This is a genomic window from Chryseobacterium sp. P1-3, assembly GCF_000738495.1.
Taxonomy (GTDB): Bacteria; Bacteroidota; Bacteroidia; order Flavobacteriales; family Weeksellaceae; genus Chryseobacterium; species Chryseobacterium gallinarum.
On the sequence record NZ_JPEQ01000002.1, the window covers coordinates 1 to 230,686 of the forward strand.

Sequence of the window (230,686 nt, forward strand, 5' to 3'; positions counted from 1 at the left end):
AATTATTATTATCAATGATAACAGTTCTGACGAAACATTGGAATATTTAAATAAAATCCCCGGAATTATAGTTATTGATAATTCTGAAAATCTTGGATTTTTAAGAAATATAAACAAAGGAATTCATGCAGCAAAAGGTAAATATGTTTATATACTGAATAATGATGTTGAAGTTCAGGAAAATTATTTGTCAAGCCTTTTGAATGTATTTGAGACCAAAGAGAATGTAGGTGCTGTAGGCTCTAAGATGGTTTTTGCAGATAATACACTTCAGGAAGCAGGATGTCTTATTTTCAAAAATACAGAAATTGTAAACCTGGGAAGATGTGAGGCCATTGATACACCAAAGTATAATTTCTTAAGAAAAGTAGATTATTGTTCAGGATGTAGCTTATTGTTTCACAGAACAGATATAAAAGGGAATCTTAATCTTTTGGATGAGGCATTTTTACCGGCTTATTATGAAGAAACAGATTTTTGTCAGCGTTTAAAATATGAACAGAATCTGGATATTTATTATCAGCCAGCTTCAGAGATTATTCATTTTGAAAATATTTCTTATACAGGAAAAGACAATAGTAAAGAAATTCTCCTTCAGAAAAATAGAGAAACATTCATGCAGAGATGGAACCACCATTTTACGAATGAAAGATTTTTAGATCAGGAAGGAAGAACCAATATTAATGCTTTTTACAAAAAGCCAAACATTCTTATTCTGGAGGAACATATGCCACAGCCGGACAAAGATTCGGGTTCCAGAAGATTTCTTGAGATTGTAAGAATTCTGCAGAAAAATAACCACAGAGTTATTTTAGGAATCAAGCAGTTTAATGAAGAAGATGAGTCCTATGTTGATTTTTTTCGGGGTATGGGAGTTGAAGTTTGTAAAGACTATGTGAATACCCAAAATAAAATTGTGAGAGTTTTAGATCAGGTAAAAGAAGCTCTTCACTATGTTGATATTATCTGGATCTTTAGGCCAATTGGATTTAATTTTTGGTATGGTAAAATTAAGAATGATATTTCCGGAAAGAAGATAATTTATGATATGGTAGATCTTCATTATTTAAGAATGGAGAGAGAAAATAAATATATTGAGGTGACAAAAGCCCGAAGAAAAGAAATGAAATTCTTCAGAGAGAGAGAATATTTTGCAATGGAAAAAGCAGATGTTGTTATTTCTATCAGTGATGAAGAAAAGAAAATTGTTTCTGATCAGGGAATCAAAAATGAAAAAATCTTCACCGTTAGCAATATTCATGAATCTGTAAAAAGTAAAAATGTGGATTATTCTGCAAGAGAGGGGATTTTATTCATAGGAGGTTTTTATCACATGCCTAATATGGACGCTGTGAAGTTTTTGCATGAAGATATTATGCCTTTGGTTTGGGGTAAAGATCCTTCTATTAAAGTCTATATCTTGGGACCTAATTTCCCCGAAGAGATAAAGGAGCAATACAATTCAGATAAATTTCAGATTCTGGGATATCAGAAAAGCGTTGATTATTGGTTTGAAAATTCCCGAATATTTGTAGCACCTTTAAGATATGGAGCAGGGGTAAAAGGTAAAATTGGACAAGCCCTGGAGTTTGCGTTACCTATTGTTACTACGGGAATAGGAGCAGAGGGAATGGATCTGGAAGATGGAAAAACAGCCTGTGTTTCGGATGAAGATCCACAGAATTTTGCCAATAAGATATTAGAATTATATAATGACGAAAATTTATGGCAAATCCTGCATAAGAATAATTTATTGCCACTTGCCAGGTTTTCGGTTGAGCAGCAGGAGAAAAATATTAAAAACCTTTTGAGTTATTTGGGATTTAAAAATTAAATAAAAATAGGCTTGCTTAATTCGAAGCCTATTTTTTTATAATCTCTTTTATCCAGTTACTGAAACCATATTTTTTTACAATCTCAACGGGCAATTCAAAATAAGGGGTTTTTAAAAACTGTTCAATATTTTTATAATTATTATTTTCCACGACAAAGATATTGTCAGGATGGTAAAAGTCATAATTTTTTACCATAATATTGTCTGTAATCACTTTTTTCCTGTAATACATTCCTTCAAAAAAACGGATGGAGAGCCCGTTATGCAGGGGGTCTACAAAATCTAAAAGAATATCGGCATCTTTTACTTTCTCAAGATTTTCCCGGAAGCTGATTCTGTCCTGAATATATTGTATCCGGCTATTTTTCTTTTCAGGCTCTTTAAAATACTGGATAAAAATAGAAAGCTCGATAGGGAAGCCCGAGACTTCATCTATAAAACGGTCAATTTTTTCTTCACGGCTTTTCCAATATAGTCCTACAAAATACAGCTTAGGCATTTCCGTATTGTATTCTTTTTCAGTAGGAGGAAGGTGGTCGAAATAGAAATTGGTGATAGGTTTTATATTGAGTTGGGATTCAATCTTTTCAAAACAAAAAAAGGTATCAAATAAACTGAAATAGTTTTTGACCTCCGGAAACTTTTCAATCCCATCCCATTGGTAAGCAATTAATTTCCGGGTTTTATTTTTTAAATTCTTTATAAAGGGAACCGGGAAATTATCCGGACGGATTACCAGGATATAGTCCAGCTCTTCCGGAATGTCAGAAAGATTTTTATTCAGTTCATCAAGAAAATGTTTTTTAATAAGTCCCTGTTTGTATTCCTTATTTCTCAGAATATTTTTAACGAAAAAATTTTTTACACTTTCAGCGCCTTTATATTTAAATTTTGAAACTTTATCTGTGATTAAATAAGGGTCAAACCCTTCCTTTTCCAAATTTTCTAAAAATAACTTTGGGAAATCAGAATAATCAGGCATTACCAAAAGAAATTTTCCTTTTTTCACTTTTTTTTAATTTGAGTTAAAGATACTGAATAATAAGATTTTATAGTGCTTTCTGAGACTGTTTACCGGATTGTTGAAATATTCTTTCTTTATGCTAGCGGCATCTTTCAAGCTGACAGCATTAAGATACCGGAAATATTTTTTCTCAATATTTTTTAACGGGATATTATCACTGAATTCCGGATTGACTTCTTTAAACACTTTTTCCATCCTTTGAACCGCTTCTTCGGAATAGTTTGAATGATGCTTGTAATTTCCGATGATAATTTTTTTCAGATAAGCAATATAGTAGGCAATACTGCTTTGCTCGGGATACTTTAAATAGTAGTTGTTATAAATCGTTTGAATTACACTCAGATATCCCGAAAGATTTTTATCACTATTCTTTTTGGTGATGGATTGTGCATTGTCTACAGTATAGAGATAGGTTATTGCAGGAATAAATACCACATTTTTTTGCCCTAAACATCGTTTCAAAGAACCATAATTCATCTTCATGATAAATGCCACTTAAAAAATGTGAGGTTATTTTCTTTTAAAAATGAAGTTCTGTACAGTTTATTCTGGGCAATAGGGCTTAAGCCCTCTGTCATATTCAGAATCAGGACCTCCCTGTTTTTATTTTCTATCCGTATCTTTTCCTTCGGCTGAGGTAAAAATGCAACATTGCGTTTCTCTTCCCAGGCATAGGTGGCTGTTTTTCCTGCAATAATATCCTCCTTACCGGTATACTCAGATAACAGGGATTCCAGGGCATTGGAAGGAAGAAGGTCATCACTGTCGCAGAAAAAAATAAAATCTCCCGTAGCTTTTTCCAAACCAGAATTTCGTGTGTCGGAAAGTCCCTTATTTTCCTGACTATATATCTGAAACCGTTTATCCTGAAAGCTATTGATAATCTCGAGGGTATTATCTGTACTGCCGTCATTAATCACAATACATTCGATATTGTAATGCGTTTGGTTCTGTATACTTTCCAGCACTTCTTTTATGTAATAAGAAGCGTTATAGCACGGAACAATAATACTGACTAAAAAAAGAATTATCCACCTTTAATTAATTTCTTTTAATGTAGAACTTACAGCCTCAATAGAAAATGGTTTCAGACTGTCAATAGAATTCTTGCTCAATGTGTTCCAAAGCTCCTCATCATTATTTAGTCGCAAAATCGCCTGTGCAAAGCTATTTTCATCATTGGCAATCAATACATTTTTACCGTCGGTCAGCCTCATTCCTTCCGCTCCGATATCTGTAGTAACGACCGGGAAGAAATACTCAAATGCCTGTCCTATTTTTCCTTTTACCCCTGCCCCGAATCGTAAAGGAGCCACCATAATTTTGGAATTCATGAAATATTCTTCAATACTTTCCACAAATCCCAGGAATTTAAATCTGGGATATTGCCTGATGTCCAGTTTGTCAGCCACATTTCCGATTACACTGACTTGCAGTTCGGGATTCGTTTTCCACACCAGAGGCATTATTTTTTCATATAAAAATTTTACCGCATCAATATTCGGTTCATGGATAGATCCGATGAAAATAATCCCATTACTTTCATGGAAATTTTTTCTTTCGGAAATATCAATTTTGGGTTCATGGATATTGGAAATGGTAATGATCTTGTCCCTATCCGCATACTGGCTCATAATCTCTTTCTCTTTATCCGAAATAGCGATAATATAGTCCAGCTGAGGGGCTATGACTGTTTCCAGATGGAAAAAATGCTTATAGTTTTTCTTTAATGAAATACGGTTTGGCTCTATTTCGATAGCCCTTTTGAATCTTAAAAAATGAATATCTACCATGTCGTACATAAATTTGGTACGGGGTAAAATATTCTTCATTTTTTTTATAAAACAGGTTCAGGGCAAGAGGTCCGTTGAACCAGACATAATCTATATTCTTATATGACGAAAGAAAATCATAGATATTTTTATACCGGTTATTCTCTACAAAAACAATAACATCATGCTTCTGATAAAACTTTACATAACTGTCATCCTCAAAGATATGAGGAGCAAATATAATACAGTTGTACCCTAATTTTTTATAGATGAGAATTATCTCTTTTAGTCTGTTGGATCCGGAATCCTTATCATGAGTAGGAAAGTCTCTGGAAGCAAAAAGAATCGTTTTTTTTTGAAGAATCATACAGATGCATATTGACGATATCTCCGGTTTGGAGTTCCTTGAGCTTTTCTTTCCTTTTAAAGTGCTTTTTGATTTTTTTTAAGATTCCCATCTGTTATTTTTAGTGTCAAGTTCAAAAATTTTTGTTCACCCAATGATCCAAAGTATATCTGTTGTAGACTTCCTCAGGAATTTTTTCATAAGGCTTCTCAAAAAAAGATTTGTCAAGATTACTAATATTTTCGTTTAAAATCAAAATATTATTGGGATTGTAAAAATCATAACTTTTAATAGCTTCATTGTCAGTAATGATTTTCTTTTCCAGAGACATCGCCTCAAAGACCCTGAAGCTCAATCCGTATTGCCCCTCCCGCATCAGATCAAGCAGTACTTTGGAATTTTTATAATACTTTGGAAGATCATTATGGGGTATCTTTTTGATACTGAAAATCAGAAAAAGGTTTTTAGGAACCTTGGTAAATATATTGGTAAGCTGATGTTTCCATGATTTTTTTCCTATGACCATAATCTGGAATTTGAGCCCCAGGTCAATAAGCTTTTTGGCCAGTAGTTTTATTAATGAAACCCTTCTGCTGTCGTAAGAAGTAATATAAAATAGGTCCATTTCCGGATGTTGGACCTCCTTTGGCGTGTAAGGAAGATAAATATAATTGGTAATCTTTTCAAAACCATGTTTTTTAACATCTATACTGTCAAAAGAAAAGATCTTATCAAAAAGGTACAGCTTGTTTTCTACCGGCACTCTTTCGAGGTTATCATAAAGATAGGTAATCAGCCTGTCGGTATATTTCCTGATTTTTTCCAGCGTAGAAAGGTCAAAGGTGTCAGGGTTTAAAACCAGTATCTGATCCTGATGCCCAAGCTTTTCCAGAGAGTCCAGAACAAACTTCTGCCTTTTTTCTGTTTTAAGGTTTTTGTTTAAAAAGGTTTTACTTAAGGCATTAACTGCCCTTTCATGGAAATTGGAATGAGTAACGGTACTGATCTTTATATGATGGGCATCAATACCACGTTTGCATAATGCTTCAACAATATACTTATCATAATCCCAAAAATCATAACTAATGATACAAATCTTCATCCAACTAATTTTGCTCTTTTTTTAATGATTCATAGGTTTCAAATACGCTTAAGGATTGCAGATAAGAAAGCTGATATCCTTCCTTACCGTCTAAAATACCCAGTCTCATTATATAGGCTTTGAAAAATTTAAAAGCTGTTTTAAGGTATTGAACCAAAACATTAAACTTTTTCCCTTTTGCAGCCAGTTCTTTCCCTTTTAATATTCCGTAATGAATCATTTTTTTTCTATATGACTCATAATCTGAAACGGAATAGTGGAGTAATTTATTTTTTAAAACCCCGACATTTCCGTTTACTTCCAGAGTTTCATGCACTTTTTTTCCGGTCATATACCTTGCCTTTGATTTTCTGAACAACCTGAAGTTCTTGTCAGACTGTGTCCCGGAAAAATGAATCGGCTTTTGCGCAAAAAAGAATTTCCTGTAAAAATAATAGGCATCCTTTTGCTCCGGTTTATTCAGTTCGGCGATAATTTCTCTCCTTAATTCAGGCGTAATTCTCTCATCTCCATCTAAAAATAATACCCAGTCATTACTTGCTGCATCCAATGCTAAATTTCTCTGTTTTGTAAAGTCTTCAAATGGGTTTTGAATGATCTTTGTATTGGGGAACTCTTTTGCTATTTCTACAGTTTTATCCGTACTGAATGAATCTACCACAACGATTTCGCTGCAGAAATCAAAACATTCAAGGACTTCCCGTATATTTTTCTCTTCATTGTGTGTTATGATTAAACCACTAATATCCATCATAACTTTTTGTTTAATAAAGAAATAGGAAATATTTCTTTTAATATCGTTTTAAAATAGTTTTAATCTGCCAAAGATAAGTTTTAATTTGAATTTTATTAATGAATCTCCACCCTTTATATCAACCCTGCACAATTCATAAGGATGTCGGGTAGGAAAATAATTTACCTTATTTCCTATTCTTACTGCAAAATCGATTCCTATTTTTTTTAAATTGGAAAAAAGTATATCCTTATCGGCTTTCTTTTTAGGGTATTTTCCGTATGGATAAGCCAAAATTTTAGAATATTTTATGCTTTGAGACTCAAGGATTTGCATGTTCTTTTCGAGATCCCTTTCTATAAAACCGACAGAGACATCTCTGAAATTTTGATGAGAATGGCTATGAAGCGCGAGCTCAATATATTTTTCAGGTAAACTTCTTAAATCTTCAAAAGTCATCATTTCATAATCCCCATATCCTTCCTGAATAAATGAAGTGGGAATAAAAATAGTGGCTTTCAGATTATATTTTTCCAGTAAAGCAGGTAGGTATTTAAAATTATTTTTATACCCGTCATCAAAGGTAAGAATAATACTTTTTGAGGCAGGAGTACCAAGCTCGGAAAAGAATTTAGCGGTGTATTTTTCTTTTTGCAGATAGCTGAATTGTTGTTCCAGGTTTTTCAGACTTACCGTAAGGTCTTCACAGGTTTCCTCTTCTATCTGATGGTACATCAGAATAATCAATCTGTGTGTAGGAAAAGCAAAAAGATATAAGCGAAAGTAGAAGATGACAAATACCGCCAGTAAAAGTAATGCCAGATAAAGGATCATCATAGTATTTTACCGTATTTTTTTTCTATTTCTGCCAGTCTTATTTTTTCATATAGTTTGATGTATTTCAAAAAAGTATAGTAAGACATGGTCTTTGCAATATAAAATCCAGGAAAACCATCCAGGAAGCCCAGTTTAAAGATAAAAACCTTAACGAATTCAAACAAGGGACTCACAATGATTTTAAAGCGATTGATCTTTTTCCCTTTTTCAAACATTTTTTCTGCCATCATATCAGAATACTTATTGATTTTCGTAACATGATGCTGAATGCTTTTATAGGTATAATGATCAAGCTTTCCTTCCAGGATTCCGGCTTTTTGACCGGTAATTAAAAACTCGTGAACTTTATCATCCGAGTATCGGACATATTGTTTTCTGAAAAGCCTTTCACGAAAAACACTTCCCCAGCCCCCGAATCTGATCAGATGAATTCCCAGATGATTATTATATCTTACCTTATAGACATTAAAACGCGGGATTTGCTGAAGAAACTACTTCCTGGATTGATTTTTTTAAGTCTACGTCCGGTACTTCATCAGCATCCAGAAACAGGACCCATTCATGGGTGCATAAATTAAGGGCATGGTTTTTCTGTTCACCATACCCATTAAATTTTTTCTCAAAGAACCTTACCTGAGGATATTGCTTCGTACAAATCTCCTTGGTATTATCTGTTGAAAAACTATCTACAATTACAATTTCATCAACGATGTCTGTAAGCGAATCTAAAAGTCTTATAATGTTCTCTTCTTCATTATGGGTAATGATTGCGAGGGAAAGAGCCATTTTACTTAAACTCTAGAATAGTTTTTTCAATAATTTTTACACAATCCAGCAATTGCTCTTCAGTAATCACCAATGGAGGTGCTAATCTGATAATGTTTCCATGAGTTGGCTTTGCCAATAACCCGTTTTCTTTTAATTGTAAGCAAAGATCCCATGCAGTTGAACTTTCCGGAGTATCGTTAATCAGGATAGCATTCAAAAGTCCTTTTCCTCTTACTTTGGTAATAAGGTCTGTCTTTTCAATAAGCTTTTCAATCTCTGCCCTGAAAAGTTGTCCAAGCTGTTCTGCTCTTTCCGATAATTTTTCTTCGGCAACTACATCTAGTGCCGCAACAGCTACTGCACAGGCAATAGGATTCCCTCCGAAAGTTGAACCGTGTTGCCCCGGCTTGATTACGTTCATGATAGAATCATTGGCTAAAACTGCTGATACGGGATACATCCCTCCTGAAAGTGCTTTTCCGAGAATTAAAATATCCGGCTGTACATCTTCATGGTGACATGCAATAAGCTTTCCTGTTCTTGCAATACCGGTCTGAACTTCGTCAGCAATGAAAAGAACGTTGTATTTCTTGCATAATTCAGAAGCTCTTTTAAGGAAATTCTCATCAGGAACATATACACCTGCTTCTCCCTGGATGGGCTCTACCAGGAAAGCTGCAATATTAGCTGCGTCTTTACTTAAAACTTCTTCTAATGCCGCAATGTCATTGTAAGGGATTTTGATGAATCCCGGTGTAAATGGTCCGTAGTTCTGATTGGCATCCGGATCATTGGAAAAAGAAACGATGGTTGTAGTTCTTCCGTGGAAATTATTTTCGCAAACAATAATTTTAGCTGCGTTTTCAGAAATTCCTTTTACTTCATAGCTCCATTTTCTGGCAAGTTTTACCGCAGTTTCCACGGCCTCGGCCCCGGAGTTCATTGGTAAAACTTTGTCAAACCCAAAAAGGGACGTTATTTTTTGTTCATATTCTCCCAATCTGGAGTTGTAAAAGGCTCTTGAAGTCAGTGCCAGTTTTTTGGCCTGCTCTACTAAAGCTTCTACAATTTTGGGATGAGAGTGTCCTTGGTTTACAGCAGAATATGCTGAAAGAAAATCATAATACTTTTTACCTTCCACATCCCATACAAAAACACCTTCTCCACGGTCCAGAACTACTGGAAGAGGGTGGTAGTTATGAGCTCCATGCTGGTCTTCAAGGTCAATAAAGTACTGTGAGTTTTTTGTTTGTTCTGCTGTTGACATATTCTTTGGTTTTTGACAAATTTACAGAATATTAATGAGATGGATCAACAAATACCCAGTACCGTTTGGAGGTGGAATTGAAGTAGATTTTTGGGCTGAAGAATACCGTATCAGAAAATATTTCCTTTGTTAACAGGTTGTTATAGGTATTATATCTTTGTAAGCGTAGAATTTTATTCCTGTTTATTTATTAATTTTTATTAACGGTTGGTGAGGAATAATCTTAGCGACTTTTCGGATGCTGCAGCAGGATGTCAGAATTAATGGTACGAAATAAAAACTGCCTCAAAAAGAGGCAGTTTCAAATTAATTTTAAAATAATCTTAGTGATTATCATATTTTCTGTCCATTACAAAATCCTCCATGAATTTTGTAGTGTAGTTTCCTGCAAGATAATCCTCATTATCCATCAGCTGTCTGTGGAAAGGGATGGTTGTTTTTACACCTTCAATATAGAATTCCTCAAGGGCACGTCTCATTTTTGCAATGGCTTCCTCACGGGTTTGAGCCGTTGTGATAAGCTTGGCAATCATAGAGTCATAGTTGGAAGGGATCGTATAACCGGAATAAACGTGAGTGTCTACTCTGATTCCGTGACCGCCAGGAATATTTAATCCTGTAATTTTTCCCGGGGATGGTCTGAAGTCTGCATAAGGGTCTTCTGCGTTGATCCTGCATTCGATAGAGTGTAACTTAGGGTAATAGTTGATTCCTGAAATAGGAGTTCCCGCAGCAAGAAGGATTTGTTCCCTGATCAGATCATAATCAATTACCTGCTCAGTAATAGGGTGTTCTACCTGGATTCTTGTATTCATTTCCATGAAATAGAAATTCCTGTGCTTGTCTACAAGGAATTCGATAGTTCCTACCCCTTCATATCCTATGAATTCAGCAGCTTTTACGGCAGCTTCTCCCATTTTCTCACGAAGTTCATCTGTCATGAACGGGGAAGGTGTTTCTTCAGTCAGTTTCTGATTTCTTCTCTGTACAGAGCAGTCTCTTTCAGAAAGATGACAGGCTTTACCATATTGGTCTCCTGCAACCTGAATTTCAATGTGTCTGGGCTCCTCAATCAGTTTTTCCATATACATTCCTCCATTTCCGAAGGCTGCAACAGCTTCCTGAATCGCAGATTCCCAGTGATCTTTAAGGTCCTCAGCTTTCCAAACGGCTCTCATCCCTTTACCACCACCACCGGCAGTTGCCTTGATCATTACCGGATAACCAATTTCTTCTGCTGTTTTGGCCGCTACTTCATAAGATTCGATCAATCCGTCAGAACCAGGTACGCATGGTACTCCGGCTGCTTTCATGGTAGCTTTAGCGTTTGCTTTATCTCCCATTTTCTCAATTTGTTCAGGAGAGGCTCCGATAAACTTGATGCCGTTCTTCTGGCAAATTCTTGAGAAATTAGCATTTTCAGATAAGAATCCATAACCCGGGTGGATGGCATCAGCATTTGTAATTTCTGCTGCTGCAATGATGTTAGGAATTTTAAGATAAGAGTCTTTACTCATTGCAGGACCGATACAAACCGCTTCATCAGCAAATCTCACGTGAAGACTGTCTTTATCAGCAGTAGAGTATACCGCAACGGTTTTGATCCCCATTTCTTTACAAGTACGTAAAATACGCATTGCAATTTCGCCACGATTGGCTATTAATATTTTTTTGAACATCTTCTTCAATTTGAAAATTAGATAATTTGAAAATCAGATAATGTTATTTTAATGTAGAATTTAATCTAACATCTAATGTCTAACATCTAACTTCTAAATTAAGATGGATCTACAAGGAATAGTGGTTGGTCGTATTCTACAGGAGTAGCATCATCAACTAAAATTTTAACGATTTTTCCGCTGATTTCAGATTCAATCTGGTTGAATAATTTCATTGCTTCGATAACGCAAACTACTTTACCAACAGAAACTTCGTCACCTACATTTACAAATACGTCTTTATCAGGAGATGGTTTTCTATAGAATGTACCGATCATTGGAGACTTAATCGTTACATATTTGCTATCATCAGATGCAGCTTCAGCCTTTTCAGCAGGTGCGGCAGACGGAGTTGCAACAGGTGCCGGAGCAGCTACTGTCTGTGGAGCAGTATGGTATACTGCAGGTTGTGCATAAACAGCATCGCTTCCAGCTAATGGAGTTTTAATAGTGATTTCGAAATCTTTAGTCTTGTACTTCACCTCAGAAACTTCAGCTTTAGATACAAACTTAATAAGATTTTGTATGTCTTTAATGTCCATAAATTTGATATTTGATTTGATGCCAAAGATACCAAAAAAACGCAAAAAACAACAAAAAACCGCCAAATTTTATCAAAATTGGGCGGTTTTTGTATTAAAATGAGGCTTTTTCAGTGAAAAGCGACTCTTAGTTTTCTTCAGTAGTTGCTACTTCTTTTTCCAATACTACTTTACCTCTGTAGTAAAGTTTTCCTTCATGCCAGTGAGCTCTGTGGTAAAGGTGAAGCTCTCCTGTTGTTGCATCTTTAGCTAATTGAGGAACTACAGCTTTGTAGTGAGTTCTTCTCTTATCTCTTCTTGTGGACGACTGTCTTCTCTTTGGATGTGCCATTTTGAATAACTTTTTTTAATTGATGAGCGATGAGATTCATCATCTCATCATATTTAAATTATTTTATTTAATTTTTGTCTCTTAACTTTTTTAAAGCATCCCAACGGGGATCGCTTTTATCTTCTTTCTCTTCTTCTTCAATTTCTTTTGGACTGAACTGATCCAAAATTTTTCAGATCTTCATCACTTACATCAGGCGAAATCTTTTTCATCGGAATAGAAAGCATAACATTCTCATAAATCAAATGCGCTACATTGAAAGCATGCTCTCCGGTAGGAATGGTAATAACATCTTCATTGCTGTCATCATATTCTTCTCCAAAATTCACCAGAATTTTAATTTCATTTTCAATAGGGTAGTCAAAATTATCATTGGTAATATCGCAGACCAATTCTACCAACCCATGTATTCTGATCTCAAACTCCAGAAAAGTAGTGTGTTTGTCAAGCAATACGTCTGCTTCTATTCTGGGATTTGTAAATTCCTGCTCAGTGTCAAATAATTGAAAGAACGTTTTATCTATCTCAAACCTGAACTCGTGTTTCCCGTTTTTTAATCCGGAAAAGCTTACGTCGTAGTTTCTTAACTTGTCCATAAAATGAGTGTGCAAAAATATGCAATTTTTTTTATAATAACAAATAAAATTCCTAACAAATTAAATTTAAATTTGTTTTAAAGATTTATGCTTCAGTTTCCTCCGGAAGATCCTCATCTATTCCGTTATCCACAGCCAGTTTTCGGGGCTGAAGACGATTGTTCATCAAATCGTTATATTCGGTTCTGTTTTTTAAAAATCTTAATAGCAGTAAAAAATGGCTTCCGTAAAGCTTTGTTCATCAGCTATATTTTTTTCCCGCTATGTCATAGGCAACTCCATGATCCGGAGAAGTTCTGATAAATGGCAGGCCTGCAGTATAGTTTACTCCTTCCTCATAAGCTAATGTTTTGAAAGGAGCCAGCCCCTGATCATGATACATGGCAAGAACAGCATCGAAGTTTTTGTATTTACCAGGCTGAAAGAAACTGTCAGCCGGGAATGGGCCAAATGCCAGGATTCCGTTATCCGAAAGCTCTTTAATAGCCGGTCCGATGATTTCAATCTCTTCATTTCCGATCACCCCGCCATCTCCGGCATGAGGGTTTAATCCTAATACCGCAATTTTAGGCTTCTGAATACAGAAATCCTCAATAAGAGTCTGATGTAAAACTCTGATCTGTTTTTTGATTTTTTCCTTGGAAATATTTTCTGCTATTTTAACAATAGGGATATGATGGGTGGAAACTGCTACTTTAAGATCTTCGGTAACCAGAAACATAAGCCCCTTTTTACTGAATTTTTCTTCAAAATATCCTGTATGGCCAGCATGCCTGAATCCCATTTTTACCATCTCATCCTTATTGATGGGAGCTGTTACGAGAACATCAATTTCTCCTTTCATAAGAGCTTCCGTGGCGGCCTCCAATGAATCAATAGCCATTTTGGTAGACTCTTCTGTAGGAACGCCTAATTCCACATTGACATTTTCCTTCGTCAGGTTGACCATGTTGAGTTTTCCTCCCTGGGCCTGGGATGCCTCATTTACATAGTTGAAATTAAGATTCAGCTTAAAAATATTTTTCTGGTAAGTGAATAATTTCCCCGAGCCAAAAATTACAGGAGTAAAAAAATCTGTAATGGTTTTGTCTTTCAGAGACTTCATGATGATCTCAGGTCCGATGCCGTTGTAATCACCGATTGAAATTCCTACTCGTACTTTATGGTTTTTTGGGCTCATTTTGATTATCTTTGAAGATTATAATTTACAAATTTAGCAAAAAATAATATGTTCACAGGAATAATTGAAGCAGTTGGCGTTATTGAGAAGATTGAAGAAAAAGGAAGCAATATAGATTTTACTTTAACATGCCCTTTTACAGAGGAGCTGAAAATAGATCAAAGCCTTGCTCACAACGGATGTTGCCTTACAGTGGTTGAGATTAAAGGAAATCAATATGTTGTGACGGCCATTAATGAAACACTGGAAAAAACCAATCTCGGGAAATGGGATTTGGGAACAGTAGTGAATCTTGAACGCTGTATGAAGATGGATGGCAGACTGGATGGGCACATCGTTCAGGGACATGTTGATAAAACAGGAGAAGTTACGGGAATTGAAAATAAAGATGGGAGCTACTTTATTACCATTCAATATGATGCGGACGGAAACTTTGTTACTGTACCGCAGGGTTCAATTACTGTAAACGGAATCAGTCTGACTGTGGCAAAAAGTGAAGATGCACAGTTTTCTGTAGCCATTATTCCTTATACATGGGAATTTACAAATATGAAACATTTGAAAATTGGAGATAAGGTGAATTTAGAATTTGACATCATTGGTAAGTATATTGCTAGGTTAATTAAAAAGTAGGATGTCAATTAATAAATACAAAGGATATAGCTTAAGAAACCGGGTGTTTTTCGGTTTTTTGCTGGTATGTTTCTTAAGTGTTGTGGCTACTTCACTTGTTCCCTATTTTGTTTTGAGGAATAATTCCTTGGAGCAAAGTACCATTGACATGCAGGAGAAAACCAATGCTGTAATGAGATATCTGGACTATGCCGTGAGCCGTACACTCGTAGAAACCCAGGATCTTCCGCAGGTATTAGGGAATAAAATTTTTGAAATTGCCGATATCAATCAGCATGATATTGTTATTTATGACCTCAAGGGTAACTATTTGCTGTCTAATAGAGATGAAAGTCTTGTTGACCAGAAAAATATTCCTATAGAGATTATCAACAAAATCCTTTCCACGGATGCAAGGGTGGATATGACAAGTTATGATGCTGCCAAGGACGCCAGGCTTACCTCCTCTTATCTTCTTTTGAAAAATAACGAGCTTGAACCTATTGGGATAGTTTATATTCCTTTGTATCATAATGAATCTGCCTACCTGGATGTTCTTCATCAATACGTTAAATACATTCTTTTAGTCGATATATTTCTTATTCTGTTCAGTATCTGGATCAGCTGGGTGACCTCCAATAGCCTTGCCAAGACCATTACGAAGTTTTCCGATATGATCACCCGTATTACTTTATTTGAAAATGAAATGCGTCCGATCAGGTATTATAAAAATGATGAGCTGAATGCTTTGGCAAGAGCGTACAACAGAATGATCCTCCAGATTCAGGATCAAAAAGAAAGATTAAGATTTAAAGCTTCCGAAGAGGCATGGCGGGAAATGGCAAAACAGGTGGCCCATGAAGTGAAAAACCCGCTTACCCCCATGAAGCTTACCATTCAGAATTTTGAAAGAAAATTCGATCCGGAAGATCCGAATATCAAAGAAAGGGTAAAGCAGATGAGTAAAACGATGGTAGACCAGATTGACCTGATTGCCACCGTAGCTTCCGCTTTTTCAGAGTTTGCAAAACTTCCGGAAAAAAATAATGAAGTCATTAATCTGAATACTGAGGTTGAAGATATTCTGCGCGTATTCAACGATGACAGTATATTTATGCATGCCAACAAAAGTAATATCATGATCAATATGGACAGGATTTACCTTTCCAGGATTATCACCAATCTTGTTACCAATGCTAAGCAGGCAGAAAGTGATGAAAGGAAACTGATCATTAATGTAGATGTGGAACAACATCAGAGAAGAGTAATGATCTCTGTTCAGGATAATGGAATCGGAATTCCTGAAAATATGTATGAGAGAATTTTTGAACCGAATTTCACCTCTAAAAATAGTGGGATGGGACTTGGTTTATCTATGGTAAGAAAAATGATTGAAGATTATAAGGGAGAAATCTCTGTGAAGTCTGAAGTTGGAAAAGGGTCAACATTTACGATTACATTACCTACCAATTTATAGTGAAGCCTTTTAAGTTTAAACAATTCGAAATCCGCCAGTCCGGGGATGTTTTCCGTGTGGGAACAGATGGGGTGCTGCTGGGTGCTTTAGCAGATGTTGCAAAGGTGTCCAATGTTTTAGAAATAGGGACAGGAACAGGACTGATTTCACTGATGCTTGCACAAAGGAACCCCCATGCCGTTTTCCTGGGGCTGGATATTAATGAAAATGCAGCAGCACTTACCAGAGAGAATTTTGAAAACGCTCCTTTTAAACGGAGGTTAAAATGCAGGCATCAGGATTTTAAAACTTTTGAATCCGGGGAAAAATTTGACCTGATTGTTTCAAATCCACCTTACTTTGAAGAATCGGGATCCGATAAAGATAAAATTGCGCGTCAGACTGTAGAGCTGAATTTTGAACAGCTTATTGTAAAATCGGTACAGCTTTTATCCGGAAATGGAATCCTTTCTGTAATTATTCCTGTGGAAGCGGGAGAAGCCTTTATCTCTATTGCAGAAGAAAATAATCTTTTTCTCAACCGGATAGTCCGTATAACAGGAATTGAAAGTTCAAAGGTGAAAAGGCTTGTTCTGGAGTTTTCACCGGAAAGAAAACAACAGGAGGAATCTGATTTTGTCATAGAAAAAAGTCCGAGACAATACTCGGACCAATATCTTGAACTCACAAAGGAGTTTCATGTTTTTAAAGCTGGAAATTAGGAGCCTTGCTGTTGTAGCATATGCTTTTAGCTTTTTTTCCTATTCAAATAGTTCCGCTGTATCCAGTACAGATACTTTTCCGTCTTCACATCTGATAGCTTCCCCGGGGAAGTTCTGGATCATATGATAATCGTGCGTGGCCATTACTACGGCAGCTCCGTTTTCAAGAGCGACCTGTTTTAGCAAGGTCATAATCTCATTGGATGTTTCCGGATCCAGGTTTCCTGTCGGTTCATCCGCTAAAATAAGATCTGGATGATTAAGAAGGGCTCTGGCGATGGCAATACGCTGTTGTTCACCTCCGGAAAGCTCATGAGGCATTTTGTGTTTCTTGCTTTTCATATTTACGCTTCCCAGCACCTCATTGATGCGGTCTTCCATTTTTACTTTATCATTCCAGCCTGTTGCTTCAAGAACAAATTTCAGGTTTTTTTCAACCGTTCTGTCTGAAAGCAATTGGAAATCCTGGAATACAATTCCCAGTTTTCTTCTGAGGTTTGGAATATCGGAAGGTTTAAGCTTTGCCAGGTCAAATCCTACAACAGCTCCATGTCCTGATGCTAATGGGATATGTCCGTAAAGCGTTTTCAGAAGGGAGCTTTTTCCGGAACCTGTTTTTCCGATAAGGTAGCAGAATTCTACCTTTTTTAATGTTAAGATTTACATCAGAAAGAACAGTAAAGTTTTTTTGCGCAATTTTTGCGTGCTGTAAACTTATAATATTGTCTCCGGAGATATGTGTATGTGGCATAATTTAATTTTAAAGGCTGTTTTTAACAAAAAGTTTTCAAATTTTAAAAATAGAAAAAAGAAGTTGATGTAGCCTAAATTTTAGTAAATTTTAACAACAAAAAATGCCTGAAAAGCAACTTCTCAAGCATGTTTTGTATATGAATAATTAGAAAATTATCTCTTAGCGCGTACAGCACTTACAGTTAATCTCTTTCTGCCTTTAGCTCTTCTCGCAGCCAAAACTCTTCTTCCATTTGGCGTAGACATTCTTTCTCTGAAACCGTGTTTGTTTCTTCTCTTTCTTTCTGATGGCTGGAATGTTCTTTTACTCATTACTATATGTTTAAATCGTAATTAATCTATTAATTTTCAGGTTGCAAAGATATGTAAATTTTTATAAGTTACAAACTTTAATTATTTTTTTTTGAAATTATTTGACATGCTTTTTGAGAAAGCCTGATACAAAAGAAATTTTCTGTACAAAAATAATATTTAAATGATTTATATAAAAGCTCTATCTTTGAAAACTTAAATTTTAACGAAAAATAAACACAAAGATGTTTACACCTGCAGAACTTTTAGATATCAATACATTACTAACGCCTGAAAACAGAATAGTCATTCTTACCCATTACAATCCTGATGGGGATGCTATTGGTTCCAGCCTTGGATTGAAACATTATCTGAAAGCAAAAGGAATTTATGCCGAAGTAATTGTACCGAATGATTTTCCAAAATTTCTGAAGTGGATGCCCGAAGCTAAGAAAGTAATCATTGCTGAATACAAAAGAAAGCTGGCTTCTGATCTTATAGGTGAAGCTGATGTTATTTTCTGCCTTGATTTTAATTCTCCTTCAAGAATAGGATTGTTGGGAGACTGGCTGATAAAGGCGCAAGGTAAAAAAATCCTTATCGACCACCACCAGCAGCCTGAAAAATTTGATTATGTATATTCGGATACCGTAATTCCGGCTACTTCACAGATGATTTATCACTTCATTGAAGCAATGGATGATGAAAAGCTGGTGAATAATGATGTGGCAGAATGTCTTTATACAGGAATTATGACAGATACAGGCGGTTTCCGTTTCCGTTCCACGAGTGCTACCACCCACAGAATTATTGCCAACCTGATTGAGAAAGGAGCAGATCCTGCAATGATCACTTCCAATACCTGGGATACCAATACGGTTTCCCGACTTCATTTACTGGCTTTGGTCTTGGGAAGAATAGAGGTGGTGAACGATGGTAAAGTTGCTGTTTTGAGCCTGACAAGAAATGAGTTGAAAGAGTTTGGTTTCCAGAAAGGTGATACTGAAGGTTTTGTGAATTATGGACTGAGTATTGCCGGGGTAAAAATGTCAGCATTCTTTATGGAGGACCTGTATGAAGATTTTATCAAGATTTCTTTCCGAAGTAAAGACAATGTAGATGTTAATCAGTTTTCAAGAAAATATTTTAACGGTGGGGGACATATTAACGCAGCCGGCGGAAAATCCGATGATTCTCTGGCAGTAACGATTGAAACTTTTAAAAAGAAATTAACCGAGGAGAATTTGTAAAGAGTAGGTAACAGATTGCTTTTGAGGGAATTTGCTAACGAGTGATTCTTTAAGCTTTATGCTCACCGGGTTTTAAATCTTTATGATATCCTTTGAGCTCGAGCTCTTCACAAGTATACTCATACACCTGTTGAAACATTTCATCCATATATTTCTTATTGAAAAGGCTGAATTTCGTCATTTTCGGAGGATCTAAAAATATATCGCAGTGTTTTACCTTGGAATATACAGATTTTGCAATAGCTAAGTGAAGAATCCTGTCGAATTCCTTCATGAGACTCATCTTCTTCAGTTCATCATAGCTTATGGAGTTTACATGGGAAGCTATTAGGAAGTCACATTGATCTATAATAGGCTCAATGGGTAAGTTATCCAAGACACCGCCATCCACATAGATTTTTTCACCAATTCTTACGGGTGGAAGAATAAAAGGAACGCTTGATGACGCCAGTAATGGTGTGAAAAGCTCTCCTTCAGAGAAAAAATCAACAATGCCGTGAGTCATTTCCGTAGCCGTAACATACACCGGGATTTTCAGAATACTGAAATTATCTTCAGGAAAATAGTCCTTAAATAATTTTAAAATGAAGTTGGAGCTGAAGATTCCGTTTTTGGATAATTTCAGGGCAGAGCGTGAGAAGAAAGAAGTTGACCTTACAATGTCCATCATCTCATCGGGGGTTTTTCCAAAAGAATAAAAAGCGCCAATAATAGAGCCTGCACTTGTTCCCGAGATGATATGAGGCTTCAGGTTATATTCTTCCAGGGCTTTCAGGACAGCAATATGGGCAATGCCCCGCATTCCCCCTCCGGAAAGAGTAAGTCCGATTACTGTTGGCTTCTTTTTTTTGAAAGAGAATAAACCCATTTTGAAATTATCTCTTACTAATATACAGGAATTTTTGATACATATGAGCTGGTGCTATCAGTGTAGCTTCTATAAAACAAATTTTTTAGGAAGATTGTGAAGAAGTTCGGTATTGATGATTTCAGCACAAATACCAGGTTTTTCCCAATGCCCGTTGTGTCCGCAGTCCAGGATATAAGACTTTATATTGGTTCTGTCCGGAAGATTTTTAATCATAGGTCCTGTTTTTACCGCACTGTCATGTTTACCGGCCAATACCAGAATTTTAGCTTCCAGGTTTTCCATAATGTGTTTTTTATCGGATCTTTCTACCATTCCTTTTACGCAGGCCAATGCTCCCATATTATTGGTAGAAAGAGCTGTTTCAAGGGCGGTTTCAATCTTTCCTTCCAGAATGTCTCTTTCATTAGGATTGAAGAGATTGGGAATTCCTGCTCTTGCATAATGAGCGAATGCATCCTTGATGATCCTGTAGCTTTTGATGCGCTGTTGCTTTTTTTCTTCATCATCTGCAAAATAAGTAGAAAAGAATAAAGTAAGACTCTTTAATGTCTCAGGATATTTTTCTGCAAAAGCAAGTGAAGTGTATCCTCCCATGGAATGTCCCAATAAGTGGACCCTCTCCAGATGAAGATGATCAATAACTTTCTTAACTTCTTCAGCCATGAGTTCCATGGTGTGTATCTCTCCTAAAATTTCAGATTGCCCATGACCGGGAAGATCTATTTTCAGAAGAGAAAAATCTTTGGAAAGATGAGGCTCCATATCACTCCAGATAGATAGATTTTCCATAAATCCGTGGAGTAAAACCAATGTTTCTTTTCCGTTTCCTTTTCTTTCAAAATTCAGCATGATTTCAATATGTATAGAAGTTAACAATAAGACTAAAACAGCAGACCGGCTGCCGATGAATTCTATTCAAATTTAAACAAAAAAGAATAAGTGTTTAAATAGCCAACAACATAAGGTGGGAAAAAGCCTTGCAGGTTGTCGAGTCCGGATTTAAGCGTGTGTTGGATTTACCAAAACGTTTTAATACAATTATATTTGAATGAGCATAAAAAAAGCTATCTCAACAAGTGAGACAGCCTTTGGTTATTGAACTAACTCTTTATAAACTTTGGTTTCCCAGGGTTTGATGTCTGCAATTCCATAGCGTTCTTTTTTAGCAATGGCAAGGTTGTCCAGCATATCCACAAAATTTTTATAGTTGGCCTCATCTGTTGGTTTGATAATGACCGTAAAGTTCTGTGGTTTTGGTGCATTTTTATAGGCTTCATCAATAATTTTAGAAATTTTTATTCCGCTAAAATCAGTTTCTTTCAGGTTGCCTGTACTTAAATCTGTTGCATTGCTCTGGTGATAAAATACCCTGTTATCTTTTCCGAGAATGAAAGTTACCTGATTTCTATAGTCGATCACTTCTTTTGGAAGCCTGCTTTCAGGGGTTTTTGCCGGAAGCCCCAGATCCATTACATTGGGTTTTGTAAAATTGGTTGTAAACATAAAGAAGGTGATGAGTAAAAAACCTAAGTCTACCATGGGAGTCATGTCTACCCTGATCATTTTTTTCTTCTGTTTGCCGCCTTGTTTTTCTTGTGCGATTACTTCAGCCATAATTAATGCTTTAAAATGTTAAACGGTATTGAATGAAAATTTAAAAACCCGATCGTAGTTTTGAGAAATCGATACAAAGTTCGTACCTAAAATGAAAGAGTGTTAATTATTTTTGTGTTTCTTTAATAAGAAATAATTAAATACTGTTAAATCAATGCATTAAAAAAGCCTTATCAATGCGTTGATAAGGCCTGTAATATCTTGTAATATTTTAAAACAAACACTATTTGTTTTTCTTGAAATAATTGACTCCACACTCCAAAAACTTCTTAAAGTCTTCTTTTGGCATATATCCTGAAACAGGAGTATTGATTACTTTGCCGTCAGGGGTGATCAAAACATAGTGAGGCTGTGAATTATTATTAAAATTAACCTGCTGGAATAAGCTCCATCTGTCTCCTATTGTTTTTACTTTTTTAATCTGTCCGTCTCCAAGGTCAATTTTAGTTTTTTGATCCTCAGGAAGCTCTTCTTTGTCATCTACATATAGAGAAGCTAAAACCACATCATTTTGAAGGATAGGTAAGATATCTGCCTCACTCCATACAAATTCTTCCATTTTCCGGCAGTTTTCACAACCGTATCCGGTAAAGTCAATAAGGATTGGTTTATTTTCTTTTTTGGCAATTTCAATGGCTTTAAAGAAATCATGTTCCGGGTGCATTCCTAAAATACCATCCTTTTCGTCATGGAAGTAGCTCACATTTAACGGAGGAAGAATTCCACTCAGCAATTGAAGCTTAGGACGGTCGGAAGGAATTAATCCCTGAACCAGATAAATGACAAAACCAAATCCTAAAACTCCAAGGATTTTTCTTGTAATAGAAATTTTAGGTTTTTTGTCGTCGTGAGGGAATCTGATTAATCCAAATAAATATAAAGCCAATCCTAAGGCAATAATGATCCAGATCGCGATGAAAAGTTCCCTTTTCAGGAAGAAGGTTTTCGATACCAGATCCGCTTTCGATAAGAATTTTAATGCCAGTGCCAGTTCTACAAAGCCCAGAACTACTTTCACAGTATTCATCCATCCTCCTGATTTCGGAAGGCTTTGTAATGCCTGTGGGAATAATGCCAGTAATCCAAAAACAATAGCCCATGCTAACCCGAATCCTGCCAGGGCAAATGTCAATAGCATAGGCACATTTGAAGATCCGGTAACGGCACTTCCTAATAAGCTTCCCAGGATAGGCCCTGTACAGGAGAATGAAACGATTACCAACGTCAATGCCATGAAGAAAATACCGATAATACCGCCCGCTTCTTCAGCTTTAGAAGATTTATTGGCAATTGAGCTTGGTAAAGTAATATCATAATACCCGAAGAAACTTCCGGCAAAGAAAATGAATATGATAAAGAAGGCAATATTCAGCCACACACTTGTGGAAATCTCATTGAAGATGTTTCCTGCAATCCCATCAATAACATGGAAAGGAATACTTAACAGTACAAAGATAAGCAGGATAAAAAAGCCATAGATAAGGGCATCTCTCTTTCCTTTGGCTTTATTTTTATTTCCTTTTGTAAAGAAGGAAACCGTTAACGGGATCATAGGAAAAACGCAAGGTGTCAGCAAAGCAATCAAACCTCCGATGAAGCCCAGAAATAGATAAGTCCAGTAATTTTCATCCACTTTTGTTGACGCTGTTCCGCAATCCGTTAATGGATTTTTGAAATCAATCGTTTCAATTTTAAGCTGTTTAGGATCCAGTGTTGAAGTTTCAGCCACTGTAACTTCTTGTTTTGCCGGATTTTCTGTAATGGTTTCAACTATTTTCGCTGAATCTTTTACAGCAACTTCGGTTTCTTCAGGAGCAACCTCTTCAGTAGCTCCTTTTGGAGTAACCTTTTGATTGAATTCTAACGTATTGGGAGCAAGACAAACCCTGTCATCACAAGTCTGATAAGTAATCTCAGAAGTAACGTCAGCCGGTTTTGCCGGGTCTTTTTAATTTGAATTTCTGTTTGAAGCCCGCTGTATTGGAATAGTAAACGATAGTTCCTCCGAAAGCCTCCGAAAATTCTTCATGCTTTTTACCTACTTCAGTAAATTTTCCGATCAGCTCAATATTTTTTCCTGAAACTTTATACTCGGTGGGAATCCCTGTGTCTTCAGGAAGATCCTTAGAGTAAATATGCCATCCACTCTCCATGGTGGCATTTAAAACTGCTTCATACTGGTTATTCCCCAGATCGTTAATGGTGAACTTAAACTTAACAGGGTTTTTTATCTGTGCATTAATTCCTGTTGCTAAAAAGAGTAGAATTAATAAAAACCAATTTCTAAATTTCATTTTTTGTTTCATTAAAAATTTTGAGACTCCATTTTGTTTTCTCATTCCTTGCATATCTTTTATCTTGTCTGAGAGGCAATACTCCAAGTACGGAATTGTGGCTGTCAGTCAGTATCCAAATTTTTTGCTTCGCTAAAATAGATAATTTTTCGTCCCTAAAAAACTTAGAAACTTTCTTTTTCCCCGAAAAACCAGACGGATAAAATTCATCTCCATCCTGCTGTTTTCTTAAATACAGTGGAAAGTGAAGTTTTTTAGCATCAAAATACCATTCAAAACTTTTATTGATTTCTTCAATATTTTCTATAGTACCGATATTCATATTGATCTGATGTTCTGAAAAATCAAAATGATCCATTAGAAGAATTTCTGTTTGAGTTTCCTGATTCTGGGTCCTGTCAACCAATATTAATTCATTCCGGTTAACAATCAATCGGTATTCTTTGGAAAAAAAAGAACTGTTGTTTCCTGCCTTAAAAATTTTAGGGATTTCTTCTTCCTGATTAAATCCGTATTTTTTCAGAATCTCAAACTTCACAAAATCGCTTTCCTGATCCAGTTTTTCTTTTGATAGAATTTTATGGCTTTGGTTAAATACGGTGAGGTTATTTTCAATATACTGAATCTGCTTTTGAACAAAATCTTTGGTCTGATTCAGGTAAGAGGAGCTTTTTTTAAAGTTATCAAGGAAGTGATCATTGGTTTCCAATAATTTCGGAACAATTTCGTTTCTGATCTTGTTTCTTAAGTAATCATTTTTTTTTATTGGAAAGATCTTCCCTGAATTCAATCCCGTGCTCTCCGGCAAACTGATAGATTTCTTCCTTAGAGAAATTTAAAAGCGGGCGAAGAATATGATGATCACGGGAAGGAATACCGCTTAATCCTTTAATTCCCGAAGCCTTTGAAAGATTAATAAGAAATGTTTCCAACTGGTCATTAAGATGATGGGCAGTAACAAGATATTTCAGTTTTTCCTTTTGCTGAATTTCTTTAAAAAAACGATAACGGAGCTCCCTTGCCCATAACTGGATAGAATTTTTCGGCTTCTGATCTTTTCCGGAAACTTCATACAGGTGAAATTTTACATGATTTTTCTCACAAAAATCCTGAACTACTTTCTGGTCCAGGTCAGAATCTTTATCCCGGAGTTTATAATTGATATGAGCTATCTGAAAATCATATTCCGTACCCCGGCTGTCAATTCTTAAACCCTGAAATAATGAGGCTAAAACCATAGAGTCTGCCCCTCCGCTCACCGCTAAAAGGTATGTTTGTTTCTCAGGCTGGTGAATGAGATTTTCTAATTGATTTCTAAAGCTTAATTTTTTCAACATATATGTTGAGAATTTCTTTTATGCAAAGATAACCCATATAATTCAATTGAATTTCCATAACTTTGAGTAGTCTAAAAAATGATTACTTATGAAGATTTTAAAAAATTTTAGCAGTTTCTGCAATGGCGCTGGGAATGACATCTTGTGTCAGTAAGAAGCAATATGATGCTTTGAGCACAAACTATAAGCAGTGTATTGAAAATATCGGGGAAAGACAAAGAGAAATTCAGGATTTGAAATCTCAGAATTCTGCATTGACCGGTGAAAATAATTTACTGAAAAGTCAGCATGATGCTTTAAAATCATCCCTGGATGCATGTTTATCCAATACAGGAAAAAGTTCTGCTAACATTGATAAAACTGGTGGGAGAAATCAACGCTTCCAATTCATATATCAAACAGCTGATTTCAAGCAATGCTAAAAACGATAGTCTGAACCTCGCATTGTCTAACAAGCTGAAGAGATCTTTAGATAATGTATCTGATGAAGATGTACAGGTGAAAGTATTGAAAGGAGTAGTAATGATCTCCCTTTCTGATAAAATGTTATACAAAACAGGAGATTATAATATTCTACCTGCCGCTCAGGAGGTACTGGGTAAAGTAGCCAAAGTGATCAATGACTATGATAAATACTCAGTATTGATTGAAGGTAACACAGATAATGCTCCGTTGAATTCCCCAAATCTTCCAAGAGACAACTGGGATCTTTCTGCATTAAGAGGAACTTCGGTAGCTAAGGTGCTTCAGACCCAATTTGGAGTAGACCCTGCGAGGATTACTGCAGGAGGGCGTTCAGAATATAATCCGAAAGCAACTAATATGAGTGTATCCGGAAGAGCGGAAAACAGAAGAACGGAGATCATCATTATGCCTAAGCTGGATGAATTTATGAAACTGATGGATATTGCTCCTAAAAAAATAATTACTGAATAATACAGTACAGAAGATCCCGAAAATCGGGATCTTTTTTTTATGTAATGAATTGTGCTATTTTTAGATGTAACTTTTCAATAAATTATTCAACTTATTGAAAATAAAATCGATATAGTCTTTTGAGAGTCAATGAAGTATTGTTGAAAAAGAAGAGTACCACCGCCTATCCTGTATTTGCATTTAAAAATAAATAATAGTTATATGAAAAAAATTATTCTATCGGTAAGTTTATTAGTTTTCTCTTTATCTGGAAAGGCTTTTGCACAAACTGAGACTTCCGGGAGAGAAAAAATATATAAAGCTACTCATACAAAAAGTACTGAACTGAAGCATACGAAACTGAAAGTTAATTTTGACTATCAGAAGGAACAGATGAACGGAGAAGAGTGGCTCACAGCATCTCCCTATTTTTATCCATCAGATTCATTGATACTGGATGCGAAAGGTATGTTGATTCATGAGGTAGCAATGGATAGGGAAGGAAGCCGTATTCTATTAAAGTACCACTACAGTGACAATATTCTTAGGATCAATCTTGATAGAACATATCGCCAAAACCAGGATTATACGGTTTATATAAAATATACTTCCCGACCTAATGTAGTAGAAGAGCAGGGAAGTCCGGCAAAAGGACTTTATTTCATTAACGCAGATGGTAAAGATCCTGATAAGCCTATTCAGATCTGGACAGATGGTGAATCTGAATTCTCATCAGTATGGTTTCCAACGATAGATAAGCCTAATCAAAAAACTACCCAGGAAATTTATATGACCGTTCCAGACAAATATATTACCCTTTCTAATGGTATTTTAAAAGAGTCTCAAAAAGAACCTGGTAATATGAGAACGGATCATTGGGTAATGGAGAAAAGGCATGCAGTATATCTTTTCTTTATGGGGGTAGGAGAATATAGTGTAGTAAAGGATAAATGGAGGAATGTTCCGATAGATTATTATATAGAAAAGGAATATGAGCCTTATGCCAGACAGATCTACGGAAATACCCCTGAAATGATGGAATTTTTCTCTAAGAAGCTAAATTATGATTATCCCTGGCCCAAATATTCACAGATTACCGGAAGAGACTATCCAAGTGTAGCTATGGAAAATACGACTGCTACTATTCATAATATGGGGGTAATGCAGAAGCCAGGACAATTAATTGATGAAAATAAATGGGAAGAATATATTGCTCATGAGTTGTTCCATCATTGGTTCGGGGATCTGGTAACTGCAGAGAGCTGGAGTAATCTTACCCTGAACGAGTCATTTGCAAATTATTCCCAATATCTCTGGAATGAATATAAATATGGGAAAGACCAGGCGGATTATCATTTATTATCTAATGTCAATAAATATATTAATAGTCCTTCGAACTTTAAAAAAAGATCTTGTGAGATTTAGTTATGATTCCCCTGAAGATACTTTTGATGTAGTATCCTATGAAAAAGGAGGCGGAATTCTTCATATGCTGAGAAACTATTTGGGGGATGATGCCTTTTTTGCCGGGATAAGTGATTTTCTAAAAACCTATGAGTATAAAAATGCAGAGGTTCAGCAATTAAGATTATCATTTGAAAAAATATCCGGAAAAGATCTGAATTGGTTCTTTAATCAATGGTATTATGGGAGTGGAAATCCTAAATTACAATATTCATATACTTTTGAACCTGTTAAAAAACAAGTAGAAGTGATGATTGACCAATCACAGGAAAACCCTTTTGAATTTCCTTTGGCAATAGACGTTTATGATAATGGAAAGCCGGTACGGTATAATGTATGGGTAAAGGCTCAGGCAAAAAATAGGCTTAATTTTAATGTTTCCACAAAGCCTGATTTGATTAATATTAACGCTGATGGAGTATTGCTTTCTGAAATTACAGATAAAAAAAACGGCTGAACAAAATCTGATTCAGTTTACTCATTCCAAAGAGTTTTTAAGCCGTTATAAAGCATTGGTAGGTATTAAGGAGGATTTGAATAATCCAGCATCTGTTAAATTGTTATCCGCAGCTTTGAAAGATCCTTTCTTTAGAATCAGAATTAAGGCCTTGGAATTATTGGATCTTACAGACGCGAAGCAAAATAAATATCTGATTGCGGATGTTGAAAAGATAGCTGCTGAGGATTCAAAAACGTTAGTGCAGGCAGCGGCCATTTCTGCTCTGTCTAAGACCAAAAATAAAAAATACCTGCCACTATTCGAAAAAGGAATAGATGCGGTGTCCCACTCGGTAAAAGCTAATTCATTTCTTGCTATCATGGCTACAGATCCTTCAAAAGCCAAAGCTCTGGCTAATAAAATAGATCTTTCACAAGCCTCTAGGGATATGGTTGTTAAAATGTTTCCCATTGTTATTGAGAACAAAATAGATTCTCAAATGCAATATACTGTCTCCATTGTGGCTCTTTATCCATTGGTAAAACTACGTAATCCGGTATTGGGAAAATTTGCAGAAGAAGGATTCAACAGAATTATGGAGTCTGATGATTTAGCTGCAACAAAGGGAATTGCCAATGTTTTAAATCAGGAAAAAAATGAACTGACAAAAGATGCTGAAATTAAAAAGGAAATTTATACTGCATTGGAAGCAGGATTAAATAAAAAGAATGAACTTTTAAATAACAAGCCACAAAATCAGGGGAACATTAGTAAACAGATTGCGGTATTGAAACAAATAATGACGAAATATAAATAGCTTTTTGAGGTATTCTAAAAACAAATCCCGAAGAAATTCGGGATTTATTTTTTTAATCAGATTAATTCTTCTTTTTTCAATAATGAAATAATTCTTTTCAAAAGTGAATTGGATATTCCAGCTTTGGTTTTTTGAGCAGAAGTTTTCGTTTTACTTTTTTGCAAGACGATTTTTTGATTCCCATGGTTAGTTTGTTTTTCTTCTGCCATCATTTTTTGTTTCTCTTAGTGTTTTTACCCGTTTTCTATGTCACAAAGATAGGAGTAATATTTCATAAAAACATCCGTATTTTCCCGGTTTTTTTAATAGGTGTTTTCCCGGTCCTGATTTTGTTAATGTATTTTGCTTTGAAAATCAATTGTTTGTATTTTAGAAATGTGTATATTTAAGTCTCTTAATCGAGAATAATAAGAGTAATCCGAAAATCTTAAAGAGTAGGAGATAATGCTAAATCAAATAATTATGAAAAATTCAAAAAAAACTCTCAAGAGGAGAAATGAAAAATGTACAGGGAGCCGCTACGGAATGTAATCCACAAATAATCTGTCAAAGAAGCAGTGATTGCTGTCCGGGATGGGCATGTCCTTCAAAAGGGCGCTATTGTATAGCTATATAATGATTTTTTTGTTTCAAAGTATAGATCTAGGAAAGAGAGGGATTAATTCCCTCTTTTTTATATCTTGTTATTAGAGGAGTGATTCAAAAGTTTTAAAATCCTTAAATTTGTTTAAATTAAGAATGGTATGAGTTTTTTTGAAGAAAAGAATCCTGAAATGGATCGATATTTGGAAGCACACGCATCCACGGAATCCGAAATCCTGAAAAAGCTAAGAAGGGAAACTTATCAAAAAAACGACGCAGCCCCATATGATCTCAGGATATCAGCAAGGGAGGTTACTGACAATCATTTCCCAGATGATGCAGCCCAAAAAACGTTTTGGAAATAGGAACATTTACAGGGTATGCCACTTTGTGTCTGGCAGCAGGACTTGCAAAGGACGGGAAAATTACCACCCTGGATGTGAATGAAGATCTGGCCTATCTGCCAAAAAAATATTTTGAATCCAGCGAGTATGCCGGCCAGATTGATTTTAAACTTCAGGATGCCAAAGAATTTTTAAAAGAAACCGATGAAGTTTTTGATCTCATTTTTGTAGATGCTGATAAAGAAAATTACGCAGACTATTTCAGGTTGATTAAACCAAGAACACAATCCGGATCTGTGATTTTGTTTGATAATGTTTTGTGGTATGGAAAAGTATTGGAAGAAAACCCCAGGCTGAAGTCTACCCAATCTATTCAGGAATTGAATGATTTGGCTGCAAAAGATGAAGATTTTGAAAATCTTATTTTACCTTTGCGTGATGGAGTAAACTTCCTTCGAAGGAAGTAATAATAAAAGATTAAGAGATTTAGGAATAAAGCGATAATGTAATTCCTAAATCTAAATCTCTTAATTTTCCTAATTTCTAAAAGAATAAAATGAATAAAGGAATTTGTACTGTTACAGTAGCACCGGTGCGCGCAGAAAATTCTGACAAGGCTGAAATTGTTACAGAAATATTGTTTGGGGAAAGTGCAGATATTTTAGAAGTCAGTAAAAACTGGACAAAAATAAAAAATGCACTATGATGGCTATGAAGGATGGATGGATACCAAACAGATCAGGCCGGTAACAGATGAAGAACTTGCCGGAAGGAAAGTAACAGTTGTAACAGAAGATTTTGCATCTGTATTGATGAATGACGGGAAGACCTTATTATCAATGGGATCTGAAGTAGAATTTCCTGTTGTGGCATCAAGAAGGAGCCATGATATACGTGAAAGTATTGCGCTTACGGCAAGAGAATTCCTGAACGTACCTTACTTATGGGGAGGGAAAAGCTTTTTTGCGGTAGACTGTTCTGGATTTACCCAATTGGTCTATAAAATTCATAATGTTAAACTTCCCAGAGACACTTATCAGCAGGCCGAAGTAGGGGAGCCCCTTACTTTTGTTGAAGAAACACAACCCGGAGACCTGGCTTTCTTTGAAAACGAGGAAGGAAGAATTATCCATGTGGGAATTATGCTGGAAAACCAGAAAATTATTCATGCTTCAGGAAAAGTGCGTATTGATATTCTTGATTCTACGGGAATATTCAATAAGGAAATGAATAAGCATACCCATAAACTGAGAGTCATTAAAAGCGTTTTATAATTCATCTGAATACCTTCTGAAATGGAAAATGTTTTATTCATAATTTTTGATGTTTTTAATTTTGGACTGGTTATTTTTTTATGGTGGCTCACTTTTAAACACTATAACAATTTACCTCAGAGAATACCTGTTCATTTCGATATGGATGGTAAAGCGGACAGGTTTGGCAACAAAGCTTATTCTTTTTTAATGCCGGTTTTTGCGATATTGATGTTCGCTTTATTTGCGTATATCACCAGACACCCTGAAGAAGCTAATTTTCCAGTGGAAATTACGGCCCAGAATGAAAATGCCCAATATCTGATTATGAAAGTTGTGTTAAGGACTTTATTCACACTGATTATGATACTTTTTTTGAACAATCAGGATTATATGTTCAGATATGCTTTTGATGAAAATGCAAAGCCCAGAATTTCTATGCTGACAGTTATTTTATGCGCTATTGGATTTGTACCAGCTATTCTTTTGATCACCCATTTCTTTAAATGATACATTCTAAAAATAATTCGGAACACTATACCTGGGGAGATAAGTGTGACAGCTGGATACTGAAAGACTCACAGGACCTGTCAGTTAAACAGGAGATAATGCCCGGAGGAACTTCAGAAAAATTGCATTACCACAAAACAGCCACACAGTTTTTTTATATTCTGAAAGGAGAGGCCGTATTGTATGTCAATGAAGAAAAATATATAGTCCGTCAAGGTGAATCCATTTCCATTGGACCAGGGATAACACATTTTATCTCTAACGAAACAACGGAAGAAATAGAATTCTTAGTAATATCAAGCCCTTCTACCCATCAGGACAGGTTTGTAATCGAAAAATAATCAAAATGGCTTTTCTCTATAACATATTTATTAGTCTTCTCATTTTCGGAATGAAAGCCTTTTCCCTGTTTAATGCCAAAACTAAAAAAGGAGTTGAGGGCAGAAAAGAATCTTTACATAAGGTGAAAAGAACTTTCTCAAAATCCGATAAGGTCATATGGATGCATGCCGCCAGTTTAGGGGAATACGAACAAGGGCTTCCTGTATTGGAAAAACTGAAAGAGAAACTTCCGGATCATAAGATTCTGATCACATTTTTCTCCCCATCAGGCTACGAAAATGTTATTAAAAAGAAACACATTGCCGATGAGATCTGCTATTTGCCTTTTGATAAAAAAAATATTATAAACGGGTTTACGGAGCAGCTTAACGTTAAACTATTTTTTACGGTGAAATATGACTACTGGTATAACCTTCTTGCTGAGCTTAAAAGCCGGAATGTGCCTGTGTACGTAATTTCTGCTTTATTCTACGAAAGACAGTCTTTCTTCACTTCATATGGAAAATGGTTTGTTAAACAGCTGAAAAGAAATGTAGACTGGTTCTTCCATCAAACCCACTTCTCGATGGCTCTTGCTAAAAGTGTAGGCCTTCTGCAGTCCTCCGTAACAGGAGACACAAGATTTGATAGAGTGAAACAGCTCAGAGCACGCAATAATCACGTTGACTTTATTTCAGATTTTATTGGTAATCATAAATCGGTTGTATTCGGCAGCTCATGGCAGGCAGAAGAAAAAATAGCAGAAATGATCTTCAGAAAAAATCGGGCCATCAAAATGATTATAGCACCTCATGATCTGAAGAGGGTAGAACATTTAAAAAATATTTTTCCGGATGCATTATTGTATAGCGAAACAGGAAACAGCCAGCCATCAGCTTACAACGCTCAGGTTTTGATTATCGATAGTATAGGTTTACTCTCAAAGCTCTACTCATATGCCGATGTAGCAGTAGTAGGAGGAGGTTTCCATGATGCCGGGCTGCATAATATTCTGGAGGCTGCAACATTTGGAGTTCCTGTGGTATTTGGCAACCATTATAAAAAAAATCCGGAAGCAGACGGCCTTATTGCTGCGGAGGGTGGAAAAGCTTTTCAGGAAGAGCATACTGCAGCTGAATTTGTTTTATTTCTTACCAATGAAGAAAATAAAGAAGAACTGGAGCGGATGTCTCAGAATGCACAAACTTTTGTAGATGAAAAGCCGGATTCTACGGAAATGATTCTTCAAAAGATTTTATCGTAAAAATCCCTGGCTTTTGATTTCCTTCATAATGACATCAATATTGTCGGGAATTCTTTCACTTTCCAGCCAATTGAAATCCAGCCCGTTATTGATGCAGAGTTTCTGCATATAATGATTCTGGAGTATTTTCTCCCGGATATCTTTCAGATATTCATCAAATTCCATCCAGTAGTCTTCATCCAGCTTCTTAATTAAAATCAGGGATCTGAAAACCTTGTTGATGATATAAATGTATAATTTGTAAACATTGTCAAACCTTTGTCTGCTGAGGTCTGCATTGTATTCCAGAATTTTACTGATCAGCAAAAGATTAAGAGAAACTTCCCCGAATTTATCCGTTGTTATTTTGATATGTTCGGTAATCTCTGCACTGATTTTTCGGATAACGCTGAGGAAGTATTTGGCATTTCCGATATATTTTGAAGCCAGATGTACTTTTTCCTCTACATTTTCCTCCATTGTATTCCGCTTATCATCGGTAGTTTCCGGATCGATAAGTTCGAAATACAGCTTTTTTGACAATAATTTATCCTTTTTAAGAAGTCTGAAAATAAGTTTGTCTTTTTCTGCATCCGAAAAGGCACTCAATGCAGCTTTAAATTCTTTTGAATACTCCATTAATTGAAAATTTTAGAATATTTAAGGAATCCGTTCATTGCCCAATTCGCAGTATAATACAGCGATTTTAGAGTAGAAAACCCCATGAAATCTTTATAAACCAGGTATTGATCCCTGATGATATTTTTTTTTCTTTCTGGAGACACTGTTTTCACGCATTCTGTATTTTGCCATTGTTTTGTTTATAGGCATACCCTCGGGAATTGCTTTTAATAAATTGAGCCACATCACATGATCCTCACGTTTGCTTTTTACCGGAAATAAAAATTTTCCTACCCGTTTCGTATCATACATGGTAGATACAGGTGCCAGCCGGCAGGTCTTCAAAAGATTAGAAAACGTAACCACTTTATCAGCCAGGAAATCCTTCAAAACAGGCTGCAGTTGCTCATTGCACCTTGAATAATTGCAATACACAAGTTCTGCATGATGTTCATGCATATAGGCTGTCATGGTTTCAAGGTATTCCGGATACCAGTAGTCGTCAGAATCAAGGAAGGCAATATATCTTCCCTGAGCCCTTTCCAGGCTTTTGTTTCTTGCATTCCCGGCGCCTCCGTTTTGCTTCAGTACATGGAGCTTTATTCTTGGGTCATTATACCTTCTGATGATCTCAACCGTATTGTCCTTGGAGAGGTCATCGGTAATCAGCCATTCCCAGTTTTCATAGGTCTGGTTCAGGACAGAATGTATAGTTTCCTCAATAAATTCTGCAGAATTATAACACGGAGTGATGATGGAGACGAGGTCTTTCATTTGCGTTCTAAAATATATTCAAAATTATAAAAATCTTTTTTTCATAAAAATGCCAGGAAGCAATTCCCACCCCGATTACCGTAAACATACATATAAAGCTCATTACATACGGATTGTAATCCTCAAAAAAATCCTAATGTCTGGAATATACGGATTATAGGGAAATGGAAAATATAAATTCCATACGTAAAGTCACCGTATTTTCCAAAGTTATTGAGAAACCTGAATGAATAAGCAATATATAAAACGATAATACTGATCATCATCGGAGAAAATAGCTTTATTTTAAGAATAAGATCAATCCACACCGTCAGTATGGCAATTATAAAAAGACCATGCTTATGTTGAATAAATTTATCAAAATTAAAATACAGAAGCATTCCCCCGATAAAATAACATAATGATCCGGGTAATTGCCTTGAGATGGCAGTCCTGCCGGTCATTTCAAAATAATTAAGGAATAATAAGGATAGAAAATACAATACAATAAGACTGGTATTTCTGTATTTGTTTTTCTTTCCGAATAATAAGAACATGAATGGAACCGCAATATAAAAGCACATTTCTATTTTGAGGGTCCATAATGCACCATTTACAGCCTGGTTGCCGAACACTCCAGGCAGCCACGGTGCTTTAAAATTCAGGAAAAGGGAATTCCAGAACCAGTATTTGTAAACCTGTGTATTGCTGAAATATTCAGAGAAAGATAAAGTGCTTACCAAACTCAAGAGTGTGGTGCAGAGAAACACAACCAGTAAATAAGCAGGAACAATCCGGTTAAATCTCTTTTTTGCATAGCTTTTTAAACTTGAGGATCGCTCATAGCTTCTGGCAATAAGAAAACCACTGACGATAAAAAACGAGAAAACGGCGACTTCCACAGGGCTATAAGTTAGAAAATGGAGCTGGTCTGCTTGGCTTAATGCTCCCAAATGTCCTACAAAGACAATGAAAGCAAGGAGAACACGGATGAAGTCAAAATTGTTTTTCGTTATATCCTGCATTTGTTTTTTCTACAAAAATAACTTTTTTAATAAAACAGAGGGTTTTTATCCTGTTCATATTTGTTAAATAGGAGCAAAATGCTCCCCGGGTATTTTAAAAAATATATAAATAAAGGTTGATGGAATAATTTTTCACAAAAAATAGTGTTATAAATCAAAAAAATTATAATTTTAGCCCTTGAAAAAATTGATCTATGAAGAAATTAACATTACTATTTGCAGGTTTATCATTATTTGTGGCTACCGGATGTACCAGTAGTAATGATGATGTCATGGAAGCCCCTCTTGTAGGAGTCTGGCAACCGTTGAAAGAAGTTGTTACTACAGTGGAAACAGGTGAAGATCCCGTTTCCGACCTGATTACCTATACGGAATGCCAGAAACAATCCAGATGGAGGTTCAATGCAGATGCTTCCGGGAAAAAATCTGAGGTTGAAGAGGGAACCGTTGCCGGACAATGTAATCCTTTACCTGATAAAAACTTTACCTATATTTATGATAAAGGCGGAAAGTCTGTACAAATGAAATATCAGGGTATCGTAGAACCGGTAAATGCAAAAGTGATTACCCTGGATGCTACAACCCTCAACCTGGCAGTAAGAGAAGAGACCCAGGATCCGACTGTATTCAAAACAAGGACGTATACTTTCAAGAGAATTCCTCAGTAATCAGTATACTTCAGGATATAAAAATTAGTCTCATCCCCGGATGAGATTTTTTTATTAAATAGTAAATAAGAATTCATCATAAATTAAAATTTCCATTTCTTTTAAAATCATTATTTTTGTGAACCTTGTTTTAAAAGAGAGAACAATATTAAAAGTCTAACATATAACAATCTATATATAAAGTGTTTTACGATCATCAGCAGATAGAAAAAAAAGTGGCAGAAGTATTGGGAGGATAATCAAACCTATAAAACCTCCAACAACACAGATAAACCTAAATTTTATGTACTCGATATGTTTCCGTACCCATCCGGAGCAGGGCTTCACGTAGGTCACCCGCTGGGATATATAGCGTCGGACATTTATGCAAGGTATAAAAGACATCAGGGGTTTAATGTCCTCCATCCGGTAGGATATGACAGCTTCGGACTTCCTGCTGAGCAGTATGCCATCCAGACCGGACAGCATCCTGCCATTACTACAGAACAAAATATTAACCGATACGAAGAACAATTAAGGAAAATCGGATTTTCGTTCGACTGGAGCAGGGAAGTAAGAACTTCAGATGCTTCGTATTACAAATGGACACAATGGATCTTTATCCAGTTGTATCATTCCTGGTATAATAAAAATACCGATAAGGCAGAAGCGATTGATACCCTGATCAGACATTTTGAAGAAAAAGGAACAGAAGGATTAAATGCCAACCAGAACGATGAGCTGAATTTCACTGCAGAAGAATGGAAAAATGCTTCGGATCTTGATAAAGAAGATATCTTATTAAACTATCGTCTTGCTTACAGAGCAGAAACTACTGTAAACTGGTGTCCTGCCCTAGGAACGGTTTTGGCAAACGATGAAGTAAAAGACGGAAAATCTGAAAGAGGAGGGTTTCCGGTATTTCAGAAGAAAATGATGCAGTGGAGCATGAGAATCTCTGCCTATTCCGAAAGATTATTGCAGGGACTTTCTACATTAGACTGGCCACAGCCGTTGAAGGACTCCCAGGAATACTGGATCGGAAAATCCCAGGGTGCGCAGGTTCAGTTCCAGGTAGATGGGCATGACGAAACCGTTGAGGTTTTTACCACAAGACCTGACACAATCTTTGGAGCAACCTTTATGGTATTGGCACCGGAAAATCCTTTAGTGGATATCATTACTACAGATGCTCAGAAAGCAGAAGTAGACGCTTATATAGAAGAAACTTCCAAGAAAACGGAAAGAGACCGGATGGCTGATGTGAAAAAACGTGAGCGGAGCTTTCACAGGAAGCTATGCAATCAATCCGTTCAGCGGAGAAAAAATGCCGGTTTATATCTCAGATTATGTATTGATGGGATATGGAACAGGAGCGGTAATGGCTGTCCCTGCCCATGATGAGCGTGACCACCGTTTTGCAAAGAAATTTAACCTTGACATTAAAAAAGTCGTAGAAACGGAAGAAGACGTGCAGGAAAAATCTTTTGATTCTAAAGATTCCGTTTGTGTAAACTCTGATTTCCTGAACGGGTTGAATTATAGTGATGCCAAGGCAAAAATAATTTCCGAAATTGAAAACAAAGGAATAGGCCACGGAACTACCAACTACAGACAGCGTGATGCGATTTTCTCAAGACAACGTTATTGGGGAGAACCGGTTCCTATATATTATAAGGAAGGAATGCCGTACACGTTGCCGGTTTCTGCTTTGCCGCTGGAACTTCCTGAAGTTGAAAAATATTTACCAACAGAAGATGGTGATCCGCCACTGGGAAATGCTAAAACATTTGCCTGGGATGAGGTAAATCAAAAGGTTGTAGATACCGGCTTAATAGATGATAAAACTGTTTTCCCGCTGGAATTATCTACCATGCCGGGGTGGGCAGGAAGCTCATGGTATTTCCTTAGATATATGGACCCGAACGATGAAGAAGCTTTCGTTAAAAAAGAGCTGGCAGATTATTGGGGACAGGTAGATCTCTATATAGGAGGTAGCGAGCATGCCACCGGTCACCTGCTATATTCCCGTTTCTGGAATATGTTCTTAAAAGACAGAGGATATATCAGTCACGATGAGCCCTTCCAGAAACTAATCAACCAGGGGATGATTTTAGGGATGAGCGCATTTGTTTACAGAATTGACGGGACTAATCAATATGTATCTAAAAATTTAGCCGGTGAATATCAGACCCAGCAGATTCATGTGGATGTATCCTTATTAAAAGGAACTTCTGATGAGTTGGATACTGAAGCCTTTAAAGCCTGGAGACCAGACTATGCAGATGCAGAATTTATTCTGGAAGATGGAAAATACATCACAGACCGTGAAGTAGAAAAAATGTCCAAGTCCAAATACAATGTGGTAAATCCTGATGATATCTGTGAAGAATACGGAGCAGACGGATTGAGGCTATACGAAATGTTCTTAGGACCATTGGAACAATCCAAGCCCTGGAATACACAGGGACTTAGCGGAGTATATGGTTTCCTTAAAAAATTCTGGAACCTGTACTTCAACGGAGATGTATTTGAAATTTCTGAAGAAGAACCTACAAAAGCAGAATATAAAGTATTGCATACCCTAATAAAGAAGGTCGTTTATGATATTGAAAACTTTTCATTCAATACTTCGGTATCATCATTTATGATCGCTGTGAATGAGCTTCAGAAATTAAAATGTAACAAGCGCAATATTTTAGAGCCGTTAGCCGTTATCATCTCTCCATATGCTCCTCACATTTGTGAAGAACTTTGGAATTTATTAGGGCATAACGAATCGATAGAATTTGAACAATTCCCGGTATTGAATGAGGATTATCTGGTTGAGGACGAAATTGAATATCCGGTAAGCGTAAATGGTAAAATGAAGTTCAAAATTTCCCTTTCAGCTCAATTTTCTGCTAAGGAGGTAGAAGATTTGGTGATTTCAAGCGAGAAAATGCAACAGATTTTGGAGGGAAAAACCCCTAAAAAAATCATTGTAGTCCCTCACCGTATTGTGAATATCGTAATTTAAAAAAAAATTAACATTGGCAAATTAAAAAAAATGAAGGTCTAATTTTTTTAATTTTTTAAGTCAAATGTTAAATTTGGGAAAAATACATAAAATATTTTAAAATAATTATTAGATCGAAATCGAATTAAAATTTCTTTATCAAAAAAAAGCAAAATGTTTAATTAAGACTCTTGCATTTTAATTAATTTTGCCTTTAATTTACACCCTGTAAAATTTTAAAACAATATAATTTAGTTAAATATGGAAATGAATGTTTCAAAAAATGATGAGCAAGTAGTTGCTAGAAAGGCAGGAGGTTTAAATCCAGCTGTTATTATTCCTATTCTATTTGCTATAGGAGTATGTATTTATTTATTCGTTCTTGGTAGCCCAGGAAACTTTAAAGATGCAGATAAACTTGGAAGTGGATCTGTAGCCTTTTCAAGTGTTGAAGGAAAAGACATTCACCCAGAATCGTTTTTAGGGATTATCTACAAAGGAGGAGTAATCGTACCAATCTTGATTACTTTTATGATTACAGTAATCGTTTTCTCTTTTGAAAGATATTTCGTTCTTGGTAAAGCTGCTGGAAAAGGAAACTTAGACAACTTCGTTGTACAGGTAAGAAGCTTACTAAACCAAAACAAAATTGACGAAGCTATCGAAGAGTGCGACAGACAGCAAGGTTCTGTAGGTAACGTAGTAAAAGAAGGTCTTACTACTTATAAAGCACTTGCTCACGATACTACACTAAATAAGGAGCAGAAAATGGTAGCTCTTAACAAAGCTATCGAAGAAGCTACAACTCTTGAGATGCCAATGCTTGAGAAAAACATGATGATCCTTTCTACTTTAGGTACAGTTGCAACGTTAGTAGCACTACTTGGAACGGTAATCGGGATGATCAAAGCGTTCTTCGCATTAGGTTCAGGAGGTGGTACTCCGGATGCAGCTGCTCTATCTACAGGTATCTCTGAAGCCTTGATCAACACGGCTTTAGGTATTGGTACTTCAGCAATCGCTATTATCCTTTATAACTTCTTTACTTCTAAAATTGACGGATTAACTTATAAGATCGATGAGATCTCTATGAGTATCCAACAATCTTTCGCTGAATTCAACTAAGAATTAGCAGGAAATTTGCATTAGCAATTAAAAGAAGTTTAATTAAAAATATTTTATAATAATGGCGAGAGTCAAACCAAAAAGACATGGAGTAATTACGGACATGACTGCAATGTGTGACGTTGCGTTCCTACTCCTTACGTTCTTTATCTTGACCACTCAGTTTAAAAAACCTGACGTGGAGCAGATCAAACCGCCATCTTCAATTTCGGAAAAATTGCTTCCTGATGCTAGTTTAATGACTATCAATGCTACTCCGGACGGAAAATTCTATTTCCAGCCAGTAGAAAATGCATCAGAAAGAGTTGCTCTTTTGGATAAAATGGGACAAAAGTATGGTATTACTTTTGATAACAATCAAAAGGCTGCATTTCAGAAAGTTCAGGCAATTGGAGTTCCAATGAACCAGCTTAAGGGGTATTTGGATATGTCTGAAGATGAGCAGAAAAATTATAAGAGTCCTACAGGTATTCCTATGGACAGTACAAATAAACAGTTAATTGACTGGGTAAAAGAAAGTTTGAGCGTTAACCCTGACTACAAGTTGGCCATTAAAGGTGACGTTACCACTCAATACCCTAAAGTTAAAAGTTTATTTGAAGGTTTAAGAGATATTGATTTTCTTAAATTCTGGTTGATTACATCACAAGAAGGTAAACCTAACGAATAATATCGATAGAAATGGCAGAAGTACAAGTACAAGAAAAAGGCGGCAAGGGCGGCAAGGTCCGTTCCAAGAAGCAAAGTACGAGAGTCGATATGACTCCGATGGTGGACTTGGGTTTTCTATTGATTACCTTCTTTATGTTCACAACTACATTCAGTAAACCGAATGTTATGGACCTAGGTCTTCCGGCTAAACCTAAAAAGGATCAGCCGAAACCTCCTCCAACAGAAATTAAACTTTCTAACTCTATTTCTATCTTATTAGGAAAAGACAACAGAGTTTTCTGGCACCAGCAAGATGCCACATCTTTGAATGACCAGACTCTTATGGAAACTACTCTTGATAGAGAAGGAATTAGAAAAGTAATTCAGCAGGCAAAATCTAGAGCTGCAGATCAAGCGAAATTTACCGTGATCATTAAGCCAACTGACGATGCTGTATATAAGAACTTTGTTGATATTCTTGACGAAATGGCAATTACTAAGAGTGAACAATACGGTGTTACCGATGTGAAGCCTTGGGAGAAAGCTGTTTATGAAAAGAAAGTGGGTGGTGCTGCTGCGCCGGCTGCTACAAAGTAATTTAACCATAAAATTGTTATATCTAATCTATGGCAGATGAAAATGTATACGGTCAGAATCTTACTTTAGACGAGATTGTATTTGAAAATAGAAACAAGGAATATGGTGCCTATGATCTTAGACATCAGTATCCGAGACTTTTAACAAAGTCATTTATTATCGGAACAGCTTTATTCCTTTTGGCAGCTTTGTCTCCGTTCATCTATCTTACGATCAAAAATCTTACAGCGCCGCCTAAGCAGGAAGTAAAGGCAGATCTTGTAGATATTATCGAAGAAGAACCGATTATCGAGCAGCCTAAAGAAGAAGAACCACCTCCACCACCTCCACCACCAAAAGAAGAGGAGAAAATTGAGGTGATTCAGAACGTAGTTCCTGAGCCTGTAAAAGCTCCGAAAATTGAAACTCCGCCACCACCGATTTCTAAGCAGTTGGAAACTACAACTGGTTTACAGAATCAGGAGGGGGTAAAAGCTCCGGCTTATACACCACCGCCGCCACCACCATCTACTGGTACCAAGGCATCTACTGTGGAAGTAAAGCCAAGCAATAATCCTAATGAAATCTATAAAGATGTAGACCAGTCTGCAGAATATCCTGGAGGTATGGGGGCATTAAGAAAATTCTTAGGAGATAACTTTGATACTTCTCTAATGGAAGGAGGCGAAGGTACCCTTAAAGCTAAGCTTAAGTTCGTTGTAGAAAAAGACGGAACTGTTTCCGGGGTTACTATTGAGGAGAAATCTCCAAATAGCGACTTCAACAATGAAGCAGTGCGTGTAGTGAAGAAACTTAAAAAATGGACTCCTGCGAAAAGAAACGGGGAGAGCGTTAGATCTTACTATAGCGTACCGTTCACAATGAACTTTGAATAAGACTTATTTATTCAAAATATAAATAAAAAGAGAAGCATATGCTTCTCTTTTTATTTTTTTTGGTATTTTTGTTACATGATGTTCAATTGGTTATCCCTCGTTACGGGATTGTTTTATATCGTTTTAGGAATTGTAGTTATTGTCTATAAATTCTTTTTTACCATCCTCGAGCCTGCTGTTGCCTACGCATTAGGAGCTGTATTGGTTATTTATGGAGTATTCAGAATCTATAGGGCAATTTCAAGAATCAAAAAATCGAGAAATGAAAAATAGTTTTAAGATTGCAGTCGTTTTTTATACTGAGTATCATACTCACAGGCTGCAAAAAGGAAGAGAAATCTCCCTCTTATAATAAAGGTGATCTTACAATTTTTACTGACGAATCTTTTCAAAGCGTTACAGAAGCATTAGCTGACGGTTATATGATCAACTATCCGGAAACCCGTATAAAAGTGGCTACCAGGAAAGAAGATCTGGGATTTCTTGATTTACTGAACGGAAAGGCAAAGGTGGTTGTAATGTCTAGAAACCTTACCCCTGAGGAAATCAAAACCTATAATGAAAGAACTGACCTGAAGTTTCTTCCGGCAAAATTTGCAGCTGATGCTGTAGTATTTGTAGTACCTAAGGATTCTCCTAAAGAAAGTATTTCTATAGATGAAATCAATGCGGGGCTTATATCAGATAAAAAAGAATTTATTTTTGACGGAACCAATTCCAGTAATCTGAATTTTGTCGCTGAAAAGCTGAAAAAGCAACCAAAAGACCTGAAATTTTCCATTATTCCCGGTAATCAGAAGATCATAGAAGAATTGGGAAAATATCCGGATAAAATAGGAGTTATCGGGCTTAATACATTTAGCAGGCCCTACGATAAAACTTCAGAAAAACTGAGGGAAATGGTTAAAGTCCTTCCGGTAGTAGATAAAGGGATATCATATACAGCAGATTTTGAGGGACTTCGTACAATGAAATACCCCTTCACAAGAGTTCTTTATTTCCTTATTAATGAAGGTAATTTTAATATTGCCAACGGGTTTATCAGATTCTCATGTACCCATTTAGGGCAAAAAATTGTTCAAAAAGAAGGGCTGCAACCTTATAACCTGTATAAGAGAGAGGTGCAAATGCGTTAAAAAATATTAAACTCAAATTTACCCCACACGAAAATAGTGTTTTGGTCTGAAAATTGTGGAGGATATAACTCAATTATTAGAAAATATAAAATGAAAGATATAATGAATATGAATGTAAAGAAGATTGCTTTTGGAGCAGCCGTAGTATTTTTTTCCGCTTTTACCTCTGCACAAACTTTGCAGGATGGTATTAACAGTATAGACAGCGATAAGTTTGCTCAGGCGAAAACCAATTTTGCAGACATGATTGCTAAAGAACCTACTGCTGATAACTACTTCTACTTAGGAAATACTTTCTTAAGACAAGGAGAGCCGGACTACGCTAAAGCTACTGAAAACTTTAATAAGGGCTTAGCTGCTGACGGTAAAAGCTATCTTAACAAAATTGGTTTAGCTGCTGTGAAATTAGGTAAAGGCGACAAGAGTGCTATCGCTGAAATTCAGAAAGTAGTAACAGATTCCAGAGAAAAAGATGCTGAAGTATTGTTCAGAGCTGCTGAAGCCTTAACTTTATTTGAGAAAAACAGTTCTCCTGATCTTGCCATTCAATTTTTAACTAAAGCTATTGAAAAAGCTGAGAAAAAAGGAGTTCCTGCCCACTATTATTATACTTTAGGAGATGCTTACAGACTGAAGAGAATGCCGGGAGAGGCTATGTCTGCTTATGACAAAGCATTACCTTCAGCTAAGAACAAAGCTTCCGTTTATACAAGAATGGCAACTTTGTGGATGGCTGCACAACAATGGCAACAAGCCAAGCAAAATATTGATAAGGCAATTGGGGTAGATCCTACCTATGCACCTGCTTACAAAGCTTTGGCTTCTTATGATATCAGATATCAGCAGAATGCAAAAGCGACTCAGGATCTTATCAACTATACGAAATATGCTGACGAAGATCCGTATACTCAATTAGAAATTGCAAAATTATACTTTACTAATGAAGATTATGTAAACTCGAAGGCGGTACTGGATAAGATTTTTGATAAAATTGAAGATCCTATCAAGTTTAAATTGAGAGCATATCAGGCTTATGCAGATAAAAATTATGCAGAAGCAAAACAGAATATGGACACTTTTGTTGCACAGGCTGAAAAAACAAGAGTACAGCCTGCTGACCAAGGTTTACAAGGGCTTATCGCAGCAGGACTGGCAAAAACAGAAACAGATGCTGCCAAGAAAACAGCTTTGACAAATGAAGCACAGCAAAAAGTAGCTATTGCAAAAGCTGCGAAAGATGAAACAATGAAATGGGATTTAGAGCTTGCTAATATCGCAGGGGGTGGAGGTGTTTCTCAGTCAGATGCTGATAAAGGACCTACTAACCCTACTATTGAAGCGCTTAAAAAACAGGTTGAGGCTAACAGCCAGGATTCTGACGCATTGTTTAAACTGGCAACAGCTTACCAGGATGCAAAAAACTGGAATGGAGCAATTCTTACATGGCAAAAAATGTCTGCTCTTCTTCCTGATTGGGCACCTGCTTATTATAGCCAGGGGTATTCTTACCAGCAGGCAGGAAATAATGATGCTGCTAAAATTGCATATGAGAAATTCATCAGTACTGTAAAACCTGCAGATCAGGAAGCTAACAAGCAAACTCTTGCTTATGCTTACTTTGCTGTAGCTTATATGAGTAAGGATTCTGACTTAGCTAAAGCTAAAGAATACGTTGCGAAATCATTACAGCTTGACCCTACTTATGAAGATGCTATAAAACTAAATGCAGCGATCAATAAATAATTTAAAATGTAAATTATAAATATTAAAACTTCCCATTCTTAATGTTTGGGAAGTTTTTATTTTAAAGTTATCTTTGGTACTATGAAAACAGATATATTAGCTTTTGGAGCACACCCTGATGATGTAGAGCTGGGATGTGGAGGAACCATTGCCAAATTGGTTTCAGAAGGTAAAAAATGTGTGGTGGTAGATCTTACAAGGGGAGAGCTGGGAACTAGAGGAACTGATGAAACAAGAAAAGCTGAGGCAGCAGATGCAGCCAAAATCCTGGGACTTTCTGCGAGGGAGAACCTGGGAATGAAGGATGGCTTTTTGGTGAATTCTGAAGAATATCAGATGAGGATCGTAAAAATGATTCGCAAATACCGGCCTGAAATCGTCTTAGCCAATGCAATTGATGATAGACATCCGGATCATGCAAAAGGCGCAAAATTAGTATCGGATGCGTGCTTTTTATCCGGGCTGAGAAAAATTGAAACAGTAGATGAGGGAGAAAACCAGGAAGCCTGGAGGCCAAAACATGTTTTTCATTATATCCAATGGAAAGATATCAAACCAGAATTTGTGATAGACATTTCAGAATATCTGGATAAAAAACTGGCAGCCTGTATGGCCTATAAAACCCAATTTTATGATCCAAACTCAAAGGAACCTGAAACTCCTATTACCACAAAAGATTTTTATGAGAGCTTAACTTACCGCGCCCAGGATTTGGGGCGATTATCGGGAGTAACTTATGCTGAGGGCTTTACATCTGAAAAGTTAATTTCTTTGAAAAATTTTGACGGAATTGTTTGGTAGTTGAGGAAATTGTCCTATATTTGCACTCAGAAAACGGTGATTGTAGCTCAGTTGGTTAGAGCGTCGGATTGTGGTTCCGAAGGTCGTGGGTTCGAGACCCATCATTCACCCAAGAGAGTACACTTTTTGAAAGTGTACTTTTTTATTTTGTTCTTATTTTAGATAAAAGTAGATCCGGCTTTTATTGTTTTCATTACAATATTTTTTCAATATCCGTTCATACTCTTCCCTTCGGAAACGAAAAACGGGGATCAGGAGCAAAAGTAATTAGATGAAATCCCATGCAATATTTTGTACCTGACGTTGCATAAAAAAAGCACCTTTTTCAGATGCTTGTGTTTTTAGATATTCTTTTTTTTAAACTTCGTCGTCAGAATCAATGGTAAAAGATCTGCTCTTGAAGTCTTTGTCATGTTTTTCTGAAATTACATCCTCACCCTTTTCATTAATGATGAAATCTGTGGACTCATTAAACATCTCCTGGAAACTTTTAAAATCCTCCTTGTAAAGGTAAATTTTATGCTTCTCGAATGTGGCTTCCCCATTCTCTCCGAAATTCTTCTTACTTTCGGTAATTGTAAGATAATAATCTCCTGCTTTCGTCTCGCGCACATCAAAGAAATAAGTTCTTCTTCCTGCTTTTAACACCTTCGTGAAAATCTCATTTTCATGGCGTTCCTTGTATTCACTCATTGTTAGATATTTTTTAATCTTGTTAAGAACAAATATAAAAGAATTCTTTTAATCACAAAATTTTTTTTATGATTTATTTAACAATTGGAAACGAAACGGCTAAGCGGTTACAGAATTGGCAATTTCTGTGAGGTTGATAATTTTGTGTGCTTTTTGAGCGCTAGACTCTCTGTGTGTGATAATTATGGATGTAGCATTGCTGATTTTCCGGTCAATATTTTCCAGGATATTTTGTTCTGTTTCCGTATCGAGAGCAGACAAAGAATCATCAAAAATAATGATATTGGGGTCTTTAATCAGGGCTCTGGCAATACAAATTCTTTGCTTTTGTCCTCCCGAAAGCATTACTCCGCGTTCACCCACCAGTGTTTTATATTGCTCTTTGAATTCAATAATGTTTTTATGGACATCTGCAATTTGAGCATATTCTACCACTTTTTCGTGGGAAGGCTTATCAATGGCAAAACCTATATTATTTTCAATAGAATCAGAAAACAGGTAGCTTTCCTGTGGGATATATCCAATAAAATTCCTGTAGTTATCCAGATTGTGCTCTTTCAGGTTTTTACCGTCAATCAATATCTCTCCTTCGGTAGGATCTATTAATCTGCATAAAAGCAGAGCAATTGTGGATTTTCCGCTTCCGGTCTTTCCCATAATAGCTAATGATTCTCCTGCCTTAACTGAAAAGCTTAAATTATCCAGTGCCCTGATCCCCGTATTAGGATAGACATAAGAAACATTTCTGAACTCAATATCTCCTTTGATAGGATAAGTCTCGAAATTGGTATTCACGATTTCAGACTTTTTATCCATGAATTCATTAATCCTTTGCATTGATGCCTCTGCCCGTTGATTCACAGAGGTTACCCAGCCTACCATTGAGAATGGGAAAATCAAGGTATTGATATACATAAAGAAATCTGCAATCTTACCGATACTCAACTCCCCGGCAATATATTTTTCACCTCCAATCCAAATGATGGCAACATTTAACAACCCGATTACAAATAAAATAATGGTAAAAAAATAGGCTTCTGTTTTAGCAAGATCTAAAGCCTTATCCTGATAATCCGTAACCTTAATACCATAATTTTTTTCAATATACTTTTCTCTCGCGAAGAATTTTACCACACGGATTCCTGAAAAGCTGTCCTGAACAAAAGTGGATATTGCAGATTGGCTTTTCTGCATAATTTTCGACTTTTTATTGATGATAGAGCTTACCTTATAAATTGCGTAAGATAAAATCGGAAGCGGAAGCAAAGTCCATAGCGTCATGGAAGCATCCGTCTTTACCATATAAATAGCTGTAATCAGAACGAGAACAATAAGGTTGGCTACATACATAACACCCGGTCCCAGATACATTCTTACGGCAACGACATCTTCGCTTAACCTGTTCATCAGGTCTCCGATGGTAGTCTGCTTATAATCCGTTAATGATAAATCCTGATAATGCCTGTAGATTTTATTTTTAAGTTCGTATTCAATTCTTCTGGAGGCTACAATAATCGTCTGCCTCATCATAAAAGTGAAGAATCCGGTTAAAAGCGAACAACCCACAATAATTCCGACATAGGTGAGAACCTGCTGATTAAAACCAAGGTTTTCATTTTTTGTAAGTTCATCTACTGATTTTCCTACAAACTGAACTTTATAAATATTGAAAAAATTACTGGCAATGATGAATAATACCCCCCAAAACAATAGTATTTTGTGCTTCCAAAAATAAGGGTTTAAGGTTTTTAGCGCTTTCATATAGTTTTACAAAATTACAAAAATGTCGTCATACTACGAATTTCATCAATTTTAAATTTTGTATCTTTGCACGCATAAAAAAAGCTCTTTGAATGTTAGGAAGACGACAAATCCGTGAAAAAGTAGTACAAACAGTGTATTCATATTATCAGAATCCTGTAAAATTTTGATGTTTTAGAGAAAAACATGTTCACTGGAATAGAGAAAATCTATTATCTCTATATCTATGAGCTCAATTTTTTAGTAGCCTTAAAAGAATTGGCAGAACATCAAATTGAAATTGGTAAAAACAAATATCTTAAAACTGATGCTGATATTAATCCTAACCAGAAATTTATCAACAATCAGGTACTCATTAAGCTGGAAGAAAATCCGGAAAGATTATTCTTTACAGGTCAGCATAAGCAACTGAAATGGGATATGCACGATGATTTGTTGGTAAAAACCTTCCAGAGAATTACTGCCGGAAAACGTTATCAGGATTTTATGAAAGAAGACACCTATTCTTTTGAAGAAGATCAGAAATTCATCGGGAAATTATTTTTGAGATATATTGCCGAAAATGAAGATTTTCATGATTATTTAGGGGATAAGGAACTTTCATGGTATGATGATATTCATATTGCGAATTCAATGGTACAAAAAACAATCGGATTCCTGAGAGAAGATGAAGAAAGCAGAACTTTAATTAAGATGATTAAAGATGAGGATGATAAGACCTTTGCTGCAAAGCTGTTGAGAGATACCCTGAACAATTGGGAAAACAATGAGAAAAAATTGGAAGAAAGATTGGAAAACTGGGATCTGGAGAGAGTTTCTTTAATGGATAAAGTGATTTTGTCAACAGCGATTACTGAACTTGATAATTTTGCTTTCACTCCTTCAAGAGTAATTATTAATGAATATATTGAAATTGCTAAAGTATTTGCCACGGACCGTTCAAATATCTTCATTAATGGTATTTTAGATAAATATTGTAAAGATCAAAATAGAATATAAAATGAAAAAGACGTTATCAATTATCGCCTTGTCAATCATAGGCTTTGGTTTAGTTTCATGTAAAAAAGAGAACAAGGAAACTCAAAGCTCTGAAGCAGTAGCTACTGATTCTACTGCTGCTGCCACTCCGGTAACCACAGATTCTACTGCAGCTCCTGTAGCAGGAACTACACCAGAAACTCCGGCTTCTAATCAGCCATCCACTACTGTTGCTTTATCTGAAAGCAACTTCGATTTTGGTAAAATCAAAAAAGGAGATAAGGTAGAGCATATCTATGAAGTTACCAATACAGGAAAAAATCCATTGATTATTTCTGAGGTAAAACCGGGATGCGGATGTACAGCTCCTGACTTTACAAAAGAGCCTATCATGCCAGGTAAAAAAGGAAAGATTACTTTGCATTTTGATTCTTCAAGCTTCGATGGAAACGTTCAGAAATATGCAGATGTTTATGCAAACGTAGAGAAATCTCCAATCAAATTAACGTTCACTGCGAACATTCAACCATAATTTTAAAAATATGTTGACATTATTTTTACAGGCACAGCCACAAGGTTCTTCATCAATGATGCTGATCATGATGGGTGTGATGTTTGTAGGGTTTTATTTCCTTATGATAAGACCCCAGATGAAAAAGCAGAAGCAGGAGAAAAATTTTCAGGAAAACCTGAAAGTAGGAACAAGAGTTGTGCTTACATCCGGACTTCACGGGAGAATTGCCCAGATACAGGATGATGGTTTTGTGATTGAAACGTTATCCGGAAAATTGAAATTCGAAAAAGCAGCTGTTTCCAGGGAAATGACAGAAAGCCGTTTCGGAGATAAAGCAAAAAATGTTGAAAAGCCAACTGATAAAAAAGAAACAGAAACTGAAGAAAAGAAATAATTCAGTTTGAAAAACAGATAGCTTCGGCGGGTGAACAAAGTTCACCCGCCGAAGTTTTTTTATAGAAATAAAAAACCATATATCTGTTTTTGTGTTTATTGTAAGACATTCATGGATTAACGTGTAATAAAAATTATCTTTGTCCCATGAATCAAAACACAAACAAAACTGTTCTTATTCTGGGAGCTAATTCAGATGTAGCAAAACAATGTATCAGGCAGTACATTCAAAAAGGATTTTCGGTGATAGCTGCTTCAAGAAATACAAAATCTCTGAAAGATTTTGTGGCAGCCAGTCATTTAGATCCGTCAAAGATCACCGTTTTGTATTTTGATGCAGCAGATTTTGATTCTCATCAGTCATTTTATAACCAGCTTCCTGCAAAACCTCACATCGTGGTATATGCTGCCGGTTTTCTCGTAGATAACCAGGAGGCGTTAACTGATTTTAAAGGGGCAAAGCAAATGATGGAGGTTAATTACATGGGAGGAGTCTCTATTCTGAATATTATTGCAATGGATCAGAGTAATAAAAACCTGGAGCGGATTATCGGGCTTTCCTCATTGTCCGGGGTCAGAGGAAGGAAAAGCAATTTTGTTTATGGAAGCACAAAAGCTGCATTTACCCAATATCTGGCTGGATTAAGGCAAGAGCTTGCTTTCAGAAGAATAACCGTCAATGCATTGGTTATCGGCTATATCAGAACAAAGATTAACGAAGGATTACAGCTCAATGAATCCCTGATCATGGAACCGGATTATGTAGCCAAATTTATTGTCAATGCCGGAAATTCTTTTACCATTGTTCCTAATTTTAAATGGAAAATTATTTATTTTATCCTGAAAATACTTCCGGAAAGTTTAGTGGCAAAGCTTCCTTAAATCGGGTATGACATTTTATTGTTACAACATAATATGAGTGTTAAATTTTCCAAAAAACGAACTTCGGTATTTTTTTTGTTACTGTAGAAGCGATTATTTCTTTTCAGTAAGATTCGGTTTTTTATGATCATGAGTAAAACAGGGCAACCTGTTCCGTAATCAATCTATTTACAATTAATAACTATACACTTTAACAGAAAAGTTAAGGTTGATGTATTGTAATGACTATCCATAAGTAGCTCAATTTTATATTAAACGCCTACTGTAAAAGAATGAATAATCAATATTTCGTACAAAAACAGTAAAATTAATAATAAAGATGGATGATTTAGAATTGAGCAAGATTCAGCAACATTGGGACACGTTATTATCTTCAGCTATTTCCTGGGCACCGAGGATTATTACGGCAGTAATTTCTGCCTTATTGATTTATGTGATCGGATCATGGCTGATCAGGATGATCAAGAAGCTTGCTGAAAAAGGCTTTAAAAAACGTAATATGGAAGCTTCATTACAGCTTTTCCTTTTGAATATTATCAATTGGGGGCTTAATATTTTGCTTTTTATCGTAGTTGTTACTCAATTAGGTGTACAGACTTCTGCATTTGTAGCAATGATTGGTGCTGCGGGATTGGCAGTAGGCTTGGCACTTCAGGGATCCCTGACCAATTTTGCAGGAGGAATCCTTATCTTATTATTAAAACCATTTAAAATAGGAGACTTTATTTCTACCAATTCCGGAGTATCAGGGACTGTACAATCCATTGATATTTTTCATACAAGATTGGTGACTCCTCAAAACCACTTGATCGTTATTCCCAACGGTGTTGTTTCCAATAACAGCATTACGAATTTTACGCAGCTGGGAACCCGGAGGACTTCTCTGGATATCGGAGTTGCCTATGATGCTGATCTTAAGCAGACCAAGGAAATTCTGATGAATGTTATAAAAAATAATCAATATGCATTAGCAATACCTGCTCCACAGGTAGTGGTAACTGAGCTTGGAGACAGTGCCGTAAATTTATCAGTAAGAGTAAGTACCACTTCTGAAAATTTCTGGTCCATGAACGAAGAACTTATCATAGATTGTAAAGAAGCTCTTGATAAAGCCGGAATTGGTATTCCCTTTCCCCAAAGAGATGTTCATATTTATAATAAGTAATTATACAATATGTAATAATGATCATAAGAAATCCTGCATTATCTGATGCAGGATTTTTATAAGAATGACATATTCCTTTTCCTGGGGTTAGATACCAAGAGAAAATCGGGATTTTAACCCTTTAACTTCAAGAGTTTATCATTGGAACAGCTTAATAACAGACAAATAATGAGGATAAGCTTTTTGAATTATTCTATATTCTGTAATAATTCCAGTGCCTTCATCATATCAATTCCTTTGCCCAGTACCGGTTTAAAAAGATCACCTTTATCTTTGATCCTGTCCAGTGCATTATGAATATTAAAATCTGTGGGCTTTACCCCTGGCTTAAGCTCATCCCAGTCCAGAGGCATTGATACGGATGCCCCTTGCTTTGGTCGCAAACTGTAAGCGCTGGCCAGGGTTTGTCCGGTTCTGTTCTGAAGATAATCAAGATAAATTTTCTTCTGATCTCTTTTTTGCAGACTTCTTTCCAAGGTGGTGATTTTAGGAAGTTTTTCGTTGACCTGTTTCATCAGAATATGTGCAAAATCTTTTACCTGGTCAAAATCATATTTTCCTCCCATCGGAATATAAATATGGATTCCGGTGCTTCCTGAAGTTTTGCAATAGCCTTTTATTGTAATGGAATTTAAAACTTCATTGACCTGAAGAGCCGTTTCGATCACATCATCAAAAGTATTCTTTTTGGAAGGGTCAAGATCCAGCACCAGATAATCGGGATGCTCCAGATCGGGTAATGAACTGTTCCAGGGATTAAGATCAATACAGCCCAAGTTGTTCAGATAAGCCAATGTTGCTTTGTCATTACAGTAAATATAATCAATATACTTATCATTGGATTCCGAATACACCTGTGTTGTCTGGATCCAGTCGGGAATATGTTCTCCGGCATCTTTCTGATAAAAGCTTTGTTCTTCAATACCATTGGGAAAACGGTTGAGAGAAAGAGGTCTGTTTTTCAGATAAGGTAAAATATAGGAGGCTACAGATTGATAATATTCTATGACGTCCCCTTTAGTAATGCCATCTTCCGGAAAATAGATTTTATCCTGATTGGTCAGTTTCACAATATGTTTATTCAGGGTGATTTCTTTTTCTTTTTCTGAGACTTTCGTTTTTTTTTGAAGGTGCTTTAGCTTTCATTTCGTTTGGTTTTTCGTTGATGGGTGAATCTGTAATTTCCTCAGGAGATTTGTCTTCACGGACGGCTACAAAAACGGGATGTCTGAAGATACCGTCTTTGGTAATTTCGGAATATTTGATTTCACATACCAGTTCCGGTTTTGTCCAGGTTACCGGCATATTGGTTTTAGGAATTATTTCAAACGGAGACGTTTTTTGATGACCAGCTTCCGGAGTCTTTCGTAAAGCTGTTTTAAAGAAGTATTATTAAAACCCGTTCCCGTATGGCCGCAATACGTCAGTTTTCCATCAATGTATTTTCCGAGGATAAGAGCTCCGAAACTTTCTCGCGAGCCTCTGGGAGCTGTAAAGCCGCAGATAATAACGTCTTCTGTGCTGGAAAATTTGATTTTAAGCCAGTCGCTTGTCCTGTGATTTTCGATATATAGGCTGTCAGCCCGTTTGGCGATCATTCCTTCAAGTTTCATTTTTTTCATCTGTTCAAAAAAATCAATTCCCTTTTCCGGAATATGATCACAATATTTAATAGTATCGGTTTCAACAAGAGCTTCTTTTAAAAGTTCCTTCCGCTGAATAAGGGGAAGGTTTTCCGTAGAATGTCCGTTCAGCCATAGCAGGTCGAAAACCTGGTAAACGAGGGCGGGGTTGGGATTATCCTGTATTTGTTGTAAAAGCTGGAAGTTAGGTTTCCCCTGATCATCATACAAGACCACTTCTCCATCCAGGATCATCTGGTGTTTCTGATGGATAAAATCCCGGCTTACCATGTCGAACTTCGATAAGAATGAAATTCCATTCCGGGAATAGAAGAGAGGCTGATCATGCCTCAGGTCAGCAATGGCCCTGTAGCCATCCCATTTTATTTCAAAGATCCAGTCTTTATCATCGAATGCTTTCTCAGTAAGTTTAGCAAGCATAGGTCTGATAAATCCTTTTAATTTCTTTTCATTCGTTAAAGTATTGAAGCTTTTGAAAGGCTTTTCAGAAACTACGACTTCTTTTTTTTCGCTTTTTTTTCAGGCTTTTTTTTTTCCTCTAAAAAATTGAGTCACCTTTGATTTCGGAGAGGTGTTTTCTTCAGCATCATACGGGCTTTCTGCATATTTATCCTTATGTTTTATCAGAAGCCAGGCGTTCTCTTCAGAGTTTTTCATTTTAACCAAAGCAAATTCTCCTTTCAGCTTTTTACCATGTAAAATAAATTTTAGGGAGCCTTCATGTAATTCTTTCAGCAACTCTTTTTCATCAGAGCTATTGCCATTTACTTCAATGGGCTCATAGGTTCCGCTGTCCCAGACTTCTACCTGTCCGGCTCCGTAGTTGCCTTCAGGTATATTCCCTTCAAAATCTTTATAATCATACGGATGATCTTCTACCATCATGGCCAATCTTTTATCTTTGGGATCCAACGACGGGCCTTTAGGCACGGCCCAGCTTTTTAATACTCCTTCCATTTCCAATCGGAAATCATAATGAAGTCTTGTCGCGGCGTGCCTCTGGATTACAAAAATCAGCTTATTCTTACTTTTTTTTGTTTTCCCTTTAGGTTCGCTTGTTTCATCGAACTTCCGTTTTTTATGATAATCTTTAAGAGCCATTACGATGCGGATTTAGATTTGGAATGATTGAGACTTGCTTTTAATTGAGCCATAAGATCTATTACCTTACCTTCTTTTGCTGTTTCAGTCTTTCTGGCTTTAACATTTTTGCCTTTTGCTTTCTGTTTGATGATCTTAAGCAGTTCGTCAGAATAAGTATCCTTGTACATAGTAGGATCAAACTCCTGGGAAAGCTGTTCTATAAGACTCACGGCCATTTTCAATTCTGCAGGTTTAGGAGCTTTACGGGCAGGAATTTTTTAAATCTGCATAATCCCGGATTTCCTGATCAAATCTCAAACGGTTCAAAACCAGTATTTCATCGTTATAAGGACGTATCATTCCGATAGCTTCAGTATCACGAAGAACAAAAGTACCAATACCTACCATTGCGGTTTCTTCGAGGGCTTTTAATAAAAGCCTGTAGGCACTTTCACCATTTTTCTGGGGTTCCAGATAATAAGGAGTCTCAAAATATACACTATCTACCTCATCTTCCTTTACAAATTGATCAATAGAGAGTATTTTTGTTTTTTCAGGGCTTGCTGCTTCGTAGTCTTCTTCATCAAGAACGATATATTTATCATCCATGAGATAACCTTTAACGATATTTTCCCATTTTACTTCTTTTCCCGTATTTTCATTGACTCTTTTAAACCTGATGTTGGAAAAATCGGATTTATCGAGCATGTCAAGATCCAATTTAGTAGTTTCTGTAGCAGAATAAATTTTTACGGGAATGTTTACTAAACCGAAGCCAATAGCGCCGTTCCAAATTGCTTTCATTGTCTTACGTTTTTAAAAATCAAGCAATTAATATGCCGTTAGAAAAGGAGAAGTGTCTTTCATGTGCTTTGTTGCCAAATGACAATTGTATTTACAAACTACTTTTAATACCTTTATCTTCCGACAATCTATGGATAAAACAAAGCATGGAAGAACTTTTTAATTACATCAGAAAATTTGGTATTCTCAATGAGCAGGATGAGCTTTTGATTGCTAAAGGAATTCAGGAAATAAAGATACGGAAAGGAACACCTTTTGTAGAAGCCGGGAAAGTGAGCCAAAGAATTGCTTTTGTGAAAGAAGGGGTATTCCGGTCCCTGTATTATAATAAACAAGGGGATGATTTTACCCGGTATTTTATTTATGAAGGGAGATTTATCGGAGATTTTCAGGGATTTACGGATCAGCTTCCTGCTCATGAATATATTGAAGCAATTACGGATTCGGTCTTGCTCGTGATAGATCTTGATTACTTTAAAGTGCTGGAAAGAGAGATCGCTATATGGCCGGTACTGTTTGCCAGGATTCATGGTTTTGTAGCAGAAAATAAACTTAAGGTGGCCAGTATTATGCTGAATCAGGATGCCAAATCCCGTTATATCCATTTTTTAAACCATTATCCGGGGCTCGCCAACAGGGTGCCACAGTCAATGCTGGCATCTTACCTTGGGGTTACTCCTTCATCATTAAGCAGGATCAGGAGAAATATTGTATAGTATCAGTAGGAATTCAATAAAGAAATCATAGTATTTGATAAAAAAGCGTTTTTGTCAAATGACAATGGCCTGCCTTTCAAACTGCCATAGCTTTGCATTATAAAATTAAATATATGGATATTGTATTAGGATTGCAGTGGGGAGATGAAGGAAAGGGAAAATTTATTGATCTCATCAGCGAAAAATATGACATTACAGCCCGTTTTAACGGTGGAGCTAACGCAGGACATAGCATAGAACGAAACGGACGTAAAATCACACTCAAAATGATTCCTTCAGGGATCTTTATGAAAGAGGTACAGAATGTTATCGGAACAGGTACTGTTATTGATCCTGTAAGTTTCAAAAAAGAAATTCTGAATCTTCAGATATTTGATACAACCGCTCAACCGGAAAATAATATCATCATTTCGAAAAAAGCACATCTGGTAATGCCTACTCACAGGCTCCTGGACATTTTTATGGAAGAAAATCCGGCGTACACTACCATCGGAACCACGAAGAATGGTATTGCCCAGGCATATTCAAATAAAATATTAAGACAGAATCTTAGAGTAGGGGATATCTTTTTTTCTGATTTTCAAAACAGGGCCCAGCATATTTTGGAAAGAGATTACAGGATGCTGAAAGATGAAGGAATGATTGTACTGCCTGCTTTAGAAGAGATCAGTAAAGAATTTTTTGATGCAGTAGATTTTCTGAAGAATTTCAATTGTACGGAAACTGAAATTTATCTTAATAAAGCCTTGTCGCAAGGTAAAAAAATACTGGCAGAAGGATCTCAGGCTGCCATGCTGGATATTGATCACGGTACCTATCCGTATGTAACATCTTCTTCAACAACGGCATCAGGGGCCAGCAGCGGTTTAGGTGTTTCACCTAAAAAGATCGGTGATATTTACGGGATTGCAAAAGCTTATTGTACCAGAGTTGGAAACGGAGCATTCCCCACGGAACTTTTAGATGAATTTGGGGATGAGCTCAGAATGAAAGGGAATGAATTTGGTTCTAATACGGGACGTCCGAGAAGAATAGGCTGGCTGGATCTGCCGGCATTAAAGTATGCGGTAATGATCAATGGAGTTACTCAGCTGGTTCTCACTAAAGCTGATGTCTTATCGGGTTTGAAATCGGTGGCTGTTTGTACCCACTATGAATCGGAAGATGGTAGTATTGAAACAATCGCTTCTGCACTTCCTGAAAATGCTAAACCTGTATTGAAATGGATGGACGGCTGGAAAGCTGATTTTTCAAAAATAAAAAGCGTTTCTGAATTGCCAAGAGAACTTATGGATTTTCTCACTTTTCTGGAAGCAGAATTAGAGATTCCTGTGGGGTATCTCTCTATAGGGCCCGGAAGAGAGCAGATTTTAACAATGAAATAAATAAACCAATATACTTCAATGAAAAAGCGGGGCAATGCCCCGCTTTTCATTTATGCTTTCAAATCCAATTTTAATTCCAATTCATCCAGTTGTGTATCAGCAATCGGTGCCGGAGCATCAATCATAACATCACGGCCTGAATTATTCTTAGGGAACGCAATATAATCCCTGATGACTTCATTCCCGTCGAGGATAGCTACCAGACGGTCAAAACCGAATGCTAAACCACCATGTGGAGGAGCTCCGTATTTAAAGGCGTTCATCAGGAATCCAAACTGGGCTTCTGCTTCTTCTTTCGAGAATCCTAAAAGATCAAACATTTTTGATTGAAGATCTTTATCAAAAATTCTGATAGATCCTCCTCCGATCTCGTTTCCGTTCAGAACCATATCGTAAGCATTAGCTCTTGCTTTTCCGGGATCTGTTTCCAGCAAATGGAAATCTTCCGGTTTTGGAGAAGTGAAAGGGTGGTGCATCGCATGGTATCTTTGTGTTTCCTCATCCCATTCCAGTAAAGGGAAATCAACCACCCAAAGTGGCGCAAATTCATTTCCTTTTCTTAATCCTAAACGGTTACCAAGTTCCATTCTCAATGCAGAAAGCTGCGCTCTGACTTTATTTTCGTTTCCGGAAAGAACCAACATTAAATCCCCTTCTTTTGCCCCGAATTTTTCGATAATTTTTGCCAGATCATCTTCATTATAGAACTTATTTACCGATGAGGTTTTCACTCCGTCATTCTGGAACTTCACCCAGACCATACCTGATGCTCCGATCTGTGGGCGTTTTTACCCAGTCTACAAGCTCATCAATTTGTTTTCTTGTATACTCTGCACATCCTTCAACATTAATTCCTACAACCAGTTCAGCGTCGTCAAATATTTTGAAATCTTTGCCTTTTACCAGCTCATTAAGTTCAACGAATTCCATTCCGAAACGGATGTCCGGTTTATCGTTTCCATATTTCTTCATGGCATCAGCAAATGTCATTCTCGGGAAATCGCCGAATTCTTTTCCGGTAATGTCCTTTAAAAGAGTTTTGGTCATTCCTTCAAAAACATTCATCACATCTTCCTGTTCTACAAAGGCCATTTCACAGTCGATCTGTGTAAATTCCGGCTGTCTGTCTGCCCGTAAGTCTTCGTCACGGAAACATTTTACAATCTGGAAATATTTATCCATACCTCCTACCATCAAAAGCTGTTTGAAAGTTTGTGGAGATTGTGGTAATGCATAAAACTGGCCCGGATTCATCCTGCTTGGTACTACAAAGTCTCTTGCTCCTTCCGGAGTAGATTTGATTAGGACAGGAGTTTCCACTTCAATGAAGCCTTCATCAGACAGGTAATTTCTTACTTTCTGAGCCATTTTATGACGGAAGATCAATTTATCTTTTACCGGATTTCTTCTGATATCCAGGTAACGGTATTTCATCCTTAATTCTTCTCCGCCATCCGTTTCATCTTCAATGGTGAAAGGAGGGAGTTGTGAATCATTCAGAATCGTTAGCTTTTCTACTAAAAGCTCAATTTCTCCGGTTGGAATATTCGGGTTTTTGCTGACTCTTTCAATAACTTTCCCGGTAGCCTGAATCACAAATTCACGACCCAGTTTTTTGGCTTCTTCCATCAATTGTGCAGAAGAACGGTCCTGGTCAAAAACCAACTGAGTAATTCCGTAACGATCCCGAAGATCTACCCAAATCATAAATCCTTTATCACGGATCGTTTGTACCCATCCTGATAGTGTAACTTCTTCATTTAGATTTTTCAGAGATAGTTCTCCGTTGGTGTGTGATCGAAACATAATTATTTGTTTAAAGTTCAATGTTTAAGGTTCAGTTTTGAACCTTGAATTTTTCGTTGGCAAAGATAAGATTTTTGTAGGGTTTATAAACAAAAAAACTTCCTTTCGGAAGTCTTGTTTATTTTTAAAAGGATTTAGTTTCTGACGGCCCCGCGCTGTATCAACAGTTTTGCCGTTTCCACTCCTTTCCCCATTTCCGCTAATTGTAATGGAGTTTTGTCTTTACATTTTTTATTAATATCTACCTTATTGTCCAGAAGGAAATTGATGATATTACGGCTTCCATATAGAGAACTGAAGCCAAGTGGGCTATAAGATTCCTGGCCAATTGTGAAACATTTGCTGTAATCTCCCGGAGCAAATTGCTTTTTAAATGCAGCTACATTATCAGAATTGATTGCTTTCATTTTCGCTTGTGTAAGCTGCTGCGCAGAAAGCATATTGGCGAATAAGAACAATCCAAATAGAAAAGTGATAGAGATTATTTTTTTCATAAGAACTATTTTTAAGAATATACAAATCTAATTAAATTTTATTACCAATTGCTAAGTTTTGATAATAATTGGATTTGTATTTTTGATTTCATCTAAATTATTGATTGGAAAATGACAAAATATATTGATTTTTTGAAAAAGGCTTTTAATGGAGAAGATACCGATTTTACGAAAGTGAATATCCGGAGCGCAGTACTTCTTTTAGCAATACCCATGATGCTCGAAATGGCTATGGAGTCTGTATTTGCATTAGTAGATCTCTATTTTGTGGGACATTTGAAGGAGAGCGGTTTTGCCATTCAGACTGTTGGGCTTACAGAATCGGTTCTTTCCATCATGTATTCTATTGCTATCGGGATGAGTATGGCAGCCACTGCTTTGGTTGCAAGAAGAATAGGAGAGAAAAATCCTGAACAGGCATCGAGGAGTGCGGCACAGGTAGTGTTGGTTTCATTCATTGTAACCTTTATTTTAAGCCTGGCAGGTGTAATCTATGCAGAAGAAATACTGATTTTAATGGGATCAAAGCCAGAGGCCGCCGCTTATGGAAAAAATTTCACAAGAATCATGATGGGAAGCAGTACTATTATTATGCTTTTATTTTTAATCAACGGAATTTTCAGAGGGGCAGGAAATGCTACCATAGCTATGAAAAGTTTATGGATTGCCAATATTGCCAATATCATTCTTTGCCCGGTCTTAATAAAAGGACTAGGTCCTGTTCCCGCCATGGGATTGACCGGTGCAGCACTGGCCACCACAATAGGAAGGAGTATTGGGGTACTTTATCAGCTGTATCATCTCCTTATTGCAGATACGCAGATCCGGATTAAGATGAGCTATTTTACCCCCGATTTTCCACTCATTAAATCTATTGTAAACATTGCAACTCCCGGAATTTTCCAATTTGTCATTGCTTCATGCAGCTGGATCTTCCTTGCTGAGCTTGTGGCAACAACCGGAGGTGAAAATGCATCTGCGGGATATCAGACAGCGCTGAGGTTGATGATGTTTTTCATGCTTCCGGCCTGGGGACTGAGTAATGCTGCCTCCACTCTGGTAGGGCAGAATATGGGTGCTAATGAAATGCTGAGAGCAGAACAATCTGTCATGAAAACAGTGAAGTATAATGTAATTTTCATGTTAATTGTAAGTTTATTGTTTATTTTCCTGGGAAACTTTCTGGTAAGCTTTTTTACGCAGGAAGCGCAGATTAAAGATTTTGCTAAAAATGCGCTGCATATTATGAGTATTGGATTTATATTTTATGGAATAGGAATGGTGATGATTAATGCTTTCAATGGAGCCGGCGACACCTGGACACCTACATGGGTTAACCTGTTTGGCTTCTGGATGTTTCAGATTCCTTTAGCCTATTTTCTCTCAAAACATCTGGATTTGGGACCTAAAGGTGTTTTTATTTCAATTCCGGCAGCAGAGACTTTGATTACGGTAGTAGCCTTTATTTTATTTAAAAGGGGAAAATGGAAGACCGTTAAGGTTTAGTAGCTGGAAGCTGGAAGAAAGAGGCTGGAAGTTGCAGTCAATGCATTATTGATTTTACTTTAAAGAAGATAAACCAGACGAATAATTATTCTTATAGCCACTATGACTTTCATTTTCCAGCTTCGAATCAGAACTAAACAGGTTGGAAGACATGAATAAAATTGAATTTTAATAGCTCTGTAGACTGCAATAACTTTCAGTTCCCATCTTCCATCTTCCTTTCTTTTATAAAAATTTAACAACTTAATAGGTTGGAATTTAGACCGATATTTTCTAACTTCGTTATTACAACAAATATTATTACTATGGGAAAAGGAGACAAAAAAACGAGAAGAGGTAAAATTCACTCAGGCAATTATGGAAAAAGAAGACCCAGAAAAGCATCAAAATCTTTTGTAGCCTCTGAAGAAAAATCTAAAAAGTAAAAATAAAAAGACCAAAGAATAGTTCTCTGGTCTTTTTTTATAAAAATTAAATTAATTATTTTCCGAAAATATTTCCAAGAATGCTTCCTAAGCCTCCTTGCTGTTGTTGGTTATTGTTCCCTCCGCCACCAAGAACGCTTCCTAAGATATCGTTCAGGGGATTTCCTGATGACTGAGATTGGCCTCCATTTCCAAGCACGCTTCCCAGAATGTCATTCAAGGGATTGGATTGCTGGGTCTGAGCCTGATTGGAAGCATTTCCAAGGATACCTCCCAAAAGGTCTCCCAAACCTCCTGCTCCTACATTGTTTTGTTGCTTCTGCTGCCCGATATAGCCCATTACAACCGGAGCGAGCATAGCAAGGACAGGACCTATTTTGTCTATTGAAATTCCTGTATTCTGCGATAATTGATTTTCTACTGTGCTTTTTTGCCCTCCGAATATATGATCAAGGATAGACCCTCCTTCGGCCTGCCTTGCTTCAATCTGTGATACATCATTTAAGATACTTCCGTTATGATCTTTATCTAAAGCATTGTTTAAAGCTTCTGCTTCTTTGGCATCCTTTGATTTATTTCTTAAATAGGAAATAATAAGAGGTGTGGCTACTGCCAATAGGGCGATGACCTGATTTTTGCTGATTCCGAATTTATTCTCAGCCTGTTCAGCAACCTGATTGCTGGTGTTCCCTGTAAGTAGGTCGATTAAGCTCATGTTTGTGTTTGTTAATGTATTAATTGAACCAAAGTTATCAAAAAATATGCCTCACAAAATGGTATCAGATCATAATTATTGTTAAAGTTTTTTTATCTCCTCTTCAGTATATCCTTTGCTTTTTAATAATTCTATGTATTCCAGTGCGCTGGCTGTCATCCAATGGATCGGTTCCGGAGCTTGTTTTTTATCAATAGTGAATTCCAGAATGCCCACATTATTATTCATCCATGGAAGTAAATAATAATTCAGTCCGCCTTTGTACGCTTTGAAATTATGAATTTCTTTTCCCCTTTCAGTAGAAAGTACAATATGAAAACAAAGTACATATGCCAAAGGAATGAAAAGGCATGTCCACGAATATCTTCCAAATGAAGAATATCTGGCAGAGGATAGACCATAGCCAATAGAAAGAGCAAAAATAATATTGAAAGGAATAAAAAATACATAATTATCAGAAACAGCATAGAAGGTAGAAAATCCATAAACACATACAGATCCTGCAGCAAAAACATAAAACATTTTCCTGTTTGTCCTGTATAATAAAATTGCTCCGGTTATTCCAAAAAATATAAAAAAATTGAAATTATAAAACAGGTATACAAAGGAGATGAAAAAGTCTTTTACATATTGTATGGTATCTTTTTTTAAAGAATCTTCTACCCAATTTCCTTGGTCTGATGAATAGGGTGAATTGATCGGATATCCTTGAGAAATATTTAATATAAACAAGGACGAGAACAATACTGCAAAAAGAAATAAAGATGAATAAAAATATTTTTTCTGTTGTCTGAAATAAAAAAGAAACACTAATAAGGCTGGAATCAGGAGGATATTCTGTATATGGACCCAAAGACTAATTCCTAAAAACAGACTGCTGAATATAATATAATTTCTTTTATTTTCTGAAAAAGTTTTAACCATAGAAAAGAAAAAAAAGACTTACCCATAGGGAATTGTAAGTATATACTTCTACAATTTCGGCATTCCTCCAAAAAGAAAAGCTGAAGCCAAAAATAAAAGCACTGGTAAGCGCAATCCATTCTGTTTTGGTAATGCTTTTAACCGTAAGAAAAATGATGGATACTGTAGCGGCTCCCGAAATAATGACCAAAAGGCGGCTTGCTTCAATGGCATTAAGTCTGGTTAGAGTTTTAATTAAAACAACCGTATTAATATATAGAAAATGACTGGTTGCTGTAGCAACACTAGTCCATCCTCCTTTTTCAGCATTTAGTATAAAACCTACACAGTCAGCAAAAGGAATCTTTGTAAAACTTCCGGCATAATATATCCCCAGAAAAATAAAAAATAGAAATACAGCAGATATATATTTGCCCATATTAGTTCTTTACAATAGGAACATTCGAGCAGGCTTCTCCGAACATTAAGGATTTTACAATAGGCTTTAGCTGTTCCACGAGCTCTATGTATGCATTTTCCGGAATTTCCTTATCAGAGCATCCTTTCACAAGAACCCTTTTTCCTCTCATTTCTTCAAAATCATAGGTTTGAATAGCATTGTGCATAAGAATTACTTCCAGATCCTCACGGTACCCAAACACAATCTTTTTCGCAACATCCGTAAGTTTTGCGGTTAATACAAAATATGCCCATAAAGGAATAATAGTGTCCACAGAATTATAGATATAGATATAAGCATCTTTATACTCTTCCACATTGATCCTGTCTACTTTTTCGCGGAAATCTTTCTCCTTCAGAATCATCTCCTGGAAAAGAAAATCTTTAAGGTCAATACCTTTTCTTTCCCCTTTTGGAAGCAGGGTAGTAAGGTCAAAATTTACAAGGCCGCTTTCTGCAACTTTATTCCGGATTTCAAATTCTTCTGACATTTTTATCATTATCTTTGAACAAATTTACAAATTAAGATCAACATATATTTAATTTGTTCTCTATCCTTACCATAGAAAGCTCCCATGATCCGGACTAAGTATCATGCAGAGCTTGAAAAGGTGTTTTATGGATATTAAACACATATTAAAAGATTTCGGAAGAAATGAAATATTATATTATTGCAGGAGAAGCTTCCGGTGATCTGCACGGAAGTAATTTAATGAAAGCCTTAAAACAAAAAGATCCGGATGCGGACTTCAGATTTTGGGGCGGAGATCTGATGAAAGCCCAGGGCGGTACTCTGGTTAAGCATTATCGTGATCTGGCTTTTATGGGGTTTTTGGAAGTAGTTATGAACTTAAGAACCATTTTAAATAACATTAAATTCTGCAAAGAAGATCTCCAGAAAAACAGACCTGATGTTTTAATCCTGATAGATTATCCGGGTTTTAATCTTAGAATTGCCAGATTTGCCAAAGAACTCGGAATCAGGGTTGTGTATTATATTTCTCCACAACTTTGGGCATGGAAGGAAGGCAGAGTGGAAATTATCAAAAAATATGTAGATGAAATGATGGTAATTCTTCCGTTTGAAGAAGATTTTTATAAAAAGCATGGAGTACACTCCCATTTTGTAGGGCATCCGTTGCTGGATGCTATTTCCGGTCTGCAGGAGATCAATATTGAGACTTTTAAAAAAAGAAAATGGGCTCAATGAAAAAGAAATTATTGCTTTATTACCGGGGTCGAGGAAACAGGAAGTAGAGAAAATGCTCGAAATAATGCTTTCGGTGAGACCACATTTTAAAAATTACCAGTTTGTTATTGCGGGAGCTCCAAGCCTTCCCAAAGAATTTTACCAAAAATATGTAGATGATAATGTTCACTTTGTTTCCAATAGGACTTATGATTTGCTGAGGTGTTCAAAAGCTGCTTTGGTGACTTCAGGAACGGCTACTTTAGAAACCGCTTTATTGAATATTCCTGAAGTGGTCTGCTACCGTGGAAGTAAGATTTCTTATGCTATTGCTAAAAGACTTGTGAAAAATATCAGTTACATTTCGCTGGTTAACCTGATCATGGATAGGGAAGTAGTAAAAGAATTAATCCAGGATGATTTGAATACTAAAAATCTGGTAGATGAACTTCATAAGATCTTATCAGGAGAGAAAAGGGACAAGGTGTTGAACGATTACGACCTTCTGAGAGAAAAACTAGGTGGGAAAGGTGCCAGCGATCATGCTGCTGAGGTGATTTTGAAGGTTATATAATGTTACCACACATTTCCTAAAAAAGAATTTAAATTGTCAAATTATAAATGAATCATTTAAAAAGTTATCTGTTACTATTTGTTGGTATATTTTTTTTCTCAAATAGCTTTGCACAGAAAAACAAATCCAGGGATCAGCTACAGATATTCTATTATGGCTGGTATGGGAATCAGGCAACGGATGGTAGCTTACAACATTGGAACCATGAAATTATCCCTCACTGGAGTAATCCAAAATGGAATAATCTGGGACATTATAAAGGCGGAGATGATATCGGGGCTAACTTTTATCCGGCATTAGGCAATTATAGCTCGAACGACTCAAAAATTATAGAGGAGCATATGAAAATGATGAAAGAAGCAGGTGTTGGAGTCGTTGTTATAAGTTGGTTAGGAAAAGACTCTTTTACAGATAAGAGTGTTATGAAATATCTGGATATGGCGGACCGTTTTAATCTGAAAATGGCTTTTCACATAGAACCTTTTTATAAAACCATTAAAGAACTGAAAGATCAGCTTTCTTACCTTGTGAAAACATATTCCCGTCATCATGCTTTCTATAAAAAAGATGGAAAACCTTTATACTATGTTTATGACAGCTATAAAATTCCTGCTGAAGAATGGATGAAATTGCTTTCCAAAGATGGAGCTATGTCAGTAAGGAACAGCGACCTGGATGCATTATACATAGGATTATGGGTAGAAAAGAATGATAATGTTTTTTTTGAAAAATCCGGTTTTGATGGCTTTTATACTTATTTTGCGAGTGAGGGATTTGTTTTTGGCAGCACTACTTCTAATTGGGATTACCTTTCCGGGTTTGCGAAAGATCACCATCTTATTTTTATTCCCTGTGTAGGCCCGGGCTATTCTGATACCCGCATCCGCCCATGGAATGAGGCGAATTTCAAAAACCGTGATAATGGCAGGTATTACAAAAATATGTTTGATGCTGCAGCAAAAGTGAATCCGGATTTTATCGGAATTACTTCATTCAATGAATGGCATGAAGGTACACAGATAGAACCTGCAATTCCTAAAAAATCCGGAGGTTTTACTTATGAAGACTATGGTAAAGATCCATGGTTTTATATCAAAGAAACTAAACGCTTGACAGATCAGTTTTTGAAGGAGAAATAGTTTAATGTATTAGCTTAGAATAAAATGAAAGTGTACCACACTAAATAGTATGGAGTAAGCATCGTTTAAACGAAACCCTTCTTGATAGAGATACAAGAAATTTAATAAAAAAGGCTGTTTTCACAGATGGTGAACGGCCTTTTTTATTGCTTGGTAAAAATTAAATCTTTTGTCTCTGGTAAATAAATATTAATGTCTGTTCCAGGAGGACATTTACTGTCATCCATAATAATATCGTTGGGACGGTATTCCCAGGAAATTTGTGTATCATTTATTTTTTTTAGAATAATTTTTCCCCAGCCAACGTTACAATTTGTACCACTATATGAGAATGTTATCTTATTTTGATCAGGTTTAGTACCGATACTAAAAAAATCTATTTTTGAAGTAGCATTATTTTTAGTATCCTGCAACACTGTACCAGAAGAATTTTTAACAATGTATTTTATAACTAAGGCATCTCTGTAAAATTTTTGATCACCATAGTCCATTAATTTATTTTCCTCTTTTGTTATATGTAAAATAATTTCTTTTCCTTGAAAATTAGTTTTATAAGCTCCTGTATATTGATATAGTTCATTATTCAAATCTTTTACATAAGCATTCATAGGAATATTTTTTAAAGAAGTGTTTAATGGTAATTGCTGTGCTTTGCAAGAAAATACGCTTATTGTAAAAAGAAAGAATAATATTTTTGTTTTAGTATTTATTGTTTCCATATTTTAATTATTTAATTTAAGAGCAAGATGTTGTAATGAGTTGATTGCTGGTGTTTAGTTCGATGATGTGTATTGTGTTGTCAAGTTCTATTCTTTGTAGATTAATTTTTCCATCCAATCCCATACTTTTTAACATCTTGAAAAATAACATTTCAGCACCTAAATTATTGATCGTGCCATCGGGATTGATATAGGTATTTCCATTCTTACCAAAATCAGTTAAGTCTTTGAGGTTTCATCATGAATACAGGAGTGAAAGAAAAAGGTGAGAATTGCCAGCAAGAGCTGCCAGAGAGTTGTTTTTTTCATCATAAATATTTTATATTTTCAAATATACTGCCTTTATCACAATTATGTGATTTTTTATGTAGCAGAACAAAACAATGTAAGGTAATAAACACCATAGAAAGTAATTTTCAATTGTTGAAAAGTGTTTAAAAAAACAATAATCAAAAACCAGGAGCTTTTTTGAAGAATGAAACTACTTATAAGGTGCTTTTGTCATTTCTTATTTAATTTTCTTAGAATAAAATCAAGTGTTGTATTGTTCTTTTTAATCTGATTTATAAGATTATTTGATAATTCCGGAGCCTGTATTGAAAAGATTAATTTCCTATTTTGGTGAGATAATTATTTGAATTGAACAAACAGCCGCTTCTTATTTTGACCCTGTGTTTTATTCTGGGAATTGTGTTTCAGGATCAGTTTTTCCTGGGGCGGAAAGCTGTTTACTTTTTGATCATTTCAGGGCTGGGAATAATCATTTCCCTGTTTTTTCATTCTTATTTCTTGCATGTAATAAGAAACATTTTGCTGGGGATTTTGTTTTTTATAATGGGAATTATCCTGCACTTTTATAATACTTTTTTACCTGAAGCCGGAGAAATTGCAAAAGACAGGATAGAAATTATTTTCAAAATCTCCCGAAAATTAAATTCAAATGAGAAATCCAGGAAATATGAAGGAACGGTAAAGGCGGATAACAGGCTTTTTCATTCTCTGATCTATATCCCGAAAGAAAATCAGACATTGGATTTTAAGCATTTTTATAAGACAAAAGCTTATGTAGTGCAACCTAAAGCTCCATTATACGATTTTCAATTCAACTATGCACGATATTTAAACCGGAAAAACATTTCATATCAGTGCTATACCTCATCCGAAATTTCATCCGTTGAGAATACTGATCCGGATGGTATGGATAAAGTCCGGCAATTAAGGTTGGATGCCCTGAAGAAAATTGATGCTGCAGCCATGTCCGGGAAAGCCAAAGAATTTTTAAAAGGAATCATTCTGGCAGACAGAACAGACATGGATCCGGATACCATACAGGACTTCAGTAAAGCAGGGCTTATGCATTTACTGGCTATTTCAGGCACTCATATTGTGGTGATTTTCGGGATATTTTATTTTATGCTAAGACGGTTTTCTCCTTTATCAAAGCGAAGATATAGTATTATTGCCAGTCTGGTTTTCATCTGGTTATTTGCAGCGCTTATCGGGTTTGGCAATTCGGTTTTGCGTTCCTGTATGATGCTGAATATCTATTTTGTTTACGTTATTCTTCAAAGAAAGCCAGATCTTCTGCATTCTCTGGGATTGTCTGCATTGATTATCCTGATGCTGGATACACAGCAGTTGTTCGATATTGGATTTCAACTGAGCTTTGTGGCGGTTCTGGGGATATTCTGGTTAAACCAACCCCTGTTACGCTATTTTCCGATACAGGATAATTATTTTAAAAAATTGATATTTAATACCATTTCCATTTCTTTATCGGCACAGCTGGCCACACTTCCTTTGGTTTTGTACTATTTCCACCAGTTTTCTATGGTTTCCATAGTTGCCAATTTTGTCATTGTTCCTTTCTCAGAAATCATTATTGTACTTTCTTTCTTAATGACAGTCCTTATTGCTTTGAATATTAATCCAGACTTTGTCAGCAATATGTATGATGTTGTAATTCATCTGGTACTTAAGCTTATTCATTGGTTTGCTAAGGCCGATTTTTTATTTTTTGAAAATATTTCAATGAATCTGATTGAAGTCTTATTGGTTTTTGTAATAGTTTATCTCTCAAGATCTTTCATTATCAAAACGAATTTTAAAAACACTGCAAGATTGATGATGGCTGTTCTGGCCTTTTTAATGATCCGGACCGGGTTTGATATCTTTGAAAATAAAAAGGAAGAGATATTGTTTTATACTTTTGGTAAAACGAAGATTTTTTCAGTGAAAAGAGGAGATAAAGTCTGTTTCTGGATCTCGGATATGAGTGATCAGGAAAAAATTCAGCGGTTTATCATTAATCCTTATTGTTATTCTAGAAGGCTGAGTGATTTTCAAATAAAAACATTTCCGCAAACGGTACAGAAAGTTGTTTTCATGAATAAGGTTTATGATATAGAATAATGAATTTTATTTTGGGTTTTTCTCTATTTATAACGTGTTTTACTCTTATTTAGAAAGATTACAAACTGGCTAATTGTGAGATTTCTCACTTTTCGATATTGTTAACATTTCTTAATTTTGTGGGAAATTCAAATTTAAACTTATATGGCAGGTTTAACGAGTTCTACGATAGGTAGAAAATATGCTATGGCATTATCAGCTATGTTTTTGCTGATTTTTCTTATACTGCATTTGACGACCAATTTGTTATCAGTTCTGAATAAGGACGCCTTCAATACGGCTTCTGATTTTATGGGCTATAATCCTTTTGTGCAGTTCTTAATGCAGCCTATTCTTGGCTTTGCAGTAATATTTCATTTTGTAATGGGGTTTGTGCTGGAGATCAAGAATAATAAAGCACGTCCGGTAAAGTATGAATCCAACAACCCTTCTATGAATTCTTCATGGATGTCCAGAAATATGATCATTTCCGGGGCGGTTGTTCTGGCTTTTCTGGCGCTTCACTTATATGATTTCTGGTTACATGAAATTAACTATAAGTATGTGGAAGGAATATCTCCTGATGCAGAACGTTTCTGGCCGGAGCTTCATGAGAAGTTTGCTGATCTTTGGAGAGTGGCTTTATATGTAATTTCTTTTGTTTTATTAGGATTACACCTGGCACACGGATTCCAGTCTTCTTTCCAGTCTGTTGGAGCAAGACATCCAAAATATACGCCGGTGATTAAAGCTGTGGGGAAATGGTATTCTATCCTTATTCCTGCAGGATTTATTTTCATCGCAATTTTCCATTTTATAACTCAATAATATCAATATACTAATTATGAGTAAATTAGATTCAAAAATTCCTGCAGGTCCATTAAAGGACAAATGGAAAAATCATAAAGACCATATGAACCTTGTTGCACCAAACAACAGAGATAAGATTGATATTATTGTTGTAGGTACAGGTCTGGCAGGAGGTTCTGCTGCAGCTACTTTGGCTGAGCAAGGATATAACGTAAAAGCTTTCTGTTATCAGGATTCTCCAAGAAGAGCTCACTCTATCGCAGCTCAGGGAGGGATCAACGCAGCTAAGAATTACCAGGGAGACGGTGACTCTACCTATAGATTATTCTATGATACCATCAAAGGAGGTGACTATAGAGCGAGAGAAGCTAATGTTTACAGATTGGCTGAAGTTTCTGCAAATATTATTGACCAGTGTGTTTCCCAGGGAGTTCCTTTCGGAAGAGATTACGGAGGTCAGTTAGATAACCGTTCGTTTGGTGGGGTTCAGGTAAAAAGAACTTTCTACGCAAAAGGGCAAACAGGTCAGCAATTATTATTAGGTGCATATTCTGCGATGAGCCGTCAGATCGGTAAAGGTAGAATCAAAATGTATAACCGTCATGAAATGATGGATCTTGTTATTGTTGACGGAAAAGCAAGAGGAATTATCGCCAGAAACCTTGTAACAGGAGAGATTGAAAGACATTCTGCTCACGCAGTAGTAATCGCTTCTGGAGGATACGGAAACGTATATTTCCTTTCTACCAACGCCATGGGATCAAACGTTTCTGCGGCCTGGAAAATTCATAAGAAAGGAGCTTATTTTGCAAACCCTTGCTATGTACAGATTCACCCGACTTGTATTCCGGTTCACGGGACCCAGCAGTCTAAACTGACTCTGATGTCTGAATCATTAAGAAACTCAGGAAGAATCTGGGTTCCTAAAAAAAATTGAAGATGCAGTAGCTATCAGGGAAGGCAAATTAAGACCTGAAAATATTAAAGAAGAAGACAGAGATTACTATTTAGAAAGAAGATATCCGGCATTCGGTAACCTTGTACCGAGAGACGTTGCTTCCAGAGCAGCTAAAGAAAGATGTGACGCCGGATTCGGAATCGAAAATAATGATACTAAAGAAGGAGTTTTCCTTGATTTCTCTACAGAGATCATTAAAAAAGGTAAAGAAGCTGCTATCGAAAAACATATTCATAACCCTACAGATCAGCAGATCTATGACCTTGGTAAGAAATGGGTTGAGGAGAAATACGGTAACTTGTTCGTGATGTACGAAAAAATTACAGCAGATGATCCTTATAAAACTCCGATGAAGATTTATCCTGCTGTTCACTATACAATGGGAGGAGTATGGGTAGATTATAATCTTCAGTCTACTATCCCAGGATGTTTTGTAATCGGCGAAGCTAATTTCTCTGATCACGGTGCTAACAGATTGGGGGCGTCTGCATTGATGCAAGGTCTTGCTGACGGATACTTTGTACTTCCTTACACGATTGCAGATTACCTTTCTGCAGATATCAGAACAGGGGAGATCCCAACTAATTCAGGGGCTTTTGATGAAGCAGAAAAAGGGATTAAAGAGAAAATTGATTTCTTCCTGAATAATAAAGGAACTCATTCTGTAGATTACTTCCATAAGAAGCTTGGGCACATCATGTGGAATAAAGTAGGGATGGGAAGAACTCCTGAAGGGTTGAGAGAAGCAATTAAAGAAATTGAAGAAGTAAGAAACGACTTCTGGAAAAATGTAAAAGTACCTGGTGAAGGTGAAGGAATGAACACTGAGCTTGAAAAAGCATTCAGGGTGGCAGACTTCCTGGAATTAGGACAATTAATGGCTATCGATGCACTACACAGAAACGAATCTTGTGGTGGACATTTCCGTGAAGACCATTCTACTCCGGATGGAGAAGCGGAAAGAGATGACGTAAACTACAAATACGTCGGAGCTTGGGAATATCAGGGACCGGATATCAATACGGAAGTATTGCATAAGGAAGAACTGATATACGAGAACATCGAGGTTAAAACTAGAAGTTACAAATAATCTCCAACCTATAAATATAACATTATGAGTGCAAAAAAAAGGCTTACATCTTACGCTGAAAATTTGGAGACAAAAAAATAATAAATCTAAAGGTCAGTTTGAGACCTACAAAATATCAGATGTATCTACAGACTCTTCTTTTTTGGAGATGCTGGATATCCTGAACGAAAATTTAATTAACGAAGGTAAAGAACCTATCGCTTTTGACCACGACTGTCGTGAAGGAATCTGCGGGATGTGTTCACTATACATCAACGGTAGAGCTCATGGTCCTGATACAGGTATTACAACTTGTCAGCTTCACATGAGGATGTTCAAAGATGGAGAAACGATCGTTATTGAACCTTGGAGAAGTGCTGCTTTTCCTGTTATCAAGGATTTGATGGTAGACAGAAGCGCATTCGACAGAGTGATGGCAGCAGGTGGTTTCATCTCTGTAAACACTTCCGGTAATACGTTGGATGCTAATGCAATTCCGGTTCCGAAAGAAGACGCAGACAGAGCAATGGATGCTGCAGCTTGCATCGGATGTGGAGCTTGTGTAGCTACCTGTAAAAACGGATCTGCAATGCTATTTGTGGGAGCTAAAGTTTCTCAGTATGCATTGCTTCCTCAAGGTAGGATAGAAGCTAAGAGAAGAGTTCTGAACATGGTGAAAGCTATGGATGAAGAAGGATTCGGAAACTGTTCAAATACGGGAGCATGTGAAGTTGAATGCCCTAAAGGTATTTCTCTTGAAAACATTGCAAGGATGAACAGAGAATACATGGCTGCTCTTGTAGATCAAGGATAGAAAAATAAAATTAATTTTATCAATAGAAAATACCGTTTGTAAAAACGGTATTTTTTTTTATTTAATATTTCTTAGATAATTTTTAATTGAACGGGTTAATGTTTTGTTAATTAGTGGTTTGTAGTGTTGTTCAATGCTTTTGAGTGGATATCTTTATAAGATAAATCTAAATAAAAACACATGAGAAAATTTAAAAAAAAAATTATCAAGAAATGAAATGAGAACTATTAGTGGGGCTTTTAATAGTGAGAGCGGAATAAACGGTAACGATGGATTTTGTGGAGGCTATTGCAGTTATCAAGGCATAAGTTGTAAAACTTACTCTTCAAATTGTTATTGTTCCGCGGCTCCTTTACCTTTTATGTCGGGTTATTGTACAACATATGACTATGGATGGGGATATTGATTATGTTTACTGTAAATTATATATCTCCTTAAACACTACAAGAGGGAAGATTTAGAATACTTTGTTGCAGATTGGGTAGAAGATGAAGAGCTTTAGGATATATATTATTGAGAATAATATAGAGAATACATGTCTGCTCTTGTAGATCAAGGATAGAATTGATTCAAAATACTTAAAAATCGCTCTCGTTTCGGAGGCGATTTTTTTTGTGCTTATCTTTTTGCTGTTAAAGTTTGTTAACTTATTGATTGGCTTTAGGTGTTCTTTGCTGAATAAGTATATATTTGGAGAATAGTTAAACTAATAATAAAAAAAGCTTTTCGGGTGCTTTTTTTGAAGATGATAACGCGGAAAAAAGGGGAGCAATGTCCTTTATGACCAGGTGTAATAAAATTTTCAAAAAAAAATATTCAGTGTGAATGAAGATGCCCTAAAAAGCGTATTTTTGTGTAATATTAAAAATTGAAATGAAAAAATATCTTTTATTGTTTATCATCACAGTTTTTGTGATGTCTTGTTCAAAAAAAGTAGAAGTAAAAGGAAAAATTACCGGAAGTTCTCCACTGGAAAGAATCGAATTTGTAGAAGCTTCTGGAGTGGGAACCTTACCTTTGGTTAATATTGGTTTAGATAAAAACGGAAACTTTTCCGGAAGTTTTGAAGCTCCTAAAGATGGAATGTATGTGATCAACTATGCCGGCAGACAAAACCTGATCTACCTTGAGAGAGGACAAAAAGTTAACATCTCAGGAAATGGTGCTACTTTCCCTAATGAATATATTATTACTGGTGATGCTAAAAAGAATAATGACTTTCTTCAGGGAAGCCAGAAATTTTTTAGGAGACTATGGTACTAGTGTCAATTTAGGTCAGTTAATGAGCGGAGATGAAGCTACATTCTTAAAAGGAATGCATAAAGTAGAATCAGACATTAATAAAAATGTAGATGAGCTTGCCAAGAAATTTAACCCTAGTAAAGCATTGCTGGAATGGAAAAAGAATGATGTGAAGGTGACAATACTTAATTTGCTAGCCAACTATGAAATGTCACATGGTCCAATGTCTGGTAATCCGTCATATAAGGCTTCAAAAGCTTTCAAAGACTATGAAACAAAGCTGGATGATGATAAAGAGGCAATGGTGAAAACAATTCCGCTTTACAGACAATATTTGTTGGTAAAGATGACTCCGGATTTCCAGAAATATGCGGAAGCTAACAGTAAAGGAAAAACAGATATTACTACTTCTGAATTATTTGCCAAGTATTTAAAAACTAAAAAAGATATCTCTCAGACTGCGAAAGATTATTTATTGGCTTTTGTAATGGCACAGGCAGACATTCACCCGACAACCCCGGCGAATAAGATTGAAAAGATCAAGAAAATTATTGATTCCGATATTAAAGATGCCACGATTAAAAGTGATTTACTTAAAATGCAGATGGCTATTACAGGTCTTAAAATCGGAGAAGCAGCCCCTGAAGCGGCTTTAGTAAAGCAAGACGGAAAAACTTATAAGCTTTCTGAAAACAAAGGTAAGCCTTATATGTTGTTTTTCTACGCCTCATGGAATCCTTATATCAGTGAAGCTACCATTCCTGTTTTGAAGGAAGTGGTTAACTTTTATAAATCTAAAATGAATTTTGTATACGTTAATGTGGATGATACAAAAGATCAGTTTGTAAAAACAAGTAATTCTCTACTGAAAGGTATCCAGGGAGTCAATGTATATGCAGAAGGCGGAATGGAATCTGATATAGCAAAGAAATATGGTGTTTACGGGTTCAAATTACCTTGTTTTGTAATCATTGATAAAGATGGCAAAATTGCCAGCAGATCTTTTGTAAACCTTGGTGAGCAGGAATTAGTGACTATTCTGGATAAACTGACAGGGTTATCAGCTCCAAAAGTAGATCCAAATATGCAGATGCAGCCGCAACTACAGCCTGCACCTTCTGCTCAGCAGCAAGCGCCACAGCCAGCAAATCCGCAGCCGGCTCCAACAAAATAATAAACTTTAACACAGTATAGAAACCTTATCTTCGGATAAGGTTTTTTTTATTGTATTTTTGCAAACTGAAATGTGAAGTTTCAATCAGGAAAATAGAAAATTTTAGAATGAGTAAGAAGAAAAAAAATATAATTCTTGAGAACATCAAACTTGTTAATGCAGGAGCAAAAGGTGTTGCAATCGGAAGAACAGATGAGGGTAAAACAGTAATGGTTTCAGGTGCAATTCCGGGTGATATTGTTAATATAAGAGTAAAAAAAAGCGAAGTCAAAATATTATGAAGGCGAAGCTATAGAGGTTCTTGAGAAATCACCTTACAGAGTAGAGCCTAAATGTATTCATTTTGGTACTTGTGGAGGGTGCAAATGGCAGAATATGAGCTATGAGAAGCAATTGGCTTTTAAGCAGGAAGAAGTATATAACAATATTAAAAGAATCGGGGGGATTGAAGATTTTGAAACAGTTTCAATATTGGGCTCTGAAGAACAATATTTCTACAGGAATAAAATGGAGTTCTCTTTCTCTAATGCGAGATGGCTTACTCAATATGAAATAAGCTCTGAAGAAAACTTTGGAAGTAAAGATGCGCTAGGTTTTCATATCCCGGGAATGTGGAGTAAAATTCTGGATCTTAAAGAATGTTTCCTGCAGGAAGACCCTTCTAACGCAATCAGGTTGGCTGTAAAAGAATATGCTGTTGAAACAGGACTGGATTTCTTTGATGTAAGAAATCATGAGGGATTCCTGAGAACCTTAATGATGAGACAGAACTCTAAAGGAGAATGGATGGTGCTATTCCAGCTTTTCAGAGAAGAAAAAGAAAACAGGGAGAAGCTTTTTGAATTTATATTAGAGAAATTTCCACAAATCAAAACATTGGTGTATGCCATTAATCCAAAAGCCAATGACTCAATTTACGATCTGGATATTAATGTTTATTCCGGGCAAGGATATCTGATGGAAGAAATGGATGGGCTGAAGTTTAAAATCGGGCCAAAATCATTTTTCCAGACAAATTATAAGCAAGCTTTGGAGCTTTACAGGAAAACATTGGAATTTGCAGATCTGAAAGGAGATGAAGTAGTGTATGACCTGTATACGGGAACAGGAACAATTGCTCAATACGTGGCAAGAAACGCAAAACAGGTAATCGGTATAGAATCAGTACAGGAAGCTATTGATGCAGCGATAGAACATGCGGAATTGAACGGACTTACAAATACGACTTTCTATTGTGGAGATATGAAAGATATCTTCAATGACGACTTCCTGGCTAATCATCCTAAAGCAGACGTTTTAATCACTGATCCTCCCAGGGACGGAATGCATCAGAAAGTCGTGGAACAGATTTTGAAACTTTCTCCGGAAAAAGTGGTTTACGTAAGCTGTAATTCGGCTACACAAGCCAGGGATTTAGCCTTAATGAAAGACCATTATACATTAGTTAAGATATTGCCGGTAGATATGTTCCCGCAAACACACCACGTTGAAAACATTGCTTTATTGATTAAAAAATAAATTTATTTAAATTTGAATTTCAAATCATAGTATGAAATACCTTAAATTTCTCATAACAATCTGTTTTCTGGGGATTCTGTTTTCCTGTGGAGGGGATGATGATATCTGTGAAAGCGGAGAAGGAACTCCCAGAATGAAAGTGGCTTTTATATCAATAAAGTCCGGAAAACCAATGACTGTAGATTCCCTGAATGTTGCTGTTGACTATGGATCCGGTAAAGTAGATCTGGGTTGGCAGACCAAAATAGATTCAAGGCTGATTCCTTTAAGGGTAGATGATTCGCCATATACCGATGTATATTTTAAGGTAAGCACCAAAGGGACTGAATCCAAGGTTAGAATAAACTATACTACCAGATCTACCTACGTATCTCCGGGATGCGGGATCAAAAAAAATTATGATAATTTAAGTTCACAATTAATCACTCCTAATCCTGTTCAAAACCTGGAAGAAGGACTAAACCGAATAGAGAATGAAGACAAGACTAATCTATACCTTCTTTTTTAGTGTATTAGGAATAATAAGCTGGGCTCAGGATAAACAGGAGAAAAAAGAAGTAAAAAAGGAGCACTGGAAGTATGAGCCCAATTTTATGGTTGGTCTTGATGTGCTTAATACAGGAGTTGCCTTTTTCTCTGACAGAAAGCTATACCAGGGTTTTATTTCTTCCAGGCTGAAAGAAAATCTCCATGTCATTGCAGAAGCGGGTTTTGAAAAGAACATATACCAGAAGAATGGTTATGACGCAAAGGCAAGTGGTCCGTTCATTAAGCTCGGGTCTTTCTATATGTTAGCTAAAGATGCGGAAAACCAGTTCAACGGGTTTTATGCCGGAGGAAAAGTAGCCGGATCGTTCTATAATCAGGAGTATATGGCAATTCCTGTTCGTGGGTTTGGAGGGAGTAATTCATCAGTAGCATTTCCCTCGTCATCACAATCTACCTTTTGGTTAGAAGGAACATTGGGAGGCAGGGTACAGTTGTTTGATTCCAATTTTTATATAGATGTGAATCTGCAGCCCCGGTATTGGATGTACACTTCTAAACAGGATGATATTTCACCTATGATCGTCCCGGGATTTGGGCGGAGTTCTTCCAAATTCAATATGGGATTTGCATGGAATATAGCGTATAAATTTTAACGTATAGCCTTTTTAGAAGGCTTCTGATTTCCCTTTATAAGAATTCTGTACAGGTTTTCTAATTCTTTGGGAGGGATACCTGCGTCAAATTGAGAAGATTGGTATCTTTTTTCAGGGGTTACAATCAAAATGGAAGAAGATAAAGCTCTATCTGAGAACCTATTGGTTGTGGGAGACTCCAGTGAGGAGATTTTAGCCAAATCTATTTCCTGAACTTGTTTTATTATATTTTCCCATTCTGTAGATGACATAACTGCCGTTGTCGAAGTGCCGTTTACAGATGTGGTTTTAGAAGTTGGCGTTAATGTAAAAATCCTATGCGTTCCCCTTGTTTCTTCACTTAATTCTATTTTTTCGATTTGATATTTTTGTGGTCCTGCTTGTGAAGGGCTTTTATTACTGTATTCTTTCTTCTGTGGTACACAATTTATATTGAAAAATGATATTACTGTCAATATAATTAATAATTTTTGTTTCATTTTGATTACTACAGGATTTTAAATTCTGCAGGTAAAGTCGTAGTGGCAGGTAATAATTTTACAACTTCACAACAGAGAATATTCAAAGTAACGGGTGCACTGTCAATAAAAGAAATCAGAAAAGACAAGGTTGTAATAGGGATTTATCCGAATCCGGTAAATGATGTTTTAAATATAACTAAAGTATCAAATAAGGCCACTTTTGAAATATATAATACCCTCGGCCAAATTGTGAAGAAAGGTACAATTGATAATAACAAGATAAATGTATCAGAGTTATTAAAAGGTGATTATATTATTGCAATAAAAGATGAGAAAATTTCTGAAAACATTAAGTTTATAAAAAAATAAATTATCATTATAATCATATATAAATCCCCGGGTTTTTTCGGGGATTTTTTTTAATTTATTAAGAGTATCTGTTATTGTAAAATAATGTTTTGTCTCTACGTATGGGTGCTTTTGATTTATATTTTTGTCCGGTTTTAGGAAGCTTTATTGATTATTTATATTAATGATAATTTTTTAATAAGTTGTGTTTTTATAGTAAATGTATTGCTTTTTTTTGTATATGTATTAAAAGTGAAATTTTTTATATTTTTTCTTATATATTTAATTTTATATTCTCGTTGTATATTAAATTAATCCATAAATTTTGCGAAATCATAGTATAAAATAAGTATATTTGGGCGAAAGAAATAATCAAATATTTATGAAAAGACTACTTACTACTTTAATGTGTGCGTTAGTAGGAAGCATGGCGTTCGGACAATGGACTCCAGCCACTGCTAAAGCAGACGGAAAGAAAAGAGCAGTGGATATGAAGCCTGCTAGAATAGAAGTGCACTTCAAATTGGATCTTGATCAGTTAAGATCTCAATTAAAAGATGCGCAGGAAATGGGAGCGAATGCTAAGCCGGTTCTTATTTCCATTCCTACATTGGATGGAAGGATTCAAAGGTTTAATGTTTACAGCTTTCCTGTTGTTGTAAAAGAACTTGCAGATCAATATCAACTAGGTTCCTACGTGGGAACGGCTGTGGATGATCCGACTCAACAAATCAGATTCTCTGTAGCACCTAATGACTTCCAATCTATGCTATTTAGAAATGGAAATTATGAATTTATTGATCCTGTAGATAAATCAGCAGGATTATATGGGGTACACCCAAAAACAAACAAATCAGGAGATAAACCTTTCCTTTGTAGTACAACAGAAAGCCCTGCTGCTATACAGTCTATACAGGGTTTGTATAATAATGCAAATACATTTGCTCACCAACCTGGTGTATTCAGCAGAAGTTCGGATAAAAAATATCGTACAATGAGATTAGCATTGTCGGTGACAGGAGAGTATACTGCTTATTTTGGAGGATTTAATGGTGCTATGGCTGCTATTAATGCTACTTTAACAAGGGTAAATGGAGTATTTGAAAAAGATTTTGCATTACACTTGAATCTTCAGAATTTCCCTGGAATTATATATACAGATGCTACCACTGATCCATACTCAGATGCGGATGACGGTGCAGCCGGAGCCTGGAATGCAGAGCTTATGAATGTATTGCATAATAATGTAGGAGAAGCGAACTTTGATATCGGGCACTTATTTGGAGCTTCCGGAGGAGGGGGTAATGCTGGATGTATAGGTTGTGTTTGTAGTGATGATATGACACTCCACCCTATATACAATACGCCAGTAGCTTATAAAGGATCGGGATATACATCTCCTGCTAATGGAAACCCCTCAGGAGACGCTTTTGATATAGACTATGTGGCTCACGAAATGGGTCACCAGCTTGGAGCTAACCATACTTTTTCACATAAAATTGAAGGGTCAGGAGTGAATATGGAACCAGGTTCTGGATCAACTATTATGGGATATGCAGGAATAACCGGAGGTCCCAATACTGATGTACAGAGCAATTCTGACGCCTATTTTCATAAAGGAAGCATCGGGCAGGTTCAAACAAACCTGGCAACAGTAACATGTGATGTTGAAACCTCCGTTACAAATAACCCTCCTGTAATTGCTGCTTTATCAAATTATACAATTCCTAAAAAGACAGCCTTCGTTCTTACAGCAAGTGTTACAGATCCGGAAAATGATCCGATGACTTATACTTGGGAACAGGTGGATAGTGGAATGACTTCATCACAAACTGTAACCAGAACCAATCTGGGAAATACTACCTATGGGGCTTCGTTTAGATCCCTTCCTCCAACAACAAGCCCAACAAGATATTTCCCTAAGTTTTCATCAGTTCTTGCAGGCGCCCTGGATAACTCTCTGAATACTTGGGAATCTACTTCACAGGTAGCAAGAACTTCCAAGTTTGCTATTACAGCAAGAGATAATAATGCAAATGTTACACAGCAACAAACCAATACGGCACAGCAAACAATTACAGTAGGAAATGATGGGCCGTTCCAAATTACTCAAGGCTACTTATATTCAAATGTAGCTTCAAATTTAACATGGGATGTTGCGAATACTTCTGCTGCACCTTATGGTGTAGCTAATGTGAAGATTGATTATTCTACGGATAACGGAGCCAACTGGACTGTTCTATCGGCTTCTACACCTAATGACGGATCAGAATCATTTACAATGCCCGGAACATTAAATGGGCAAACAGTATTAATGAGGATTTCTGCTATTGGAAATGTTTTTTATGCAGTTAAAAAAATATACGTCAATACTCAATCTACATGTGGGAATGCACCTGTTGGTATAACGGTTCAAAATATAACAATAAATGGAGCAGGGGTTGCTTGGGCACCTGTTTCAGGAGCGGATTCATATATAGTGCAGTATAAATTAGCTTCTGCCTCTACATGGTCTCAGGTAACGGCTTCTACCAATTCTGCTACACTGTCAGGGTTGATGGATTGTTTATCTTACCAGGTTCAGGTTGCAGCTGTTTGTTCAGGAGTGACAGGGACATATTCTACTCCGGTTACTTTCTCAACAACTTGTGTGAGCTATTGTACGGCGGCAAGTGATAGCGGACAATTTAATTATATTTCTAATGTAACGCTGGGTACGGTAAATAATACTACAGGAGGTACAACATATTCAAACTTTACTACGACGCCTGCATTACAGCCTATTTTACTTCCAGGTAGTACAAATACAATTAATGTTTCACTTACGACGACTGTTTCGGGAGCAGCAGTGAACGGAATGGCTGCATGGATTGATTATAATAAAAATGGGGTGTTTGAAGCTAATGAAAGAGTCCTGAATATGCCTATTGCCTCTTTGACAGTAGGAACTACACCTAATACTGCAACATTTACAGTTCCATCAACAGCGGTAACAAATTCTCCATTAAGAATGAGAGTAGTGACTGTTTTAATGAATCCTTTATATGTTGGTGTGAGTATTCCGGATTCTTTTGCATGTGGAGATTTTCCTAATGGAGAGGTTGAAGATTATAATGTAATTATCACAAATAATCTTGCAACATCAGAAACAGGTCTTAAAAATAATGATATCCAGTTATATCCAAACCCGGCAACTGACATTTTAAATGTAACCAAAGTTTCAGAGAAAGCTACCTATAAAATTTACAGTGCTGCAGGACAATTGGTAAACAGTGGTGTTATCAATGGTGGTAGAATCAATGTTTCAGCTTTAGTAAAAGGTGGATATATGATTACAATTGATGATAAAGGTATGGAGCAATTCAAATCCAAGTTCATCAAAAAATAAAAATTAAATTTCATTTTGAATAATTCGTAATCCCCGGGATATCCCGGGGATTACTTTATTTAAAGCAGAAGTGGAATTATTGTTAAAATTTTGTAGAAAAAAACTAATTGTACTTATAAATTAATAATAAAAAATGATTAGATTTGTGTGATTAATATTATAATGAGAACATTATGAAGAAACTCTTTACCTCTTTAATACTGTTTCTGTGTTTGATAAATATAGGCTTTGTTTCAAAAGTCTATAGTCAGACGCCGGGGCAGATTGGTACGGGAACCGGTACATCAACGAATCTCCCGATATATACCTACTACGGGTATAACTACTCCCAGCAGATTTATACTGCTGCTGAAGTTTCGGCTGCAATAGGTACGGCAACCTATATCACAGCCATAAAGTTTTATTCCACAACAGTTGTACCTACTCAGACTAATTACAATAACTGGGTGGTCTATATGGGAAATACAACCCAGAACAACTTTGCCAGCAATACGAGTTGGATTCCTGTAAGTTCTTTGACACAGGTGTTCTCAGGAACTTTACCTACTATGACAAGTGGGAACTGGGTGACTATTCAGCTGGCAACACCATTTGTATGGAATGGAACAGATAACCTTGTTATTGCCGTTAATGAAAAATCACCGAGTTATTCTGATTACCCCGGAACAGCCTGGGGAAGTTATTCTGCTGGGGCAAACAGGGGAATCCTTTATTATGAAGACACTGCAAATCCGGATCCGGCTTCACCTCCTACTGCAAAAGGAAGGTATGCTGATATTCCGAGATTACAGATAGAAAGTACTACCTTGCAGCCTTGTTCAACAGCTCCTCCTGCCAATATTGCAGTAAACAATGTCACGGCAACTTCAGCGAATGTTACCTGGACTACAAGTATAGGAGCTACTTATGTTGTGCAGTACAGGCCCGTATCAGGAGGCCCTTGGCAGACGATTAATGTTACCACTCCACTTGCAGGAAGCCAGTTATTGACAAACCTTACCGAGCAAACCCAATACGAAGTTCAGGTTGCAACGATATGTGGGGGAACCACAGGAGCATTTTCGCCAAGCGTGAATTTTACAACACCAGCGATTAGCTATTGTACAGCTGCTTCTACGAGCTCCACAATAGATGGCTATATCGGTCAGGTTACAGTGACCGGACTAGGAGCCCCTTCTATGGTAAGCAATTCTGGCTTTAGCAACTATACAGATTATTCTACAGATCCTACAAGATTAGTGACTCTGGTAAGAGGCAATACAGCTACGGTTACGGTTTCTAAAAACTGGCCGGATTATCAATGGAGCTTCGGAACAGGAGTTTGGATTGACTTTAATAGAAATGGTGTTTTTGAAACCAATGAAAGAGTATTAAGTTCTCCAAGTAATACGACATCTCCGTTATCGGCTACATTTACAGTACCATCGGTTCCGAATGTTTATAACGGAAATTTAACAACAAAGATGCGTGTTGTGTTAAGAGAAAGCAGTGCAGCCAGCGAATGTGGAAACTTTACTTATGGTGAAGTTGAAGATTATGCAGTAAAACTGATTGATCTGCAGGGTTGTAATACAAACCCTCCTGCCAATATTGCCGTTAATAATATTACACCAACCACAGCAAATGTTACCTGGACTTCAACCACAGGCGCAACTTATATCGTAAGATGGAGAGTGTCGCCTTCAGGAGCATGGCAACAAGTGACTGTAACGACGCCATTGATTAGTAATCAAATTATTAGTGGTTTAACAGAACAGACGGCATACGAAGTTCAGGTGGCCACCATATGTAATGGTACCACAGGAGCTTTCTCTCCAAGTGTGAACTTTACAACCCCTGCCATTACTTATTGTACAGCAACATCTACAAGCTCTACAATAGACGGCTACATCAGCCAGGTTGCAGTGACCCCGACAAACTCAACGGTTATGATCAGTAATTCCGGGTTCAGTAACTATACGGATTATTCCACAGATGCTACCCGTTTAATTACCCTGGTAAGAGGAAGTGCAAATAATTCTATCAGTATTTCAAAAACCTGGCCGGGTACTCAGTACAGTTTTACAACCGGAGTGTGGATTGATTTCAACAGAAACGGTGTTTTTGAAGCAAGTGAAAGAATTGTAACCTCTCCAAGTAATACCACGACTCCAATTACAGCGACATTCTCAGTACCAGGAGCTCCGGGTGTTTACCCAGGTACCCTTAACACAAGAATGCGTGTTGCTCTAGCAGAAAGCAGCTCAGTATCAGCCTGTGGAAACTTTACATGGGGTGAAGTAGAGGATTATTCAGTAAAGCTGATAGATCAGCCTGCCTGTACAACTGCTCCTCCTACCAATATTACAGTGACAAACCTTACAGCAACGTCAGCAACAGTTTCTTGGATCGGGGCTGTAGGAGCTACTTATACTATCAGATGGAGAGTGTCTCCTTCAGGAGCCTGGCAGACGTATACTTTACCGGTTGGTCAAAGTATTTACACAATTCCTGGGCTTACTGAGCAAACGACATATGACCTTCAGATTTCTACTAAATGTGGAACCACTACAGGCGCATATTCTCCAACGACGACATTTACAACACCACCATTGTCATATTGTCAAATGACGGGTACGGGAACTAATGATCATATTTCAAATGTTACCGTTACTTCCTCTAATCCGGGAGTACCTGTCATGAGTAATAACTCTGCTCAGACAAATTATACCAGCTACACAACTCCGGAGACTCTTATTACATTAGACGCCGGCTCTGTGAATAATAAAATCTCTGTTACCAAAGCCTGGGTAAACTCAACTTATAACGGTGCTGTTACAGCATGGATTGACTTTGACAGAAACGGACAGTTTACAGATGCTGAAAGAATCCTTATTTCTTCTGCCAGTACAACTACTCCTGTTACCGCTGTATTCCCGGTTCCTGCAAATGCATATACAGGGCCATTGACTACTACAATGAGAGTGGTAATGAAACGTACAAGTGCTCCTGTAATGTGTCAGAACGCAGTAAACGGTGAAGTTGAAGACTACAGAGTAAGAATAAGACCATGCAGCCTTACCACTCCGAACCAGCCAACGATGACCCCGACACATAATTCGGTGACATTAGCTTTTTCTGGAAGTACATTGACTTATCTTGTAAGATACAGAGCTCAAACCACTCCTCCGGGAGCATGGACAGAAATATATGCTTCTGCACTGCTGAACAATATCCCGCTTGTAATAAATGGTTTAACACCGGCTACAACATATGAAGTACAGGTTGCTTCAGTTTGTGGAGATGTTGTGGGTACATTTACTCCAATCAAAACCTTTACCACAAGATGTGATCCTACTCCTCCTAATGTTACCATCAGTAATATTACGACTAGTACAGCGTTAATCACCTGGTCACCACTTGCAGCGAGCTCTACCTACATTATGAGATGGAGAAAAGTAGGTTCTACAGGTGCCGGATCATGGACTACTGTTAACTTACCAGCTCCGCCAGCCAACACTTATGTTCTTGGTAGCGTAGTTCCTTTGGAACCTTATACAACCTATGAAGTACAGGTAGCTAACCAATGTATTGGAGAAAATACTCCGAATCCGTATTCAAACCCTAAAGTGTTTACTACGGAAAGAACTTGTGAGCTTCCGCCGCCGGGATTGACAATCACTCAATTATTCCCGACAATGGCAGAAGTTAAATGGGATCCTTTCCCGGGTGCAACCTATGTTCTGAGATACAGAAAAGTAGGAATTCCAAGCTGGACAGAAGTTCCAAGTATTACCAATACTCTGGTATTGAATGGCTTAACGGAATTAACGAAATATGAAATGCAGGTAGTTAACATTTGTAATGGTACACCGGGTGCTTATACACCTCCATATTACTTTACAACCCCTACAGTAGTATATTGTAACATGGGTTCAACTAATTCTGCTGCAGAACATATTGCCAAAGTGACAGTGAAGCCAAATGGAAAACCGGTAATGGAAAATGCTTCAGGGGCATCTACCTATACCGATTATACCGGAGTTCCTAAAACATTTATTGAATTAATCCAAGGTTCTACCGATAATGAAATCATTATTGAGAAAAAATGGACAGGAACTAATTATAATGAAGGCATTGCTGTATGGATTGACTTCAACAGAAATGGCGAATTTGATATCAATGAAAGAGTGTTTACTTCACCTCCAAATACTACAAGTCCGGTATCAGGTAAATTTGATGTGCCTGCAGATGCGTTTGTAAGCATGACGGACTACAAATATGTAGTAATGAGAGTTGCCATGCAAAGAGACGGTATCCCGGTTAGCTGTGTAAATTTTGCTAACGGAGAAGTAGAGGATTATACAGTAAGAATTTCTAAAAAGGCAGTTTCAAACCCTGTTAATCAAACGGATATTCTTATTTATCCTAACCCGGTAACTACAGTGTTATATGTGAAAAATATCAGCAGCAAAGCTAAATATAAAATTTACAATGCTGCCGGTCAGGTAGTTTCACAAGGTATCTTGCTTAACAACCAGATCAATGTAAGCAGATTGATTAATGGTGTGTATGTAATAGATATTGAAGATAATGACAGAACAGCTCAAAAGAAATTTATTAAAGAATAAATAATGTAAATTTCAAATAGAATAAGCCTCCATTTCCGGAGGCTTATTTTTTTTATGGATCCGTTTTTAACGGGTGATTGTTTAAAATATCATTCAAACATTAATAAATTGTGAATATTTTAAACTTTTAATGTATTTTATTATTGATTTTTCATTAAAAATAGCTTTAGCATTGCTTGTTGATATAAAAAGATTTAGTTTTGTATGATTAATACAAAATATTAAACGAAACTATGAAGAAAATTTTTTACTTCTTTCTTTTTCTTTTGTTTGTTCGCAATAGTCCCGTCACAATGGACAGTTACATCCGGGGAAAAAGGCACTAAAAATAGTTCAACGGGCAGGAACTATTATACATTAGATATCTCATTGTTAAAATCTCAATTAGCAAAAGCACAGGAAACAGGGAAAAATGCAAAACCTGTAGTCATATCTTTACCTACGTTAAATGGAAAATTGGAAAAGTTTTCTGTGTATAGTTTTCCGGTAGTAGTGAAAGAATTAGCAGAACAATATCAATTGGGCTCATATGTAGGGGTAGGGATTGATGATCCTTCCAAATATGTAAGGTTCAGTTTAGCTCCTGATGATTTTCAATCTATGATTATTAAGGAAGGAGGATATGAATTCATTGAGCCGGCCAATACCAGTAAAACAGTTTACAGTGTTCATCAAAAGACAGAAGGAGGTAAAAAAGGTTTCCTATGTTCAACAGAAGAATCCGATGCCAGTAAACATGAAATAGAAAAACTTTATCAGGCAGGATCATCTTTTAAAAATCAACCGGGCGATTTTGCCAGATCTTCAGATAGAAAATACAGGACACTAAGGCTAGCCTTAAGTGTTTGTGGTGAATATACCCAGTACCATGGAGGAACTGTAGCAGGAGCACTAGCCGCTATGAACGCAACACTTACAAGAATTAACGGGGTGTATGAAAAAGATTTTGCAGTACATTTGAACCTGCAAAATTATCCAGGCTTAATTTATACCAATGCAAGTACTGATCCTTATTCTTCAACGGAAGGCGGAACTGCAAATGGTATTGTAGGTTGGAATTCTCAGGTGCAGAATGTAATTACTTCAGCAGTTGGAAATGCAAACTATGATATAGGGCATTTATTTGCTCCTCCGGGAGCAGGAGGAAATGCAGGATGTGTAGGTTGTATATGCCGGGATAATGTGTCACCTGGAACCCATGATAAAGGTTCTGGTTGGACCTCTCCAGGCAATAGCCCTCCTGTCGGGGACAAATTTGATATAGATTATGTAGCCCATGAAATTGGCCATCAGCTGGGAGGAGTACATAGCTTTTCCTATTCAGCTCCTCAGTTGGGCTCTTCTACTAGTGTGGAACCAGGATCAGGATCCAGTATTATGGGGTATGCCGGTATTACGGGAGCAACTACAGATGTGCAGGCGAATTCTGACCCTTATTTTAATGTTACCAATATTACCCAGATTCAGGCAAACCTGGTCAGTAAAACATGTGATGTAGAAACAAATATTATAAATACCCCTCCGGTAATTGCTCCACTTACGACATATAATATTCCAAAAGGGACGGCTTTTGTTTTGACAGCATCTGTAACAGATGCTGAGAATGATCCTATGACCTTTAACTGGGAAGAAGTAGATATTGCTAACGAAGTAATAAATAATGCCAATTTAGGAAATACTGCAACGGGGCCATCTTTTAGATCCGTAGCACCATCTAATAGTCCTACCCGTTATTTTCCAAGACTGTCCTCAGTACTGGCTGGCGTTTTAAACAATTCCAATAACCTATGGGAAGCTGTATCTACTGTTGCAAGAACAACCAAGTTTACAATAACAGCAAGAGATAATAATCCAGTCGCCAATCAACAGCAGACTCAGAGTGCAACACAAACTATTATCGTAGGAAACAACGGCCCGTTCAAAGTAAACCCTGCTACCATCTATAATAATGGTCCTACCAGCGTAACCTGGGATGTAGTGAATACCAATGCGGCTCCTTATAATGTTGCAAATGTAAAAATAGATTTTACTACGGATAACGGAGCAACCTGGAACGTCGTTGCGGCTTCCACCCCCAATGATGGAAGTGAATCCCTGGATTTCAGTTCTTTCCCGTTAACAGTTGGAGGAACTGCAAAAATTAGGATAAGCGCAATCAATAATGTATTTTATGCAATAGGAACAGCCGCGATAGATACTTTACCGGTCTGTACCACCAACCCTCCGGGAGGAGTGCAGGTGTCTGCTATAACGCAAACTATGGCAACAGTTACCTGGAACCCTTCATTCAATGCTACATATGTGGTTCAGTACCGGGTAGCAGGAACTGCAAACTGGACTACCTATACGCCGGCACCTACAACCAATACGGTAACGCTTACAGGTTTAACAGCCGGTACCCACTACGAAGTCCGTATAGCAAATGTATGCTCAGGAGTTACGGGCAATTTTTCTGCCATTACAGTTTTTATGACTCCATATTGTCCGGCTACTTCCAGCAATACCGATCTGGGCTACATTTCAAACGTAACGGTGGTGCCCGTGAATTCTTATACAATGAGCAATAGTTCAGGAGCAAATAATTATACAGATTATTCCGGTGATACAGCAAAACTAATTACCCTGGTAAGAGGAACGGTAAATAATAGTATTACTGTTTCAAAATCATGGCCTGCCGGTTTGAGCAGTAAAGCAGTAAGTGTATGGATAGATTTTAATAAAAACGGAACCTTTGAAACCAGTGAAAGAATTCTAAATGGTGCCAATAATACAACGACTCCGGTGACAGGAACATTCACGGTACCTGCAACAGCTTACGCCGGTCCGTTGACAACCCGTATGCGGGTAGTATTGAGAGATTCGAGTTCACCAAATGCCTGTGGTACTTTTACGAATGGAGAAGTAGAAGATTATGCCGTGAAGCTGATTGACATGCAGCCATGTACAAATGCAGCTCCTTCCAACATCAGCATTACAAATCTTACTCCTACATCAGCCAATGTTTCCTGGGCAGCTACCACAGGGGCTACTTATGTGTTAAGATATAGAAAAGTAGGGACAACTGCATGGACTACCATAAATCCTGTTCCGGCACCAGGTAATAATTATACTATTTTGAACCTGACAGAACAAACCCAATATGAGGTTCAGGTATCTACAAAATGCAACGGAACACAAGGTACATTTTCTCCTTCTCAACAATTTACAACCCCTCCGTTGTCTTATTGTCCAATGACGGGTACAGGTACTAATGAGTATATTTCAAATGTGACTGTTACGCCGGTAAACCCTGCATTGCCGGCTATGAGTAACAATTCTGTACAAACCAACTATATAAGCTATACTACACCGGCTACTTTAATTACCCTGGAAATTGGTTCTGTGAATAATAAAATTTCGGTTTCAAAAGGCTGGACAGGCACCACCAATAATGCAGCAGTTACAGCATGGATTGATTTTGACAGAAACGGACAGTTTGATAATTCGGAAAGAATTTTAATTTCTTCAGCGAATACTACAACACCTGTTACTGCAACATTCCCTGTCCCGGCAAATGCCTATTCGGGACCTTTGACGACGACAATGCGAGTGGTATTACGACGTACAAGTGCCCCTGTGATGTGCCAGAATGCTATAAACGGTGAAGTAGAAGATTATGCTGTGAAACTGAAACCTTGTAGTACAGCAACACCAACCGGGTTGACATTTACTACAATTACTCATAATTCTGCAGTTGCTAACTGGACGGCAGCAACAAATAATCTTACCTACCTTTTACAATACAGAGTACAAGGTACAACAACATGGACAAGTGTATATGTTTCGAATGTTCCGTATACATTAACAAACTTACTTCCATCCACCACCTATGAAGTACAGGTTGCAGCGAACTGCGGAATTACTCCGGGTACATTTACCCCTATTAATACTTTTACTACAAGATGCGATCCCGCTCCTCCGAACGTTACTATTAGTAACATCACTGCAAATTCAGCCTTAGTAACCTGGAATCCGGCCATAGCGGGCGTATCCTATATTATGCGATGGAGAAAAGTTGGAACAACAGGATGGCCGAATCCGGTAATATCACTGCCTGCATCTCCCGCTAATACCTATACATTGGGCGGCCTGGACCCTTATACTACCTACGAAGTACAAATTGCCAGCCAGTGTGCCGGAGAAAGCTCTCCGAATCCATATTCAAACCCAAAAGTATTTACAACAGAAAGAATATGTGAACTTCCCCCGCCAGGGCTGACAATTACTCAATTATTGCCTACAACGGCAGACATTAAATGGGATCCTTTCCCTGGGGCAACATATATTTTAAGGTATAGAAAAGTAGGAATTCCAAGCTGGACAACCATTCAGGTGCCAACCAATACTTATAAACTGACCGGATTAACAGAATTGACGAAATACGAAATGCAGGTTGCCAATATCTGTAACGGAACACCGGGAAGCTTTACCCCTCCGTATTATTTCACTACTCCTACGGTGACTTACTGCACAATGTCATCCGTAACCTCTGCAAGTGAGCATATTTCCAAGGTTACTGTTAAACCAAATGGTAAACCCGTTATGGAAAATGCTTCCGGTGCATCTACGTATACCGATTATACCGGGGTGCCCAAAACTTTTATAGAGCTTATCCAGGGATCTGCGAATAATGAGATCACTATAGAAAAGAAATGGACGGGAACAAATCATAATGAGGGAATAGCCGTTTGGATTGATTTTAACAGAAACGGTGAATTTGATATCAATGAAAGAGTATTTACTTCTCCTCCTAATACCACCAGCCCGGTAACAGGAACATTCAGTGTACCTACAGATGCTTTTGTAAGTATGACAGACTATAAATATGTCGTTATGAGGGTTGCTATGCAAAGAGATGGAATTCCGGTGAATTGTGTCAATTTTGCGAATGGAGAAGTAGAGGATTACTCCGTAAGGATTTCCAGAAAGGTTATTCCTAACCCTATCAATCAGACCGATATTCTTATTTATCCTAATCCGGTAAGCTCAGTATTGTACGTCAAGAATATCAGTAAGAAAGCGAATTATAAGATTTATGATGCAGTGGGCCAGGTGGTAGCTAATGGTATATTACTGAACAATCAGATCAATGTAAGCAGATTGATTAATGGAGTGTATATCATTGATATCGATGACAATGGCAGGACAGCGCAAAAGAAATTCATCAAAGAATAAGCATTATTTATATGGTAAAAGCCCTCTTACATGAGGGCTTTTGCTTATCAATAAAACTCGTCAGAAACTTTTCTGACGAGTTTTATTATTCAATATTAAACACAATCCTTTCGGTCTGCTCTTTTAGTTCTTCCAGATTGGTATTGTTATAGATGATGCAATCTGCCATTTTAATTTTATCTTTCTCAGGCATTTGTTTTTCCATAACGGCTTCTACCTCACGATAGGTTTTACCATCCCTGTCCATTACCCTTTTGATTCTAATATTATCTTCAGCAGTTACCAAAAGGGACTTATAACACTGCCTGTTGAGCTTTAATTCAAATAGCAAAGCGGTTTCTTTAAAAACCAGATATTTCGTCTGCTTTCTTACCCAATCTTCAAAATCAAGGCGTACGGCAGGATGGATGATTTCATTGAGCTGATGAAGCAATTCTTTATTGTTGAAAACTTTACCTGCAACAAACTTCCTGTCGTAAAGACCGTTCTCATCATAAGCCTCATCTCCTAATAATTCCTTTATTTTTATTTTCAAATTCTCATTGTCATTAACAATGGTTTTAGCTCTGTCATCAGAATAATACACCGGAAAACCGAATTCTTCAATAAACCGGGCTACTGTTGTTTTTCCTGAGCCGATACCTCCTGTTAACCCAATAATTTTGGGCGCTGGTTCAGGTTCTTTTTTTTTGTGTTTCTGAATGCAATTCTTCCATAATCAAAAATTAATATCCAAAAACATCATTAAAACTAAAACGTCTCATCAAGTCTTACCCCTTTGTCTGTCATTTTAAGACTTGCCAGCTCGTTATGAGCATCGTGCTCAAAGAACAGGAGGTATTCATTATCTACACATTGTTTAAGGAACTTTCCTTTTTCTTCCAATGTTAAAAGAGGTCTGGTATCATATCCCATTACATATACCTGGTTGATATGGCCTGCGGTAGGAATAAGGTCTGCTGCAAAAACAACTGTTTTCTCCTGATATTGAATGACAGGAAGCATTTGCTTTTCAGTATGTCCGTCTACAAAGATCACGTCCATTTTAAGATCGGGAGCAAAACCGTAATTTCCCGTGGCAGGAAGAGGTAAAAAGTTCAACTGTCCGCTTTCCTGCATCGGAATAATATTTTCTTTCAGGAAGCTGGCCTTTTCTCTTGCATTAGGTTCTGTTGCCCATTGCCAGTGATTTTCATTCGTCCAGAATTGTGCATTTTTAAAAGCCGGTCTGTAGCCGGTTCTGTCATCATTCCATTCTATAGCACCACCACAGTGATCAAAATGAAGGTGGGTAAGGAATACATCTGTAATATCCTCTTTTACAAAACCGTATTTCTTTAAATTTTTATCCAGGTTATCGTCTCCCCAAAGAGAGTAGTGTCCAAAGAATTTATCATCCTGTTTGTTGCCAAGGCCACAGTCTACCAGGATTAGTTTTTTGCCGTCTTCTATGAGCAGGGAACGGGTTCCCAGTTCGATCAGGTTTTTTTCGTCTGCCGGATTTGTTTTTTCCCACAGACTCTTTGGGACGACTCCAAACATTGCACCGCCGTCCAGTTTAAATTTTCCACATTGTATTGGATATAGCTTCATATGTATATTTTGATTATTTTTTTATTAGTTTCATTTTCTCAGCAATTTTCCTGGCATTATCATCCGCCTGCTCCAGATGGGAAATGATATTCTGAAAATCATTTTCTTTTCTATTTTGAGACAGCTTTTGCTTGATAAATATTTCTGTCGGAATGATTTTAATGCCCAATGCTCCCTTCATTTCCTTTTCCACAAATTCTTTTCCCATATCTTTCACCATCATAGGACACTGCTGGAATTTTTCATATTTTGAGGTTAGCTTTTCCAAATGAATATACAGTTCATTATTGCTCATCAATTCAACTTTCCCGTAAATCTGTACTGCTTCATAATTCCATGTAGAAACATTGATATGGTCATACCAGCTGCTGGAAATATAAGTGTGGGCGCCAAGAAAATCACAAAGGACTTCATCTCCGTTTTTTAAAATTTTTGCCTGAGGGTTAGCCCTGGAAATATGGGTTTCAATATAAGCATTTTCAGGATCATCCTCGTTCAGCATCATCATGGAATGAGTCGCACGAATCTTATCAACAGATGAAATAAGCAATGCAAAAGCATTTTCTCTGATAATTTCCTTCATCAGCTGCTTATCATCACTTTTGTATAATTTAGGTACAAACATTTACTTTTAGCTTAAATTTAACTTTAATCCTTAAATCAGAAAAGTTCTCCGGGATTTTTTGGTCTTGTAATATTTAAATGCTGATATGCTTTTTCTGTTACTTCCCTTCCCCTTGGTGTCCTGATAATAAATCCCTCCTGGATCAGAAACGGCTCGTATACCTCTTCCAGGGTTTCAGGATTTTCCCCTATGGAAGTTGCCAGTGCGGAAATTCCTACAGGCTTTCCTTTGAAATTCTCGATCATGACACGCATGATTTTGTTATCCATTTCATCAAGGCCAAACTCATCCACATTCAAAGAATCAAGAGCATATTTTGTAATATTGATTTCAATTTCCCCATTACCTTTGATCTCCGCAAAATCACGTACCCTTCTCAGCAGCGCATTGGCAATTCTGGGAGTTCCCCGGCTCCTTCTTGCAATTTCTATGGCTGCATTTTCATAAATAACCACCCCCAGAACTCTGGAACTTCTCTGAATAATCATAGACAAAAGTTCGATAGAATAATATTCCAGCCTGCTTTGAATACCGAATCTGGCAAGCATAGGCTTTGTAAGCATTCCGCTTCTGGTGGTTGCTCCTACCAATGTAAAAGGATTCAGTCCGATTTGGACACTTCTGGCATTGGGGCCTGTCTCCAGCATGATATCGATTTTATAATCTTCCATGGCAGAATATAGGTATTCTTCCACTACCGGAGATAAGCGGTGGATTTCATCAATGAAAAGTACATCATTTTCTTCCAGATTCGTTAATAATCCCGCTAAACTTCCGGGTTTATCCAAAACAGGTCCTGAAGTAATCTTACAGTTGACACCAAGCTCATTGGCAATAATATTAGCTAGCGTAGTTTTCCCTAAGCCCGGCGGACCATGTAACAGGACATGATCAAGTGCACCGCCACGCCTCTTGGCAGCAGTAACGAAAACTTCAAGGTTTTCCAGCGTTTTTCTCTGCCCCGCAAAATCCTTAAAACTCTGGGGACGTATCTGTTCTTCCTGCATTAGCTCCTCGCGTGAGTAGTTTTTCTTATCTGGATGTAAAAAATCTGGCATTAATTCATTTCATTTACCTCAAAGATAGGAAATTTAGGTTAAGGTTGAAAAGTTGAAAGGTTCAGATTGAAGCTGAGCTGTATGTTGAGGTTGAAATGTAACGGATAAGACTTAAATAATTGGGATATTTTAAGTATTTTTGAGAGGAAAATAAAATTTGAATTAACCTTAAACCGGTAAAATTCATTTTCTAACCTTTAGCCTAAAAAAATGAAATTAATAGGACCATTCAAACAGATGGTGACGCTTGCCAACTTACCATTGAGAGGGAAACTTACCGATGAACAGCTTGAAATAATTGTTGATGGAGGAATTGTAGTAGATAACAATACGATTCAGAAAACCGGAAATTTTGAAGCATTAAAAAATGAAAATCCTGCAATAGAAATTGAAATAATCGAAGGTGAACAAGTAGCTTTGCCGGCTTTTGTGGATGCTCATACCCATATTTGCTTCGGAGGAAACAGGGCCAATGATTTTGCCATGCGTAATGCCGGAAAAACCTATCTGGAAATCGCCGAAAGTGGAGGTGGAATCTGGAGCTCTGTACAACATACCAGAAATGCGTCAGAAGAAGAACTGTTAAAAACTTTGCTGGAACGTATCAATTTCCTTATTGACCTGGGAATTACAACCATTGAAGTTAAAAGCGGGTATGGCCTTGATGTGGAGAATGAATTGAAAATGCTCCGGATCATCAAAAAAGCACAAGAGTATACCCGGGCAACATTGGTTCCCACTTGTCTTTCTGCCCATCTGAAACCAAGGGATTTTGAAGGCAGTAACCAGGAATACCTGCAATATATCCTCACTGAAATCCTACCAAAAGTAAAAGAAGAAGGCCTGGCAAACCGTGTAGATATCTTTATTGAGAAATCTGCTTTTCAACCGGAAGAAAGTAAAGAATTCTTACTCAAAACTAAAGACTTAGGTTTTGAAATTACCGTTCATGCAGATCAATTTACTCCCGGAAGTTCAAGAATTGCCGTAGAAGTAGGGGCAAAATCTGCAGACCATCTGGAAGCTACCATTGATGAAGATATTGATTATTTAGCACAATCCGATACTGTGGCGACCGCTCTTCCCGGAGCCAGTTTGGGATTAGGAGAAAAATTTACACCGGCGAGAAAGCTATTGGATGCAGGAGCCATAGTAGCCATTGCCAGTGATTGGAATCCCGGGTCAGCACCTATGGGGAATTTAATTACACAGGCTTCGATCCTGGCGGCTTTTCAAAAATTATCAACGGCTGAGGTATTAGCAGGAATAACTTTCCGTGCAGCTTTTGCCCTTAACCTTGAAGACAGAGGAAGGCTGGAAACTGGTAAAAAAGCGGATTTTGTGACTTTCCCAACTAATAATTTCCAGAATGTGCTTTATAATCAGGGAAGTTTGAAAGCAAAGCATGTTTATATTGATGGCCAAAAAGTAATATGATGGGATTATAAAGCTTTTTGCATTTTTTGTATTTATTTAAGAATCCTTATATTGTGCCACGATTGCCGTTGACTTGTTTTAAAAACAGCGATTTTCAATAGTTCTTAAGTACACAACAGACAGGGCGGAAACCTGGATATTTTCCCCTTCTTAGTACTTTTATTACAGCTATATCTTATACCAGGAAGGCTTATCAATACTATTAAATACGAAAATATAAAAGATGAATTTTCAACATGTCAGATCTACTTTTAACAAAGGGGTCACTATTCCGAGTTTGATTTTTATTATAGGAACCTGTTTTCTTTCTGCTGTTTATCCTAAACCGACGGAAAACATTCTGAACGAGATCAAACAATTTATATTTGTTAACTTAAACTGGGTATACGTTTGGTCTGTAACGCTTTTTGTGATCTTTTTTAGTGTACCTGCTATTCAGTAAATATGCGAATATAAAGCTGGGTGCTAATGACAGTAAACCGGAATACTCATTCTTCTCATGGATTTCGATGTTGTTTGCAGCAGGAATGGGAATCGGTCTGATATACTTTAGCGTGGCTGAGCCAATGCAGCATTATTCCTCGGAGGTTTTTGCCGACAACCATTATGTAAGCAGGGCCAAGCAGGCACAGCTGTACACGTTCTTCCACTGGGGAATCCATGCGTGGGCTATCTACGGGGTGGTAGGACTTTCATTATCTTACTTTGCCTATCGTTACCGGTTGCCTCTTTCATTAAGAAGCTGCTTTTATCCTTTACTCAAAAATAAAATTAATGGGAAATGGGGAAATGCAATTGATGTTTTTGCCCTTTGCTGTACTTTTTTTTGGAATTACCACTACTTTGGGATTTGGAGTGGTCCAGATCAGTTCCGGATTGAACATTCTTCATGTCACTCCTGAAAATAGCTTCACGTATCAGGTTATCATTGTGGTGTGTCTGGTTTCTATTGCTGTGATTTCAGCAATCTCAGGAGTAGGAAAAGGAGTGAAAATATTAAGTAACATTAATGTGATCAGTGTTATAGGACTTTTATTGTTTGTACTGATATTGGGGCCTACAGTTTATCTGATCGGAAGTTTTACTGAAGGTCTGGGAAATTATATCAATAACTTTTTTAACCTGACCTTCAATACCCATGTGTATGAAAAAAATGCATTGCCATGGTTCTATGACTGGACGATTCTGTACTGGGCATGGTGGATTTCGTGGTCTCCATATGTAGGATTATTTATAGCAAAGATTTCCAAAGGGAGGACAATCAGGGAATTTATCCTGGCTGTTTTGATATTACCGACGCTGTTCAATTTTATCTGGATGTCTGTATTTGGAAACAGCGCAATGTGGTTTGATCTGAACATCGCTGATGGGCAGTTAAGTAAATTTGCTGCCGATCCGGATGCATTAATGTTCAGGTTTTTAGAATACATGCCATTTTCGTCTTTTACCGGTTTCTTTGTCATTCTTATCATCCTTATCTTTTTTGTAACTTCAGCAGACTCCGGGATATTTGTAATGAATAGCATCGCTACCAAAAATGCCAACAAATCTCCTAAATGGCAGATTGTCTTCTGGGGAGCATTATTGGCTGTCTTATCCTTATTGTTGCTGAACGTGGGTGGTTTAAAAGCCCTCCAGAGTATGACCCTGATTACGGCATTACCTTTTTCCGTTATTGTGATTTTATTTATTGTCAGTTTGATGAAAGGTCTTAGTATTGATCAGAAATACTATGACAGAAACTTTTCAGCCTCTACAGTTCCGTGGTCCGGTGAATTCTGGAAAGAACGTTTAAAAAAATATCGTTTCCTTTAAAGACAACTCTTCAGTAGACCATTTTATCCAGATAAAAGCAAAAGAAGCATTTACAGAGTTGAAAGATGAATTTGCAGCCAACGGAATTGAAGCCAAAATAAATCAGTATGAAAACCCTGTCAGGTTAGAAATAGAAATCCATCAGGGTGTTGTTAATAACTTTATTTATGGGATTAAAAACCAGGTGAAAACCGTATCCGAATACATCATTAACGAAGAAAACCTTCCTGATCTGGAGGATAATAAAACCCATTATCCAAGATCCTACTTCGGAGATGGGAGGGAAGGGTATGATGTACAATACTTCACCAAGAATGAACTAATCTCGGACGTATTGAAACATTACGAGCGTTTTCTGGAAATTGTTTCAGAAGAACGGAATGAAATGTTTATCAGCAGTAATGCCAATCAAGAAAAAAGAATAAAAAAAATGATCTGTTTTTCTTATAATGAATGATTTGTATAATATATCAAAGGTGTTTTTTTATCTAAACAATATTAGTTAGCTTTACTGGAAATAATGATGTAACTAAAATTGAATTTTAAGGAATTATGTTTCAAAATATTTGGCAGGGTAGATTGGATGGCGAAGAACTTCTTTTCCACAGACTATTTCAGAGAGTAAAAGAAGAACACAATTACGATAGTATTTCAACGAATGATTTCGTTCTGCACGGTTTTGCCGTTGACGAAGGAGTGAGAAGAAACAAAGGTCGTCAGGGAGCCAAAGATGCTCCGGATGTGATCCGTAAAAATATGGCTAATTTTCCTGTAGTTCTTCCCGATTTTTCATTGCTGGATTTTGGAAATATTACCTGTGATGACGGTAATCTGGAAAATACCCAGAACAGCCTGGCGAAAAACGTCTCAAAAGTCCTTTTAAAAGGAGGGAAATCTCTTGTATTAAGCGGAGGTCATGAAGTGACTTATGCTCATTATCTGGGAATAAAAACGGCCTTTCCCGAACAAAAAATAGGGATCATTAATATTGATGCCCATTTTGATAACAGGCAACCAGAAAAAGGTGTAGGTGCAAGTTCCGGGACCGGGTTCTGGCAGATTGCCCAGGAAGGCCCGATCAATTCTTTACATATAGGAATCCAGAGAAACTCCAATACACTGAAACTTTTTGATACAGCACATCAGTACGGAATGAAATATATCCTTGCTGACGAATTATTTTTTGAAAACCTTCCCTCTATTTATCAGCGTATTGATGACTTATTAAACCATGTAGACTTTGCCTATCTCACCATTTGTATGGATGTTTTTAACGCTTCTATCGCGCCGGGGGTTTCAGCTTCGGCATATAATGGTATCTTTGCAGACGCAACTTTTATGCATTTTTACAAGCATATTTTAAAAAAATAAAAAACTTGTTGCATTAGACGTGGCTGAAGTTAATCCGTCTTTTGATATTCAGGATAGAACGGCAAGACTGGCTGCCTGTCTGGTGAATGAATGGCTGATGATTTAAGATAAAACTGTATTCTTCCGATAGAGAAAATCATTTTTTAATTTCCCCTTAAGGAATGGAATTTGCTGCTTTTATCGTGCTTTTTAATGAAAGCGCTCATAAATTCATTAGCTGAATTTAAAACAGAAATTATATTATGGAACAATTAATTGAAAGCAAGCTTATTAAAGCAGATAAAGCGTTTTCAGTGTGGAGAAAGGTGCCGTTTGAGGAACGACAGAAGTTAATAGCAAAAGCGGCAGAAATTATAAAGAATAATTCGGAGAAGTTTGGAAGGATCATTACCACGGAAATGAATAAGCCGATTTCAGAATCGATTGCTGAGGTGGAAAAGTGTGCTTTAATGATGAATTATTATGCCGCTGCAGAAAATATATTAAAACCCGAAAAAGTAGAATCCGAATTTGCGTATTCTGAAGTTCATTATGTTCCGAAAGGGGTTATTTTAGGAGTAATGCCCTGGAACTTTCCCTTCTGGCAGGTGCTGAGATTTGCTATTCCTGCAATGCTGGCCGGAAATACAGTGGTTTTAAAGCATGCTTCAATTTGTTTCGGAAGTGGAAATGCCATTGAAGAAGTTCTTTTAGAAGCAGGCTTTCCCGAAGGCATTTTCCAGAACCTTGAAGTAGGACACAAAGCCGTAAAAGAAATCCTTGAACATGAAGTTGTAAAAGGAGTAAGTCTTACGGGTAGCGGAAAAGCAGGAGGAGAAGTTGCTTCAATTGCTGGTTTGAATATTAAAAAATCTTTATTGGAATTAGGCGGAAGTGATGCCTTTATCATTTTTGAAGATGCAGATCTGGAAGAAGCGGCAAGATCCGGAGTAAAATCCAGACTCCAAAACTGCGGGCAAACCTGTACTGCAGCCAAAAGGTTTATCATTGATGAAAAGGTGGAAGATCAGTTTTTACCGATTTTTATTGAAGAATATAAAAAATATGAAATTGGAGATCCTTTAAATAAAGAAACTAAACTGGCAGGGATGGCAAGGCCGGATCTGGCGGATGAACTCGAAGCTCAGTTTAACAGAGCATTGGAAAACGGGGCGGAAATCATTATTCCTCTGGAAAGAGTATCAGAAAATGAATTTAAACCTGGTTTAATCAGGGTTCAGGAAGGAAACCCAATTTTAAAAGAAGAACTTTTCGGCCCTCTTGGGATGGTAATGATTGCCAGAAATGATGAAGAAGCATTGCAGATTGCCAATGATATTCCTTTCGGTCTTTCAAATTCTGTATGGACTCACGATAAAGCCCGGCAGTTATTTTTTATTGAAAACCTTGAATCAGGAACGGTTAACATCAACAGAATGACAAGTTCTGATCCGCGTTTTCCCTTCGGAGGTTCCAAGGCTTCGGGATATGGTACGGAGCTTTCTTTACTGGCCTTAAAAGAGTTTGTAACAGCAAAGACGATTGTAGGTAATTAAAAGCTGCAATTATAGTATAAATAAAAACTCCCGAAAATCAATTTCGGGAGTTTTTTATACTTTGACAAAAAGTAGCTTTGCTTATTGCTTATACTGTCGTCAATCTCAAGGTATTCGTTTTACCGCCTTCATACGAAGGTGTCGCATTGATATTGATGACGAAGTCTCCGGTTTCAATATAACCATAATTGTGTGTTAGCATATTTACCTGGATGATCGTTTCATCAGTAGACTTTTTCATGTCATAATAGTAGGCATGCACTCCCCAAAGCAGGTTCAGCATAGTGATTACTCTCCTGTTACCGCTATAAACGATGATGTGAGAGTTTGGTCTGTGAGCAGCAAGCTGGAAGGCCGTATATCCGGAATGGGTAAGAGTTACAATAGCAGAAACATTGGTAGTTTTTGCTATTCTTACCGCAGCAAGACATACCCGGTTGGTGATGAATCGCTCATCAATACAGTTGTAGTCTTTTTCAATCGGTTCGTTCTTGTGTTGGTAGAAATGTGTGGTTTCAATATTTTTCACAATTTTAGCCATGTTTTCCACTACCTGTACAGGATATCTTCCTACGGATGTTTCACCGGAAAGCATTACGGCATCTGCACCGTCCAATACAGAGTTGGCAACGTCATTTACTTCCGCTCTTGTAGGAGTAAGGCTATTGATCATCGTTTCCATCATCTGGGTAGCAATAATTACCGGTTTGGAATAAAACCTTGCTTTTTCTACCAGGTTTTTCTGGATCGCAGGAACTTCTTCCATCGGAACTTCTACACCCAGATCACCACGGGCAACCATAAGGCCGTCACATTCCAATAAAATTTCATCAATATTTTTAACCCCTTCAGGCTTTTCAATTTTCGCAATAATCGGGGTTTTGAATTTACCGTTCGGATGAGATGCAATCAATTCCTTTAAATCGATAATATCCTGAGCATGACGTACAAAAGAAAGCGCAATCCAGTCTACTTCCATATCAAGCATGAAATTAGCATCCTGAATATCTTTTTCTGTTAAAGCAGGAAGAGAAACGTTGGTGTTAGGCAGGTTAACTCCTTTTTTAGAGCTTAGTGGTCCCCCTTGAATTGTTTTAGCCCTTACGGTATCTTTTTCATTTGTCTCAATAACTTCCAATACCAGTTTACCATCGTCAATAAGGATTCTTTCCCCTACTTTTACATCTTGTGGAAACTGCTGATACGTCATGTATACCTTAGTGGAATCTCCTTCTATTTTTTCATTGGTAAAAGTAAGCACATCACCAGGATTTAAGTAAGAGCCTTCCTTTACAACACCCACTCTCAGCTTAGGTCCCTGAAGATCTCCCAGGATTCCCACAGAATACCCGTACTCGCTATTGAGCTCTCTGATGATTTCAATATTTTTTCGAACCAAGTCGTAATCTGCATGTGAGAAATTTATTCTAAAAATATCAACACCCGCTTTCATTAAATCTAACATAACCTCCTTCGATGATGAAGCTGGTCCTAGTGTTGCGATAATTTTTGTCTTCTTTAAATACTTATTCATAATACTGGATAATTTGATAAAGTTCCTCATCAGAACTTAATGTATAATCTTGAATTGGAAAAACAAGATTTTCAGGGAGCAAAATTACGGAAAAATCAGGAAATTGTTCCGAAGTATGCAGAATATATTCTACATCTACCTGATTATTTAATAAAAATTTAATGTTTTCTTCTTCTGTAAAAAGCTCAGTCTGAATTTTTTTTTGTTTACTTTCCGAAGATTTATTTGAAATGAAGGTAAAACAGGTCTTGGTGAACTTATGGTAAGCTTCGAACCTGGGAAAAAAATAATCATAATAATCCCCATGAAAGATCAGGTCTTTCTTTCTTGAAAAATTGAGATCATTACTTTGATTGATCTTATAGAAAAAACTCATGAGCGGGTATATTTTTTGCTAATCTTACCAAACCTATGGTAATATCTTCAAATTCTATATCATCCAGATCATAAAGTTTTTGAATTTCCAAGTATATTTTCTTTTTTTATTTAAAATATAAAATGCCCTTTGTGCTGCCTTTTCTTCTGCTTTTTTTCTTGGAAGTCTCCGTTGCGTTCGCAATTTTTTCATCTCCCAGCCATACATGGCACCTGAATACAATGGCTTTATTAGCTTGTAGCTCCTCGCAGGTTTCGTACTTTATATTCACCTTCTTCTTTTGGCTCCATTCAAGCAGGAGGCCTTTGTAGCTTACAATTTTATTTTCAAGCTTGTTAATCTCGGAAGGGGTCAAAAGTTTTTCCAAAATGATCTTTTTGCAAGCATCATAATGGAAGTCTAAATAAACGGCGCCAATCAGGGCCTCAAATAAGTTTCCGGAAATGTTTTCACCTAATGCTGCCGAACTACTCTGCTTCTGCAAAAGATTGGTGAGCTTCAGGTCTTCTCCTAATTTATTAAGGTTTTTCCTATTAACAATCTTAGACTTCATTTGTGTCAGGTATCCCTCATTAGCCTGGGGATAAGTCTGGAACAAATGACAGGATATGATTGTACCCAAAACAGAATCTCCCAAAAATTCAAGCCTTTCGTAATTGCTGTCTTGATTTTTAGAAGAATTTTTTAAAGAGAAAGCCTCACGGTAAAGAGCAATATTCTGAACCTCAGTACCTAACACTTTTGAAAGCTCGGTACTGAGAAAATAATCTCTCTCCGTTAATTGTCTTTTTCTTTTTTTGAGAAGGAATTTAGAAAAGTATTTCTGTAACTCCATTCATTGAATTTAGATTTTCTTAAATAGAACGCAAGCATTATGCCCGCCAAATCCAAAAGTATTGCTCATGGCTACTTTTACATCTTTCTTTACAGCCTCATTAAACGTAAAGTTAAGTCTGCTGTCAATATTTTCATCATCAGTAAAATGGTTGATGGTAGGAGGAACAATACCATGAATAATAGTTCCCAATGCAGCGATAGCTTCAATGACACCTGCCGCCCCTAAAAGGTGACCTGTCATAGATTTGGTAGAATTAATCTGAATGTCGAAAGCGTGTTCTCCCAATAATTTTGAAATTGCATTGGATTCTGCGATGTCTCCTAATGGAGTAGAGGTACCGTGCATATTGATATGATCTACTTCATCAGCAGTTAAGCCTGCATCTTCCAGACAGTTTTTCATTACCAGATAAGCGCCAAGGCCTTCAGGATGTGGAGCAGTCATGTGATGTGCATCAGCACTTAAGCCTCCACCTAATAATTCTGCATAAATTGTAGCCCCACGTTTTACCGCGTGCTCATATTCTTCAAGAATAATACATCCCGCACCTTCACCCAGTACAAATCCGTCTCTGTCTTTGTCAAAAGGTCTTGAAGCTGTTTTGGGATCATCATTTCTTGTAGAAAGTGCCATCATTGCATTGAATCCACCGACACCACTTGCTGTAACGGCTGCTTCAGAGCCTCCACACACAATCACGTCTGCTTTTCCCAGCTGGATCAGCATCTTGGAATCAATTATTGCATTTGCTGAAGAAGCACATGCAGATACAGTTGTATAGTTAGGACCATGAAACCCATACTCAATAGAGATATGCCCCGGAGTAATATCCGCAATCATTTTGGGGATAAAGAACGGGTTAAATCTAGGGATTTCTGTATTGGCCCATCCTAATACTTCTGTTTCAAAAGTTTCTAAACCTCCGATTCCGGAACCCCAGACTACACCAACTCTGTTTTTATCAACATTGTCTTCTATAATTCTGGAATGTGCCACAGCTTCTTTAGCTGCAACAAGTCCCAATTGGGTATTTCGGTCCATTTTTTTAGCTTCTTTCTTATCGAAATGCTGTAACGGATCGAAATCTTTCACCTCGCAGGCAAACTTCGTTTTAAAGTTTGTGGCATCAAAAAGAGTAATCGGAGCGGCACCGCTCTCACCTTTCACAAGATTTTCCCAGTATTCTTTTGCATTATTTCCAATCGGTGTTATTGCTCCAAAACCGGTTACAACTACTCTTTTTAATTCCATAAACTTTTAAAATTTTCTTTTTTGTTGAAGAATATTATTTATTTACTACTTCTTCGATGTAAGCGATAGCGTGTCCTACAGTAGTAATTTTTTCAGCCTGATCATCAGGGATTTGAATATTAAATTCTTTTTCAAATTCCATGATTAACTCAACTGTATCTAGTGAATCAGCTCCTAAATCGTTAGTGAAGCTAGCTTCAGGAGTTACTTCTGTTTCTTCAACGTCAAGCTTATCAGCGATGATAGCTTTTACTCTTGATGCAATGTCTGACATAGTAAATTATTTTTTTTAATTGTTAGATGGTGCAAATATATAAAATTCTTTACGATAAAACATTTTTTTTAGTCTTTTTTGTGGAATGACCGCTCTCATTTTGGATGGTAAGAGTTTAGTGTTTTAGTTTTCAACGGTTTATAATTGTATTCATGATGAGGTGCTGATTTTGTTTTTTTTTAATGATCAAGTCTGTTTTGTACATAACGGAGTTTTCTGAAGATGTATTTTTCGTTTGTTTGGATAGTGTGCGAGTGAGAAAACAAGTTTTTTTCTATACTTGTGACATGAAAGAACATTAGCATAACCAAGAAAGAAAAAATTCAGTGAGATACATATAGAATTACGTCGTGAAATGACAGGAGAGGGACGAAACACTTACAGAAAGCTGTGTCAATCCTTTGGCCGGTGGGCATTATTTAATTTCCATTAAACATTTGCTCCGTTTGTTATTTCGCATTGTTTTTGCTGTTGATAAAATGTAACCATTTAAATAGTAATAGTATGAGCAAGATAATTGGAATTATAGCCGGAAGTTTGCGTAAGGAATCCTTCTCTAAGAAAATAGCAAATGCATTGCTTCCCATGGTGCCTGAGGATTTTGCGTTCAGGATCATTTCAATTGATGATCTGCCGGTATATAATCAGGACTTTGATGATAAAGACAATGTTCCTGAATCTTATATAAAGTTCAGGAATGAAATAGAGAACATCGATGGGATTATTTTTATAACTCCTGAACACAATCGCTCTATACCCGCAGCATTAAAAAAATGCGCTGGATGTCGCTTCAAGACCTGCAGGGAAAAACAAATGGGATGGAAAACCCGGAGCAGTATTCAGTAATTCCCCGGGAAATATGGCTGCCTTTGGTGCAAACCATCATGTAAGGCAATGTCTTGTTTTCCTTAATATTCCTGTCATGCAACAGCCGGAAGTTTATTTATCTCATATTGATAAAGTATGGGATGAAAATGGAAATTTAAAAGATCAGGATACTAAAGAATTTCTCCAAAAAGCAGTAGGTGCTTATATTGAATGGTTTAAAAAGATAAAAGGTTAATGAATGATAATTAAAAAACCACTGATAATCAGTGGTTTAGTGGAGTTGGAGGGATTCAGACTTATATAAAATGTTAAATTCTATTCAATCTTAATCAATCTAATTAAATTTTAAGTTACTGATAGTCAGTAAATATTTTGTATTTTTAGATTAATGAGATTTAATAAAATTGAAAGTTATTGAAAAATTGTTGTCTAAATGTTGTCTAACTTATTTTGATGTAATAGTTTTGTATCAAACAACTCATCATGGCTAAAGTTCAATTCTTAATTCAAGGAAAAAGCTCTAATAATCCAATCTACCTTAGATTCTCATTAGGCAGGAAGTTTGATGCTAAACGCAAAACAGGATTTGTGTGTGATGTTAAATGTTGGAGTACTACAACAGGTTTTCCTAAGCCTGTAGATCCGGCACATAAAAAATCTGAAGAGTAACCTGCAAAAGCTGGAAGTTTTTATTTTGGAACAATACAATCAGGATTTTGCTGGTGGTGTTCTGATTAATCATGAATGGTTGGAGAATAAAATAGATGTTTTTAGCGGGAGAGTTGAACCAGACCAAAAAGATTACTTGGTAGCCTATGGAGAATATTATGTAGAACAATTGTCTTATGTAGTATCTGCAAAAGGTAAGAAAGGAGTAAGTGACAGGTCTATAAAAAAAATATCGAACAATTGTAAATAAACTGATAGAGTTCCAAAAATACAAGAAAAAAAAATTCCTCTTAAAAGATGTTGACTTAAATTTTGGTAAGGACTTCATAAGGTTTTTAATTGATACCGGAGCAACTAATGAGAATACGGCTGGTAGATATATTAAATTTGTCAAAACTATTGTTTTGGATGCCCGAAAGAACGGTCATGAAATAAGTTATCAAATTGATGATGTGAAAGGATTTACTGTTTCCACTCCAATAAATCCCCTATCATTTGCTGAGATTAACAAAATTAAGAATACTGAATTTTCTGATGAGAAATATAATATAACGAGAGATTGGTTTGTTATTGGGTGCTATGTAGGGCAAAGGGCTTCTGATCTATTCAGAATGACTACTAAGATGATCCAGAGATTGAGAGATTTTTGATTTTATAGTCATTACACAGGAAAAGACTAAAAAAATTAGTTCAGATTCCAATTCACCCAGAGGTAAGGAATATCCTGAGTAAGTACAATGGTGAATTTCCACCTTTGTTTTCAAAAAACATCGAAACAAACACAACTCTGTTTAATAGATATATTAAGAAAGTTTGTGAAAAAGCTGGAATTGATGAATTGGTTGAAGGCAACTTATTTAACAAAGAAATAAAGAAAAGTGAGAGAGGTGTTTATCCTAAATGGAAATTAGTATCATCACACGATTGTAGGAGAAGTTTTGCAACGAATTTCTACGCCAAAAAAGAATTTCCAACACCTTTATTAATGAATATTACGGCTCATTCCTCTGAAAAACAATTTCTTGATTATATCGGACAGAAATCAATTGACCAATCAATGCAACTTGCAGAAATTTGGAGTAAGCAAGAGAAGGATAATAAAAAAGAGGGTAAATTAGTACTATTGAAAACTGGGTCTGATAATCTATGAATAGAGAAATCAAAATAATAGAGGATATTCAAAAACTTCTTTCAAAAGATAAGATCACACCATCTGATGCAGATGAATTATTTGACCAACTTGATAGCCTGTTGTTTTCTGATGAAGGTGACAGTAAAAAAATTTGGTGTTTTATTAAATATAAAAATTGTAGACAAGCTATTTAATGAAGTTGTAAGGCTAGAAAATCAAATTTCAAAGTTGAGGAACAGCAGGTCGAATTGGGAGAAAAAGCAAATTTTGAAAGCAAAAGAAAATATTTTAAATAATCTGATGATAAAGCTTTTTGCGAGCTATTCTGATTATTTGAATAATAATGAAGCATACAAGATTTATGGGTATAATCATTATCCAAGGATAGAAAAAATCTGTCAAAATCTATTACACGAAAATGTTAATGAGGAATATCCATTTCCGGAATACTATGATAAAACTAACGTTGATAGGTTGATAACCGAAATTGAAGAGTATTATAAGAACGCTTTTTTAAATCCAGAGAATACATTATTTGTGCAAACTAAAATGACTAACTTGTCAGAGTCTTTGAAATCAAAAAAAAGCAGATATTGACAATCAAATTAGTATCTGGAAAAAAAGAGGTGATGAGTATAAAAAAGAATTGTTGTCTTTCTCAATGGAACAATCAGAAGAGAAAGACAGGATTTTCAATTTATACGATTGTGAAATGACCGGAGTAATGAATTTATACTATTACCAAAATGACATCATCAGGTTGTACAATCATATAGCAGATGAGTATCCATTTGTTAACTCCAAACCAATAACAACTTCAGCTGTCTCTGTTTTTGGTGACTCCAATATTGAAGCCATTAAGAGGGTTTACTCAGAATTTTCTAATTTCATTGATGTAGTAGTAACAAATGAAAGCGATTTTGTTCAAACTTTTCTGGATTTACCGGTTACTCATAAAATTAACCTCATCAATGGTAGTTTGTCAGACTATGCTTATTTTATCAAAAAAATGAAGCCTTTCTTTATCTCAAAATATAGAGATGACTCCGGAGCTTATAATCAATGGTGGTCAGATAGATTTTTGTTTTCTGGGAAGAAAAAAAACAAGCATGATATTAGTACTATGATTTCTGCTTTAAGAAAAGAAAGGGAAGCAAAAAAAGCTAAAGCTCAAATTGAGAATATCATCCTTTTTCTGAGCTCATCCTACATTTCTCATAAATAATTTCATTTTTTTAAATAACTAGCTGGTAATCAGTAATAAAAATAACGTTCTGTAGGGCGTTTATTTTTTTTCGTCCTACATATCCCACTCTACATTGCAATCATGAAATTAAATAAAATTATATGAAAACAATGGAAAATTTAGGATATGAGAATCCTGTCGAAAATGTTACCGGAATAATTAGAAAATTAATATTTGGTGCAAGTCTAAAAAATCAAACTCAACAACCTCAGCTCCAAAAAGAACTATTGACGAGAGAAGAAACAGCAATATTCTTTGATGTCGATTTGAGTACCCTTCATAACTGGAAAAAAAAAGGAATTTTACTGCCTGTTGGAATTGGAGGGCGAGTTTATTATAGAATGTCTGATATAGAAAAGGCTTTAACACCTCTCAATTAAGCCATCATGATAAACTACTTCAATAATCTACATGATCCAGTTGTTAAAGGAGAAATTGATATTTATGATTTTCTGGATAGAGTTAAAAACCCAGATGTAAACATCAAAAATAGAATTGAACAAGCAAGAAGTTGCCATTCTTTCGATAAGAGAAAATATACCCTCATCAAGGAGCAGCTTCCTTGCTTTACTTTGAATTTTAGTTTCAGAGAAAGGAAAAGTAACAATAATATCAAAGAGCCAACAGGCTTTATTTATATAGATGTTGACGAAAAAATTGATATTGATTTAAGCAATGAATATATTTTTGCTTCGTGGCTCTCACTTTCAGGAACGGGGAGAGGAATTTTAGTTAAGGTTGACGGATTGACAAAAGAAAATATAAAATATGTCTTTAATGAATTGTCATTAATCCTGAAAGTACCATCCGACAAAAGAGCTGTTAAAGCAACACAATTTTGTGTACATAGCTATGATGAAGACTTGTATTACAATGAAGACTCTAAAACATTTTTTTGTAAATGAAGAGTGTTATAAAAATGGTAATTTGAAAAACACCCCCACTTCGAATCATAAATTAAAGAAAAAAAGAGTTAACACCGAAATGGGGGAATTTCAAAAATTAAGATTTAACAACATTGATGATTACGACTTCAAAGGGCAGGAATATATTGCATTCTGGGGGGAAAAGGAAAGTATTGCAGAAGTCTATATCCAGTCTTTGATACCTGAAGGAATGAGAGAGTCTTGTTTAAGTACAACAGCTCATCAAATCAAAGCGTTGAACCAAGAAATAACAAAAGAACAACTCTTACACCTTGTTTCATATATCAATCATAAATGTTGTGTTCCTCCACTTCCTGAAAATGAAATTTTAAAAATTGTGAATAACAAAGATAGATTAGAAAATGCAGAATTGATTTATAATAAAGAGAGGAGAGTTATTTTCAATCCAGATAAAAAGCTTAACAAGAAACAAAAATCATTCATTACAAACGGAATTGTCGGAGAGATAAGGAAAGAGAAATCAAAACAAAAAATCAGAGATTCTCTTGATAATTGGGATTTTGAGTGTTTAGGAAAGATTACACAACAAAAATTAGTGAAAGTTTCAGGACTTTGTAAAAACACTATTGAAAGCTATGGTAAAGAGTTCAGGGAAAGAATCAAACAGATGAATGAGGATTTTAAAAATTCAACGTGATATAAAATTAAGGATGTTCAGTATTGGTGACAATATTGAACATTTTCTATTTTCTTTTAATCCTTTTATTCATCAATATTCTGTGTAAATGTGGAAAACTTTTAGGGTTTAGAATCAGGTAAACAATGTTTTAGTGTTCACAAATCATTTGCATTTCCGTAAATTTGAATAATAAAACTCGAGAATAAGCTCCCGAGTTTTAGAGTTTCAAAGATGCAGTTTTCTGATTACTGTGATCTTTTAAATGCCTTATATATTTTGTTCTTAGTGTTTGCACCACTGACAAAAAACAAAAAAAGGTAGATTACAGATGACCTCCTTCGGGAGGTTTTTCTGTTTTATCTCTGAAACAAAGTTATAAATTTGTTTCATATTATGAAACTTTTATATGACTTTTATATAACTATAAACCCTTAGCTTAAGGGTCTATTTCTCTGCAAAGTCTTTGTATATTATCTTTATAAGATTTTAAAAAGTTATTAACTTTATCTTTACTTGTCTATTTAATATTAAGAAGTCTCCCTCAGCACCTTTACTTTTATCTATTTTAAACACCTCTAAATGCTTGTTGCTTTTCATGGTATAATTTTGTATAAAGATTTTGTAGTTCATTCATCTTTTCTGTTCCTAATTTATTAACCTCCAAAACCTCTTCATACGTTAGGTAGCTAAAAATGGGATTGTAAGTATAGAATGGCATAAATTGATAAAATTCTTGCAATGTATCATCATAGAAATTCCCCAAACTTTCTTCATCTGTAATTTTTTTCGGACTGTATAAGGATATTTTTTTTTAGTCAGTTCAAACTTAGAAGCCATTGCTTTGATGAAATCTTGTTTTGTTTTCATTAGGTTATTTTTTTAAATATAAAAAATAAAATCTATAAAATTTGTGAAAATTGTAAATATTTAAATATAGGTAAAAAAGAAATAATTATTTAAAAATAATCAACGAGAGTCGTTAATCTGTTATCAGTAAAGAAATCGTCAATTAAATTCATTTATAACAGTAAGATTAACAAGTTAATACTCGTCCTTATGGGACGTGTGGTAGTACTTGTCTTACTGTGGGTTTTGGCGAACCTCTTTACTGGCAAGGTTTGAACCCACACGTCTTTCTTATTTAATAAACCTTTCATTAAGTGGGTCGATGAAGAAAAAAAATATTGATATATGTTTTTCGGCACAAACACAGCCCACAGAATCAAAACGGCTTTAGACCTTTATGGTATTGGTTGCTATTCACCAATAGGGAAGTTTTTACTTTTCTTCTTAAAACTATCCGCACTTATTATTCCTGTCATCTTTGCTTATTCAAGATTTGAAGAATTTGAATTTGGATTGTGGAACATTCTCAAATTCATTGGCTGGTTTTTATTGGCTCACCTCATTTATGAGAATTTTGTTGTGAATTTTATTGCTGGAATTTTAATCCGGAAAAAACAAGGTAAATCTCATTAGGCTATTACTACAATATTGAATTATGGTTATCCGTAAGGATTAATCACTAATTCAAAATACTTTTATCTACAAAACCAAAATTTATTATAACCTCACTTTTAGTTTAACAAAATTAATAATTATGAAAAATTTATTTATCGCAATCTTATCCTTCCTGTTAATCTCTACCAATGTCAATGCACAAAAGAAAAAGAAAAAATCAATGGAACTTCACCCTGAACGTTTATCCATCGGTATGACCAGAAAAGAAGTGATAACAGCAATGGGAGAACATATTCCATTTAAGATCATTGGAGCAAAAACCTATCCGAACGGAACAGTTGAGGTAGGTGAATACTCTGATAAAAAATTGGTGTTTGGTAGAGGAATCGTTGAGGAACGATATTATTTGTATTTCTTAAACAATTCTCTTGTTCAATGGGGTCGTCCTCAAGACTGGCAACGAGAAGCAGATAGAGTCTATGAAGTTAGAATGAGGTAGTTATATGTCTTTTTTGAGCACTTTTACTGCTAAAATAAGACAAAGTACCAGAAATATAAAAGGTTGCCCAGAAAAGGCGTTTAAGAAGGTTTAAGAGCAAAGTTATAAAAATGTAAAAACACGTCGAGTTTTGTCGTTATTCCGAAATACATTTGTCAAAACTTATACAGATTGCTATTTTTACCACTCATAGAAAAATTGTACATTACATCCACAAAATAGGTTATCGCAGTATGCCGGAAGAAATGTATTTAGATTGGTTGATGTCTTTGAAGACAGAGAAATATGAGGATACGAGGTTACAGAAATAACAATAGAATTATAATGAAATCACTACAAGAATATATTGAAAGTTTTAGAGAACAATATCCTCACTGGTCAGAGGATGATGTAAGCAGCTACGCAACAATGATGTATAATAAAATGCTAACTGTTAAACAAGGTGACAATGTTGTCCATCTTGATTATTTTGATGGTTTGATAGTTTCAGATGAAATATTTGAAATCGAAAAATTGCTTGGAGATAGCAAATTAGAATTAAGCAGATTTGATAAAAGTGGAATTCCATACAATTCAATTGAAGACTTTACATTACAAGTTGCATTATGTATTAGTGACCCAATTGTTCAAAACATATTACTCGGTATGGCTGGTAATATTGCTTGGGACTCAATTAAAAAAAGCAAGTGTTTTAATCTGGAAGACAATACAGCAACGTCATTGGAATAGAGAAGAACTAAGCAAAAAGCAAAAAATAAACTTCGGCTTAAAAAATTAAGACAGGTAAAAACAAAAGCATAAGTTTAAATTTAGATAGTGGATTAACGGAAGAGCTTGTATTAAAGGCGTTGGATAAATCTCTTGAAGTTATAAAAGAGTCGAATCAACCTGATGAATCAAAAGATTCCAATAAATTGTCTTACCCTTCTACTTTTTACGTTTTTGATAAAGAGAAAAATTTATGGCTAGAGGTAGATATAATGGAAGAAGTAAGGAAGAAAAATTTGAGCCAAAATTTATAGAAAGACACCAAAATATAAACTATTAAAAATATGGCAACAATAACTTTTCGTATAATGGGGATCGACGATGAAAGAAGAATTATGGATTTAATAATGCAGACTGTAGATCGTGAGGGCAGATACATTCTTAAAATACAGGGCAATCAAAATTTCGAAGATTTAATGGCTAATCGATTGGTTCAATATAAGGTTCTGTTAAGAAAGGTAATTAAAGATAAAAATGATATCGAGTCTTTTGAATATAGCGAAGGAGATAATTTTGCTTCAGCCAAGCTCAAAGGTGCTTATAAATGGATTGAGGAGGAAAAGAAAAGACTTAATCCAGAATATTACATGAGAATATGGAACAAACTAAGCACCAATATCCTTTTAGCGGCTGTAGTTGGAGCAGCTGTTGGAGCTTTGTTAACAGTATCATTAACTATATTATTTAAATAATAAAAGATGGATTCAGAATTTTACACACAAGCAACAAGATATGAAAATTTAGTTCGAATAGCTTTTAGTTGCGAAAGAGGATCAAAGAATGGGGCTGATTTGAACTTTATGAAAAATGCGATGACAATGGAGAACGGAGATACTTATGCAAAGCATTTAGGGAGTTTTGAAAAACAATTTGAAAAGGTTAAAACTTACACTGCAAAAGCTCTAATCAAATTATCCAAGACAAAACCATTTTCAACTGAAAAAGACTTTTTTTTGATTTTGGAAAGTAAAATAAATTGTGTTGGTACAACTTCTCAATTGATGGACATTGTCAACAGATCAATGGATAAAGTTCTGGAATTAAGAGAATAATTTTTCATAGAAACTTTGATACGTAATCAAGACCTTGTAAATAACCTCAGTAAAAACTGATAGATTGTTTGCAAGGTCTCTCAGTATATATAACTAAATAATATTTGAGTTTATGATTTTCAATTTCCAGATTGCATAAAGAGCCTTTTAAGGCTGTTGTTTATTTAAATGATAGTGTGTGTTGGAATTTATATTTAAGCAGCTGGAATCAGTGTGTAATGAAGAAAATTGCCTAACTTTATGTAGATGAGATGTCTTCCTCGATTATAAAAAGATACGAGGAATTATTATTTTTCTATAATGTGAAAGGAGAATGTTAATTAAAATATAGTAGATAATGGAAATAAAAATATCAGCACAACATTTTTTAGATGTTACCAACGGAATGAATAAGAAAACCCCTTTTGGTTATGTTGGAGGGCAGAACTTTATAATTCCGTTTTCAGAAGTAAAGCCAATTGATGGCTATGAAATCCCTGTTAACAAAAAAACTGGGAAGAAATTACCATTTTGTTGTAATTTTCATAGTGATCTTTTTTCTAATATAACAAAATGGTATGATAAAGAATTTCCTAATTGTTGTTCTAATCATAAAATGTTAGCTGCAAACTCTCAATTTGAGAAAACTGATTACAAAACTGTAGCCAGCAAAGTAATCAACCAACTATCTTATACAGAACACGTTATTAGGGCAAGTATTGATAATCCTGATTGGTACAAGGATATTACTGATTATATAGAATATAATACATTAAGCTTTGGACATCCTGTTTCCGTTGGCAGTGGTCATTACATAAATTACCTTCTTGCTATGTTAGAAGATGAAAAGGTCTTTGTAGGGATGGAAGAAAGTAAACGGAAGGCATTAATAAATTTTGTTACAAAGCCAGTTAAAGAAGTTAAGGTTACAGATTTTAATTTACTTCATTCAACCTACCAGAACTGGCTAAACATTTTCCCCTTTGATTTAAGTTTTTTTAAAAACCTAAAGCCTTATTTTGAAAACCAATTTCCAATTCTAAGAGGAAAAGCCGAATATAATAAATACTTAGGAACAGCGAAATTTAAAGTTCATACAAAAGAAAGTTTGATTATCCATTTGCTGAGTGTTACGGATAGCATAATAAAAGAAATCAATACATATAGTCTTTATCAAAAAGGGCTTTTAAAAGAACCTGAAAAAATAAAACTTGAAATAATTTTAAGTGAAAGAATGTTAGAATTGAAAAACGGATATTTACCCAATCCAGACAGTGACAAAGAACAATTTGAGAATATTTTAAATAAATGGTTTGAACACGAGAAAAGGTTTATTGATGATATCACACCTTTACTGAAAAACATACCCAATCAAGACGCTGTAAATCAACATCTCATTGCATTACAGAAGTTAACCCAAGATATTGCGACCAAAGGAAAATTGATTTTAGAAAAATATGAAAATGGATTCAACCAAAGTATAAAATCCTTCAAGTTTTTTTTTGAGAAAAACGGTATGATAGTACCACCTGATAGTGAAGATTTTTTTCATTGGATTGCATTGGTCTACCCTGATGAAAATTTATCCTTTCTTATTGAAGCTGCGAAAAAGCCAAATAATTTTAAGTTATACCATGAATACAAGGAACGATTGTTTAACAACCCTGACTGGAACGACGAAAAAGAAGAAGAGTTTTTTAATAATTATAAAAAATCTTGTAATGAAGAAAATCCTGATAGAGAAAAATATCAAGCAAAACATTATGTATTAGCATACATTTTTGATTGTTATGCTATAGAGAAAAGACTACCTAGAGGAAACAAAAAAGAGCTTGAAAGGATTGGTAATCAGAGAATAGGAGAAGGCAAGGGAAATACATTTTATAAAAATTTTAATTTAATAGTAAACAAAAATCTTCACAGTAAAGAAATATTGGTTGATGAGATTGGTGAAAATTGGAGAGAAATTATAATAAAGCTTTCAGAGAATCCTGAAATCTTAGAAAATTATCTACAAAGTAAGAAAATGTAGTTAGGGCGGAAATAGGGCATAATTACAGAATGCCCCCAAAACGCCCCTCTCAAATTTGGAACATAAAAAAAAGATTATGGGAAAATTTTTATTATGTTCTACTGAGCAGGAGATAATTATCATTAAGACTACTGAAAAAGTTACAGTGTATATTCTAAACGCTGTTAAAAGCAATGAGAAAACAAGTAAGCAGCAAAGGCAATTTTTAATTTTCGATGAAGAATATAAGCCCTTGGAAATACTTGAGCACAAAGTATCAAAGCATAGACGTTCAACCAAAATACATGATGAACCAAAGAGTCTATTGATGAAAAATACATTCATTAGCCTGAGAGATATTTTAATTGGTTCAATCAGTGGTGCTATTGGAACAATACTGACCCCCAAACTTCAAGAGCTTTATCATTATCTTGAATATATTTTTTCGACCTTATAGTCAGGTTTTAGGCTGTTTTTTCTCAAAGTGATCCAAAGGGAACATTTTTTTTTAAGGGGGCTAAAATTGGCTTGGATGAAGTATGTGAGTGTCTTTAGAAGTACATTCATCCCGATTTGAAAAAACTCAGTAAATTCAAGAGTGCAGAGTATCTCTCCAAATCATCCCCACCCCTACTAAAAAGGAAATGGCTTTCAAAAAAGTAGGGATGGGGTCTCTGATTAAAATTCTCAGAATAAATTTTCAACTTTTTATTTGGTCTCATTGTTAGGTATAATGTTACCCATCCTGTTTTCTGAGTGATGTATATGTTTTTATCATTTATCTGATACTATGATAGTGATAAGGTGAAGGCTGGTAAAGGATTCTGAGATTTATTTATTTGTAATGTAAATGAATAATGGAGTATTTACGGAATGAATAAAAAATCAAATTGTTGGCTAAATGTTGTCTAAAAATAAAATAAACCACTGATAATCAGTGGTTTTAGTGGAGTTGGAGGGTTCCGAACCGTCTCTTTAAATCTCTTTATTTATCAACCTTTTTAAAAGATGGGGCTTTGGCTACTCACCGATTTACTCACTTTGAAAATGTAGGTTTTTGATTCGTTTTGTATGTCAAATATAATAATTTCCACTGTATTTTAAGGAATAACTACTGAGGTTTTTAAGATTACAACTTGATCGAACTCACAATTGCAAGTTTTTTGATCCAATAATTGTATGAAGGAAGGTTTGAAAATTCTCTGGAACGCATCTTATCTACTGCTTTACTTTCAATGTAATATTAGCTCATCTGTCAGATCAGAAAGATTTTGTGAAATGTTCCTATTCTACTTTTTAATTATCGTTTTATTAAATGCATCCGCAATAGAGCGTAATGATAACTTTGACAGATCTATATCCCAGAGAGGCTCATTTTCATTAATAACCCGCAATGTTTTATCATTAAGATCAAATTGTTCGACAAAGCAATAGTAAAGCAGCCGTAAAAGCATTTTGGGGTTTGTATCTTCCTTCGGGTGCAACTTAAAATAAAGGTAACCGGATTTATTTTTCTTTATTACATTGAGAGAGATTATTTGCTCTTCTCCGAAAAATTGATACCCCGCACTCCAGCCACTTAATCGTTTTATTCTTCCTTTATTTGAAATTACATATTTCCCTTCAAAGCCGGGTAATGGTCTCCATTGTTCATCCGGCAAGTCTTTTATCGATAAATTGAAAACAGCAGGTGGATTCTTCTTATAAATTTGTGGCTTACCCAGCTTTTTCCAAAGCGAATCGTTAAATACTTTTTTGGAATTAAATATTGTTCTCACCTTAATCACACCAAAATCTTTATTTCTCTCTCGAAGAACATAAGAAACGGGACGTAATGAAAGTTTTGACAGGTCTATATTCCATTGCGGATTACTCTCATTTACCACAGCAAGCCTTTTGTTTTTAAGATCAAACTTTTCTACAAAACAATAATAAAGTAATTTGCTCATTACAGGCAGGACTTCTTTACCTTCATTATTTAATCTGCAATATAAGGAATACGTTGTATCGCTATTGCGTATCATGAACTGGGATAATATCTGTTCTTTCAAAAATATTTTTCTTCCTTTTGAAGTCCAGCCTTCTAACCGTTTTACTCTGCCTTTGTTAGAAATCATAAAACGATTTTCAAAATTTGGGATTGGTATTGGAATCCAGTATTCTCCGGGAAGATCTTCAAGTGACAGATTCATGCATGGAGGAGGATTATCTTTGTCAATTAAAGGTTTACCCAGCTTCTCCCAAAGAAACTGATTAAATGAGTCAGCTGAAATATCTGATGGTGTAGCGATGATAAAGTCTTCTTTTTTAGGAGGATTACTTTGCAAAAACCATCGAAATGTTCCTGCTGTTAGAAATCTTTTATTAACTACATCCAAAATGCTTTCTGGGGCAATACCTAATTTTTTTCCTGCAACGTAAATACTTTTAAAATCAGCGATTAAAACTCCTTCAGCAGTGTATTGGCTGATGGGCTGTAGGTAGTCAACATGTAGATTCCTTGCTCTATTTTGGCGAAAGGTTTTTAGTCTTTTTTCGCTGGCCGAAATTTTCTCTAGATTATTGCAATGTATATGAAGGCTATTTCCATCTTTACATGAAATAACAATTAAACGGTTATTAAGGTCAAATTCTTCAACAAAATGATAATAGACCAAACGTGCTACCGATCTTGTATATTTACGACCATCCCAAATAAATCCGCAATGAACATTAAAACCATCAGCTTGAAGGTAGTTATTAAACTGTTTTACAAAAGTCAGTTTCCTAATAAGCTCCGGAAGCCAGCGTTCTTTACCGAATAATGATAAAGACATACGTTCTAAGCTCTTCACCCGTCCATAGTTAGAGATAGCATAATTCTCAAAACCTTCAATCAGCCTCCATTCTTCATCCGGAAGATCTTCTAAAGATCTATTATAGAGAACTTCTTTTACGTATTGGTCTTCTAATTCAGGAGGTAGCTTCATGGACTCATCTCTTTATTCATAAAATTAACACTATTCGTAAGATAAAAATAAGAAAAAGTGCAAAATCGTAAGCAAATAAAAATTATCCGATCCATTAATCACTAATGAAACTAAAAGTGTCTCATTAAAATTACTACTTTAGTATTACATTTCTTTTGAAGACATCTTACATGAAAAATATTTTATTCATACTTATTTCATTTGCTTTTTGGCCACATCAATTATCCGGTCAAAGAACACTTTTTGATAAGGAAAATAATAAGACAAGAGATAAACTTGAACATTTTTTTAAAACAAGTTGATGCGCCAGGTATGGCAGTATCAATTTCGTATAAAGGAAATGTTATTTTTTCTGAGGGTTTTGGATATGCTGATATAGCAAATAAAGTTAAGATTGATCCTTCAAAAACCAAGTTTCGAATTGCAAGTATCACAAAAACAATTACAGCAGCTACATTGGGCAAACTTGTTGAATTGGGTTCTATTGATTTTAATAATACAGCAAATTTTTATTTGGATAGTTTGTCGAAGAAAAAATATGATTTTACAATTAGGCAATTAGGTGGGCATCTCTCAGGTATGATGAGAGAGCCCAGCGAAGAAAGATTTAATAAAAATTATTCCCGCAAAGATTTTTATCGAGTTTTTAGCTTGGATGAACTTGAATTTGAGCCATCAACTAAAATCCAGTATAGTAACTATGGCTTTAAACTATTAGGTCTGATTGTCGAAAAAAAAATGTGGAATGTCGCTAACAGAATGTCAAAAGAAATATGTAATAGATAAACTAGGTTTAAGGAATACTATGATGGATACAGGTGTCTATGACAGCAACACCACTACATTTTATTCCATTCGTAATAGGCAAGTTGCTATTAGCCCGCCTGCAAAATGTTCATTTAAATATGCCGAGGGATGCTATTTGTCCACTAGCGAAGATCTAGTAATCTTAGGGAACGGTTTCCTTTACTCTAATAGAATTTTAAATAGTGAAACTTTAAAACAATTAATAAAAATCGCAGCACTTAAAAAAATGGTGAAAAAACTAACTATGGAATAGGTTTTTTTTTCTTCAACTGACTACTATGGAAATTACTATTATGGACATGAGGGAAGATACGTTGGAGGGATAAGTTTATTGTACGTTTATCCCAAAGAAGAAATTGTTATTACCTGCTTGATTAATTTGGACCTTATTAATAAAGATCTGAAAAGCTATATACAGGAAATTTTGTTTAGATATATTGATAAAATTCATAATAACCTATGATGTATAAAGATATTATGAGGTACAACAAATCAAGTAATTAAAAAAATCAGTTACTGTCTTTTTATACAATTATTAATTTCTTTACCTTAAATGATCACTTTGATATAGAAAACTTTTTTTTTTCTTAGAATTGCTGTTTCAATTTTAGGAGGAATTATCTGCTATTTATTTTGTGTAAAATACTCTAATAGTTTTGTTGAATTTTATAAAAATGATTTCAATAAAATTTTTTATTTTTATTCAGTTTTATTCGCAGTAATGCATATTTCAAATTACGAGTTTACTTTAGATACTTTATTATTAACTCCCATAATTATACTTCCTAAAATATTATCTTCATTTGTCAGAGGGTTTGTAAGGGTTAAATATGGATTTTTGTATTGTTTACTTCTACATTCATTTCATAATATGGTCCCTTTTTTCATCATTTCAACGAAAATATTACAGTAAGTATTTTATGCTATCAACATACTTCTTTTCTCGCAACCCCATTAAAACCGAATTTATTCCAGAATCTTGGAGATATAATCCTGCTAAATATGAAGAAAAATTGCCTTTATAATTTTTATCTATTATTCCCTGATTATCAAGAGAGTCTTTCAAATCATTCAATCTTTCCTGATTGTCATACATCGAAAAAACATGCCAATAGTTTTTAAGATTGTTTAAAATATTAATGGTCCTTTCGTCCACTAAATTAATGGCTGATAAAAAAGGATATAAATAATCATTGATAGCTAAATTAATTGTAGTAATATCTGGCATAATTTTTCTGTTCTCTACAAAAAATTGTATTGGATAATATTCCTCTATTTTAGGATCTTCACCCATTTTAGATAAAGAACTTTGTATTTTTTGTAATAAATCATTGAAGAGTAATTCTTCTTCATATTCAATGGATTTTACATCGTTTATATCAGTATCCGCCAATCTTAATAATTTACCATTCAAAATTGTATTAAGTGGACGATTTGTGAAAATAATAAAGCCATTGTTTTTTAATTCACTAATAGTAATATTATTTTTATCATCAAAAAGAAATGAAGTGTTTCTTTCAACTATATTATAAGGGAATTGAAGAAACTTAAAATTTGGAAAATCAGTTATATTATTTAATATTGCTTTTAATGGAATCTTTGAAAAATCATTAGAGCTTATACCATAATACCTTAATTTGCCAGCTTTTACTTTTTCTTCTAATAGTTCAAAAGAATCGAAAATTATTTCTGTCAACTCTTCTGTAGAAAAATTTTTCTCACAGTAATATTCAGGATTATGAAGTAAATAACAGTCAATATAATTTGTATTTAATCTTTTTAAAGATTTTTCTAATTGAAAGGAAATAAAGTCTGGAGAATTAGAAAACAGAGTGTTTTCGTCCAGCGCTATTAAATTAGGATCTTTTTGATTAAATTCTGCAATTTCTTCTTTATTAGAATAACCTGTTTTAGACACAATAAAAATAGAACTTCTTATTTCTGGATCGATACTCTGCCCTATTAGTAATTCAGATTTTCCATATCCATATCCTACAGCAGTATCAATTAAATTTATTCCCGATTCAATCGCATATTTTATAACCTCTATGTATTCCTCATTATCACTTGACATTCTATAAGTTCCAAGACCTATTTTAGATATTTCTTCTATTTGTATCATCTATTTGTATATTTGTGGCAAAATTAAAAACTCAAATGCAATTTAGAGAAAAAAAAATTTCCTTTTTTCAAACAATATGATAGAACGGATTGTGGACCAACCTGTTTAAAGATGTTAGCAAAATTCTATGGTAAAGTTTATTCATCTGAATATTTAAGAGAATTATGTAATATTACACAAGATGGAATTTCTGTTATGGGAATGACAGAAGCGGCAGAAAAAATAGGATTTCAAACATTAGTAGCAAGTATTAATTTTGAAACTTTAAAAAATCAGGCCCCTCTGCCTTGTATAGTACATTGGAGACAGAGGCATTTTGTTATTGTTTATAAAATAGAGAAAAACAAAGTTTATGTTGCTGATCCAGAATATGGATTAATTAGTTATACTGAACAAAAATTTAATGAGGCTTGGCAAAATACGAAGTATCTTAATGATACAAACGAGGGTTTAGTTATTATCTTTGAACCTTCGTCTGAGTTCCATAATATAAAAGAGGAATATAAAAAAAAATGCTGGGTTCTCTTCTTTACTACCGTATATAAAACCCTACAAGAAATATACTTTCCAAATTATAGTTGGTTTTACCATTGTGAGTATTATTCAGCTAATACTTCCCTTCTTAACCCAGTCTGTTGTAGATAAAGGTATTAATTACAGAGAGTTAAGCTTTGTAAGTTTAGTTTTAATAGCACAACTCACACTATTTTTTTCGCAGGCATTCATAAATTTTATTCAAAGTTGGCTTCTGCTGTACATAGGTTCCAGAATAAATTTAAAAATAGCAACGGAGTTTTTAATTAAACTAATGAAACTTCCAATAAAGTATTTTGATGCAAAGCGTCCAGGAGATATTCTACAGCGATTACAGGATTCAGATAGGCTAGAGAGGTTTCTGACAACATCACCATTAACACTGTTTTCCTTTATTAATATGCTCATCTTCATGGCAATTCTTTTATATTATAATAGGACGATTTTTGGAATTTTCTTTGTTGGAGCCACTCTTTATTTCCTTTGGATTTTATTTTTTGTTAAGAAAAGAGCAGAATTAGATCATAGAAGATTTGACGAATCATCCGGTAATTCGAGTAGTTTATTACAAATAATAAATGGAATCAGGGAAATTAAAATTAATGGTTCTGAAAAAAGAAGAAGATGGGGATGGGAGGAGATGCAGATAAGATTGTTAAAGAACTCAATACAGTCTCTTAAATTGTCTCAAGTTCAATTTATTGGAGCGGGTTCAATAAATGAAATTAAAAATATACTTATATCTTTTGCTTCTGCATATGCAGTAATAAAAGGAGACATGACATTAGGGACGATGCTTGCTATTCAGTATATTATTGGGCAATTAAATAATCCGCTTCTTTCAATTATTCAATTTTTCAGAGATGCGCAAGATGCTAAAATGAGTCTTGCCAGAATAAACGAGGTAAAAGATATTGAAGACGAGTACGAGAAACAAGAATTTACCCACGATATTCCTAAAAGTCACACAATTGAACTTGAAAATTTATCTTTTCAATATGGTGGGAAAGGATCTCAAATAATTCTTGATGATATAAATTTAACAATCCCTCAAGGTAAAGTAACAGCAATTGTTGGTGAAAGTGGAAGTGGTAAAACAACACTTTTAAAATTACTATTAAAACTATATACACCAACAGAAGGAAAAATTAAGTTAGGAGGATTAGACCTTTCAATAGTAGATACGAAGAAGTGGAGGAATCTATGCGGTGTCGTAATGCAAGATGGATATATATTTTCCGACACAATTTCCAGAAACATTACCGAATCAGGCTCAGAGGCTCCTTTAAATAAAGAAAAACTTGCAAATGCTGTAAGAATTGCAAATATTGAAGAAATGATCGAGAATTTGCCGACTGGATATAACACTGTAATTGGGTCTGCTGGTTCTACTGGTATGTCATTAAGTGGGGGCCAAGTACAAAGAACATTAATAGCAAGAGCAGTTTATAAAGATCCTGAGTTCTTATTTTTTGATGAAGCTACGAGTGCATTAGATGCGAATAATGAGAAAACAATATTGGATAATTTAAATGAATTTTTTAATGGCAAAACAGTAGTGGTTATTGCTCATAGATTGAGTACAGTTAAAAATGCGGATAATATTGTAGTTTTAAGTCGGGGTAAAATTGTAGAACAAGGAAATCACGAATATTTAGTTAGTATTAAAGGTGCATATTTTGAGTTAGTCAAAAACCAATTAGAACTTTCAAATTGATGAAAAAGAAGATAGATTTATTAGAGGAGCACAGCGATTACTCCAGAGAAGTTCTCGAAAAAACACCTTCATGGATTGTTACATGGGGAAACTCAATTTTTTTTTATTTTTATTACCGTTTTATTTTTTTATTTCTTGGATGATAAAATATCCTGATATAATTTCTACCCAAGTAGAAGTTACATCTCAGCATCCACCTGTTTATTTAGTTTCAAGAACGAATGGTAAAGTTAACGAGCTTAATGTTTTAGATGGAAACGAAGTTAAGAAAGACAGTTGGCTTGCAATAATTGAAAATCCAGCTAAAAACATCAGATATTAGAAAAAATTGATTCTCTTCTAAATCATTATTCAGATATAAAAACAATTCCCACTCCGCTAAATTTGAAACTCGGAGAAGTACAATCTTATTATAATGAATTTATAAAAGCTTTAAATCAATATAGGTATTTCAATACTTTCAATCCACAATTGGTAGGAATTAGTTCAAATCAAGATAGGATCAATAAAGTAAATAATGTTCAAGGGGAGTTTAACAGCCAAAAAGAAATAGCACGTAAAGAGTATGAGGTAAAGAAAAAAAGAATACAGTAGAAACAAAGACTTATTTGAACAAGGTGTAATTTCTAAAAATGAAATTTGAAAAAAGTCAAATAGAATTACTTCAAACTGAAAATAAATATAAAAGCTATAATTCTAATATCTCAAATTTAGAAAGTGACAAAAGTATTATCAAAAAAGAAAATGTTGATTTAAGCTTACAAAAAGAGAATCAAAAAATAGAACTTTCTACAAATCTTGAAAATGCTGCTCAAGAATTAAAAGCGCAAATTTTAGCATGGAAAAATAAATATCTCATAGAAGCACCAACGGATGGGAAGATCAATTTTTTTGATATTTGGCAAAAAGATCAATATGTAAAAAATGAACAGACTCTATTTTCGATTATTCCAAATAACAATGATAAGGGAAAATATTTTGCTAGGGCTAAAATGCCTATCGAAAGAGCTGGTAAAGTTAAGGTAGGGCAAAAGGTAAACATCAAATTATTAAACTATCCGTTTGAAGAATATGGAGTATTGGAAGGAAAAGTGAACAAAGTAACCAATGTAACGAATGAAAATGTTTACTATGTTATTATAGAACTTAACAAAGGGCTTACTACTAGTTACAATAAAGAAATCACACCTAATAATCTTATGGGACAAGCTGAAATAATCACAGACGATATAAGATTATTACAAAGATTTATATACACGTTAGTACGAAACTTTAAAGAAAGATAATTATGGATTTTTATAAAAATTTTGACAGTTGCCAGGGAAGCGTTATTGATTCTCTGAAAATACTTCTTTATCAAAGACATGAAAATATTTTTGAAAGAATTGATTTTGAAGATGATAGAATATATCTTGAACCTTTGCTTTTTGCTTATGTGATGCAAGAAAATGACAGTTGGTTAGATTCAATCGTTTATGGGTATGAGAAAAATCCAAAACTGAAAATTCAAGTATTTTCTAATCATACAGGGATAATATATATTCCGCAAATTGGTTACTTCCATACACAAGAAATTAATAAAGAACTGTTTTTAGAATCGAAGAATGATATATTTTTTATTACGGATAATGAAGGGAGAGAAGTTTCTTATAACTTTGAACCTATACTTTTTTTAGATGAAAATATTGAAATAGTGAAATGTCAACATCCACTTTTGAGAAAAATATTTTTAGACGCTCAGGATGAAATAGTCGATGTAGAAATCGAAAAAACATATACAAAACATATTGATCATGCTAATAGGGCAATTCAACTAATAAAAAAATATTTCCCTACCTACTTTGATTTAATAAAAAGGACAATTAAAAAGATAATGATTTTTGATGGAGAGCCAAATTCTTTTGCAAATATTCATGCTCATAATATGATCTTTCTAAATGCTCATGATGAAAATGATGAAGTGTTTTTTTTTAGATCATATACTGCATGAAAGCGCACATGTTGTATTTAATACTCTAACGTATAATTCTAAATTTAATTTATTTAATTATGCATTTGATACAAAATTCTCTGAAATAACAGGAGATGTAAATGAGCATGGTGATTTGTATTCTAGATTTCATGGTCTATTTACTTTTATAATTATTAATGCTGGTTTAGAAGTAGTTATTAATGAAATGGTGCTACAAGGAAAACAAAATGAAGAATTGATCGGAAGGTTTTCTCTTAATATGAAAAGATTTAATACAGGTATTGATATGTTTAAAATACCTAATGTGCTCACAGAGGAGGGGCAAGACTGGTTTAAACTGTTTATAGATACCTTTGAACAAATATATGAAAGGAAAAACAATCTAATTAATTCAATTGATGTATCCAACCAACCTTATGTGTTTTCGTTTGAAGCATTTAGAAAGGCTAATAAATGATTTAATATGCGAAGCATACTAAATCACATTAATAATTGCTCCGCTATTAAAAAAAAAATAATATTTTTATCACTCAAATAACACACAAAAAACGATGAAATTAAAATTTAATTCAATTCAAGAGAAACAGCAACTTCTGCTTTCGTTAAAGGGACAGGGGAATTACAGAATTCTAATTGTTAGATCTTTTTTGCCCGGAATCTCTCAGCTCTCAATAATTGTTAATTTATTTCAACAAAATTTAATACAAGGAATAATCTATATAATAATATATAGCTTTATACTTTTATATAATATTAATTTTTTAACAACAAATTTTCAAAACAATGGAAAAAAGATTAACTCTTGATCAATTCAAGAAAAGCGTAGGAACTCAAAATTTAGAATTACAAAAATTATCAGTAAGAGGACTGGGTAGTTGTCACCCATCAGGCCATACTCCAACTAAGGCAGATTCGATTGCTGCACAAGTTATTATAGATGGTTATAATAAACTTAAAGACGCTTTTGGTCTTTAATTAATTTAATTTCTTGGTAAGAACTAAGAAACAAGAGAGCTAAATTTAGCTCTCTTATTTTTTTTAAATTTACCAGTATCGAATTTTTAATAAAATGTTCAATTTTATAAGGAACTCTTTTTTAGTTGATTTTTTTAAATTTTTTATACAGTCCTTCTGTATATTACAATATACCGATCCCTTCATACAAAAAAAATTTATCAAGTTTTAATTATATATTTTTTCAGTTTGATATTGGGAGTTTGTATATCAATTATTATACACTATTTCATTAATACTCCTAAGAGAGCAGATAATGAAATTGACTATAGTTTTTATTTTATTTTTTTATCATGTCTATTATTGCCTTTATTAGAAGAAATAGTATTTAGATTATCTTTGATTTATTCAAGACTTAATTTATCTTTATCAGTTAGTGGTATAGCTTTTTCTGTAGTAAATAATATACTGAAGGAGCAAACTGTATTTACGGTAGAAAATTTTTTACGTTATAAAAAATTATAGCTTCAATAGTCATCTCAATCTTAATTGGAACCATATTCTATTTTAAAATAAAAAATTATGAAATTATTTTAGCAGACTTTCATAAAAAAAAATTTTAAAGCAATTTTCTATATTTTAACTTTACTTTTTGCTTTATTGCATATTTCTAATTTCAAAATCAGTTTCCACTCTCTTTTGGTTTTGCCTTTATTGACCTTACCTCAATTTATTTTTGGTTTAACTGTCGGATTCATAAGAATAAGATATGGTTTTATATATTGTCTTTTTATTCATATATTAAGTAATGCTATTCCTACAGTTTTTATATATTTTTATTTTAAGTAACTTTCATGTAATTTTATTTCCACTAAAAACTCTTAGCAATATAAGAGAGAAATCTATTATGTTGGAAGCTTTAAAATTTATTAATTGATGTCTATTTTTTTAACATTCATTCCAGATGAAAATAAGAATAATTCTGTTTTTTATACTATTGATACCTTTGGTGTTTAGTTGCCAAGCTGAAAACCAAGCCTCAAAATATCCTGATTATGTTGGTAATATCGAATTTAATCCTAGTATGGATAAAAAGGATTTTACTCTTTGTAACAAAAGACATATTTTTCAATATTTTAATGACTCTAATGGTTTACAATACAAAGGAGAAAAGGCCGAACTCGACAAAATATTTTTCAAAAAATATAAAAGCCAAAATATCCCTGACGAAACAGGATTAATAAGAATACGTTTTGTTGTCAACTGTAAAGGAGAAACAGACCGTTTTAGAATAATAGGAATGGATGGTAATTACAACTCCAAAACTTTTAGTAGCAAGGTAACGGACCAATTGATGGACATTACTAAAAGCCTAAATGGATGGATTCCCAAAAAAATACAAGGAAATGATGTTGACTTTTACCAATATCTGATTTTTAAAATCGAAAACGGAAACTTAATTGAAATTATGCCATAGTATGAAATATATTCTTATCATTATAACTACAGTATTTTTCTCAAAATTGAATGCCCAGCCTAATTGCTATGCTTTCAAATATTATGGTGATACGTTACAGTATAAAGCCTGCAAAATGGTTGAAAAAATTGACGACAAATATTATCAGTTCAGTAGGGAGTTTCAAGAAGCATATGACAAAGCTATTGAAGTCTGCCCTTATTTTGCCTATGGTTACAAGGAAAAATCAGTTGCCTATTTAAAAAGTGGGGACTTTCTCAACTGGAAGATCCTCATAGACAAAGCAGTTAACTATAATAAAAAAGATAATCTCGGTTACCGTGGCTGGTGTAGGTATCAGTTCTTTAAAGACTATAAAGGTGCAATTGCAGATTTTGAGGAGCTTGAAAAGTTGGTAAAGGATATAGGGTATTCAGTCAATGGGGATTACCATCATCAGATAGCAAAAGCAATCTGTTACAGTGCATTGGGAGAAAAAGAAAAAGCTATTGAAGTCATCAAGCGTCAATTCAACCAAAAAGATTATCCCCCCCGGTTGGTTTGATTACTATCAGTTAGGTGTTACTTATTTTGAAATAAAAGATTATTCCAATGCAATGAAGGCTTTTCAAAAGCAATCAGAAATACATCCTCTTGCTGAAAATAGTTATTATATTTCTAAAGTCTACAAAATACTGAATAATTCTCAAGAGTCAGAAAAAAATAGAAAACAGGCAATAGAATTATATAAGCAAGGAAAATATATGAAAGACGACTATACTCATCATTTTAATAAGGTGTTTTTTTCAGAAATAAATAGCAATTAATCAATTCCGTATATCCTTCTAATAAAATCATTTGGATAATTGGAATTTTCATAGACGACTAATTCATTAGAATAGTCGAGATTTGCTATGTTAAGTAAATAGATAAACAGATAGCAGAAAATATACCACGAACTTGTAAGACACCACCTATCATAATCTACTTTGTTTTTCTTCTATTATTAAAATCTTTTATTTCTGCTTCGTTTAAAACACGCATCTCAACAATTTTATAGTTTTTTATAACCTGATTATTCTTATCGAAATCGACAGTATCATTTCTTTTTCTATTGACTTCAATTTTAAGATACAAAAGATCATTACTTAAAATTTTATCAGGTAAGATAGACTGATATGAATCCAAGTTTAATGCTTTTGCAGCAAGATGCAATTTTCGTAAGTTATACTTAGTGTTGGAACTGAAGTTTTCCACCTTTCCGACATATCCATCTGCAAAGCCCATTCTTTGTGATAATTCTACTTGCGAAATATAAGGTTGGGCACGACCTCTTAATTCTCTTATCTTGTCAATTAGAAATAAATCAAGTTCGGATATGATTAATTCAACAATTTTACCTTCCATTATTATTGTTTATAGCAATAACAGAATAATTACAAATAAAAACACATCCATATTTGGGTGTATTAAAAAAAATCACTATATTTGTGGTACACTATAAAATAGTGTAATTTTGCGATACTTCAACGAAAAAAATAGAAGCTATTGCTTAGAGTCTCGAACAGAAAACTGCCAATTTTCAAAGGAACGAGATGATAAGTAAGCGGCTCATGTCCTAGGCGTGGGTCTCTTCCTCTTATCTGTTCCACGGTATGGCAGTACCTCTGTTCGGATAATGTAGAGTTCCCACGCCGTTTTATTTTAGGTATTCTCACATTTCTAAGTTTCAGCTTCCCAAAGATGAAAGTATACACATTGACACGGTACAATGGTTGCGCAGCCATTGAGGCTTATTAAAGCTTTTAAGAAACATTTCATTCATGTTAATATTTTCTGGCGCCTTATAGTCACCAAAACTTAGATGGTATCCGGGATTTTTTTTACAAAGTACAAATTAACCATAAAAAATCTCATGAAGCTGAATTTCAATTATTATAACGATACATAAAGCTATGCTATTTGTACTATATGAAAATAAAAAAGCCCTTTCCTTAAAGTTGACGCTTGGCAGGAAAGAGCATTAATAGTTATTAACCATTAACTTTTACAAAAGTATGAAAAAATCCTATACCAGCATAGGGAGCATTTCATGTGTCCTTATGCTGACGGTAGTAAGCACCTCTTTTCAGGCTCAGGTACAGAATACCTCGGATACGATTTCCCGAAAAAGTGCCTTTGAAGCTTCCGTACTCAGGAAAAAGACCGATACTATTATATCCCCTTCAAACAAGCTGGCTTCAGAAAAAGTAAGCCATATTGAAGAAGTGATACTGAATGCCGGATATTATAAGGTCAAAGATAAAGAACGTACCGGAAGCATTGCCAAAGTATCCGCTAAGGATATTGAGAACCAGCCTGTCACCAATGTACTGTCCGCCGCCCAGGGAAGAATGTCAGGAGTCAGCATTACCCAGAATACCGGAACTCCGGGAGGTGGATTTGAGATCCAGATCAGGGGAAAGAACAGTATCCGCCGTGAAGGGAATGAACCTTTATATATTATCGACGGAGTTCCTCAGGCTTCCGAGACCCCTTCGCTGTATTCCACTAAAATCCTTCCGTGGTCCTCCATCAATCCCCTGAATGCTATCAATCCGAATGATATTGAGAGCTTTGAGATTTTAAAAGATGCAGATGCCACAGCTATTTACGGATCAAGAGGAGCCAACGGGGTGATTATTGTAACCACTAAAAGAGGAAAGAAAGGACGATCTGAACTCAAGCTTAACACTTCATATTCCTTAAGCAGGATTACCAGGTCTATGGAAATGATGAACACGGAGCAGTACATCAGTATGCGTCGCCAGGCATTCCAGAATGATAATGTAGCCTATCCCGCTACCATGTATGACATCAACGGAACCTGGGACCAATCCCGATACACCAACTGGCAGAAAGAACTGATCGGAAACATGGCAGATGCCTACGCCGTACAGTTGTCAATGAGTGGAGGTTCTGAAAATTTTTCTTATCAGATCAGCTACGGCCATAATGAGCAGACCACTGTTCTGCCGGCTGACTTCAAATATAAAACCAATAACATCAATGCCAATTTCAGTTATCTTACTCCCGACAGGAGAATGGAATTTAGTCTGGTAAATACCTTTTCTTTTCAGCAAAACAATGTGCAGAATGATGACCTTACCCTGAAAAGCATTATGCTGAGCCCCAATGCTCCGGCACTCTATACCTTAGATGGGGGCATTAACTGGGAGAACGGAACCTTTAACAATCCAGTGGCTTCGCTTCTGAGCGAGTACTTCAATAAGACCGCCTTTTTTAATAACGGCCTTAATGTGTCCTATAAGCTGTTTCCTTTCCTTTCATTAAAGATGAATGCCGGAATCAGCTATCAGAATTTCGAAGAACGATCAATAAAGCCCCATACGATTAATAATCCCTCTTTCGGGCAGACCAGTATGAATTCCACCTCTTCCCGGAATAATCAGGTCAATTTTTCCTATATTCTCGAACCCCAAGTTGTGGGAGCCTACAAAACAGGAAATCACCAGTTTGAATTTTTACTCGGCGCAACCCTGCAGAAAACGCAATCAGAGCAGGGAGCGATCCAGGGAAAAGGCTTTGAAAGCAATGCTTTGATTGATAATATAGGAGCCGCCAGCGTAAAAACCATCTCCGACCAGGTCCGCAGCCAGTATAACTATACGGCAGTTTTTGCCCGCTTTAATTACCAGCTGAAAAAAAGATATATCGTGAACCTTACCGGAAGGCGTGACGGTTCCAGCCGATTTGGGGCTAATAACCGTTTCGGGAACTTCGGAGCCGTTGGCGCGGCGTGGCTTTTCTCAGAAGAGCCATTTCTGAAAGATATACAATGGCTGAGTATGGGCAAGCTTCGGGGAAGCATCGGAACTACAGGAAACGACAAGATAGGAGATTACCAGTACCTCAATACCTATATTATTTCATCGGGTATTTATAATGGTCAGACCGGTTTAAATCCGGCGCGGCTGTATAACCCTGATTTCAGCTGGGAGAAGACCCTGAAAAAAGAATTGGCCTTGGAAGTAGGACTCTGGAGCGGACGTTTTTTAATTTTTCAGGGGCCTATTATGAAAATACCTCTTCTAACCAGCTGGTGGGAATTCCCCTTCCTGCCACCACGGGCTTTCCTTCTGTTCAGTCCAATCTTCCTGCAAAGATCAGGAATACAGGCTGGGAATTCGATACCTCGTTGCAGGTTTTGAGAAAAGGAAAATTCAAATACGAAACCTCTTTTAACCTGAGCATCCCGAAAAATACGTTGGTAGAATTTCCGAACCTGGAAGGCTCTACCTATTCCAATCAGTACGTGATCGGCTATCCGACGACTATTGCAAAAGTCTACCAGTATGAAGGCATAGACCCTGCAACCGGACTCTATAAGTTTAAGGATTTTAATGGTGACGGAAAGATTACCTCCCCTGATGATAATAAGGCGGTGGAAAAGCTCGGTGTCCGATTTTTCGGTGGATGGTCGAATCATTTCAGGTGGGGAAACTGGTCAGCTTCTTTCCTGTGGCAGTTTGTTAAGCAGAGAAACTGGAATTACAACCGCCAGATGCTTCTGCCCGGAGCACTCAGTAATCAGCCCTTAGAAGTCCTGGATGCATGGTCACCATCTAACCCAGGAGGCAGCTATATGGAATATTCAGCAGGATATAACCCCCAGAAGCTTTCCCTGCACGGGTTCTTTCAGAACTCAACAGCGGCAATAAGTGATGCTTCCTATATCAGGCTTAAGAATGTACAGCTGAATTACCGCATTCCCATGCAAAAGCTGGGCATCAAAGAAGCTATGATCTATGTGCAAGGACAAAACCTTCTGACCATCACCAATTACTTTGGAATGGATCCCGAGTTTTATCTCGTAGGCTACCTGCCACCCCTCAAGACCTATTCATTAGGATTCCAGGTGACTTTTTAACAATTAAGATTGATGATTAGTGATTAAAAAATAAAGGCAAAGATTTGAAATCATTAACGCTTGAGATGATTGATGATTTTATAGTAATAACTCCTAGTAATTAATAAAAAATGAAAAATTTTATAAACTCTATAATAGCGTTTCTTTTGATGCTTTATGCTACTTTAAGCGCAGTATCATGCGAGAAATTTATAGAAACAGATTTCCCGAACAACCAGCTGGCCACAGAGCGGGTATTTGAAGATGAGAAAACCGCAGATGCAGCGCTTGCGGGACTGTACTCCGGACTATGGACCGGTTCAGTGATCAGTGGCACCACAGACGGTTCCGGTGCTTTACTGGGAAATTATACCGATGATATTACATGCGTTTTTACCAGTGCCGGAAACGGCATCCTGGATATCTACCATAATCAGCCGCTGGCGACCAATGCTACCGTGAGCCAGGTATGGACGACGGCTTATCAGCAGGTGTATATGGCCAACAGTATCATGGAAGGCGTAGAAAAATCCAAAAGCCTTTCTTTAGCAGCAAAAAACAGGATAAAAGGAGAGGCAATGCTCATCCGCTCCCTTATCTATTATTACCTGTACCAGATGTACGGGGAGATTCCATACACTACTACGACAGATTATGTGTATAATTCGACTTTAAGCAGGATGCCTAAGACTGAATTCCTGTCAAGGCTGGAAGCCGATATTTCGGAAGCGGTGAACCTTTTGCCTCTAGCATACCGAAATGCAGAAAGGATTTATGTGAACAAAGCGACAGGCTTGGTTTTACAGGCTAAAATGAAAATGATGCTGGGAAAATGGCAGGAAACAGAAGCTTTATGCCAAACGGTCATCCAGAATACTGACTATGTTTTTCAAAATGACCTTTCCAAAGTATTTCAGAAAGCAGGAAAGCATATTATCTGGCAGCTAAAGCCTAAGAACAATACTGATCCGACAAGCGAAGCCGTGCTCTATAATTTTGTGGGTGCGCCTACCTCATTTGTTTTGAATCCGGATCTTATAGCTTCTTTTTCAAGTACCGATCTTCGAAGACAAAACTATTTCACCCCGGTCGTATTTGGCTCACAAACTAATTATAAGCAGACCAAATACAAGGTGACTACTGCTACCAATACAACAGAATATTCTATCATCTACAGGCTGGAGGATGTGTACCTGATGCTGGCAGAAGCTTTAACCATGCAGAACAAAACAGCCCAGGCGGTTCCTTTGATCAATCAGACAAGACAAAGGGCAGGATTAGCACCGCTTGGTACTGCCATTTCGCAGGTTCAGGCAATGGAAGAAATAAAAAATGAAAGAAGAAAAGAATTTTTTGCAGAACACGGAAGCCGGTTTATTGACCTTAAGAGATGGGGACAGCTGGATCTTTTACAATCGGTAAAGCCTAACTGGAAACTGGCCAATCAATATTTACCGTTGCCGCAGAAAGAAATGCTTTTAAACAATCACTTAACACCGCAAAATGATGGATACTAAACCATGTATGGGCAATATGAAGCTGGAAGTGCTAAGAAAATATTACATGAAGAAGGTAATCCAAAAGCGAAATTCCTATGCGGTCGTATGGATATTATGGATATTTCTTCTTATTGTCATGCCGCAAAACCTTTCAGCCCAGCGGTATGAGCATTTGGAAAAGCTGGTTAAGGATACCGAAGAAATGAAATTTCCTCAGGCTTCTGATAACGGCAAATGGCTGGCATGGTACATTTTCGCTTCTGACGGGACAAAGAAAATGATGCTGCAAAGTACAGTGGATAAAGACTATAAACAAGAAAGAAAAAATATTGATTTTATTATGTTTGTGGAGAGTCATCTCGCGATACAGGCAAAAGATACTCTAGAGTATCTTAATCCCGAAACAGGAAAATTCCGTTTTTTTTTATCATGTAAAAAAAATGCATCTACAATAAACAGCAGAATACTCTTATGGTACTGTATACCGAAAAAGAAGGAAACAGGCTGGAAGTTTATGATCTTGATACGAACCTGAGGCAAACCATTTCCGGTATACAGCATATCTATTCCGAAGGTGATGAGACCATCGCTAAAAAGAGAACAGGTGATCTGAATGAAGCTTTGATTTTGAATAAAGGGGTCTTCAAGACCCTCTTTTCGACCCATGCTGAGCTCAGTAATGTGCTGCCTTCCGGTATGAAACAGAAAGGCTTTATTATTCAGACCCGAGAGAAAGGCAGGACAAGCCTCTATTATATTTCTCAAGATAAAAAACAATATATGTTTGATGGAAGCGGGTATGATGGCTATGATCAGATGATGCTGAATCCTTCGCATTCTAATAATAGTATTGTCCTAAAATTAGGAAAGAAAATCCCGCCTTCAAAAGGAATGGTTGATATTTGGTACGGGACAGACTTCGACCTTAAAAAGCATGCAAAAGCGGTAACCGAATACATCCAGGTCGACTGGGAGCCGGTAAGCGGTAAGCAGATTCTGATGGCTCGTCCCGGCTATTTCGGGGAGACTGCTATCGGCAATTCACGCTACCTCATGTATGAAACCGACAAGCAGCAGGTGGATAAAATGGATAAGGCAGGAGGAAATAGCTTTGACAGGCTGTATCTCTGGAATGCGGTAACCGATACCTATACCCTGATTACGGATCTGCGGAAACAGATGGTAATATCACCTTCAGGCCAGTACTTGTTAATTCAGAAGGAAAACAGCTGGCAGCTGTATAATACGGTAACTTTGAGGATGGAAGATGTAAAGATTCCCGCTGCCATGATTCCTTACTTTACTTCGGAGAAAGAGGTTCTATGGGTAGGAGGAAACAGAATCTCTGAATATAATCTGGCTGCTAAGAAAGTGAAAGAAGTGTTTACCACAAATGATGATTCTGAAATAGAGCTGGTGGATTTTACAAGAATCAGTACGGAACTCGGATACGGTAGAGACTTTAGGACCGCAGATATCAAAAAGAGCTTGCTGTTAAAAATCACTGGTCAGAAGACCAGCTATACCAGCTATGCTGGGTTAAAAAACAGGAAGCTAAATATCATTCAACAACCGACCCCTGATGAGATCACGGAATTTAAAAGAATGAATAAGGGTGAAAATTATTACTGGATAGAAGAAAACTACAATAAACGGCCAAGGCTCGTGGTAAAGAAAGGAAAAGAAGGCCCAAAGGTGATGTATGTTTCAGATCAGAATAATCAGAAATTTGAACAGGCAGAGCTGATTAAAATTTCTTACAAAGGCTCGGATGGAGAAACCGTAAGTGGTGCATTGTATATGCCGCTGAATTATGATCGGTCAAAAAAATACCCCGTTGTTATCCATGTGTATGAGAAGCAGGATTATATGACCAAAAGATTCCTTCGGCCTTCCTTCTCGAATCCCACCGGACTGAATATCCCGCTGTTGATGGAGGAAGGCTTCGCCGTACTGCTTGCTGATATCTCACAGTCTGACAAAGGAGCGGGAATTTCAGCACTGGAAAGCATTAATAATGCCTTAGACGAATTACAGAAGATCAGAAATGTGGATATGACAAAGATCGGGCTCATGGGGCAGTCTTTTGGCGGATATGAAACCAACTTTATTGCCGGGCACTCCAACCGTTTTGCAGCCTATGTCTCCGGATCAGCAGTTTCTGACGTGGTAAGAACCTACTACGGCTATAATTATCATTTTAATGCTCCCGACTATTACAGGTATGAAGGGCGCCAATACTGGTTTAAAGCTACACTGGCAGAAAATCCTGAAAAATACATTAAAAATAACCCGATAATGTCTGCCCAGAATGTCAGTGCACCCATGCTGTTGTGGACGGGGACTGATGATGGGAACGTAAGCCCTGAAGGAACCAAATCCATGTTTATTGCCTTAAGAAAATACCGCAAGCCGGTTATTGCCTTGTTTTATGATAAAGAAGGGCACAGTTTAAGCAGGGCAGAAACACAAAAAGACCTGACCGTGAAAATTCTGGATTGGTTTAATTATCATTTAAAGAATGAAAAAAATATTCCCTGGATACAGAAATACATAAAGGGTGCTCAATAAAGTGCACCCTTCTTTTAGTAGTTAGTAATAGCTAACAGTTAAGGAATTCTGAATAATTCTGTTTCGCAACTGGATTCATACAGGTCATGGACACCAGAAGCGTCACTTACTGTACAGACAATACCAGTATTATCTGTCGTACAAAGCTGACTTGTCATGACACAAGGCTGTTCCGGATTTTCAAGATCAATTTTCCATCCAGGAATATCAGCTTTTTTAGTCTCTGATGCTACAGTGGTAGCATACGCACTGCCTGCTCCGATTAACAGGATAGCCAATGGCAATGCGATTTTTCTCATTTTTTTCATTGTTATAAATTTATTATTGGTGCCTACTCTTTGTACAGGTTTTCGGCTTCCCCTGAAATGAAATGTTGAGTGATGTTTTGCGCAAAACGATATCTGATCAGTTCATTTTCTATCATTACATACAATTTGTTTCCCTGTATGGTAAATTGTACACGTTGCTCCTTATTCCTGTTGGGAATACTGATACTGCCAAGGTATTTCTGCTCTTGAATAGAATAAAGATCAAGTATAATGGCTTTATTACCCCTGTCTTTTTCCAGCTTTCCTTTGCGGTCCGACTCCACAAACAGAACCCCTTTATAGGCAATTGACCTTTTGTTGACCACCAGCGGATTGTTAAGCTTTCTGCTGCCATCGGCTAAGTGGGAAAGACCTAGCCGCGGGATGCTGACGGTATCAATAGTCCTGAATACATGTTTTGATTTCAGATTTCGATCAGTAACTACAAACATGTTCTTATAATGGTAAACATAAACAACCTTACCAGTGAAAGAATCATAATTTAATTGCCCATCGGGTTCAAAAAAACCTTCTTTATTCTTTTCCAAAAGCTCTGGATTAAACCTTACAGAATCCTTGCTTCCTTTACTGATAATCCCCAGACTCTGAATCTGCTTTTTGCGGTGGAAAGCACCTATGAGAAAGTTATTATGATCAATTCGTTTGATTTTCCTGAAATAGGTCTTTCCAATATTTTGCTCAGGGAGCTTATTGCTCCCGGTTGTTCCTTCAAAAATGATCGGGATTGTTCCGTCATACAAGGTGATAAGACCGTCTGTAACTTCAAGCAGGGGAGACCTGAAACTAATGTCTGTACGGCTGAGTTGCAGATTTTTTCGTTCCATTCCCGTAAAATGGGTAATCTTTGTGAGTGAGAACGGTGCTGTGTAATTCCCAAGATATAGGGTATCGCCTGAAAAGCCGGCAAAATAATAGGAGTTCAGTTTTAAATCATACGTACCATTTTTAAGGATAGGATGCTGTAAAAATCTTCTTTGAAAACCATTATCTTTCTTAAGAATATATTCTGACTTTTGATACATGATGAGCATTCCGGTGATACAGAGCCCTGCTGTGATTAGAAGGCTGAAGAAGAGCTTCCCTTGTTTTTTGTGGTTTGCATACGTGTCAATACTAAGGGCAACTACAGCAACTAGGACACATATCAGATTAAAAATGAGATGTGTTTGCCAATCCATTTTTTCAAGAATCCCCCCGCAGGAACAGGGAATAAACTCACTATAATTGAGGATAAGATAAATATAGATACTAAAGAGAACCATCAGTATGTAGGAACCGTACAATCCAATGAATCTCATTTTATCAAATATCAAAAAGAAGCAGACCAAAAGTTCAAGGAAAAGTATTCCGTAGGTAATTATTATAGCATAAGCGCTTAACAATGGAGACTGGGCAATTTGAACCTGAAAGTTTTCAAAATCAAATATTTTACTGATGGATGCGTAGCAAAACAACAGGATAAAAAAATAAGCAATCCATATGGCAAGTTGTGTCAGTTTCTTTTTCATAATAAGATTTTAACAATGGTATAACAATATCCAGCGTACTTTTACGCCACAATAGGTAGGCATAGCAGATTTTTCATTTACCGTGATGGTAGTAGTAAGAGGTCCTATGGTTTTCCATATTCCACTAACGGGACAGGCCGTTCCCGATTCAATGATGAGTGGCACCTGAGTCTCCATGTTGGTTCAAAATTTGGTTACTTACTGGTTTTCCAGTTGTCCCGGTCCTTTGGCGGATCTTTTTCACTGGGTTCCAATTCTTTTTCAAGTTGGGTAGTGTCTGCTTTTGAGACCATTCTTTCAGTCGTAATGACAGGCATCTCCGGATAAGGAATCTCCGGAAGGCTTTCTTCACGACAGGATAAAATAACGAATGAAAGTAAAATTCCTGCAACAATATGCAGTATTAATATTTTGGTTTTCATGATTTTGGGATTAAATAATTAACAATCCCGGCCGGTAGTTTTTTTAGAATTCTGAAAGCGAAATTTAGAGCATGAATTTTTTCGAAAAAAAGGTTGATGGAGCCCATTTATAAATTTTTAGGAGCCTATTTATAAATAGGCTCAATATGTAGCAATGGTATAATTGATTGTAAATCAGGTGTTTTTATTGGATTTGTTAAGTGTAATTCCTAAAGTGCAGAAATAATTTTTTGCTTGGTTCATTTTGCTTAATTTTGAATTATATTTATAATATCATTGACATTATATGGTTAAATTGTTTTTATTTTGAAAATAATATTCTGTTTTTTCACGTTCTTTTGCTTTTTTAGTTAATGGTCAGGAATATTCTGATTACAGAGTTCGTTATGATAATTTTGAAGAAAACGATGAACGTGCCCTGGAGTTTGTCAATGCATATATTAAAGAAGCGAAAGCATTTAAAAATTATAAGGAGCTAACCCAGGCGTATCGGGACGCTGTCAGCTTTTCGAGGAATAAAAAAATAGAATATGCAGATAGTGCTGTATGGGCCGCCTCCCAAGCAGGTGACCCCGATCTTATTGGAAATTCCTACCTAACAAAAGGAAGTGTTTACTACTTTACCTACAGAAAATATCAGAAGGCTCTTGATGAGTATCTGAGGGCTTGGCAATACTTAAGCAAAAGTAAGGATCCCTATCTGTATCATAAAAATATGTACCATATAGGAGTTGTCAAAAGTTATCTAGGATATTATGAAGAAGCCTTTACACTTTTTTCAAAGTGCCGATCTTATTATAGAGATACAAGTGTTTCCACAGATTTTCCCAATCTTCGATACAATATGAAGAAGGGATATTTGAACAGCCTTCATCAGATGGGTATCTGTCTGTTTTATCAATCAAAAATAAATGAGGTTTCCGATCTTATTAATGAAGGATTGGAGGCTTCGGCCGAGGATAAAAATTTTTATATAGAAAGAAGCTATTTTTATAAGCTGAGTGGGATTCTAGACTATCTAAGAGAAAATGACCGAGAGGCATTGTCGAATTTTAATATTGCTTTGGCAGGCATTGAAAAGAAAAGTGATTTTACCAATGCATCGCTGATCTATTTTTTAAAAGGTAAAATTCTATTAAGAAATCACAATGAAAATGAAGGTATTAATTATTTAGAAAAAGTAGATAGTATATTTCTGGGACGAAATTTTGCACATCCTTCAGTAAGGGAAGCGTTTGAGCTACTTATCATACATTACAAAGATAAAAATGATAACAAGAAAGAATTGTATTATACCAAACAATTACTGCGGTTTGACCGGATGATGCATAATGATTTTAAATACCTCTCAGGAAAAATCATTAAAGAATATGATACCAATGACTTGCTTACATCCAAAAAAAGATTGGAATCCTCAGCATTTTACGGATATATTGTGGCCGGGATTTCTTTCGGAGCTTTGCTTTTAATTTCTGTAAGATATTTCAAGGTGAAAAAAAGGGTTAAAAAGTACCAGATTGCAGGTGATCAGACTTTAGGAGAAGAGAACCATAAAGATACGGTTTCGACCAAACTATCCAAGTTGCCTGAGAATCTGACAAACGAAATATTGGAAAAGCTCAAAATAATGGAACAAAACAAATTTTATTTAGAAAAAGGGCTTACCCAAAATGAGCTTGCAAAAAGGCTAAAAACGAATACTGCTTATTTATCGGCGGTTATTAATGAATATAAAGGAACAAATTATAATACATATCTCAATAACTTGCGGATTGAGTATGTTAAGGAAATGCTAAGAACCAATGCACAATGGAGGAAGTATTCTGTTGATACGATAGCTGATGAATGCGGATTTGCCAACAGACCCAAATTTTCTAAATTTTTTATAGAATTAACTGCTTTAACTCCTTCAGAATTTATTCAAAAAATCAATGATGAGACAGGTGATCCGTAGACTTATTTATATTTAATAACAGCTTTATCATTTTTAATACTTAAAAATTTCTACTTTTTATTTAAAATATGCATGCTAACTTGTTTTTTAAAAAGTGTAAGCGATTACAACTGAGTTTACAGAAAAAGATTGAACAGATCGGCTTTGAACTGAAAAATGATCCTATTAATTTATATGAGAGATCATTAATGGAAATAGATTCTGTTATAAGAATCATTAAACAGGAGGTAAGCTTATATGAGTTTTCGGCTGTTGCGGCCGAAGTATATTTTTTCAAGGAAATCAAGCCGGCTTTTATTTCGCAGTTTATTTATTTTTCAAAGCTTTTATCAATTGAGGCAGCCAAACCAAATGCAGGAGAGTTAAGCCTGAAAGAATATTTTGAATGCGAATTGGAAGCGTTGAAAAATTTTTATGAAAACCATATCGATTTTTATGAGTACTATAGGCGTAGGGCCACCTATCTTGATCAAAAATATTTCGTCCGGAATCAGTTTGATCTGAAAACGAAAATAGAATCCGGTCTTTATGATTATGATGAAAAATTTGCTACTTCACATGACCACCTTATTTCCCAAATTATTGCCAATGACCGATTGGAAAAATTCCTTTTAAAATCCATAGCAGAAATTAACGTGTATGTATACGAGAAGATAACCGATAAATCCCCGCTCCAATGGTCGGCCTCAAAATCTGCTTTGGTGGAACTTCTATATGCGCTCCACAATACCCGTTCATTTAATGGTGGCAATATTGAGTTTAGCGAGATTATTAAATTTACTGAAAAGTCACTCAATATTAACCTGGGAAACTTTTATAAGACACTTCATGAGATAAAAAGCAGGAAAACCAACCCAACTAAATTCCTTCAGCTGCTCAGTGATCATTTGAATCAATCATTCCAAGATGGTGATCAATAGGCGTTTTTCCCTGTTTGTACACAATAAATCAAATTATTAGTACTTTTCCCACAATTCCTTTATTGATAAGGGGTATATAAAAATCTTTCGGTAGTACCGAAGACCTACCGAAAGAAATCCCGCCTGATTTCGAAAATTTGTCAAATAAAATAATTTTTGAAATCATGGCAATATCCATTATCACCAAAGAAGACCTTCAGCAATTTAAAATAGAGCTGTTGGAGGCAATTAGAGAAATACTTCAGACAAGAACGACGGAACAGAAACTATGGCTCCGTACTTCGGAGGTCAAAAAGCTTCTGAATATTTCTTCCGGGACCTTACAGAATCTTAGAATCAACGGAACCCTTTCTTATACGAAGATAGGGGGGGATCTTGTATTATAATTACAAAGACATTGAGAAGTTGCTTACGGATTCTAAATAATCACAGAAAACAGGAAATCATGAATCAGACTAAAGATATCATCAATTTTTTTTTGCGCATGTGATTAAAGATAACCGGTTACATCCATCACATATCAGTATTTATGTTGCACTTTTTCAGTGCTGGAGCATGAACCGATTTCAAAGCCCTTTTCGCATTTCTCGTGCAGAAGTTATGCAATTGGGTAAGGTAAAATCTTTAGGAACCTATCACAAGTGTATCAGAGAATTACATTTGGCTGGATTTATTATGTATTTCCCCAGTTACGACCCTTATAAAGGAAGCTTAATTGAGATTGTAGATTTTGATCAGCCTGAATCATTAATAAACAAAACATTCTGGGAGCAAGAATTAACCATACAAAGGGTAAGTGTGTTTTCTGCACCTAAGTTTTATGAAGTAGAATTATATTTTAATGAGCGTGATCTACCTTCTGCTCAGGCACATGAATTTTATTCCTTTTACGATTCCCAGAATTGGAAATTAAGTGACGGGAAATTAATGAACAGCTGGCAGGCTGCTGCAAGGAATTGGATTTCAAAGGAAAAAAAAGGTAGGCTAAAATCAATAAAAGAAAGGAAATGAAAAAGATAGATCCACAAACACCCCTTTGGAAGCTGACGGTTGAGGAATTTTTGGAAATTATCAAAAACCTCAATTCGGAAAACAGACATGAATACGGACTCAAGGGATTAGCAAAAGTCCTGGGATGTTCCGTTTCAAAGGCATCTGAAATAAAATCTTCCGGAATGTTGGATGAAGCCATTATCCAAAAGGGGAAAATTATCATCATTGATAAGCAAAAAGTACTAGAGCTTTTTGGCAGGAAGTAGCGATGTATTATCAGGAGCTTATACAAAAAGTTTTGGGAATCCGGCCCAAAAGCGCAACTGGGTACCACTGCTGTTGCAATATACCTGTATCTGCTGAAATTAGCGAACGATAATAATGGATACGATGTTACTGTTTCCGACGTAGCGATTGGTAATATACTAGGATTAACAAGAAAAACGGTAAAATCTGCAAGAGAAGCGCTGCGGAATGCAGGGCTGGTCCGGTACGAAAGTAAAAACGGGTATTCCTGTTCTTACAGAATAGTGCGAGATTATCCTTTAGAAATTCTTAGCCAAGAAAAAAAGACAAAAGCTAAAAATCAAGAATAATTCTCAGACAGCAACCACAGAAAAGATTGAAAATTTACCACCGGTTGGTTTATCTATGAGTATTCCCGAAACTACAGAACAGAAAGAGAAGGCATCCTTTGATAATAGAGAGCCTGAACCTTTTACAATAATAGCCAACATCCCTTCTTTGGAAGAATTTATAGACTATGCTAAAACGCTGAGCGGCTATGAAGAATCTATGCATTCCGCTATTAAGGAGAGGTACGCTTTATGGGCAAATTGTAACTGGTGCAATAATTTAGGAAAACCCATAACCAGCTGGAAATCCTCATTGAAAAATCTTTTGCCTTATATAAAAAACAGGACCGATAACGGACAATTGTCTTTAGATTCAATTCCTAGTATTAAACCTCCAAAATAATCCTTTAAAGAACATAAGTATTGGTGTTTATCTATTTAAAATTTTAAAACTGTAAAAATGAAACTATCAGAATTAAAGCCTGGACAGAAAGTAAGTCTCAATGGAATTCTTGCCGAGTATCAGGGAATTCACAAAGTTAGAATACCCAATTCGGGAAAGTGGAGAAAAGGGTTTTCAGGGCTGATGAAACGGGAGATTACCTGTATTATAATCTTAATGAGGGCTCAAAAACTCTAAAGACAGAGAAAATTAAATTGCTATAAAGATCTTTCAATCTGAACAAAGTTCTGTTAAAGATCAAAATTGAAGCACACTAAAAATATAGATTATGGTGATTCCGGAAAAAGATTTAAAGCTTGTCAGAAAGATATTTGAATATAAAGACGAGAGAATTCCCGAAAGAATACGCCTGGGTAATCATTTTGTGGACGATTTTATTTTTGAAGACCAAGACCAAGAGGCCGCTGATATTCCGATCAATGCACTACGTGTTATTTTTAACATCATTTCGATTATCAGCAGTGAGCAGTTCCGGCCTGAAGACCGTCCGAAGCAGCTCTCTTTATTTGATGAAGAATTTGAAACCGAAAATAACATTTTTGCATCTATTAAAATCAGGAACAATAAAATATCTCCGAGTGGCTCAACCAAACAGGTTGTGGAAGCGTATGAGTTTCTTGTCCGGTTCAAAATGGGCTGGTATAAATCCGTAAATTTAAAAGGAAAAGAGATTAAAACATTCGGTGGGCTTATTTCCAACCCGAGTTACGATCAACGTGGATATACTAGCGTTCTGATCAGCAGCTACTGGTTGAAAAAGCTGATGATTATACCCGAATATAACTACATCCTTTACAATCTGGTGTATAACATCAGCAACAACAAGCATATTATTTTTGCCATCTGGCTTTCAAAACTTCCAGAAGGTGGAACCACCATGAAACTTTCGTCACTGAACAAAAAAGTTTGGACTGAACTATAAAACCGCGAATGATTTTTGCTTCAAGTTTCTCAAAACTGCAAAAATAAATTTCAACAGATACAATACCCTTTCATTCAATTATCATTACAAAGGTGATTCTATTTTCATTCATCCTTTTTACAATAAAATGGTAAGCGGTACCGATATGTCGGAGCACACAGCAGAGAGATCAAAAATTGCAAAGAGACTCTATTATTTTCAGAAAAGGTATGGCCTGGGACAACGGGAAATGCTCCAGTTTTCCTACCAATACAAAACTATTCCGCAAACCCGCGGGCTTATAGAAAAGGCTTTTGGCGAATTTATAAGGATTAACAGGCTGAATGGGACAAAATCCACGAAATATCAGGGAACGGCTTTTTTAAACAAGGTGCAGGAACTTATTATACAGTTATATAGGGAAACAAAAAAGGGGGAAATACTGCCCAACGGTTATCCCGTGATTCTCTGATTTCGGAATTGCGCTCATCCGTATTTCGGATTTGTACTCATTCGGAATTCGGAATTGCACTCACTGAAGTTAAGAAATTGTTAAAATTTAGAATTTTATGAAGCTGATTTCGGAATTGCACACATTCAGGTACGGCAAAGCCAGTAAAAATGACAGATACGCTAAAAAGAAATGATGAAAACATAGTTCAATTCGGATTTGCGCTCATGCGGTAAAGGGCATCTTTTCGGAATTGCGCTCATCTGTATTTCGGATTTGCACTCATTCCGAATTCGGAATTGCGCTCATTTGAAAATCATTGCAAACGCCTTGTGACAGACAGATACCACGAACTATTAAAAGTTTATTTAAAAGATAATAAAAGTCTTTTTTTTATTAAAAGGGAAATCCCGGGTAAAAAATTGCTTTAAAAAGAAAAAAAATGAATTGCGAAAAAATCAAACAGAAAGTCGGAATCCGGACGGTTTTAGAATCCTTCAATCTTTTTCCTGTGAAAGAAAACGGGAAAACTGCCTTTTATTTTGCGCTCGACAGGGACGAAAAGATTCCTAGTCTTTCTGTCGATTTTATTAAAAATAAAGCATTTGATTTTGGAACAGGAAAGAGTTATGATATCATTTCCATTGTTCAGCAGGTGAAAAAATGTTCTGTTTCGGAAGCTTTGAAATACCTTGGAAAATTTGATTTTTCAATACAGGATCAAAAACAAAAGGAAGAGGTTACAACAGGGCCTCATTACAGGATATTGGAAGTAAAAAGAATCGGGCATCCGGTTTTAATTCAATATCTTAAAATGAGGAAAGTTTATCAGCAGGTAGATCTGGTTAAAGAGTTGCATTATGAATTAAACGGGAAAAATTATTTCGGAATTGCCTTTGAAAATAATTCAGGTGGTTTTGAAATCCGTAATGCGTATTCAAAAATCTGTTTAGGAAAAAAGGATGTGACTTTGATTCAGGGAGAACAAAACAATAAAGAAATCACGGTATTTGAGGGGTTTTTAGATTATCTGACTTTCAAAAATATAGATAAAGCTAAAAATTCTGATTATCTGATTCTTAATTCTACGGTAATGCTTTTCAAAGTAATGAAAACACTTGATGAATACGATAAAATTTACCTTTTTCTTGATAATGATTCCAATGGAGATATCACTAAAAACAAAATATTAACGAAATATAAATATGTAGAGGACTGTTCTCTAATTTATCGAGATTTTAAGGATCTTAATGAGTGGTTTTGCCAAAAGATATAATGAGTAACAGGTTCTCTAAATGCTCATTATAGAGCGTTACAAAAATAAAGCTCTCCCATCTAGAGGAAGCTTTTGACTATTTCTTGCTTTCCTCGACGGAAATTTTTCTGAAATCTTTTAGAATCTTGGCTAATTCCAAAGCGGCTTTTCTTGCTCTTGTTCCGGCTGCTTTGTTTCCTTTTTCAAGCTGAAGGTTGGAGTCTGTTTTAAAAGTTTCAAATTCTGCGTTAATTTTTTCTAATAGTTCTTTCATAAAAAATGGATTTTAAGGTTGCAAATATAGAATAATCTTGTTTATTTCCATATTGCAAATAATTTACTTGTCATTTTTTATATACTGGTCCTATAATTTAGGAGGTAATTTCATGAGTTGAAAATTTTTTTCAAATTAATATACCTAATTTTTTCAGGTTCATCAGCTAACAAAAATATAAAACCTTCAATAAAACTGTTAATTTTTAGAATTTCGGTCTTGAATGTTGATGACGGTCATAAGAAAATAGACTTCAAAATCACATCAACACAAGGAAAAATCCAATTATTCATTATTGTTTTAGATCATTCTCGGGTTAAATATCACCTATTCAATTCATATATATAACTGTGGTTTTTCACTTTTTACTGTAGCAAATGTAGTACAGATCATTCACTCAAAAAAATCTTTTTTGGGTTTCTATAAAAATTCTTTCCACTTCGTTCCAACAATTTTTCCAGACACTCCTAAATCCTTCGGACAAAAAGATTTCGGAGCCTTCATTTCATTTTTTTTCCATTCAGGTTTTAAGTGTCTGATTCTGTACTATGGTCATTTAGCAAAGAAAAAAGTCGGAACCTCAGTTATACGAATCAAACAGTCGCTCTTTAACATAAGAATAATCAAACAAACAAAATAAATACTGCTTTTCCCATTGGAAAAGGTGAAAAGAAACAAGCCGAGTGTCCTCGATACCGAATCAAAGCACTCGAAAATTTACAACTGTAAAAAAAGTAATTATTAACAATTAAAACAAAATATTATGAACACAATTGTCGGTAGAATTACCAAAAACGCAGAAATCAACACATTGAAAAACGACAGACAGGTCGTGAACTTTTCAGTAGCTATCAATGACAGCTACAAGACCAAGCAGGGGGAGCGCAGGGAGCTGACCACCTATTACAATTGTTCGTATTGGATAAGCCCGAATGTTGCCAAAATTCTTACCAAAGGGACGGTGGTAGAATTAACAGGCAAGGCAAGCTCAAGCGCATGGATAGGTAAAGATGGGGAAATCCGTTCAGATTGAATTTTCATACTTCATACATTCAGGTTTATGGAGGTGGAAGAAATGTTGTAAGTGAACCGAAGCAAAATGCAACGCAAGAATCAAACAATCCTTTTACAGGAGATACGGATGATGATTTACCATTTTAATAATTAACCCAAGATTACCTTAAAAAAACTTATGGAATCACAATATAATTTTCAGATGAAATCCCGAAATGACCGAACAGAATGGGAGCAGGTAGCAATATACTTCAAAATCCATTGTGACAGAACAACAGCGATACACTATGCAAGAAGTTTATCACTCAAATTTAACAAGGAAATCCGATTAACTGAGGGTGCAGACCCCTTGAAAGCAAGTGGAACTTAAATCTTTGAAAATCATTGACTATGAAAACAAAATCAAAAACCGAAGCTAAGAAACTGGCAAAGGCTTACAGTCATAATAAAGATTACATAGATGTGCCTGTATATGTTATTTATTGTAACCGAACGGAAAAATACTATGTAGATACCAACGGCTTGATACTCCTTTGGGAAAGACTTATCGGCTACTATATTAATGGGGTTTTTACCCCCGAAAAAAATAATTCATAAGATAAAAAACAAAAAAATGAAACGATCTGATATACCAACATCTTATTTAATGATAAAATCGGACCGTTTTTGAGAATGAAGCAAAACATTCCTTAGCTCCATCGGATTTGCAATGAAATATGAGTGAGTCATTCCCCCGGTAGTAACAGCCAATGTTCCGAAATTTAATGTTTTACCTAAAAAGCTTTGGTGTAATTGCATTCCTTCAAGCTTATTTAACGGAAGATCGGAAAGTGTTTTTCCTAATATCCCCGTGGTAAACGAAAGATGATTATCCGTAACGTAGATTTTGGTATTCTTATTCCGAATTACAGCGATGATCCCTTTGATAAAAAGAAAAATAAGAAACAGGGAAATAATGCCGATAAATCCCAACATAAATTTGTATCCAAGCAATAGAAAATAGAGAACTCCCACAGAACCGATTACTATAAAGAAAGCAGGAATAACATTGGAGATCCAATGGATTCGGGCTTCATAATTCATAGATTCGGATGAAGTTTTGAAATCAGTAAGAAAGTTTTTCATGGTCAAGCTTTTCTTAAAAAGAAGATTATCCCGATTTAGTGAAAAATAATGAAAAAACTAACTAAAAATATCCCTAAAATTTAATTAAGGAAAATCATATGACAAAAAAAGCACTTCCTCCTTTTAGTCGGAAACGCATTTTTGCGAAAAGCGGAGCAAACCCATTTAAAAACAATCAGAGCTGTTGCCTTGTGTTTTTAAAAGAGGTTGCGGGTTTTAATTTAATGTTTTTTTGCTAATCTTTGAAGAAGCTGATACAGAATTTATAATGTTTTTCAAATTCAAAATGTTAATGTATTAATCAATATTATCCAGTTCAAGCTTTACCCTATCTGCCTCAATCAGTTGTTTTAGCTCATTTTCATCGGGCAGGTATGTTCTATATTTACTTGCAAAAAGCTTTTTATTTTCGGACAACACTGAATACTTTACAACCGTTTCATCTTTTTCTGTACACAGAATGATCCCGATGGTAGGATTATCATCAGCATTCTTTTTCAGGTCATTGTACATTCTTACATACATATCCATCTGGCCAATAGCTTCATGGGTAAGTTTATGAGTTTTCAAATCTACCAGAATAAAGCACTTGAGATAATAATTATAAAAATACAAGATCGATAAAAAAAGTCGGAAGTATCCGTGACAATATGCTGCTGTCTTGCTACAAAAGCAAACCCTTTTCCAAGCTCCATTAAAAAATTGCTGGAGATGGGAAATAAGAGCCGATTCTATTTGGGTTTCTGTCTGAGAGCTATCCGACGGAAGCCCTAAAAATTCAAAAATATAAGGGTCTTTAATAAAGTGTGAAGTTTCTCTACTGTCACTTTCCGGAAATTTCAGCAATCTTCCCAAGTATTGGCTATCGATGTTTCGTTGCAGCGTCCGTGTATTCCAGTTTCCTTCAATGGAATGGATCATATATTGTAATCTGTGTTCAGGATTTTCAATCCGGCTGATGATCCTGTAATGCGTCCAGCTCAATTCGGTACGCACTGCGTTCCAAATTGGAAATGAACGGAAGAAAGCTCTCATATTGTTGAGATTCCTTTCATTAAATCCTTTTCCAAATTCCAGAGTCAGCTGATTGGCGAGATTTTTAAGTATAGATTTTCCATATTGGGCACGGCTTTGCCCATTTTGTTCCTCTTCAATAATCAGCTTACCAATTTCCCAGTACATTTTTAATACTATTGAATTAGTATTTCTGTAAACCGCCGATTTTGCATCAATAATAATTTGTGCAATCGAATTGTATAAGGTCTTATTGTAATTTTGAGGTCTTTCTGCCATGTTCCAAAGATACAAAACTTGATTTTTCAGTTCCCGATTAATTAATGGATTCTTTTGAATTTTATAAAATATTTTTTTGAAGTAGTTTACAATAGTGCAAGTACTGCTTGCACAAATCATATGATATCATTCCTTGCCTGAGTAAAATAGTAACAGGCTAAAGCTGACCCTGCGTAAATTTTACCCACCTTATTGTATCGCTTGTGCAAAATAGTATCAGGTACATGTCTGATCTTAAATAATTACAGGCAAAAATTGGAACCTGCGAGAAAAATGCCCATGTTTTCTTTTCACCTGCGTAAATTTTACCCATCTTTTTGCAGAGCCTGTGTAAAAATGTATCAGGTTATATTATTACCCTGAGTGAAATGGATACAGGTTAGTGTATTCTCCCTACTTCAATGTTTTACAATATCTTTTCTTTCAAGAGCAAAAATGTTCAAATGGAAGCAAGGTGCTGGTTATTAATATTTTATGTTTTGGTGAAAAAGCTTTTCAAAGTTCTGAAAAAGTGGGCGACTTTACAGAGGCAAGATGTGTCTTTGTATATACAAACTTTTCAAGTTGTATGATCCAAAGACGATCTTGCTTTTTTTGCAAAAAGGAGAAAAAACTGCGGAACTTGTTTTTTTTATTTTGGGAAAATCAGGTATAATATTCCAGAATAGCCCAGTACATTCTTTTTTAATCTCCGGATCTTCCAGATAAGTCCAGCGTGTTCTTTTTTAGCCCACGCCCCATGAATACTATTGCTTCCAGTGTTTTTATGCCCCAATTTTGCAAAAGAAATTTTAATCAAAATGAAATGAAAACACTGATTTATTTTTCTGTCATTTATTTTGGTAAGGACATCACCCCTTACTTACCAAGAAGTGAAGAGCTATTTTAATTAGATAAAACCTCGACTATTTACTTACCATAGGAAAAACTGAAAATGGAGAAAAATGGAAAAGAAGATCTAATTATCATAAGAATCCAAAAATCCAGAAAAGAAAACTGGAAAAGGATCTGCTCAGAAAAGCAAATTTCCCTGACTAGCCTAATTATCCATTCAGTAGAGAATAGGATTCTAAATGATGAAAGGAGAAATGTAATGGCTTTCATTGAAAAACAGGACAACATCTTTATTAAGATAGAAACCAATATCAATCAGGTTGCAAGAATCGTAAATGGACAAAAGTTTATTTCTGAGGGGGAACTGAAGAATTTCTTGGATAAGCTTTCTGAAATTGAAAAATTGAAGAGAGAGCAGAATATGATTTTTTCCAAAATTTATTCAATGCTTGCAAGATGATTGTGAAGATCATGGAACCTGCGGGATCAGGTTTTCCCGGAGTTCAGTATAATGACAAAAAAGTAGAGAAAGGCTCCGGAGAACTGATGCTGATGAAGAATTTTCCTTGTTTCATTAACGAAAACAGTAGCCAGCAGGATGTTCGTGACTATTTGAAATCTGTTTCAAATAATGAAAGAGTAAAGAAGCCTCAGTTTCATGCTGCTATTTCCACGAAGTTTAGGGAGCATACCAAAGACGAGCTCACGAGTATTGCAGAAAATTTTATGGATGAGCTGGGGTATGGGCAGCAGCCTTATATAGTGGTTTTCCACAATGATACGGAAAATAATCACCTACATATTGTTTCAACCCGTGTAGATAAGCAAACTGGTAAGAAAATTAATGATAGCTATGAAAAGCTTAAAGCCCAGAAAGCATTAAGCCTGACAATGGAAAAGCTGTATGGAGAAAATACGCAGGAGCAAATAGGGAAATTACTGGGTTACCGATATGGTTCTCTTAAGCAACTGGAACTGCTTTTGGCAAGAAACGGATTTAAGCTTATTCAAAATAAGAATAATGATAATGCTCTGGATGTTTTGAAAAATGGAGTTCGTGAGAAAACAATTAATGCAGGTGAGCTAAATTTTAGTAGTCATAAGCATGATTTCAGAGCGAAGCAGCTTCGGGCTATTCTCTCAAAATACAAAGAATTGTATTCATGCAAAGTGTTCAAAATTGAAGACAATAGGGTACAAGAGGCTATGTTGCCGGAAGAAAAACAAAACGAGAACTGGAAGCCAAAAATTGAATTTGAGAGTGAGTTTCAGAAAAAAATAAGAGATGTCTTTGGGGTTGATATTGTATTCCATATTTCTGACAAAGAGAGATCAGCTACCGATCTTAAACCTTTCGGATATAGTTTGATTGACCATAAAACAGGAGCGGTGTATAAAGGAAGCGATATTTTGAAAATGAATGAACTATTTGAATTTACCGCTGAAGTCATTGATAAAAGGCTTTTTGAAGGACTAAAGGATTACAATATAACTGATGAAGCTTCTAAACAAATCCTAATTGAGTATTTAAAATTCCAAAATCCTAATGATGTGCCAAAAGACTTTATGCTTTTTGAAACTAAGAAAAGGAAGAATAGAGAAGTATTTGGCTCAGTTAGGAGGGAAGTAAAGCAATATGTTAAAACACAAAGTCCGAAAGATGTTCATATTATAAAGTCTGAGGACGGTAAATTTTATGCTGTTCATTCAAAGTTACACTATGTAGGAGAGCTGGAACAGCTGATAGGGGAGAAAGACTATCAAAAGTTTCTAAATCCCGATCTAATCCAGCAGCAGGTCTTAGTAAGCCAAAATGAAAAGCTTACAAAGGAGCTTAGTAAAAGCATCAATGATTTGATTTTTCAATTCAGTAAATCTTCAGGAGGATCTGGAAAAGATCCTGCGGAGGAGGAGCTTAAGAAAAGGCGTAAAAAGAAAAATCGATAGGCCAGCCGGCCGAAGTTCGGCTTCCACTAAAAAATAAATCAGCAACAACTATAAACAAGCAACAGACAATTATACTTATGATTATCACGTTCGCAACCCAAAAGGGCGGTGCGGGGAAAACCACGCTAGCCTTAGCATTTGCAAATTATCTATCTATGGTATCTGAAAGAAAGATCAATGTGTTTGATTTTGATTATCAGAAGTCTTTCTTTAATAAATGGAAAGAAGATGAATATTCTGAACTGCCTAAGCTGTATGATGTGGAAGTTATAGGAGATGAGGATGAAGAACAGCCTTTTGCAGATTTAGAAAAAATTATTGACTTAAAAGAGAGCAAAGAAATCTATCTGTTTGATTTGGCGGGTACACTCGATCAGAAATACAGTGATTTACTCATTTACAGCGATTTTATCATCATTCCCTTTGAGTACTCTGATGTATCTGTAAAATCTACCCTGGTATTCAAAAACCTGTTGGGGCTTCTTGAAAGTGAGGCAGAGCGGATCTTTATCCGTTCCAAATATGATAAAGGTTATAAATATCTCAACCAAAAGGAAATGGATATAGAAATTTCAAAATACGGAACTCTGATTGAAAGCCCTGTGTATAAGAGAAACTGTCTACAGACCATTGATACCCGAAAGCTGACTTATGAACAAAAATATGCTATAAAAAAGCCATTCAATGAAATCATAGAAGAGATTAATGAAGCACTGCAAATTACCCTTTAAGGTCAGTCATCTTGTAAAAACAAAATCAAAAATAAGAAATGATAAAGTATTCACTAATTCTATTAGGACTTTATTTCCTGTACTATGCCGGAAATATTCTGTATGATCTGTTTTTAAGGAAAGAGAAAATCATACATGTAGATTTAACTGAGGAATTTTCACTTGGTGATTTTTCCAAGACTAGGGATCAGGTTCCGACTTCCATCGGAATTGGAGATGTTGAAAACATCCGGACTCCACAATCCTTTTTGAAAAGGGAACTTAATCTTCCAACGCAATCCTCAAGCGAGGAGCAACCGGATTTGGAAGACTTAAGGAAAAGATTTGAAGCTGAACAGGATATTGATGATATGCCTATACCAGCAAAAAACAATAGTGCGCCGGCAGTAGAAGAAAAGAATCAGCCAGATCACACCAACCAATCTCAGCCTGTATCTAATATGCCAGATCAGGATTCTAAGAGCGAAAAAACGGGGAAAACCAAATCCCACTGGAAAGAGCTCCTGAATTTATCGGAGACAACTGTTCAAATGGTCGCTAACTACGATGGACAGAAAGTCTACCACTCTATAATTTAAGCAAAAAACATTTCAAAAATTACCCTGTATGATCCTTAACCAATAAGGATAGCATACCCCTTATGCCCAATTCTAAGCATAATTCTAACTCTGATAATAAAATTTAATCATTATGAATCACAAATTTAAACGCCATCAATCTATAAAAAAATTATTGACCGCCTGTGTAATTCTTCTCGCTATCACTCCTGTATTTGCCCAGGGAGGAGCAACGGCTATTTCAAATGCTGCCAGTGATATTAAGGACTATTGGGACCCCATTAAACTAATTTTAAAAGCCGTGGGCGGATTAGTAGGTTTCATCGGAGGTCTTAGAGTATATAACAAATGGACCAATGGAGATCAGGATGTGAACAAAGAAATCCTTGGCTATGGTGGAGCGATGATCTTTCTGATTGTAGTTCCGGAATTCGTAACCTCATTCTTTGCATAAGTCATGGGATTCTACCTATACAAGGGGCTGAAAAAGCCTCTTGTATTCTTCGGGCTCAAGGGCAAATATATTTTTTATGCCGTGGGTGTTATCGGAGGTGGAGTGATCGCAGCGCTCATATTGTCCAAGTTCGGACTGTTAGGCTCTCTACTAGGACTTTTAGCGACCGGAGGTGGTGTTTATCTGATCTTCAGAAGACAGGACAAATACGGACTGTACGATAAGACTAAAAACAGTAATCAAATTTTCATTTTTCCCAAAAGGATAAACAATAAAAATCTTTTACAGAAAGGTGAAACCAAAAGGCCAAACAATCTACCAGAAAATAAATAATTCCGTATGAAAACAAAGAAACAAGCATTTACTATTCCTTTCATCGGCTATGACTATGGGGAAAATTATGATTGGGGTTTTGATGTTCTTTTCGGGCAGTATGGAAATCCTATTATAGGGATCAGGCTTAGAAATATAGTGGAACAGTACTCCGCTGATCCGGATCATTATCTCCATTTCCATACGGTTTTGAATCAGGTAGTATCCATTATCGGAGAAGGAAGAATTGTTCAAAAGCTTGATATTTTCTCCAAAAAAAGATACATAGCTGAGAAATCCAATCAGTTTTTGCAACAGAAATACTCCGAGCATTTTGACGGCAGACTTTTCAAAACCATTGAAACTGTACTTCTGTTTACAGATATTATTAATGACAAAATAAAGAAAAATGGAAGCCGAATCTCGGCGTTCTCAGAAAAAAACTATAAAGAGCTTCGTGACAAATGTCAAAAGGTCTATATGCTTTTAAAGCAAAATAACTGTGAACCTGAGTTCTTGTTTGAAAAAGATTTTGAATATTACCTGTCCGGAGTTTTAACCATGCAGTTTACAGATGCTCCGACTTATGATAATATCAAAAGTACTGAAGAATATTTGCAAATAGGAAGCAGGTTTGTTAAAAACATCTCCTATGTCGATGTTGAAAAGATTGATTTACCCTCTGAAATAGAACCTTTTTCCATATTGGGAGGAAACGGAGCGGCTGGGGAAACCGCAGTAGATAATTTCACTTTTATAGGTGAGCTGGAAGATTACGAAACGATTATCTACAACCAGGTCATTACCATTCCACATCAGGCACAGCAGCAAAGGGAACTTGATAAAAAGAAGAAAAAGCACGAAGGTGCTGCTAACAATTCTCCTTCCAATGCCATTATTGCTGAGGAGATTCAATCTCTCCTTCATAATATAGCTATAGATGGACAGTTAGTTGTCAATGCCCATTTTTCCATTTTGTTTTCTGCGCCTACGTTGGAAAAAATGGAAAATATCCAGTCAATGATTGAGAATAAGCTATTCACCAAAGGGATTATTGTTTCGAAGAATGCCTACAATCAGCTTGAGCTTTTCAGGGCAGCTCTTCCGGGTAATGCTACAGAGCTTAGGGAATATGATCTGTTTATGACGACAAGCGAAGCTGCGCTTTGTTTTTTTTTTTAAAGAAAGTTACCCTTTAAATGAAGAAAGCAGCTTCTACCTAAGATTCACAGACCGACAGGGGGTTCCCATAAAAGTTGATCCTGCGGATTTACCGATGAAGATCGGAAGAATCAATAACCGAAATAAGTTTGTGCTCGGACCCAGCGGATCAGGCAAGAGTTTTTTGATGAATAATATCGTGGAGCAGTATCTCACCTATAATTATGATGTTGTGATTGTAGATACAGGAGATTCCTACTCGGGAACATGTATGTACAAAGGTGGGCGATACATTCAGTATACTGAGGAAAAGCCGATTACGATGAATCCTTTTCTGATGGATAAGAAAGAATTCAATATTGAAAAAATAGAATTTTTGACCAATCTGATCTTTCTCATCTGGCAAGGACCGGATGCCCTGATGACCTCTGCACAGAAATCGATATTGGACAATGTACTGATGTCCTATTATCATACTTATTTCAACTCCGGTACAGAGTGGTATAAGCATAAAAGCTCAGAAGAATTAATGCTCTATTTAAGTAAATATAATATTCATGAAGAAGATATTCTTGCAGAGTATGAGGAAGGAATGGCGGAGGGACATAGCTATTATGATTTACTGGGAATAACTTTCGGTGCCGATTCAGATGAAATCAAAGAAGCCTTTAGAAAATTAGCGATTGAATATCATCCGGATAAAAACATGAATAATCCTGATTATGACAGTGAAAAATTCTATAAAGTTTATGAGGCTTATGAAACTTTGAGTAGTGAAGAAAAGCGTAGGGCTTATAATGAAACCCTAATGATGATTATTCAGGCTCATGAAATTATAAAAAAGCCCAAAGATCCGAAGGAGTGGAATGAATCTTTTAAAAAGGCTCTCATTAGAAAAATTAAGGAACTGGAAGAAGGGCTCAATACAAGAGAGCTTTCCTTTAATGGATTCTATGAGTACTGCGATAAATTTCTGCCTCTTTACCTTGGTAATAAAAAGCACAGAATTACGGAAAGAGAATTTAATTTAAGAACCTTCCTGTTTGTTCTGCGGGATTTTTATAAAGGCGGAAGATATGAAACCACACTCAATGAAAGTGCCGACAATACGCTATTTGATGAACCTTTTATTGTATTCGAAAATTGATAATGTGAAAGATAATCCCAAGCTTTTCCCCATTGTAACACTTATCATTATGGATACTTTCATCCAGAAAATGAGACTCAGAAAAGATCGTCGTAAAGCCCTTATAATAGAAGAGGCGTGGAAGGCGATTGCATCAAAATTAATGGGTGGGTATATTTTATATCTCTACAAAACGGTAAGGAAATTCTGGGGTGAAGCGGTGGTGGTCACCCAGGAACTGGATGATATTATCGGAAATGCCGTTGTAAAAGACAGTATTATCAATAATTCCGATACGTTTATCCTTCTGGATCAGACGAAGTTTAAGGACAATTTTGATCGCATAGCGGCTTTATTATCCTTAAATAAAGTAGAGCAGAACAAGATTTTCACGATCAACAACTTAAATAATAAGCAGGGACGAAGCCGTTTCAAGGAATTTTATCTGAAACGAGGTTCTAAAGGAGAAGTATATGGCAACGAGGTATCTCTTGAGCAGTATTTAACCTACACTACAGAAAAGCCTGAAAAATCTGCTGTTGAATACTATGTGCAAAAGTATGAGAACTATGATAAAGCTCTGGAGATTTTTGTAGAGCAGGTGAAAAACTTCGGGGATGATATGGGAAGCATGGTCTCTTTAGTAAACCTGTATAAAAGACCTTTAGATCAGAAGGTTCTTAGGTTCTATCATGAGTTTAAGAACAGGAAGGAAAATATCGGTAAAAATATCTTCAAAATCATTTCTCAGAAATTAGAAGATGACGACATCAGTTTTTCAGAATTAGTCAACAGAGAAGTCTATGAGTATGAAAAAGTTTAGTTTATTTTTTTTAGGATTCGGAAGCTTACTATATGGCCAAAATACTTATATAGATCCTACGGTAACAGCAGCGATGATCCTGTATTCAGAAAACCTGAAAGCCAAACAGAATGAAGTCATAGATGAAACTTCCAAGCTGAAAGATGCACAAATGTGGGTAGGAACCCAGATGGTGGCAGCTAATGATATTCAGAATAGAATACTCAAAGGCTTAAAAGAAGTTTCCGGGACCTTACAAAATGGACTTCAGGTAAAAGAAATTTATTCAGAGCTAAATAAGTGCTATAAATATTCTTCTGATGTGGTTCAATTGGCTTCTGCACATCCTCAGTACGCTATTTTTGGAACTAAAGCGTCCCAAAAAACATATGAGCAAAGTTTGAAAATCGTAACAGATGTATCGGATATTCTTTCTTCAGGAGAGCTCAACCTTGCGACAGCAGGTGATCGCTATAAAATTCTGCATAATATTTCCGGAAATGTAAAAAGTCTGAAGCTGTGGCTTCTGGCCATAAAGCTGAGACTAGAAAAGGCCAATAGACTGGGCTTTTGGAATTCCATTAATCCTTTTGCCGGATATATCAATACGGATAAGGCTATTGTTGAAGACATTATGAACCGATACAAACGGAATTTTTAAAAACCATACAATGAAAAAGAAAATTTTTCTAAGCTTATTTATTTCGACGTTTTACATCATAATCACTTCTTCCGGTGGGAGCTCAACACCCGCCTGGCAGAAAGAAAATGTTTCTTTTCCGATGATGAATATAGAAATTAATGCTACGATGAAAGAGCATGACAGGCAAAAGGAAATGCGAAAGAATCAGGCTCTGAATGCGGGTATTGAGAGCACCAACAGAAATGAGTGGAATAGCTTTAAGGATAAGGTTACTAAAATACAGGATAGGCTAAGGGTTGTTTCATTTGCTTTGAAGGCTATCCCAACGGGAGTAGCAATGAGCAGGGAGGTTAAGAAAATTACTCAAAACCAGGCTTCCATTATTGATGAATTGAGTACAGCACCTTATTCCATTATAACGGTTTTACCTTCCGGAGTGCAGTATGTGGATGATCTGCAAATGGTGACCCGCCTCATTACAGGAATTATCCTCTCTTACGGAGCGATCAATCAAATGGAAAAATCGGAGCGTAAAATTTTATTGGACTATGCTTTAGGAGAGGTGAAAACCCTTAGCAGGAATTCTACCCACATGCTTTTAAAAATACGTGACATTAAGGCTAAAGTCCTAAGAAACAAGAGAGCTTTCCAATATTATGTCAACAGGGATAGGCAGGTTGTGGAAAATATCATGAAAAATATCAAATCCTTTTAAATAAGAAAGAGATGAATAGAAGAATATTTTTTTTAGGAATTCTGGCATTTTCTTCCACTATGGTAAGAAGTCAGCAAATAGTTATCAATGATAAACTTTTATCCCAACTGACGGTAAATCATGGTGTTCGATTGGGAAGTGAACAGGTGTTTTTAGACTCTTATGAAAAGCAGAATGAGCTCTATAATGAGATTAAAAATAAAACTGCACAAGTTATTGTTATTCAGGAATATATCTATCAGCAGTTGAAAAATGTTAATTCAGCCCTTACTCAGAGTAAAAAACTCATCTATCTCTATCAGTATTTAGGAAAAATAGGGAACAATTCTAACAAAATGCTGGATTTATCGATACAACACCCTGAATATGCGGTTTTAGTTTCAAAATATTATAGCGCAATAGGAGAACAGTTGCTAAAACTTAAGCAGGAAGTATCGGCGGATATATTAAATGAAAACAAAGACTTTTTGATGGATGCTATGGATCGGGAAATGCTTTTAGAAAAGGTATTTACAAGGGTTAGAAACATCAATGGTAATATTCTCTATATCATTTTACGCTTAGAGAATGCCAAGAAGATCCCTTATCTCTATCAGGTCCCTGTCCTTAGGAATTACATTAATGTCGACAGAGCGATTGTGGGAGATATTATTCAAAAATATAATACATATTTAATTAAACGATGAAATATCAATTCAGAAAATTAATAGGCCTTTCATTTTTGTTTATAACTATGGGTGTTTTTGCACAAGTAAGTGTAAAGCGCCTGAATGATCCGGCCATTGTTGCCCAGCATAAAAGAATGGTTTTTGAAAGCTGGGGAGACTGGCGCCCCTATCCTAAATATTTTTTAGGGATTCAAACCAATTTTGCTTATGCCACGGTATGGGGGATGTGGGCTCCTAATATCAATAGAGATTATAAGGATGGAGAGGACATAAGACCATTAAAGCCTACAGGAGTACAGAATCAGCGATTTGCTCAATTGAAATACGAGGAAGAAGAGGCTAAAAAAATAAAGGCAGCCTCTGATACCATTTACAAAAGGAGCGTTCAGGATTTTGCACATTGGACGAGCGCTACTGTAGATGCTGATCCGTTATGGCTCTTGTATTACAAGCGGATGTTAAAACCAATCACGGAATTTCCTGATACTCCTCAAAATTTTATGCAGTGGAGACTAAAAGATCAGGAGGCTTACCAGGCACTTCATACTACAGGAACACTGAAAAGGCTTCAGGAGGAGCTTAATCTCATTAAAGAAAAATATGCAATGTCCCGATCTATGGATATGCCAAGGGGAAAACGCTTTATGATGTACCACGAAACACTCTTACGCTGGAGGAAATTTGTACAGGAGTTAAGAAAGCAAAATAACAAGACGACCCTGCTTCTGGATTATAAAAATATTTTGAAAGATCATTCTCCTTCTGCATTGCCTTCGGGCTGGGCTCCGGCATCAGATAAGTGGCGTGCCGAGAGTATAATGCAACAATACAAACACCGATATTAAATATGAATAAAAGACTAACCTTATTTTGTTGTTTACTGGCAGTAGTATTACCAGTAATGGGCTTTGCCCAGACAGACAGCGATTACAGTAATTTACTTCAGTTTTTAAAAGGTGATGGTGCTTTTGAGAAATGGTTTATGGAGGTGTTTACAAAGCTCGATACCAGTGTTCAGGATAGTGCAAATGATGCTGCACTGGTTGGAAAGGCTATAGGCGGACTCGGTGCTTTGATGTATCTGGGGTATATGGGATGGCAAATGGCTGCTGGCGACAGGGAATGGGAAATTACGCCTATGCTAAAACCTGTTTTGATTGGATTTACCCTAATCTACTGGACAGGATTCGTGAATTTGATTCAAGCTCCCTTTGAAGCTATTGCAGAACCGGGAGTGGCTATTTTTAGTGATATAGAATCTGAGGTCAATGACTTAAGAGTTGAAAGGTTCAAGAAGCAGCAGCAATTATTGGATGTCGTCATAAAACTTAAAGCCAGTGAAGATGCCAAGCAGGAGGTTATTGAAAATGCCGGTAAAGATGCAGATGATTCCTGGTTTGATATTAGTGAGGGACTAGATAAACTTATCCAGCCTATTAAGGAATGGCAGATCAGAATGCAATTCCAGATGCAAAAATTAGTAGCTGAAGTCATTGAATTTGTATGTCTCTCCATTCTCAGGATTTGTGTCTACCTTATTTTCTTTATTCAGAAGATTTGGGCCTATATACTCATTATTTTAGGACCTATTGCTGTGGGAATGGCTCTTGTTCCGGGATTTGAAAATTCTCTGTACAGCTGGGTTTCTAAATTCATCAACATCAATCTGTACACTTTCGTGGCTTATACCATTATCAACATAGGGCAGCAGCTCATTGCTTCCGGTTATACTATGGAAATAGACCGATACAACACGCTTTTAACGGATGGAACTGTTACCAATTTAGATGCCCTGATGGTCTATATCAATAATTCAGGAATGATCTATAACCAGCTTTTTACCTGTGTTGCCTATATCGTTACCGGCATAGGTGTTTTAATGACGCCCACTATTGCTGATACGATTGTAACGGCCGGTGGAGCAGGGGTAATGACCAAAATGAAAAATGCCGCTGGTAAAATGGTAAGTACTGTAAAAACAGCAATACTAGCTGCCAAAACAGGAGGTGTAGCGGCTGCAAAATCTGCTGCGGCAGGCTCTGCATCAGGTAGAGTGAACAGAGCCATGAAAAGTGGAAAATAAATAAGTCCTAGTGTCTAATTCTAATTCTAAAATAAAAATGCTTATCAAAAATATTGAACAAAGAATAAAGATTAACAAGATTGTTTCTCTGGCGAGTATTGCTTTTGCGGTTTTCATTGTCATAGGTGGTTTTTTCTTTGCTTATAGAATCATTGAAGATTCCAGAAAATCCATCTACATATTGGATAATGGCGTTCCGGTTTTGGCCAAGCAAACCGATGTTTTGCTTAACAGACCCGTTGAATATAAAGCTCAGATCGAACTTTTTCACAGATTATTTTTCACGTTGGCTCCTGACGATACCTATATCAAGGACAATATTCAGAAATCCCTTTATCTGATTGATGACAGTGGAAAGAAAGAATATACCAATTTAAGGGAAAAAGGTTTTTATAACCAGATTATAGCTTCGAGTTCAATGGTTAGTATCCATACGGATTCGATAACCCTCAATCCAGAGCAAAAGAAATTCGTTTTTTTCGGAAAACAGATGATTACCAGGAAGTCATCCATTATTACCCGAAAATTAATCACAGAGGGTTTCTTTGAAGATCTCATCCGTAGTCCTAATAACCCGCACGGTGTGATCCTCAAAAACTGGCGTATCATCGATAATGAAGACATTTCTAATCAAACTAAAAATTCGTACTAGCCATGAACTCTTTATTTAAACAAACAAGGCGGAAGTGCTTACACTGGATAGTCCACCATCCTAAAAAGTTTTTTACCTATTCGATGATTTTTCTCTCAGTATCCTTTGTAGGTTTTCTGATTCAGGGCATTTTCTTTCCCTTGGGGACAGTATTTAAAATTAAGCCTCCCACCCTTTATTCCAAAAATCAGATACCCCAGAATCCTAATGTAAACAATGAAAAAGAGATGAAAAAGATTGTGGAAGAGCTTAAAATTTTAAAACTGAAAAGGGACGAGAGACAACTGCAAAAGCAGGACAGCTTGAGGATTGAATATTTGTTTAACCAATATCAGCAATTAAAAAATGACCGGTAGCACCGGAGGTAATTTATCTAAAAATCGAAACTCAATGAAAAAACTGAATTTTAAGGAAAAAAAATATGTGCTGCCTCTTTTGGCTTTGCCATTCCTGCTTCTTTTTGCTTATGTGGGGGCTGGGTTTACCCAAAAGGAGCCACCTAAGGATAAACCCAAAGAACTCTCTCTTTCTCTTGGCGAGTCTAAGGATTCTATTATGAGTAAAAATGATGCTTATGATGCATTTTTCAAGAAAGAGGATAACAGAACAATGCTGGAAGGGCTTGACAAAGAGAAGGATAGTTTATTACACTATGAAGACCAGTTATCATTAGCTCAAAAAAGAAAAATAGATTCACTTAAAAGCTTATCTAAAAGACAAAACGAATACGGACCCAAGGGAAATTCATCCTCTTATTATAATCCCAAGCAAGAGCAAAATAATGACAGAGACTATAAAAGGTCTTCGGATATTATCAGAATGCTGAACGATAAATCCTACGGGAGAGGGGAGAATAATAATCCTATGGAAAGTCAGGAAGCAAAATCTCGAAATAGAGAGCAGGCTCAGGCTCCTGATCCTGCTAAATATCTGAAACAACAGATGCTGGTAATGGATTCTTTAGAAAAATCACGAGATCCTGAATATCAAAATAAGCTGATGGCTGAAGAAAAGCTGAAAGCCAGTAAGGAAAAGCTTGAAGAATTCCTTAATTCAACATTCAATGTCAGCAAATCAGGGATAAACAGGGAGTTCAATGCTTTTTATAGAGAAAGGGAAAATAGTTTTATCAAGGCGGTGATTGACGAAAATAACAAAGGTTATTTAGGAAGCAGAATCCGGCTGAGATTATTAGAGGATATTTTCGTTGGAAATAAAAGGCTTGAGAAAGGCTCTATACTATATGGACAAATCTCAGGATTCTCAATGCAAAGGGTGAATCTTACTATAATTTCTGCATTCATTAAAGGAGAAATTTATCCTGTCAATTTATCTATTTACGATGTTGATGGAATGAAAGGTCTGTATGTTCCGGAGAGTATTTTCCGGGATATGATCCGGGAAATGGGAAGTAACTCTGTACAGGGAACGCAGATGGATATGGGCGGACAGGGATTTTTCACCAGTATAGGCTCCAAGTTATTTACCTCTACTTCAAAGTCCATTGCCAATCTGATTAAAACCAATAAAGCCAAATTAAAATATGGCTCACAGGTATTTCTGATTGATGAAAAACAAATGAAAGATTCACAAAACCAACAAAAAAAATAAACAGATGAAAGCTCTATTATATACGTTACTTATTTTCATAACTCAATTTTTTACTGCACAAACTGCTACAAGGCAGCAGGTTATTTCAGATTTACCGGAAATAGACATTACTGAAGGAATCAGCCTTCATCTAATTTCTCCGGAACCTATACAATATGTGGACTTATCTACTCAGCAGCTGACGGGTGATTTACCAATGACTCATATTGCCAGGGTCAAGATTACAGATAAGTCAAATGCAACAGATAAAGAGGGAAGTAAAAGCCTATCTGTACACAGTAACGGAGATCAAATTGGGATTATCACGGTAGTAGCACAGTCTTTTATTGCTCAATATAAAGCAGTTTACAGGAATTCTGAGACTCGGAGTACTGTTGCCAATGTTCATATTCAACCGGAGGCAATGCAGCCTATAGAGTTTAATAAAATGGTGTTTTCCAATTTTGAGCTTAGAAAATTTGCACTGAATATTATTCAGACAAAATCAGAAAAAGATCCGATTCGGGAAGAGAAAAACCTTAGGCTTAAGGTTCAGCTCAATAATGTCTATGTCATGAGTGATTACATTTTCTTGGATATGACCTTTAAAAACAATTCCAATTTGGGCTATGACATTGAAGCTTTGAAATTTTCTGTAGAAGATAAGCAGATCCATAAGGCTACCAATAATCAGAGCATAGAAATGACTCCGATTTTCCAATTGAATGCTCAAAAATATTTTAGGAAAAATTTCCGGAATATTTATGTGTTCAAAAAATTTACTTACCCGAATTCTAAGGTGATGATGATTCGCCTGGTAGAAGAACAGCTTTCCGGAAGAACTCTGGAAATGAAGATCAACTACTCGGATATTCTTAAAGCTGACACCTTCTAAGCCGAAGTTCGGCCTTCAGCGGAAGTTCCGCTTCCATTTAGAATAAATAATAATATTCAAAAATAGTATAAATGCAAGAACAGCAGCATCAGATTAAAATATATGGATTCCTGCAAAAAGTAGTATATACCATAGTTGCTTTGGATTGTGCATCACTATTTTATCTGCATGCAGATATTCCAGTACTCTCGAATCTGCTCAGGAACTTTTCTAAAATGAGCTTTATTTACCCACCTGTCAATGCCAAATTTGCCACACTTATTCTGATAGGATTGGTAGCCATCGGTACAAAAGCCAAGAAAAAGAAAGATTTAAATATTGCTGTAGAAATAGTTGTTCCTATGGTACTGGGGCTTGTGATGATGTTTTCTTCTTTGGTTTGGCAAAAAGAAGCTGGTGAATCTTCGTTACCTAAAATCTTTCCGGGAATGCATCTTTATCAGGTTGTTTATGCTTTTCTTTCTTTTCTGGGAGCAGTGATCCTTCAGATGGGAGCTGATAGTATTTCTAAACTGATGCAGCAGAAAATGGGAAAAGATAGGTGGAATGTGGAAGAAGAGTCTTTTGATCAAAATCAGGAGCTTGTACAATCCAATAGCAGTATCAATATTCCCTATATTTTTTGGTATGGGGGCAAAAAGCATGAAGGGTGGATAAATATTGATCCATTTCGCGGGACAATGGTAATTGGCGTTCCGGGCTCTGGTAAATCTTTTGGCGTGATCAATCCCGCTATCAGACAGATGATAGCCAAAGGATTTTGTCTCATGATTTATGATTTTAAGTTTCCTGATCTGGGACAAATTGCCTATTACCATTATCTGCTTAAGAAGAGTAAAGATTCTGATTATAACTACAGCTTCCACGTTATCAATCTTAATGATGTTGAAAAATCAAGAAGGGTAAATTCTTTCAAAAAAGAATATGTGAAAACCCTGGCAGAGGCACAGGAGATGGCAGAAGCGATGGTATCTTCTCTGCAAAAGGGCAGTACCAGCTCAGGAGGAGGGTCTGATCAGTTCTTTACCCAATCGGCCATTAATTTTCTTTCCTCCTGTATTTATTTTTTTGCCACTTACGAAAATGGAAAATATTCGGATTTACCTCATATCCTTTCTTTTATGAACAGAAGTTATAAGGAAATTTTCGATACACTTTTTAATCATGAGGAACTGTATTCATTATTATCACCCTTTAAATCAGCTTATGAAAACAAGGCTTTTGACCAATTGGAAGGTCAGGTAGGAACACTAAAAATATTTTTGTCCAGACTGGCTACCAAGGAAAGCTTTTGGGTGTTTTCAGGTGATGAAGTAGAGCTGAAGATTACGGACCGGAATAATCCTTCCATTATTATTCTGGCTTCAGATCCGGGAACTCAGGATATTAATTCTGCCTTATATTCTTCGGTACTCAACAGGACACTGCGTTTAATCAATTCCAAAAACAATCTACCAGGAGGTATTATTGCTGATGAATTTCCGACGATTTACATTCATAAAATTGATAATGTCGTTGCCACAGCAAGAAGTAACAGGGTTGCTGTAATGTTAGGTCTTCAGGAACTTCCACAGCTTCGCCAGTTTTACAAGAAGGAAGTAGCGGATACTATTTCTGCGATTGTTGGAAATATTCTTTCAGGCTCTGTAAGAGATAAAAAACACGCTTGACTGGCTTGAAAAGCTTTTTGGTAAAATAAAACAGAAATCATACTCCCAATCCATCTCTCAGCAAGGAACAACCACAAGTATCAATGAGAAAATGGATTTTATGATTCCCGCTGGAAAAATTGCGGCACTCAGGACCGGAGAAATGGCTGGGATTATTGCTCAGGGTGAAGAAAATAATACTGAAGAATACAAAACTTCTGCGGTGAACGGCAAAATTAACCTGGATATGAAAAGTATTAAAAAAGAGGAAGCGGAACTTCCGCCTATGCCGACTTACTATTCTTTTGTAGATAAGGCAGGAGTTAATCGTAAAGAGGAAGTACTGATGACCAATTTTAGAAAAATCAATAAAGAAGTGGAATTAATCGTCAGAGAATTAGTAAAAGCATAATTATGGTACAGACTAAAATAATAAGTGGCAGACTTTACAAGATGGTTTTACCCATTTTCCTATTAATAAGCAGCTTTACGTTTGCTCAATTCAATACACTTTCACCTTCACAGCCTAAGAAGCCTGAAAGCCCAAAGATTATTGAAACGACAAAAGAGGATGAGCAGTTAAATAAAAAAAATAGAAAAAACTTTTGGAAAAATATCTTCAATACAACCACAAAGTCGGATTTGAAGAATGAAATCGATTCTTTAAAGATACTACTGAAAGAATACAGCCATGTAAACAATTCCAGAAGAGACATTCAAAGAGCAAAAGATTCTTTACTTCTGGTGACTCAGCTTAGATCTGAGAAAAAAAGAGAGGATTTAAAAAATCAACCTTCCGGGGCCTTATATGATTTTGTAGAGGAGCCTAAAGAACAATTATCAAAAATTGTAATGCCTCTGCGTAATACAATGAGTATCACATCTCCTTATGGAACGAGGGTACATCCTATTTTCGGTACGAAGAGAATGCATGGGGGTATTGATTTAAAAGCTCATTATGAAAATATATATGCTGTAATAGATGGAGTTGTAACGGCCAGTGGCTGGGACCCTGGTGGCGGAGGCAACTATATTAAAGTACGGCACTTCAACCGCTTTGAAACGGCTTATCTGCACTTATCGGAGAGCTATTACAAAGTCGGAGAGCCGGTGAAAGCTGGATTTATCATTGGAAAGAGTGGAAATACCGGAAATTCTACAGGTCCACATTTACATTTTTCGGTGAAAGAATTTGGACAAAGGATTAACCCGGTTAATTTTCTCAATGATTTAATAAGAGTCAATAACCTTATAGTAACCTACCCTAATACCAGTACAGCATTATACAAACCCTACTAAATAGATTAAAAATGAAAAATAACAATTTACCCACAGATCAGCTGAAGAAATATGGAATTATTGACCAGGACAATACATTTTCTAAAAAATTAAGTCCTGAAGATATTCAGAGGTTTTTGCAGGGATATACGATCGTTGCGGACAATGATAAAAGAAGAGCCACTTTTCAGCTAGTTGAAAACAATAGCCGGCTTAACGTCATTTTTTTAGAACGTGATAAAAATCTCTCGGAACTCCTTGAAAACAGTGAAAAGAGAATTGAATACACTGATATAAAGGAAGTCTCAAATAAATTGCCTTCGGGGTTTCTGGGACTTGAAAAGAAGGCTTTTGTCTTTGATGAAGAAACAGGGAAAGTATTTGAGTTTGATTTGACGAAACATGCTACTGAACTTACCGCCATTATTGCAGATAAAAAGGATGCTGAGGAACTTGGTCGCTACAAAAATGAGTTATTAAAGCTAAAGGCATTTATCAACAATAAATTAGAAGCAGGGTTTCCACATGAAATCGCAAAAGAGATTTCCCGTGATCTGAATATAGTATCAAGAGAGATAGATATTGTTGATGAGATTTTCCAAAAACAGGAAAAATCGGATGTTCAGTTGAATGTAAACGATCCTGATCTCTACCAGGATGGAATCCGGATGAGAGAAGAGGAGCAGCAGGAGCGGGATGAAAAAAGGGGTTTTAGAAGATAAAACTCTGTTGATAAGCCTAATATATAGTAGAATTTCAAAGTAAATAAAATTTAAGAATGGATTTATTTGAAGATTATGAGCTTATTCCTGAAGAACTGAAGGCCGTATGTGATAAATGGCAGCAAAAGGCAGTGCACGAGGGACTTGACTATAATGATTGCGCCATTTTTCAGGAAGAATGCGAAGCTATTGGTTATACGTTTGATTACGGACTGGATGCAGATCCTTTTGATTTACGTGCCATTGATCCGGAAGAACGAAAACTAGAAAATCATACTAGTAATAATCAAAATCCAAAAATTATGGGACCAATCAATGATTTAAGTTGGTATGATAAGAATATTACTCCGATAACCCGGGCTTATAAAAATTTTGTAAAAGAGATGAAAAATACGTCTCCGGAACAATGGTTTAAAGATGGTGAACGGAAGTTTTCCGGTCAGGAAAAAAAAGTTCATCGCTATTTATCAATTTAAGAATAAAGCTAAAAATGTCTCATTCTGTAAATACTCATCCTTATTCTGTAAATGAATTGATTGATAATAGTTTTCAGGAAAAATTCAGAAATATGACGGCAAAATATGCGGTAGAAGTTCTCAATAATTACGATGATGATAAAATCCTACAGTTTGTAGATAACAAAAGAAATACAATAGTCAGAATAGATAATCCTTCAGATAGGCACAATTTACTTTTCGATTTATGGGCAAAAGAATTTCAGAATAGGACTGATTTAAGCTCAGGACTAGACAATAGACAGATTGAGGAACGAATGGCTTACCATTACCATCAATACGAAAGAGTAGAGAATAACTTTAATATTGAAGTCAATCAACTCATCAAAGATTCACCTGAAAGCCGGAAAAGTACCCGTGATCTTGATTGGGAAGAAAACAATCTTGGATTTGAAGATCTGTTTTTTAAGGAAGATTTTGAAGAAAATCTGGTTCCCGCATCCGGTCTTCCACCAGGATGGTTCTGGCGGGAATATGATGATGGTAGCGGTTCGTTGATAAGCCCGAGTGAAAATAGCTACTACAGCTATGATCTTCAAACTCAAGAATACAGATTACCCGATGGCAATGGATGGAGAACTCTGAGAGATCATTATAACCATCCACAAACATTATTCGACTTTAGAATCTTTGCGGAACAGAACTTAAAAGAAAAGGCGGCAAAAAATGATCTTTCCCCGAAACTTTCAGTAGAGGAAAAAAAAGATCTGCTCAACTACAGAACCTTTATGAAAGAAAATGAATTCATACTTGAAAAATTACAGATTACTGAGAATCAAAGAGCAGCTTATGCGCAAAAAACTGAATTTGGAATAACAGATGATGATGATTCTTTGACAAAGCAACAATTGGATCAAATACCCGATGTTCTTGATGGACACCAACTATCGAAGAATGATAAATACGCATTAGTTTTTGGCTTATTGGAAAAGCAGGAGTACGGCGAATCTTATGAATTATTAGGAAATGGCGAAATTTTAAAAAACTATCTAAACGAAGATAACTTGCCTTCCTTTAAAATATTAACAATAAATGATATAAAGTTTAACAACCAAAATTATAACATTATGGAAACACAAAAAGAATTTAATCAGGTACAATACCTAAAAGACCAGATGAAATATCTTGGTTTTGGAGAAGGTGAAAAGCTTCACAAAGATTTGGAAAAAGGAATTAAATCAAAGAAAAATGAATTTGAAATTAAATCCTCTTCCGATAAGGCTCTGCCCGGAAATAAAGTAGATTTTATTTTGAAATTCAGCAAAACTGAAAATGGTGGAGTCTTTCTTAATTCTTATCATTCAAAATTAACAAATGATAAAAATGAAGAGATGTCCCATAATTTTCCGGTAAACCGTGAAAATACTTTTACGGCTAAAGAAGCTGTAAACCTGCTGGAAGGGCGCAGTGTGAAGATAGAGTTTCTGAATCCCAAGACTGATCAAAAAGAGCCTGCCTTTGTGAAATTCGATTTTAGTGAACCCAAAACCGAAAAAGGAAATTACAAATTCCAGAATTTTTATAAAAACTATGGCATTGATACTGCTGAGATTGTAGAAAAATCAAACCTGGTATTCGATAAACCAGAATATAAAGACAGCACCATCAAATCACTGGAAAAAGGGAATATAGTTAAAGTAAAGATAAAAGAAAATGATCAGGTGGTTGAAGCAAAAGCGGTTTTAAACCCACAATACAAAAACCTGAACCTCTATGATCAGGATATGACCAGGATCAATACCAACAAGCCTTTACAGGGGATGGAAGATGAAAAAGGACATGATAAAGCCAATGTAAAGGAACAAAGCATTAAACGATAAAATCATACCTGTCCATTATTTTAAAGCGGCAAGTCTAAGAATGATTTGCCGCTTTTTTTAAAATCTTTTAATATGAAAATAAATTTAATACTTCCATACCTGCTTTTTCTTTTCACCATCAGTTCCTGCCATAAAGAAATCAAATCCGATAAAGGTGGAATTGATATTATATCGAACGTCTATTTTGATGCGTCCAAAGGACTGGGGAAAATGCAGAGTTTTCATGTATCAAAACTAAATTACTCTAAAAATGAGCTTATAGAAGAGGTTCCTGATCTTTCATTTCCTGAGATAAGTAAGCAAATGTATTATATCAGGGATTCACTCTACTATCCTTTTGACCTCGTGGAGAGTAATCTCATTTTTTCAGACCTTTCTAAGAAGAGGCAGCCTTTTCTGGTTTGGAACAAGAAGGAAGGGGCTGTGTTTTCAAAAGAGTGGATTCCTAATTATAGAAACAGAAGAAATCTATACGATACGATCTTATTTCAGAAAAAGTACAGACGCTTTGAGATTAATTCTCCCTGGACTTATACAAGATTTTATATCTATCCAACAGACACAATCTTACCATATTCACTGTATAAACATGCAGAAAAGGATTATAACGGAAGATTGGAGCGTATCGATTCCTATAATAAGAAGGACGACATATTTGTGACCCTTCAATTATTACCCAGAAAGAACTGGGATAGTGATGCCAAAGAACTGTTTGAATTTAACCATTTTGTAAAAAGCCGAAAAAGTGAGTGAAAATAGCTTAGCATATAAAGATGATGATATTTCCGTAATAGAGGGAAATAAGGAAGAACTTATTGTTTTTAAAAGTATAAAGGATAAACATTCTTTTTTGGAACTTCTGAAATTAAATAATCAGAATAATAATAGAACTCTTGTTGCGCTTCATTCCGGAGAAAATACCAAAAAGTTTATTGGCAGGTATCAGAATTATGCTGGTAAAATATTTCTTTGTCTGGATGGAGATAGAAGAGGGAATATGATGACCATCAAAATTCTTACAGATATGAATGGGAAGAATATAAAGGATATTCGTCCATTATATGGAATCTCAGAAAACGGTAATCAAAATTTAAGTGAATATTTAGAAAACAAACTAGGTCTTCAAAATAAAAATACTATTTTAGTCGAACCAAAAAAATCGGAAGATGGAAGCACTACTATTAAATCAAACAGAATTTCCGACACTCAGCACTTGGGAACCGAATCTTCTGAACGAAGTTCTGGAAAACCTATCGCAAACAGCCAATCCGAGCAAAACGGAAATAACCAAGGAAGACAAGCTATGGGCAGCAACCATGTTGGAAATGGACTTGCAGGCACAGGGTGGAGCGATTTGGGAAACGCAGCAAGAGAAAGATCCGCTTCTGGAACACAACAGGAACATGATGAGGAAGATGAGGGAAGAAAACATTCCATGGGCGGAATCATATCCGGGAGAACTTTATCCTACAGAACAGGATCAGAATTAAATACATCCCATAAAAATAATGAGGATGTAGAGATTCTTATTTCAAAATATAAAGGGCAGAAAGTTAATAATGAGCAAGTTGCAGAAGTTGTTTCTGCAACTTGCTTTGTTTCAAGGGACAGCAAAATTATTCTACAAGAAAATCTTAATCTTACAAATGATCTGAAAGATATCTGTGGACAGTTCAAAAGTGGCGGTACAGCAAAAGAGGGTAGGGGGATATTAGATGAATACTACACCGATTCAAAGATTGTAGATGCTATCCGCAATTTAATCAAAGATCAGTTTAAAAACCGACAGGAAATTTCGGTATTAGAACCTAGTGTAGGAACAGGAAACTTTCTCTATGCTACAGAAGGATTGGGAATAAAAGCAAAAATTACGGCTTTTGAAATCAATGAAACTACAGCTAAAATCTCAAAAATCCTTCATCCTGAAGCTGATATTAATCTCCGCTCCTTTGAAACGGAATTTATTGATGAGAAGGGTAATAAAAAAGAATTCTCTGAAAAATATGATTTGGTTATTGGAAATCCGCCCTACGGGGAACACCGGGGGCTTTATAAAGGTTTGGGAGAAGAACCGAAGATCTCAAAATATGAAGATTATTTCGTTAAACGTTCTTTAGATTCTTTAAAACCAGATGGCATTTTGGCAATGGTGCTACCGTCTGGTTGGCTAAACAGGCAAAACCAGTTAAGAAATGCTGAATTGATAGAGGGTTTCCGTCTACCCAATGGAGTTTTTGCAGGGACAGGTATTGGTACGGATATTATTATTCTAAAAAAAGACTCTCAAAAAATTTCCAGAGATATTTCCGATTATTTTGAAATTAATCCTGAGAAAATTCTGGGTGAAACCCGTGAAAAAACTAATCGTTTTGGACGAAAAGAAAACTATGTTCACGGAAATTTAGAAGATGCTTTGTTAAAAATAGAGCGGCTGAGGGGCAAAAAGGAAGTCGAAAGAATCGGAAATCTTTTTGAAGATTTATTTCTGGAAGTTGAAGAACCTAAAATCATCTTAAAAAATAAGGATTCTGGGGACAAATCGGAAAGTATTACAGATGCTGAGCCAGATGAAGTAAATTTTACTGAAACCCATGAAAAAGTTGAACAGGTACTTTTGACTCTTAATGCTGTAAAATTTAAATCTCCTGCTATTACAAAGGAGATTGATAAATACAAAGAACTTCAATTCCAAATTACCAGTGAACCTCAGAAGTTCGATCAAAATCGAATTGATGATATTCTTCAGAGAGCGGATAAGATTATTCAGTCTTATAGCGGGAAAAATACAGAGTATAGAATTCAGCCCCAGGTAGAGCTTAAAAAAGGAGTTCTAAAATACCAATTCCTTAAATCTGATGATATTGTAAATACTTCGCTCCAAAACAGCTCTGAGCTTTCTAAGGAACAGATTGAGGCATTTCAGGATACTTCTTATGACGGGACTCTACATAATCATAGAAAGCACTCTCAATTTGCCAACTATATTGGAGGAAAATGGGTACACGACTTTTATTACGCAGAGGGGAATATTTATGCAAAATTGGGACAACTGGAAAAAGACTTCATAGATAAATATGCTGTTGGAGGAACGGAAAACCAGTATGAGAAACAAAAGGCACTATTAGAAAGTGTTTTGCCTAAGACAAAATCACTGGATGAGATCTTTATCAGTCCAAATCATGAGTTTATACATCAATTTGATTTGGGCTATGTAGAAAAAGATCAGTGGAATTCTAAGACAAGACAAACAGAGCCGGCAATGGTATCCTATAACCTTGCTGAGAAATTTAAAGATTTTGTCGGAACGTTATCCAGTGAGGCTTTTGCTGGTTCTTCAGCATGGGAAGTCCGAAGTTTTGTGGACAATGAGACCGTTACAGGAAGTGATAAAGAAAGAAATGCTTTAGTTCGTGAAAGGAGAAAAGCAGCTGCCAATGATTTGTTTTATAAATTTTTAAGGGAAGAATTATCAGATGAGTTAAGGCAGCGTTTTGTAAAAGACTTTAACAGAAACTATAATAATATTCATGTTCCGGACTATTCCAAATTTCCGTTATTTTCTAAAATCCATAAGAATTTTAAAGGACGAGAACTGAAATTAACTGAAGTTCAGAAAGCAGGAATCGGAAGACAAACTACAAAAGGTGTTGGATTATTAGCTCACGAAGTTGGGTTCGGAAAAACCTTATCAGGAATACTGTCCATGCATGAGGCGGTGGAGCGTGGAAATGCAAAAAGACCACTGATTGCTGTTCCTAATGAAAGTATTCTTAAACAATGGGTGGAGACGATATTTGAAACAATTCCTAATGCTAAAGTGAATGTACTGGTGAATCTTGGTAAAGATTATGACCTCTCAAAGTTTGATAATAAAGACGGGGAAATTACTATAGTTACCTACGAGGGTTTTAATAATATTGGTTTTTCCGAGAATATTACCCAGGAATTGGCTTCCAAATTTTCTTACATTTCAGAAAGTGAGCTGAAAAGTGTAAATGCCATCAGTGAAAGGGATTTTCAGAAAGATTTGGAAAAAGAAAAGGAAGTGGAAGGCAAGATGAAGCGTGGCAAAATCTATGACTGGGAAGATTTTGGATTTGATCACCTTACTTATGATGAAGTACACAATGCCAATCATATTGTAGGAAAGGTTAGAGTTGAAGACCGTAGATTTGCTTCGGATTTCAGGAGTCAGAATCAGCAGACATCAAAACTGGGAATTAACACGTGGATGGCTGCACAGTACATTCAGGATAAAAATAATGGTAGAAACATAACGCTGCTTTCGGCTACTCCTTTCACGAATAAACCCTTGGAATATTATTCAATTTTATCCCTTATTGCGAATAAACGTCTCGAAGAGTCTGGTTATTTCAATGTCAATAATTTCTTTGAAACCTTTATGGAAGCTGATAATGATATGGAGATCGATGCCAGAGGAGATGTGAAATTCAAAGCCAATGTTCGACGGTTTAAAAACAATTCTCTTTTTCAGCAGCTGTTGTCTGAATTTATTGACATCAAAGGAGAAGAAGATAATCCGGAGCTGAAGCGGCCTAACAAAATCAATAAAGAATATAAAACCGAGCAAAATGATCTGACGAAAGAGCAGTATGATTTGCTCAACGCAAATTTTAGCGAAACGGAGAAAGGAGCAATCCTGACTCATATTCTCAATGCCCGATTGATTGCTATTTCTCCGTATCTGTCGATTTATTATGATGGAGAAATTCCTACTATAAAGGAGTTTATAGAAAATTCTCCAAAGCTGAAACAGACTATGGATCTGATACGCCAGAATAAGAAGGACATACCGGATTCAGGACAAATTATTTATTCAGAATTAGCCGTTGCAGAATTTCCAAAGCTGAAAGAATATCTTGTACAGGAGGTAGGTTATAAGCCAGAAGAAATCGGAATTATTACAGGAGCGACAAGTAAACCTAACAGGCTAAAGATCCAGGATGATTTTAATTCAGGGAAAATAAAAGTAATCATCGGTAGTGAAGCCATTCAGGAAGGAATGAACCTTCAGGAAAATACAACCGATGTGTACATACTTTCTCTTCCTTATAATTTTACAGCTCTACGGCAGGTGGAAGGACGTGCATGGAGACAGGGAAACAAAAATGAGAATGTAAGAATCAATTTTATGCTAACCAATGATAGTATTGATGTTTTCATGCTCCAAAAGCTACAATCCAAGCAAGCCAGATATTTAGAAGCTATGAAGAAAGGTGCGGATGTTTTAGATATATCGGACATCAGTACCCAAGAATTAAAAACCGCCATTATTACCAATCCTGAAACAAGGGCTAATATTGAGATTGAGCTTATGAAAAAGCGAATTGAAAATGAAAAAGACAGGTTCAATGCTGATAGGGCCTTTGTATTAAGAAAATATGAGGATTTTATCAAAGTTCAGGAAGACGTAACTAAAGCGCAGCACAATTACAACAGAATATTGGGATACTCTAAAGAAGAAGGAGAAAATGCTGAATATTGGACAAATCAGCTTTCCTCTTATCAGAAAACAATTGACCTTTCAAAATTAGAAGTTCAAAAAACAATTCAATATTTAGCAGAAAAGGGGGTGAATGTTACAGAAATTGAGAATCAGACAAAAGCAACTGAAGAGAAAATTGCAGAATTGGATAAGAAATTGGAAGACCTGCCAGAGATAAAAGACAAATTAATAGAGCAATATCAAAGAGAAAAAGAAGAAAGTGTAAAAAAGAACAAAAATGTGGATTTGATTAAGGAAAGAGCTGATGAAAATAAGATTTTATATAAAAATTCAGTAGAATTTATTGATAATGTGGAATTCAAAAGTAAAGTAAACACAATATCAAATCAAGAAGAAAATATAAGTGTGGAGAATGTAGTGGTGACAATCAGAAAAAGATAATTGAAAATTTTTATTTCCTGTGAACAACTCCTATTTTTAATTAGAATATAATAAAGACGCATGAAATTTATTTCATGCGTCTTTTATGTATTTATTATTTAATTATAATGTTGCTTGAACTACGCAAAAAGAATGCGCAATAAGTTGTTTATTTTGTATTATGAAATAAGAATTTTAATAATTAATGCTTAAAAAATACTCGAAAATGGATATATATTTACAGGAAATCTATTCAACAATTTACAAGAACGCAGTTCTATTTTTAAAAACGTGGAATTAAAGAAATTATACAGAATGATAAAGAAATTTTTTGATCCGGAAACAGCAATTATATCCTGTCTTTATATCCAGACATCAATTGAGTTATCACTAAAGGCTTACTTAATAAAAGAAGTTGATATTAATGCTATTTTAAAAAGTAATGAGACTTTTTCTAGCGAAATCCTTTTTGAAAAGTTTAAAGAAAATCATTTAAAAACTAAGACATATGAAGAGCTCAAAAATATTTTGAAAGACAATAGCGATTTGGTTTTTTTTACTGAACACCATTTTGATCACCTTACTAAATTTCAACTGTATAGAAATAAGCTCATACATTTAAATTTGTTTTTATCCGAAGACGAAATAATTAATCTCAAAAAAGAATTAATCTTTGCTGTAACGCATTTATTGATGCCTTTACTGACAGATATTAGTTTTGAGTATGAAAGCCCCTCAGAATTTTATGAGGAGCATTTGGATGGAAATGATTTTAACAAGTTGATCTCATTTCAACCTTATGTTGACGAAATGCATAGAATGGCAGTTGAATATTCTGGTTTAGCTTACGAATGCATAAATTGTTGCAAAAAGACATTTTCTCCAAATAATGAAATATGCTACTGTTGTAATTTAAATCTGATATACGCAGCAGATTACATTGGCTGCGAAGCTTGTAAAGCAAAAAAAGCAATCATTTACGATACATTAAACATTCATGAGGAAGGTAATGAACATAGTATAAATGGAGTCTGCATGAACTGTGGTGACAAGATGAACGTGTACGAATGTCCTGACTGTGAAATTAGATTTACCTTTTATGGTCAGCCAGATTTTGAAGAGAAAATTTGTAAATGTTAAAATATTAATATGGAGAAAGCTAAAAAAATTGAAAAGTGGAAATATAAGAATAGTGTTTTGAATTCCTTTAAAAACGATGATAAGGAATTTGAGGAGCTATCAGGAATTATTGACGCTGTTAATAAAACCGATCTTAAAGAGATTTTTAGTAATGGCCTAGAATCTAGATATGATCAGTATAAAAAGTATTTGTATGTACATAATTTGTTTTTGTTCAGGGATCTGGAACAGCATATTAAGGATTCAGTCTATTGCTTGATTATTAATGCTTATATCCCTAGTATTACTAATACAAATCTACTTCTTGAAAGAGCATTAAAGCTTACTTTAATACAATTTGAAGTAGGTACTGTTGCAGATTATGGTGATGAAGAAATAATAAAAAAAATATATTCAGGCTGATAAGATGTACGCTGGAAGAAGTATGGACAAAAATATTCAGAGATGTAAAAAATACAAAATACTTAGTGAAGAGGAAGCAAATGAATTAACTAAATATAAGCTAAAATTCAGAGATGGATTTTCCCATTTTACGCCAGCGAATATATTAGGCGGAGAAGAGAAACTGATAAGTATTCCTTTAGGACAAAATGACCCTGATTTTGAAAGAAAGTTAAAAATGCCTTCATATCAATCAATGCAAGTGATACATTTTGCAACAATGAATGCTGAAAACCACCTCGCTTATGTTCTTGATGTCCTGAATCATTTACAATACAAAGTTTTAGAACAATTTAGTAAGAAATAGGAATTTTAAAGCTTTTTATCTGTGCTGTAATTTGATTAATCTTTATAGCACAAGACATTATTGAACGTTTATTTAAAATAATTTTTAAAACTGTAGTAATGATAACAATTGAGAATTTAACAAATGTGGTAAGTGGTTCACTGAAGATAATCCATATTTTGAATAAGAGTTGTAAAAAAATAAATGTCAAAGACGTTTACCTTCTTAACGAAGATACCCTTTGCTGCGACTTTTATGCTGTTGCAAGAAATTCATATGATATAAAATTAGAAATGACTGCAATTATGGGTTGTTTTAATGGTATCTTCAGAAACAATCAATATGATAATGTTGATCTAAAGAATTATGCAGTCCGGGCATTTGATCAGGACGATAATGAAATTTTTATATGCTTTATCGACTAAAGCTACAGCGGAATTTATTGGAACCGGAAGATCCATTGAATGGCTTTCATCAACTTTTTTTTCAGGAAAATACAGAAGATTATCGCCTTGCTCAAGCTAAGCAGATAATTTCTGAAATTGAGAATGGATTGAGAGAAATTGTAAAATTAAAGTTCAAAGATAAATTTGGTGATGATTGGTGGTCTAATGAAATAGACCATAAAATAAAAAAGGATGTTAAGAAAATCTATTTTAACAATTTTGGAGTAGATTGTAATGAGGGTAATATTTTGATTGCTTATACTTTTACATTACAAGTGAAAGAAATTATCTTATCTAACTTTAATCTATTCGCAAACTATTTCCAAAGTCCCGCACAATTTAAAAGTTCGATGGATACTTTAAATAAATTAAGAAGGGAAGAAGCTCATAATAGACCCATTTCACATCTAGATTTGAAAAATCTAAAACATCTTCACCAAGATTTACTGTCTGTTGTTCTGCTTGAACTAAAATCATTTCAATCTGTTTTTTTAACTGAGAACTGGAGAAGTAAAATAAAAAAAATAATGAAAGAAGTGGAAGTATAAACCTGTATATCATAAGAAGGAAATTGATGCCGAATTTGATGAGGTACAAAAGCTTTTTAAGATTAAAGATAATTTATCTTCTCTCATCTCAAATTTGGATGATACAATTATTAAATTAGAATCAATAACGGTACCTATTCATAAGAAAAGTATTCATTTAGAATTATTGAACTGTTTTGAAGATTATAAGGATCTCCAAAAATCTTTACTTAATGAAGCTTTAACCTTAGATAATGAGAGAATAGATTTTGTGAAAAATCAAATAAAAAGTGCAAGAATCTAAGATGGATGTGTTCGCAGAAAAGTTTCTGCTAAATGAAAAATAGAAGTGAAGTAAAATTAAATGGAAACCAAAACTAAACACACTTATCTCTGAGAAAAAATTATTACTAATGTGGAAATTAAAATTACCATAGAGAAAATAGAAGATTATAGAATTATATTATGAACCTAAAGAACAAGTTAAACAGGTAAATAGAAATCTATAATCTGATTGATAAATTAGTGATTTAATATTATTCAAGTAACATTACTTATATGAGTACCAAAATTCAATGGCTTATTCCGTGCTATTTCGATGCAGATGATAGTTCTGATGAGGAAATAATTCTTGATATTACCGATAATGTAAAGCATATTCTTACATTAAATATTGCAGAAAAAAAAGTAGAATATGGGTTTAACTATGGTCTGAAAACTTTTGTCTCTGATGAGGTCGAAAAAGTTTTGATTAAAATTCTGCCGAAATTTAGGAGTGGTTTTGTTGAAACAAATCGTGTCCAAAATTATGTTTTTAATAATCTAGGAATGATTTATTCATATTTTAATGTTGATGATAATTATAAAAACTGGCATTATTCAACAGGAATAGCCATAATAGAAACTCAATTAACCCGAAAAACATTGATACCTTCCAGAGATCAAATTAAAAATCTGAATTCAATTCCTTATGATTTTATTCAGAGTTATAATCAATATAAGGCACTACAGAAAGAGATTTCATTTCTATTTTTATCTGCATTACATTTAACTTTTCCAACAACTTCCGTGATGGGATTGAATAACGTTTTTTAATGGTGGGATTATTCATTTCAAGTCAAAGAAGAGAAACTTTTTACGAAGATCTGAAAACAGATGTTTTCATGCATCATGTCTTAATTACTAAATCACGAATAATAAATCTGAAAAATAATTTATCGGGAATTGCTAAAGTATGGGATTGTAATTTATGGTCTTTAAAAAGATATTTAATAAGTGTTGAATCTCATGTCGAGGATATGGATAAGCTCCTAGATTTGGTTTATGCAATGGAGGGATTATTTGAAAAAAAATGCATCATCTGATTTTATGAAGTTGTTTTGTATAATTCATTTGACACATAATAAGAACGATGCTAAAAAAATGAAAGGAATTTTAGATGCTGTTTTTAAAATTAGAAATGAAATAGCACATGGAGGATCTTACTACAGAGGATATGAATATATAAAACTTAATGGGAAAGACGTGCTTTCACAAGATCTTTATTGGGAGATGAAAGTGATTGTTTCTCAATTAATCATATTGGGGATTAATAAGATATTGAACAATAAGGAGGTTAGAAATCTTAATTTCAAAATTGATGATTTGTATGACAAGATTTATACATAATTACAAAATCTGTATTCTTAAAAATGCAAAAAAAACTAAATTTAAATATCAAGTGTAATTTATTTTATGATTTCTAATCATAAGCAAGTCTATTTTTTTTAATTTTATACTTACTAATAACTATAAAACTTAAAAATGCCAGGATACAATATTGAAGGTAAAAGGATTGTTATTTCAGATGATAAATACAAGGATATTTACTGGCCTGAATTCTCTGAGCTTTTAAAAGAGAAATTTTTTCAAACAGAAGTTGAAATTACTGACCCTAAAACTGTAAGTGAAATTCTTAAATTCAGCTTTACATTTTTCTGTAAAAAACTGGAAGACAAGATTCAAAGTGAAAAAAGATTTTCATTTTACTTATTTTGTCATAATCTACATGAAGATTCAATTGAGCTGCATCAAAAACAAATTGAAGGGTATCGGCTAAGTATTAATGAAGAAAAAATTTGCGGGATCACGCCGAATTTTAAAGATTATACTTGAGCAGTCTACAAAATATAATCTTAAAGGTGCTCCTATTTTTTTTAAAGAAATGCAGGATAATATGCTAGATTATTGCACGTTTCTTGAAGAATTAATTTATATTGGCGAGTGGGCATTTATTTCCAGCGAATATTTAGCAAGAGTTCAATTATTTCCAAAAGCAATAGGTGTTAAATATGAAGGGAAAGAAAAAGAGATTGCTTTTCTAACCTATCAGCCTTACCCATTATTCTTTTCTTATATTTTCAATGATTTAAACAATCATAATTCAGAAGTTGCTCTCTCGGATTGCATTCATGATTTTAAACTTTTAGCTGAAGATAAGTATTCTATTAAATATGATGATCTATGTTACTTTGTTGCAGAAAATTTACAAAAATCTGAGAACCGATTAGGTGTTACACTTTTTCCTGAAATTGTTAAAAGTATTAAGGCTAATACAGGTGTTGATCATACATTTCTTGATAGTTTCTATGAAGGTTTGACCATTACAAAGCAAAATGCTTTAAGTATTGAAGAGAGCTTTTATAAAAACCAAGATATATACAGACATATATATCGACCTATTTTAGAATATTCCATTGATGGCAAACAATACCATATAATTGGTGCTAATAAATGGCTGGAAAGTATTTCACAGCTATCAACAAATTGCTTTCCATTTGGAATTTTTCCGCCTGAATGGAAAGTTAATAATGATCTTAAAAAGTTTATTGAGAAAGTAGATAATACCCATGATAAGACACTGCAGAATCCTATAATCGAGTTAATCAAAACAAAAAAATACCCTTATGAGGTTGATATCGAAAGTTTCCAGTCTGCTAAGAAGCAATTTATTAATATCAATAATACTATAGGTGACATTGATATTCTTTTTCTTGATTTGAATAATAAGAAAATATATGTTTCTGAATGTAAACATAATCGATCCAGATTTGATTACAATAACTGGAAAAGAGATTATAGTAATTTTAAAGATAAGTATGAAAAGCAGTTGAAAAGAAAAGTGGACTGGGCAAAGGATAATATCATTGTTATTCAAAACCATTTTAAATTACGGGCGACTGACCCAATTGAAGTCGATTTAAGTGATTTTGAAGTTGTAGGTATTTTTATCATTAATGCTCCAACTTTATATATGTACAATAGCCAAAGCAAGTGTTATACTATTCACGATTTTGATAGGCTCCTAAAAAACGAAAACCCTTATCCAGATTTTGTTATTACATCAGAAGATACTGATGCTGTATATACAATTCAACATCCTTATTTTGATAATATTGAAAGTCAAATTTAAGAATTTCTATAAATGGTAAAGAAGATAAGTAGTTAAAATTTTACAATTAAGGTGGAAAGACTAAACCAATAGTTTAGATTAAATGTAAGATACTCGGGAAGTATATCTCCAAAGGTATAAGTTAATCCAATAAAGATGTCCTTGGTAAATAACCAAGGACATTATATGAAAGTGCTAAAAGTAGTTATTCGTTTAATAGTAGAGATATGATAGATTATCTAGTCATACGATTCATACAGGCAAGTTCAGGAGTGCTTCGGACTTCATCTAATCGGTAGTAAAATTCGTCGCCTGCATTTTTTAAATGTAATAGCCACGACTTGATCTGACAGTTAAGGGTTAAAAATAATTGTCAGTTATCCAATATTGTCCTTACTTCCAAAAGTAAGGATTTTTTGCTCCTCTGCAAGAGTTTCCAATAATTTCTCTTTTGCAATAGGCTTACTATCCAAAAACGTATGCATTGGAGTTTTACCATAACAATGCTTTCCTGTATGTGTTCTTTCTTCATTGTAATACAGGAGCCAGCTGCTAAGATCCAATTGGAGTTCTTCGATACTTCTGTAAATTTTCTTTCTGAAGGCAACTGCGTAAAATTCGTCTTGTATGGTTCTGTGAAAACGTTCACAAATACCGTTGGTTTGAGGACTTTTAGCTTTTGTTTTGGTATGATCAATATCTTCAATAGCCAAATATAACTGATATTCGTGCTGTTCTCTTATTCCGCAGTATTCAGTTCCTCTGTCAGTCAAAATCCTAAGTAAGCGAAGTTCCTGCTGCTCAAAGAAAGGAACAACCTGATCGTTAAGCATATCAGCAGCAATAAGTGCATTCTTACGGTCATATAACTTTGCAAATGCAACTTTAGAATAGGTATCTATAAAGGTTTGCTGATAAATATGGCCAACTCCTTTAATATTTCCTACATAATATGTATCCTGAGATCCTAAATACCCTGGGTGGTAAGTTTCTATCTCACCATGTGCCTTCTTTTCCTCTTTTGCTCTTTCTAAAGCAGTAAGTTGACTTTCTGTAAGAACAATTCCTTCTTGTGCGGATTTGGCTTCCAGAGCTTTTAAACGAAGCTTAAATGTATGGAGATCATGTCTGAGCCAGATACTTCTAACTCCACCTGGTGAAACAATAAAACCGTTCTTTCTGAGCTCATTGCTTACTCTAAGTTGTCCTAAAGCTGGATTCTCTATCGCTATATCAATAACAGCTTTCTCAATCGACTCGTCTACACGATTCTTTAATACAGGTTTTCTTCTGGAAATTTCCTGCAAGGCAAGTTCTCCGCCTTGTTCATATAGTTCTTTGAATCTATAAAAACTATCTCGGGAATATCCCATTACTTTACATGCTTTGGATACGTTTCCCAAATGTTGTGCTAATTCAAGTACACCTAACTTGTTTTTGATGATTTTTTGTTGGGTAGTCATAATACTTAATCTGTTTTAAAGTTATTTAATTTGATTATAACTGTCAGATTAAGTGTTGACTAATTCATTTTAAAGGTCTTTCAATCTTGAATGAGTAGTGATGTTCATCTACCTCTGTAATTATTACAGGGATTGCTTTACGTCCATCGTTGGAAATCCATGCATGATCTCCTATATTAAACTTTTCAATTGTTCTTTTACTATAATGTAAAGGAATGACATTCTTTATGAAAACTATTTTTCTAACATCTTTTTTAGGTGTTGTCTGCACTTCTTTATGCTTCTTCTGCAACAGACTGCGTTTAAGATAAGCATTATATGTTTTCCAAGCATTTTTCAAAGTAGAAACTGCCTGTCTGATTGCTTCTTTTGATTCTAAATAGAACTCATATTGATCATAGTTGTCAAATATAGGCCAAGTGTTATCTGTTTTCATGTCTCTGGCCAAATCGCCTAATGGCGAATCCCTATTCACTTGTTTACTTAACCAATCATTAAATATGAGTTGTTTTGTTGTATTGTTTGATTGTTTTGGAGTAACATCAAAAGTTTTAAGACAGTGTGTCCAATTTGAAAATCCGTATTTTTTTGCAGTAATTGTAAGGGCTTCAGTATGTTGAATTCCCATTTCTCTTTTAAGCTTTTTTGCTTCTAACTTATAGAAATTGATTGTATGATTATTCGATTCCATTGAATTTTTCTTTTATTTCACAAGAAATAAATGTCACCCACTAACCATCACTCTTGTGTAGTAAACAAAAGTTATTCAATTATAATAATTACAGTGCTTATCAGCTTTGCTTCTAGTGGGTGGCAGGCTCTGTAGAAAATACCTTCCACAAATATATTAAAATTATTGTAATTAAAGGATAGGATACCAAAAAATAGTAAAACATCATTAATTAAATAGAGTCGAAATGACCATTGTCAGACTTACGATCTTTATTTCGTTGAATAATTAATTCATCAAGTTTCTTTTCAGGATGCTTTTGTGAAAATTCAAAAAGTTTATTCCAATACTGAGAGCTATCATTTTTACATCTTCTGATCATTCGAATATCATGATGCCTTCCTGTGCTCTCTCCATATTCATTGGCCGTAGGAATTGAATAAATTATACAATCAGACAAATGTCGGAACTCTGAGCCGGGGTAAGAAAATACTTCTGTATCAACGAGCGACTTGGATACTTGGGTGTAACGACTATCAAACAGCTTATGATCATTTAAGTATAAAGAGTAAATGCATTCATTGATATAGGTTGTTATATCTTTTCCCCTAAAACGATAAATACAATCTACTTGTCCATTTCCCAGCATGTGAGCATCTCTCCATTCATCTCTCCATTCATCGTGGAATTCTTTTCCATCAAGCTCAATCGCAACCATGTAGTCATTGGATTTCAGTAAAAAATCCAAGCGGAAAAGTCCCGCAGAATTTCGTACCTCGTATTGAGGAATTATTTCAAAACGATCATTTACGAACTTTTCAAATTGCTGGATGAAGATTTCTTCCAGAGGACTTTCAAGTTGATTTCTATTGATGTGTAAGGTATTACTCATAGCTATAAAATTAGGAATAATATTTTGTAAATGAAATATTAATGTTTGATGTAATTAATTATAGACGTTCGGATTATAATAAATCTATCAAGTAACTATTGAGAACTTGTAATCACATTTTATGTCTTGGCAGTCCAATTTCATATGCTTGCGGATATGGTTCTCTAAAAGTCAGGCTCACATCTTCACGAAGATTTCGTTCCATCTCTCTGGATTTTTGTTCATCCATCGAATACCTAGGATCGCCGATCAATGGCATTTTAGCCATCTTCGTAATTGTAACTGTAGGGAAATGATAGCCAATTTCGACCGTTCCTAATAGAAGATAGATACTACCTTCTTTTAAAAGAAATTTTTTTTTAACTATCACGGAAATGTACAGTGTTAAAATATTGCTCCTTAACAGGGAAAAAAAAAGTCGATATGGAAAACACCTGATCATAGCCTCCATCAGCCTTGGACTGACCAGAAACTTTGACTTCAGAAAAAAGACCATCATCAAATTAAATATTGTATTCTGCTTCCTAATGGATAATTACTTATTATGAAAGGTGATCTTCAGGAAAATCGAGAGCATCGAATTGCTAAGTCAGCAGTATCGATGAAAGAACGTATTAATTTGACATTTCGTTTGATATTTTAATAATTTTTCACTTTTTCAAGCCAGCTTTTATTATTTTAGGAAAATAAATAAATAACCATTATTTTATGATTCAAAAAACACATCAAATTAGTTTTCATTTTTTTGACATAGGCGGTGGAGATGCAATTTTTATTCGTTTTTTCGGAAATGACTCCAATTGGCATAATATACTAATTGATGGTGGATATGGTAAAGAATATAAAAATTCCTTTGGCCCATTAATTAAAGAAATTTTAACTGTAGGTGAACAGATTGAAAATTGGATAATTAGCCATATAGATCGTGATCATATTGGTGCTGTAAAAGGTTTTGTTGCAGATAAAAGAATTTATGATAAACAAAATGCCGTGAAGAATTTTTTATTCAATCATTCACCTGAAATGGTAAAAGAATCTAATGGTAAAATTTCGGTCGGAGATGGTATTGTCCTTAGAGATTTTCTGACTAAGCATAATCTTCTTACTACAGTTCCAATAAATACGATAACCAGGCCTATTGAATGTTATGGTTTAAAAATAACTATTCTCTCACCAACATTAGAGAAAGAGGCTGTTGCGACTGAATTATGGAAAAAAGAAGAAAGTAATGGAAAGATTGGCAGAACTGAAATTCAGTCTGATCACAAAAAGAATATAGAAGAACTAAGTGCTACTAAATTTTATACTGATACAGACCCAGTTAATGGTAGTTCCATTGCTGTTCTTGCTGAATTCGGGGAAGTAAGGGCACTACTGCTGTCTGACAGTCATCCTTCAGATATAGTTGACAGCCTTAAGACTCTTGATTTTTCAGAGGACAATCCTGTAAAAGTTCAATTTATGCAGTTGTCGCATCATGGCAGTAAAGCAAATACAAGTCCTGAACTATTAGAAATTGTTCAAACTAATTCTTATGTCATAACGGGAAATGGTATTCATAATCGACATCCTGATAAAGAGACAATTGTCCGGGTGATTACTAATAATAAAAGAGATTCCGAAATCATAGATATACATTTTGCTTGTGATACCCAAGAATTGAGAGGTATGTTTGATGTAGATAACGATGCATTTGAAAATTACAATTTCGATTGCAGCTATTCGCAGCTGGGATTAGAAAGTAAAATTCTTGCTTATTTACCATTAAATAAATAATATGAATCAAAATATACCGCAACTTGCAACAATTAAAATTATGTGTAATGGTGAAATTGGAACAGCTGTTTTATATTTCCCCGACGCTGATTTAGATTATGTCTACGTACTGACTGCCAAGCATTGTCTGACAGGAAAGGATTTCAATAAAGAATTTATAACTACAGATATTAAACTCGAAAAGATTTTTTAATGAGGAGACATTGACATTTCATTCCTATAATTTAACTGAAAATGACATTGTGAATGTTTCTGAAAATGAAGAAGATATTGCATTGCTAATTCTTTTGAAAAAGGATATTATTCCGCTTACCGGCAAACAATTTTTTTTGCCAGGTGATTGATACGGAGGATTCAATTCTTGATTATCAAATTCGTGGATTTGCTAATTTTAATAATCAAGAAGCTGATCGGCCATTTCCGATGAAATTTATAGAAGATGATAAGAGTAATACTAATAGGTTTATTTTACAGACTAAAAAACCTTTGGATACATATTATCAGCAGGCACTTGAAAATGTTGAAGGTTTATCAGGGAGTGGCGCTTATTCACTTTTATATGGTAACATTTATTTCACAGGAATTATCCACACTTACGAAGATAGTGGAGTTTTTATCGTGACAAAAATTTTGGCTTACAACAAAATAATTCCACCTAAATTCAGCCTAATTAATAGTATATATGCGGAAACGAATCAGGAAGTTCTTACCAGTTTTGAGGAAATAGAAAAGAATGAAAAAAGAGTTAATGCCAGAACACGTGAAAAAATTGGCGATTATAATGTTCTTCGTGATGATGCAGGTCTATTGAAGTTAATACAAGATAATAATATTGTAGTAGTTCATGGAAATCCTGGGGTTGGAAAATCTGCATTAACGAAGTCAACTGTTGCAAATTTAAAAGCAGCAGGTGATTATACAATTTTAACTTTTACACCGGAGAATCTTTATTGTGATACACTGAGCGAAGCTTTAAAAAGTTCCAGATGTAAAGTGGATATTCAGCAATTATTATCAAGTCCTCTATCAAATAAGTATTTTCTGATTTGGATTGAGAGTTTCGAAAAGCTTATAGAATCAGATATTTCCGGAGCATTTAATGAAATGCTCGAACTGATATCGAAAAACCCTAATATAACTGTAATATTAACCATTAGAGACTACCTTTTGCAGAAATTCAGGATCAATTATTATTATGAGCTTCCTGAAAATACGTCTTATTTTCAAGTGAACGAGTTTAGTGATCAAGAAATGGAACTTATCCGTGAAAATATACCTGACATTAATCCGTTATTGGAAAATCCTAAAGTGAATCACTTATTACGTACTCCATATTACATGGATAAAGCTGTTCGAATCATACCCCAATTATTAGATGAACAGAAATTAGATGAGTTGAAATTTAAAAAATTGATGTGGCAACATATTGTTGAAAATAATCAAACAAAGCGTGGAACGGTTTTTTACGAGATTTGTCTTAAAAGATCTAGAGAAATGTCTCTTTTTACAACATATGATGGTGATGAGACTATTACCGCTGATCTTGTTAGAGATAATATTCTCCAGTTAGATGATTTATCCGATGCCGGTGCTTTGAGTCCATCTCACGATATATTGGAAGATTGGGCACTGATTAGATTTATAAGACATCAAAAATTAGAGATTACGAACTCAAAAAAAATTTTTTACTTTCAATAGAAAATACTCCGGCCATGAGAAGGGCGTTCAGATTATGGATGGAAGAGTTTTATGAATATGAACCGGAAGCTTCCGTATATTTTATGCACGAGCTTTTAAATGATGAAACTTTGTCCCAGTCTTGGAAAGATGAGCTATTGATTGTTTCGCTTAGATCAAATCATTCAAAAGTACTTTTGGATAGTTTAAAGGTACACCTTCTTGAAGATGGAGCAACGTTATTGAATCGTATAATCTATTTACTTCAAACCGGTTGTAAAAAAATAGATCCTAAAAAAAGAAATTTTGATGATCTTCTGCCAGTTGGTTCTGGATGGGATTATATAATAGATTTCATTAAAGTTAATATCAATGAAGTTAAGCAGCTCCCAAGCTTTGAATTAAAATATTTGAATCTTATTGAATCATGGGCAAAACAGCTTTCTGAATTTAATCAGAGCCTTCTTCCACCTGGTGCAAAAAGTGCTGCTTTTCTGTTAGAAGATTTTATTTTTAGACTTCAGGCTCATTCTGCTCAGAAAAGATTAGGTAGGAAATCATCTGCATATATAAAAGAATATGTTGAAACTCTTTTTAAGTTAACGGAAGCCGATCAGAAACTTGTTGCATCCATTATTCAAGCTTGCCTTATTCCTGAAACAGGTAATGATAGGTGGACTGATCCAGCTTTTTTATGGGAAATAAGAGCTTATATTATTGGGGGAGTTATTTCAGATCAAATTTGTCGCTTTTTTCCTGATGAAGTTATTCAAATAGCTACACAGGACTGGCCCCAGAAAGAAAAAAAATATGCACCGGGAAGTATTAGCAGTATGCTGGTTCGAGAGCCTAAAGTAAATGATTTTGGTATAAACAGCGATTTCGAACATGATTATGGATTACCATCTGGTTATCTTACTTTTTTTTATTGGATGTTTTTGTATCACAGTGAAAAAGCTCTTGATTTTCTTATTTCATTTTTAAATACTGCTTTTGAAAAAAATTATGAAATTCTTCTGTCTATAGAAAAGAGAGAGGTGGAAACTATAGAGGTCGTTTTTTGAAGATGGATCATCTGCTGTATACTATGGAAATTATGAGTATTGGTCTATGTACCGAGGGTTTTTAATTTATGATAAGGTTGTAATATCATCACTGATGGCTCTGGAAAAAACTTTATTAGAGATTTCGGATAGAAAAGATTTTACAACTGCACAAGGATTTTTAGAAAGATTAATCAGAGAGTCTAATAATGTTGCTGTTTTAGGTGTGGTATCTAGTATTTTACAAGCATTTCCAGTTTTGGTTGACGAAACTTCTGTCTCCCTTTTAGGGATTCCATTGTTTTTTAAATGGGATTCTACAAGGTCTACTTCAGATATGATTAGAGACAATGTTTATAATGATAATGAATTCGAAAGAAAAGAACGAATTGCATCAAACGGCAGGATTCATCGCAACAAATACTATATCGGCCTAGTTGGATTTGTTGCTGATTATATGTTTTATCAAAGAGATTTTAATGAACTTTTATATAAACAGGTTGACAAAATGTGGGAGAATGTTAAGGAAGATGATTGGCTTTTTAAAAAGTTTTTATTTGATATGGATGCCAGAAAATATGAATTTAAGCATTTTGATCAAAACGGAAATTATGTTCAGATAGTTCCCGGATATGATGATACAATTAGAAATTTAGTAGAAAGCGGGACAAATTATACAATTCCAACAGCTAATACGACTTGGGCAAGAAATGCTTTCGACTATAAAGAGGTTGCTGATTATAATTATGAAACTTGGAAAAAAGGATATGAATTTATTTTAAAACTAGATAGTGAACGGGAAATCATGGTATCTCCTGGTACTATGGCATCTATTGCTCTTCGTGACTTTTCAGATCAGCTTCAACCTGAAGAAATTGTATGGTGTTGCGAAACTATCATTAACTTAGAAGAGGAGAAGTTATCGAATAAAGATTCTTATACTATTAATTTAGATTTACTGGATAACATAGCTCCTCTAAAAGGACTATGCTATATTTTTTAAAGCTAATATTGATCAGATTTTAAAATTGAAGGTTAAAGAATTAGTTTTCCGTCTGCTTTTAAAAGGATTGGATGAAAGAGAACGTATCGCTTTGCAACATGCAGTTGTACATGATCTAGCATTAGTTGAGCCGGCGTTTTGTATTAAATTGTTGGTATGGACTAGCTAAAGCCGTCGAAATTCTGCAAGAACAAAATAAAGAAATCGAGAGAAACCGAATGTTATATCATCAAGGAAAATTAAGTGTCGGAGAGCTTCATAAATCGGATGAAAACAATTGGTCTGAACTCTTAATTAATTCTGTTGTCAATGGAAATATAGATTTACCGGAGGAAATTATCGTTTCATTGGATTTGCATACTCAGTGGTATTTGGATGATATGCTACGCATTATCCCTTGGAATACGACTCTTCCCGCTCATCATAAATTCATACAGGATGTTCTAACATTGCATATAAGTTTTTTTGAATAATCCCAAATCAAGCATGCTGGATTTTTATGAAAGCCGACATGCGTTCACTTTTTATTACCCGAGATATCTGCTGAATCAGCCGACAGAACTATCTATACCTCTTTTTAAACAATTACTTGATGTTATTGTAGAAACATCAGAAAAAAAGTATTTCTGATGAGTATTTAAAATTTATATATGAGTTAGTTGAAGAGTTTATTAGAACTACAATAGATAGAATTCAGCTCGAAAACTTCTGGATATTTTGGGAATTTCTCGAAAAATGGATGATCAGCAATAGGAATGCAATCTTTTTACCAGTTTTTCTTTTCGATATTAACTGGGTAGAGAGTTCTGAAAAATGGTCGGTATTGGAAGGTAAAAGTTTGTATTTCAAAAATTTTATAACTACTTTAGGATTCAACAGAATTAATTCATCCATTAAATTTTTAAGTGGTATTGCATTTAATAATTTTATGCCAGACTCAATATCATGGATTGTGCCAATGCTCCAAAGCCAAAATGCTGAACAGGTCGATAACAATATTTTAGAAAAATTAATTGAAAAGGCATTCTATAGATATGGTGGTAAAATAAAAAGAGACAAAAATATTTTAAGCGACTTTCTTTTTATTTTAGATTTTCTAGTCAGAAGAAGTTCCCCTAAAGCCTATATGTTAAGAGAAGAATTACTTCAATTTAAATAATATACATCACTTATGATGAAATTTTTTTGAAATATTTTAATAAAATTTGAAGTTAAATGAATACAAAAGATTTTTTGAGATTGATTGAAGGCCAAACAGAAAGCCCTTCATTAGATTTTAAAGCAAACACTCCTTGGGATTATAAAAAACTGACAAAAGATATTTTAGCAATGTCAAATCTACCGGATGGTGGTCACATTATAATCGGAATTGAAGAAAATGGAAATAAATTTATTAATGTCGGAGTTGATCAGAACAACATTAATACTTATAAATTTGATGAAATGCGAGATCAAGTTTCAAAATATGCTGAACCGATGGTCGATTTTAATGTATATTTTCCGGAAGACCAAAACGGATTAAAATATGTGGTAATTAAAATCTTCTCTTTCAAAGAAATTCCTACACTTTGTAAAAAAACTTTAGATGGAGAAATGAGGGCAAGTACTTTGTATTATAGAAATACAAATAAACGACCTGAAAGCGCAGCTATTTCAAACGTAAGCGATTTGCGAGATGTCATTGAGTTAGCTGCGGTTAGATTAATGCAACGCAGAAAAAGTTTTGGATATACAATTCCAAATATTCATGAAGAAATATTTGATGCTGAAATAAAAGCTTTTCAACAAACATCCTCATATAAATTAATAAAGTCGAAAGGTAATTGCGAAGTGTATATAACTCCTCTGCAAAAGGGTAACTTAAATAGTCTCAAGAGATGTTTGGAAGTTGTGGAAAAGGCACAGGTTAAGGCTTCATGGACTTTACCATTTATTCCCAGAACGATACAGGAAGGCAGTTTAATTACTGCTGAGAATTCTTACCAGGCTTTTTCTGATTTAGGAGCTCGAAAAGAAATGTGGAGAATGCACTTATCAGAGAATTTTTGCATGATCAATAGCTTTGTAGAGGACTGGCTGGAAGGAGATTACTTGAGAGGGGGGTGGGCGTCAAAATTTCCTTCCGGACAATACTTATTTTATTATACGACTATTATACATTATCTCACTCAACTATTTGTCTTTATTGAGCACTTGACAATAGAAGGACTATATAAAGAGGGGGTGAGAGTTTCTATTATATTTAATGAGCTAAAAGATAGGAGATTACATTTGGATGCCGAGAATCACATGCCATTTATAAATATTAGAACAACAAAGGCCAATAAAATTACTATTGATGAAGAATATACCCGATTAGAAATTTTAGAAGGAGGTGTAAATATTTCAAATTCTATAATTTTAAAAGTTTTAGATTACTTTAGTTTTTACCCTTCAAAAGAGTCTGTTTTACAGATTCAAAAACAGTTTTTATTAAAAGGTCACTAAAAAAATAAGATTTTATAAGTTAAATTTTGAATCAATGTTTTTAGATCAATTTTTGAGCTATATGTAAAACTGTTTAAGATTTTTTTTTAGTAAGAGTTTTAAAAGCTTTAAATAAATAGATGTCAAGAGCCAGTCCCTTACCACTAGTAAAGGACTGGCTTTTTGTTTTTATAAGAAAAAAATATGTATGTTTACTGCTATTAATCAGTTTTATACTATTATAGCCAATTGTTTTTCAGGTATGTGTGATCCTAATTTTAAAAATAGTCAGTCGTTTAAGTAATGATAATTTTGAAATCATGATAATCGCCTCTGTTAGAAATAGATAAATCTCGTGAAACAGTGAAAGTATGAGTGTGGTCAAAATTACAAATGCCTATTCCTGGTTCTGGAACAGTTTGTTTGGTAATTGCATCCCAAACAGGTGATGGGCGTCTAATATTGACTTTACCATTACATCCAGTAAAAATACAATTTCCTTCATATATAATTTCGTTAGGTTTTTGCTTTATCTCTTTTATTGCTTTCGTTATCAATAATAGCATGAAAGCAATTAAGATAATACAAAAAGCGAGCGGTGAATCAAGTTTTTTAGTATCTATATAAATTATATAAAGTAATAGTAGAATTATCATTATTGTAGAAATAAGAATAGATGTATAGGATTTTAGAGGATTGAATTTTTTCTCAATAGGGTAATAGGTAATATGCGGATATTTTGCAAACTTACCTCTTCCTATTGGAAAGGGATGGTAAGTCCCGGTTAATGTATCTCTCACATGTCTTTCGTGATTCTCTTTTATTGCCTGAAGTTCTTCTAAAGAGCAATACTTAGTTTCCTCATGGCATGTAGGGTGTAGAAGAAAATGATTTTCGTACCTGTCTTTTTTCTGCCAAAGGAATGTCTCTATAGCTAGGTAAGCTTTTGTCACTTCTAGCTATTACATGTGCTTGATGTACAATGTATGTCAAATTTTCCATATCAATAAATGGACTTTTACAATAAGCACAAATACCACCTGATAGTCCCCAAAGAAGTTTTAAATCTCTATTCCGAAGCCTATTTCTGTGAACCTTTTCCGTTTTATTTTTTTTCATAGGTATTTAAGTATATATTTGATAATAAATGATATTGAAATATACACTTTAATTGACACTTTTATACTTGAAGTGCAATTTCTAAAGAAGAAAATAACATAATATTTTACTGATTATTAAAAGTTTTTAGTAATATATATTATATGTCCATTTGTATCATATTTGTACCGTAATTATATAACTAATTGATTATTGTTATATTAGAAGAAGTAAAATTTTTGTTACTGAGGTTTTCAGAAGCTCGGTACTTTCTTAAAAAAGAAATACTCATTTGAAACTTCTAATCAATTACTTCAACTCTTCTTAATAAGAATGCTAAGCAAAAAAATGAAAATTCAAATAAATAAATTATTTCACGAAAAAATATAATCCTTATTGATGTCAAAAAAATCCCCTAAAAAAGCATAAATTGTCAAGAAATGAGATAATTTTTTTAAATATGAGCCAACAAGAAATTCAATTATTTTACAATGAATATACAGATCGTGAAGAATTTAGCCAAACAAATTATACTGGACATTTTGATTTATTATATTGGGCAGAACTGAAAATAGATTTGTCGGCTTGTGAACGTTTGCAACGTAAACCATTCTATAAAATAGCACTACTAAAAGGTGATGCCAAATATCTAAATAATGGCAATGAAATATGGATATCTGGTTACACGATTGTTTTTACTGATCCATTGACACGCTCTTCTTTTCATACCAATGACGAAAACTTTGAAGGAATCTATTGCATTTGTACCGAAAACTTTTTGAGAGAAACAACTAAAATCAATCTTAGAAATTGGCCTGTTTTTCAGGGGAGAAAGGTATTTGCTCATTCATTATCTGAAATTGATTATCTACATCTTTCAGCATTATTTCATCAAATTGAATCAGAAAATAATTCCGATTATCTATTTAAAGAACAAGTCATTCGAGGACGGATTTTTGACATTATCCATCACGTTCAAAAGACAATTTCTACAAAAAATTATGTACTAAAACTCAACAAAGACAGTTTGGACGAACGCTTTTTTAAACAACTAGAAACAGCCTTCTTTAATATCAATCCGGAAAATCCATTAGCAGGAAAAGCACCTTTATACTTTGCTGCAAAACTAAATTGTACAGTAGACAATCTTAATAAAACCTTAAAGGAAGTAACTGGAAAAACAACCCAACAATTAATCCACGAACGTATTATAGAAGAAGCAGATGTACTATTGCGACATTCAAACTATTCCATCAAAGAAATTTCTTGGAGTCTACATTTTCAAGAAACATCTCACTTCGTTAATTTCTATAAAAAACACACCAACCACACCCCATTACAATATCGTCAAAAATAGGATTTTTGCAAGTGTTGTCTGTTTTTTTGCACCTACTAGGCAGCTGTAGCAAGCTAATTTTGCATCAGAAAATTAAAAAATAATTAAACAATGAAATCATCTTTTTTAGTTATTGGCACCGGAGAGGTCGGTTTGTCAATGTTGCAGGCACTTTATGATTATAAACAAGCGCATCAGGTAGACTTGCATATTGCTGCTTTGGTACAACCAGGAACGACAGCCATAAAAGATTTATCAGGCAATGTTGTGCTGAGCGATATTATTTTAGAAACCATTGATTTGGTAGGAAGTAGTGTTGCGGAGTTGGCAAGTGTTTTCTCTAAATATGAAACTGTCATCTGTTGCAGTGGTTTCTCTATTGGTAAAGGGATGCAAGTAAAAATTACTGAAGCGGTGCTTGCTGGTGGCGTAATTCGTTATATCCCTTGGCAATTTGGTGTGGATTATGATAAAATAGGTCGTGGTAGTGCTCAGCCCGTTTTTGATGAACAATTAGACGTACGAGATTTATTACGTGCTCAAACCAAAACCAAATGGGTTATTGTTTCTACGGGTATGATTACGAGCTTTCTATTCAGAGAAGATTTTGGTGTAGTAAGCCTAGATAATGAGACCATTTATGCATTAGGTTCTTGGGATAATGCACTCACACTTACTTGCTGCGAAGACATTGGTAAATTGACCATCGAAGTATTATTTTATCAACCCGAGATTACAAATGAAGTGATATTTATAGCAGGAGAAACAGCAACGTTCACTCAAATTGCCGAACATGCGGAAACGCTTTACGATAAACCATTTAAACGTGTTATTTGGGACAATGAACATTTGAAAAATTCAATCAAAAGTGAGCCTGACAATATTTTTCACAAATATCGTATGGTGTTTACCGATCCAGGTGTTAACTGGCCAATGGCAAAAACTTTTAATCATCAGCAAAACATTCCAACAATAGGAATTTTGGAATGGGCCAAAAACAATTTAGTAATTTAAAGTAAATAGTGCCAGTGCCTGAATTTAAGTCAGGTACTGGCGTTTTATTAACTGGCCAAATTAAGTAAAAAAGATATAATTGTATTGTAATACTAATCAATAGCATCTCTCTCAAACTGCTGAATAATATCATGAAAATCTTGATGGATTAGGGGGTAAAAGAAAAGTGTATCCCTAGCTACTTCAGAGAGCGGGATTTTCACCAAGAATTGTAATTGTCCAAATTCTATGTCATTCGATCTTTGGCCTTCCTTGTATACGATTTTATAAAAATTAAGTGTAAAATTTCAGGAAAATCTTCTTTTACATCTTTTTACGAATTAGTGTTATCAATGGATTTTCTCGTAAAATCAGTGTTTTACCAAAAAAATATATTTGATAGTCTGTTCTTTACAGTTGTTTAAAAAGAAAAGCACTTAATTTATTTGTAGAAAATAAAAATATCTATATCTTTGCACCAGTTAAAAACAGACGCTCTCAATCTTAATTTAAAAAAAGTGACCTATTCGGTGACCTATAAAATAAGAAAACAGCATAAAGCTTATGGATAGGGCTTTTCTTGAAAAAGTACAAGTCCCGTCCGGATCGCAACTACTATATCAGAATAGTATAAGATGCTGTAAAATAGATGTTTTACAGCATTTTTTGTTTTTATAGCTGTTCCAAAAAGTCGCTAACAAAATTGGATCCAACGCAAAAGTTGTGGTCTTGTAATATTTAGATCTATTTAATTTTTAAAATTCACGTAAAGGTTTCTTTTTGATACTCTTTATTTTAAGTCAGCTAAGAAATGAATCGATTTTTAATCGCTTCTGATGAAGCGAACACTTTGCATGCGCTTAGTCAGCAGCTATGCTGCCTTCTTTGCCTACTTGAAATAGACATTATTTTTTAAAACTTTGCGTGAAAAACGATCTCAATAATTTTGACGCTAATCAATAATGAACAGAATTTTTTATATTCAGACCCAGTTTATTATGTCCCTAACTTTTGCTACTGATCCAAAATCCGGGGGGCCAGGCAAAAGTTTAGTCAACCTAAATAGAAAAAGCGATTTATCTTTTACCCTTCTAGGCTGCATTCCGAAGTTTTTGATTTTAGCATTAAAAGATTCTGCTGCTGCATTGGTATAGTGTCCATAAAGAATACAATTTTTCCAAAATAGTTTATTGCTGAATTATTCCAAACACAAAATTCTTTTGCGGTTATTAAGAGAGCTTGGAAATATTTTATTTTTAAAAAATAGTTTGAAAAAAAAAAGTATCTTTGAGAATTTAGCAATCGGCATATATTTAATTTCAGATCCGGTTTTATTAAAAACATTAGTAGGAAATCAGATAACAGGAAGTTAAATAAATATTTTGATTCAGGAATTTTTATCAGAAATTAATTTATAAATGAAGAATTGGTCTTTTAAAAAATGGAATACCGTTTTAGGATGGGTAATGTTCAGTATTGCTCTTATCACGTATCTATCTACTATAGAACATTATTTGAGTTTCTGGGATTGTGGAGAATACATCTCTTCTGCAGTGAAGCTGGAAGTAACCCATGCTCCCGGAGCAGCACTTTTTCAGATCGTAGGAGCTGTTGCCAGTATATTTGCTTTCGGAAATGAGGCTAATTACTCCATTGTGATTAATATGGTGTCAGCACTGTGCAGTGCATTTACCATACTATTTTTATTCTGGACCATTACTCATATACTTAGAGATCTGTTAAAAAAAGAATTTGAAGATATTTCCAAAGGCCAGCAGACCGCTATTCTTTTCGCAGGAGTAATAGGATCACTCTGCTTCACATTTTCAGATACATTCTGGTTTTCTGCTGTAGAAGGGGAAGTGTATGCTATGGCGAGTATGTTTATTGCTTTGCTGCTATGGCTCATCACCAAATGGGAAAATGAATATAAAGAAAAAGATAATGAGCGCTGGCTTATTCTGATATTTTATATCATAGGTCTTTCCGTAGGAGTACACATGATGTGTATGCTGGTAATCCCTGCAGTCTGCCTGATCTATTATGCTCGAAACTATACATTTACCTGGAAAAACTTTATCTGGGCGAACCTTATTACACTGCTTATACTGGCTATCGTATTTAAAGGTATTTTCCCGCTGATCATGACCCTGTTTGGTAAACTGGAAATATTCTTTGTAAACGGGTTGGGGCTGCCTTTCCATTCAGGAACTATTGCAGCATTTATTTTAATGGTAGCGATCTGTTATTTCCTGATCAAATATGCAAGGAAAACTAAAAAAAGGTATATATCAGACGATTACATTGTCTATTGTTTATATGATGATTGGTTTTTCATGCTGGGTCGTAATTCCTATCAGGGCAAATGCCAATCCGCCAATGAACCTTAATGATCCTGATACCGCCATTGGTATGCTGGATTATTATAACAGAGAGCAGTATGGAGACTGGCCTACCATTTACGGGCAAAACTATACTGCATTCCTTGATGCGAATGGGATTGAGAAAAATGAAGACGGAAGTTTTAAAACACAGAAAACCGGGGAAATCTTTGAAAAAGATGAAAAAACCGGAACGTACAGGAAAATCGGAGACCGTTTTAACTATGTTTTCAGTAAGTCTCAGGTAAGCTTAATGCCTAGAATGTTCAATGAAGATAAGGATGTCATGGCTAATTATATATCAATGTATGGTGCTCCGGATTTTACATTCAATTATGGTAACGAGGACATTGCAGATAACCCTGAAGCCAAAAAAATATTTGATGAATTAAGAGCAAAGTATGAAGATAAAACAATCACGGCTTCAGATTATTTAAAAGTAAAACCTTACAACCTAATTAATGTTCAGAGACCATCTTTTGCCCAGAATATGGAGTATTTCATCAGCTTTCAAAACGGATATTATTTTGTGAGATATCTTATGTGGAATTTTGTAGGAAGGCAGAATGATCTGGAAGGACATATGGAAATTACTAATGGGAACTGGATTTCGGGAATTCCGTTTATCGATAATGCAATGTGGGGAAATCAGGATAAAATGCCTGCAAAATTCAAAAATGAAAGTACGGTTGCCTTCTTTTTTCTACCCCTTATTTTAGGTCTGATTGGTTTCTTTTTCCAGCTCAATAGAGATTTTAACCGTTTTTATGCAATACTGGCGCTGTTCATTACGACCAGTGTAGGGATTGTTTTTTATACAGGAATAAAACCTTTTGAAGTAAGAGAAAGAGATTACGCTATGGTGGGGTCATTCTATGCTTTTGCCATCTGGATCGGATTGGGAGCAGGAGCTTTATTATGGTTCTTACAGTCTAAAATCAAATCCGCCGGTGCTAATATTGCATTGGGAGTTGTATTGTTAGGAATTCCTTTTATGATGGGCTTCCAGAATTATACGGCACATGACCGCAGCCATAAATCCGCAGCTTATGATTATGCTTATTCATTCCTGAAATCACTGCCTAAAAATGATATTGTCTTTTTATACGGAGATAATGATACTTTCCCGGTATGGGCAATTCAGGAAACAGAAAGATTCAGGGATGATGTAAAAACAGTAAACTTTACACTGCTTGCAACGCCATGGAATATAGATCAGGTAAAACGCAAAACCTATAATGCAATGCCTATCCCGGGGCAATTAACCCGTGAAGATTATAAAGATGGAGTAAATGATCAGATCTATCTGGTAAAGAAAGAGGATTGGGAAGGTATTTTTGCAAATCTTAAAGAACAGGGAGCTCCTGAAACTGAACTTCAGCAATTTAGAAAATATCTTACTCAGGATTCAATGACTTTGAAGGAAGCCGTGAATTTTATTAAATATAAATCCCCTGAGAAAGATGAGATCCTGAAAATGATTTTCGGAGAAGAACGATATGAAAAATACAACTTCCTTCCAGTGTCTAAATTTATTCTTCCGGTTAATAAGCAAAATGCTGTAAATGCAGGAATTATGAGTGTTTCTGACGTGGCAATCGCAGCAAACCAGATCATAATTGATTATAAAGGAAGTACTATGTATAAGAATAATCTTATGATGCTGGACATGCTTGCTAATTTTGACTGGAAACGTCCTATAAACTTCTCTTCAGGAGGAATTTATGACAGTGAAAATATTTTTTACCTTGACAATTACCTGCAATTTGATGGTTTTACATACCGTTTGGTTCCTATAAGCACCCCTGCGGGGAGCGGTGGTGAAATGGGACGGGTAGATGGAAATTTATTATATAATATTGTGAAAAACTACAAATGGGGAAATTTTAAAAACAAAAATATTCATTACGACGAAACAGCAACTTCTAATATTATTGGCTATAGAACCTCTGTAAGCAGGGCTGCAGAAGCTTTGGCCATGACAGGGCAGAAGGAAAAAGCAACTGAGCTCCTTGACCTTGCTGTTAAAGAAATTCCGACTGAAAAATATAATGATCCCCGCTCACTAAGCTCTATAGTATATGGATATATTCTTGCAGGTCAGGAAACCAAAGCAGTGAAAATGGCAGAGGATCTCCAAAAAGATATCTTTAAGGAATATGATTATTATCTAAGTCTTGATCCTTCTGACCAGAAATATCTCAGAAAACAGATGCGGGCTAAACCAATGGAATATTCTATGGTAGTTGCAGCCGTAACCAATGCATTTAATAAATTAGGACAAAAAGATAAAGGATATGCTTATCTCGTACGTTCTATAGAACCGATTGACAAAAAGTTCAATGTATTTATTAAGGGACTGCAAATGAAGGAAAAAGCAATCAATAAACCTGAAGATGTACAGAGAATCACACCTTTTTACCAATATTTATTTGATATAATGGGTGAGTATGACTCTACGTATGCCAGAGAAAAAGAAGAACAGATAACCAATGCGATGATAAAAGCAACACAATAATAACCTGCTGTGCATTTTGAAATAATATTATCTTTTTGCTTATCTGGTGATTATTCAACACAAAGGGGCATAAAGAATTACTGAGAAAATATTGAAATTAAGTTGAAAGACGTTCCACATATTGTAAATTTATTTTACAATGAGCAATAAGTAAACAAAGGCTGATCTTAATGTCAGCCTTTGCTTTAAAGTATTTTATTTTGAATTTAATCCAAAAAAAAATTACTGCCGGAAGACAGTAATAAGAAAGATCAGCGATATGGTGTTCGTTCAGTTTGTGATTTTTCGAACAGGGATGAATGTGCTGCTCAAAATAAACTGATCTTTAAACGCTGCTCAATTCGGTAGTCGCATGCAATATTCCTAATCTGAATGAAAACTCATGTCTGAGTTGATTACGATAAAAACTTCATGACGGAATTTATTTAACTTTAACCGGTTATTTATGCAGCTTCTTTATATCATGGTTATTTATTATATTGAAATGAACTCTTCCACTGCCTTATTAAAACTGTTTTGAGTACATTTGATCATAATAGCTCAAAAAGGTACAATCATGCAAATCTTTTTTGCAAAAGTATATCACATTGCTTTGAAAATTACTACACTTTTGTGTAGATTTGTGATAGTAAAGCTAAAAACTACCTTTTCGTGTAGTAGTATAGTGGTGCTTATAACATTATGGAAGAAATAAACAGGTTTTTTAATGATAAAAAATGAAGTCAGTCGCGATGCAGATATTGATTTCAGCCAGTCCGGGGATTATCTGGAAGCGATAAAAGCTCTTTCCAGGACTACTTATCAGAGTCTGTATGTCATTAATTATCAAACCCGCGGATTTGAATATGTTTCTGATAATCCGCTTTTTTTATGTGGAAAAACTTCAGAAGAAGTAAAAGAGTTGGGATATGCTTTTTACTTTCAGAATGTTAAGCCTGAAGATGTAGAAATGCTGATTAAGATCAATGAAGCAGGGTTTGGATTTTATGAAACCATTCCGGTGGAAGAGAGAAAAATGTATTCCATTTCCTACGATTTTAACCTGATCAATAGTAAAAATAATCTGATCCTTGTGAATCATAAGCTTACACCCATGTTCCTGACAGAAGAAGGACAGGTCTGGAAAGCATTATGTGTGGTTTCTCTCTCCAGCAATAGTATGTCCGGAAATGTAGTTCTCAGTAAAGAAGGAGCGGATGAAGTCTGGAAATATGATTTGATAGAAGAAAAATGGGAAAAAAACGAAAAAATAAAGCTGTCATCCAGAGAGTTTGAAATTTTAAGTCTGTATGCCAGTGGAATGACCATCAATGAAATTGCCGGTAAACTTTTTATCACAGCAGATACGGTGAAATTTCACAGAAAAAAACTCTTTGAAAAGATTGGAGTAAATAATATTGCCGAAGCTCTTGCCTATGCAAAGACTAATAAATTACTGTAAAAGATATCGTTATTACCGTTTTTTTACGGTATTTTAAAGAATGTCTTTTATGATTCAATTTTAGGTCTGATATTTGTACTGGGTAGCCAAACTAGATGGCCAATTTTATTTATGAAGAACATATCTGTGAAAAAAACTTTTATTTATACCTGTTTATGTGCAATATTTCTGGTTTCATGTAAAAAAGAAATAGAGAAAATAAGCGATACTTTTAAAGATACAGTTACTGCATCAGAATCTCCTGAAGAAGAAAAAGATACAGTAAAGAAAGACTCCGTACCTGTAGTGAAGAAAGAATCTGTTCCGCCTGTTATACAGGAGAATGGTTTTTATAATGCGTTTGTTATTCCGAAGGATAAGAAAATCAGAGATTCCGTATATGCTGAATTTAGTAAAAAGTATAATGAGAAGGAACGTGCGGCGATTCTTGCTCTCAATAGATTAGATTCTAAAAGCAAATGGAATTCCGATACCCTTGTCGTTCCTGCGAAAATAGATACAACCCTGATGGCGTATTCGCCGTTTCCCATGCAGCTGGATATATTAAGCGGGGTGAAGAAATTTGTGATTTTTTCATATCCTATACAGGCATTTGGAGTGTATTCTAACGGAAGCCTTATAAAATGGGGGCCCACAAGTATGGGAAAAAAATCAGCCCAGACAACGAGAGGCCTTACTTTTGCAAACTGGAAAAAGAAATTATCCATTTCCACCGTCAGCAGCGAATGGAAACTACCTTATAACTTTAATATTCACAATATAGGAGGAATCGGATGGCATGAATATACCCTTCCCGGATATCCTGCTTCCCATTCTTGTTTAAGACTGCTGAGAAAAGATGCACAATGGCTGTATTCATATGCAGATACCTGGATCCTGAATCCGGGAGGTGCTACTACAAAAGCCAGAGGTACGGCAGTTATGGTATTCGGGGATTATAACTGGGGAGGAAGAAAACCATGGAGGAAACTTTTAAATGACCCGAACGCCAATAATATTTCTGTGGAAGAGCTGACAAAACTATTGGAGCCGGAAGTTCCCAAAATGCTGAAAGAACAAGCCAACAGGGAAAAAGTAGTAGATTCCATTAAAACGGCTAAAGCAATGGCTACACCCATTCAGAGTGAGCAGACTGCAGAGCCTGTGACTAACTAATTTTTTTTTCAAATTGTAAAGTGGATTCTTCAGCAAATTTCCTCAGCTTAAGCATTTCTTCTTTTCCTTTGTGCTGCCCGAATCTCGCAGCCAGATAGGTAAGGAGAATAAAAAATAACATTACAAAAGAAGCGCTCAATGCCCAGGGGTATTCGGCGCTTTTTATTTGCTTTTCCACATAGTACATGGTGAAGAAAGTCATCCATAAAATAGAAAAAGAAAAATAAAGAAACATAAAAAAGGTCCAGACTGCAGAGCTGGGACCAAAGACGCCGCGGATTGTGGTATGCTCATCTTCAATTTCCACCCGCAAGGAAAGGCGTGGTTTCCAGTAGTTATCATTTGTCGTTTCTACCCAGATTGTAGCAACTTCCTTATTGATGTTACCTGTAAATTCTCCTTTATGTTCCGCAAGATACTTTTTCAGATTTTCAGCATATTCCTCTTTGGTAAGATGGGTGAGCATCTTAAATCTCGGCCGGGTTCTTATTTTATCTATTGTGCTTTCTTCCGTTTTCATACTTTATTCTTGATAAGGAATGGGATCTTCTAATGTGAAATGTACGGTTAATTTTTCATTTTTCCGTTCAATTACCATAGTAATGTTGCGTCCTTCATAAGATTTCATAAGCTCTAGTATTTTTTCCATTGTCATATTCGAGGCCAGAGTTCCGTTAATGCTGATAATTTTATCCTCTTTTTTCAGCCCGGCATGGTAAGCCGGAGAATCTTTTCTTACCCCTGCGATTAAGAATACGGGCTTTAAGCTAAATTTGTATTGAAAAGAATCTGTATATACTTCATTGCCGGTGAGGGCCGTTTTTTTGGTTTCAATCTTTACAATATCTTCCTTCCATTCCAGTCCGTCCTGTTTAAAGTCCAGTCCACTCATATTAAAATGGAACGGGTCATCAAAGTTTTTGTTTTTTCTCAGGTATAGTTTTTCATTGGCATAATCGAAAACAGTGGTAAACCTGCGCATAATTTCTCCTCCTATAGAGCCTTTTCTGCCTTCTACCAGATTGACATGCTGAATAGAAAACTCATCCGGCATAGCAGTAAGGGGTTTCTCAAATCTAAAATCACCCAAATAAAAATTATGAATTCTGCTTCTTTTCCCATAAATATCTCCATTGAATCCGCGTCCGATAAAATCATCAATATTAGGTCTGTTGTACACGAAATTTTTGATAAGGGCAGGGAAGAGCCATATCGCATCACTGTTCCCAAGGTCAATCAGGAGTTTTGAACTTTTTCTTTCATTAGTCATTTCTACGTCTGCATAGAGATAGGGTTTATATTTTTCAATACTCATAGGAAGCTCTTCATACCTTTTAAGTTTACTGCTTAAAAGTTCGGTGCTTTCATATATTGTTATCTTTTTTGAGGTATAATTTATTGAAACAGGGTGGTTTTTAAAAAAATGATAGCCTATAATCCCATTGACAGGAATTCCGACATGAGAAGAGATGTTGAAGCTTTCATCAATAATCAGATAGATAGACATTGAATTATTGATCAGAGATTTCCCTATACGGGCTATATTGTGATCTGATTTGAAGCCATCTATACTTACATTTCCGCCAAGACCGGAGAATTTTACTTTTTCTACATTTTGTAATCTGATCTCTTTATTATCAAGACTGAAAAGAATGGTTTCCGCAACGCCTGTATCCAGCAAAAAAGTAAGTTCGGCACCATTCACGTTAACCGGAATAAAAATAAGGTTATTAATAAATTGAAAAGGAATAACTGCTTTTTTGGTATTAATCAGCTCAAAAGAATTTTGTGCATTTACAAAAATGCTTAAAAATAATCCCAGTAAAAAAAGCTTTAATTTCATTTACTGAATTTACTGAATTTATCCTTACGGAGAATAAAAAAAACATTCCAAATACAGGAATGTTTGTATAAACTGCAATAAGCTTCGTTTTTTGTTGAAAATATTTAAAATTGATAAAGCTACTTTGTGAAAAAGTCCATGAGGTCCATATAATTCTTTTGATTAACCCCATGTCCGCTCATATACTCTCTGAAAGTAAAATAGCAGTTGAGGTCATAAAGCAGTTCTGCAGCTTTTCTTCCCCATTCAAGTGGAATAACGGCATCATCTGTACCATGTGAAACAAAAAAGCGGAGCCTCTCAAGTTTCTTTTTATCCTTTACAATTCCGTCAAGAATTTTTTCCTCCGGATAAGCGCTTAAACAGGCTACATTATTAAATAATTCAGGGTGCTTTAACGCCAATGCGTAACACAGTATACCTCCCTGACTGAATCCACATAAGTGAACTTTGCTTTCTGTGAGGCCATAATGATTGATGATTTTTAAAATACTTTCAAGTACCGCGTTCAGCGATTCCTTTGCCTGGGTAACATCAATAAAGTTATCAGGCGTATTAAAATCTATATCGTACCAGGAATACCCCTCAAACTGTGTGTTTTTCGGAGCTCTGAAGCTTATGATAAGCCAGTCATTAGGTAAAGTTTCCCTAAAACTGAAAAGGTCCTGTTCATTACTGCCATAGCCATGCAGCATAAAAAGAACAGGAGTGTTGGATGTTATATTTTCCGGTTCTCTTACTAGATAATCTAAATTCATACAGCAAATATAATTAATAAATCACATTGTCAGCCTTCCCGTTTTATTAACCATGCAAGCAGGTTCGGCAGGAGGTGTTGTTTGTTTAACAATTATTTCTTTATCCTGTGTTTTTATAGAGAATGGGGATATTTTTATTTTTATTGATTTGATATTATTTGTAAATCTTTGTTGGAAAATTTTCATGAAAGTTATTTTTATATTAATAAAAAACTTATATTTGAAACATTAAAAAATCTATTTGGAGAAATGAAGCAATTTTACAATTCAAAAAGTTTACTTAGACTTTCTTTTTTTATTCGTCTTATTATTTTCTGTGATTACCGTTGTGAATTCTTGTAAAAAAGATGACGATGAGGAGTTTCAGGATCATTTGGTTCAATTCGAAGTGAAAACATCTGCAGGTGGAGTTATTAAAACCATTGTGACTCAGGTGGGAACTTCCCAGAATACCATGTACAATACGCTGCAGACACCTTTAAACTCACCATGGACAAGTGGAGAATTTTTTGTGAATTCCAGCCAGGCACAGCTTAATCTTGATGCCAACGCTGAACTTCCGGATACAGACTCAGAACTGATCATTAATCTTTGGATTGACGGTTCTATTGTCAAAACCGATAAGAAAGTTGGAAAAGGAACCTTAGTGGCTTCTATTGATTACAGTTTCCTGGAATTGTAAATTTAAATTGATAAAATATAAAAAACCGCTGCAACCAGCGGTTTTTTTATTCATCTATCAGCCGTTGCTGTAATGCACGATTGATAAGTTCCGTAGAATTTTTGGCCTGAAATTTCTGAAGCAGATTCTTACGGTGGGTGTCCACAGTAAGAGGGCTTAAAAACAGCTCTTCAGCAATGAGAACACTTGTTTTCCCTTGTGCTACCATTTGAAGGATTTGCTTTTCCCTTTTGGTTAGCCTTGGCACCGGTAGATCAGTGGGAGAAGGGCGGCTGATGATTTGCTTTGTTTCATTACAGAAGACAATATTTCCCGAGAGTGCCCCTTTGATACATACTGCCAGCTCATCGATAGAAGTGTTTTTCAGAATATACCCGCTGGCCCCGTTTTGTATAGATTGCATGATAATGCTTCTTTCTGAGCGATTGCTAAACATAATGACTGAAATGTCCGGCGATATTTTCTTGATCTCTCTGCAGAGTTCAGTACCGTTTACATCAGGCAGGGTAATATCCAAAAGAATAATATCTACTTTATTGGACTTGATAAAACTGATAATTTCCGATCCGGATGTAAAGCTTTCGGAAACATTGAAATGAGGCTGGCTGTTAAGCATCATTTTCAATCCTTCAATGACAATAGGATGATCGTCTACGACAACAATATTGATTTTACTATTCTCCATGGGTATTGAGTTCTATATTAATCGTTGTGCCCTGGCTGTCTGAATTGATTTCCATGATTCCTTTCATATAATCCACCCTGTTTTTCAGATTGCGAAGACCCATACTTTTAGGATTTTGTTCTTTGCTGTTTCCAAATCCTTTTCCGTCGTCTTCAATAGTGATAAAGAAGTTGTCTCCGGTTTGAGAACATTGCAATAATATGTTACTGGCATCAGCATGTTTTATGGCATTGGCCAATAATTCCTGAACGATTCTATAAATATTGAGCTGAATGTTCAAAGGTAACTTTTTATTGATATTCATAGCCTGAAAATCAATAGTAAGATCTTTCCGGGTATAAAATTCACAAAGATCACTCAAAGCGGTTTCCAGTCCGAAATTAAGTAAAGATTCGGGCATTAAATTTCTGGCGACATGGCGAAGCTCACTCACAGAATTATCCAGTTGCCCCAGAATCCTGTAAAAATCACTGTGCTTTTCGGGATGTAGATGGCTGGAAGACCAGGTGGAAAAATTGATTTTAACGCCTGCCAGCATACCGCCGAGGCCGTCATGAAGATCTCTTGCAATACGTTCCCTTTCCCTCTCTTCTCCATCCAGAATAGCCCTGGTGAGTGATAATTCTTCTTTTTGCTTAATATCATTTATTTTTTGCTCAGATATTTTTTTGTTTTTTCTAAAAAAGATTAATAAGGCTCAAAGTATTTCAAAAAGAGTAGTTTACAAGAATTGAAAACCTTATCGGTAACGATTTAGTAGTGGTGCTCTCTGCACTCGCTTTCTTTTGATTTCCTTGTAAATCAATAGCAAATATACAAAAAAATAGGACGGTAATATTTATTGCCGTCTAATTTTTTATATATCCTTTAAACAGGTTTCATACAAAATATTTGCAAATTTATTTCCACAGTTGCCCCCACCTACGGTTAAAAAAAAATTCGCACAGTGTGGTTGAACTGTGGGTATTTTGTCACTTCATCTCATAATATTTGTGTGTTAATTAGGTATAAACTGAATTTGAAGTTTAGTAATCATCACAAAAAATATTGGCTATGAAACATTCTTTACACACCATTATTTTAGAGATACATAATATGGAAGATAAGATTTCAGTACAAAGCGAAAGGCTAATTGACGAGGCTTATCAAATGACCTTGTATCTTCAAGACCTATTATTTTCGGTCAAGAAACAAATCATTGAACAGGACTTTGAAAATGATAATGAGGAAATACAATTCTTCAGAACCATTAAACCACAAATTCTTGGCAAACTCATTTACTATAATAAGGTTTACCGCATTGAAACGACCTGTCCGTTCAGCAATGGCAAAATGTATTTCAATTATTTTTCCAACCAATTAGCAAGTCTGAAAAGAGAATACATTGAGCATATCTGCAATTCCGATTTTTACAGGTACTACCGTTCGGGACGTACAGACCGTGACCACAGCTATTTTAAACGTGGAAATATAAACTACCACGATGGATTAAACAGTATCGTATTTGAGATTGACCCCGAATTTTCTACTTTCTACGATTACAAGACAGCAAGGATTATTGCTAACGAATTACTCTACACTTATCTACTGACAAAAATAAATCCCGAAGAAAGCCCCGATTTGATTGCACAAAAGCCGGAACGCTCCAAAGATATTTTTTGGACGGAAACCAAAAATGCACTTACAGAATTAATCTATGCTTTACACGCCTCCGGTGCGATTTCATACGGAAAAATCAGCGTGCGAAAAATTAGTTTAATGTTCCAAATACTTTTTGGCATTACGCTAAACGATATACATCACACATTCCATAGAATGAAAACTAAAAGTGGCTCCCGAACCGCATTTTTAGATGAGCTTAAAGTTTCATTGGAGGAATATATGGATAAAGACCTTTAGTGTTTAATATTAATCATAATATTTAGGGCAGTACACTTTTGATGTACTGCCTTTTTGTTTATAGCTGTTGCCAACTACAAACCAATTGGCAAATGTTGGCTATTTACCTTGTTTCAAAACTACAAATCCTTTAAAACGCTCTTTAATAAAGGATTTCTCCCGATTTTAAAAATTTTAAAAAACCCGCCAAACCAATTGGCAAGGGTTGGCGGACAAACACTGCCACCCTTAGCAATTTTGCATTGTGAACATTAAAAAAGCAATGCAATGAAAATTATAACCATTGAAGAAGAAGCGTGGAAACAGCTTAACAGCCGTATCAACGCTATTGCGGATTATCTGAAAAGATTGGACGACACCAGCTACGATGATTTGTGGCTCAACAATCACGAGGTATGCCAATACCTGCACATCAGCGAAAAGACTTTGTGGCGTATGCGTACCAAAGGCGAAATAACCTACTCCAAAATCTACGGGCAATACTTCTATACGATTGGGGCAATCAAGGATATGCTTAACGCCAATGCTGTGCAAAGTAGTGACGAATATGTAGCGGAACTTATGGCAAAGGGCAAAAGCTATATCGAAAAAGGCAGAAATCTGAAATCAGGTAAATAACAGGGACGAACTCTTAAAAGTAAAAGCTATGAATATTGATAGAATGGAATTTTTGTCGTGGATGGAGCGAATAATGGACAGGCTGGATATGTTGAGTAACCATATTGACGACTTACAAAAGAAACGTAACAGTATAGACGGCGAGGAACTGCTCGACAATCAGGATTTATTACAAATGCTTAAAATCAGCAACCGCTCGCTCCAGCGTTACCGTTCCATTGGCAAACTGCCTTATTATACCATAAGCGGAAAACTCTATTACAAGCTATCCGATGTACATCAATTTATCCGAGAGAGCTTTAACCCTCCTACGGGTAAGTAAAACGCCAAACACTGCCTTTGACTGCCTTTGAGTGCCACTTCGGGTTATGCAGTAACCACTTCCTTTACTTTCGGCATTGAACTTTAAAATTTTCAGATTATGAGCGAAGAAACTTTAAATCAACAGGAAGCAACCGAACAAGTTGCACAGGAAGCTCCTGAGCAACTATCGGACGTGCTGTTAGTGCTGGATAAGGAAAAAATGAAAATCCAAGCCGTTAAGGGTATTGACAAGGACGGGAATTTAGAAACCGTTGACCCGACCCAAAAGAACCAATCCGAGTTTATGCGTGTAGATAAACACGGAGATTTCTTTACCAATTTCATATCCAACTTTTGGCGACAGTTGAAAAACCCAACCCCGTTTGCATTTTTCAAAGTGGACGCAGGCGATGCCGTCGAAAAAGCAAAGCAATTTCAGCAACAGGTAGATAAGCCTACGCCGGAGGGCGAAAAGGAAATGAAAAAGCACGAGGTAAAGGCTGAACCGAAAGAGGAACAAAAACAAGAAAATAAAAACGATATGGCAACAACACAGACAACACCGGAAACAAACGAGTACCGTTTCAAGCCGGAACAGATTGATTGGGCAACATTGAACAGCTTCGGGATAACAAGAGAATACCTCGAAAAGAGAAACCTGCTTGACCCACTCCTACGGGGTTATAAGACGAATGAACTTGTCTATATGGACGCTAACTTCGGAGGGGTCGCCCACCGCTCACAAGCCCGTTTACAGCTACGTGAAAACGAAACAGGCGACGTGGTAGTAATGGCACACGGTGTCCGCAATTCCCCTGACCTGCACAGAGAATTTTTCAATCACAAGTTTACAGATGAAGATAAAAAAAACCTGCTCGAAACGGGTAATATGGGTCGAGTGGTTGATTTGATACATCCAAAAATGGGAGAACTGATACCGTCCATTATCAGTGTGGACAGATTGACCAATGAGCTTATCGCCCTCCGAACCTCTTTAATCAATATCCCCGATGAATTAAAGGGGGTTAAGTTTACAGAGGAACAAAAACAAACCTTAATGGAGGGTAAACCCCTATTCGTTGAGGGTATGACTTCCACAAAAGGAAAATCCTTTGATGCAACGGTACAGTACAATGCGGACAAAAATTATTTGGAGTATCTGTTTGACCGAGGTAATCATCAACAGCAATCCCAAAGTAACCGACAAGCCAACCAGCAAAGCCAGCCACAGGAAGCTCCTAAAACTTTTCGAGGTACTGAGCTGAACGACGAGCAATACAACAAATTCAAAGACGGGCTAACGGTCTATGTTCAGTTGAAAGATAAAAAGGATAAACCCTATAATGGTTATATCACTTACAATAAAGAAACAGGAACTACCAATTTTGAGTTCCCGAACCAATACAAAGAACGTGTTAAACCTACTGAGGAACACAAAACGCAAACTGCGGTCAATTCGGAGGGTAAGACCAATGAAGCAACTAAGAATATCAAGGAGCCTTTGGAAAAAGGACAGCAAGCACCGAAGAACGAAAAGCAACAGCAACAACAGAATAAGCCAAAAGCCCCTGCAAAATCAAGAAGTAGAAAAGTAAGTTAGTTATGAAAACAGTTATCGCAGAAAAACCAAGCGTAGCAAGGGAAATAGCCAGCTTGTTGGGAGCTTCCGATAAAAAGGACGGCTACTTAACGGGGAATGGCTATTTTGTTACGTGGGCGTTCGGTCATTTAATTGGATTAGGAATGCCCGAAGATTATGGGATTACGGGATTTGACAAGGCTTCATTGCCTATCCTCCCGAACCCGTTTATATTGACCGTCAGAAAGGTCAAAAAAGACAAAGGCTACCAAGCCGATACGGGAGCATTAAAGCAACTGAAAGTCATCAAAGAATTGTTCAACAAAAGCGACAGTATTATCGTTGCTACCGATGCAGGACGTGAGGGCGAGTTGATTTTCAGGTATATTTACGAACATTTGAAATGCCGTAAACCCTTTGAGCGGCTTTGGATAAGCTCGCTTACTGAAAAAGCAATCAAGCAAGGGTTTGACAGCCTGAAAGACGGGGCAGCATTTGACGGATTGTATCAGGCTGCACAAGGCAGAAGCCGAGCCGATTGGCTGGTGGGTATCAATGCCACACAAGCATTGAGTATATCAGCAGGCAATGGCATTTATTCTTTGGGCAGAGTGCAAACGCCTACATTGGCTCTGATTTGCAAACGCTATTTGGAAAACAAAAATTTCTCCATTAAGAAGTATTGGCAAATTCAGCTATTGCACCGCAAAGAGGATATTGATTTTAAAAGTATCTCCAAAACTAAATGGGAGGAGCAAAAGTTAGCGGAAGATACATTAAAGTCAATCCAAAGACACGGAACTGCTACGGTTGTATCTGTGGAAAGTAAAAATACCACGGAGCAACCGCCCTTGCTTTTTGACCTCACAGGACTGCAAAAGGAAGCCAACAAAAAGCTCAACCTATCAGCCGAACAAACCCTCAATATCGCTCAAAGCCTGTATGAACAAAAATTTATTACCTATCCCCGTACCGGAAGTAAATACATACCGGAAGATATGTGGGCAGAAATCCCCAACCTTATAAGGGCGTTACAGGACAACGATAATTTCAAGCAAGCGGTATCAAAATTGAAATGGGGTCGGTTTAATAAGCGGATTGTAAATGACCTCCGTGTAACAGACCACCACGGTTTACTCATAACCGACAAAATCCCGTCTGCTCTTAATGCGGACGAAACAAAGGTGTATAATATGATTGCCTTTCGACTGCTCGAAGCCCTTTCACAAGCCTGTGTAAAAGAAGTGACGGATATAGCGTTGGAAGTGTCGCACTACGATTTTACACTAAAAGGCTGTAAGATATTAGAGGCTGGCTGGCGTTCCATAAAAGGCAATTTCTCGGACGAAGATACCGAACCGATACAGGATTTGCCCGAACTGAAAAAGGGCGATGAGCTGAAAATCAAAGAAGCCTCCTGTTTGGAGAAGAAAACCAAACCGCCTGTATTGTTTACCGAAGCCGGACTATTGTCGGCAATGGAAAATGCAGGCAGGGAAATCGAAAACGAGGACGAACGAAAAGCCCTGCAAAATATCGGTATCGGTACGCCTGCCACAAGAGCTGCGATAATCGAAACCCTGTTTACCCGTAATTATATCCAACGGGAAAAGAAATCCTTAATCCCTACGGAGAAAGGATTGCAGGTATATGGATTAGTCAAATACCGCAAAATTGCGGACGTGGCTATGACTGCCGAATGGGAATTGGCTTTGCAGAAAATCGAAAACAACGAAGTTGATGCAAGGGTATTTTTGAGGGAAATGGAAACCTATGCAAAGTCTATAACGGACGAATTGCTACAAACCTCTATTGCCAATGAGAACCTGCCTAAACTGACCTGCCCGAAATGCAAAAGCCAGCAATTGATTATCCGTGACAAGATTGTAAAATGCCCTGACGAACATTGTAATTGGGTACAGTTCCGTAGGGTTTGCGAAGTGCAATTAAGCATAGCCGATATTACGAGCCTTGTCAATAATGGTAAAACCCCTCTGATTAAGGGAATGAAAAGCAAAGCCGGAAAGAAATTCGATGCCTATATCGTGTTGAATGAGAACTCGGAAAGTTCCTTTGAGTTTGAGAAAAAGAAAAGCAATAAACGCAATGGAAAATAAGCCAACGATGATACCCCAAGCAATCAGCAACCTGATTTATACCATTCGTGATAAACAGGTTATGCTGGATAGCGACCTTGCTACATTATATCAGGTAGAAACCAAAATATTGAACAAGGCTGTAAAACGGAATTTAGACAGGTTTCCCGATAAATTTTGCTTTCAACTGACCGATGAAGAAAGCGATTTTTTGAGGTTCCAAATTGGAACCTCAAACGTAGGGCGAGGCGGAAGACGTTACCTGCCCTACGTTTTTACCGAGCAAGGAATAGCGATGTTATCTGCTGTACTCCGTTCAGATGTCGCCGTAAGAGTGAGCATTGAAATTATGGACGCATTTGTAGAAATGCGGAGAATGCTCATCAGCAATGCCTCTCTTTTTCATAGGCTGGATAAAATCGAAATCAGGCAATTAGAAACCGACCAAAAGATTGAGGAAATCTTTAAGGCTTTGGAAAGCGACAAGCTCCAAAGCGAAAAAGGTGTTTTCTATAACGGGCAGGTCTTTGATGCTTACAAGTTTGTAGCGGATATTATCAGGAATGCCGAAAGCTCCATTATCCTGCTCGACAATTATGCCGATGATACGGTGCTGACCTTGTTGGGCAAACGTAAGGATAATGTAACCGCAAAAATCTACACCAAAGCTATCAGCAATCAGCTAAGGCTGGATATACAACGCTACAACAGCCAATATCCCCCGATTGAAATTGAGGTGTTTTCCGATGCCCACGACCGATTTTTGATAATCGACCAAACGGAACTGTACCATATCGGAGCTTCGCTCAAAGATTTGGGTAAAAAGTGGTTTGCTTTTTCCCGAATGGATGTAGAGGTCGGTAGGATGCTTCAACTCCTGTATCAACAATAAACCCTCTATTCAGAGGGTTTAAATTTATACTATAACTGTAATTGAGCCGTGATACTCTTGTAATAAACTTTTAGTGCATCACGTTCATCTTTACCAACATAACTATTATGAGCAACCAAACACCGTATCTTATACAATTCATCAACCATTACGTTCAACCAATGTTCATTCTGTTTTGGAAAATACTTCCCAAAAATTGTCCAATTCCCGACTATTATTTTTCCTAACTCGATAAAGTCACAGTAAAATAAATTACTATTACCTCGAATGGGTAAATATTTACTTTCTTGTTCGCTTTTCTTTAATTTATCTATGGTTTCTTGTACTTTTCGGGGAATATTTACTGTTTCCGTCTTCACAATTTCTTCAATAAAAATTCTTAAAGAATTTTCAATACAATATAAATATAAATAGACTTCCGACATTTCTCGTCCTTTTTGCTGTATGTCTTGCGGCAAAAGGTTTAAATGACCAAAGTTTACGCTTTGTTGTATTTCCTCGATGCTATCCAATAGGGAATTTTCATCTGAAATTAGAGGATAGAATATCTCGTTAATATATTTTCTGCGTTCTGCATACCCGCCTTTTGCTTGCATTTCTCTTCTAAATTCTTGAAGTGTAAAGCAAATTTTAAATTCCTTTGGTTGGTTGGTTTGGAACTTCGCAGATTTATTCAGCTCACTTTTCAATCGTTTATATTCTGCTTCATTATCACTTGTTATAGTAACATCGGTGGATGCTCCTGTAAGTAGTATTTTTAAGCGTTCAATGTTTTCTGTATAATTCATTTACAAAAATACTTTAGGTTATTCTTCTATACTATGCTCATCTTCGGGAAGCATAAAATCAAGAAATAATAATTCTGCTTTAGCTTCATCATCTTCAAATTTCAAATCCCAGCGTTTCTCCATAAATTCTAATAATTTATTACCTCGGTCAAGGATAGTCTCCGGGTTCCAAATATTATATCCAGACACTTCAATCTCTGAATGCGAACCGTCAGAATAGCCTTGTCTTAATTTCTCCTTTCTGTCATTATATTTTGCTGTTCGCTTATCTTCAAAGCAATCATTTTGCAAACTTGAATTTATACTTTGCGACAATGGTAAAAGGTTGCCTAATGTTCCCTGAAAGAAAGGTTGAAAAGTCTTTTTATATTCCTTGAAATTTTGTTTCCAATATTTATGCGTTGGTGTCTGTGGATAAATATGCTCAATAGAAACCTTATCTTTTTCGCTCTTTACAAACAGTTTCCAATCTATTTTTTGACTTCCTCTTTGTCTAACTTTTTCCATTTCATATTCATATAAGAAATATCTAAGCCCATTCCAAGAATAGAAACCACCTCCACTTTTAAACTTCTTGTCAATGAATTTTTGAAAATAGGTATAATCAAAGTAGATTTCTTCACAATTTTCAGGTGTATAAAAACAATAATCCATTCTTTCATTCAATCTGTGAATGATATTGTCAATTGTTAGTTCCCCATTTCGCAGTTGTCTTGCTGCACGATAAAATTCACTATTTCTGTATGTTGAAAAAGCTCGGCTAAGCCTGAATGTAATAAAAATGAAACGCTCAATAGCCCTAAAGAGCTGAACTCTTTTATCAGGATTAACATTCTTACTCAAATAAGCTACTGTTACAAGTGGACGAAAATAGATTATACCTATTCTATTCAAACGGTCTATCCAAAGACTTTCCTGTTTGGTTAAGTCCGGATTATTAACAGGGTTATGGGTATTATACCAATGTACGGCGGCAGCCTTTAAGCTGTTTACATAATCTTCTATTTCTTTGGGCGCAAGCTGGGAACGCATAACAATTACTTCTTCTTCTCCGTTTATTTCAACTTCTTCTTGGTCGGTGTCTTCATCTTCCCGAACTTCTTCAAACTCTTGCAATGAACTTAATTTTACCTCTGTCTTTGCATAGATATTTTGAGGTGTAAATTTCTGTTCAAGCAAAAAGCGAATATAATCATCGCCTTTTTCCCTTGTATATTGAAAGTACATTATCCAATGAGCCACTAAAAAATCATCATCATTAAGTGGATTTTTCTTGTTTCTCCCAAGTTGATAATAAACTTCTTTCCAAGCATCATTGATTTTTTCACGCAGAGAATTTCTCTCATCAGTTTTTAACTCCTTTTCATCATACAAAGTAGTCAAATAAATTAGCCTGTTTTTGAGAAGTTCCAAATTTGACAGCTTTTTACCACGATTATTCATCGTTTCAAATGCTACGAAAACATCAAAATCGTCACTTATTTCATAAACATTGAACATTAGGTTTTGCGTAACTTTTTTGAATAGTGTTTCTATCTCGGTTAAGCCGTATGTTTCAAAATAGTTTTGTAGATTTTCCTTGAAAAAGTGCTTTGCATTTTCAAGATTGAGCGTGTAAAAAGTTTCCTGTATTGTTCCGCTATTTGGTTCTAAGAACACCTTATGACGTAAATATTTAAAACTTGGATTATCGACCTCATAGCCAAACTTGTAGGTTGTAACAATAAACTGAGGAGGTTTTTCTATTACTAAATATTCTTCCTTAATAGCCTTTAAGCTAAAAGAGCCAAGATAAATTTCTTCATCTTTTTTGCCTTTGTTTTCCGGTATTGCTTTTAGCTGTTCCGAAATAGCTTGAATGAAAATTACAAATGTAGTCAACCGTTGTTGCCCATCAACGATATGGAAAGGTTTAAACCCTCTATCTTCAATTAACCATCGTTCATCATTCCAGTTATTCCAGATATTTTTATCGACTTTTTTCAAAGAGAGTAAGCCTGTATAGTGAAACCTATCGGCAGGAAGATTGACTAAATCTTCCCAAAAATCTTTCAATTGCCTTGTTGTCCAAGCGTAGCCACGCTGATAATCGGGTATTTTAAATATTCTGTCTTTAAAAATACTTTTTAAGGGTTCTAATTCATTCATTATTTGATGACCGTTCTTTTAATTGTTGATTTTATCAAGTATCAAAAATACAAATTAAATTCTTTGCTATTAATTGGTTTTAAGCCAAATCCTGCCTTTCAAAGCCAAACCCTGCCACTTCTTTAAAGCTACTTGCTACCTGCTCTAATTTTAGGCTTTACGCAAAATTCTAAAACAAAATTTATTATGAGTACACAGCAAAAAGACCTGTCTTATTTCCGTTTACGACTGCAAGAACACCTCAACGGTAGCTTTCCCGAAAAAGCACACGACCAAAAATTTATCGACCAGCGTTCCTCTTGGGCTGCCAGTGCTTATGAGGGTGCGTTCCGCTCCGGCAACGCTATCGACCAATGCAATGAGATTGCCAACTACATACTCTTTGAGGGCTTGCACTTCTCCAAGTTTGATACGGTTTTTCAGGTGGTCTGTAATGAGTTCGATACCCTAATGGCAGACGAGGAACTGCGACCGTTCGCCCTTAAAATGTTCCCCATCTGTGAGCCTGTATTTGCCAAGTATAAACTAACCGATGATTTCGCCTACGGGTATGAGTTTGATGTCCTCTATACCGAACTGACGGGAACCATCGCCATTTGGATTGAAGATAATGGGCTTCAGTAAACGTCAGCACCTCCAGCACAATATTGAAGCCCTGCGGATTGCTTTTACATTGGAAAAGGAGCAACGACAAGCGACCGCCGAGGAAAGAGGGCGTATGATGAGTTACAGCGGATTTGGCGGTCTTAAATTCATTCTCAATCCCATAGCGGACGAAATAGACATCAACCATTGGCGGAAGACCGAACACGATTTGTTCCCGATAACGCAGGAACTCCACCAACTATTAAAAGAGAACGCTACGGACGAAAAGCAATACCGCCGATATGTGGACAGTATGAAAAGCTCGGTGCTGACCGCTTTTTACACACCGCCGGAAGTTATCAACGCTATATCCTCCACATTGAGGGATAGCGGTCTGAACATTGACAAATTCCTCGAACCCTCCGCAGGTGTCGGGGCTTTTGTTCAGTCCTTTGCAGAGAACCAAACCAAAGTTACCGCCTACGAAAAGGATGTGCTTACGGGCAAAATCCTAAAGCACCTTTATCCCGAAAGCAATATCCGTGTGAGTGGCTTTGAGGAAATCCCCGAAAAGGAACAAAACAGCTATGACGTTATTGCCAGCAATATCCCTTTTGGCGATACCTCCGTATTTGACCTTTCGTATTCCCGAAGTAAAGACCCTGCAAAAATACAAGCTGCCCGAAGCATTCATAACTATTTCTTTTTGAAAGGGAATGATATGCTCCGAGAGGGCGGTTTGCAGGCGTTCATTACCTCGCAGGGAATTTTAAACAGTCCGAATAATGAGCCGATACGCAGGGCGTTGATGGAAAACAACGATTTGGTTTCGGCAATCCGCTTACCGAATAACGTGTTTACGGATTATGCAGGTACAGAGGTCGGCTCCGACCTGATAATCCTGCAAAAGAATACGGCAAAACAAAATCTGACCGAAAGGGAAGATCTGTTTTGCCAAAGCAACAAAACGGGGTACGGTACACCCAGCAATGCGATATTCAATGACGGTGCAAGAATTATAAATACGCATTGGAAAGTAGGTACTGACCCATACGGGCAACCTGCATTAATTTATACCCACCAAGACGGCGTTGAGGGCATTGCCAAAAATCTTAAACAGATGCTTTCCGATGATTTTAGAAAGCACCTGAATTTGTCTTTGTACAAAGGCGAGCGGAACGATGAGCCAATCGTACAAATTCCGGTACAACCAACACCAACGCCTCCTGTTATCGAGCGTGAAATCATTCAGCCGGAACTACCTCGTTTTACGCAAACAACCATAGGAAAGGAAAGCCCACAGGAATTTACGCAGTTAAGCATTTTCGACCTGTTTGAAAATGCTGGCGAACCTGTTGCCGTTCTTGCTCCGCCTAAGCGAACATCAAGAACCAAAAGGCAAACCTCCAATAGACGGAGAACGCCTATCAATCGGCAAACGGACTTATTCAGTGGAGCGATGCAACAACCTTACACGCCTCCTGCTCCCAATGGTAAGGTTAACAGGACAAGCCCACCAAACGGCATTAAACAGGAGGTCATCGGAGATTTGTTTTCACAACAAAACGGAAATGGCCAAGCGGACAAGCCAGCTATTCCCGTGACTGTTGCCATTCCCGAACCTGCCTTATACAGTCAGGAACTGCAATCGTACCACCGTAACGATTGTCTTGTCGTGGATAACGGCTGGGTCGGTCATTTGCAGGAGGTGGATAAGGAAAACGGAACGGCAATGTTCCATCCTTTGCAACTGCCATCCGCCCAAAAAGCAAGAGCCGAAGCCTATATCGCTGTACGTGATACTTATAATGACCTGTATCAGAAAGAAGCCGAAAAACAAACGGAGCATAAGGAAGAAAGGGAAAACCTGAACCGCCTGTACGATGCCTTTATCAAAAAGTACAGCAACCTGAACAGTGCCGATAATATCAAGCTGATTAAAACGGATAGTGCCGGAAAAGAAATCCCGTATTTGGAGCGTGTAAAGGGCGGTATCGTTCAGAAAGCGGATATATTCAACCATCCCGTAAGTTTCTCCACCACAACATTAGCAACGGACAATCCGCCGGAAGCATTAGCTTCCTCGCTGAACAAATTCGGAACGGTGGATTTGGACTATATGTCCGAAATCAGCAATATGACCACCGATGCACTGAAAGAGCATTTGCACGGTCGTATTTTTTACAACCCGTTGGAAAGGGAGTACGAAATTGCCGAACGCTGGATAGCGGGCAATGTGGTTGAAAAAGCCAACGAAATCAGAACCTACGTTGAACAAAATCCCGATGATAAGGAAGCCAAGCAAAGCCTTACCGTATTGGAGGAAGCCCGACCAAGACGTATCGAATTTGAGGAGCTGGACTTTAACCTCGGCGAACGCTGGATACCCACGGGTGTTTACGCCAAATTTGCTTCACACCTGTTCGATGCAGATGTAAAAATCCACTATTCGGACAGCTCCGATGATTTTTCGGTCATCTGTAATCAGGGCAACCAAAATATTTGGGTCAAGTATGCGGTCAAGTCGGAGAGCCGGACGTTTGACGGCGTGGCGTTACTGAAACACGCCCTTGTCAATACGACACCCGATATAACCAAGAAAGTCGAAATAGACGGGCAGGAAGTCAAGGTCAAGGATATGGAAGCCATACAAATGGCTAATTCCAAAATTGACGAAATCCGTTCCGCCTTTACGGATTGGCTACACGCCCAAAGTGACGAGTTTAAAACCCGACTGACCGACCAATACAACGATACGTTCAACTGTTTTGTCCGTCCGAACTATGACGGAAGCCATCAGGACTTTGCAGGCTTAGACCGCAAAGCGTTGGGTATCGAAGACCTGTACAGTAGCCAAAAGGATACCGTTTGGATGATTAAGCTGAACAACGGGGCTATCTGCGACCACGAGGTCGGTGCTGGGAAAACATTGGTTATGTGTACGGCTGCACAGGAAATGAAGCGTTTGGGCTTGGCACACAAACCAATGATAATCGGATTAAAGAGTAATGTACACGAAATCGCCGAAGCCTACCGAACTGCGTACCCCCACGCAAAAATACTGTTTCCAGGAAAGGAAGATTTCACGCCACAAAAAACGCCTGCGGATATTCGGGGATATTAAAAACAACGATTGGGATTGTGTCATTCTCACGCACGACCAATTCGGGATGATACCGCAAAGCCCCGAAATTCAAAAGGAAATCCTCGAAATAGAATTGGATAATGTGGAGCGAAACCTCTATGCAATGGAGGCAGACGGTGCGGAAGTAACAAGGGGTATGCTTGCCGGAGCTATCAAGCGAAAGGATAATCTCGAAGTCAAGCTAAAGACCTTACAGCACGATATTGAGAACCGCAAAGATGATATTGTCGATTTCAAAATGATGGGCATAGACCATTTGTTTATCGACGAGAGCCACCAATTCAAAAACCTGATGTTCAATACCCGTCATAGTCGGGTAGCCGGATTGGGTAATGTGGACGGTAGCCAAAAAGCGTTGAACCTGCTTTTTGCTATCCGCACCATTCAGGAGCGAACCAATGCGGATATGGGGGCTACCTTTCTTTCGGGAACGACTATCAGCAATTCATTGACGGAATTGTACCTCCTGTTCAAATACCTGCGACCACGGGCATTAGAGAAACAGGGCATTAACTGTTTTGATGCGTGGGCAGCTATCTACGCAAGGAAAACAACCGATTACGAGTTTTCAGTGGCTAATAATATCGTAGCAAAAGAACGTTTCCGTTATTTTATCAAAGTACCGGAGCTGGCACAGTTCTACTCTGAAATCACGGATTACAGGACTGCCAAAGATATAGGGATTGACCGTCCCGAAAAAAAAGAAATCCTGTACAACATTCCGCCTACGCCCGACCAAGCGGAGTTTATTCAGAACTTAATGGAATTTGCCAAGTCGGGCGATGCAACCCTGCTCGGCAGACACCCGTTGTCAAAATCGGAAGAAAAAGCCAAAATGCTAATTGCTACGGACTACGCCCGTAAGATGTCATTGGATATGCGAATGGTAAGCGGTATGTATGAAGACCACCCCGACAATAAAGCCACGCACTGTGCCAATAATATTGCGAAGTATTACAACAAATACAATGCACAGAAAGGTACGCAATTCGTGTTCTCTGATTTGGGAACGTACAAGCCGAATGAGTGGAATGTGTACTCGGAAATCAAACGCAAGCTCGTGGAAGACCACGGCATACCTGCTAACGAAGTCCGGTTCATTCAGGAAGCCAAAACGGACAAGCAACGTAAAGACCTTATCAAAGGAATGAACGAGGGCAAAATCCGTGTGCTGTTCGGCTCAACGAGTATGCTCGGAACGGGTGTAAATGCACAGAAAAGAGCCGTTGCCGTTCATCACTTAGATACCCCGTGGCGACCAAGCGACCTTGCCCAGCGTGACGGTCGGGCAATCCGCAAAGGCAATGAAATTGCCAAACATTTTGCGGACAACAAAGTAGATGTAATCATTTATGCCGTTGAGAAATCTTTGGATAGTTATAAGTTCAACCTGCTGTTCAACAAACAGCTATTTATCGACCAATTAAAATCCAATAATCTCGGCAAGCGAACCATTGACGAGGGCAGTATGGACGAAAAGTCGGGTATGAACTTCTCGGAATACGTGGCAATCCTGTCAGGAAATACAGACCTGTTGGATAAGGCACGGGTTGAAAAACAGATTGCCGGATTGGAAAGCGAGAAGCAAGCGTTTAACCGCTCTAAGTACAGTGCTAAAGGCAAATTGGAAAACTATACGGAAGAATTTAACGCAGCTCAATCACGCCTCAACCGTATGACAACCGATTGGGAGAACTTACAGCAACGCATACAAAAAAGGCAGGACGGCAAAATCGCAAACCCCGTTCAGTTGGACGGATTGTCGCCTAATGCAAATGTTAAACAGATTGGAACCAAGCTCAACGAGATTGCAGACAAAGCCCGTACAGGTGGGGATTATCAGGAGATTGGCAGTTTGTACGGCTTTCAGCTTTTGGTTAAAACGGAAATGTCGCAAAAAGACGGCGTAGATATTCGGGTCAACCGATTTTTCATAAAGGGAGAGGGCAACATCAAGTACAATCATAATTTCGGTGTGATTGCGAAAGACCCTGAAACCGCCTCCGTTAACTTTTTGAGAGCGTTGGAAAAAATACCGCCACTTATTGCAAAGGAACAGGAAAGCATTGCGAGCTATCAAAAGGATATACCTGTGCTTCAGGAGGTGGTTAATGGTACGTGGTCTAAGGAGAGCCGACTGAGCGAACTCAAAACGGAGCTGGCTGCTATCGAGCGAAAGATACAGCTATCTATCGAACCGGAACAAAAAGGACAGTCTGCGGAACAGGTTGATAAAAAGCAAGAAACGCCAAAATTCTCGGAGAGTATTGTACGGACAAAAGGTGTTCATTTGGCACGAGGGGTATTGTAAATAATGAGTTAATGAGAATGAAGACCTCAAATTTTGATTATAATGCTGGCTAAAAAGTAACAGGGGATCTGCAAATCCCCTGTTACTTTTTTTCAATCCAATGACTACTATTTCTCGTCCTGTTCGTCCATTCTTTTTATAAGTGCTTCACGCATACTGTCTGATAATTTGGTACGGTTTATCTTTCGGGATTTGAGTTCCATAAACGTATGGTAAAAATCGCCTAAATCAATACCGAAAACACGCTCAAAATATCTAACGATATTGATAATATCCGTATTCCCATTGTTGAATACACCTAACAAATACAATCCGTAAATCAATTCGGTTGCGGAGGCTTTGCTTGCCGTCCATTTGAGAGGTGGATTTTCTGATGTCTTGCTCTGATTGCTTTTATTTAATTTGGCTTCAAGATATACCTGTATTAAATCATTGGCAATAATCTCGGCTATTTTATAATCATAATAAGTAGAAAACCTAATATCTGTTTCCAAATAAATAGTGTCTATACTTAACTTAATATCAAATTTTCCTCTTATAAATAGCTTCTCATCAAGAAATGTACTGTTGGTACGATAATATTTATAAAGCTCAAGGTTATTATTGAAGTGTCTTTTGAGTTTTCTCAATTCTTCATTGAAATATTTTTTGACCGCTTTCGTGCCGTTGGGCTTTTTCGTTTCAATTTTATAAATGGCATAGTAATAAATGAGCTTAGCAACGATAACGGGTTTCTGATGTTTGAAAAAATGGATTTCTTCAACATTATTCTTAAACCCTATTTTTAAGATGTGCTCCTTTATGTCGGACAATGTTTTAATGATAAGTTTTATAACTGCTTCAATTCGTTGCACAGAGCAATCGGTTTCAATTTCCAATTCCCTGATTTCGTCCTCCAGCTTAATTAGCGTCTGTTGATAAAATTTATCCATACGGGTTATCTTAAATTAATATTCAGGCTGCATCTTTGATTAGGCTTTTTTAATTTGATTTTCTAAACATCAGAATGGCTACAACCGCCAAAACAATGGTGGCTATCCCACCGTACAAAAATTCTCTGTTCGGGAACTGTGTACCTAAAAATCCTGCTATCGGATAGGCGATTGCCCACCACAAATGGGAGAATGCGAAATGAGCACCATACACTTTGCCTTGGTCTTTAGGTTCGATATTTTCGCCTATCAGTGTTTCGGACGGCATATCGGCTAACGTCTGCCCGATACCTGCCAAAATCCACAGGATTATCAAACCGTTGAACGGTACGAAATTGGCAAAACTAATGGCAACACCTATTAGCATTGCTCCGCTAATCAGTGAAACGCTACGTGTTTTGGACTTGTCCAAACTACCCAATAAAAATGCTGTAATCGCTGCACCTACACCGAATACCGACATTATCCAGCCATAGTGTTTATCATCTAACTGAAGATTTGTTTTTACTAATCCTACTGTATTGACCAATACCAAAGCACCTGCAACGGCTGATATAAATTCAATGCTCAATGCAAACCGTACAATCTTGTTGCCGAACAATAAGCGTATGCCTTTTAATACTTCGCCCCACGTTTTTTTGAGGTACGGCATTATCACTGCTTACACCTTTTTGCAATGATGATTTCGGAATGGAAAGAATGAACAATATAGCGATGAACAAGGTAGCACCGTTGACGAAAAAATATTTGTGTCGCTCCTAACCAAACTGCTACGATACCTGCTAATGCAGGACCAAATACGCTCAACAATTGAAAAGTTGCCATTGATAAGCCGTTAGCTTCTCTGTATATTTCTTTTTCTACTATCTGCGGAATGATTGCCCTGTATGTAGGCGTAAAAAATGCAGCAAACACATTCAATGCAAATATCAATGCGTACAACTGCCATTCGGCATTGACGAAAGGCAGCATACAGACGATTGTCATTCTTGCAAACTGCGTGATGAGCAATATCTGTTTGCGTTGGAATTTTTCTGATACCACACCTGCAAAGGGCGAAAAGATGATGTATGCCGTTACCCTTAATGTTAGGGCTGAT

The 230,686-nt window shown here is 35.8% G+C and carries 213 protein-coding genes, 1 tRNA gene and 22 pseudogenes (1 of these 236 cut by a window edge); 156 read left to right on the top strand and 80 right to left on the bottom strand.

Annotated features, from left to right (window positions below; translation table 11 throughout):
* Positions 1-1,834: glycosyltransferase (locus HX13_RS00595; protein ID WP_128572123.1), on the top strand; the 1,834-nt coding region annotated here is incomplete at its 5' end.
* Positions 1,835-1,862: 28 nt separating this feature from the next.
* Here the strand turns inward: HX13_RS00595 and HX13_RS00600 are convergent.
* The 16 genes and pseudogenes from HX13_RS00600 to pdxA form a co-directional block, all read right to left on the bottom strand.
* Positions 1,863-2,843, bottom strand: a complete 981-nt coding sequence (locus HX13_RS00600; RefSeq protein ID WP_050019536.1) for a hypothetical protein — start codon at positions 2,841-2,843, stop codon at positions 1,863-1,865.
* Between the two features lie 6 nt (positions 2,844-2,849).
* A complete protein-coding gene (locus HX13_RS00605) occupies positions 2,850-3,341 on the bottom strand; it encodes a hypothetical protein (RefSeq protein ID WP_050019537.1) in 492 nt (163 codons plus the stop codon).
* Positions 3,338-3,889: a glycosyltransferase family 2 protein gene (locus HX13_RS00610; protein ID WP_128572124.1), complete on the bottom strand. Its 552-nt coding sequence runs from the start codon at positions 3,887-3,889 to the stop codon at positions 3,338-3,340. The genes HX13_RS00605 and HX13_RS00610 overlap by 4 nt, the downstream gene beginning before the upstream one ends.
* A gap of 6 nt (positions 3,890-3,895) precedes the next feature.
* Positions 3,896-4,690, bottom strand: coding sequence for a glycosyltransferase family 4 protein (locus HX13_RS00615; protein ID WP_128572125.1), 795 nt, complete (start codon positions 4,688-4,690; stop codon positions 3,896-3,898).
* Entirely contained in the window at positions 4,572-4,997 is a 426-nt protein-coding gene (locus HX13_RS22730; RefSeq protein WP_050019540.1) for a hypothetical protein, read from the bottom strand. Before HX13_RS22730 ends, HX13_RS00615 begins: the two co-directional genes overlap by 119 nt.
* Positions 4,998-5,109: 112 nt before the next feature.
* Complete coding sequence (locus HX13_RS00625; protein ID WP_050019541.1) at positions 5,110-6,078, bottom strand: hypothetical protein; 969 nt, start codon at positions 6,076-6,078, stop codon at positions 5,110-5,112.
* Positions 6,079-6,082: 4 nt separating this feature from the next.
* Positions 6,083-6,832: a glycosyltransferase family 2 protein gene (locus tag HX13_RS00630; RefSeq protein ID WP_050019542.1), complete on the bottom strand. Its 750-nt coding sequence runs from the start codon at positions 6,830-6,832 to the stop codon at positions 6,083-6,085.
* A 48-nt stretch (positions 6,833-6,880) separates the two neighbouring features.
* A complete protein-coding gene (locus HX13_RS00635; protein WP_128572126.1) occupies positions 6,881-7,648 on the bottom strand; it encodes a polysaccharide deacetylase family protein in 768 nt (255 codons plus the stop codon).
* Positions 7,645-7,878, bottom strand: coding sequence for a hypothetical protein (locus HX13_RS00640; RefSeq protein ID WP_050019543.1), 234 nt, complete (start codon positions 7,876-7,878; stop codon positions 7,645-7,647). Before HX13_RS00640 ends, HX13_RS00635 begins: the two co-directional genes overlap by 4 nt.
* A 235-nt stretch (positions 7,879-8,113) precedes the next feature.
* On the bottom strand, positions 8,114-8,434 hold the full coding sequence (locus tag HX13_RS00645) for a glycosyltransferase family 2 protein (RefSeq protein ID WP_050019544.1): 321 nt from the start codon (positions 8,432-8,434) through the stop codon (positions 8,114-8,116).
* A 1-nt stretch (position 8,435) separates the two neighbouring features.
* Entirely contained in the window at positions 8,436-9,683 is a 1,248-nt protein-coding gene (rocD, locus tag HX13_RS00650; protein WP_050019545.1) for an ornithine--oxo-acid transaminase, read from the bottom strand.
* Between the two features lie 323 nt (positions 9,684-10,006).
* Positions 10,007-11,362 (bottom strand): acetyl-CoA carboxylase biotin carboxylase subunit, encoded by a 1,356-nt coding sequence (gene accC / locus HX13_RS00655; RefSeq protein WP_050019546.1) that lies wholly within the window; start codon positions 11,360-11,362, stop codon positions 10,007-10,009.
* Between the two features lie 98 nt (positions 11,363-11,460).
* Entirely contained in the window at positions 11,461-11,943 is a 483-nt protein-coding gene (gene accB, locus HX13_RS00660) for an acetyl-CoA carboxylase biotin carboxyl carrier protein (protein ID WP_050019547.1), read from the bottom strand.
* A 127-nt stretch (positions 11,944-12,070) separates the two neighbouring features.
* Positions 12,071-12,274, bottom strand: a complete 204-nt coding sequence (gene rpmF, locus HX13_RS00665) for a 50S ribosomal protein L32 (protein ID WP_007843326.1) — start codon at positions 12,272-12,274, stop codon at positions 12,071-12,073.
* A gap of 67 nt (positions 12,275-12,341) precedes the next feature.
* Positions 12,342-12,870 (bottom strand): annotated as a pseudogene (locus HX13_RS00670) (YceD family protein).
* Between the two features lie 241 nt (positions 12,871-13,111).
* The gene (gene pdxA, locus HX13_RS00675; protein WP_238554928.1) at positions 13,112-14,050 is read right to left on the bottom strand and encodes a 4-hydroxythreonine-4-phosphate dehydrogenase PdxA; all 939 of its coding nucleotides are present in this window, start codon (positions 14,048-14,050) and stop codon (positions 13,112-13,114) included.
* A 48-nt stretch (positions 14,051-14,098) separates the two neighbouring features.
* Here pdxA and HX13_RS00680 point away from each other — a divergent pair, with 48 nt between their 5' ends.
* Genes HX13_RS00680 through HX13_RS00690 form a run of 3 tightly spaced genes read left to right on the top strand, consistent with a single transcriptional unit; the run spans position 14,099 to position 16,840 of the window.
* Complete coding sequence (locus HX13_RS00680) at positions 14,099-14,683, top strand: riboflavin synthase (protein WP_050019548.1); 585 nt, start codon at positions 14,099-14,101, stop codon at positions 14,681-14,683.
* A 1-nt stretch (position 14,684) separates the two neighbouring features.
* Positions 14,685-16,139 (top strand): sensor histidine kinase, encoded by a 1,455-nt coding sequence (locus tag HX13_RS00685; protein ID WP_050019549.1) that lies wholly within the window; start codon positions 14,685-14,687, stop codon positions 16,137-16,139.
* Positions 16,139-16,840: a tRNA1(Val) (adenine(37)-N6)-methyltransferase gene (locus tag HX13_RS00690; protein ID WP_050019550.1), complete on the top strand. Its 702-nt coding sequence runs from the start codon at positions 16,139-16,141 to the stop codon at positions 16,838-16,840. The genes HX13_RS00685 and HX13_RS00690 overlap by 1 nt, the downstream gene beginning before the upstream one ends.
* Positions 16,841-16,879: 39 nt before the next feature.
* Here HX13_RS00690 and HX13_RS00695 read toward each other — a convergent pair.
* Positions 16,880-17,591, bottom strand: a pseudogene (locus HX13_RS00695) (cell division ATP-binding protein FtsE).
* Positions 17,592-17,746: 155 nt separating this feature from the next.
* Complete coding sequence (rpmH, locus tag HX13_RS00700; RefSeq protein ID WP_050019551.1) at positions 17,747-17,905, bottom strand: 50S ribosomal protein L34; 159 nt, start codon at positions 17,903-17,905, stop codon at positions 17,747-17,749.
* A gap of 224 nt (positions 17,906-18,129) precedes the next feature.
* Here rpmH and HX13_RS00705 point away from each other — a divergent pair, with 224 nt between their 5' ends.
* On the top strand, positions 18,130-19,134 hold the full coding sequence (locus tag HX13_RS00705) for a DHH family phosphoesterase (protein ID WP_050019552.1): 1,005 nt from the start codon (positions 18,130-18,132) through the stop codon (positions 19,132-19,134).
* Between the two features lie 49 nt (positions 19,135-19,183).
* Here HX13_RS00705 and HX13_RS00710 read toward each other — a convergent pair whose 3' ends face one another.
* The 7 genes from HX13_RS00710 to tilS (HX13_RS25835) form a co-directional block, all read right to left on the bottom strand.
* The gene (locus tag HX13_RS00710) at positions 19,184-20,002 is read right to left on the bottom strand and encodes a patatin-like phospholipase family protein (RefSeq protein ID WP_050019553.1); all 819 of its coding nucleotides are present in this window, start codon (positions 20,000-20,002) and stop codon (positions 19,184-19,186) included.
* 69 nt (positions 20,003-20,071) lie between these two features.
* Positions 20,072-20,854 carry an alpha/beta fold hydrolase gene (locus HX13_RS00715; RefSeq protein WP_050019554.1) on the bottom strand — a complete coding sequence of 261 codons (783 nt, stop codon included), beginning with the start codon at positions 20,852-20,854 and terminating at the stop codon, positions 20,072-20,074.
* A gap of 243 nt (positions 20,855-21,097) precedes the next feature.
* On the bottom strand, positions 21,098-21,619 hold the full coding sequence (locus HX13_RS00720; RefSeq protein WP_050019555.1) for a biopolymer transporter ExbD: 522 nt from the start codon (positions 21,617-21,619) through the stop codon (positions 21,098-21,100).
* A gap of 223 nt (positions 21,620-21,842) precedes the next feature.
* Positions 21,843-23,348, bottom strand: a complete 1,506-nt coding sequence (locus HX13_RS00725) for a protein-disulfide reductase DsbD family protein (RefSeq protein ID WP_410493092.1) — start codon at positions 23,346-23,348, stop codon at positions 21,843-21,845.
* A 196-nt stretch (positions 23,349-23,544) separates the two neighbouring features.
* Positions 23,545-23,913 (bottom strand): hypothetical protein, encoded by a 369-nt coding sequence (locus HX13_RS26210; RefSeq protein WP_410493093.1) that lies wholly within the window; start codon positions 23,911-23,913, stop codon positions 23,545-23,547.
* Entirely contained in the window at positions 23,903-24,721 is an 819-nt protein-coding gene (tilS, locus tag HX13_RS25830) for a tRNA lysidine(34) synthetase TilS (RefSeq protein ID WP_316931201.1), read from the bottom strand. Before tilS (HX13_RS25830) ends, HX13_RS26210 begins: the two co-directional genes overlap by 11 nt.
* A complete protein-coding gene (gene tilS, locus HX13_RS25835) occupies positions 24,666-25,250 on the bottom strand; it encodes a tRNA lysidine(34) synthetase TilS (protein WP_316931202.1) in 585 nt (194 codons plus the stop codon). Before tilS (HX13_RS25835) ends, tilS (HX13_RS25830) begins: the two co-directional genes overlap by 56 nt.
* 122 nt (positions 25,251-25,372) lie before the next feature.
* Between tilS (HX13_RS25835) and HX13_RS00735 the strand changes: the two are divergent.
* Positions 25,373-26,186 (top strand): annotated as a pseudogene (locus HX13_RS00735) (OmpA family protein).
* 201 nt (positions 26,187-26,387) lie between these two features.
* A pseudogene (locus HX13_RS00740) lies at positions 26,388-28,885 on the top strand (M1 family metallopeptidase).
* Between the two features lie 56 nt (positions 28,886-28,941).
* On the opposite strand, the gene HX13_RS22365 reads toward HX13_RS00740, so the two are convergent.
* A complete protein-coding gene (locus HX13_RS22365) occupies positions 28,942-29,097 on the bottom strand; it encodes a hypothetical protein (RefSeq protein ID WP_156173229.1) in 156 nt (51 codons plus the stop codon).
* 254 nt (positions 29,098-29,351) lie between these two features.
* Here HX13_RS22365 and HX13_RS26215 point away from each other — a divergent pair.
* The 6 genes and pseudogenes from HX13_RS26215 to HX13_RS00765 all read left to right on the top strand — a co-directional run.
* Positions 29,352-29,501 (top strand): annotated as a pseudogene (locus HX13_RS26215) (CCPGW family putative bacteriocin); the annotation flags it as partial.
* Positions 29,502-29,628: 127 nt separating this feature from the next.
* Positions 29,629-30,278: pseudogene (locus HX13_RS00745) on the top strand (O-methyltransferase).
* Between the two features lie 89 nt (positions 30,279-30,367).
* A pseudogene (locus HX13_RS00750) lies at positions 30,368-31,085 on the top strand (NlpC/P60 family protein).
* A 21-nt stretch (positions 31,086-31,106) separates the two neighbouring features.
* Positions 31,107-31,574, top strand: a complete 468-nt coding sequence (locus HX13_RS00755; RefSeq protein ID WP_050019556.1) for a DUF1648 domain-containing protein — start codon at positions 31,107-31,109, stop codon at positions 31,572-31,574.
* Positions 31,571-31,915, top strand: coding sequence for a cupin domain-containing protein (locus HX13_RS00760; protein ID WP_050019557.1), 345 nt, complete (start codon positions 31,571-31,573; stop codon positions 31,913-31,915). The genes HX13_RS00755 and HX13_RS00760 overlap by 4 nt, the downstream gene beginning before the upstream one ends.
* A 5-nt stretch (positions 31,916-31,920) precedes the next feature.
* Positions 31,921-33,159: a 3-deoxy-D-manno-octulosonic acid transferase gene (locus tag HX13_RS00765; protein ID WP_050019558.1), complete on the top strand. Its 1,239-nt coding sequence runs from the start codon at positions 31,921-31,923 to the stop codon at positions 33,157-33,159.
* Here HX13_RS00765 and HX13_RS00770 read toward each other — a convergent pair.
* From HX13_RS00770 to HX13_RS00780, 3 genes are all read right to left on the bottom strand, one after another.
* Entirely contained in the window at positions 33,151-33,777 is a 627-nt protein-coding gene (locus tag HX13_RS00770; protein WP_050019559.1) for a hypothetical protein, read from the bottom strand. The genes HX13_RS00765 and HX13_RS00770 overlap by 9 nt on opposite strands.
* A 93-nt stretch (positions 33,778-33,870) precedes the next feature.
* Positions 33,871-34,533 (bottom strand): glycosyltransferase family 2 protein, encoded by a 663-nt coding sequence (locus tag HX13_RS00775; RefSeq protein WP_238554929.1) that lies wholly within the window; start codon positions 34,531-34,533, stop codon positions 33,871-33,873.
* A 122-nt stretch (positions 34,534-34,655) separates the two neighbouring features.
* Positions 34,656-35,537: an acyltransferase family protein gene (locus tag HX13_RS00780; RefSeq protein WP_050019560.1), complete on the bottom strand. Its 882-nt coding sequence runs from the start codon at positions 35,535-35,537 to the stop codon at positions 34,656-34,658.
* 194 nt (positions 35,538-35,731) lie between these two features.
* On the opposite strand from HX13_RS00780, the gene HX13_RS00785 reads away from it, so the two are divergent.
* The 11 genes and pseudogenes from HX13_RS00785 (at position 35,732) to HX13_RS00835 (ending at position 46,221) form a co-directional block, all read left to right on the top strand.
* Entirely contained in the window at positions 35,732-36,205 is a 474-nt protein-coding gene (locus HX13_RS00785; protein WP_050019561.1) for a lipocalin family protein, read from the top strand.
* 182 nt (positions 36,206-36,387) lie between these two features.
* Positions 36,388-39,203: pseudogene (gene leuS, locus HX13_RS00790) on the top strand (leucine--tRNA ligase).
* 240 nt (positions 39,204-39,443) lie between these two features.
* A complete protein-coding gene (locus HX13_RS00795; RefSeq protein ID WP_002976280.1) occupies positions 39,444-40,307 on the top strand; it encodes a MotA/TolQ/ExbB proton channel family protein in 864 nt (287 codons plus the stop codon).
* Between the two features lie 61 nt (positions 40,308-40,368).
* Positions 40,369-40,977, top strand: a complete 609-nt coding sequence (locus tag HX13_RS00800; protein ID WP_050019562.1) for an ExbD/TolR family protein — start codon at positions 40,369-40,371, stop codon at positions 40,975-40,977.
* Positions 40,978-40,988: 11 nt separating this feature from the next.
* Positions 40,989-41,555: an ExbD/TolR family protein gene (locus HX13_RS00805; RefSeq protein WP_050019563.1), complete on the top strand. Its 567-nt coding sequence runs from the start codon at positions 40,989-40,991 to the stop codon at positions 41,553-41,555.
* A gap of 29 nt (positions 41,556-41,584) precedes the next feature.
* A complete protein-coding gene (locus HX13_RS00810) occupies positions 41,585-42,430 on the top strand; it encodes an energy transducer TonB (RefSeq protein ID WP_050019564.1) in 846 nt (281 codons plus the stop codon).
* A 75-nt stretch (positions 42,431-42,505) separates the two neighbouring features.
* A complete protein-coding gene (locus HX13_RS00815; protein WP_174441948.1) occupies positions 42,506-42,703 on the top strand; it encodes a DUF308 domain-containing protein in 198 nt (65 codons plus the stop codon).
* Positions 42,704-42,711: 8 nt separating this feature from the next.
* Complete coding sequence (locus HX13_RS00820) at positions 42,712-43,566, top strand: PstS family phosphate ABC transporter substrate-binding protein (RefSeq protein WP_050019565.1); 855 nt, start codon at positions 42,712-42,714, stop codon at positions 43,564-43,566.
* A 90-nt stretch (positions 43,567-43,656) separates the two neighbouring features.
* A complete protein-coding gene (locus HX13_RS00825) occupies positions 43,657-45,309 on the top strand; it encodes a tetratricopeptide repeat protein (protein ID WP_050019566.1) in 1,653 nt (550 codons plus the stop codon).
* Between the two features lie 81 nt (positions 45,310-45,390).
* On the top strand, positions 45,391-46,110 hold the full coding sequence (gene bshB1, locus HX13_RS00830; protein WP_050019567.1) for a bacillithiol biosynthesis deacetylase BshB1: 720 nt from the start codon (positions 45,391-45,393) through the stop codon (positions 46,108-46,110).
* A 35-nt stretch (positions 46,111-46,145) separates the two neighbouring features.
* A tRNA-His gene (locus tag HX13_RS00835) sits at positions 46,146-46,221 on the top strand.
* A gap of 246 nt (positions 46,222-46,467) precedes the next feature.
* Here HX13_RS00835 and HX13_RS00840 read toward each other — a convergent pair.
* Entirely contained in the window at positions 46,468-46,803 is a 336-nt protein-coding gene (locus HX13_RS00840; RefSeq protein ID WP_027375472.1) for a DUF3276 family protein, read from the bottom strand.
* Between the two features lie 99 nt (positions 46,804-46,902).
* Entirely contained in the window at positions 46,903-48,564 is a 1,662-nt protein-coding gene (locus tag HX13_RS00845) for an ABC transporter ATP-binding protein (protein ID WP_050019568.1), read from the bottom strand.
* A gap of 92 nt (positions 48,565-48,656) precedes the next feature.
* Between HX13_RS00845 and HX13_RS00850 the strand changes: the two are divergent.
* The 5 genes and pseudogenes from HX13_RS00850 (at position 48,657) to HX13_RS00870 (ending at position 52,496) form a co-directional block, all read left to right on the top strand.
* Positions 48,657-49,563, top strand: a pseudogene (locus tag HX13_RS00850) (transcription antitermination protein NusB).
* 1 nt (position 49,564) lies between these two features.
* A complete protein-coding gene (locus HX13_RS00855; RefSeq protein WP_050019569.1) occupies positions 49,565-50,074 on the top strand; it encodes a DUF1573 domain-containing protein in 510 nt (169 codons plus the stop codon).
* Positions 50,075-50,084: 10 nt separating this feature from the next.
* Positions 50,085-50,450 (top strand): preprotein translocase subunit YajC, encoded by a 366-nt coding sequence (gene yajC / locus HX13_RS00860; protein WP_050019570.1) that lies wholly within the window; start codon positions 50,085-50,087, stop codon positions 50,448-50,450.
* Positions 50,451-50,596: 146 nt separating this feature from the next.
* Positions 50,597-51,331, top strand: coding sequence for an SDR family NAD(P)-dependent oxidoreductase (locus HX13_RS00865; protein ID WP_050019571.1), 735 nt, complete (start codon positions 50,597-50,599; stop codon positions 51,329-51,331).
* A 319-nt stretch (positions 51,332-51,650) separates the two neighbouring features.
* Positions 51,651-52,496, top strand: a complete 846-nt coding sequence (locus HX13_RS00870) for a mechanosensitive ion channel family protein (protein ID WP_050019572.1) — start codon at positions 51,651-51,653, stop codon at positions 52,494-52,496.
* A 188-nt stretch (positions 52,497-52,684) separates the two neighbouring features.
* Here the strand turns inward: HX13_RS00870 and ligD are convergent, their stop codons facing one another.
* The 6 genes from ligD to HX13_RS00885 form a co-directional block, all read right to left on the bottom strand.
* The gene (gene ligD, locus HX13_RS23070; protein WP_238554931.1) at positions 52,685-53,566 is read right to left on the bottom strand and encodes a non-homologous end-joining DNA ligase; all 882 of its coding nucleotides are present in this window, start codon (positions 53,564-53,566) and stop codon (positions 52,685-52,687) included.
* A gap of 7 nt (positions 53,567-53,573) precedes the next feature.
* A complete protein-coding gene (locus HX13_RS23075) occupies positions 53,574-53,801 on the bottom strand; it encodes a hypothetical protein (RefSeq protein ID WP_410493095.1) in 228 nt (75 codons plus the stop codon).
* Positions 53,802-53,815: 14 nt separating this feature from the next.
* Positions 53,816-54,559 carry a hypothetical protein gene (locus HX13_RS23080; RefSeq protein ID WP_238554932.1) on the bottom strand — a complete coding sequence of 248 codons (744 nt, stop codon included), beginning with the start codon at positions 54,557-54,559 and terminating at the stop codon, positions 53,816-53,818.
* A 99-nt stretch (positions 54,560-54,658) separates the two neighbouring features.
* The gene (locus tag HX13_RS00880; protein ID WP_050019573.1) at positions 54,659-55,240 is read right to left on the bottom strand and encodes a DNA polymerase ligase N-terminal domain-containing protein; all 582 of its coding nucleotides are present in this window, start codon (positions 55,238-55,240) and stop codon (positions 54,659-54,661) included.
* On the bottom strand, positions 55,240-55,464 hold the full coding sequence (locus HX13_RS25840) for a hypothetical protein (protein ID WP_316931203.1): 225 nt from the start codon (positions 55,462-55,464) through the stop codon (positions 55,240-55,242). The genes HX13_RS00880 and HX13_RS25840 overlap by 1 nt, the downstream gene beginning before the upstream one ends.
* A gap of 19 nt (positions 55,465-55,483) precedes the next feature.
* A complete protein-coding gene (locus HX13_RS00885) occupies positions 55,484-56,026 on the bottom strand; it encodes a Ku protein (protein ID WP_316931204.1) in 543 nt (180 codons plus the stop codon).
* A 146-nt stretch (positions 56,027-56,172) separates the two neighbouring features.
* On the opposite strand from HX13_RS00885, the gene HX13_RS00890 reads away from it, so the two are divergent.
* Together HX13_RS00890 and HX13_RS00895 are read left to right on the top strand one after the other, a co-directional pair.
* Entirely contained in the window at positions 56,173-56,742 is a 570-nt protein-coding gene (locus HX13_RS00890; RefSeq protein ID WP_050019574.1) for a Crp/Fnr family transcriptional regulator, read from the top strand.
* A gap of 113 nt (positions 56,743-56,855) precedes the next feature.
* Positions 56,856-58,127, top strand: a complete 1,272-nt coding sequence (locus HX13_RS00895) for an adenylosuccinate synthase (RefSeq protein WP_050019575.1) — start codon at positions 56,856-56,858, stop codon at positions 58,125-58,127.
* 50 nt (positions 58,128-58,177) lie between these two features.
* Here the strand turns inward: HX13_RS00895 and aspS are convergent.
* Both aspS and HX13_RS00905 read right to left on the bottom strand, forming a co-directional pair.
* Positions 58,178-59,933 (bottom strand): annotated as a pseudogene (aspS, locus tag HX13_RS00900) (aspartate--tRNA ligase).
* Between the two features lie 134 nt (positions 59,934-60,067).
* A complete protein-coding gene (locus tag HX13_RS00905; RefSeq protein ID WP_050019576.1) occupies positions 60,068-60,427 on the bottom strand; it encodes an ankyrin repeat domain-containing protein in 360 nt (119 codons plus the stop codon).
* 111 nt (positions 60,428-60,538) lie between these two features.
* Between HX13_RS00905 and HX13_RS00910 the strand changes: the two genes are divergently transcribed.
* Both HX13_RS00910 and HX13_RS21730 read left to right on the top strand, forming a co-directional pair.
* The gene (locus tag HX13_RS00910) at positions 60,539-61,933 is read left to right on the top strand and encodes an MATE family efflux transporter (RefSeq protein WP_050019577.1); all 1,395 of its coding nucleotides are present in this window, start codon (positions 60,539-60,541) and stop codon (positions 61,931-61,933) included.
* Between the two features lie 305 nt (positions 61,934-62,238).
* Positions 62,239-62,358 (top strand): 30S ribosomal protein THX, encoded by a 120-nt coding sequence (locus HX13_RS21730; protein WP_082129141.1) that lies wholly within the window; start codon positions 62,239-62,241, stop codon positions 62,356-62,358.
* A gap of 55 nt (positions 62,359-62,413) precedes the next feature.
* Here the strand turns inward: HX13_RS21730 and HX13_RS00915 are convergent, their stop codons facing one another.
* The 4 genes from HX13_RS00915 to HX13_RS00930 form a co-directional block, all read right to left on the bottom strand.
* Positions 62,414-63,073, bottom strand: coding sequence for a DUF937 domain-containing protein (locus HX13_RS00915; protein WP_050019578.1), 660 nt, complete (start codon positions 63,071-63,073; stop codon positions 62,414-62,416).
* A gap of 81 nt (positions 63,074-63,154) precedes the next feature.
* A complete protein-coding gene (locus tag HX13_RS23085; RefSeq protein WP_238554933.1) occupies positions 63,155-63,805 on the bottom strand; it encodes a hypothetical protein in 651 nt (216 codons plus the stop codon).
* 184 nt (positions 63,806-63,989) lie between these two features.
* Positions 63,990-64,415 (bottom strand): hypothetical protein, encoded by a 426-nt coding sequence (locus HX13_RS23090; RefSeq protein WP_050019580.1) that lies wholly within the window; start codon positions 64,413-64,415, stop codon positions 63,990-63,992.
* Position 64,416: 1 nt separating this feature from the next.
* Positions 64,417-64,926: a DUF2480 family protein gene (locus HX13_RS00930; RefSeq protein WP_050019581.1), complete on the bottom strand. Its 510-nt coding sequence runs from the start codon at positions 64,924-64,926 to the stop codon at positions 64,417-64,419.
* Between the two features lie 164 nt (positions 64,927-65,090).
* On the opposite strand from HX13_RS00930, the pseudogene lpxB reads away from it, so the two are divergent.
* Positions 65,091-66,198: pseudogene (gene lpxB, locus HX13_RS00935) on the top strand (lipid-A-disaccharide synthase).
* Between the two features lie 47 nt (positions 66,199-66,245).
* On the top strand, positions 66,246-67,337 hold the full coding sequence (locus HX13_RS00940) for a glycoside hydrolase family 99 protein (RefSeq protein ID WP_050019582.1): 1,092 nt from the start codon (positions 66,246-66,248) through the stop codon (positions 67,335-67,337).
* 143 nt (positions 67,338-67,480) lie between these two features.
* Here HX13_RS00940 and HX13_RS00945 read toward each other — a convergent pair whose 3' ends face one another.
* Positions 67,481-68,056 carry a DUF6705 family protein gene (locus tag HX13_RS00945; protein ID WP_050019583.1) on the bottom strand — a complete coding sequence of 192 codons (576 nt, stop codon included), beginning with the start codon at positions 68,054-68,056 and terminating at the stop codon, positions 67,481-67,483.
* A 690-nt stretch (positions 68,057-68,746) separates the two neighbouring features.
* Between HX13_RS00945 and HX13_RS00950 the strand changes: the two genes are divergently transcribed.
* From HX13_RS00950 to HX13_RS00985, 9 genes and pseudogenes are all read left to right on the top strand, one after another.
* Complete coding sequence (locus HX13_RS00950) at positions 68,747-70,468, top strand: ComEC/Rec2 family competence protein (RefSeq protein WP_410493097.1); 1,722 nt, start codon at positions 68,747-68,749, stop codon at positions 70,466-70,468.
* Between the two features lie 144 nt (positions 70,469-70,612).
* Entirely contained in the window at positions 70,613-71,275 is a 663-nt protein-coding gene (locus tag HX13_RS00955) for a succinate dehydrogenase cytochrome b subunit (RefSeq protein WP_050019585.1), read from the top strand.
* A gap of 16 nt (positions 71,276-71,291) precedes the next feature.
* Positions 71,292-73,305 (top strand): annotated as a pseudogene (locus HX13_RS00960) (fumarate reductase/succinate dehydrogenase flavoprotein subunit).
* Between the two features lie 28 nt (positions 73,306-73,333).
* Positions 73,334-74,098 carry a succinate dehydrogenase/fumarate reductase iron-sulfur subunit gene (locus HX13_RS00965; RefSeq protein ID WP_050019586.1) on the top strand — a complete coding sequence of 255 codons (765 nt, stop codon included), beginning with the start codon at positions 73,334-73,336 and terminating at the stop codon, positions 74,096-74,098.
* An 873-nt stretch (positions 74,099-74,971) separates the two neighbouring features.
* Entirely contained in the window at positions 74,972-75,361 is a 390-nt protein-coding gene (locus HX13_RS23095; RefSeq protein ID WP_238554935.1) for a hypothetical protein, read from the top strand.
* Positions 75,297-76,514: a TlpA family protein disulfide reductase gene (locus HX13_RS00970; protein ID WP_238554936.1), complete on the top strand. Its 1,218-nt coding sequence runs from the start codon at positions 75,297-75,299 to the stop codon at positions 76,512-76,514. Before HX13_RS23095 ends, HX13_RS00970 begins: the two co-directional genes overlap by 65 nt.
* A gap of 107 nt (positions 76,515-76,621) precedes the next feature.
* Positions 76,622-78,032: pseudogene (gene rlmD, locus HX13_RS00975) on the top strand (23S rRNA (uracil(1939)-C(5))-methyltransferase RlmD).
* A gap of 31 nt (positions 78,033-78,063) precedes the next feature.
* Positions 78,064-78,540: a DUF6452 family protein gene (locus HX13_RS00980; RefSeq protein WP_050019587.1), complete on the top strand. Its 477-nt coding sequence runs from the start codon at positions 78,064-78,066 to the stop codon at positions 78,538-78,540.
* On the top strand, positions 78,506-79,174 hold the full coding sequence (locus tag HX13_RS00985) for a DUF6048 family protein (protein ID WP_050019588.1): 669 nt from the start codon (positions 78,506-78,508) through the stop codon (positions 79,172-79,174). The genes HX13_RS00980 and HX13_RS00985 overlap by 35 nt, the downstream gene beginning before the upstream one ends.
* Here HX13_RS00985 and HX13_RS00990 read toward each other — a convergent pair.
* Positions 79,171-79,653, bottom strand: coding sequence for a hypothetical protein (locus HX13_RS00990; RefSeq protein WP_050019589.1), 483 nt, complete (start codon positions 79,651-79,653; stop codon positions 79,171-79,173). The two genes, HX13_RS00985 and HX13_RS00990, sit on opposite strands and share 4 nt — an antisense overlap.
* Here HX13_RS00990 and HX13_RS00995 point away from each other — a divergent pair.
* The 4 genes from HX13_RS00995 (at position 79,645) to HX13_RS01010 (ending at position 93,195) form a co-directional block, all read left to right on the top strand.
* Positions 79,645-80,004, top strand: coding sequence for a T9SS type A sorting domain-containing protein (locus tag HX13_RS00995; protein WP_050019590.1), 360 nt, complete (start codon positions 79,645-79,647; stop codon positions 80,002-80,004). The genes HX13_RS00990 and HX13_RS00995 overlap by 9 nt on opposite strands.
* Positions 80,005-80,365: 361 nt before the next feature.
* Entirely contained in the window at positions 80,366-83,371 is a 3,006-nt protein-coding gene (locus tag HX13_RS01000) for a reprolysin-like metallopeptidase (RefSeq protein ID WP_050019717.1), read from the top strand.
* 173 nt (positions 83,372-83,544) lie between these two features.
* On the top strand, positions 83,545-87,981 hold the full coding sequence (locus tag HX13_RS01005; protein ID WP_050019591.1) for a GEVED domain-containing protein: 4,437 nt from the start codon (positions 83,545-83,547) through the stop codon (positions 87,979-87,981).
* Between the two features lie 369 nt (positions 87,982-88,350).
* Positions 88,351-93,195, top strand: coding sequence for a GEVED domain-containing protein (locus tag HX13_RS01010; RefSeq protein ID WP_128572129.1), 4,845 nt, complete (start codon positions 88,351-88,353; stop codon positions 93,193-93,195).
* A gap of 85 nt (positions 93,196-93,280) precedes the next feature.
* Here the strand turns inward: HX13_RS01010 and coaE are convergent, their stop codons facing one another.
* The 4 genes and pseudogenes from coaE to ruvB form a co-directional block, all read right to left on the bottom strand.
* Positions 93,281-93,898: a dephospho-CoA kinase gene (coaE, locus tag HX13_RS01015; RefSeq protein ID WP_050019593.1), complete on the bottom strand. Its 618-nt coding sequence runs from the start codon at positions 93,896-93,898 to the stop codon at positions 93,281-93,283.
* 22 nt (positions 93,899-93,920) lie between these two features.
* Positions 93,921-94,788, bottom strand: a pseudogene (locus tag HX13_RS01020) (MBL fold metallo-hydrolase).
* A 13-nt stretch (positions 94,789-94,801) separates the two neighbouring features.
* Positions 94,802-95,413: an FMN-binding negative transcriptional regulator gene (locus HX13_RS01025; RefSeq protein ID WP_050019594.1), complete on the bottom strand. Its 612-nt coding sequence runs from the start codon at positions 95,411-95,413 to the stop codon at positions 94,802-94,804.
* Positions 95,414-95,448: 35 nt separating this feature from the next.
* Positions 95,449-96,471 carry a Holliday junction branch migration DNA helicase RuvB gene (gene ruvB, locus HX13_RS01030; RefSeq protein WP_050019595.1) on the bottom strand — a complete coding sequence of 341 codons (1,023 nt, stop codon included), beginning with the start codon at positions 96,469-96,471 and terminating at the stop codon, positions 95,449-95,451.
* Between the two features lie 210 nt (positions 96,472-96,681).
* On the opposite strand from ruvB, the gene hutI reads away from it, so the two are divergent.
* The 7 genes and pseudogenes from hutI (at position 96,682) to HX13_RS01050 (ending at position 102,629) form a co-directional block, all read left to right on the top strand.
* Entirely contained in the window at positions 96,682-97,908 is a 1,227-nt protein-coding gene (gene hutI, locus HX13_RS01035; RefSeq protein ID WP_050019596.1) for an imidazolonepropionase, read from the top strand.
* Between the two features lie 223 nt (positions 97,909-98,131).
* Complete coding sequence (locus HX13_RS26220) at positions 98,132-98,350, top strand: BCCT family transporter (protein ID WP_262483467.1); 219 nt, start codon at positions 98,132-98,134, stop codon at positions 98,348-98,350.
* Complete coding sequence (locus tag HX13_RS25260) at positions 98,331-98,810, top strand: BCCT family transporter (RefSeq protein WP_262483468.1); 480 nt, start codon at positions 98,331-98,333, stop codon at positions 98,808-98,810. Before HX13_RS26220 ends, HX13_RS25260 begins: the two co-directional genes overlap by 20 nt.
* Positions 98,707-99,723 carry a BCCT family transporter gene (locus HX13_RS25265; RefSeq protein WP_262483471.1) on the top strand — a complete coding sequence of 339 codons (1,017 nt, stop codon included), beginning with the start codon at positions 98,707-98,709 and terminating at the stop codon, positions 99,721-99,723. The genes HX13_RS25260 and HX13_RS25265 overlap by 104 nt, the downstream gene beginning before the upstream one ends.
* A 58-nt stretch (positions 99,724-99,781) precedes the next feature.
* Positions 99,782-100,180 carry a hypothetical protein gene (locus HX13_RS23100; RefSeq protein WP_238554937.1) on the top strand — a complete coding sequence of 133 codons (399 nt, stop codon included), beginning with the start codon at positions 99,782-99,784 and terminating at the stop codon, positions 100,178-100,180.
* Between the two features lie 95 nt (positions 100,181-100,275).
* Positions 100,276-101,200 (top strand): annotated as a pseudogene (gene hutG / locus HX13_RS01045) (formimidoylglutamase).
* Between the two features lie 136 nt (positions 101,201-101,336).
* The gene (locus HX13_RS01050) at positions 101,337-102,629 is read left to right on the top strand and encodes an aldehyde dehydrogenase family protein (RefSeq protein WP_050019597.1); all 1,293 of its coding nucleotides are present in this window, start codon (positions 101,337-101,339) and stop codon (positions 102,627-102,629) included.
* An 88-nt stretch (positions 102,630-102,717) separates the two neighbouring features.
* Here the strand turns inward: HX13_RS01050 and pyk are convergent, their stop codons facing one another.
* From pyk to HX13_RS01075, 5 genes are all read right to left on the bottom strand, one after another.
* Positions 102,718-104,163: a pyruvate kinase gene (gene pyk / locus HX13_RS01055; protein ID WP_050019718.1), complete on the bottom strand. Its 1,446-nt coding sequence runs from the start codon at positions 104,161-104,163 to the stop codon at positions 102,718-102,720.
* A complete protein-coding gene (locus HX13_RS01060; protein ID WP_238554938.1) occupies positions 104,156-104,539 on the bottom strand; it encodes an IPExxxVDY family protein in 384 nt (127 codons plus the stop codon). Before HX13_RS01060 ends, pyk begins: the two co-directional genes overlap by 8 nt.
* 106 nt (positions 104,540-104,645) lie before the next feature.
* The gene (locus tag HX13_RS01065) at positions 104,646-105,374 is read right to left on the bottom strand and encodes a ribonuclease III domain-containing protein (protein WP_238554939.1); all 729 of its coding nucleotides are present in this window, start codon (positions 105,372-105,374) and stop codon (positions 104,646-104,648) included.
* Between the two features lie 9 nt (positions 105,375-105,383).
* Positions 105,384-106,628, bottom strand: coding sequence for a beta-ketoacyl-ACP synthase II (gene fabF, locus HX13_RS01070; protein WP_050019598.1), 1,245 nt, complete (start codon positions 106,626-106,628; stop codon positions 105,384-105,386).
* Between the two features lie 34 nt (positions 106,629-106,662).
* Entirely contained in the window at positions 106,663-106,902 is a 240-nt protein-coding gene (locus HX13_RS01075) for an acyl carrier protein (protein ID WP_002976354.1), read from the bottom strand.
* Positions 106,903-107,406: 504 nt separating this feature from the next.
* On the opposite strand from HX13_RS01075, the gene HX13_RS25270 reads away from it, so the two are divergent.
* The 13 genes and pseudogenes from HX13_RS25270 (at position 107,407) to HX13_RS01125 (ending at position 112,361) form a co-directional block, all read left to right on the top strand.
* Positions 107,407-107,748, top strand: coding sequence for an NADPH-dependent FMN reductase (locus HX13_RS25270; RefSeq protein WP_202962897.1), 342 nt, complete (start codon positions 107,407-107,409; stop codon positions 107,746-107,748).
* Entirely contained in the window at positions 107,681-107,965 is a 285-nt protein-coding gene (locus HX13_RS25275; protein ID WP_202962900.1) for an NADPH-dependent FMN reductase, read from the top strand. Before HX13_RS25270 ends, HX13_RS25275 begins: the two co-directional genes overlap by 68 nt.
* A gap of 248 nt (positions 107,966-108,213) precedes the next feature.
* Entirely contained in the window at positions 108,214-108,399 is a 186-nt protein-coding gene (locus HX13_RS01085) for a hypothetical protein (RefSeq protein WP_050019599.1), read from the top strand.
* Positions 108,400-108,424: 25 nt separating this feature from the next.
* Positions 108,425-108,649 (top strand): hypothetical protein, encoded by a 225-nt coding sequence (locus HX13_RS01090; RefSeq protein WP_050019600.1) that lies wholly within the window; start codon positions 108,425-108,427, stop codon positions 108,647-108,649.
* A 4-nt stretch (positions 108,650-108,653) separates the two neighbouring features.
* A pseudogene (locus tag HX13_RS26225) lies at positions 108,654-108,764 on the top strand (hypothetical protein); the annotation flags it as partial.
* A gap of 39 nt (positions 108,765-108,803) precedes the next feature.
* Positions 108,804-109,049 carry a hypothetical protein gene (locus tag HX13_RS23110; RefSeq protein WP_050019601.1) on the top strand — a complete coding sequence of 82 codons (246 nt, stop codon included), beginning with the start codon at positions 108,804-108,806 and terminating at the stop codon, positions 109,047-109,049.
* A gap of 104 nt (positions 109,050-109,153) precedes the next feature.
* Complete coding sequence (locus HX13_RS01100; protein WP_050019602.1) at positions 109,154-109,549, top strand: hypothetical protein; 396 nt, start codon at positions 109,154-109,156, stop codon at positions 109,547-109,549.
* On the top strand, positions 109,546-109,725 hold the full coding sequence (locus HX13_RS21735) for a hypothetical protein (protein ID WP_128572131.1): 180 nt from the start codon (positions 109,546-109,548) through the stop codon (positions 109,723-109,725). The genes HX13_RS01100 and HX13_RS21735 overlap by 4 nt, the downstream gene beginning before the upstream one ends.
* 73 nt (positions 109,726-109,798) lie before the next feature.
* Positions 109,799-110,128 carry a hypothetical protein gene (locus HX13_RS01105; RefSeq protein ID WP_128572132.1) on the top strand — a complete coding sequence of 110 codons (330 nt, stop codon included), beginning with the start codon at positions 109,799-109,801 and terminating at the stop codon, positions 110,126-110,128.
* 127 nt (positions 110,129-110,255) lie between these two features.
* Positions 110,256-110,756, top strand: a complete 501-nt coding sequence (locus HX13_RS01110; protein ID WP_128572133.1) for a hypothetical protein — start codon at positions 110,256-110,258, stop codon at positions 110,754-110,756.
* A 122-nt stretch (positions 110,757-110,878) separates the two neighbouring features.
* Positions 110,879-111,157, top strand: a complete 279-nt coding sequence (locus HX13_RS01115) for a helix-turn-helix domain-containing protein (RefSeq protein ID WP_128572134.1) — start codon at positions 110,879-110,881, stop codon at positions 111,155-111,157.
* A gap of 6 nt (positions 111,158-111,163) precedes the next feature.
* The gene (locus HX13_RS01120) at positions 111,164-111,682 is read left to right on the top strand and encodes a BT4734/BF3469 family protein (RefSeq protein ID WP_050019605.1); all 519 of its coding nucleotides are present in this window, start codon (positions 111,164-111,166) and stop codon (positions 111,680-111,682) included.
* A complete protein-coding gene (locus HX13_RS01125) occupies positions 111,651-112,361 on the top strand; it encodes a hypothetical protein (RefSeq protein ID WP_050019606.1) in 711 nt (236 codons plus the stop codon). The genes HX13_RS01120 and HX13_RS01125 overlap by 32 nt, the downstream gene beginning before the upstream one ends.
* Before the next feature lie 660 nt (positions 112,362-113,021).
* On the opposite strand, the gene HX13_RS01130 is transcribed toward HX13_RS01125, so the two are convergent.
* Positions 113,022-113,210, bottom strand: coding sequence for a hypothetical protein (locus tag HX13_RS01130; protein ID WP_050019607.1), 189 nt, complete (start codon positions 113,208-113,210; stop codon positions 113,022-113,024).
* A 324-nt stretch (positions 113,211-113,534) separates the two neighbouring features.
* Here HX13_RS01130 and HX13_RS01135 point away from each other — a divergent pair, with 324 nt between their 5' ends.
* From HX13_RS01135 to HX13_RS01165, 7 genes are all read left to right on the top strand, one after another.
* Positions 113,535-113,822 carry a hypothetical protein gene (locus HX13_RS01135; protein ID WP_050019608.1) on the top strand — a complete coding sequence of 96 codons (288 nt, stop codon included), beginning with the start codon at positions 113,535-113,537 and terminating at the stop codon, positions 113,820-113,822.
* A 121-nt stretch (positions 113,823-113,943) separates the two neighbouring features.
* Complete coding sequence (locus HX13_RS01140) at positions 113,944-114,303, top strand: hypothetical protein (RefSeq protein WP_050019609.1); 360 nt, start codon at positions 113,944-113,946, stop codon at positions 114,301-114,303.
* 324 nt (positions 114,304-114,627) lie between these two features.
* Positions 114,628-115,032 (top strand): hypothetical protein, encoded by a 405-nt coding sequence (locus HX13_RS01145; RefSeq protein WP_128572135.1) that lies wholly within the window; start codon positions 114,628-114,630, stop codon positions 115,030-115,032.
* Positions 115,033-115,355: 323 nt separating this feature from the next.
* On the top strand, positions 115,356-115,763 hold the full coding sequence (locus HX13_RS01150) for a hypothetical protein (protein WP_128572136.1): 408 nt from the start codon (positions 115,356-115,358) through the stop codon (positions 115,761-115,763).
* 6 nt (positions 115,764-115,769) lie between these two features.
* A complete protein-coding gene (locus HX13_RS01155; RefSeq protein ID WP_050019612.1) occupies positions 115,770-116,123 on the top strand; it encodes a hypothetical protein in 354 nt (117 codons plus the stop codon).
* A gap of 337 nt (positions 116,124-116,460) precedes the next feature.
* Positions 116,461-118,134: a hypothetical protein gene (locus HX13_RS01160; RefSeq protein WP_050019613.1), complete on the top strand. Its 1,674-nt coding sequence runs from the start codon at positions 116,461-116,463 to the stop codon at positions 118,132-118,134.
* A 76-nt stretch (positions 118,135-118,210) separates the two neighbouring features.
* Positions 118,211-118,570: a hypothetical protein gene (locus HX13_RS01165; protein WP_050019614.1), complete on the top strand. Its 360-nt coding sequence runs from the start codon at positions 118,211-118,213 to the stop codon at positions 118,568-118,570.
* A gap of 832 nt (positions 118,571-119,402) precedes the next feature.
* Here the strand turns inward: HX13_RS01165 and HX13_RS01170 are convergent.
* The gene (locus tag HX13_RS01170) at positions 119,403-121,082 is read right to left on the bottom strand and encodes an NUMOD4 domain-containing protein (protein ID WP_050019615.1); all 1,680 of its coding nucleotides are present in this window, start codon (positions 121,080-121,082) and stop codon (positions 119,403-119,405) included.
* 276 nt (positions 121,083-121,358) lie between these two features.
* On the opposite strand from HX13_RS01170, the gene HX13_RS01175 reads away from it, so the two are divergent.
* The gene (locus HX13_RS01175; protein WP_050019616.1) at positions 121,359-121,868 is read left to right on the top strand and encodes a serine hydrolase domain-containing protein; all 510 of its coding nucleotides are present in this window, start codon (positions 121,359-121,361) and stop codon (positions 121,866-121,868) included.
* A gap of 925 nt (positions 121,869-122,793) precedes the next feature.
* Here HX13_RS01175 and HX13_RS01185 read toward each other — a convergent pair.
* Positions 122,794-124,011, bottom strand: coding sequence for an aldo/keto reductase (locus tag HX13_RS01185; RefSeq protein WP_050019618.1), 1,218 nt, complete (start codon positions 124,009-124,011; stop codon positions 122,794-122,796).
* Between the two features lie 111 nt (positions 124,012-124,122).
* Between HX13_RS01185 and HX13_RS25845 the strand changes: the two genes are divergently transcribed.
* The 12 genes from HX13_RS25845 to HX13_RS23115 all read left to right on the top strand — a co-directional run bounded on the left by HX13_RS25845 (position 124,123) and on the right by HX13_RS23115 (position 131,471).
* Entirely contained in the window at positions 124,123-124,656 is a 534-nt protein-coding gene (locus HX13_RS25845; protein ID WP_410493096.1) for a cysteine peptidase family C39 domain-containing protein, read from the top strand.
* Positions 124,604-126,262 carry a peptidase domain-containing ABC transporter gene (locus HX13_RS01190; protein WP_316931205.1) on the top strand — a complete coding sequence of 553 codons (1,659 nt, stop codon included), beginning with the start codon at positions 124,604-124,606 and terminating at the stop codon, positions 126,260-126,262. The genes HX13_RS25845 and HX13_RS01190 overlap by 53 nt, the downstream gene beginning before the upstream one ends.
* 70 nt (positions 126,263-126,332) lie before the next feature.
* The gene (locus HX13_RS01195) at positions 126,333-126,584 is read left to right on the top strand and encodes a hypothetical protein (protein WP_128572138.1); all 252 of its coding nucleotides are present in this window, start codon (positions 126,333-126,335) and stop codon (positions 126,582-126,584) included.
* A gap of 62 nt (positions 126,585-126,646) precedes the next feature.
* Positions 126,647-126,856, top strand: a complete 210-nt coding sequence (locus tag HX13_RS01200) for a hypothetical protein (protein WP_050019620.1) — start codon at positions 126,647-126,649, stop codon at positions 126,854-126,856.
* A 38-nt stretch (positions 126,857-126,894) separates the two neighbouring features.
* A complete protein-coding gene (locus HX13_RS01205; RefSeq protein ID WP_050019621.1) occupies positions 126,895-127,548 on the top strand; it encodes an HlyD family efflux transporter periplasmic adaptor subunit in 654 nt (217 codons plus the stop codon).
* 2 nt (positions 127,549-127,550) lie between these two features.
* Positions 127,551-128,252 (top strand): hypothetical protein, encoded by a 702-nt coding sequence (locus HX13_RS01210; protein ID WP_050019622.1) that lies wholly within the window; start codon positions 127,551-127,553, stop codon positions 128,250-128,252.
* Positions 128,215-128,691 (top strand): hypothetical protein, encoded by a 477-nt coding sequence (locus HX13_RS01215; protein ID WP_128572139.1) that lies wholly within the window; start codon positions 128,215-128,217, stop codon positions 128,689-128,691. Before HX13_RS01210 ends, HX13_RS01215 begins: the two co-directional genes overlap by 38 nt.
* Positions 128,692-129,017: 326 nt before the next feature.
* On the top strand, positions 129,018-129,209 hold the full coding sequence (locus HX13_RS01225) for a hypothetical protein (RefSeq protein WP_050019625.1): 192 nt from the start codon (positions 129,018-129,020) through the stop codon (positions 129,207-129,209).
* Positions 129,210-129,815: 606 nt separating this feature from the next.
* Complete coding sequence (locus tag HX13_RS26230) at positions 129,816-130,037, top strand: type II CAAX prenyl endopeptidase Rce1 family protein (protein WP_410493098.1); 222 nt, start codon at positions 129,816-129,818, stop codon at positions 130,035-130,037.
* 115 nt (positions 130,038-130,152) lie between these two features.
* Positions 130,153-130,665 carry a hypothetical protein gene (locus HX13_RS01230; protein ID WP_050019626.1) on the top strand — a complete coding sequence of 171 codons (513 nt, stop codon included), beginning with the start codon at positions 130,153-130,155 and terminating at the stop codon, positions 130,663-130,665.
* A 1-nt stretch (position 130,666) separates the two neighbouring features.
* Positions 130,667-131,209 (top strand): hypothetical protein, encoded by a 543-nt coding sequence (locus tag HX13_RS01235; protein WP_238554940.1) that lies wholly within the window; start codon positions 130,667-130,669, stop codon positions 131,207-131,209.
* Positions 131,127-131,471: a tetratricopeptide repeat protein gene (locus HX13_RS23115; protein ID WP_238554941.1), complete on the top strand. Its 345-nt coding sequence runs from the start codon at positions 131,127-131,129 to the stop codon at positions 131,469-131,471. The genes HX13_RS01235 and HX13_RS23115 overlap by 83 nt, the downstream gene beginning before the upstream one ends.
* A gap of 157 nt (positions 131,472-131,628) precedes the next feature.
* Here HX13_RS23115 and HX13_RS01240 read toward each other — a convergent pair whose 3' ends face one another.
* On the bottom strand, positions 131,629-132,051 hold the full coding sequence (locus HX13_RS01240) for a transcriptional regulator (protein ID WP_238554942.1): 423 nt from the start codon (positions 132,049-132,051) through the stop codon (positions 131,629-131,631).
* A gap of 650 nt (positions 132,052-132,701) precedes the next feature.
* On the opposite strand from HX13_RS01240, the gene HX13_RS01245 reads away from it, so the two are divergent.
* From HX13_RS01245 to HX13_RS01260, 5 genes are all read left to right on the top strand, one after another.
* The gene (locus HX13_RS01245) at positions 132,702-134,855 is read left to right on the top strand and encodes a SusC/RagA family TonB-linked outer membrane protein (protein ID WP_128572140.1); all 2,154 of its coding nucleotides are present in this window, start codon (positions 132,702-132,704) and stop codon (positions 134,853-134,855) included.
* Positions 134,747-135,574 (top strand): hypothetical protein, encoded by an 828-nt coding sequence (locus HX13_RS21750; protein ID WP_128572141.1) that lies wholly within the window; start codon positions 134,747-134,749, stop codon positions 135,572-135,574. The genes HX13_RS01245 and HX13_RS21750 overlap by 109 nt, the downstream gene beginning before the upstream one ends.
* A 110-nt stretch (positions 135,575-135,684) precedes the next feature.
* On the top strand, positions 135,685-137,070 hold the full coding sequence (locus HX13_RS01250) for a RagB/SusD family nutrient uptake outer membrane protein (protein WP_050019628.1): 1,386 nt from the start codon (positions 135,685-135,687) through the stop codon (positions 137,068-137,070).
* Positions 137,057-137,587, top strand: coding sequence for a hypothetical protein (locus HX13_RS01255; RefSeq protein ID WP_050019629.1), 531 nt, complete (start codon positions 137,057-137,059; stop codon positions 137,585-137,587). Before HX13_RS01250 ends, HX13_RS01255 begins: the two co-directional genes overlap by 14 nt.
* Entirely contained in the window at positions 137,524-139,623 is a 2,100-nt protein-coding gene (locus tag HX13_RS01260; RefSeq protein WP_050019630.1) for an alpha/beta hydrolase family protein, read from the top strand. The genes HX13_RS01255 and HX13_RS01260 overlap by 64 nt, the downstream gene beginning before the upstream one ends.
* 38 nt (positions 139,624-139,661) lie before the next feature.
* Here the strand turns inward: HX13_RS01260 and HX13_RS01265 are convergent, their stop codons facing one another.
* Genes HX13_RS01265 through HX13_RS01275 form a run of 4 tightly spaced genes read right to left on the bottom strand, consistent with a single transcriptional unit; the run spans position 139,662 to position 141,882 of the window.
* Positions 139,662-139,922, bottom strand: coding sequence for a DUF6520 family protein (locus tag HX13_RS01265; RefSeq protein WP_128572142.1), 261 nt, complete (start codon positions 139,920-139,922; stop codon positions 139,662-139,664).
* Positions 139,923-139,954: 32 nt separating this feature from the next.
* A complete protein-coding gene (locus HX13_RS01270; protein ID WP_050019632.1) occupies positions 139,955-141,460 on the bottom strand; it encodes a MauE/DoxX family redox-associated membrane protein in 1,506 nt (501 codons plus the stop codon).
* A 9-nt stretch (positions 141,461-141,469) separates the two neighbouring features.
* Complete coding sequence (locus HX13_RS22375; protein ID WP_157837397.1) at positions 141,470-141,637, bottom strand: hypothetical protein; 168 nt, start codon at positions 141,635-141,637, stop codon at positions 141,470-141,472.
* Between the two features lie 17 nt (positions 141,638-141,654).
* A complete protein-coding gene (locus tag HX13_RS01275) occupies positions 141,655-141,882 on the bottom strand; it encodes a hypothetical protein (RefSeq protein WP_050019633.1) in 228 nt (75 codons plus the stop codon).
* 844 nt (positions 141,883-142,726) lie between these two features.
* Between HX13_RS01275 and HX13_RS01280 the strand changes: the two genes are divergently transcribed.
* From HX13_RS01280 to HX13_RS01325, 10 genes and pseudogenes are all read left to right on the top strand, one after another.
* A complete protein-coding gene (locus HX13_RS01280; RefSeq protein ID WP_050019634.1) occupies positions 142,727-143,836 on the top strand; it encodes a helix-turn-helix domain-containing protein in 1,110 nt (369 codons plus the stop codon).
* Between the two features lie 68 nt (positions 143,837-143,904).
* Entirely contained in the window at positions 143,905-144,756 is an 852-nt protein-coding gene (locus HX13_RS01285) for an RteC domain-containing protein (RefSeq protein ID WP_050019635.1), read from the top strand.
* Between the two features lie 164 nt (positions 144,757-144,920).
* Positions 144,921-145,182, top strand: a pseudogene (locus HX13_RS01290) (helix-turn-helix domain-containing protein).
* Between the two features lie 60 nt (positions 145,183-145,242).
* Entirely contained in the window at positions 145,243-145,767 is a 525-nt protein-coding gene (locus HX13_RS01295) for a hypothetical protein (protein ID WP_128572144.1), read from the top strand.
* Entirely contained in the window at positions 145,764-146,015 is a 252-nt protein-coding gene (locus HX13_RS01300) for a DUF3853 family protein (protein ID WP_050019637.1), read from the top strand. Before HX13_RS01295 ends, HX13_RS01300 begins: the two co-directional genes overlap by 4 nt.
* A 385-nt stretch (positions 146,016-146,400) precedes the next feature.
* Positions 146,401-146,727, top strand: coding sequence for a hypothetical protein (locus HX13_RS21760; RefSeq protein ID WP_128572145.1), 327 nt, complete (start codon positions 146,401-146,403; stop codon positions 146,725-146,727).
* Positions 146,728-146,784: 57 nt separating this feature from the next.
* Positions 146,785-146,964, top strand: coding sequence for a hypothetical protein (locus HX13_RS01310; protein ID WP_050019638.1), 180 nt, complete (start codon positions 146,785-146,787; stop codon positions 146,962-146,964).
* Between the two features lie 91 nt (positions 146,965-147,055).
* Positions 147,056-147,709, top strand: coding sequence for a hypothetical protein (locus tag HX13_RS23120; RefSeq protein WP_050019639.1), 654 nt, complete (start codon positions 147,056-147,058; stop codon positions 147,707-147,709).
* Between the two features lie 145 nt (positions 147,710-147,854).
* Positions 147,855-148,160, top strand: coding sequence for a hypothetical protein (locus HX13_RS23125; protein WP_238554943.1), 306 nt, complete (start codon positions 147,855-147,857; stop codon positions 148,158-148,160).
* Positions 148,161-148,581: 421 nt separating this feature from the next.
* Positions 148,582-149,415 carry a toprim domain-containing protein gene (locus tag HX13_RS01325; protein WP_050019641.1) on the top strand — a complete coding sequence of 278 codons (834 nt, stop codon included), beginning with the start codon at positions 148,582-148,584 and terminating at the stop codon, positions 149,413-149,415.
* A gap of 76 nt (positions 149,416-149,491) precedes the next feature.
* On the opposite strand, the gene HX13_RS01330 is transcribed toward HX13_RS01325, so the two are convergent.
* Positions 149,492-149,668, bottom strand: a complete 177-nt coding sequence (locus tag HX13_RS01330; protein WP_024568772.1) for a histone H1 — start codon at positions 149,666-149,668, stop codon at positions 149,492-149,494.
* A 763-nt stretch (positions 149,669-150,431) separates the two neighbouring features.
* Here HX13_RS01330 and HX13_RS01335 point away from each other — a divergent pair.
* Together HX13_RS01335 and HX13_RS01340 are read left to right on the top strand one after the other, a co-directional pair.
* A pseudogene (locus tag HX13_RS01335) lies at positions 150,432-150,829 on the top strand (single-stranded DNA-binding protein).
* Between the two features lie 243 nt (positions 150,830-151,072).
* Entirely contained in the window at positions 151,073-151,279 is a 207-nt protein-coding gene (locus HX13_RS01340) for a hypothetical protein (protein ID WP_050019642.1), read from the top strand.
* Between the two features lie 42 nt (positions 151,280-151,321).
* On the opposite strand, the gene HX13_RS01345 is transcribed toward HX13_RS01340, so the two are convergent.
* Together HX13_RS01345 and HX13_RS01350 are read right to left on the bottom strand one after the other, a co-directional pair.
* Positions 151,322-151,807: a PH domain-containing protein gene (locus tag HX13_RS01345; RefSeq protein WP_050019643.1), complete on the bottom strand. Its 486-nt coding sequence runs from the start codon at positions 151,805-151,807 to the stop codon at positions 151,322-151,324.
* A 297-nt stretch (positions 151,808-152,104) separates the two neighbouring features.
* Entirely contained in the window at positions 152,105-153,100 is a 996-nt protein-coding gene (locus HX13_RS01350) for a YhcG family protein (RefSeq protein ID WP_238554944.1), read from the bottom strand.
* A 934-nt stretch (positions 153,101-154,034) separates the two neighbouring features.
* Here HX13_RS01350 and HX13_RS01355 point away from each other — a divergent pair.
* The 31 genes and pseudogenes from HX13_RS01355 to HX13_RS01520 all read left to right on the top strand — a co-directional run bounded on the left by HX13_RS01355 (position 154,035) and on the right by HX13_RS01520 (position 186,432).
* Complete coding sequence (locus HX13_RS01355; RefSeq protein WP_050019644.1) at positions 154,035-154,394, top strand: hypothetical protein; 360 nt, start codon at positions 154,035-154,037, stop codon at positions 154,392-154,394.
* A gap of 11 nt (positions 154,395-154,405) precedes the next feature.
* Positions 154,406-155,881, top strand: a complete 1,476-nt coding sequence (locus HX13_RS01360; protein ID WP_316931207.1) for a relaxase/mobilization nuclease domain-containing protein — start codon at positions 154,406-154,408, stop codon at positions 155,879-155,881.
* Between the two features lie 77 nt (positions 155,882-155,958).
* Positions 155,959-156,612, top strand: coding sequence for a ParA family protein (locus HX13_RS01365; protein WP_050019646.1), 654 nt, complete (start codon positions 155,959-155,961; stop codon positions 156,610-156,612).
* A 38-nt stretch (positions 156,613-156,650) separates the two neighbouring features.
* Positions 156,651-157,190, top strand: coding sequence for a hypothetical protein (locus HX13_RS01370; protein WP_050019647.1), 540 nt, complete (start codon positions 156,651-156,653; stop codon positions 157,188-157,190).
* Positions 157,191-157,302: 112 nt separating this feature from the next.
* Complete coding sequence (locus tag HX13_RS01375) at positions 157,303-157,623, top strand: DUF4134 domain-containing protein (RefSeq protein ID WP_050019648.1); 321 nt, start codon at positions 157,303-157,305, stop codon at positions 157,621-157,623.
* A 3-nt stretch (positions 157,624-157,626) separates the two neighbouring features.
* Positions 157,627-157,956, top strand: a complete 330-nt coding sequence (locus HX13_RS01380) for a DUF4133 domain-containing protein (protein ID WP_050019649.1) — start codon at positions 157,627-157,629, stop codon at positions 157,954-157,956.
* Between the two features lie 6 nt (positions 157,957-157,962).
* Positions 157,963-161,045: pseudogene (locus HX13_RS01385) on the top strand (TraG family conjugative transposon ATPase).
* Positions 161,032-161,685, top strand: a complete 654-nt coding sequence (locus HX13_RS01390; RefSeq protein ID WP_050019650.1) for a hypothetical protein — start codon at positions 161,032-161,034, stop codon at positions 161,683-161,685. Before HX13_RS01385 ends, HX13_RS01390 begins: the two are co-directional and overlap by 14 nt.
* A 10-nt stretch (positions 161,686-161,695) precedes the next feature.
* Entirely contained in the window at positions 161,696-162,382 is a 687-nt protein-coding gene (locus HX13_RS01395) for a hypothetical protein (protein ID WP_050019651.1), read from the top strand.
* Positions 162,383-162,393: 11 nt separating this feature from the next.
* Positions 162,394-163,068 carry a hypothetical protein gene (locus HX13_RS01400; protein ID WP_050019652.1) on the top strand — a complete coding sequence of 225 codons (675 nt, stop codon included), beginning with the start codon at positions 162,394-162,396 and terminating at the stop codon, positions 163,066-163,068.
* Entirely contained in the window at positions 163,065-163,895 is an 831-nt protein-coding gene (locus HX13_RS01405) for a hypothetical protein (RefSeq protein ID WP_050019653.1), read from the top strand. The genes HX13_RS01400 and HX13_RS01405 overlap by 4 nt, the downstream gene beginning before the upstream one ends.
* Before the next feature lie 2 nt (positions 163,896-163,897).
* Positions 163,898-165,133 (top strand): hypothetical protein, encoded by a 1,236-nt coding sequence (locus HX13_RS01410; protein WP_050019654.1) that lies wholly within the window; start codon positions 163,898-163,900, stop codon positions 165,131-165,133.
* A 37-nt stretch (positions 165,134-165,170) separates the two neighbouring features.
* Positions 165,171-165,785, top strand: coding sequence for a conjugative transposon protein TraK (traK, locus tag HX13_RS01415; RefSeq protein ID WP_050019655.1), 615 nt, complete (start codon positions 165,171-165,173; stop codon positions 165,783-165,785).
* A 390-nt stretch (positions 165,786-166,175) separates the two neighbouring features.
* On the top strand, positions 166,176-167,396 hold the full coding sequence (traM, locus tag HX13_RS01425) for a conjugative transposon protein TraM (RefSeq protein ID WP_050019720.1): 1,221 nt from the start codon (positions 166,176-166,178) through the stop codon (positions 167,394-167,396).
* A 4-nt stretch (positions 167,397-167,400) separates the two neighbouring features.
* Positions 167,401-168,270: a DUF4138 domain-containing protein gene (locus HX13_RS01430; RefSeq protein ID WP_050019657.1), complete on the top strand. Its 870-nt coding sequence runs from the start codon at positions 167,401-167,403 to the stop codon at positions 168,268-168,270.
* 71 nt (positions 168,271-168,341) lie between these two features.
* Positions 168,342-170,331: pseudogene (locus HX13_RS01435) on the top strand (type IV secretion system DNA-binding domain-containing protein).
* Between the two features lie 2 nt (positions 170,332-170,333).
* Positions 170,334-171,218, top strand: coding sequence for a M23 family metallopeptidase (locus HX13_RS25850; RefSeq protein ID WP_128572147.1), 885 nt, complete (start codon positions 170,334-170,336; stop codon positions 171,216-171,218).
* An 11-nt stretch (positions 171,219-171,229) separates the two neighbouring features.
* Positions 171,230-171,919, top strand: a complete 690-nt coding sequence (locus HX13_RS01445; RefSeq protein ID WP_050019658.1) for a hypothetical protein — start codon at positions 171,230-171,232, stop codon at positions 171,917-171,919.
* 56 nt (positions 171,920-171,975) lie between these two features.
* On the top strand, positions 171,976-172,395 hold the full coding sequence (locus tag HX13_RS01450; protein WP_050019659.1) for a hypothetical protein: 420 nt from the start codon (positions 171,976-171,978) through the stop codon (positions 172,393-172,395).
* A 14-nt stretch (positions 172,396-172,409) separates the two neighbouring features.
* A complete protein-coding gene (locus HX13_RS01455) occupies positions 172,410-174,254 on the top strand; it encodes a hypothetical protein (protein WP_050019660.1) in 1,845 nt (614 codons plus the stop codon).
* A gap of 72 nt (positions 174,255-174,326) precedes the next feature.
* A complete protein-coding gene (locus tag HX13_RS01460; RefSeq protein ID WP_050019661.1) occupies positions 174,327-175,007 on the top strand; it encodes a hypothetical protein in 681 nt (226 codons plus the stop codon).
* Positions 175,000-180,162 (top strand): Eco57I restriction-modification methylase domain-containing protein, encoded by a 5,163-nt coding sequence (locus HX13_RS01465; protein ID WP_050019662.1) that lies wholly within the window; start codon positions 175,000-175,002, stop codon positions 180,160-180,162. The genes HX13_RS01460 and HX13_RS01465 overlap by 8 nt, the downstream gene beginning before the upstream one ends.
* Before the next feature lie 270 nt (positions 180,163-180,432).
* Positions 180,433-181,281: a hypothetical protein gene (locus tag HX13_RS01470; protein WP_128572148.1), complete on the top strand. Its 849-nt coding sequence runs from the start codon at positions 180,433-180,435 to the stop codon at positions 181,279-181,281.
* A gap of 9 nt (positions 181,282-181,290) precedes the next feature.
* Positions 181,291-181,683 carry a hypothetical protein gene (locus HX13_RS01475; RefSeq protein ID WP_050019664.1) on the top strand — a complete coding sequence of 131 codons (393 nt, stop codon included), beginning with the start codon at positions 181,291-181,293 and terminating at the stop codon, positions 181,681-181,683.
* Positions 181,684-181,705: 22 nt separating this feature from the next.
* Complete coding sequence (locus HX13_RS01480) at positions 181,706-182,029, top strand: hypothetical protein (protein WP_128572149.1); 324 nt, start codon at positions 181,706-181,708, stop codon at positions 182,027-182,029.
* Positions 182,030-182,127: 98 nt separating this feature from the next.
* A complete protein-coding gene (locus HX13_RS01485) occupies positions 182,128-182,433 on the top strand; it encodes a hypothetical protein (RefSeq protein WP_050019666.1) in 306 nt (101 codons plus the stop codon).
* Between the two features lie 17 nt (positions 182,434-182,450).
* Positions 182,451-183,002, top strand: coding sequence for a Swt1 family HEPN domain-containing protein (locus HX13_RS01490; protein WP_128572150.1), 552 nt, complete (start codon positions 182,451-182,453; stop codon positions 183,000-183,002).
* Between the two features lie 537 nt (positions 183,003-183,539).
* On the top strand, positions 183,540-184,076 hold the full coding sequence (locus HX13_RS01500; protein ID WP_050019669.1) for a hypothetical protein: 537 nt from the start codon (positions 183,540-183,542) through the stop codon (positions 184,074-184,076).
* The gene (locus tag HX13_RS01505) at positions 184,076-184,345 is read left to right on the top strand and encodes a hypothetical protein (RefSeq protein WP_050019670.1); all 270 of its coding nucleotides are present in this window, start codon (positions 184,076-184,078) and stop codon (positions 184,343-184,345) included. Before HX13_RS01500 ends, HX13_RS01505 begins: the two co-directional genes overlap by 1 nt.
* Positions 184,346-184,403: 58 nt before the next feature.
* Complete coding sequence (locus HX13_RS01510; RefSeq protein ID WP_128572151.1) at positions 184,404-184,649, top strand: hypothetical protein; 246 nt, start codon at positions 184,404-184,406, stop codon at positions 184,647-184,649.
* Between the two features lie 436 nt (positions 184,650-185,085).
* Entirely contained in the window at positions 185,086-186,432 is a 1,347-nt protein-coding gene (locus HX13_RS01520) for a hypothetical protein (protein WP_050019673.1), read from the top strand.
* A gap of 356 nt (positions 186,433-186,788) precedes the next feature.
* Here the strand turns inward: HX13_RS01520 and HX13_RS01525 are convergent, their stop codons facing one another.
* From HX13_RS01525 to HX13_RS01535, 3 genes are all read right to left on the bottom strand, one after another.
* Positions 186,789-187,874, bottom strand: a complete 1,086-nt coding sequence (locus HX13_RS01525) for an IS481 family transposase (protein ID WP_050019674.1) — start codon at positions 187,872-187,874, stop codon at positions 186,789-186,791.
* Positions 187,875-187,938: 64 nt separating this feature from the next.
* Positions 187,939-188,565 (bottom strand): YozE family protein, encoded by a 627-nt coding sequence (locus tag HX13_RS01530; protein WP_050019675.1) that lies wholly within the window; start codon positions 188,563-188,565, stop codon positions 187,939-187,941.
* A gap of 211 nt (positions 188,566-188,776) precedes the next feature.
* Positions 188,777-189,436, bottom strand: a complete 660-nt coding sequence (locus HX13_RS01535; protein WP_050019676.1) for a hypothetical protein — start codon at positions 189,434-189,436, stop codon at positions 188,777-188,779.
* Positions 189,437-190,144: 708 nt separating this feature from the next.
* Here HX13_RS01535 and HX13_RS01545 point away from each other — a divergent pair.
* From HX13_RS01545 to HX13_RS01580, 6 genes are all read left to right on the top strand, one after another.
* Positions 190,145-191,212 carry a ComEC/Rec2 family competence protein gene (locus HX13_RS01545; protein ID WP_050019678.1) on the top strand — a complete coding sequence of 356 codons (1,068 nt, stop codon included), beginning with the start codon at positions 190,145-190,147 and terminating at the stop codon, positions 191,210-191,212.
* A gap of 336 nt (positions 191,213-191,548) precedes the next feature.
* Positions 191,549-192,910 carry an ATP-binding protein gene (locus HX13_RS01555; RefSeq protein WP_050019680.1) on the top strand — a complete coding sequence of 454 codons (1,362 nt, stop codon included), beginning with the start codon at positions 191,549-191,551 and terminating at the stop codon, positions 192,908-192,910.
* A 14-nt stretch (positions 192,911-192,924) separates the two neighbouring features.
* On the top strand, positions 192,925-193,953 hold the full coding sequence (locus HX13_RS01560; protein ID WP_050019681.1) for a hypothetical protein: 1,029 nt from the start codon (positions 192,925-192,927) through the stop codon (positions 193,951-193,953).
* A gap of 94 nt (positions 193,954-194,047) precedes the next feature.
* On the top strand, positions 194,048-194,935 hold the full coding sequence (locus HX13_RS01565; protein WP_128572152.1) for a hypothetical protein: 888 nt from the start codon (positions 194,048-194,050) through the stop codon (positions 194,933-194,935).
* A 739-nt stretch (positions 194,936-195,674) separates the two neighbouring features.
* On the top strand, positions 195,675-196,094 hold the full coding sequence (locus tag HX13_RS01575) for a hypothetical protein (RefSeq protein WP_050019684.1): 420 nt from the start codon (positions 195,675-195,677) through the stop codon (positions 196,092-196,094).
* 56 nt (positions 196,095-196,150) lie between these two features.
* Positions 196,151-197,422 (top strand): helix-turn-helix domain-containing protein, encoded by a 1,272-nt coding sequence (locus HX13_RS01580; RefSeq protein ID WP_050019685.1) that lies wholly within the window; start codon positions 196,151-196,153, stop codon positions 197,420-197,422.
* Positions 197,423-197,697: 275 nt separating this feature from the next.
* Here the strand turns inward: HX13_RS01580 and HX13_RS01585 are convergent, their stop codons facing one another.
* Positions 197,698-198,354 carry a hypothetical protein gene (locus tag HX13_RS01585; protein WP_050019686.1) on the bottom strand — a complete coding sequence of 219 codons (657 nt, stop codon included), beginning with the start codon at positions 198,352-198,354 and terminating at the stop codon, positions 197,698-197,700.
* Between the two features lie 575 nt (positions 198,355-198,929).
* On the opposite strand from HX13_RS01585, the gene HX13_RS01590 reads away from it, so the two are divergent.
* From HX13_RS01590 to HX13_RS01620, 5 genes and pseudogenes are all read left to right on the top strand, one after another.
* Entirely contained in the window at positions 198,930-199,856 is a 927-nt protein-coding gene (locus HX13_RS01590) for an AraC family transcriptional regulator (protein ID WP_128572153.1), read from the top strand.
* Between the two features lie 90 nt (positions 199,857-199,946).
* Positions 199,947-200,849, top strand: a complete 903-nt coding sequence (locus HX13_RS01595) for an aromatic alcohol reductase (RefSeq protein ID WP_050019688.1) — start codon at positions 199,947-199,949, stop codon at positions 200,847-200,849.
* Between the two features lie 1,397 nt (positions 200,850-202,246).
* A pseudogene (locus tag HX13_RS01610) lies at positions 202,247-205,727 on the top strand (protein O-mannosyl-transferase family).
* Positions 205,728-206,433: 706 nt separating this feature from the next.
* Positions 206,434-207,168, top strand: a complete 735-nt coding sequence (locus HX13_RS01615) for a response regulator transcription factor (protein ID WP_050019691.1) — start codon at positions 206,434-206,436, stop codon at positions 207,166-207,168.
* 126 nt (positions 207,169-207,294) lie between these two features.
* Positions 207,295-208,323 (top strand): L,D-transpeptidase, encoded by a 1,029-nt coding sequence (locus HX13_RS01620; RefSeq protein WP_238554945.1) that lies wholly within the window; start codon positions 207,295-207,297, stop codon positions 208,321-208,323.
* Here HX13_RS01620 and HX13_RS01625 read toward each other — a convergent pair.
* The 4 genes from HX13_RS01625 to HX13_RS22735 all read right to left on the bottom strand — a co-directional run bounded on the left by HX13_RS01625 (position 208,316) and on the right by HX13_RS22735 (position 211,110).
* Positions 208,316-208,843 (bottom strand): hypothetical protein, encoded by a 528-nt coding sequence (locus tag HX13_RS01625; RefSeq protein ID WP_050019693.1) that lies wholly within the window; start codon positions 208,841-208,843, stop codon positions 208,316-208,318. The genes HX13_RS01620 and HX13_RS01625 overlap by 8 nt on opposite strands.
* Before the next feature lie 3 nt (positions 208,844-208,846).
* The gene (locus tag HX13_RS01630) at positions 208,847-210,166 is read right to left on the bottom strand and encodes a PDZ domain-containing protein (protein ID WP_050019694.1); all 1,320 of its coding nucleotides are present in this window, start codon (positions 210,164-210,166) and stop codon (positions 208,847-208,849) included.
* A 119-nt stretch (positions 210,167-210,285) separates the two neighbouring features.
* On the bottom strand, positions 210,286-210,924 hold the full coding sequence (locus tag HX13_RS01635) for an alpha/beta hydrolase (protein WP_050019695.1): 639 nt from the start codon (positions 210,922-210,924) through the stop codon (positions 210,286-210,288).
* Positions 210,925-210,945: 21 nt separating this feature from the next.
* Positions 210,946-211,110 carry a hypothetical protein gene (locus HX13_RS22735; RefSeq protein ID WP_168237192.1) on the bottom strand — a complete coding sequence of 55 codons (165 nt, stop codon included), beginning with the start codon at positions 211,108-211,110 and terminating at the stop codon, positions 210,946-210,948.
* A 142-nt stretch (positions 211,111-211,252) separates the two neighbouring features.
* On the opposite strand from HX13_RS22735, the gene HX13_RS01640 reads away from it, so the two are divergent.
* Positions 211,253-211,606 carry a hypothetical protein gene (locus tag HX13_RS01640; RefSeq protein ID WP_228377610.1) on the top strand — a complete coding sequence of 118 codons (354 nt, stop codon included), beginning with the start codon at positions 211,253-211,255 and terminating at the stop codon, positions 211,604-211,606.
* 46 nt (positions 211,607-211,652) lie between these two features.
* Here HX13_RS01640 and HX13_RS01645 read toward each other — a convergent pair whose 3' ends face one another.
* On the bottom strand, positions 211,653-212,291 hold the full coding sequence (locus HX13_RS01645) for a response regulator (RefSeq protein ID WP_050019696.1): 639 nt from the start codon (positions 212,289-212,291) through the stop codon (positions 211,653-211,655).
* Positions 212,281-212,979 carry a sensor histidine kinase gene (locus HX13_RS01650; RefSeq protein WP_316931213.1) on the bottom strand — a complete coding sequence of 233 codons (699 nt, stop codon included), beginning with the start codon at positions 212,977-212,979 and terminating at the stop codon, positions 212,281-212,283. Before HX13_RS01650 ends, HX13_RS01645 begins: the two co-directional genes overlap by 11 nt.
* Positions 212,980-213,344: 365 nt before the next feature.
* Between HX13_RS01650 and HX13_RS01655 the strand changes: the two genes are divergently transcribed.
* From HX13_RS01655 to HX13_RS01680, 6 genes are all read left to right on the top strand, one after another.
* Positions 213,345-214,190, top strand: a complete 846-nt coding sequence (locus HX13_RS01655; RefSeq protein WP_024564657.1) for an RteC domain-containing protein — start codon at positions 213,345-213,347, stop codon at positions 214,188-214,190.
* A gap of 267 nt (positions 214,191-214,457) precedes the next feature.
* Positions 214,458-214,808, top strand: coding sequence for a helix-turn-helix domain-containing protein (locus HX13_RS01660; protein WP_024564658.1), 351 nt, complete (start codon positions 214,458-214,460; stop codon positions 214,806-214,808).
* A gap of 28 nt (positions 214,809-214,836) precedes the next feature.
* Complete coding sequence (locus HX13_RS01665) at positions 214,837-215,130, top strand: helix-turn-helix domain-containing protein (RefSeq protein WP_002979402.1); 294 nt, start codon at positions 214,837-214,839, stop codon at positions 215,128-215,130.
* A 99-nt stretch (positions 215,131-215,229) separates the two neighbouring features.
* Complete coding sequence (locus HX13_RS01670; RefSeq protein WP_024564659.1) at positions 215,230-216,711, top strand: DUF3945 domain-containing protein; 1,482 nt, start codon at positions 215,230-215,232, stop codon at positions 216,709-216,711.
* 2 nt (positions 216,712-216,713) lie between these two features.
* Positions 216,714-218,807 (top strand): type IA DNA topoisomerase, encoded by a 2,094-nt coding sequence (locus HX13_RS01675; RefSeq protein WP_024564660.1) that lies wholly within the window; start codon positions 216,714-216,716, stop codon positions 218,805-218,807.
* Positions 218,797-219,678 (top strand): ORF6N domain-containing protein, encoded by an 882-nt coding sequence (locus tag HX13_RS01680; protein ID WP_024564661.1) that lies wholly within the window; start codon positions 218,797-218,799, stop codon positions 219,676-219,678. The genes HX13_RS01675 and HX13_RS01680 overlap by 11 nt, the downstream gene beginning before the upstream one ends.
* 29 nt (positions 219,679-219,707) lie before the next feature.
* On the opposite strand, the gene HX13_RS01685 is transcribed toward HX13_RS01680, so the two are convergent.
* Both HX13_RS01685 and HX13_RS01690 read right to left on the bottom strand, forming a co-directional pair.
* Complete coding sequence (locus HX13_RS01685; RefSeq protein WP_024564662.1) at positions 219,708-220,466, bottom strand: hypothetical protein; 759 nt, start codon at positions 220,464-220,466, stop codon at positions 219,708-219,710.
* Positions 220,467-220,484: 18 nt separating this feature from the next.
* Positions 220,485-222,614 (bottom strand): DUF262 domain-containing protein, encoded by a 2,130-nt coding sequence (locus HX13_RS01690; protein ID WP_024564663.1) that lies wholly within the window; start codon positions 222,612-222,614, stop codon positions 220,485-220,487.
* Between the two features lie 186 nt (positions 222,615-222,800).
* On the opposite strand from HX13_RS01690, the gene HX13_RS01695 reads away from it, so the two are divergent.
* Positions 222,801-223,238 carry a DUF1896 domain-containing protein gene (locus HX13_RS01695; RefSeq protein WP_024564664.1) on the top strand — a complete coding sequence of 146 codons (438 nt, stop codon included), beginning with the start codon at positions 222,801-222,803 and terminating at the stop codon, positions 223,236-223,238.
* Positions 223,225-228,655, top strand: a pseudogene (locus tag HX13_RS01700) (N-6 DNA methylase). The gene HX13_RS01695 and the pseudogene HX13_RS01700 overlap by 14 nt, the downstream one beginning before the upstream one ends.
* A 107-nt stretch (positions 228,656-228,762) precedes the next feature.
* Here the strand turns inward: HX13_RS01700 and HX13_RS01705 are convergent.
* The 3 genes in view from HX13_RS01705 to HX13_RS23140 are tightly spaced (at most 49 nt apart) and all read right to left on the bottom strand, a layout consistent with a single transcriptional unit that may run on beyond the window.
* Positions 228,763-229,587, bottom strand: coding sequence for an RteC domain-containing protein (locus tag HX13_RS01705; protein ID WP_024564666.1), 825 nt, complete (start codon positions 229,585-229,587; stop codon positions 228,763-228,765).
* Positions 229,588-229,636: 49 nt separating this feature from the next.
* Positions 229,637-230,239: an MFS transporter gene (locus HX13_RS23135; protein ID WP_238554946.1), complete on the bottom strand. Its 603-nt coding sequence runs from the start codon at positions 230,237-230,239 to the stop codon at positions 229,637-229,639.
* A gap of 2 nt (positions 230,240-230,241) precedes the next feature.
* Positions 230,242-230,686, bottom strand: the 3' portion of a protein-coding gene (locus tag HX13_RS23140; RefSeq protein WP_238554947.1) for an MFS transporter. Its footprint extends 179 nt past the window's final position; only the last 445 of its 624 coding nucleotides appear in the window; the start codon falls outside the window, past its right edge; the stop codon is at positions 230,242-230,244.

Bases quoted from the DNA above. Each gene is read 5' to 3' on its own strand.
- HX13_RS01195 (WP_128572138.1), top strand. From the start codon at position 126,333: ATGGATTGTTACATGGGGAAACTCAATTTTTTTTTATTTTTATTACCG.
- HX13_RS01560 (WP_050019681.1), top strand. From the start codon at position 192,925: ATGAGAAGGGCGTTCAGATTATGGATGGAAGAGTTTTATGAATATGAA.
- HX13_RS00945 (WP_050019583.1), bottom strand. From the start codon at position 68,056: ATGGAAACAATAAATACTAAAACAAAAATATTATTCTTTCTTTTTACA.
- HX13_RS23090 (WP_050019580.1), bottom strand. From the start codon at position 64,415: ATGGGCAAATATATATCTGCTGTATTTCTATTTTTTATTTTTCTGGGG.
- HX13_RS00890 (WP_050019574.1), top strand. From the start codon at position 56,173: ATGGAAGAACTTTTTAATTACATCAGAAAATTTGGTATTCTCAATGAG.
- HX13_RS00710 (WP_050019553.1), bottom strand. From the start codon at position 20,002: ATGGGTTTATTCTCTTTCAAAAAAAAGAAGCCAACAGTAATCGGACTT.
- HX13_RS01660 (WP_024564658.1), top strand. From the start codon at position 214,458: ATGAAAATTATAACCATTGAAGAAGAAGCGTGGAAACAGCTTAACAGC.
- HX13_RS01050 (WP_050019597.1), top strand. From the start codon at position 101,337: ATGGAACAATTAATTGAAAGCAAGCTTATTAAAGCAGATAAAGCGTTT.
- HX13_RS21735 (WP_128572131.1), top strand. From the start codon at position 109,546: ATGAATAGAGAAATCAAAATAATAGAGGATATTCAAAAACTTCTTTCA.
- HX13_RS00640 (WP_050019543.1), bottom strand. From the start codon at position 7,878: ATGATGGCAGAAAAAATGTTTGAAAAAGGGAAAAAGATCAATCGCTTT.
- HX13_RS00895 (WP_050019575.1), top strand. From the start codon at position 56,856: ATGGATATTGTATTAGGATTGCAGTGGGGAGATGAAGGAAAGGGAAAA.
- HX13_RS01115 (WP_128572134.1), top strand. From the start codon at position 110,879: ATGAAAACAATGGAAAATTTAGGATATGAGAATCCTGTCGAAAATGTT.
- HX13_RS01085 (WP_050019599.1), top strand. From the start codon at position 108,214: ATGGCTAAAGTTCAATTCTTAATTCAAGGAAAAAGCTCTAATAATCCA.
- HX13_RS21760 (WP_128572145.1), top strand. From the start codon at position 146,401: ATGAGTATTCCCGAAACTACAGAACAGAAAGAGAAGGCATCCTTTGAT.
- HX13_RS01150 (WP_128572136.1), top strand. From the start codon at position 115,356: ATGGCAACAATAACTTTTCGTATAATGGGGATCGACGATGAAAGAAGA.
- HX13_RS00760 (WP_050019557.1), top strand. From the start codon at position 31,571: ATGATACATTCTAAAAATAATTCGGAACACTATACCTGGGGAGATAAG.
- HX13_RS01120 (WP_050019605.1), top strand. From the start codon at position 111,164: ATGATAAACTACTTCAATAATCTACATGATCCAGTTGTTAAAGGAGAA.
- HX13_RS01410 (WP_050019654.1), top strand. From the start codon at position 163,898: ATGAATAAAAGACTAACCTTATTTTGTTGTTTACTGGCAGTAGTATTA.
- HX13_RS01310 (WP_050019638.1), top strand. From the start codon at position 146,785: ATGAAACTATCAGAATTAAAGCCTGGACAGAAAGTAAGTCTCAATGGA.
- HX13_RS23095 (WP_238554935.1), top strand. From the start codon at position 74,972: ATGAAAAAATATCTTTTATTGTTTATCATCACAGTTTTTGTGATGTCT.
- HX13_RS01480 (WP_128572149.1), top strand. From the start codon at position 181,706: ATGGACAAAAATATTCAGAGATGTAAAAAATACAAAATACTTAGTGAA.
- HX13_RS01160 (WP_050019613.1), top strand. From the start codon at position 116,461: ATGGAAATAAAAATATCAGCACAACATTTTTTAGATGTTACCAACGGA.
- HX13_RS01230 (WP_050019626.1), top strand. From the start codon at position 130,153: ATGAAAATAAGAATAATTCTGTTTTTTATACTATTGATACCTTTGGTG.
- yajC (WP_050019570.1), top strand. From the start codon at position 50,085: ATGTTGACATTATTTTTACAGGCACAGCCACAAGGTTCTTCATCAATG.
- HX13_RS01355 (WP_050019644.1), top strand. From the start codon at position 154,035: ATGGAGAAAAATGGAAAAGAAGATCTAATTATCATAAGAATCCAAAAA.
- bshB1 (WP_050019567.1), top strand. From the start codon at position 45,391: ATGAAAACAGATATATTAGCTTTTGGAGCACACCCTGATGATGTAGAG.
- fabF (WP_050019598.1), bottom strand. From the start codon at position 106,628: ATGGAATTAAAAAGAGTAGTTGTAACCGGTTTTGGAGCAATAACACCG.
- HX13_RS22735 (WP_168237192.1), bottom strand. From the start codon at position 211,110: ATGAAAATTTTCCAACAAAGATTTACAAATAATATCAAATCAATAAAA.
- HX13_RS01270 (WP_050019632.1), bottom strand. From the start codon at position 141,460: ATGAAAAAGAAACTGACACAACTTGCCATATGGATTGCTTATTTTTTT.
- HX13_RS01545 (WP_050019678.1), top strand. From the start codon at position 190,145: ATGATTCAAAAAACACATCAAATTAGTTTTCATTTTTTTGACATAGGC.
- HX13_RS01635 (WP_050019695.1), bottom strand. From the start codon at position 210,924: ATGAATTTAGATTATCTAGTAAGAGAACCGGAAAATATAACATCCAAC.
- HX13_RS01185 (WP_050019618.1), bottom strand. From the start codon at position 124,011: ATGATACAAATAGAAGAAATATCTAAAATAGGTCTTGGAACTTATAGA.
- HX13_RS25850 (WP_128572147.1), top strand. From the start codon at position 170,334: ATGGTACAGACTAAAATAATAAGTGGCAGACTTTACAAGATGGTTTTA.
- HX13_RS00705 (WP_050019552.1), top strand. From the start codon at position 18,130: ATGTTTACACCTGCAGAACTTTTAGATATCAATACATTACTAACGCCT.
- HX13_RS23120 (WP_050019639.1), top strand. From the start codon at position 147,056: ATGGTGATTCCGGAAAAAGATTTAAAGCTTGTCAGAAAGATATTTGAA.
- HX13_RS01000 (WP_050019717.1), top strand. From the start codon at position 80,366: ATGAAAAGACTACTTACTACTTTAATGTGTGCGTTAGTAGGAAGCATG.
- HX13_RS01275 (WP_050019633.1), bottom strand. From the start codon at position 141,882: ATGAAAACCAAAATATTAATACTGCATATTGTTGCAGGAATTTTACTT.
- HX13_RS01645 (WP_050019696.1), bottom strand. From the start codon at position 212,291: ATGGAGAATAGTAAAATCAATATTGTTGTCGTAGACGATCATCCTATT.
- HX13_RS00865 (WP_050019571.1), top strand. From the start codon at position 50,597: ATGAATCAAAACACAAACAAAACTGTTCTTATTCTGGGAGCTAATTCA.
- HX13_RS01165 (WP_050019614.1), top strand. From the start codon at position 118,211: ATGGGAAAATTTTTATTATGTTCTACTGAGCAGGAGATAATTATCATT.
- HX13_RS01680 (WP_024564661.1), top strand. From the start codon at position 218,797: ATGGAAAATAAGCCAACGATGATACCCCAAGCAATCAGCAACCTGATT.
- HX13_RS01130 (WP_050019607.1), bottom strand. From the start codon at position 113,210: ATGAAAACAAAACAAGATTTCATCAAAGCAATGGCTTCTAAGTTTGAA.
- HX13_RS01125 (WP_050019606.1), top strand. From the start codon at position 111,651: ATGAAGACTCTAAAACATTTTTTTGTAAATGAAGAGTGTTATAAAAAT.
- HX13_RS00970 (WP_238554936.1), top strand. From the start codon at position 75,297: ATGCTAAAAAGAATAATGACTTTCTTCAGGGAAGCCAGAAATTTTTTA.
- HX13_RS00755 (WP_050019556.1), top strand. From the start codon at position 31,107: ATGGAAAATGTTTTATTCATAATTTTTGATGTTTTTAATTTTGGACTG.
- HX13_RS00845 (WP_050019568.1), bottom strand. From the start codon at position 48,564: ATGAAAGCGCTAAAAACCTTAAACCCTTATTTTTGGAAGCACAAAATA.
- HX13_RS00910 (WP_050019577.1), top strand. From the start codon at position 60,539: ATGACAAAATATATTGATTTTTTGAAAAAGGCTTTTAATGGAGAAGAT.
- HX13_RS01505 (WP_050019670.1), top strand. From the start codon at position 184,076: ATGGTGGGATTATTCATTTCAAGTCAAAGAAGAGAAACTTTTTACGAA.
- HX13_RS01655 (WP_024564657.1), top strand. From the start codon at position 213,345: ATGAAACATTCTTTACACACCATTATTTTAGAGATACATAATATGGAA.
- HX13_RS00885 (WP_316931204.1), bottom strand. From the start codon at position 56,026: ATGAAAGCAATTTGGAACGGCGCTATTGGCTTCGGTTTAGTAAACATT.
- HX13_RS01235 (WP_238554940.1), top strand. From the start codon at position 130,667: ATGAAATATATTCTTATCATTATAACTACAGTATTTTTCTCAAAATTG.
- ruvB (WP_050019595.1), bottom strand. From the start codon at position 96,471: ATGCCAGATTTTTTACATCCAGATAAGAAAAACTACTCACGCGAGGAG.
- HX13_RS01705 (WP_024564666.1), bottom strand. From the start codon at position 229,587: ATGGATAAATTTTATCAACAGACGCTAATTAAGCTGGAGGACGAAATC.
- HX13_RS01445 (WP_050019658.1), top strand. From the start codon at position 171,230: ATGAAAAATAACAATTTACCCACAGATCAGCTGAAGAAATATGGAATT.
- HX13_RS22365 (WP_156173229.1), bottom strand. From the start codon at position 29,097: ATGATGGCAGAAGAAAAACAAACTAACCATGGGAATCAAAAAATCGTC.
- HX13_RS01145 (WP_128572135.1), top strand. From the start codon at position 114,628: ATGAAATCACTACAAGAATATATTGAAAGTTTTAGAGAACAATATCCT.
- HX13_RS23125 (WP_238554943.1), top strand. From the start codon at position 147,855: ATGTCGGAGCACACAGCAGAGAGATCAAAAATTGCAAAGAGACTCTAT.
- HX13_RS00630 (WP_050019542.1), bottom strand. From the start codon at position 6,832: ATGATGGATATTAGTGGTTTAATCATAACACACAATGAAGAGAAAAAT.
- HX13_RS26220 (WP_262483467.1), top strand. From the start codon at position 98,132: ATGAATTTTCAACATGTCAGATCTACTTTTAACAAAGGGGTCACTATT.
- HX13_RS01580 (WP_050019685.1), top strand. From the start codon at position 196,151: ATGAATACAAAAGATTTTTTGAGATTGATTGAAGGCCAAACAGAAAGC.
- HX13_RS00930 (WP_050019581.1), bottom strand. From the start codon at position 64,926: ATGTCAGAAGAATTTGAAATCCGGAATAAAGTTGCAGAAAGCGGCCTT.
- HX13_RS01240 (WP_238554942.1), bottom strand. From the start codon at position 132,051: ATGGAAGGTAAAATTGTTGAATTAATCATATCCGAACTTGATTTATTT.
- rpmH (WP_050019551.1), bottom strand. From the start codon at position 17,905: ATGAGTAAAAGAACATTCCAGCCATCAGAAAGAAAGAGAAGAAACAAA.
- HX13_RS01685 (WP_024564662.1), bottom strand. From the start codon at position 220,466: ATGAATTATACAGAAAACATTGAACGCTTAAAAATACTACTTACAGGA.
- HX13_RS01475 (WP_050019664.1), top strand. From the start codon at position 181,291: ATGGAGAAAGCTAAAAAAATTGAAAAGTGGAAATATAAGAATAGTGTT.
- HX13_RS00985 (WP_050019588.1), top strand. From the start codon at position 78,506: ATGAAGACAAGACTAATCTATACCTTCTTTTTTAGTGTATTAGGAATA.
- HX13_RS01060 (WP_238554938.1), bottom strand. From the start codon at position 104,539: ATGAGTTTTTTCTATAAGATCAATCAAAGTAATGATCTCAATTTTTCA.
- HX13_RS00645 (WP_050019544.1), bottom strand. From the start codon at position 8,434: ATGGCTCTTTCCCTCGCAATCATTACCCATAATGAAGAAGAGAACATT.
- HX13_RS01525 (WP_050019674.1), bottom strand. From the start codon at position 187,874: ATGACTACCCAACAAAAAATCATCAAAAACAAGTTAGGTGTACTTGAA.
- HX13_RS00955 (WP_050019585.1), top strand. From the start codon at position 70,613: ATGGCAGGTTTAACGAGTTCTACGATAGGTAGAAAATATGCTATGGCA.
- accC (WP_050019546.1), bottom strand. From the start codon at position 11,362: ATGTTCAAAAAAATATTAATAGCCAATCGTGGCGAAATTGCAATGCGT.
- pdxA (WP_238554928.1), bottom strand. From the start codon at position 14,050: ATGAGCCCAAAAAACCATAAAGTACGAGTAGGAATTTCAATCGGTGAT.
- HX13_RS01365 (WP_050019646.1), top strand. From the start codon at position 155,959: ATGATTATCACGTTCGCAACCCAAAAGGGCGGTGCGGGGAAAACCACG.
- traM (WP_050019720.1), top strand. From the start codon at position 166,176: ATGAAAAAACTGAATTTTAAGGAAAAAAAATATGTGCTGCCTCTTTTG.
- HX13_RS01630 (WP_050019694.1), bottom strand. From the start codon at position 210,166: ATGAAATTAAAGCTTTTTTTACTGGGATTATTTTTAAGCATTTTTGTA.
- HX13_RS25265 (WP_262483471.1), top strand. From the start codon at position 98,707: ATGTTTTTGCCCTTTGCTGTACTTTTTTTTGGAATTACCACTACTTTG.
- HX13_RS01280 (WP_050019634.1), top strand. From the start codon at position 142,727: ATGAAGAAGGGATATTTGAACAGCCTTCATCAGATGGGTATCTGTCTG.
- HX13_RS01075 (WP_002976354.1), bottom strand. From the start codon at position 106,902: ATGTCAGACATTGCATCAAGAGTAAAAGCTATCATCGCTGATAAGCTT.
- HX13_RS01140 (WP_050019609.1), top strand. From the start codon at position 113,944: ATGAAAAATTTATTTATCGCAATCTTATCCTTCCTGTTAATCTCTACC.
- HX13_RS00870 (WP_050019572.1), top strand. From the start codon at position 51,651: ATGGATGATTTAGAATTGAGCAAGATTCAGCAACATTGGGACACGTTA.
- HX13_RS01225 (WP_050019625.1), top strand. From the start codon at position 129,018: ATGGAAAAAAGATTAACTCTTGATCAATTCAAGAAAAGCGTAGGAACT.
- HX13_RS01325 (WP_050019641.1), top strand. From the start codon at position 148,582: ATGAATTGCGAAAAAATCAAACAGAAAGTCGGAATCCGGACGGTTTTA.
- HX13_RS01255 (WP_050019629.1), top strand. From the start codon at position 137,057: ATGATGGATACTAAACCATGTATGGGCAATATGAAGCTGGAAGTGCTA.
- HX13_RS23135 (WP_238554946.1), bottom strand. From the start codon at position 230,239: ATGCCGTACCTCAAAAAAACGTGGGGCGAAGTATTAAAAGGCATACGC.
- HX13_RS00785 (WP_050019561.1), top strand. From the start codon at position 35,732: ATGAAGAAATTAACATTACTATTTGCAGGTTTATCATTATTTGTGGCT.
- HX13_RS00685 (WP_050019549.1), top strand. From the start codon at position 14,685: ATGTCAATTAATAAATACAAAGGATATAGCTTAAGAAACCGGGTGTTT.
- HX13_RS01400 (WP_050019652.1), top strand. From the start codon at position 162,394: ATGAATAGAAGAATATTTTTTTTAGGAATTCTGGCATTTTCTTCCACT.
- HX13_RS23075 (WP_410493095.1), bottom strand. From the start codon at position 53,801: ATGCCGGTAACCTGGACAAAACCGGAACTGGTATGTGAAATCAAATAT.
- HX13_RS22375 (WP_157837397.1), bottom strand. From the start codon at position 141,637: ATGGAGACTCAGGTGCCACTCATCATTGAATCGGGAACGGCCTGTCCC.
- HX13_RS01215 (WP_128572139.1), top strand. From the start codon at position 128,215: ATGATGAAGTGTTTTTTTTTAGATCATATACTGCATGAAAGCGCACAT.
- HX13_RS00720 (WP_050019555.1), bottom strand. From the start codon at position 21,619: ATGGCTGAAGTAATCGCACAAGAAAAACAAGGCGGCAAACAGAAGAAA.
- HX13_RS01245 (WP_128572140.1), top strand. From the start codon at position 132,702: ATGAAAAAATCCTATACCAGCATAGGGAGCATTTCATGTGTCCTTATG.
- HX13_RS25845 (WP_410493096.1), top strand. From the start codon at position 124,123: ATGTTAGCAAAATTCTATGGTAAAGTTTATTCATCTGAATATTTAAGA.
- HX13_RS01005 (WP_050019591.1), top strand. From the start codon at position 83,545: ATGAAGAAACTCTTTACCTCTTTAATACTGTTTCTGTGTTTGATAAAT.
- HX13_RS01675 (WP_024564660.1), top strand. From the start codon at position 216,714: ATGAAAACAGTTATCGCAGAAAAACCAAGCGTAGCAAGGGAAATAGCC.
- HX13_RS01250 (WP_050019628.1), top strand. From the start codon at position 135,685: ATGAAAAATTTTATAAACTCTATAATAGCGTTTCTTTTGATGCTTTAT.
- HX13_RS01360 (WP_316931207.1), top strand. From the start codon at position 154,406: ATGGAACCTGCGGGATCAGGTTTTCCCGGAGTTCAGTATAATGACAAA.
- HX13_RS01390 (WP_050019650.1), top strand. From the start codon at position 161,032: ATGAAAAAGTTTAGTTTATTTTTTTTAGGATTCGGAAGCTTACTATAT.
- HX13_RS00805 (WP_050019563.1), top strand. From the start codon at position 40,989: ATGGCAGAAGTACAAGTACAAGAAAAAGGCGGCAAGGGCGGCAAGGTC.
- HX13_RS01460 (WP_050019661.1), top strand. From the start codon at position 174,327: ATGAAAATAAATTTAATACTTCCATACCTGCTTTTTCTTTTCACCATC.
- HX13_RS00775 (WP_238554929.1), bottom strand. From the start codon at position 34,533: ATGAAAGACCTCGTCTCCATCATCACTCCGTGTTATAATTCTGCAGAA.
- HX13_RS00780 (WP_050019560.1), bottom strand. From the start codon at position 35,537: ATGCAGGATATAACGAAAAACAATTTTGACTTCATCCGTGTTCTCCTT.
- HX13_RS01375 (WP_050019648.1), top strand. From the start codon at position 157,303: ATGAATCACAAATTTAAACGCCATCAATCTATAAAAAAATTATTGACC.
- HX13_RS01595 (WP_050019688.1), top strand. From the start codon at position 199,947: ATGAAATCATCTTTTTTAGTTATTGGCACCGGAGAGGTCGGTTTGTCA.
- HX13_RS00940 (WP_050019582.1), top strand. From the start codon at position 66,246: ATGAATCATTTAAAAAGTTATCTGTTACTATTTGTTGGTATATTTTTT.
- HX13_RS00770 (WP_050019559.1), bottom strand. From the start codon at position 33,777: ATGGAGTATTCAAAAGAATTTAAAGCTGCATTGAGTGCCTTTTCGGAT.
- HX13_RS01110 (WP_128572133.1), top strand. From the start codon at position 110,256: ATGAATTTATACTATTACCAAAATGACATCATCAGGTTGTACAATCAT.
- HX13_RS01695 (WP_024564664.1), top strand. From the start codon at position 222,801: ATGAGTACACAGCAAAAAGACCTGTCTTATTTCCGTTTACGACTGCAA.
- rpmF (WP_007843326.1), bottom strand. From the start codon at position 12,274: ATGGCACATCCAAAGAGAAGACAGTCGTCCACAAGAAGAGATAAGAGA.
- HX13_RS01430 (WP_050019657.1), top strand. From the start codon at position 167,401: ATGAAAGCTCTATTATATACGTTACTTATTTTCATAACTCAATTTTTT.
- HX13_RS00825 (WP_050019566.1), top strand. From the start codon at position 43,657: ATGAAAGATATAATGAATATGAATGTAAAGAAGATTGCTTTTGGAGCA.
- HX13_RS01625 (WP_050019693.1), bottom strand. From the start codon at position 208,843: ATGAAAACGGAAGAAAGCACAATAGATAAAATAAGAACCCGGCCGAGA.
- HX13_RS00915 (WP_050019578.1), bottom strand. From the start codon at position 63,073: ATGAGCTTAATCGACCTACTTACAGGGAACACCAGCAATCAGGTTGCT.
- HX13_RS23080 (WP_238554932.1), bottom strand. From the start codon at position 54,559: ATGCTTGCTAAACTTACTGAGAAAGCATTCGATGATAAAGACTGGATC.
- HX13_RS00855 (WP_050019569.1), top strand. From the start codon at position 49,565: ATGAAAAAGACGTTATCAATTATCGCCTTGTCAATCATAGGCTTTGGT.
- HX13_RS01340 (WP_050019642.1), top strand. From the start codon at position 151,073: ATGAAAACAAAATCAAAAACCGAAGCTAAGAAACTGGCAAAGGCTTAC.
- HX13_RS01520 (WP_050019673.1), top strand. From the start codon at position 185,086: ATGAAGAAAAAATTTGCGGGATCACGCCGAATTTTAAAGATTATACTT.
- HX13_RS01670 (WP_024564659.1), top strand. From the start codon at position 215,230: ATGAGCGAAGAAACTTTAAATCAACAGGAAGCAACCGAACAAGTTGCA.
- HX13_RS00605 (WP_050019537.1), bottom strand. From the start codon at position 3,341: ATGAAGATGAATTATGGTTCTTTGAAACGATGTTTAGGGCAAAAAAAT.
- HX13_RS01265 (WP_128572142.1), bottom strand. From the start codon at position 139,922: ATGAGAAAAATCGCATTGCCATTGGCTATCCTGTTAATCGGAGCAGGC.
- HX13_RS00840 (WP_027375472.1), bottom strand. From the start codon at position 46,803: ATGAGTGAATACAAGGAACGCCATGAAAATGAGATTTTCACGAAGGTG.
- HX13_RS01025 (WP_050019594.1), bottom strand. From the start codon at position 95,413: ATGTTTGTACCTAAATTATACAAAAGTGATGATAAGCAGCTGATGAAG.
- HX13_RS01575 (WP_050019684.1), top strand. From the start codon at position 195,675: ATGATCAGCAATAGGAATGCAATCTTTTTACCAGTTTTTCTTTTCGAT.
- HX13_RS00615 (WP_128572125.1), bottom strand. From the start codon at position 4,690: ATGAAGAATATTTTACCCCGTACCAAATTTATGTACGACATGGTAGAT.
- HX13_RS01330 (WP_024568772.1), bottom strand. From the start codon at position 149,668: ATGAAAGAACTATTAGAAAAAATTAACGCAGAATTTGAAACTTTTAAA.
- HX13_RS01450 (WP_050019659.1), top strand. From the start codon at position 171,976: ATGGATTTATTTGAAGATTATGAGCTTATTCCTGAAGAACTGAAGGCC.
- HX13_RS00795 (WP_002976280.1), top strand. From the start codon at position 39,444: ATGGAAATGAATGTTTCAAAAAATGATGAGCAAGTAGTTGCTAGAAAG.
- HX13_RS00810 (WP_050019564.1), top strand. From the start codon at position 41,585: ATGGCAGATGAAAATGTATACGGTCAGAATCTTACTTTAGACGAGATT.
- HX13_RS01395 (WP_050019651.1), top strand. From the start codon at position 161,696: ATGAAAAAGAAAATTTTTCTAAGCTTATTTATTTCGACGTTTTACATC.
- HX13_RS01665 (WP_002979402.1), top strand. From the start codon at position 214,837: ATGAATATTGATAGAATGGAATTTTTGTCGTGGATGGAGCGAATAATG.
- HX13_RS01690 (WP_024564663.1), bottom strand. From the start codon at position 222,614: ATGAATGAATTAGAACCCTTAAAAAGTATTTTTAAAGACAGAATATTT.
- HX13_RS01300 (WP_050019637.1), top strand. From the start codon at position 145,764: ATGAAAAAGATAGATCCACAAACACCCCTTTGGAAGCTGACGGTTGAG.
- HX13_RS00680 (WP_050019548.1), top strand. From the start codon at position 14,099: ATGTTCACAGGAATAATTGAAGCAGTTGGCGTTATTGAGAAGATTGAA.
- HX13_RS01205 (WP_050019621.1), top strand. From the start codon at position 126,895: ATGAAATTTGAAAAAAGTCAAATAGAATTACTTCAAACTGAAAATAAA.
- accB (WP_050019547.1), bottom strand. From the start codon at position 11,943: ATGGACATTAAAGACATACAAAATCTTATTAAGTTTGTATCTAAAGCT.
- HX13_RS01170 (WP_050019615.1), bottom strand. From the start codon at position 121,082: ATGAAGCTACCTCCTGAATTAGAAGACCAATACGTAAAAGAAGTTCTC.
- HX13_RS01260 (WP_050019630.1), top strand. From the start codon at position 137,524: ATGGTACTGTATACCGAAAAAGAAGGAAACAGGCTGGAAGTTTATGAT.
- HX13_RS22730 (WP_050019540.1), bottom strand. From the start codon at position 4,997: ATGATTCTTCAAAAAAAAACGATTCTTTTTGCTTCCAGAGACTTTCCT.
- HX13_RS01065 (WP_238554939.1), bottom strand. From the start codon at position 105,374: ATGGAGTTACAGAAATACTTTTCTAAATTCCTTCTCAAAAAAAGAAAA.
- HX13_RS00625 (WP_050019541.1), bottom strand. From the start codon at position 6,078: ATGAAGATTTGTATCATTAGTTATGATTTTTGGGATTATGATAAGTAT.
- HX13_RS01285 (WP_050019635.1), top strand. From the start codon at position 143,905: ATGCATGCTAACTTGTTTTTTAAAAAGTGTAAGCGATTACAACTGAGT.
- hutI (WP_050019596.1), top strand. From the start codon at position 96,682: ATGAAATTAATAGGACCATTCAAACAGATGGTGACGCTTGCCAACTTA.
- HX13_RS21730 (WP_082129141.1), top strand. From the start codon at position 62,239: ATGGGAAAAGGAGACAAAAAAACGAGAAGAGGTAAAATTCACTCAGGC.
- pyk (WP_050019718.1), bottom strand. From the start codon at position 104,163: ATGAATAAGTATTTAAAGAAGACAAAAATTATCGCAACACTAGGACCA.
- HX13_RS01530 (WP_050019675.1), bottom strand. From the start codon at position 188,565: ATGGAATCGAATAATCATACAATCAATTTCTATAAGTTAGAAGCAAAA.
- HX13_RS00905 (WP_050019576.1), bottom strand. From the start codon at position 60,427: ATGAAAAAAATAATCTCTATCACTTTTCTATTTGGATTGTTCTTATTC.
- HX13_RS00990 (WP_050019589.1), bottom strand. From the start codon at position 79,653: ATGAAACAAAAATTATTAATTATATTGACAGTAATATCATTTTTCAAT.
- traK (WP_050019655.1), top strand. From the start codon at position 165,171: ATGCTTATCAAAAATATTGAACAAAGAATAAAGATTAACAAGATTGTT.
- HX13_RS01380 (WP_050019649.1), top strand. From the start codon at position 157,627: ATGGGATTCTACCTATACAAGGGGCTGAAAAAGCCTCTTGTATTCTTC.
- HX13_RS01535 (WP_050019676.1), bottom strand. From the start codon at position 189,436: ATGAGTAATACCTTACACATCAATAGAAATCAACTTGAAAGTCCTCTG.
- HX13_RS00635 (WP_128572126.1), bottom strand. From the start codon at position 7,648: ATGATGATCCTTTATCTGGCATTACTTTTACTGGCGGTATTTGTCATC.
- HX13_RS01485 (WP_050019666.1), top strand. From the start codon at position 182,128: ATGATAACAATTGAGAATTTAACAAATGTGGTAAGTGGTTCACTGAAG.
- HX13_RS01615 (WP_050019691.1), top strand. From the start codon at position 206,434: ATGATAAAAAATGAAGTCAGTCGCGATGCAGATATTGATTTCAGCCAG.
- HX13_RS00880 (WP_050019573.1), bottom strand. From the start codon at position 55,240: ATGGCTCTTAAAGATTATCATAAAAAACGGAAGTTCGATGAAACAAGC.
- HX13_RS01500 (WP_050019669.1), top strand. From the start codon at position 183,540: ATGAGTACCAAAATTCAATGGCTTATTCCGTGCTATTTCGATGCAGAT.
- HX13_RS01455 (WP_050019660.1), top strand. From the start codon at position 172,410: ATGTCTCATTCTGTAAATACTCATCCTTATTCTGTAAATGAATTGATT.
- HX13_RS01565 (WP_128572152.1), top strand. From the start codon at position 194,048: ATGGCTCTGGAAAAAACTTTATTAGAGATTTCGGATAGAAAAGATTTT.
- HX13_RS01510 (WP_128572151.1), top strand. From the start codon at position 184,404: ATGAAAGGAATTTTAGATGCTGTTTTTAAAATTAGAAATGAAATAGCA.
- HX13_RS00715 (WP_050019554.1), bottom strand. From the start codon at position 20,854: ATGCTGAATTTTGAAAGAAAAGGAAACGGAAAAGAAACATTGGTTTTA.
- HX13_RS25270 (WP_202962897.1), top strand. From the start codon at position 107,407: ATGAGCAAGATAATTGGAATTATAGCCGGAAGTTTGCGTAAGGAATCC.
- HX13_RS01405 (WP_050019653.1), top strand. From the start codon at position 163,065: ATGAAATATCAATTCAGAAAATTAATAGGCCTTTCATTTTTGTTTATA.
- tilS (WP_316931202.1), bottom strand. From the start codon at position 25,250: ATGTTGAAAAAATTAAGCTTTAGAAATCAATTAGAAAATCTCATTCAC.
- HX13_RS01350 (WP_238554944.1), bottom strand. From the start codon at position 153,100: ATGGCAGAAAGACCTCAAAATTACAATAAGACCTTATACAATTCGATT.
- HX13_RS00980 (WP_050019587.1), top strand. From the start codon at position 78,064: ATGAAATACCTTAAATTTCTCATAACAATCTGTTTTCTGGGGATTCTG.
- HX13_RS01155 (WP_050019612.1), top strand. From the start codon at position 115,770: ATGGATTCAGAATTTTACACACAAGCAACAAGATATGAAAATTTAGTT.
- HX13_RS01370 (WP_050019647.1), top strand. From the start codon at position 156,651: ATGATAAAGTATTCACTAATTCTATTAGGACTTTATTTCCTGTACTAT.
- rocD (WP_050019545.1), bottom strand. From the start codon at position 9,683: ATGTCAACAGCAGAACAAACAAAAAACTCACAGTACTTTATTGACCTT.
- HX13_RS26210 (WP_410493093.1), bottom strand. From the start codon at position 23,913: ATGAAATTTAGAAATTGGTTTTTATTAATTCTACTCTTTTTAGCAACA.
- HX13_RS01210 (WP_050019622.1), top strand. From the start codon at position 127,551: ATGGATTTTTATAAAAATTTTGACAGTTGCCAGGGAAGCGTTATTGAT.
- HX13_RS00765 (WP_050019558.1), top strand. From the start codon at position 31,921: ATGGCTTTTCTCTATAACATATTTATTAGTCTTCTCATTTTCGGAATG.
- HX13_RS01345 (WP_050019643.1), bottom strand. From the start codon at position 151,807: ATGAAAAACTTTCTTACTGATTTCAAAACTTCATCCGAATCTATGAAT.
- HX13_RS01135 (WP_050019608.1), top strand. From the start codon at position 113,535: ATGTTTTTCGGCACAAACACAGCCCACAGAATCAAAACGGCTTTAGAC.
- HX13_RS00815 (WP_174441948.1), top strand. From the start codon at position 42,506: ATGATGTTCAATTGGTTATCCCTCGTTACGGGATTGTTTTATATCGTT.
- HX13_RS00800 (WP_050019562.1), top strand. From the start codon at position 40,369: ATGGCGAGAGTCAAACCAAAAAGACATGGAGTAATTACGGACATGACT.